The organism is Micromonospora parva (assembly GCF_040649675.1).
Taxonomy (GTDB): Bacteria; Actinomycetota; Actinomycetes; order Mycobacteriales; family Micromonosporaceae; genus Micromonospora; species Micromonospora parva.
This window is the reverse complement of record NZ_JBEZFX010000003.1, coordinates 282,898-510,156: the sequence shown is the minus strand read 5'-3', so window position 1 is coordinate 510,156 and position 227,259 is coordinate 282,898. Positions and strand designations below refer to the sequence as shown.

At 72.3% G+C, this 227,259-nt stretch carries 211 protein-coding genes, 1 tRNA gene, 2 pseudogenes and 2 riboswitches (1 of these 216 only partly in view); of the genes and pseudogenes, 122 read left to right on the top strand and 92 right to left on the bottom strand.

The genetic code is table 11. From position 1 onward, the window contains the following. Nucleotides 1-97: 97 nt before the first annotated feature. Nucleotides 98-601, top strand: a complete 504-nt coding sequence (locus tag AB0C03_RS10880; protein WP_030328062.1) for a hypothetical protein — start codon at nt 98-100, stop codon at nt 599-601. Between the two features lie 30 nt (nt 602-631). Continuing rightward, entirely contained in the window at nt 632-2,128 is a 1,497-nt protein-coding gene (locus AB0C03_RS10875) for a serine/threonine-protein kinase (RefSeq protein WP_030328060.1), read from the top strand. Here AB0C03_RS10875 and AB0C03_RS10870 read toward each other — a convergent pair. Next, entirely contained in the window at nt 2,115-2,456 is a 342-nt protein-coding gene (locus AB0C03_RS10870) for a hypothetical protein (protein WP_156057243.1), read from the bottom strand. The two genes, AB0C03_RS10875 and AB0C03_RS10870, sit on opposite strands and share 14 nt — an antisense overlap. A gap of 169 nt (nt 2,457-2,625) precedes the next feature. On the opposite strand from AB0C03_RS10870, the gene AB0C03_RS10865 reads away from it, so the two are divergent. Both AB0C03_RS10865 and AB0C03_RS10860 read left to right on the top strand, forming a co-directional pair. After that, on the top strand, nt 2,626-3,567 hold the full coding sequence (locus AB0C03_RS10865) for a transporter substrate-binding domain-containing protein (RefSeq protein WP_210864890.1): 942 nt from the start codon (nt 2,626-2,628) through the stop codon (nt 3,565-3,567). Then, entirely contained in the window at nt 3,564-4,778 is a 1,215-nt protein-coding gene (locus AB0C03_RS10860; RefSeq protein ID WP_357636099.1) for a hypothetical protein, read from the top strand. Before AB0C03_RS10865 ends, AB0C03_RS10860 begins: the two co-directional genes overlap by 4 nt. 111 nt (nt 4,779-4,889) lie before the next feature. Here the strand turns inward: AB0C03_RS10860 and AB0C03_RS10855 are convergent, their stop codons facing one another. From AB0C03_RS10855 to AB0C03_RS10815, 9 genes are all read right to left on the bottom strand, one after another. Next, the gene (locus AB0C03_RS10855) at nt 4,890-6,053 is read right to left on the bottom strand and encodes an acyl-CoA dehydrogenase family protein (protein ID WP_357636096.1); all 1,164 of its coding nucleotides are present in this window, start codon (nt 6,051-6,053) and stop codon (nt 4,890-4,892) included. Further along, nucleotides 6,050-8,086 carry an acetyl/propionyl/methylcrotonyl-CoA carboxylase subunit alpha gene (locus AB0C03_RS10850; protein ID WP_357636093.1) on the bottom strand — a complete coding sequence of 679 codons (2,037 nt, stop codon included), beginning with the start codon at nt 8,084-8,086 and terminating at the stop codon, nt 6,050-6,052. Before AB0C03_RS10850 ends, AB0C03_RS10855 begins: the two co-directional genes overlap by 4 nt. Before the next feature lie 11 nt (nt 8,087-8,097). Continuing rightward, a complete protein-coding gene (locus AB0C03_RS10845) occupies nt 8,098-9,699 on the bottom strand; it encodes an acyl-CoA carboxylase subunit beta (protein WP_030328048.1) in 1,602 nt (533 codons plus the stop codon). Beyond that, nucleotides 9,696-10,892 (bottom strand): acyl-CoA dehydrogenase family protein, encoded by a 1,197-nt coding sequence (locus AB0C03_RS10840; protein ID WP_030328045.1) that lies wholly within the window; start codon nt 10,890-10,892, stop codon nt 9,696-9,698. Before AB0C03_RS10840 ends, AB0C03_RS10845 begins: the two co-directional genes overlap by 4 nt. Next, nucleotides 10,889-12,562: an acyclic terpene utilization AtuA family protein gene (locus AB0C03_RS10835; RefSeq protein ID WP_357636089.1), complete on the bottom strand. Its 1,674-nt coding sequence runs from the start codon at nt 12,560-12,562 to the stop codon at nt 10,889-10,891. Before AB0C03_RS10835 ends, AB0C03_RS10840 begins: the two co-directional genes overlap by 4 nt. Then, entirely contained in the window at nt 12,559-13,356 is a 798-nt protein-coding gene (locus AB0C03_RS10830; protein ID WP_030328041.1) for a TIGR03084 family metal-binding protein, read from the bottom strand. Before AB0C03_RS10830 ends, AB0C03_RS10835 begins: the two co-directional genes overlap by 4 nt. 37 nt (nt 13,357-13,393) lie before the next feature. After that, entirely contained in the window at nt 13,394-13,999 is a 606-nt protein-coding gene (locus AB0C03_RS10825; protein WP_030328039.1) for a TetR/AcrR family transcriptional regulator, read from the bottom strand. A 661-nt stretch (nt 14,000-14,660) separates the two neighbouring features. Further along, nucleotides 14,661-15,404 carry a metallophosphoesterase family protein gene (locus tag AB0C03_RS10820; RefSeq protein ID WP_357636086.1) on the bottom strand — a complete coding sequence of 248 codons (744 nt, stop codon included), beginning with the start codon at nt 15,402-15,404 and terminating at the stop codon, nt 14,661-14,663. A 114-nt stretch (nt 15,405-15,518) separates the two neighbouring features. After that, nucleotides 15,519-16,196: a Crp/Fnr family transcriptional regulator gene (locus AB0C03_RS10815; protein ID WP_007466162.1), complete on the bottom strand. Its 678-nt coding sequence runs from the start codon at nt 16,194-16,196 to the stop codon at nt 15,519-15,521. A gap of 143 nt (nt 16,197-16,339) precedes the next feature. On the opposite strand from AB0C03_RS10815, the gene AB0C03_RS10810 reads away from it, so the two are divergent. The 6 genes from AB0C03_RS10810 to AB0C03_RS10785 all read left to right on the top strand — a co-directional run bounded on the left by AB0C03_RS10810 (nt 16,340) and on the right by AB0C03_RS10785 (nt 21,647). Beyond that, nucleotides 16,340-17,047, top strand: coding sequence for an adenosylcobinamide amidohydrolase (locus AB0C03_RS10810; RefSeq protein ID WP_051708138.1), 708 nt, complete (start codon nt 16,340-16,342; stop codon nt 17,045-17,047). Between the two features lie 11 nt (nt 17,048-17,058). Further along, nucleotides 17,059-18,237: a CapA family protein gene (locus tag AB0C03_RS10805; protein WP_030328033.1), complete on the top strand. Its 1,179-nt coding sequence runs from the start codon at nt 17,059-17,061 to the stop codon at nt 18,235-18,237. Between the two features lie 40 nt (nt 18,238-18,277). After that, nucleotides 18,278-19,066 (top strand): endonuclease III, encoded by a 789-nt coding sequence (gene nth, locus AB0C03_RS10800; RefSeq protein WP_357636082.1) that lies wholly within the window; start codon nt 18,278-18,280, stop codon nt 19,064-19,066. After that, nucleotides 19,063-19,716: a TlpA family protein disulfide reductase gene (locus tag AB0C03_RS10795; protein WP_030328030.1), complete on the top strand. Its 654-nt coding sequence runs from the start codon at nt 19,063-19,065 to the stop codon at nt 19,714-19,716. Before nth ends, AB0C03_RS10795 begins: the two co-directional genes overlap by 4 nt. Further along, on the top strand, nt 19,713-20,405 hold the full coding sequence (locus AB0C03_RS10790; RefSeq protein WP_030328028.1) for an NUDIX hydrolase: 693 nt from the start codon (nt 19,713-19,715) through the stop codon (nt 20,403-20,405). The genes AB0C03_RS10795 and AB0C03_RS10790 overlap by 4 nt, the downstream gene beginning before the upstream one ends. 63 nt (nt 20,406-20,468) lie before the next feature. After that, a complete protein-coding gene (locus AB0C03_RS10785) occupies nt 20,469-21,647 on the top strand; it encodes a MarP family serine protease (protein ID WP_030328027.1) in 1,179 nt (392 codons plus the stop codon). A 16-nt stretch (nt 21,648-21,663) separates the two neighbouring features. Here AB0C03_RS10785 and AB0C03_RS10780 read toward each other — a convergent pair whose 3' ends face one another. The 4 genes from AB0C03_RS10780 to eccCa form a co-directional block, all read right to left on the bottom strand. Next, nucleotides 21,664-22,371: a phosphatase PAP2 family protein gene (locus tag AB0C03_RS10780; protein ID WP_357636077.1), complete on the bottom strand. Its 708-nt coding sequence runs from the start codon at nt 22,369-22,371 to the stop codon at nt 21,664-21,666. Between the two features lie 37 nt (nt 22,372-22,408). After that, a complete protein-coding gene (locus AB0C03_RS10775) occupies nt 22,409-23,200 on the bottom strand; it encodes a phosphatase PAP2 family protein (RefSeq protein WP_357636074.1) in 792 nt (263 codons plus the stop codon). A 52-nt stretch (nt 23,201-23,252) separates the two neighbouring features. Further along, nucleotides 23,253-24,593, bottom strand: a complete 1,341-nt coding sequence (mycP, locus tag AB0C03_RS10770; RefSeq protein ID WP_357636071.1) for a type VII secretion-associated serine protease mycosin — start codon at nt 24,591-24,593, stop codon at nt 23,253-23,255. A gap of 74 nt (nt 24,594-24,667) precedes the next feature. Beyond that, nucleotides 24,668-28,651: a type VII secretion protein EccCa gene (eccCa, locus tag AB0C03_RS10765; RefSeq protein WP_357636068.1), complete on the bottom strand. Its 3,984-nt coding sequence runs from the start codon at nt 28,649-28,651 to the stop codon at nt 24,668-24,670. A 101-nt stretch (nt 28,652-28,752) separates the two neighbouring features. On the opposite strand from eccCa, the gene eccD reads away from it, so the two are divergent. Then, nucleotides 28,753-30,156: a type VII secretion integral membrane protein EccD gene (eccD, locus tag AB0C03_RS10760; RefSeq protein WP_357636065.1), complete on the top strand. Its 1,404-nt coding sequence runs from the start codon at nt 28,753-28,755 to the stop codon at nt 30,154-30,156. A 31-nt stretch (nt 30,157-30,187) separates the two neighbouring features. Here the strand turns inward: eccD and AB0C03_RS10755 are convergent, their stop codons facing one another. Then, the gene (locus AB0C03_RS10755) at nt 30,188-30,694 is read right to left on the bottom strand and encodes an inorganic diphosphatase (RefSeq protein ID WP_030328015.1); all 507 of its coding nucleotides are present in this window, start codon (nt 30,692-30,694) and stop codon (nt 30,188-30,190) included. A 497-nt stretch (nt 30,695-31,191) separates the two neighbouring features. On the opposite strand from AB0C03_RS10755, the gene dacB reads away from it, so the two are divergent. The 3 genes from dacB to tilS all read left to right on the top strand — a co-directional run bounded on the left by dacB (nt 31,192) and on the right by tilS (nt 34,836). Next, nucleotides 31,192-32,682 (top strand): D-alanyl-D-alanine carboxypeptidase/D-alanyl-D-alanine endopeptidase, encoded by a 1,491-nt coding sequence (gene dacB / locus AB0C03_RS10750; protein WP_307857756.1) that lies wholly within the window; start codon nt 31,192-31,194, stop codon nt 32,680-32,682. A 92-nt stretch (nt 32,683-32,774) separates the two neighbouring features. After that, nucleotides 32,775-33,845: a zinc-dependent metalloprotease gene (locus AB0C03_RS10745; RefSeq protein WP_030328010.1), complete on the top strand. Its 1,071-nt coding sequence runs from the start codon at nt 32,775-32,777 to the stop codon at nt 33,843-33,845. A gap of 10 nt (nt 33,846-33,855) precedes the next feature. Further along, complete coding sequence (tilS, locus tag AB0C03_RS10740; RefSeq protein ID WP_357636062.1) at nt 33,856-34,836, top strand: tRNA lysidine(34) synthetase TilS; 981 nt, start codon at nt 33,856-33,858, stop codon at nt 34,834-34,836. Nucleotides 34,837-34,845: 9 nt separating this feature from the next. On the opposite strand, the gene AB0C03_RS10735 is transcribed toward tilS, so the two are convergent. Next, nucleotides 34,846-35,808 carry a GlxA family transcriptional regulator gene (locus AB0C03_RS10735; protein WP_357636059.1) on the bottom strand — a complete coding sequence of 321 codons (963 nt, stop codon included), beginning with the start codon at nt 35,806-35,808 and terminating at the stop codon, nt 34,846-34,848. Nucleotides 35,809-35,958: 150 nt separating this feature from the next. On the opposite strand from AB0C03_RS10735, the gene AB0C03_RS10730 reads away from it, so the two are divergent. The 4 genes from AB0C03_RS10730 to folE all read left to right on the top strand — a co-directional run bounded on the left by AB0C03_RS10730 (nt 35,959) and on the right by folE (nt 40,073). Beyond that, nucleotides 35,959-36,096, top strand: coding sequence for a hypothetical protein (locus AB0C03_RS10730; RefSeq protein ID WP_167337263.1), 138 nt, complete (start codon nt 35,959-35,961; stop codon nt 36,094-36,096). 100 nt (nt 36,097-36,196) lie between these two features. Further along, on the top strand, nt 36,197-36,772 hold the full coding sequence (gene hpt / locus AB0C03_RS10725; protein WP_030328005.1) for a hypoxanthine phosphoribosyltransferase: 576 nt from the start codon (nt 36,197-36,199) through the stop codon (nt 36,770-36,772). A gap of 581 nt (nt 36,773-37,353) precedes the next feature. Beyond that, nucleotides 37,354-39,372, top strand: coding sequence for an ATP-dependent zinc metalloprotease FtsH (ftsH, locus tag AB0C03_RS10720; protein WP_279515393.1), 2,019 nt, complete (start codon nt 37,354-37,356; stop codon nt 39,370-39,372). A gap of 35 nt (nt 39,373-39,407) precedes the next feature. Then, entirely contained in the window at nt 39,408-40,073 is a 666-nt protein-coding gene (gene folE, locus AB0C03_RS10715; protein WP_030328001.1) for a GTP cyclohydrolase I FolE, read from the top strand. 70 nt (nt 40,074-40,143) lie between these two features. Here the strand turns inward: folE and AB0C03_RS10710 are convergent, their stop codons facing one another. After that, complete coding sequence (locus AB0C03_RS10710; protein WP_210860355.1) at nt 40,144-40,863, bottom strand: hypothetical protein; 720 nt, start codon at nt 40,861-40,863, stop codon at nt 40,144-40,146. A gap of 27 nt (nt 40,864-40,890) precedes the next feature. After that, a complete protein-coding gene (locus AB0C03_RS10705; RefSeq protein ID WP_357636054.1) occupies nt 40,891-43,452 on the bottom strand; it encodes an FtsK/SpoIIIE domain-containing protein in 2,562 nt (853 codons plus the stop codon). 194 nt (nt 43,453-43,646) lie between these two features. Between AB0C03_RS10705 and AB0C03_RS10700 the strand changes: the two genes are divergently transcribed. Beyond that, nucleotides 43,647-44,201 (top strand): hypothetical protein, encoded by a 555-nt coding sequence (locus AB0C03_RS10700; protein WP_400448019.1) that lies wholly within the window; start codon nt 43,647-43,649, stop codon nt 44,199-44,201. 3 nt (nt 44,202-44,204) lie between these two features. Here AB0C03_RS10700 and AB0C03_RS10695 read toward each other — a convergent pair whose 3' ends face one another. The 7 genes from AB0C03_RS10695 to AB0C03_RS10665 all read right to left on the bottom strand — a co-directional run bounded on the left by AB0C03_RS10695 (nt 44,205) and on the right by AB0C03_RS10665 (nt 52,708). Then, complete coding sequence (locus tag AB0C03_RS10695; RefSeq protein WP_357636048.1) at nt 44,205-44,804, bottom strand: hypothetical protein; 600 nt, start codon at nt 44,802-44,804, stop codon at nt 44,205-44,207. Between the two features lie 13 nt (nt 44,805-44,817). Beyond that, complete coding sequence (locus AB0C03_RS10690; protein WP_387220089.1) at nt 44,818-45,990, bottom strand: M23 family metallopeptidase; 1,173 nt, start codon at nt 45,988-45,990, stop codon at nt 44,818-44,820. Continuing rightward, nucleotides 45,987-46,544: a hypothetical protein gene (locus AB0C03_RS10685; protein ID WP_036410627.1), complete on the bottom strand. Its 558-nt coding sequence runs from the start codon at nt 46,542-46,544 to the stop codon at nt 45,987-45,989. The genes AB0C03_RS10690 and AB0C03_RS10685 overlap by 4 nt, the downstream gene beginning before the upstream one ends. After that, nucleotides 46,541-48,547 (bottom strand): MFS transporter, encoded by a 2,007-nt coding sequence (locus tag AB0C03_RS10680; protein ID WP_357636045.1) that lies wholly within the window; start codon nt 48,545-48,547, stop codon nt 46,541-46,543. Before AB0C03_RS10680 ends, AB0C03_RS10685 begins: the two co-directional genes overlap by 4 nt. A 1-nt stretch (nt 48,548) precedes the next feature. Then, nucleotides 48,549-51,947, bottom strand: coding sequence for an ATP-binding protein (locus AB0C03_RS10675; protein WP_210864871.1), 3,399 nt, complete (start codon nt 51,945-51,947; stop codon nt 48,549-48,551). 70 nt (nt 51,948-52,017) lie between these two features. Further along, complete coding sequence (locus tag AB0C03_RS10670) at nt 52,018-52,380, bottom strand: hypothetical protein (protein WP_030327985.1); 363 nt, start codon at nt 52,378-52,380, stop codon at nt 52,018-52,020. A gap of 13 nt (nt 52,381-52,393) precedes the next feature. After that, the gene (locus AB0C03_RS10665; protein ID WP_030327982.1) at nt 52,394-52,708 is read right to left on the bottom strand and encodes a hypothetical protein; all 315 of its coding nucleotides are present in this window, start codon (nt 52,706-52,708) and stop codon (nt 52,394-52,396) included. Between the two features lie 356 nt (nt 52,709-53,064). Here AB0C03_RS10665 and folP point away from each other — a divergent pair, with 356 nt between their 5' ends. The 7 genes from folP to AB0C03_RS10630 all read left to right on the top strand — a co-directional run bounded on the left by folP (nt 53,065) and on the right by AB0C03_RS10630 (nt 57,658). Then, nucleotides 53,065-53,961 (top strand): dihydropteroate synthase, encoded by an 897-nt coding sequence (folP, locus tag AB0C03_RS10660; protein ID WP_030327980.1) that lies wholly within the window; start codon nt 53,065-53,067, stop codon nt 53,959-53,961. Next, nucleotides 53,958-54,326, top strand: a complete 369-nt coding sequence (folB, locus tag AB0C03_RS10655; RefSeq protein WP_030327979.1) for a dihydroneopterin aldolase — start codon at nt 53,958-53,960, stop codon at nt 54,324-54,326. Before folP ends, folB begins: the two co-directional genes overlap by 4 nt. Further along, a complete protein-coding gene (gene folK, locus AB0C03_RS10650) occupies nt 54,323-54,850 on the top strand; it encodes a 2-amino-4-hydroxy-6-hydroxymethyldihydropteridine diphosphokinase (protein WP_030327977.1) in 528 nt (175 codons plus the stop codon). Before folB ends, folK begins: the two co-directional genes overlap by 4 nt. 19 nt (nt 54,851-54,869) lie before the next feature. Continuing rightward, the gene (locus AB0C03_RS10645) at nt 54,870-55,406 is read left to right on the top strand and encodes a DUF3180 domain-containing protein (RefSeq protein ID WP_030327975.1); all 537 of its coding nucleotides are present in this window, start codon (nt 54,870-54,872) and stop codon (nt 55,404-55,406) included. Nucleotides 55,407-55,524: 118 nt separating this feature from the next. Next, entirely contained in the window at nt 55,525-56,739 is a 1,215-nt protein-coding gene (locus tag AB0C03_RS10640) for an ABC transporter permease (protein WP_030327973.1), read from the top strand. A gap of 53 nt (nt 56,740-56,792) precedes the next feature. Beyond that, entirely contained in the window at nt 56,793-57,101 is a 309-nt protein-coding gene (locus AB0C03_RS10635; protein WP_030327972.1) for a hypothetical protein, read from the top strand. Nucleotides 57,102-57,154: 53 nt separating this feature from the next. Further along, nucleotides 57,155-57,658, top strand: coding sequence for a hypothetical protein (locus tag AB0C03_RS10630; protein WP_030327970.1), 504 nt, complete (start codon nt 57,155-57,157; stop codon nt 57,656-57,658). A 37-nt stretch (nt 57,659-57,695) separates the two neighbouring features. On the opposite strand, the gene AB0C03_RS10625 is transcribed toward AB0C03_RS10630, so the two are convergent. Beyond that, complete coding sequence (locus AB0C03_RS10625; protein WP_051708124.1) at nt 57,696-58,700, bottom strand: ABC transporter ATP-binding protein; 1,005 nt, start codon at nt 58,698-58,700, stop codon at nt 57,696-57,698. A gap of 2 nt (nt 58,701-58,702) precedes the next feature. On the opposite strand from AB0C03_RS10625, the gene AB0C03_RS10620 reads away from it, so the two are divergent. The 4 genes from AB0C03_RS10620 to AB0C03_RS10605 all read left to right on the top strand — a co-directional run bounded on the left by AB0C03_RS10620 (nt 58,703) and on the right by AB0C03_RS10605 (nt 63,102). After that, nucleotides 58,703-59,389: an ABC transporter permease gene (locus AB0C03_RS10620; protein WP_030327965.1), complete on the top strand. Its 687-nt coding sequence runs from the start codon at nt 58,703-58,705 to the stop codon at nt 59,387-59,389. Next, on the top strand, nt 59,386-60,126 hold the full coding sequence (locus AB0C03_RS10615) for an ABC transporter permease (RefSeq protein WP_030327962.1): 741 nt from the start codon (nt 59,386-59,388) through the stop codon (nt 60,124-60,126). The genes AB0C03_RS10620 and AB0C03_RS10615 overlap by 4 nt, the downstream gene beginning before the upstream one ends. Nucleotides 60,127-60,326: 200 nt before the next feature. Beyond that, nucleotides 60,327-61,331, top strand: a complete 1,005-nt coding sequence (locus tag AB0C03_RS10610) for a glycine betaine ABC transporter substrate-binding protein (protein ID WP_030327960.1) — start codon at nt 60,327-60,329, stop codon at nt 61,329-61,331. A 109-nt stretch (nt 61,332-61,440) separates the two neighbouring features. Continuing rightward, entirely contained in the window at nt 61,441-63,102 is a 1,662-nt protein-coding gene (locus AB0C03_RS10605; RefSeq protein WP_357636036.1) for a hypothetical protein, read from the top strand. Between the two features lie 18 nt (nt 63,103-63,120). Here AB0C03_RS10605 and AB0C03_RS10600 read toward each other — a convergent pair whose 3' ends face one another. From AB0C03_RS10600 to AB0C03_RS10590, 3 genes are all read right to left on the bottom strand, one after another. Beyond that, nucleotides 63,121-64,308, bottom strand: coding sequence for an NADH-quinone oxidoreductase subunit D (locus AB0C03_RS10600; protein ID WP_209444462.1), 1,188 nt, complete (start codon nt 64,306-64,308; stop codon nt 63,121-63,123). Beyond that, on the bottom strand, nt 64,305-65,582 hold the full coding sequence (locus AB0C03_RS10595; RefSeq protein WP_357636228.1) for an SAM-dependent methyltransferase: 1,278 nt from the start codon (nt 65,580-65,582) through the stop codon (nt 64,305-64,307). The genes AB0C03_RS10600 and AB0C03_RS10595 overlap by 4 nt, the downstream gene beginning before the upstream one ends. 81 nt (nt 65,583-65,663) lie before the next feature. Beyond that, nucleotides 65,664-66,578, bottom strand: coding sequence for an SDR family oxidoreductase (locus AB0C03_RS10590; protein WP_210864867.1), 915 nt, complete (start codon nt 66,576-66,578; stop codon nt 65,664-65,666). 118 nt (nt 66,579-66,696) lie between these two features. On the opposite strand from AB0C03_RS10590, the gene AB0C03_RS10585 reads away from it, so the two are divergent. From AB0C03_RS10585 to AB0C03_RS10550, 8 genes are all read left to right on the top strand, one after another. Then, on the top strand, nt 66,697-67,272 hold the full coding sequence (locus AB0C03_RS10585) for a TetR family transcriptional regulator (RefSeq protein WP_357636032.1): 576 nt from the start codon (nt 66,697-66,699) through the stop codon (nt 67,270-67,272). Between the two features lie 111 nt (nt 67,273-67,383). Next, the gene (locus AB0C03_RS10580) at nt 67,384-68,358 is read left to right on the top strand and encodes a Rossmann-like and DUF2520 domain-containing protein (protein WP_357636029.1); all 975 of its coding nucleotides are present in this window, start codon (nt 67,384-67,386) and stop codon (nt 68,356-68,358) included. Next, nucleotides 68,355-69,203, top strand: coding sequence for a pantoate--beta-alanine ligase (panC, locus tag AB0C03_RS10575; protein WP_210864865.1), 849 nt, complete (start codon nt 68,355-68,357; stop codon nt 69,201-69,203). The genes AB0C03_RS10580 and panC overlap by 4 nt, the downstream gene beginning before the upstream one ends. Nucleotides 69,204-69,247: 44 nt before the next feature. Then, nucleotides 69,248-69,676 carry an aspartate 1-decarboxylase gene (gene panD, locus AB0C03_RS10570; RefSeq protein ID WP_030327945.1) on the top strand — a complete coding sequence of 143 codons (429 nt, stop codon included), beginning with the start codon at nt 69,248-69,250 and terminating at the stop codon, nt 69,674-69,676. Between the two features lie 96 nt (nt 69,677-69,772). Beyond that, complete coding sequence (locus tag AB0C03_RS10565; RefSeq protein ID WP_357636025.1) at nt 69,773-70,669, top strand: septum formation family protein; 897 nt, start codon at nt 69,773-69,775, stop codon at nt 70,667-70,669. 108 nt (nt 70,670-70,777) lie between these two features. Then, nucleotides 70,778-72,475, top strand: a complete 1,698-nt coding sequence (locus tag AB0C03_RS10560; protein ID WP_357636022.1) for an L-aspartate oxidase — start codon at nt 70,778-70,780, stop codon at nt 72,473-72,475. Nucleotides 72,476-72,486: 11 nt separating this feature from the next. Then, nucleotides 72,487-73,389 carry a carboxylating nicotinate-nucleotide diphosphorylase gene (nadC, locus tag AB0C03_RS10555; RefSeq protein ID WP_030327939.1) on the top strand — a complete coding sequence of 301 codons (903 nt, stop codon included), beginning with the start codon at nt 72,487-72,489 and terminating at the stop codon, nt 73,387-73,389. 17 nt (nt 73,390-73,406) lie between these two features. Next, nucleotides 73,407-74,165: a type III pantothenate kinase gene (locus AB0C03_RS10550; RefSeq protein ID WP_030327937.1), complete on the top strand. Its 759-nt coding sequence runs from the start codon at nt 73,407-73,409 to the stop codon at nt 74,163-74,165. 36 nt (nt 74,166-74,201) lie between these two features. Here the strand turns inward: AB0C03_RS10550 and AB0C03_RS10545 are convergent, their stop codons facing one another. Beyond that, nucleotides 74,202-74,942, bottom strand: coding sequence for a class I SAM-dependent methyltransferase (locus AB0C03_RS10545; RefSeq protein WP_357636019.1), 741 nt, complete (start codon nt 74,940-74,942; stop codon nt 74,202-74,204). A gap of 89 nt (nt 74,943-75,031) precedes the next feature. Here AB0C03_RS10545 and lysS point away from each other — a divergent pair, with 89 nt between their 5' ends. The 3 genes from lysS (at nt 75,032) to AB0C03_RS10530 (ending at nt 80,125) form a co-directional block, all read left to right on the top strand. Further along, complete coding sequence (gene lysS / locus AB0C03_RS10540) at nt 75,032-76,540, top strand: lysine--tRNA ligase (RefSeq protein WP_030327934.1); 1,509 nt, start codon at nt 75,032-75,034, stop codon at nt 76,538-76,540. Nucleotides 76,541-76,653: 113 nt separating this feature from the next. Beyond that, entirely contained in the window at nt 76,654-76,998 is a 345-nt protein-coding gene (locus tag AB0C03_RS10535; protein WP_081883668.1) for a histone-like nucleoid-structuring protein Lsr2, read from the top strand. A 583-nt stretch (nt 76,999-77,581) separates the two neighbouring features. Next, nucleotides 77,582-80,125 carry an ATP-dependent Clp protease ATP-binding subunit gene (locus AB0C03_RS10530; protein WP_210864862.1) on the top strand — a complete coding sequence of 848 codons (2,544 nt, stop codon included), beginning with the start codon at nt 77,582-77,584 and terminating at the stop codon, nt 80,123-80,125. A gap of 285 nt (nt 80,126-80,410) precedes the next feature. Here AB0C03_RS10530 and AB0C03_RS10525 read toward each other — a convergent pair whose 3' ends face one another. Next, the gene (locus AB0C03_RS10525) at nt 80,411-81,322 is read right to left on the bottom strand and encodes an HhH-GPD family protein (protein WP_030327928.1); all 912 of its coding nucleotides are present in this window, start codon (nt 81,320-81,322) and stop codon (nt 80,411-80,413) included. Between the two features lie 96 nt (nt 81,323-81,418). On the opposite strand from AB0C03_RS10525, the gene AB0C03_RS10520 reads away from it, so the two are divergent. From AB0C03_RS10520 to AB0C03_RS10510, 3 genes are all read left to right on the top strand, one after another. Continuing rightward, a complete protein-coding gene (locus AB0C03_RS10520) occupies nt 81,419-81,931 on the top strand; it encodes a glycine cleavage system transcriptional repressor (protein WP_030327926.1) in 513 nt (170 codons plus the stop codon). Continuing rightward, nucleotides 81,928-82,512: a peptide deformylase gene (locus tag AB0C03_RS10515; RefSeq protein WP_357636014.1), complete on the top strand. Its 585-nt coding sequence runs from the start codon at nt 81,928-81,930 to the stop codon at nt 82,510-82,512. Before AB0C03_RS10520 ends, AB0C03_RS10515 begins: the two co-directional genes overlap by 4 nt. Nucleotides 82,513-82,618: 106 nt before the next feature. Next, nucleotides 82,619-83,335, top strand: coding sequence for a hypothetical protein (locus tag AB0C03_RS10510; RefSeq protein ID WP_030327923.1), 717 nt, complete (start codon nt 82,619-82,621; stop codon nt 83,333-83,335). A gap of 6 nt (nt 83,336-83,341) precedes the next feature. Here AB0C03_RS10510 and disA read toward each other — a convergent pair whose 3' ends face one another. The 4 genes from disA to AB0C03_RS10490 form a co-directional block, all read right to left on the bottom strand. After that, complete coding sequence (gene disA, locus AB0C03_RS10505; protein ID WP_030327921.1) at nt 83,342-84,526, bottom strand: DNA integrity scanning diadenylate cyclase DisA; 1,185 nt, start codon at nt 84,524-84,526, stop codon at nt 83,342-83,344. A gap of 131 nt (nt 84,527-84,657) precedes the next feature. Next, nucleotides 84,658-86,115, bottom strand: coding sequence for a DNA repair protein RadA (gene radA / locus AB0C03_RS10500; protein WP_030327919.1), 1,458 nt, complete (start codon nt 86,113-86,115; stop codon nt 84,658-84,660). A gap of 85 nt (nt 86,116-86,200) precedes the next feature. After that, complete coding sequence (locus AB0C03_RS10495; protein ID WP_030327917.1) at nt 86,201-86,980, bottom strand: hypothetical protein; 780 nt, start codon at nt 86,978-86,980, stop codon at nt 86,201-86,203. Between the two features lie 140 nt (nt 86,981-87,120). Further along, the gene (locus AB0C03_RS10490; protein ID WP_374224214.1) at nt 87,121-87,960 is read right to left on the bottom strand and encodes a UbiA family prenyltransferase; all 840 of its coding nucleotides are present in this window, start codon (nt 87,958-87,960) and stop codon (nt 87,121-87,123) included. A gap of 46 nt (nt 87,961-88,006) precedes the next feature. Between AB0C03_RS10490 and AB0C03_RS10485 the strand changes: the two genes are divergently transcribed. From AB0C03_RS10485 to AB0C03_RS10470, 4 genes are all read left to right on the top strand, one after another. Next, nucleotides 88,007-88,780 (top strand): methyltransferase domain-containing protein, encoded by a 774-nt coding sequence (locus tag AB0C03_RS10485; RefSeq protein ID WP_357636009.1) that lies wholly within the window; start codon nt 88,007-88,009, stop codon nt 88,778-88,780. Nucleotides 88,781-88,822: 42 nt separating this feature from the next. Next, nucleotides 88,823-89,989 carry an acyl-CoA dehydrogenase family protein gene (locus tag AB0C03_RS10480; RefSeq protein WP_210864859.1) on the top strand — a complete coding sequence of 389 codons (1,167 nt, stop codon included), beginning with the start codon at nt 88,823-88,825 and terminating at the stop codon, nt 89,987-89,989. Between the two features lie 94 nt (nt 89,990-90,083). Next, a complete protein-coding gene (locus tag AB0C03_RS10475) occupies nt 90,084-91,133 on the top strand; it encodes a type III polyketide synthase (protein WP_357636006.1) in 1,050 nt (349 codons plus the stop codon). 24 nt (nt 91,134-91,157) lie between these two features. Then, the gene (locus AB0C03_RS10470) at nt 91,158-91,802 is read left to right on the top strand and encodes a hypothetical protein (RefSeq protein ID WP_357636003.1); all 645 of its coding nucleotides are present in this window, start codon (nt 91,158-91,160) and stop codon (nt 91,800-91,802) included. Nucleotides 91,803-91,811: 9 nt separating this feature from the next. On the opposite strand, the gene AB0C03_RS10465 is transcribed toward AB0C03_RS10470, so the two are convergent. After that, nucleotides 91,812-92,504, bottom strand: a complete 693-nt coding sequence (locus AB0C03_RS10465; RefSeq protein WP_357636000.1) for a hypothetical protein — start codon at nt 92,502-92,504, stop codon at nt 91,812-91,814. A 328-nt stretch (nt 92,505-92,832) separates the two neighbouring features. Here AB0C03_RS10465 and AB0C03_RS10460 point away from each other — a divergent pair, with 328 nt between their 5' ends. The 4 genes from AB0C03_RS10460 to AB0C03_RS10445 are packed head-to-tail and all read left to right on the top strand — an operon-like array spanning nt 92,833 to nt 95,608. Beyond that, nucleotides 92,833-93,318, top strand: a complete 486-nt coding sequence (locus AB0C03_RS10460) for a CarD family transcriptional regulator (RefSeq protein ID WP_007073334.1) — start codon at nt 92,833-92,835, stop codon at nt 93,316-93,318. A 56-nt stretch (nt 93,319-93,374) separates the two neighbouring features. Next, nucleotides 93,375-94,070 carry a 2-C-methyl-D-erythritol 4-phosphate cytidylyltransferase gene (gene ispD, locus AB0C03_RS10455; protein ID WP_357635997.1) on the top strand — a complete coding sequence of 232 codons (696 nt, stop codon included), beginning with the start codon at nt 93,375-93,377 and terminating at the stop codon, nt 94,068-94,070. Between the two features lie 13 nt (nt 94,071-94,083). Further along, nucleotides 94,084-94,569, top strand: coding sequence for a 2-C-methyl-D-erythritol 2,4-cyclodiphosphate synthase (gene ispF, locus AB0C03_RS10450; RefSeq protein WP_030327898.1), 486 nt, complete (start codon nt 94,084-94,086; stop codon nt 94,567-94,569). A gap of 10 nt (nt 94,570-94,579) precedes the next feature. Then, nucleotides 94,580-95,608 (top strand): tetratricopeptide repeat protein, encoded by a 1,029-nt coding sequence (locus AB0C03_RS10445; protein ID WP_210863200.1) that lies wholly within the window; start codon nt 94,580-94,582, stop codon nt 95,606-95,608. Here the strand turns inward: AB0C03_RS10445 and AB0C03_RS10440 are convergent. Continuing rightward, nucleotides 95,605-96,771 (bottom strand): homogentisate 1,2-dioxygenase, encoded by a 1,167-nt coding sequence (locus AB0C03_RS10440; RefSeq protein ID WP_030327894.1) that lies wholly within the window; start codon nt 96,769-96,771, stop codon nt 95,605-95,607. The two genes, AB0C03_RS10445 and AB0C03_RS10440, sit on opposite strands and share 4 nt — an antisense overlap. Nucleotides 96,772-96,865: 94 nt before the next feature. Here AB0C03_RS10440 and AB0C03_RS10435 point away from each other — a divergent pair, with 94 nt between their 5' ends. The 6 genes from AB0C03_RS10435 (at nt 96,866) to AB0C03_RS10410 (ending at nt 101,726) form a co-directional block, all read left to right on the top strand. Next, complete coding sequence (locus tag AB0C03_RS10435) at nt 96,866-97,735, top strand: hypothetical protein (protein WP_357635992.1); 870 nt, start codon at nt 96,866-96,868, stop codon at nt 97,733-97,735. Beyond that, nucleotides 97,732-98,928, top strand: a complete 1,197-nt coding sequence (fahA, locus tag AB0C03_RS10430; RefSeq protein WP_357635989.1) for a fumarylacetoacetase — start codon at nt 97,732-97,734, stop codon at nt 98,926-98,928. Before AB0C03_RS10435 ends, fahA begins: the two co-directional genes overlap by 4 nt. A 174-nt stretch (nt 98,929-99,102) precedes the next feature. Then, nucleotides 99,103-99,312: a DUF397 domain-containing protein gene (locus AB0C03_RS10425; protein ID WP_030327888.1), complete on the top strand. Its 210-nt coding sequence runs from the start codon at nt 99,103-99,105 to the stop codon at nt 99,310-99,312. Nucleotides 99,313-99,456: 144 nt separating this feature from the next. Further along, nucleotides 99,457-99,939, top strand: coding sequence for an SRPBCC family protein (locus AB0C03_RS10420; RefSeq protein ID WP_357635986.1), 483 nt, complete (start codon nt 99,457-99,459; stop codon nt 99,937-99,939). Nucleotides 99,940-100,018: 79 nt separating this feature from the next. Then, nucleotides 100,019-101,275, top strand: a complete 1,257-nt coding sequence (locus AB0C03_RS10415) for an outer membrane protein assembly factor BamB family protein (RefSeq protein WP_210857935.1) — start codon at nt 100,019-100,021, stop codon at nt 101,273-101,275. 100 nt (nt 101,276-101,375) lie between these two features. Then, nucleotides 101,376-101,726 carry an LPXTG cell wall anchor domain-containing protein gene (locus AB0C03_RS10410; protein WP_357635983.1) on the top strand — a complete coding sequence of 117 codons (351 nt, stop codon included), beginning with the start codon at nt 101,376-101,378 and terminating at the stop codon, nt 101,724-101,726. 91 nt (nt 101,727-101,817) lie between these two features. On the opposite strand, the gene AB0C03_RS10405 is transcribed toward AB0C03_RS10410, so the two are convergent. The 5 genes from AB0C03_RS10405 to hppD all read right to left on the bottom strand — a co-directional run bounded on the left by AB0C03_RS10405 (nt 101,818) and on the right by hppD (nt 107,083). Next, nucleotides 101,818-102,741 (bottom strand): hypothetical protein, encoded by a 924-nt coding sequence (locus tag AB0C03_RS10405; RefSeq protein ID WP_357635980.1) that lies wholly within the window; start codon nt 102,739-102,741, stop codon nt 101,818-101,820. 127 nt (nt 102,742-102,868) lie between these two features. Then, nucleotides 102,869-103,423 (bottom strand): hypothetical protein, encoded by a 555-nt coding sequence (locus AB0C03_RS10400; RefSeq protein ID WP_245233491.1) that lies wholly within the window; start codon nt 103,421-103,423, stop codon nt 102,869-102,871. A gap of 136 nt (nt 103,424-103,559) precedes the next feature. Next, entirely contained in the window at nt 103,560-104,663 is a 1,104-nt protein-coding gene (hisC, locus tag AB0C03_RS10395) for a histidinol-phosphate transaminase (RefSeq protein WP_357635976.1), read from the bottom strand. Then, nucleotides 104,660-105,685, bottom strand: coding sequence for an RDD family protein (locus AB0C03_RS10390; protein ID WP_357635973.1), 1,026 nt, complete (start codon nt 105,683-105,685; stop codon nt 104,660-104,662). Before AB0C03_RS10390 ends, hisC begins: the two co-directional genes overlap by 4 nt. 192 nt (nt 105,686-105,877) lie before the next feature. Further along, nucleotides 105,878-107,083, bottom strand: a complete 1,206-nt coding sequence (gene hppD / locus AB0C03_RS10385; RefSeq protein WP_357635970.1) for a 4-hydroxyphenylpyruvate dioxygenase — start codon at nt 107,081-107,083, stop codon at nt 105,878-105,880. A 139-nt stretch (nt 107,084-107,222) separates the two neighbouring features. Here hppD and AB0C03_RS10380 point away from each other — a divergent pair, with 139 nt between their 5' ends. The 5 genes from AB0C03_RS10380 to AB0C03_RS10360 all read left to right on the top strand — a co-directional run bounded on the left by AB0C03_RS10380 (nt 107,223) and on the right by AB0C03_RS10360 (nt 115,724). Beyond that, nucleotides 107,223-107,726 (top strand): Lrp/AsnC family transcriptional regulator, encoded by a 504-nt coding sequence (locus AB0C03_RS10380; RefSeq protein WP_357635967.1) that lies wholly within the window; start codon nt 107,223-107,225, stop codon nt 107,724-107,726. A gap of 70 nt (nt 107,727-107,796) precedes the next feature. After that, nucleotides 107,797-109,245: an outer membrane protein assembly factor BamB family protein gene (locus AB0C03_RS10375; protein WP_387220349.1), complete on the top strand. Its 1,449-nt coding sequence runs from the start codon at nt 107,797-107,799 to the stop codon at nt 109,243-109,245. A gap of 125 nt (nt 109,246-109,370) precedes the next feature. Next, a complete protein-coding gene (locus AB0C03_RS10370) occupies nt 109,371-111,038 on the top strand; it encodes a fumarate hydratase (RefSeq protein ID WP_030327871.1) in 1,668 nt (555 codons plus the stop codon). Between the two features lie 259 nt (nt 111,039-111,297). Further along, a complete protein-coding gene (locus AB0C03_RS10365) occupies nt 111,298-114,279 on the top strand; it encodes an AfsR/SARP family transcriptional regulator (RefSeq protein WP_357635961.1) in 2,982 nt (993 codons plus the stop codon). A 35-nt stretch (nt 114,280-114,314) separates the two neighbouring features. Next, complete coding sequence (locus tag AB0C03_RS10360) at nt 114,315-115,724, top strand: class II fumarate hydratase (protein ID WP_210859516.1); 1,410 nt, start codon at nt 114,315-114,317, stop codon at nt 115,722-115,724. Nucleotides 115,725-115,756: 32 nt separating this feature from the next. Here the strand turns inward: AB0C03_RS10360 and AB0C03_RS10355 are convergent, their stop codons facing one another. Beyond that, nucleotides 115,757-116,047, bottom strand: a complete 291-nt coding sequence (locus AB0C03_RS10355) for a hypothetical protein (protein ID WP_030327868.1) — start codon at nt 116,045-116,047, stop codon at nt 115,757-115,759. Between the two features lie 577 nt (nt 116,048-116,624). On the opposite strand from AB0C03_RS10355, the gene AB0C03_RS10350 reads away from it, so the two are divergent. The 3 genes from AB0C03_RS10350 (at nt 116,625) to AB0C03_RS10340 (ending at nt 118,311) form a co-directional block, all read left to right on the top strand. Next, complete coding sequence (locus tag AB0C03_RS10350) at nt 116,625-117,437, top strand: helix-turn-helix domain-containing protein (protein WP_030327867.1); 813 nt, start codon at nt 116,625-116,627, stop codon at nt 117,435-117,437. After that, nucleotides 117,428-117,610 carry a DUF397 domain-containing protein gene (locus AB0C03_RS10345; protein ID WP_030327866.1) on the top strand — a complete coding sequence of 61 codons (183 nt, stop codon included), beginning with the start codon at nt 117,428-117,430 and terminating at the stop codon, nt 117,608-117,610. The genes AB0C03_RS10350 and AB0C03_RS10345 overlap by 10 nt, the downstream gene beginning before the upstream one ends. A 101-nt stretch (nt 117,611-117,711) precedes the next feature. Next, nucleotides 117,712-118,311, top strand: coding sequence for a GNAT family N-acetyltransferase (locus tag AB0C03_RS10340; RefSeq protein WP_030327865.1), 600 nt, complete (start codon nt 117,712-117,714; stop codon nt 118,309-118,311). Here AB0C03_RS10340 and AB0C03_RS10335 read toward each other — a convergent pair. Further along, nucleotides 118,278-118,823, bottom strand: a complete 546-nt coding sequence (locus AB0C03_RS10335; RefSeq protein ID WP_357635954.1) for a CGNR zinc finger domain-containing protein — start codon at nt 118,821-118,823, stop codon at nt 118,278-118,280. The genes AB0C03_RS10340 and AB0C03_RS10335 overlap by 34 nt on opposite strands. A gap of 86 nt (nt 118,824-118,909) precedes the next feature. On the opposite strand from AB0C03_RS10335, the gene AB0C03_RS10330 reads away from it, so the two are divergent. The 3 genes from AB0C03_RS10330 to AB0C03_RS10320 all read left to right on the top strand — a co-directional run bounded on the left by AB0C03_RS10330 (nt 118,910) and on the right by AB0C03_RS10320 (nt 122,433). Beyond that, nucleotides 118,910-119,878, top strand: a complete 969-nt coding sequence (locus tag AB0C03_RS10330) for an EamA family transporter (RefSeq protein ID WP_210859522.1) — start codon at nt 118,910-118,912, stop codon at nt 119,876-119,878. Nucleotides 119,879-119,890: 12 nt separating this feature from the next. Then, nucleotides 119,891-120,646 (top strand): HAD family hydrolase, encoded by a 756-nt coding sequence (locus AB0C03_RS10325; RefSeq protein ID WP_210864845.1) that lies wholly within the window; start codon nt 119,891-119,893, stop codon nt 120,644-120,646. A gap of 98 nt (nt 120,647-120,744) precedes the next feature. Next, nucleotides 120,745-122,433, top strand: a complete 1,689-nt coding sequence (locus AB0C03_RS10320) for a S8 family serine peptidase (protein ID WP_357635949.1) — start codon at nt 120,745-120,747, stop codon at nt 122,431-122,433. Nucleotides 122,434-122,767: 334 nt separating this feature from the next. On the opposite strand, the gene AB0C03_RS10315 is transcribed toward AB0C03_RS10320, so the two are convergent. Further along, on the bottom strand, nt 122,768-123,373 hold the full coding sequence (locus AB0C03_RS10315; protein WP_247680199.1) for an endonuclease domain-containing protein: 606 nt from the start codon (nt 123,371-123,373) through the stop codon (nt 122,768-122,770). Between the two features lie 288 nt (nt 123,374-123,661). Here AB0C03_RS10315 and AB0C03_RS10310 point away from each other — a divergent pair, with 288 nt between their 5' ends. After that, the gene (locus AB0C03_RS10310) at nt 123,662-123,802 is read left to right on the top strand and encodes a hypothetical protein (protein WP_247675150.1); all 141 of its coding nucleotides are present in this window, start codon (nt 123,662-123,664) and stop codon (nt 123,800-123,802) included. A 529-nt stretch (nt 123,803-124,331) separates the two neighbouring features. Here the strand turns inward: AB0C03_RS10310 and AB0C03_RS10305 are convergent. Next, on the bottom strand, nt 124,332-124,991 hold the full coding sequence (locus tag AB0C03_RS10305; RefSeq protein WP_210858038.1) for an IclR family transcriptional regulator: 660 nt from the start codon (nt 124,989-124,991) through the stop codon (nt 124,332-124,334). A gap of 357 nt (nt 124,992-125,348) precedes the next feature. Between AB0C03_RS10305 and cysS the strand changes: the two genes are divergently transcribed. Both cysS and rlmB read left to right on the top strand, forming a co-directional pair. Beyond that, nucleotides 125,349-126,764, top strand: coding sequence for a cysteine--tRNA ligase (gene cysS / locus AB0C03_RS10300; RefSeq protein WP_210858031.1), 1,416 nt, complete (start codon nt 125,349-125,351; stop codon nt 126,762-126,764). Then, nucleotides 126,764-127,894 (top strand): 23S rRNA (guanosine(2251)-2'-O)-methyltransferase RlmB, encoded by a 1,131-nt coding sequence (rlmB, locus tag AB0C03_RS10295; protein WP_030327857.1) that lies wholly within the window; start codon nt 126,764-126,766, stop codon nt 127,892-127,894. Before cysS ends, rlmB begins: the two co-directional genes overlap by 1 nt. A 51-nt stretch (nt 127,895-127,945) precedes the next feature. Here the strand turns inward: rlmB and AB0C03_RS10290 are convergent, their stop codons facing one another. Next, entirely contained in the window at nt 127,946-128,545 is a 600-nt protein-coding gene (locus AB0C03_RS10290; protein ID WP_357635944.1) for a hypothetical protein, read from the bottom strand. A 169-nt stretch (nt 128,546-128,714) separates the two neighbouring features. Continuing rightward, on the bottom strand, nt 128,715-129,806 hold the full coding sequence (locus tag AB0C03_RS10285; protein ID WP_030327855.1) for an ABC transporter ATP-binding protein: 1,092 nt from the start codon (nt 129,804-129,806) through the stop codon (nt 128,715-128,717). A gap of 340 nt (nt 129,807-130,146) precedes the next feature. On the opposite strand from AB0C03_RS10285, the gene AB0C03_RS10280 reads away from it, so the two are divergent. After that, a tRNA-Thr gene (locus AB0C03_RS10280) sits at nt 130,147-130,223 on the top strand. 160 nt (nt 130,224-130,383) lie between these two features. Here the strand turns inward: AB0C03_RS10280 and AB0C03_RS10275 are convergent. Then, entirely contained in the window at nt 130,384-131,040 is a 657-nt protein-coding gene (locus AB0C03_RS10275; RefSeq protein ID WP_247680198.1) for a type 1 glutamine amidotransferase domain-containing protein, read from the bottom strand. A 129-nt stretch (nt 131,041-131,169) separates the two neighbouring features. On the opposite strand from AB0C03_RS10275, the gene AB0C03_RS10270 reads away from it, so the two are divergent. The 4 genes from AB0C03_RS10270 (at nt 131,170) to AB0C03_RS10255 (ending at nt 133,421) form a co-directional block, all read left to right on the top strand. Next, on the top strand, nt 131,170-131,571 hold the full coding sequence (locus AB0C03_RS10270) for a helix-turn-helix domain-containing protein (protein ID WP_030327853.1): 402 nt from the start codon (nt 131,170-131,172) through the stop codon (nt 131,569-131,571). A 35-nt stretch (nt 131,572-131,606) separates the two neighbouring features. Beyond that, on the top strand, nt 131,607-132,026 hold the full coding sequence (locus tag AB0C03_RS10265; RefSeq protein ID WP_030327852.1) for a VOC family protein: 420 nt from the start codon (nt 131,607-131,609) through the stop codon (nt 132,024-132,026). Between the two features lie 10 nt (nt 132,027-132,036). Next, nucleotides 132,037-132,708: a DUF998 domain-containing protein gene (locus AB0C03_RS10260; RefSeq protein ID WP_210864840.1), complete on the top strand. Its 672-nt coding sequence runs from the start codon at nt 132,037-132,039 to the stop codon at nt 132,706-132,708. 68 nt (nt 132,709-132,776) lie between these two features. After that, entirely contained in the window at nt 132,777-133,421 is a 645-nt protein-coding gene (locus AB0C03_RS10255; RefSeq protein ID WP_210864839.1) for a histidine phosphatase family protein, read from the top strand. Here AB0C03_RS10255 and AB0C03_RS10250 read toward each other — a convergent pair. Beyond that, nucleotides 133,418-133,948, bottom strand: coding sequence for a hypothetical protein (locus AB0C03_RS10250; RefSeq protein ID WP_210864838.1), 531 nt, complete (start codon nt 133,946-133,948; stop codon nt 133,418-133,420). The genes AB0C03_RS10255 and AB0C03_RS10250 overlap by 4 nt on opposite strands. A gap of 156 nt (nt 133,949-134,104) precedes the next feature. On the opposite strand from AB0C03_RS10250, the gene AB0C03_RS10245 reads away from it, so the two are divergent. The 3 genes from AB0C03_RS10245 to AB0C03_RS10235 all read left to right on the top strand — a co-directional run bounded on the left by AB0C03_RS10245 (nt 134,105) and on the right by AB0C03_RS10235 (nt 137,259). Beyond that, nucleotides 134,105-134,878, top strand: a complete 774-nt coding sequence (locus AB0C03_RS10245; RefSeq protein ID WP_210864837.1) for an enoyl-CoA hydratase/isomerase family protein — start codon at nt 134,105-134,107, stop codon at nt 134,876-134,878. A gap of 62 nt (nt 134,879-134,940) precedes the next feature. Continuing rightward, nucleotides 134,941-135,531, top strand: a complete 591-nt coding sequence (locus tag AB0C03_RS10240; RefSeq protein ID WP_357635937.1) for a hypothetical protein — start codon at nt 134,941-134,943, stop codon at nt 135,529-135,531. Nucleotides 135,532-135,609: 78 nt separating this feature from the next. Beyond that, nucleotides 135,610-137,259, top strand: a complete 1,650-nt coding sequence (locus AB0C03_RS10235) for a serine/threonine-protein kinase (RefSeq protein ID WP_357635933.1) — start codon at nt 135,610-135,612, stop codon at nt 137,257-137,259. 71 nt (nt 137,260-137,330) lie between these two features. On the opposite strand, the gene AB0C03_RS10230 is transcribed toward AB0C03_RS10235, so the two are convergent. From AB0C03_RS10230 to AB0C03_RS10215, 4 genes are all read right to left on the bottom strand, one after another. Further along, entirely contained in the window at nt 137,331-137,774 is a 444-nt protein-coding gene (locus tag AB0C03_RS10230; RefSeq protein ID WP_030327845.1) for an HNH endonuclease, read from the bottom strand. A gap of 212 nt (nt 137,775-137,986) precedes the next feature. Further along, nucleotides 137,987-139,195 (bottom strand): hypothetical protein, encoded by a 1,209-nt coding sequence (locus tag AB0C03_RS10225; protein WP_051708116.1) that lies wholly within the window; start codon nt 139,193-139,195, stop codon nt 137,987-137,989. 67 nt (nt 139,196-139,262) lie between these two features. Beyond that, on the bottom strand, nt 139,263-140,810 hold the full coding sequence (locus AB0C03_RS10220) for an FAD-dependent oxidoreductase (protein WP_357635929.1): 1,548 nt from the start codon (nt 140,808-140,810) through the stop codon (nt 139,263-139,265). Between the two features lie 45 nt (nt 140,811-140,855). Next, entirely contained in the window at nt 140,856-141,344 is a 489-nt protein-coding gene (locus AB0C03_RS10215) for an MSMEG_6728 family protein (protein ID WP_030327842.1), read from the bottom strand. Nucleotides 141,345-141,439: 95 nt separating this feature from the next. Here AB0C03_RS10215 and AB0C03_RS10210 point away from each other — a divergent pair, with 95 nt between their 5' ends. From AB0C03_RS10210 to AB0C03_RS10195, 4 genes are all read left to right on the top strand, one after another. Then, on the top strand, nt 141,440-143,425 hold the full coding sequence (locus AB0C03_RS10210) for a potassium channel family protein (protein WP_357635925.1): 1,986 nt from the start codon (nt 141,440-141,442) through the stop codon (nt 143,423-143,425). Nucleotides 143,426-143,515: 90 nt separating this feature from the next. Further along, entirely contained in the window at nt 143,516-146,365 is a 2,850-nt protein-coding gene (locus AB0C03_RS10205) for an AfsR/SARP family transcriptional regulator (RefSeq protein ID WP_357635923.1), read from the top strand. A gap of 30 nt (nt 146,366-146,395) precedes the next feature. Next, nucleotides 146,396-147,385 (top strand): daunorubicin resistance protein DrrA family ABC transporter ATP-binding protein, encoded by a 990-nt coding sequence (locus tag AB0C03_RS10200; RefSeq protein ID WP_030327839.1) that lies wholly within the window; start codon nt 146,396-146,398, stop codon nt 147,383-147,385. Beyond that, nucleotides 147,382-148,167, top strand: a complete 786-nt coding sequence (locus tag AB0C03_RS10195) for an ABC transporter permease (RefSeq protein WP_030327838.1) — start codon at nt 147,382-147,384, stop codon at nt 148,165-148,167. The genes AB0C03_RS10200 and AB0C03_RS10195 overlap by 4 nt, the downstream gene beginning before the upstream one ends. 18 nt (nt 148,168-148,185) lie before the next feature. Here the strand turns inward: AB0C03_RS10195 and AB0C03_RS10190 are convergent, their stop codons facing one another. Together AB0C03_RS10190 and AB0C03_RS10185 are read right to left on the bottom strand one after the other, a co-directional pair. Next, nucleotides 148,186-149,421: an APC family permease gene (locus tag AB0C03_RS10190; protein WP_357635918.1), complete on the bottom strand. Its 1,236-nt coding sequence runs from the start codon at nt 149,419-149,421 to the stop codon at nt 148,186-148,188. A 9-nt stretch (nt 149,422-149,430) separates the two neighbouring features. Continuing rightward, complete coding sequence (locus AB0C03_RS10185) at nt 149,431-150,168, bottom strand: phosphatase PAP2 family protein (RefSeq protein WP_357636222.1); 738 nt, start codon at nt 150,166-150,168, stop codon at nt 149,431-149,433. Nucleotides 150,169-150,288: 120 nt separating this feature from the next. Here AB0C03_RS10185 and AB0C03_RS10180 point away from each other — a divergent pair, with 120 nt between their 5' ends. After that, on the top strand, nt 150,289-151,512 hold the full coding sequence (locus AB0C03_RS10180; RefSeq protein WP_051708113.1) for a DUF4032 domain-containing protein: 1,224 nt from the start codon (nt 150,289-150,291) through the stop codon (nt 151,510-151,512). Nucleotides 151,513-151,722: 210 nt separating this feature from the next. Here the strand turns inward: AB0C03_RS10180 and nagA are convergent, their stop codons facing one another. Genes nagA through AB0C03_RS10165 form a run of 3 tightly spaced genes read right to left on the bottom strand, consistent with a single transcriptional unit; the run spans nt 151,723 to nt 154,711 of the window. Continuing rightward, nucleotides 151,723-152,832: an N-acetylglucosamine-6-phosphate deacetylase gene (gene nagA, locus AB0C03_RS10175; protein ID WP_210858063.1), complete on the bottom strand. Its 1,110-nt coding sequence runs from the start codon at nt 152,830-152,832 to the stop codon at nt 151,723-151,725. Continuing rightward, complete coding sequence (locus tag AB0C03_RS10170; protein WP_210858064.1) at nt 152,829-153,782, bottom strand: ROK family protein; 954 nt, start codon at nt 153,780-153,782, stop codon at nt 152,829-152,831. Before AB0C03_RS10170 ends, nagA begins: the two co-directional genes overlap by 4 nt. Next, on the bottom strand, nt 153,779-154,711 hold the full coding sequence (locus AB0C03_RS10165; RefSeq protein WP_030327832.1) for an SIS domain-containing protein: 933 nt from the start codon (nt 154,709-154,711) through the stop codon (nt 153,779-153,781). Before AB0C03_RS10165 ends, AB0C03_RS10170 begins: the two co-directional genes overlap by 4 nt. Before the next feature lie 200 nt (nt 154,712-154,911). Here AB0C03_RS10165 and AB0C03_RS10160 point away from each other — a divergent pair, with 200 nt between their 5' ends. The 9 genes from AB0C03_RS10160 (at nt 154,912) to AB0C03_RS10120 (ending at nt 161,761) form a co-directional block, all read left to right on the top strand. After that, nucleotides 154,912-155,697, top strand: coding sequence for a DeoR/GlpR family DNA-binding transcription regulator (locus AB0C03_RS10160; protein ID WP_030327831.1), 786 nt, complete (start codon nt 154,912-154,914; stop codon nt 155,695-155,697). Between the two features lie 121 nt (nt 155,698-155,818). Beyond that, entirely contained in the window at nt 155,819-156,829 is a 1,011-nt protein-coding gene (locus tag AB0C03_RS10155; protein WP_036410615.1) for an ABC transporter ATP-binding protein, read from the top strand. Beyond that, the gene (locus AB0C03_RS10150; RefSeq protein WP_030327829.1) at nt 156,826-157,842 is read left to right on the top strand and encodes an ABC transporter permease subunit; all 1,017 of its coding nucleotides are present in this window, start codon (nt 156,826-156,828) and stop codon (nt 157,840-157,842) included. Before AB0C03_RS10155 ends, AB0C03_RS10150 begins: the two co-directional genes overlap by 4 nt. 104 nt (nt 157,843-157,946) lie before the next feature. Next, complete coding sequence (locus AB0C03_RS10145; protein ID WP_030327828.1) at nt 157,947-158,375, top strand: DUF3263 domain-containing protein; 429 nt, start codon at nt 157,947-157,949, stop codon at nt 158,373-158,375. A gap of 219 nt (nt 158,376-158,594) precedes the next feature. Next, nucleotides 158,595-159,233 (top strand): hypothetical protein, encoded by a 639-nt coding sequence (locus tag AB0C03_RS10140; RefSeq protein WP_051708112.1) that lies wholly within the window; start codon nt 158,595-158,597, stop codon nt 159,231-159,233. Next, nucleotides 159,230-159,625 (top strand): phage holin family protein, encoded by a 396-nt coding sequence (locus AB0C03_RS10135; RefSeq protein WP_030327826.1) that lies wholly within the window; start codon nt 159,230-159,232, stop codon nt 159,623-159,625. The genes AB0C03_RS10140 and AB0C03_RS10135 overlap by 4 nt, the downstream gene beginning before the upstream one ends. Before the next feature lie 21 nt (nt 159,626-159,646). Then, nucleotides 159,647-160,246 (top strand): DUF3618 domain-containing protein, encoded by a 600-nt coding sequence (locus tag AB0C03_RS10130; protein WP_357635909.1) that lies wholly within the window; start codon nt 159,647-159,649, stop codon nt 160,244-160,246. After that, on the top strand, nt 160,215-161,102 hold the full coding sequence (locus tag AB0C03_RS10125) for a hypothetical protein (protein ID WP_051708111.1): 888 nt from the start codon (nt 160,215-160,217) through the stop codon (nt 161,100-161,102). The genes AB0C03_RS10130 and AB0C03_RS10125 overlap by 32 nt, the downstream gene beginning before the upstream one ends. A gap of 149 nt (nt 161,103-161,251) precedes the next feature. Beyond that, nucleotides 161,252-161,761, top strand: a complete 510-nt coding sequence (locus tag AB0C03_RS10120) for a GNAT family N-acetyltransferase (RefSeq protein WP_357635904.1) — start codon at nt 161,252-161,254, stop codon at nt 161,759-161,761. Nucleotides 161,762-161,811: 50 nt separating this feature from the next. Here AB0C03_RS10120 and AB0C03_RS10115 read toward each other — a convergent pair whose 3' ends face one another. From AB0C03_RS10115 to AB0C03_RS10080, 8 genes are all read right to left on the bottom strand, one after another. Next, a complete protein-coding gene (locus tag AB0C03_RS10115; RefSeq protein WP_156057235.1) occupies nt 161,812-162,744 on the bottom strand; it encodes an NHL repeat-containing protein in 933 nt (310 codons plus the stop codon). 93 nt (nt 162,745-162,837) lie between these two features. Then, nucleotides 162,838-165,051 (bottom strand): AAA family ATPase, encoded by a 2,214-nt coding sequence (locus AB0C03_RS10110; RefSeq protein ID WP_030327821.1) that lies wholly within the window; start codon nt 165,049-165,051, stop codon nt 162,838-162,840. A gap of 36 nt (nt 165,052-165,087) precedes the next feature. Further along, the gene (locus AB0C03_RS10105) at nt 165,088-165,591 is read right to left on the bottom strand and encodes a hypothetical protein (protein WP_357635901.1); all 504 of its coding nucleotides are present in this window, start codon (nt 165,589-165,591) and stop codon (nt 165,088-165,090) included. Nucleotides 165,592-165,629: 38 nt separating this feature from the next. Continuing rightward, a complete protein-coding gene (locus AB0C03_RS10100; protein ID WP_209444459.1) occupies nt 165,630-166,388 on the bottom strand; it encodes a GTP-binding protein in 759 nt (252 codons plus the stop codon). Further along, nucleotides 166,366-166,848, bottom strand: coding sequence for a DUF742 domain-containing protein (locus AB0C03_RS10095; protein WP_030327818.1), 483 nt, complete (start codon nt 166,846-166,848; stop codon nt 166,366-166,368). The genes AB0C03_RS10100 and AB0C03_RS10095 overlap by 23 nt, the downstream gene beginning before the upstream one ends. Next, nucleotides 166,845-167,318: a roadblock/LC7 domain-containing protein gene (locus AB0C03_RS10090; protein ID WP_030327817.1), complete on the bottom strand. Its 474-nt coding sequence runs from the start codon at nt 167,316-167,318 to the stop codon at nt 166,845-166,847. Before AB0C03_RS10090 ends, AB0C03_RS10095 begins: the two co-directional genes overlap by 4 nt. Beyond that, complete coding sequence (locus AB0C03_RS10085) at nt 167,315-169,921, bottom strand: sensor histidine kinase (RefSeq protein WP_357635896.1); 2,607 nt, start codon at nt 169,919-169,921, stop codon at nt 167,315-167,317. Before AB0C03_RS10085 ends, AB0C03_RS10090 begins: the two co-directional genes overlap by 4 nt. Beyond that, nucleotides 169,911-171,086, bottom strand: coding sequence for a hypothetical protein (locus AB0C03_RS10080; protein ID WP_030327815.1), 1,176 nt, complete (start codon nt 171,084-171,086; stop codon nt 169,911-169,913). Before AB0C03_RS10080 ends, AB0C03_RS10085 begins: the two co-directional genes overlap by 11 nt. Nucleotides 171,087-171,459: 373 nt before the next feature. Between AB0C03_RS10080 and AB0C03_RS10075 the strand changes: the two genes are divergently transcribed. Both AB0C03_RS10075 and AB0C03_RS10070 read left to right on the top strand, forming a co-directional pair. Continuing rightward, nucleotides 171,460-174,324 (top strand): alpha/beta fold hydrolase, encoded by a 2,865-nt coding sequence (locus AB0C03_RS10075; RefSeq protein ID WP_357635893.1) that lies wholly within the window; start codon nt 171,460-171,462, stop codon nt 174,322-174,324. Then, nucleotides 174,324-175,190 carry an ABC transporter permease gene (locus tag AB0C03_RS10070; RefSeq protein ID WP_051708110.1) on the top strand — a complete coding sequence of 289 codons (867 nt, stop codon included), beginning with the start codon at nt 174,324-174,326 and terminating at the stop codon, nt 175,188-175,190. The genes AB0C03_RS10075 and AB0C03_RS10070 overlap by 1 nt, the downstream gene beginning before the upstream one ends. Nucleotides 175,191-175,199: 9 nt before the next feature. Here AB0C03_RS10070 and AB0C03_RS10065 read toward each other — a convergent pair whose 3' ends face one another. After that, a complete protein-coding gene (locus AB0C03_RS10065; protein ID WP_245233486.1) occupies nt 175,200-175,886 on the bottom strand; it encodes a DUF4232 domain-containing protein in 687 nt (228 codons plus the stop codon). Nucleotides 175,887-176,371: 485 nt separating this feature from the next. On the opposite strand from AB0C03_RS10065, the gene AB0C03_RS10060 reads away from it, so the two are divergent. Beyond that, entirely contained in the window at nt 176,372-176,827 is a 456-nt protein-coding gene (locus tag AB0C03_RS10060; protein WP_210861511.1) for a DoxX family protein, read from the top strand. A 274-nt stretch (nt 176,828-177,101) separates the two neighbouring features. On the opposite strand, the gene AB0C03_RS10055 is transcribed toward AB0C03_RS10060, so the two are convergent. Beyond that, the gene (locus AB0C03_RS10055; RefSeq protein WP_210862139.1) at nt 177,102-177,407 is read right to left on the bottom strand and encodes an ArsR/SmtB family transcription factor; all 306 of its coding nucleotides are present in this window, start codon (nt 177,405-177,407) and stop codon (nt 177,102-177,104) included. A gap of 91 nt (nt 177,408-177,498) precedes the next feature. Between AB0C03_RS10055 and AB0C03_RS10050 the strand changes: the two genes are divergently transcribed. The 4 genes from AB0C03_RS10050 to paaN all read left to right on the top strand — a co-directional run bounded on the left by AB0C03_RS10050 (nt 177,499) and on the right by paaN (nt 183,057). Continuing rightward, nucleotides 177,499-178,461, top strand: a complete 963-nt coding sequence (locus AB0C03_RS10050; RefSeq protein ID WP_357635887.1) for a DMT family transporter — start codon at nt 177,499-177,501, stop codon at nt 178,459-178,461. Nucleotides 178,462-178,528: 67 nt separating this feature from the next. Further along, nucleotides 178,529-178,664: riboswitch (SAM riboswitch) on the top strand. Between the two features lie 10 nt (nt 178,665-178,674). Then, nucleotides 178,675-179,961, top strand: a complete 1,287-nt coding sequence (gene thrC / locus AB0C03_RS10045; RefSeq protein ID WP_030327808.1) for a threonine synthase — start codon at nt 178,675-178,677, stop codon at nt 179,959-179,961. A gap of 252 nt (nt 179,962-180,213) precedes the next feature. Further along, a complete protein-coding gene (locus tag AB0C03_RS10040) occupies nt 180,214-181,233 on the top strand; it encodes a GNAT family N-acetyltransferase (protein ID WP_030327807.1) in 1,020 nt (339 codons plus the stop codon). 150 nt (nt 181,234-181,383) lie between these two features. After that, a complete protein-coding gene (gene paaN / locus AB0C03_RS10035) occupies nt 181,384-183,057 on the top strand; it encodes a phenylacetic acid degradation protein PaaN (RefSeq protein ID WP_210860658.1) in 1,674 nt (557 codons plus the stop codon). A gap of 320 nt (nt 183,058-183,377) precedes the next feature. Here paaN and AB0C03_RS10030 read toward each other — a convergent pair whose 3' ends face one another. Then, nucleotides 183,378-183,908, bottom strand: a complete 531-nt coding sequence (locus AB0C03_RS10030) for a GNAT family N-acetyltransferase (protein WP_030327805.1) — start codon at nt 183,906-183,908, stop codon at nt 183,378-183,380. Between the two features lie 241 nt (nt 183,909-184,149). Here AB0C03_RS10030 and AB0C03_RS10025 point away from each other — a divergent pair, with 241 nt between their 5' ends. The 3 genes from AB0C03_RS10025 (at nt 184,150) to groL (ending at nt 187,486) form a co-directional block, all read left to right on the top strand. Then, nucleotides 184,150-184,353, top strand: a complete 204-nt coding sequence (locus tag AB0C03_RS10025) for a cold-shock protein (protein WP_030327804.1) — start codon at nt 184,150-184,152, stop codon at nt 184,351-184,353. Between the two features lie 95 nt (nt 184,354-184,448). Continuing rightward, nucleotides 184,449-185,591: a hypothetical protein gene (locus AB0C03_RS10020; protein ID WP_357635881.1), complete on the top strand. Its 1,143-nt coding sequence runs from the start codon at nt 184,449-184,451 to the stop codon at nt 185,589-185,591. Between the two features lie 272 nt (nt 185,592-185,863). Further along, nucleotides 185,864-187,486: a chaperonin GroEL gene (groL, locus tag AB0C03_RS10015; RefSeq protein ID WP_030327802.1), complete on the top strand. Its 1,623-nt coding sequence runs from the start codon at nt 185,864-185,866 to the stop codon at nt 187,484-187,486. A 58-nt stretch (nt 187,487-187,544) separates the two neighbouring features. Here groL and AB0C03_RS10010 read toward each other — a convergent pair whose 3' ends face one another. From AB0C03_RS10010 to AB0C03_RS10000, 3 genes are all read right to left on the bottom strand, one after another. Beyond that, nucleotides 187,545-187,793 (bottom strand): hypothetical protein, encoded by a 249-nt coding sequence (locus AB0C03_RS10010; RefSeq protein ID WP_030327801.1) that lies wholly within the window; start codon nt 187,791-187,793, stop codon nt 187,545-187,547. Nucleotides 187,794-187,871: 78 nt separating this feature from the next. Next, nucleotides 187,872-188,807 carry a GNAT family N-acetyltransferase gene (locus tag AB0C03_RS10005; protein ID WP_030327800.1) on the bottom strand — a complete coding sequence of 312 codons (936 nt, stop codon included), beginning with the start codon at nt 188,805-188,807 and terminating at the stop codon, nt 187,872-187,874. A 43-nt stretch (nt 188,808-188,850) separates the two neighbouring features. Next, nucleotides 188,851-191,394 carry a S8 family serine peptidase gene (locus AB0C03_RS10000; RefSeq protein ID WP_210864822.1) on the bottom strand — a complete coding sequence of 848 codons (2,544 nt, stop codon included), beginning with the start codon at nt 191,392-191,394 and terminating at the stop codon, nt 188,851-188,853. Between the two features lie 217 nt (nt 191,395-191,611). Here AB0C03_RS10000 and AB0C03_RS09995 point away from each other — a divergent pair, with 217 nt between their 5' ends. Together AB0C03_RS09995 and AB0C03_RS09990 are read left to right on the top strand one after the other, a co-directional pair. Continuing rightward, entirely contained in the window at nt 191,612-193,426 is a 1,815-nt protein-coding gene (locus AB0C03_RS09995) for a glycerol-3-phosphate dehydrogenase/oxidase (RefSeq protein WP_210864929.1), read from the top strand. Nucleotides 193,427-193,514: 88 nt separating this feature from the next. Further along, nucleotides 193,515-194,048 (top strand): hypothetical protein, encoded by a 534-nt coding sequence (locus AB0C03_RS09990; RefSeq protein WP_210864821.1) that lies wholly within the window; start codon nt 193,515-193,517, stop codon nt 194,046-194,048. Nucleotides 194,049-194,058: 10 nt separating this feature from the next. Here AB0C03_RS09990 and AB0C03_RS09985 read toward each other — a convergent pair whose 3' ends face one another. Then, nucleotides 194,059-195,459: an FAD-binding oxidoreductase gene (locus AB0C03_RS09985; RefSeq protein WP_030327796.1), complete on the bottom strand. Its 1,401-nt coding sequence runs from the start codon at nt 195,457-195,459 to the stop codon at nt 194,059-194,061. 68 nt (nt 195,460-195,527) lie between these two features. Here AB0C03_RS09985 and AB0C03_RS09980 point away from each other — a divergent pair, with 68 nt between their 5' ends. Next, on the top strand, nt 195,528-195,812 hold the full coding sequence (locus AB0C03_RS09980) for a DUF4031 domain-containing protein (RefSeq protein WP_030327795.1): 285 nt from the start codon (nt 195,528-195,530) through the stop codon (nt 195,810-195,812). Here the strand turns inward: AB0C03_RS09980 and AB0C03_RS09975 are convergent. Continuing rightward, entirely contained in the window at nt 195,784-196,440 is a 657-nt protein-coding gene (locus AB0C03_RS09975; protein WP_245233485.1) for an HD domain-containing protein, read from the bottom strand. The genes AB0C03_RS09980 and AB0C03_RS09975 overlap by 29 nt on opposite strands. Nucleotides 196,441-196,579: 139 nt before the next feature. Between AB0C03_RS09975 and AB0C03_RS09970 the strand changes: the two genes are divergently transcribed. Then, nucleotides 196,580-197,782 carry an FUSC family protein gene (locus AB0C03_RS09970; RefSeq protein ID WP_245233503.1) on the top strand — a complete coding sequence of 401 codons (1,203 nt, stop codon included), beginning with the start codon at nt 196,580-196,582 and terminating at the stop codon, nt 197,780-197,782. A 24-nt stretch (nt 197,783-197,806) separates the two neighbouring features. On the opposite strand, the gene AB0C03_RS09965 is transcribed toward AB0C03_RS09970, so the two are convergent. Continuing rightward, nucleotides 197,807-199,066 (bottom strand): aminotransferase class V-fold PLP-dependent enzyme, encoded by a 1,260-nt coding sequence (locus AB0C03_RS09965; RefSeq protein ID WP_030327792.1) that lies wholly within the window; start codon nt 199,064-199,066, stop codon nt 197,807-197,809. A gap of 46 nt (nt 199,067-199,112) precedes the next feature. Further along, nucleotides 199,113-199,233, bottom strand: a riboswitch (SAM riboswitch). A gap of 23 nt (nt 199,234-199,256) precedes the next feature. Between AB0C03_RS09965 and AB0C03_RS09960 the strand changes: the two genes are divergently transcribed. Beyond that, nucleotides 199,257-200,747, top strand: coding sequence for a PrsW family intramembrane metalloprotease (locus AB0C03_RS09960; protein ID WP_210864820.1), 1,491 nt, complete (start codon nt 199,257-199,259; stop codon nt 200,745-200,747). 24 nt (nt 200,748-200,771) lie between these two features. On the opposite strand, the gene AB0C03_RS09955 is transcribed toward AB0C03_RS09960, so the two are convergent. Next, nucleotides 200,772-200,939: a hypothetical protein gene (locus tag AB0C03_RS09955; protein ID WP_167337262.1), complete on the bottom strand. Its 168-nt coding sequence runs from the start codon at nt 200,937-200,939 to the stop codon at nt 200,772-200,774. A 93-nt stretch (nt 200,940-201,032) separates the two neighbouring features. Further along, nucleotides 201,033-201,371: a GroES family chaperonin gene (locus tag AB0C03_RS09950; protein WP_030327790.1), complete on the bottom strand. Its 339-nt coding sequence runs from the start codon at nt 201,369-201,371 to the stop codon at nt 201,033-201,035. Between the two features lie 159 nt (nt 201,372-201,530). Between AB0C03_RS09950 and AB0C03_RS09945 the strand changes: the two genes are divergently transcribed. Further along, nucleotides 201,531-202,841 carry an AI-2E family transporter gene (locus AB0C03_RS09945; protein WP_030327789.1) on the top strand — a complete coding sequence of 437 codons (1,311 nt, stop codon included), beginning with the start codon at nt 201,531-201,533 and terminating at the stop codon, nt 202,839-202,841. Nucleotides 202,842-203,093: 252 nt separating this feature from the next. Here AB0C03_RS09945 and AB0C03_RS32315 read toward each other — a convergent pair. Together AB0C03_RS32315 and AB0C03_RS32310 are read right to left on the bottom strand one after the other, a co-directional pair. Continuing rightward, nucleotides 203,094-203,789: pseudogene (locus AB0C03_RS32315) on the bottom strand (ATP-dependent DNA helicase); the annotation flags it as partial. A gap of 111 nt (nt 203,790-203,900) precedes the next feature. Beyond that, nucleotides 203,901-205,298: pseudogene (locus AB0C03_RS32310) on the bottom strand (ATP-dependent DNA helicase); the annotation flags it as partial. A 102-nt stretch (nt 205,299-205,400) separates the two neighbouring features. On the opposite strand from AB0C03_RS32310, the gene AB0C03_RS09935 reads away from it, so the two are divergent. Further along, entirely contained in the window at nt 205,401-205,907 is a 507-nt protein-coding gene (locus AB0C03_RS09935; RefSeq protein WP_210861133.1) for a DUF402 domain-containing protein, read from the top strand. 10 nt (nt 205,908-205,917) lie between these two features. Here the strand turns inward: AB0C03_RS09935 and sigJ are convergent, their stop codons facing one another. Next, nucleotides 205,918-206,883: an RNA polymerase sigma factor SigJ gene (gene sigJ, locus AB0C03_RS09930; RefSeq protein ID WP_210864819.1), complete on the bottom strand. Its 966-nt coding sequence runs from the start codon at nt 206,881-206,883 to the stop codon at nt 205,918-205,920. Nucleotides 206,884-207,072: 189 nt separating this feature from the next. Here sigJ and AB0C03_RS09925 point away from each other — a divergent pair, with 189 nt between their 5' ends. The 3 genes from AB0C03_RS09925 to AB0C03_RS09915 all read left to right on the top strand — a co-directional run bounded on the left by AB0C03_RS09925 (nt 207,073) and on the right by AB0C03_RS09915 (nt 209,780). Further along, nucleotides 207,073-208,014 carry a PPK2 family polyphosphate kinase gene (locus AB0C03_RS09925; protein ID WP_030327785.1) on the top strand — a complete coding sequence of 314 codons (942 nt, stop codon included), beginning with the start codon at nt 207,073-207,075 and terminating at the stop codon, nt 208,012-208,014. A 127-nt stretch (nt 208,015-208,141) separates the two neighbouring features. Then, the gene (locus AB0C03_RS09920) at nt 208,142-208,768 is read left to right on the top strand and encodes a DUF47 domain-containing protein (protein ID WP_030327784.1); all 627 of its coding nucleotides are present in this window, start codon (nt 208,142-208,144) and stop codon (nt 208,766-208,768) included. Nucleotides 208,769-208,772: 4 nt separating this feature from the next. After that, complete coding sequence (locus AB0C03_RS09915) at nt 208,773-209,780, top strand: inorganic phosphate transporter (protein ID WP_030327783.1); 1,008 nt, start codon at nt 208,773-208,775, stop codon at nt 209,778-209,780. A 56-nt stretch (nt 209,781-209,836) separates the two neighbouring features. Here the strand turns inward: AB0C03_RS09915 and AB0C03_RS09910 are convergent, their stop codons facing one another. After that, complete coding sequence (locus AB0C03_RS09910) at nt 209,837-210,805, bottom strand: Gfo/Idh/MocA family protein (protein WP_357635866.1); 969 nt, start codon at nt 210,803-210,805, stop codon at nt 209,837-209,839. Between the two features lie 230 nt (nt 210,806-211,035). Between AB0C03_RS09910 and AB0C03_RS09905 the strand changes: the two genes are divergently transcribed. Further along, nucleotides 211,036-211,869: an NUDIX hydrolase gene (locus AB0C03_RS09905; protein WP_030327781.1), complete on the top strand. Its 834-nt coding sequence runs from the start codon at nt 211,036-211,038 to the stop codon at nt 211,867-211,869. 178 nt (nt 211,870-212,047) lie between these two features. Here AB0C03_RS09905 and pstB read toward each other — a convergent pair whose 3' ends face one another. The 7 genes from pstB to AB0C03_RS09870 form a co-directional block, all read right to left on the bottom strand. After that, on the bottom strand, nt 212,048-212,824 hold the full coding sequence (pstB, locus tag AB0C03_RS09900) for a phosphate ABC transporter ATP-binding protein PstB (RefSeq protein ID WP_030327780.1): 777 nt from the start codon (nt 212,822-212,824) through the stop codon (nt 212,048-212,050). 17 nt (nt 212,825-212,841) lie between these two features. Then, on the bottom strand, nt 212,842-213,930 hold the full coding sequence (gene pstA, locus AB0C03_RS09895; RefSeq protein WP_030327779.1) for a phosphate ABC transporter permease PstA: 1,089 nt from the start codon (nt 213,928-213,930) through the stop codon (nt 212,842-212,844). Next, a complete protein-coding gene (gene pstC / locus AB0C03_RS09890) occupies nt 213,927-215,018 on the bottom strand; it encodes a phosphate ABC transporter permease subunit PstC (RefSeq protein WP_030327778.1) in 1,092 nt (363 codons plus the stop codon). The genes pstA and pstC overlap by 4 nt, the downstream gene beginning before the upstream one ends. Nucleotides 215,019-215,052: 34 nt before the next feature. Further along, the gene (pstS, locus tag AB0C03_RS09885) at nt 215,053-216,159 is read right to left on the bottom strand and encodes a phosphate ABC transporter substrate-binding protein PstS (protein WP_030327777.1); all 1,107 of its coding nucleotides are present in this window, start codon (nt 216,157-216,159) and stop codon (nt 215,053-215,055) included. Nucleotides 216,160-216,449: 290 nt separating this feature from the next. Further along, on the bottom strand, nt 216,450-217,376 hold the full coding sequence (mshD, locus tag AB0C03_RS09880) for a mycothiol synthase (RefSeq protein WP_357635861.1): 927 nt from the start codon (nt 217,374-217,376) through the stop codon (nt 216,450-216,452). A 58-nt stretch (nt 217,377-217,434) separates the two neighbouring features. Beyond that, nucleotides 217,435-218,304 carry a polysaccharide deacetylase family protein gene (locus AB0C03_RS09875; RefSeq protein WP_036410602.1) on the bottom strand — a complete coding sequence of 290 codons (870 nt, stop codon included), beginning with the start codon at nt 218,302-218,304 and terminating at the stop codon, nt 217,435-217,437. Between the two features lie 154 nt (nt 218,305-218,458). Beyond that, nucleotides 218,459-219,178 carry a winged helix-turn-helix transcriptional regulator gene (locus AB0C03_RS09870; RefSeq protein WP_209444464.1) on the bottom strand — a complete coding sequence of 240 codons (720 nt, stop codon included), beginning with the start codon at nt 219,176-219,178 and terminating at the stop codon, nt 218,459-218,461. 241 nt (nt 219,179-219,419) lie between these two features. On the opposite strand from AB0C03_RS09870, the gene AB0C03_RS09865 reads away from it, so the two are divergent. From AB0C03_RS09865 to AB0C03_RS09835, 7 genes are all read left to right on the top strand, one after another. Beyond that, entirely contained in the window at nt 219,420-220,478 is a 1,059-nt protein-coding gene (locus tag AB0C03_RS09865; protein ID WP_030327773.1) for a hypothetical protein, read from the top strand. A gap of 104 nt (nt 220,479-220,582) precedes the next feature. Continuing rightward, entirely contained in the window at nt 220,583-221,371 is a 789-nt protein-coding gene (locus AB0C03_RS09860; protein ID WP_210862595.1) for an LmeA family phospholipid-binding protein, read from the top strand. 105 nt (nt 221,372-221,476) lie between these two features. Then, entirely contained in the window at nt 221,477-221,554 is a 78-nt protein-coding gene (locus AB0C03_RS09855) for an Ms5788A family Cys-rich leader peptide (RefSeq protein WP_310503780.1), read from the top strand. 206 nt (nt 221,555-221,760) lie between these two features. Continuing rightward, a complete protein-coding gene (locus AB0C03_RS09850) occupies nt 221,761-222,609 on the top strand; it encodes a sulfurtransferase (RefSeq protein ID WP_030327771.1) in 849 nt (282 codons plus the stop codon). Between the two features lie 2 nt (nt 222,610-222,611). Further along, nucleotides 222,612-222,932, top strand: coding sequence for a DUF1416 domain-containing protein (locus AB0C03_RS09845; RefSeq protein WP_030327770.1), 321 nt, complete (start codon nt 222,612-222,614; stop codon nt 222,930-222,932). A 193-nt stretch (nt 222,933-223,125) separates the two neighbouring features. Continuing rightward, a complete protein-coding gene (locus AB0C03_RS09840; protein WP_387220342.1) occupies nt 223,126-223,566 on the top strand; it encodes a winged helix-turn-helix domain-containing protein in 441 nt (146 codons plus the stop codon). Nucleotides 223,567-223,637: 71 nt separating this feature from the next. Continuing rightward, nucleotides 223,638-224,501, top strand: coding sequence for a hypothetical protein (locus AB0C03_RS09835; protein ID WP_357635851.1), 864 nt, complete (start codon nt 223,638-223,640; stop codon nt 224,499-224,501). An 18-nt stretch (nt 224,502-224,519) separates the two neighbouring features. Here AB0C03_RS09835 and AB0C03_RS09830 read toward each other — a convergent pair whose 3' ends face one another. The 3 genes from AB0C03_RS09830 to AB0C03_RS09820 form a co-directional block, all read right to left on the bottom strand. Beyond that, nucleotides 224,520-226,574 (bottom strand): amylo-alpha-1,6-glucosidase, encoded by a 2,055-nt coding sequence (locus AB0C03_RS09830; RefSeq protein ID WP_030327767.1) that lies wholly within the window; start codon nt 226,572-226,574, stop codon nt 224,520-224,522. Then, nucleotides 226,571-226,951 (bottom strand): SCP2 sterol-binding domain-containing protein, encoded by a 381-nt coding sequence (locus AB0C03_RS09825; RefSeq protein WP_030327766.1) that lies wholly within the window; start codon nt 226,949-226,951, stop codon nt 226,571-226,573. The genes AB0C03_RS09830 and AB0C03_RS09825 overlap by 4 nt, the downstream gene beginning before the upstream one ends. 79 nt (nt 226,952-227,030) lie before the next feature. Beyond that, nucleotides 227,031-227,259, bottom strand: the 3' portion of a protein-coding gene (locus tag AB0C03_RS09820) for a DsrE family protein (protein WP_030327765.1). 146 nt of this gene lie beyond the right edge of the window; the window shows 229 of its 375 coding nt (coding positions 147-375); the start codon falls outside the window, past its right edge; its stop codon occupies nt 227,031-227,033.

The following is a 227,259-nucleotide window of genomic DNA, read 5'->3' as shown; positions in this document are numbered from 1 at the left end:
GGTTCTGGGGATGTGGTGCCCGGGGTGAGGGGCTAGCGTGTCACCACCGCGTACGGGTCCACAGTGGTGACCGTCGCCGTGCCTGGGGAGGCCCTTCATGAAGCTGCCGCGATCCATCGCGGGCTGGACCATCGCGGTCTTCGGCGTGCTGGCGCTGGTGATGGGCGCGGTCGGGCTGCTCTGGCCGGAGGCACAGCTGCGCATGCTCGGGTTCGAGGTGCCGGCGACGCGGGCCGTCGGTGACCACACCGGGACGTTCCTGCTGGCGTCGTCGATGGCGGCGTTCAACATGGGCGTCTACTACCTGCTCGCCACGGTGACCGAGTGGCGGGTGTTCTTCCGCTTCACAGTGGTCTTCCGGCTGGTCACGTTCACCGTGTTCACTATCGCGGTGCTGGCCGACATCGCTCCCGACCGGTTCTTCGGGGTGGCGGCGTGGGAGGGGCTGGGCGCGGTCGCCACCGCCATCGGTCTGCGTCTGGATGCCCGACGGGGCATCCCGGCCGGCGGGTCCGGAACGTCCGAGGGTGCCGGGACGACCGCGGTCGCCGAGGAGGGTACCGGTCCCACCGGTGCGGCTCCGGCGGACGCGGCGCGCTGAGCCATCGGTCGGGTTGGGTATTTTCGAGCGGTGACCGACTCCCCGACCGGCGGCGTGCGCGTGCCGATCGTGCCCGGCCTGACTGATTTGCGGGTCTTTGCCCGGGGCGGGTACGCGACCGTCTACCAAGCCACCCAGATCTCCGTGGACCGCGAGGTCGCCGTCAAGGTCGAGAACCGGACGCTGGACAGCGAGCGCGACCAGGCCCGCTTCCTGCGCGAGGCGCGGGCCGCCGGGCGGATGTCGTCACACCCGCACGTGGTGGACCTCTTCGACGTGGGGGTCACCATCGATCAGCACCCCTACCTGATCATGGAACTCTGCGACGGCTCGTACGCCGAACGGATGCGCACCTCGCCGCTGGGCCCGGTGGAGGCCCGCGACCTGGGCATCAAGATCGCGGACGCGCTGGCCCACTCGCACGCCGCCGGGGTGCTGCACCGGGACGTGAAACCGGCCAACATCCTCTACTCGGGCTTCAACTCGGCGGTGCTCGCCGACTTCGGGCTCGCCGTCCTCGCCGAGCACCGGGACGCCTCGGTCACCCTCGAGGTGCTCACCCCGGCGTACGCGCCGCCGGAGATGTTCAGCCACAGCCCGCCATCGCCGGCCGTCGACGTGTACGCGCTCTGCGCCACCCTCTACGCGGTGATGCACGGCCGACCGCCGCGCTGGCAGTCCGAGCGCAACCCGAGCCTGGTCACCGTGCTGGAGATGTTCAACCAGCCGCTCCCCGCCCTGCCGGGCGTGCCGGACGAGCTGATCGACGTGCTGCGCGCGGGCATGGCCAACGACCCGGGCGAGCGCCCCTCCGCCCTGGAGTTGCACGACCTGCTCAGCAACCTGCCGCTCGGCTCGCCGTCGGCACCGGTCAGCGGCGCTCCGATCAGCGGGGGCGCGACGCTGTCCGGCCCGTACGCGGCCAGCCAGCCGGTGCCCCGCCCACCCGTTGAGGACACCCAGCCGACCCTCTCCACCGGCCGGCGTTGGCGGCGGTGGCTCTTCGGCGGCATCGGGGTGCTCGCCCTGGCCGCCTCCGCGACCGCCGGGGCCTGGGTCGCGGATCGGGCGCCACCACCCACCCCATACCCGTCCGCCACCCAGATCGCCGCGCCGGCGACCGGGCCGTTGCCCGGCTGCGCGACCGGCACCGGTGGGCCCACCGCCCTGCCCGAGGGCGCCCGGTGCCTGCCCGAGCTGGAGTGCTTCGGCCCGATGCGGATCCGCGGCAGCCGCGCCGAGGCGGCCCGGCTGTCCTGCGCCGGCCGACACACCTGGGAGACGTACGCCGAGGGCATCCTGCCGGTGTCGCTGGTCGGCGCCACCTACGACGAGGTGGCCGCCGCTGAACCGGTGCGGCAGGTGTGCAGCGTCACCACGTTCCGACTGACCACCGGGATCGCCGAGGTGACCGGCTGGCACCTGGAGGTGCTACCGCCGGTCGACGGCAGCATCGACCGGACCTACCGGTGTCTGGCGGGGCGCGGCGTGGACGCGCTCACCGCGCCCACGCTCACCGGCCGCTGAGGCCGTTCGACCCGCGTCGGCGGTCACGCACCGCACGCAACGCGTCCCGACTGTCCAACGCGTCGAGGGTGTCCGCGTCGATGCCGTACGGCATCAGCTCGGGCGGCCCGACGGCTGCCGACCGGTCCACCGGCTCCGGACCGTCGACCTGACGAGCGGCGGAGACGGCCACCCCGGCGACCATGGTCATCAGCACGCAGAGCAGCGCGAGAACCACGCCGAGCAGATCCTGCCGGCGCCACACGACCAGCATGACCAGCGGCGCAAGGGCTCCGAGCGCCGCGAGCACCGCCACTGTGCGCGCATCGGGTCTGGGCAATCGGCTCACCCGTCCAGCATGTCGTGACGAGGCCGGCTGTCAACCGCAGAGCCGACTGTCGTGCCGATCGGCGTCGATCCCGGCCGACCCGGCCGACATGGCCCACGGCACCCACACGGACTGGACAAGAACCGCTACTCTCAGTGTCCCGCAGGCTCTTCCGGCAGCGAGGTCGCCCATGAGCTCAGGCAGTTCGCAATCCCGGCTCCGCTCGATCGCGTCGACGCTGGCGGTCGCCCTGACTCTCACCCTGGCCGCTGCCGCCGGTTGCGACAGCCGCAAGGAACCGGAGTTGTTGTCGGTGCAGGAGAAGATGCGCGAGACCCACATCTACGGCCAGTCGAAGCTGCGCATCGGTGTCGCCACGAACGAGCCGCTCATGGGTGAGTTGCGAAACGGCCAGCACGTCGGGTTCGACGTCGAGATCGCCCGGTACATCGCGGCCTCCCTCGGCTACGAGGGTGAGCAGCGGCTGGAGTTCGTGTCGGTCGCCACCGAGGACCGCATCCCGTCACTCCAGGGCGGCACCGTCGACCTGGTGGTGTCCAGCTTCTCCATGACCGAGGACCGTAAGAAGCTGGTCAGCTTCGCCGGGCCGTACTTCGTCACCACGCAGGAGGTGATGGTGCCGGTCCGACTCAAGGACAAGATCCGCACCATTGAGGACCTGCGCGACCCGGCCTACAAGGTCTGCACCAGCGGCGGCTCCACCACCGAGGCCGAGTTGGAGAAGCACCAGGTCAAGACGTTCGTGGTCAAGGACGTCGGCGACTGCGTCGACGGCATCCGGAAGGGCCGCTACGACGCGGTCAGCTCCGACGAGTCGATCCTCGCCGGTTTCCTGGCCAGCTTCCCCAAGGAGTTCGAGATCGTCGACATGCCGTTCGGCACCAGCGAGTTGCTGGGCATCGGCGTGCCGATCGGTGATCCCGCGCTGCGCGACCTGGTCGCGTACTTCTTGCAGAAGAGCTACGAGCAGGGTCGCGACGGGGATGCCAGCCCCTGGCAGACCGCGTACAACCGAACCCTCGGCCCGTGGCTGAAGGCCGAGAAGCGCCAGCCGCAGCCGCTGGAGGTGCCGAAGCTCGTCGACTTCGACGACAAGGCGCCCGCGAAGTGAGCGCGGCACCGACCGCCACCGGCGGCGACGGGCCGGTGCCGCCGCCCCGCAGCTCCGTGCCCGGCGGCGCTGCCGAGGCGCCGAGAGTCGACGGTACGGTCACCGCAAGACCGGTCGTCGACCCTCCACCGGCCGGACCGGACGGTGAGGTCGCCTGGCCGGCCGCCGTGCCGGTCGCCGAACCAGCCGAACCGGTCGTCGCCGAGGTGCAGCCCGGGCGGGTCCGCTGGGATCCTGCGGAGCGGCGAGCCCGAGCCAGCCAGTCGTTCTGGACCGCCGTGGTGGGCGTACCCGCGATCTTCTCGGTGCTCCGCCTCGGCGTGGAGGCCGGCGGCGAGCTTCAGACCACGCTGCTGCTGGTGGCCAACGTCGGGCCGGTCAACCTGCTCGCCGGCTTCCTGACCACGGCGGCCCGGCTGCTCTCCACCGGCCTGGTCGCGGTGTTCGCGCTCGGCGCGGTGCTGGCCGTCAGCGCGGACCGACTCCCGCCGGGCGCCCGGCGTCGCCCGCTCTTCGCCCGTTGGGCCGACATCACGCCGGCCTGGGTGGTGCTGGCCAGCTTCCTGCTCGCCCTGATCACCTGGCCGTTGCTCTACCTTCCGCTGCTGTTGCCGGCGTTCGTGGCCGCGTTCCAGCTGCGCCCCGGGCGGCTGCACGAACGGGTAGTGCCTCGGCTGCTGCTGATCGGCGCGCTGCTCGCCGGGTACGGCTGGCTGATGCTGCCGACTCTGCGTGCGGCGGTGCAGCAGGGTGGCGAGTGGCTGGTGCTGGCGCTCATCGTGGTGCCTCCGCTGCTGGCCCTGTTCATCGCGGGGCCGCTGCCGGGCATGGTGATCCGGCCGCTGGCGTCGGTGACCGAGGTGGCGGTGCTCGCCACCCTGGTCTGGGCAGCGGTGCCGGTGATCAGCACACCGGTGCTGCCGCTGACCGTCACCACCGTGGGCCCGGAGAGTGGGCCCACCGAGGACGTCCGCGGGCACGTGGTCACCACCGACGACGTCAACATGGTGATTCTCCAGGAACGGGGTGGGGTCCGGTACGTCCCTGTCGATCAGGTCCGCGCCCAGGTGCTCTGCCCGAGCGAGGAGGAGTTGCCCCGCCACCAACTGCGCATTCACGACTTCCACGTCGAGGATTCACTGTTGGAGGGCATGGGTCGTCGGGTCCGCCCGGTCCACCGCATTGACGCCGCCTGCCGTACGCCGGCCTGACCCCGTCCCGCCCCTTATGCCGCGATCTTGCACTTACTGTCCCGACGTAAAGGGCATCTCACGCATATCGACGACCGAAACTGCAAGATCGGCGTGGCCGTGCAGGCCGGGTCAGTACGACTTGTCCTGGCCGAGGACGTGTTGGGCCACGAAGTTGAGGATCATCTCGCGGCTGACCGGGGCGATCCGGCCGGCCCGGACCGCGCCGAGCAGGGTCGCCACCCCGTACTCGGTGGTCATGCCGGCCCCGCCGAGCACTTGGACGGCGGTGTCCACGGCGAGCGCGGCGGCCTCACCGGCCGCGTACTTGGCCATGTTGCCGGACACCCCGGCCTCCAGGTCGCGGCCGGCGTCGTACAGCGTGGCCGCCTTCTGGATCATGAGCCGGGCCAGTTCCACCTGCACCGCCGCGTGGGCCAGCGGGTGCGACACGCCCTGGTGGGTGCCGATGGTCCGACCACCCCAGACCTTGCGGGTGGCGGTGTACTCGCTGGCCCGCTCGATGGCGTACCGGCCGGTGCCGGCGCCCATCGCGGCCACCGTGATCCGCTCCGGGTTGAGCCCGGCGAAGAGTGCCGGCAGTCCCGCGTCCAGCGACTCACCGAGCAGCGCGTCGGCGGGCACCCGCACGTCGTCCAGGTAGAGCAGGAACTGGTTCTCCGGAGACACGATCTCCATGTCCAGCTTGGACCGGGTCAGCCCGGCCGCGTCGGTCGGCACCAGGAACAGCGCCGGCTTGAGCTTGCCGGTCGAGGAATCCTCGGTACGCGCCACCACCAGCACGTGCCCGGCCTCGTCGACTCCGGAGATGTAGCACTTGCGACCGTTGAGCACCCAGTCGCCACCGTCGCGCCGGGCCACCGTGCCGAGCCGGTGGAAGTTGGAACCGGCCTCCGGCTCGGTGATCGCGAAGACGATCTTCTGGGAGCCGTCGGCCAGGCCCGGCAGGTGCCGTTTGCGCTGCTCCTCGGTGCCGTGTCGGTTGATCACGGTCGCCGCGATGGCTGGGGAGACCACCAGCAGCAGCAACGGGCAACCGGCCGCCGCCAACTCCTCGCAGACGATGGCCAGTTCGGTGATGCCGCCGCCCCCGCCGCCGTACTCGGTGGGGATGTTGACCCCCAGGTAGCCGAGCCGTCCCGCCTCGGCCCACAACTCGGTGGTGTGCTCACCGGCCTTCGCCTTCTCGACGAAGTAGCCGTGGCCGTAGCGGCGGCCCAGGGCCCGCACGGCGTCGCGCAACTGGTCCTGTTCGGGGGTGAGGTCGAAGGTCATCGGGAGTCCTCCTCGGGATTCGACGGCTCCAGATCGGCGGATGCGGGGGAGCTGTCGATGACGGCCAGCACTGCGCCCGCCTGCACCTGACCACCGGTCGGCACCGGCAACTCGGCGACCACACCGTCGATCGGGGCGAGCACGGGATGTTCCAGCTTCATCGCTTCCAACGTGAGCAGCGGATCGCCGGCCGTGACCCGCTGGCCGACCTGGACGTGCACCCGGGTCACCGCGCCGGGCAGCGGCGCGAGCAGCGACCCCGCACCCACTTCCGTCGTGGGCAGGGGAAGGCGCGGCAGCTCGGTCAGGCTCGCCGCCCCGTCCGGGCCGTCCACGAAGACAGCCGACCCCACCCGGTGTACGCGGTACCCGCGCCGAACCCCGTCGACGTCGAGCACCACCCGGTCCGCTGCGGCCTGAACCAGCGCCACTGCCGGCGGGTCCGCCGACCCAGCGGCGTCGGAGCCCGGGGCTGTGCTGCCCCAGTCCGCGAGCCGGCCGGTCCGGTCCAGGCGGTAGCGGACCTCGATCTCGTGGCCGTCCGACTGGACGAGGCGGGTGACCTGCGGGACGGCGGGCACGTTGCGCCACCCGGAAGGGAGCCCGGACAGCACCGGCGCGGTCGCCCGACGGTGCGCCGCGCCCGCCAGCGCGGCGGCGAGGGCGGTGAGCGGCACCTGCTCGGTGGGGAGCAGTGGGTCGAAGACCTCCGGGTGCCGGTCCAGGAAACCCGTGTCGATCTCCACGGCGGCGAACGCGGGGCTGCGCAGCACCCGGACCAGCAGGTCCCGGTTGGTGGTCACCCCGTGCAGCTCGGCCCGGGCCAGCGCGCCGGCCAGCAGCCGGGTCGCCTCCGCCCGGGTACGACCCCAGGCGATCAGCTTCGCGAGCATCGAGTCGTAGTGCACCCCGACCACCGAGCCGGCCACCACACCCGAGTCGAGCCGCAGCCCCGGCCCGGCCAGCCCACCGAACTCGGTCACCACCGCGCCGACGCTGAACCGGTGCAGCGTCCCGGTGTCCGGCCGCCACCCCGCCGCCGCGTCCTCGGCGCACAGGCGCACCTCGATCGCGTGCCCGGTGCTCCCCGGAAGGTCCGCCGGCAGCGGCTCACCCTCGGCGACGAGCAGTTGCAACCCCACCAGGTCCAGGCCGGTGCACAGCTCGGTGACCGGGTGCTCCACCTGGAGCCGGGTGTTCATCTCCAGGAAGAAGAACTCGCCACCCGGGGCGAGCAGGAACTCCACAGTGCCCGCGCCCAGGTAGTCCACCGCTCGCCCGGCCGCCACCGCCGCCTCGTGCAACGCCGTCCGCACCCGCTCCGGTACGACCGCCGGTGCCTCCTCGACGATCTTCTGGTGCCGCCGCTGGATCGAGCATTCCCGGTCGCCGAGCGCCACCACCCGACCGTGGGTGTCGCCGAAGATCTGCACCTCGACGTGCCGGCCGCGCTCGACGTACCGCTCGATGAAGACAGTGCCGTCGCCGAACGCGGCAGCCGCCTCGCGGCGCGCGGAGGCGACCGCCTCGGCCAGCTCGTCGGCGGTCCGGACGATCCGCATCCCCCGGCCGCCACCGCCGGCCGACGCCTTCACCAGCACCGGGAAGTCCGTGATCTCGTCCGGGTCGGTCCAACTGGGCAGCATCGGCACGCCCGCCTCGGCGAGCAGCGCCTTCGCCGCCAGCTTGTCGCCCATCGCGGCGATCACCTTGGCCGGCGGCCCGACCCAGGTCAGGCCGGCGTCGGTCACCGCCGCCGCGAACTCGGCGTTCTCGGCGAGAAACCCGTAACCGGGATGGACGGCGTCCGCGCCGGTGCGCCGGGCCGCGTCCAGGATCAGATCCACCCGCAGGTACGTCTCGGCCGGCGTGTTCCCGGGCAGCCGGACCGCCTGGTCGGCTTCGGCGACAAACGGCGCGTCCCCGTCCGCGTCCGAGTGCACGGCGACGGTCTGCACGCCCATCGCACGGCAGGTGGCGAAGATCCGACGGGCGATCTCGCCCCGGTTGGCCACGAGCAAGCGTTCGATCATCGATTGACCCCTCACATCCGGAAGATGCCGTAGCCGTCGGCACCCTTGACGGGTCCGTTGTGGATCGCCGAGAGGCAGAGCCCGAGGACGGTCCGGGTGTCCCGAGGATCGATCACCCCGTCGTCGTAGAGCCGGCCGGAGAGGAAGAGTGCCCCGGACTGCGACTCGATCTGCTGCTCGACCATCATCCGCATCGCCGCGTCGGACTCCTCGTCGTAGTCGCGCCCCCGGGCGGCAGCCGCCTGCCGGGCCACGATGGACAGCACCCCCGCGAGCTGCGCCGGGCCCATCACCGCCGACTTCGCGTTCGGCCAGGTGAACAGGAACCTCGGCTCGTACGCCCGGCCGCACATGCCGTAGTTGCCCGCCCCGTACGAGGCACCCAGGTTCACCGTCAGGTGCGGCACCGTCGAGTTCGACACCGCGTTGATCATCAGGGCGCCGTGCTTGATGATGCCGCGCTGCTCGTACTCGGTGCCGACCATGTAGCCGGTGGTGTTCTGCAAGAAGATCAACGGGGTGTCCGAGGCGTTCGCGAGCTGGATGAACTGGGCCGCCTTCTGCGCCTCCGCGCTGAACAGCACCCCTCGGGCGTTCGCCAGCACCCCCACCGGGTACCCGTGCAGCTCGCCCCAACCGGTGACCAGCGCGTCCCCGTACGCCGGCTTGAACTCGTCGAAGTCGCTGCCGTCGAGGATCCGGGCCAGCACCTCCCGGGGGTCGAACGGCACCTTCAGGTCGGCGCTGGTGATGCCGAGCAACTCCTCCGGGTCGTACTTCGGCGGCTGCGGCACCGCCGTACGCGGCGACGGGCCCTGCTTACGCCAGTTCAGCCGGCGGACACACTGCCGGGCCAGCCGGATGCCGTCCCGCTCGTCGGCGGCCAGGTGATCGGCGAGCCCGGACGTGCCGGCGTGCATCGCCGCGCCACCCAACGACTCGTCGTCGGTGACCTCGCCGGTCGCCATCTTCACCAGCGGCGGACCGGCCAGGTAGACCTGGGACCGGTCCCGAATCATGATCACGTGATCGGACATCCCCGGCACGTACGCGCCACCGGCCGTCGCGTTGCCGAAGACCACGCTGACAGTGGGGATGCCCGCCGCCGAGAGCCGGGTGAGGTCACGGAACACCCGACCACCGGGGATGAAGATCTCCGCCTGGGTGGGCAGATCCGCCCCGGCCGACTCGACCAGGTTGACCATGGGCAGCCGGTTGGCAAGCGCGATCTCGCCGGCCCGCCGGGTCTTCGCCAGCGACCACGGATTGACAGCGCCGCCGCGTACGGTCGGATCGTTCGCGACGATCAGGCACTCCACGCCCTCGACCACCCCGATACCGGTGACCACGCTGGCTCCGACGGGGAAGTCCGAGCCGTACGCGGCGACCGGCGACAACTCCAGGAAAGGACTGTCGGCGTCCACCAGCAGCTCGATCCGCTCCCGGGGGAGCAGCTTGCCGCGGGCGTGGTGCCGGGTCACGTACTTCTCGCCACCACCGGCCCGCGCCTGGTCCAGCGCGGCGTCCAACTCGGCCAGCCGCTCCAGCAACGCCGCCCGGTTCGCCACATACGAGGGCGCGGACGGGTCAACCGAGCTGTCCAGGATCGTCATAAGCCCATGCCCTTCGCGATGATCTCGTTCATGATCTCGGTGGTGCCGCCGCCGATGCCGAGGATCCGCGCGTCGCGGTAGTGCCGCTCCACCTCGGCGTCGCGCAGGTAGCCGAAGCCGCCGTGCAGCTGCAACGCCTGGTCGACGACGTGGTCGCAGGCGGCCACCGCCATGTTCTTGGCCATCGCCACCTCGGTCACCACCGGCTCGCCGGCAGCCACCCGAGCGGCGACGTCGTGCACGTACGACCGGGCCGCCTCGGTGCGGGTGTGCATCTCGGCCAACCGGTGCCTGATCAGCTGCCGGCTGGCCAGCGGACGCCCGAAGGTCTCCCGGTCCCGGCACCAACGCACCGCCAGCTCGACGCAGCGCTGCGCGGTCGCGTACGCCTGGGTCGCCAGCGACAGCCGTTCCGCAGCGAAGTGCTGCATGATCGCCAGGAAGCCGGTGTTCTCCGCGCCGATCCGGTTGGCGACCGGCACCCGCACGTCAGCGAAGGACAACTCGGCGGTGTCCGAACAGTGCCAGCCCAGCTTCTCCAACCGGCGTCCCACGGTGAACCCGGGCGACCCCTTGTCGATGACCAGCAGGGTGAGTTCACCGCTGCCGGGGAAGTCGGTACACACGGCGGTGGTCACGAAGTCGGCCCGGTGGCCGCTGGTGATGTACGTCTTCGACCCGTTCACCACGTAGTGGTCGCCGTCGCGGCGGGCGGTGGTGCGGATGCCCGCCACGTCCGAACCGCCGTCCGGCTCGGTGATGGCCAGCGCCCCGATCATCGTGCCGGACAGGGTGGGCCGGACGTACCGCTCGATCAGGCTGTCGTCGGCTGGGGACGCGGTGCCGCCGAGCCGACCGCCCAGCGAGCCGCCGGTGCGGGCACCGGCCGTCGCGACCATGTGCGGCAACGCGATCCCGTGCGTGAACAGGGCCGCCACCAGCCCGGACGAGCCGCCGGAGCGGATCAGCTCCTCGGTCACGATGATCGAGTCGAGGAGGTCACCGCCGCTGCCACCGACCGACTCCGGGAAGCCGATGCCGAGCAGGCCGAGCTTCGCGGCGGTCGCGTGCAACGCCCGGGGCACCTCGCCGGCCCGCTCCCAGTCGTCCAGGTGCGGCAACACCTCCCGGGTCACGAACGCCCGGGTCAGTTCGCGCAGTTGCCGGCGCTCCGGGGTGTCCACGATGCTCACGGCGCCTCCGTCGACAGGTCGGCCGGAAGGTCGACGATCCGGGCGCGCAGCAGTTCGCCGAGCGCCTTGGCCTGTGGGTCGAACCGGGTGGACGCGGCCACCCCCGCGCCGAGCAGGCCCTCGATCACGAAGTTGACAGCGCGCAGGTTCGACAACTCGTAGCGCCGCACGGTCAGCGGCGCGGTCTCCGGCAGTAGTTCGGCCAGCCGGTCGACTGTCAGCCAGGCCCGCAGCCAGGCGTACCCGGCGTCGGAACGCGCCCAGACACCGAGGTTGGCATCCCCGCCCTTGTCCCCGGAGCGCGCGCCGACCACCTCGCCGAGCGCCCCGCGCCGGGTCGGGCCGTCGACCGCCACCTCGCCACCCGAGGCGGGCTCGTCCTGCGCTGTGGGGGCGGTGCGGATCGGCGGGGCGATCGGCACCCGCTCGCCACCGGGCAGCACCGCGACCTGCGCCACCGCGTCCTGCGGCACCGCGTCGGCGGTGAAGACGCCGTACGGTGTCGCGTCGCCGGGCACCGTGGTCAGGGTGCAGCCCGGGTACGAGGCCAGGGCCAACTCCACCGCGGCGGCCGAGAACGCCCGACCGGCCCGCGTCTTGTCGCCGTCACGCAGGTGTACGTGCAGCAGGGCGCTGGCCGCCTCGGTGTCGGCGGCGTTCTCGTGGTCGGTGCGGGCCAGCGTGAACTCCAGCCCGTCAGCGCCCACCGCCTCCTCGATCTGCCCCCGGACCAGTGCCGCCTTCGCCTCGATGTGCAGACCGCAGAGGACGAACGTCATCGAGTTGCGGAAGCCGCCGAGGTTGTTGACGCCCACCTTGAGGGTTGGCGGTGGCGGCGTGCCCCGTACGCCGGAGACCCGGACCCGGTCCGGCCCGTCGGGGTGCAGCGCCACGGTGTCCAGTCGGGTGACCACGTCCGGCCCGAGATAGGACGGCCCGCCGATCTCGTAGAGCAGTTGGGCGGTGACCGTCTCCACGGTGACCGCGCCACCGGTGCCCGGATGCTTGGTGACCACCGACGAGCCGTCGGAGTGCACCTCGACGATCGGGAACCCGGGCCGGTGACCGCCGTCGGGCAGTTCGGTGAAGAAGCTGAAGTTGCCGCCGGTGACCTGTGCGCCGCACTCGACGAGGTGCCCCGCGACGGTGGCCCCGGCCAGCTCGTCGAGGTCGTCGCGGCCCCACCCGTACCGGGCGACGGCCGGGCCGACCACCAGCGACGCGTCGGTGACCCGGCCGGTGACCACCACGTCGGCACCCGCGTCCAGGCAGGCGGCGATCCCGAACGCGCCGAGGTAGGCGTTAGCGCTCAACGCGTCCGGCCGCTGGATCGTGTCGCCCTCGACGTATCCGATCCGGGCCGGCAGGCCGAGCCGGTTGGCGAGCTTCTCGATGGCCGCGGCCAGGCCGGCCGGGTTCAACCCGCCGGCGTTGGTCACGATCCGCACCCCTCGGTCGAGGGCGGTGCCGAGGCAGGTCTCCAGTTGCCGCAGGAACGTCTTCGCGTAGCCCAGGTCGCTGTCGCGGAGACGATCCCGGGCCAGGATCAGCATGGTCAACTCGGCCAGGTAGTCGCCGGTCAGCACGTCCAGCTCACCGCCGTCGAGCATCTCCCGCCAGGCGGTGAACCGGTCGCCGTAGAAGCCGGAGGCGTTGCCGACACGGATCATGCCCGTACCCCGTTCCCGCCAGCCGGCTTGCGGCCGTCACCCGGCGGCCCGGCGAAGGCCTGTGCCACGTCGAGCCAGTCGTCGGCGACCGGCCCGGTGGCGACCAGTGCGAGGTCCGCACGGTGTCGGCGCTGGGTGACCAGCTGGCAGAAGTCCCGGGCCGGGCCGGTGACCCGGTCGGCGGCGTCCGCCGGGCCCCAGCTCCACGTGTCGCCGCCGGGCCCGACCAGCTCGACCCGGACCGGCGCCGTCGGCGCCTCCCGGCCGTGCGCGATGAAACCGTGCCCGAGGGTACGCACGCCCAGGTGCGCCACGTGCCGAAGCCGGTCGCTGTCGGGGCGGACCACGCCGAGGGCGTCGGCGACGTCCCCGCCGTGTGCCCAGGTCTCCATGAGCCGGGCGGTGGCCATCGAGGTGGCCGACATCCGGGTGCCGTACCAGGGCAGTTTGTCACCGGCCGGAACGGCGGCCAGCGCGTCGACGAGCGCGGTTCGTCCGGCCCGCCAGCGGGCGAGCAGCTCGGCCGGCGGTGCCAGGAACTCCTCGGCCCCCGCGTCGACCATCCGCGTCACGTCCGGCGCGGAGGTCACCGTCGCGTAGAACGCCTCCGCGTCGGTGGCGGCCAACAGTGCCACGTGGTCGGTCCAGGCGAGGTGTGCGATCTGATGCCCGATGCTCCAGCCCGGCGCGGGGGTCGGCCTCGCCCAGTCGGCTGCGGGCAGTGTGGCCACCAGGGCGTCCAGCTGGGCGGACTCGTCGGCCAGGTCCGTGAGCAGGTCGCTGAGGTCGACCATGGTGCCTCCGGTCGGTGGGGGCCGGTGCGGCCGGCGGTCAGGGGGTGAGCAGAGTGGTGAGCTGGCGCTTCCAGGTGGTCAGCAGGGCGGCCCGGCGGGCCGAGTCGTCGCTGAGCAGGTTGGCCACCCCGAGCCCGCGGAGCAGGTCGAGGGTGGCCTGCACCGCTTCGCGGACGCCGGGTCGACGCTCGTCGACACCGAGCAGGGCGACGGTGAGCCGGTGCATCTCCCGCCCGACCGTCGCCTCCAGCGGCACCAGGGCGTCGCGGAGTTCCCGGTCGGTGCGGGCGGCGACCCAGAGCTCGAGCGCGGCCACGAAAAGCGGACCGGTGAACGCCACGGCGAGCAGGTCGACGACCCGGTCCAACCGTTGTGGGCCAGCAGGCAACGCTTCGGCCTCGGTGCGCAACTCGTCGGCCCGACGCTCGGCCAGGTGAGCCACGGCGGCCGTGACCAGCGCCGCCTTCGTCGGGTAGTGGTGCAGCTGAGCCCCACGGGAAACACCGGCCCGCGCCGCGACGACGGTGGTCGTGGTGCCGGACCAACCGTGCTCGATCAGGCAGTCGACGGTCGCCTCCAGCAGCCGGGCCTGGGTGGCGCGGCTGCGTTCCTGCTGGGGGACACGCGTCGATGCGGGGGGCACGCGAACAGCCTGGGGCCTACGAAACAAACAGTCAAGACTGACTTTTTCTAGGCCCGTGTCGCTCGGGCGCGAGCCGGGCGGGCTCGGGCCCCGCAAAGGGCGCAGTGGACGGGTGACGGGACTTCGGGTGGGTCATGGTGGCGCCGCCCAGGAGACGGCATGGGGGCAGTGGCCTCGCTTTGGAGCTGATGTCACAAACGAATCACCCGTCGGCCCCGCTGCCTGCTGCCTGCTGCCCATTGCCCATTGCCCGTTGCTGATGCCTGATGCCCACTGCCCGTCGCCCACTGGCCTTGCCTTGGATCGGCCTGCCGATCGCCGACCGCTGATGCCGCAAACGATTCAGCTCCAAAGGGCCCCTGACCCGTAATCGGAGTGCTGCCGGCGTGGCCCGTCGGATGCCTGCTCGGCGACCGCCGGACGCCGTGTCAGCGGCTGTCGGGCGGTCTTCCCAGCGACGGGCCGCCAGCTGTGCGCCGTCTCGGGCCGCCAGCTCTGCGCCGTCGGGCCGTCGGCTGTGCGCCGTCTCGGGCCGTCGGCTGTGCGCCGTCTTGCGCCGTCGGCTGTGCGCCGTCGGGCCGCCAGTTCTGCGCCGTCGGCCGTCGGCTCCATGCCTCGGCCCGCCGCCGTTGCGCCGCCGTTGCGCCGTCAGGCTGCCGGCTCAGCGGCCGTCGCGGGGGCCGAAGACGGTCAGCGCGTCGGCGTCGCTGTGTCGGGAGCGCAGGTACTCGTCGGCCCAGGCGGCGGCATCGGGGAAGGTCGACTCCGCTGCCACCCGCGCGCAGGCGGCGTCCATGTCGAAGGCGGTGCGGCGCAGTTGGACGCCCGGCCCGAGCAGCGCCCACCACGCCCCCGCGCCCCCGTATGGCATGCCGATGCTGCCCGGGTTCACCACCAGCCGCCGGTCGACCAGCCGGGTGAAGGGCATGTGCGTGTGGCCGCAGACCACCGTGGAAACCTCGGCGGGAAGACCGTCGAACACCTCCGTCCAGCGGCCCAACCGGGAGTCGACGAGCACTACCTCCTCGTCGTCGCGGGGCGTTGCGTGGCAGAACAGCGTCGGCCCGAGGCCGTCGACCTCCAACGTCACCGTCGCCGGCAGCGCGCCCAGCCGGGCCACCTGGTCGTCACGCAGTTGCCCGGCGGCCCAGTTCGACACCTCGATCGACGCGGGATGCCCGGCCCGGGCCTCAACCAGCTCGCGATCGGCGTTGCCACCGACCCAGCACACCCGGTCGCCAAGGTCGGCGAGCACGTCCAGCACCTCGACCGGTTGCGGACCCGCGGCGATGTCACCGGTGAGCACGATCAGATCGGCGGTGGCGACGTCCGGCTCAGCCAGTACGGCCTCCAGCGCCGGCAGAACACCATGGATGTCGGAGAGCACCGCAACACGGTTCACCATGGCCCCACCCTCACCGCTGGCACCGCCCCGGGGCCAGCGATTCTGCGCCAGGCAGATGGCAAACGTCCCCGCCTGCGGCCGGCACCGGCCGCAGGCGGGGACGTGCTGTGCCGCTCAGACGCGGGCGCGACGGGCCAGGCGCTCCGGGTCCAGAATGATGATGCTCTTGCCGTCCAGGCGCAGCCAGCCGCGCGAGGCGAAGTCGGCCAGCGCCTTGTTGACGGTCTCCCGGGAGGCGCCGACGAGTTGGGCGATCTCCTCCTGGGTGAGGTCGTGGGTCACCCGCAGAACGCCACCGTCGCGGGTGCCGAAGCGACCCGCCATCTGCAGCAGGTTCTTGGCGACCCGGCCCGGCACGTCCGTGAAGATCAGGTCGGCGAGCGAGTCGTTGGTCCGGCGCAGTCGACGGGCCAACACCCGGAGCAACTGCTCGGCGATCTCCGGGCGATTGTTGAGCCACGGCCGCAGCGCCTGCTTACGCAGCCGCACCAGCCGGGTGTCGGTCACCGCGGTAGCGGTCGCCGTACGCGGACCCGGGTCGAAGAGCGACAGCTCACCGACCATGTCCGACGGCCCCATCACCGCGATCAGGTTCTGCCGGCCGTCCGCCGCGCGGCGACCAACCTTGATCTTCCCGGACAGCAGGATGTAGAGGCTGTCACCGGGCTCGCCCTCATTGAAGACGATCTCGCCCTTGCGGACCTCGATCGTCTCCATCTCCTTGGCAAGCGCCTCGGCAGCTTCCGGGTCAACACCCTGGAAGATCCCGCTGCGGGCCAGTACCTCGTCCATTGCGCACCTCCGGTTGCGCGTGCCGTCCGTCGGCCGGGGCCGCCGTCCGCTGATCCCCTCGCGCGCCGCCAAGTCTAGGCGCACGTGAGCATGAATCAGAGGTCGCCCCTGGAATCTTGATCGTTGGGCGTAACCTGCCCGACGTGCTAAGCGAGCCGATTCTGACCAGCCGCGCCGAGGACGGGCGGCACGTCCCGCTGCTCGTCTGGCGCGCGGACGTGCCGCTGCGGGCGGTGAGCAGTGGCCCGCTGGGCGGTGGCATCGGGGTCCGGCGGTGGGTGCTGAACGCGACGGTACCGATGTCGTACGACCGGGAGGACCCCGCGGCGCACCTGGCCTCGCTCGCCGCTGAGCTGGCCCTCGACGGCGCCGGGGTCGGTCTGTTGACCGGCGTCGATGTGGCCGAGGTGGTGGCGCGGACCGACACCGGGGTGCGGGCCTGGGCGACGGTCGGGCTCGGCACGCCGGTGCCCGCGGCCGCGCCGACGCCGGCCGCGCTCGCCGAACGCGTCGGCACAGTCAACATCGTGGTGTACGTGCCGGCCCGGCTCGCCGACTCGGCACTCGTCAACGCGGTGGCCACCGCGACCGAGGCGAAGACCCAGGCGATCACCGAGCTGGGGGTGCCCGGGACCGGCACGCCCACCGACGCGGTCACCGTGCTCTGCCCGGTGGACGGGCCGGAGGCCGCGTACGGCGGGCCGCGCTCCACCTGGGGTGCCGCGCTCGCCCGAGCGGTGCACGCGGCAGTCCTGGCCGGCGGCGCCCGGCCGGTCGTGCCGTGGTCTGAGCAGCTCAAGGGTGCAAAGTCCAACCGATCGGCCATCGTCGGCGGGTTTAACGACCGGTAGGGTCGCGGGCGATGTACGCTCCCGCCCCCCTCGCGTCCCGCCCGCGTCGCCGCGTCGCCCTCGGCCTCGCCGCGCTGCTGGCCGCCCTCCTCGTGGCCGGCTGTGCCGACCCCGGTGGTGAGGCACCCGTCTGGCAGCCCGGCGCGGGAGGTGGTGGCACCGGCGCACCGGTCTCCACCGCCGGCCCGAAGGCCACCGGGCCCGCCTCCTCCGGTGCGGGTGGCGCGATCTCGCTCTCCGCCACCGGCGACATCATCATGGGCAACGCGCCCAGTCGGCTGCCCGCCGCCGGCGGTAAGGGCTTCTTCAACTCGGTCACCGAGGCGCTCAAGGCCGATCTGGTGATGGGCAACCTGGAGGAGCCGCTGACCGTCGACACCGGCACCGGCAAGTGCGGGGCGAACTCCACCCGCTGCTTCCAGTTCCGCGCCCCGCCGGAGTACGCCGGGCACCTGCGCGACGCCGGCTTCGACGTGCTCAACCAGGCCAACAACCACGGCTACGACTACGGCCCGAAGGGCTACGAGAACACCCAGAAGGCGCTGCAGAAGTACGAGCTGGAGCACACCGGCGCGCCGAACGAGATCACCGTGGTCGACGTCAAGGGCGTCAAGGTCGCTGTCGCCGGCTTCTCGTCGTACGTCTGGTCCAACAGTCTCGTCGACATCGCCAAGGCGAAGACAGTGGTTGCCAAGGCCGCCACCATGGCCGACCTGGTCGTGGTGCAGGTGCACATGGGCGGCGAGGGCGCCGACAAGACCCGGGTGAAGCCGGGCACCGAGATGTTCCTGGGCGAGAACCGGGGCGACCCGGTGAAGTTCTCACACGCGATGATCGACGCCGGCGCTGACCTGATCGTCGGGCACGGCCCGCACGTGCTGCGCGGGATGGAGTTCTACCAGGGCCGGCTGATCGCGTACAGCCTGGGCAACTTCGCCGGCGGCGGCAACTCGCTGAGCAACGCCGGTCGCCTCGGCTGGGGCGGGGTGCTGAAGGTGTCGCTCAAGCCGGACGGTAGCTGGGCGGGTGGTTCGTTCACCTCCACGTACATGAACTCCGCCGGCAAGCCGACGATGGACCCGGACGACCGGGGCCTGGGTCTGGTCACCGAGTTGAGCCGCGCCGACTTCCCGAAGGCCGGCGCCCGGTTCGACGGGCAGGGGAAGATCTCGCCGCCAACCGCCGGCTGACCTGAGGAGGACGTCCGGGGTGCGACGTAGGCTGACCGTCGTGACCAGTAGCCCTCCCGGTGCCAGCGAGACCGATCTCGGGCGCAAACGCCGTGCCCGCAAGATCGGCCGGGTGCTGGCCGAGACGCACCCCGACGCGCATTGCGAGCTGGACCACTCCAACGCTCTGGAGTTGGCCGTCGCCACGATCCTGTCCGCGCAGTGCACGGACAAGAAAGTCAACGAGGTCACCCCGAAGCTCTTCGCCCGCTATCCCGACGCGGCCGCGTACGCCGGCGCCGACCGGGGCGAGATGGAGGAGCTGATCCGGCCCACCGGCTTCTACCGCAACAAGACCGACTCGCTGCTCAAGCTCGGTCAGGCCCTCCTCGACCGGTACGACGGCAAGGTCCCCGGCCGGCTCGTCGACCTGGTGACGCTCCCCGGCATCGGCCGCAAGACCGCCAACGTGATCCTCGGCAACGCCTTCGACGTCCCGGGCATCACCGTCGACACGCACTTCCAACGGCTGGTCCACCGGTGGGGGCTGACCACCGAGACCGACCCGGTCAAGATCGAGCACGCGATCGGCGCGCTGTACGACAAGCGCGACTGGACCATGCTCTCGCACCGGATCATCTTCCACGGGCGACGGGTCTGCCACGCCCGCAAACCGGCCTGCGGGGCGTGCACGCTCGCCAGGCTCTGCCCCTCGTACGGCACCGGCCCGACCGAGCCGGCAGCCGCCGCCAAGCTGCTCAAGGGCCCTCGGGCACGCGACCTCGCGGTGGCCGCCGGGGTCGACCCGGAGTTGGTGCCCGCGCAGGCGGTCACGGCGGAGGTGCCGTGAACCGCCGCCTCGCCCTCGCCGTCCTGCCACTGCTGCTGGCCGTCACCGCCTGCACCAGCGGCACCGCCGACGACGAGCCGGCCCCCCGTCCGGCCGCCGCCGAGCGGCCATCGCCGTTCCGGGACTGCGCCACGCTGAGCACCGCGCCCACGGCCGCGACCCCTGGCTCCGGCGCGTCGACCTCCGCGACCCCCGGCTCCGGCACGTCAGCGCCCGCCGCCGGTGGGCAGGCACTGCCGGCGCTGACGCTCTCCTGCTTCACCGGCGGTGCCCCCGTCGCGCTGGGGGCGGTGGCCGGACCGGCGGTGATCAACGTGTGGGCGTCGTGGTGCCCGCCGTGCCGCAAGGAGTTGCCGGCGTTCCAACGCCTCAGCGAGCGGGCCGCCGGTCAGCTCCAGGTGGTCGGAATCAACAGCCGGGACAGCCGCAGCGGCGCCCAGTCCATCGGCGAGGACTTCGGCGTCCGGTTCCCGATGCTGGTGGACCAGGGTGAGGCGCTGCAGCGGGAGCTGAGGCGCAACGCCATTCCGCTGACCCTCTTCGTCGCCGCCGACGGTCAGATCCGGCACATCGACGCCACCGGCGCTCTCGACGACGCCACGCTCGCCACGCTGGTCCGCCAGCACCTCAACCTGGCGGTGCCGGCGTGACCCGTCGGCCACCCGAGTGGATCGAACCGTTGCTGACCCGGCTGGGCACCGCCCGCGCCGAGGACTTCACCCGGCTCACCACCCCGGCCGAGGGCGGTCGGGAGAGCGCTGTGCTGGTGCTGCTCGGCGAGCAGCCCGGCGTGGGCCCCGACGTGCTGGTCCTGCAACGCGCCGCCAACCTGCGCAACCACGCCGGTCAGCCGGCCTTCCCCGGCGGTGCGGCCGACCCGGAGGACGCCGACGTCCGTGCCACCGCCCTGCGTGAGGCGAACGAGGAGGTGGGCCTCGACCCGGCCAGCGTGACGGTGCTGGCCGAGCTGCCGAAACTGTGGATCCCGGTCAGCGACTTCGTGGTCACGCCGGTGCTGGCCTGGTGGCACGACCCGCACCCGGTGCACCCACGGGAGCCGGCCGAGGTGGCACACGTCGCCCGGCTGCCGGTGAGCGAGCTGGTCGATCCGGCCAACCGACTGCGGGTCCGCCACCCGAGCGGCTGGATCGGGCCGGCGTTCTCGGCGCGTGGGATGCTCGTCTGGGGCTTCACCGCGGGGGTGCTCGCCACCCTGCTCGAGATGGGCGGCTGGGCGCGTCCGTGGTCGCCGGGCCGGGTGCTGGAACTTCCGCCGAGCGGGGCGACACCGGCCCCGTCCGCCGGCACCGAAGAGGCCGACGAGAACGCCTTGCGCTGACCGCACGGTCACCTTCCGCAAGCGATGGTCATCCGCCGGGCACACTGCCCGTACGCTTGACCCGTGTCCGTCGTGGATCTCGTCCTGCTGCTGCTCATGCTCGTGTTCGCGATCAGCGGATACCGCCAGGGTTTCGTCATCGGCGTCACGTCGTTGTCCGGCTTCTTCCTGGGTCTCCTGCTGGGTCTCCAGCTCGGGCCGCTGTTCGCCAGACAGTTCGTGGACGCCGGCACCCGCGTGCTGATCTCGCTCGTGGCCATCTTCGGGCTGGCGGTGGTCGGGCAGGCGCTCGCCGGTTGGCTCGGCTCGCACCTGCGCAAGACGATCACCAGCGACGTGGGCAAACGGGCCGACGACGTCGGAGGGGCGTTGGTCTCGCTGTTCGCGGTGCTCCTGCTGGCCTGGCTGGTGGCCGTGCCGCTCGGCTCGTCCTCGGTGCCCTGGCTCGCCGCCTCGGTCCGCAACAGCGCGTTGATCACGGTGGTCAACCAGGTCCTACCGGAGCAGGCCCACCGGTTGTCCACGGCGTTGGAGGACACCGTCGACACCGACGGCTTCCCGGACGTCTTCGGCGACCTGGCGCCTACCCGGGCCCGGCAGGTCGACCCGCCGGACCCGGCACTGGCCGGCTCGCAGGTGGTGGTCAGCGGTCAGCAGTCGGTCGTCAAGGTGCTCGGCTCGGCGCCCAGTTGTTCGCGCCGGATCGAGGGTTCCGGGTTCGTCTACGCGGACGACCGGGTGATGACCAACGCGCACGTCGTGGCCGGCACCCGCTCGGTCGCCGTGGAGCTGGGCGGCGAGCGGTACGACGGCAAGGTGGTCGTCTACGACCCGAACCGCGACCTGGCGGTGCTGCTGGTACCCGGACTGCCCGGACCGTCCCTACGGTTCGCCGCCGGCAACGCGGGCAGCGGCGCCGACGCCATCGTGCTCGGCTTCCCGCTCGACGGCCCGTACAACGCGCAGTCGGCACGGGTCCGGGACGTCGACCGGATCAAGGGCCCGGACATCTACTCCGCCAACGAGGTGACCCGGGAGATCTACACGATCCGGGCGCTGGTCCGCAGCGGCAACTCGGGCGGTCCGCTGCTCTCCGCCAACGGCCTGGTGCTCGGCGTGATCTTCGCGGCGGCGTCGGACGACCCGAACACCGGTTTCGCGGTGACGGCGGCCGAGGCCCGTCCGGTGGCGTTGGCGGGAGCCGAACGCAACCGGCAGGTCGGCACCGGCGAGTGCACCTGAGTCGCCGCGGGTCAGCTCAGGTCTGAGCGGGCAGAGCGCGACTCCCGGCCGTCGGCAACTTCGCCCGACCCCATCGCAGCCCCCGGTCCAGCACCGCACGAGCCATGATCGCGACGCAGGTGCCGCCGTTGACGAAGGACGCCACCACGTCGCTCGGATGGTGCATCCCCCGGTACATCCGGGTCAGCGCCACGCCCAGCGGCACCATCAGCAGCAGCGTCCACCAGGCGACCTTCGCCCCGGTGCTCCGGGCGCGCAGCGCCATCAGCACGGCGATGCCGACGTAGAGCGCCACCGCCGCCGAGGTGTGCCCGGACGGAAAGCTCGACGTCGGTGGCGAGACGTCCATGTGTTCCACCGCCGGCCGCCGCCGGTCGATCGCGAGAGTGGTCAGCAGGAACACCAGCGCCTGGGCGGTCACCGCCGCGCACAGGAACAGCGGCTCGCGCCAACGCTTCAGCCAGAGCCGCAGCGCCAACGCCACCAGCACTGTCACCACGACGATCATCTGGGTGCTGGCCAGCGTGCTGAACACCAGCGAGACGTTGTTCCAGTCACCGGTGCGGTCGGCGGCCAGTTCCCGGTTCACCGTGTCCTCTGCGGTGAACGGCCAGGTGCGGGCGAACACCCGGGTGACCAGCACCCCGAGCAGCACCATGAGTCCGAGCAGGAGGGACACCGGCAGCAGCACCCGCCGAACGATCTGGAGCACGAGGTCGGACATGGGTGCGCCAGTACCCGGCCGGCCCCGTCGTCAGTCCTCAGGCAGCCCCGGGGTGCCGCTCGACCTCGGGAGCGACGCCGTCGCGAATCGGTTGGACCGGCCGCAGCCCGGTGTGTGCCCGCCAACTGGTGAACGCGGCGGTGGTGGCCGCGACCACCGCCACCCCGAGCAGCCATCCACCCACCACGTCGCTGGTGAAGTGCACGCCGAGCGCCACCCTGCTCAGGCCCGTCACCACGGTGAGCAGCACCGCCGCGACCCAGAGCGCCACCCGCGCCGGCCACCGCCGGGCGTACGGAAGGAGCACCAGCAGCAGCACCCCGGCGGCCAGGGTGGCGTTCAGCGCGTGCCCGGAGGGGAACGAGTAACCGGCGGCCCGGGCCACCGGGTCCAGCAGCTCCGGTCGGTCCCGGCCGACCAGCAGCTTGAGCAGCGGACCGAGCAACCCGCCGACGACCATGGTGGTGGCCGCCCAGAGGGCCAGGCGGCGGGCGCCCCGGCGCAGCAACCAGACCACCAGGAGCAGGACGACGGCGCGCAGCGGCATCGGGGCGAACACCTCGGTCCAGACCCGCATCAGCACCACCCACGCGGGATGATCCTGGGCGTAGCCGTGCAGCGCGTCGGTGACCGTCGTGTCCAACCGGTGCAGCGGTGCCCAGGCGTCGAGCACCAGCAGTGTGAGCAGCGCGAACGGCACCAGCACCAGAAACGCCGCCGTCGCGGCGAGCGTGAGCCGTAGCCCCAGCGCGTGGTCCGGGTCGAATCGGCGGTGCCGCCACGACGGCCGGCCGGTGGGGGCGAGCGTGGGCGGCCGGTGCGTCCTCATGACCTTGTTCTACCCGACCAGACGGCCGGTCAGGCCTACCGGTTGGCTGCGATCAACGGGTCCGCTGGCGGAGCCGGCGAACCACCAGCGCCGCCCCGGCGACCAGCGCGACCAGGAGCACGACGGTGGTCGCCAGTTGCTCCGGCGCGGGGGTGTCCGCACCGCCCGCCGCCCGAGCCGTCCATCGGCTCTGCTGACCGGACGCGGCGAGACCCAGGGGATCGCTACCGGCACCGGACACCGGACCGTCGTCGACCGAGCCGGGCGCCGGACCGAAGCCGGTCACGCCCGGCGACGTCTGATCGTCGAGCGGGTTGACGGTCACCGGCGGCACCTGGGCGGTCAACGCGGCCACCGGGTCGACCACCCCGTACCCGAAGCGGTCGTCCCGCCCGGTCGGGCCGAGGTCCCGGGCGGTGGCCAACAACCGGTTGACCACCTCACCCGCCGGCATCTGCGGATAACGGGACCGGACCAGCGCGGCGGTGGCGGCCACCAGCGGCGCGGCGAAGCTGGTGCCCTGCACCCGCCAGTACCCGCTGGGCGGCTTGGCGCCGACCAGCCCGCTGGCGGGGGCGGTGAGCACCGTCGCCCGGCCGGTGATCGACCCGGACCACAGGTTGTCGCTGCTGCGTTCGAGACCGGCCACCGCGATCACACCCGGCTCCCGAGCCGGATACCAGACCTTGGTGCTGGTGGAGGTGGCCAGGTTGCCGGTGCAGGCAACCACGACCACGTCCCGGACGAACGCGTAGTCCAGGGCGGCGGCCAGGGCCGGGCTGTCGCCGCTGCCACCCAGCGACAAGTTGATCACGCGGGCGCCGTTGTCGACCGCCCAGCGCACGCCTTGGGCGACGATCAGCGCGTCGTCGTAACGGTTCTCCTCGTCCAGCACCCGGACCGGCAGGATCCGGGCGTCCGGTGCCAGGCCGACCACGCCCCGCTTGTCGTCACTGCGCCCGGCGATCAGGCCGGCGACAGTGGTGCCGTGGCCCACCGGGTCCGGGCCCGGAGCGCCGCCGGTGCCGACCAGGTCCTTGCCGGGGAGCACCTGACCGACCAGGTCGGGATGCGTGCCGTCCACTCCGGAGTCGACCACCGCCACGGTCACGCCCCGCCCGGTCGAGCTGCGCCACGCCGTTTCGGCCTGCAACTCGTCGAGCTGCCACTGCTCATCGCGGACCTGGTCGGTGCGGGCGACGGCGTCACCGGGGGCGAACGCCATCGGCGCGCCGGCGAGCTGTCCACCGTTCGTGGGCGCGGCGACCGGCACGGCCGCCGCGGTGGGTGCCACGACGGCGAGCGCCGCGGCGACGCCGAGCAGCACTCGGCCGGTCGTTCGTCGGGCCGCTGACGGACCGCTGTGCCGCACCCCAGTCACATCCCCAGCCATTCATCCCGACGGAACCATGACGATCGGAGATTACCGGTTTCCCCACCCGTCACGGGAAGAACCGGCGAGTCAGCTCATTGCGGCGGCAGATGCGCCAGCTGAACGAGGCGTACGCCCTCCCGTCGGGTGACCAGTCGGCCACGCCCCGGCGGCAGTGGTCCGGGCCGGACCGGCCCGACGAGCGCGCCCTCCTCGGGGCTGCCCGCCATCACCAGGCCGGCGGTGGACAGCTCCCGCAGACGCTGCACGATCGGCTCGTACTGGGCGCGGCCCGCCCCACCGGAACGGCGGACCAGCACCAGGTGCAGTCCGATATCCCGGGCGTGCGGCAGGTGCTCCTCCAGCGCCCGCAACGGGTTCGCCGGCCCCGCCGCCACCAGGTCGTAGTCGTCCACCAGCACGAACAGCTCCGGCCCGGACCACCAGGACCGGTCCCGCAGCTGCTGCGGGGTGACCTCCGGCCCCGGTGCCCGCCGCTCCAGGTAACCGGCGGCCGACTCGATCAGGTCGGCGGTGTGCGCGGCGGCGGTGCCGTACCCGATCAGATGTGGTGTCTCGATCGCGCCGAGCAGGCTGCGCCGATAGTCGACGAGGATCACCCGGGCCTGCTCGGGAGTGAACCGGGTGATGATCGACGTGGCCAGCGCGCGCAGGAACGACGACTTGCCGCACTCCGAGTCCCCGAAGACCACGAAGTGCGGCTCGGCGGCGAAGTCGAGCAGCACCGGGCGCAGGTCCGCCTCCGCGATCCCGATCGGCAGCCGCAGCCCGGTCGTCGAGGTGAGGTCCAGATCGGCGTACGGCAGCGCCGGCGGGAGCAGCCGCACCCGGGGCGCCACGGGACCCGCCCACCCCTCGGCGGCCCGCTTGACCAGATCGGCGGTGTCGCCACCGGCGGTACCGAGCTGAGGCAGTGCGGTGAGGAAGTGCAGGCCCTCCGCGGTCACCCCTCGGCCGGGGCGCTCCGGCACGTTCGCGGCGGCACGCCGGGCCACCAGCGAGTCGGCCGGGTCGCCCAGGCGCAGCTCCAGTCGGGAGCCGAACAGGTCCCGGATCGCCGGGCGGAAGTCCAGCCAGCGCAGCGCGGTGGCGACCACGTGCAGTCCGTACGACAGGCCCCGGGTGGCCAGGTCGGTGACGAGTGGCTCCAGGTCGTCGTACTCGCCGCGGATGGTGCTCCACCCGTCGATCACCAGGAACACGTCACCGTACGGGTCGACGCCCGGCTGGCCGGCCGTCCCCGCCGCCGCTCGCCGCTGCCGGTACGCGGCCATCGACTCCACGCCCAACTCCGCGAAGCGGCGTTCCCGATCGACCAGCAGGGTGGTCATCTCGCCGACGGTGCGTCGTACCGCGGTCGGGTCGGCGCGGCCGGTCACACCGCCCACGTGCGGGAGGTCGCGCAGTGCGGCCAGCCCGCCGCCACCGAAGTCGAGGCAGTAGACCTGCACCTCGGCCGGCGTGTGGGTGAGCGTCAGCGCGCAGATCAGCGTGCGCAGGGCGGTGGACTTGCCGCTCTGTGGCGCACCGACCACCGCGACGTGCCCGGCGGCGCCGTCCAGCGCCAGCCAGAGCAGGTCCCGGCGCTGTTCCAAGGGTTTGTCCACGATCGCCATCGGTACGCCGAGTGCGCCGTGCAGCTCCGGGTTGCCGACGGTGAGCCCGCGCTTCGGGTGCACCTCGACCGGGCCGAGCACCTCGTCCAGGGCCGGCGGCTGACCGAGCGGTGCGAGCCACACCTGGTGCGCCGGGGGGCCCTGCCCGACGAGCCGGTCCACCAGCAGGTCGAGCAGCGTGCTGCCCCCCTCCTCCTCCGTCACGACCGGTACGACCGGGGACGCCGGCTCGGCCACCGGTACGACGTGGGTGGTGAAGGTGAGCAGCCGGGCGCCCCCCTCGGCGGCGGCGACGCCCGGTGCGGTTCGTCGGCGGACGGCACCGGAGACGTACGCGGCCTTGAAGCGGGCCAGCGGGTCGGTGCCGGCGCGCAGGTAGCCGTGGCCCGGCGAGCGGGGCAGCTCGTGGGCGTCCGCGACGCCGAGCACCGTGCGGGACTCCAGCGCCGAGAAGGTGCGCAACCCGATCCGGTACGACAGGTGGGTGTCCAACCCACGGAGCCGGCCTTCCTCCAACCGTTGGCTGGCGAGCAGCAGGTGCACGCCGAGCGACCGGCCCAGTCGGCCGATCTGCACGAACAGGTCGATGAAGTCGGGCTTGGCGGAGAGCAGTTCGGAGAACTCGTCGCAGATCAGCAGCAGTGACGGCAGCGGTGCGAGCGGGCTGCCGGCCGCCCGGGCCCGCTCGTAGTCGCGCACGCTGGCGAAGTTGCCGGCGCGTCGCAGCAACTCCTGACGGCGGACCAGCTCCCCGTTGATCGCGTCCACCATGCGGTCGACGAGTGGCAACGCGTCGGCCAGGTTGGTGATCACGGCCGCGGTGTGCGGCAGCCGGTCGAACGAGGCGAAGGTGGCCCCACCCTTGAAGTCGACCAGCACGAAGTTGAGCTGCTCGGAGCTGTGCGTGGCGGCGAGCCCCAGCACCAGCGTGCGGAGCAGCTCGGACTTGCCGGACCCGGTCGCCCCGATGAGCAGGCCGTGCGGGCCCATGCCGTCCTGGGCGGACTCCTTGAGGTCCAGCTCGATGGCGCCGCCGTCGGCGCCCACCCCGATCGGCACCCGCAACCGGTCTCGTGCCGAACGCGGCAACCAGCCCTGTTCCGCTGTGAAGCTCTCCGGGTCGCCGAGACCGAGCAGCTCGGGCAGACCCAGGTCGGCCTGGAACGGGGCGTCCGGCCCACGGGCCGTGCCGGCGAGGCGCAGCGGCGCCAACCGTCGGGCGACCGCCTCGGCGTCGGCCAGGTCCAACTGGTCGGCGGTGCCCACCTCGGCGTGCCCGTCGGACGACCACGAGTGCAGCCGTCGGCCGTGCAACTCCAACAGCAGCGCGTACCGGTCCAGCAGTCGGGGCGGCGGAGTGTCCAGGTCCAGCACGGTGACCGCGTCGATGCCGCCGTCGCCGGTCAGCTCACTGGCCCCGGTCAGGTCGCCGCCGTCGAGGACCACCACCACGTGCGGGCCGTCGGTGGCCGGGCCGGCCGGACTGAACCGGGACCGGGTGGCCAGCACGTCGGCCAGCAGCGACTCCAGTTCGGCGGCGGAGCTGGTGACCAGCCGTACCGGGCCGAGCGCGTCGGTGCGGGTGGGGTGGTGGGCGTGCGGGAGCCACTTCACCCACTCCCAGCAGGCACGGCGTTCCGGCCCGGCGCAGACCGCGACGAGCAGTTCGTCGGGGGCGTGGAAGACCGCCAGTTGGGTCAGAACGGCCCGGACCAGCGCCTGCGCCGCCGGGTCCGCGCTGGGGGGCGCGCCGGTGGTCGGGGTGGTCGCCGGGGTGCGGCCGGCGGGTCGCACGTGCACCCGGGCGAAGCTGCGCAGCGACAGCGCCACCGGCAGGTCCGGCACCACTGAGTACGCGTCCAGGAAGCGGCGCAGCGCGCCGGCGGTCATCGGCTCAAGCTCCTCCAACGGTCGGGTGACCGGTGGGACGAGTGGCGTGGCGAGGGTCTGCGGCCCGACGGCGACGCGTACCACGGCGAAATCCCGGTCGGCGGGACGCCGCTCCCAGACCCGGTGGCTGTCCACCGTCGACCAGAGCCGACCCGGATCCGGGTGCCGGTAGTAGAGCCCGGCCCGTTGTTGGCCGGCGGTCCGCCGGACCCGCCGCCGCAGCGTGGCCAGGTGGCGCAGGTACTCCCTGCGGGCGGCCATCATCTCGGACTTCTTCGGGGTGCCGGAGGCGCTGCCCCAGGAGGTCACCAGCATCGCCAACGAGGAGAGCCCGAACATTCCGCCCACCACGTACGAGTAGGCGCCACCCCCGCGGCCGAACATCATCGCCATCGCCACCGTGCCGCCGAGCATGGGCAGCACCATGAGCATCTGCTGCCACCGTCCACCGGTCACCACGGGGATCTCCGGCGGCGCGTCCACCGACACCTCACCGGCGGGAATCTCCGGCGCTGGTCGGCGTGGTGGGCGCTTGATGACGACGGTGGACACTCGGCCTCCTGACAGCGCTGGGTAACCCGAGCCTGGCTCATGGTAGGTAAAGTCCTGTCGTCCGCGCAGCCTCCGATCCCACTCGATATGGAGATCAGTCGATGACTACCGGGCTGGCACGCGTCACCATCAGCGCGCCGCAACGACGGGTGGACGTCGCCCTGCCGGAGCAGGTGCCGCTGGCCGAGCTGCTGCCCGACGTGCTCCGACACGCCGGTGTCGGGCTGGCCGACGACGGCGAGCAGCACGGCGGTTGGGTGCTCCGCCGCACCGACGGGGCGCTGCTGGTGACGGCACAGGCGTTGTTGCCGCAGGGGGTCCGCGACGGTGAGGTGCTGCACCTCGTGCCGGCCCGCGCCCATTGGCCCGAGTTGGAGTACGACGACGTCATCGAGGCGATCGCCGAGGGTGCCCGTCGCCGGGGTGGCGCCTGGTCGCCCACCGCCACCCGGGCGGCCGGTCTGGCCGGTGCTGCCGTACCGCTCGCTGTCGGACTGCTCGCGCTGCTCGCCGGTGGACCGACCCACCGGGCCGGTTGGCTGGCGGCCGGCGCGGTGGCGCTGGTGCTCACCGTCGCCGCCACGGTGGCCTCCCGGGCCAACGGCGACGGTGCCGCCGGGGCGACGCTCGGCGGCTACGCGCTGCCCTACGCGTTCACGGCCGGAGCCCTGGCGGTCGGCTCCGGCGACCCGGTCGGACCGTTCGGGCCGGCCCGCTGGGTGGGCGCTCCGGAACTGCTGGCCGGCTCGGTCTCGCTGCTGCTGGTGGCGCTGATCGGTTTCCTCGGGGTGGCCAGCCGACTGCGGGTCTTCGTGGCCGGTGTCACTGTCGGGCTGATCGGTGCGGGGGCCGCGCTCGGTGCGCTGGTGATGACCACGGCCGGTACGGCGGCGGTGCTGCTCAGCGCACTGGTCTTCGCCGTCGGCGTGATTCCGCTGCTGGCCATCCGGCTGGGCAAGTTGCCGCTGCCGCCGATCACCCTGCCGGCTTCGACGCCCGCGCCGGAGCCGGAGCGGGCCCGGGACCTGCCGGACCGGGGCCGGGTGCACGCCGCGGTGATCCGCACCGAGGAGATGCTCACCGGGATGCTGATCGGCCACGCCCTGCTGGGGGCGGCCACAGCGGTCGTACTCGTGGTTGCCGGTGGCACCGCCGGGCGGGTGCTGGTGGCGGTCACGTCGGCCGTGCTGTTGCTGCGGTCGCGGCTGTTCGTGGCGCTGCGGCAGCGGGTGCCGACGGTGCTCGCCGGGCTGGCCGGCTACGCGGTGCTGGGCGCGGCGCTGGTCGGTCGGGCCGACGAGACCGGGCGGTTGGTGCTGGTCCTCGGCGGGGCGGCACTGGCCGTGGTGGCGGTCGCCAGCGGCACCGGGTACGCCCGCCGGCCGGTCTCGCCGTACGTCGGGAGGGTCGCGGACCTCACCGACACGGCACTGGTGGTCGCCGTGGTGCCGATCGCCTGCGCGGTGCTCGACCTGTACGACCGGGCCCGGGGGCTGCTCGGTTGAGCGACCCTCGGGCCCGGTGCGTCAGGGTGTGTCAGTGGATGGTCTCGCCGCGCGCCTCGGCGTCCCTGGCCCGCTGGTAGGAGGCCACGATCTCGGCCTCGGCCTCGGTGCGGCCGACCCAGGTCGCGCCCTCCACCGACTTGCCGGGCTCCAGGTCCTTGTACACCTCGAAGAAGTGCTGGATCTCCAGGCGGTCGAACTCGCCCAGGTGGTGGATGTCGCGCAGGTGCTCCTGGCGCGGGTCCTCGTAGGGCACGCAGAGGACCTTGTCGTCCCCGCCCTTCTCGTCGGTCATCCGGAACATGCCGATGGTGCGGCAGCGGATCAGACAACCCGGGAAGGTCGGTTCGGGGACCAGCACGAGGGCGTCCAGCGGGTCGCCGTCCTCGCCCAGCGTGCCCTCGATGAACCCGTAGTCGGCCGGGTACTGGGTGGAGGTGAAGAGCGTGCGGTCCAACCGGATCCGGCCGGTCTTGTGGTCCACCTCGTACTTGTTCCGGTGACCTTTGGGGATCTCAACCGTCACGTCGAAATCCATCTGCACGCTCCCTCGTCTGCCCACGCTGGCTAACGGAACCACTGGCTGCCCTCCGGACAGGTGAATGCCCACCCGCCGACTCCGGCCGCCGCATAGTCTTCGGACCGAAGTAGTGTCACCCAAGCCGATTTTCGCTGGGGGAGGAGGGGGTCGTGGGGAGGGAAGATTCACACTACCGCCCGGACGGGGGCTCCGCGCACGGTACCGGACGATCCGGCTCGGGCAGTGCCAAGGGACGGGTCCCGGTGCCGGAGGCTCACCTCCCTCGGGCTCCCGAAGCACCGAACACGGCACCGGAGACGGTGCCCGAGCGGCCCCCGCCGCTGCCCTGGCGTCCGCCGCCCGGTCCGGCGTCACCGACCCCGAACACCGGGCACTTCCCGGTAGCCGGCGGTGAGCGGCCGGTGAGCGGCCCGCCACGCGGCAGTGCCACGGTCCCGGTCAGCCCGGCGCCGGTCAGCCCGTCGTTCGGTGCCGGCCCCGGTGGGGTCCCCCCGGTGGGCCCGCCGATCTCCGCGTTGCCGGCACCGGCCGGCGCCACGCCCACCCCCCAGCCCTCGCCCGCGTCGCGCCGCCGGCGGTTGCCGCTGGTGCTGGCCGCCGTGCTCGTGCTGGTGCTCGCCAGCGTCGCAGTGGTGATCACCCGTCCCGGCCCGGTCGCCGGGTGGCTGGGCGACGACGCCGCGGCCGGGCCGAACGCGGGCGGCGTGCCCCCGGACCCCGCCCCGTCGGAGGTGCTGGCCGGCCCCGATTCGAACGCCCCGGTGCCCACCCCCGAGGGGGTCAGTGCCGTGCTCGATCCCCTGGTCGGCGTCGCCGCCCTGGGTGACCGGGTGAACGTCTCGGTCGCCGACGTGATCACCGGTCAGACGCTGTTCGCCAAGGGGGCGGACGACGGCACCGTCCCCGCCTCGGTGACCAAGCTGGTGACCGCGGTGACGGTGCTGGCGGCCCGGGGGCCCGGCTACCGGATCCCCACTCGTGCGGTGGCCGGCGCGAAGGCTGGCGAGGTGGTGATCGTCGGTGGCGGTGACCCGACCCTGGCGATCGACAAGAAGGGCTACTACCCGGGCGCGGCACGGCTCGACGATCTGGCCGCCCAGGTGCGTTCCGCGCTCGGCGGGACACCGCCGACGAGCGTCACCGTCGACGGCTCGGTCTACTCCGGGCCGGTCTACGGCCCCGGCTGGGACGACGACATCCCCACCGGTGGGTCGGGCGGCGCGGTGACCGCGTTGATGACCGACGGCGCGCGTACGGACCCGGGCGTCGAACACGGGTCCGCCCAGCGCTTCGCCGAGCCGGACCTGGCCGCCGGCAAGGCGTTCGCCCGGTTGCTCGGAGTGCCGACCGACGCCGTGAAGCGTGGCTCGGCCCCGGCCCAGGCCGCGGCGGGCCCCAGCCCGGCGCCGGGAACCGAGTTGGGCGTGGTGCAGTCTCCGCCGCTGATCCGGCTCGTGGACGTGATGATCAGCGAGAGCGACAACCTGGTCGCCGAGGCGCTCGCCCGTCAGGTCGCGTTGGCCCGCAACCAGCCGGCCTCGTTCGACGGGGGTGCCGCAGCCATGGACGCCGAGGTGGCGGAGTTGGGCCTGCCCGCCGACGAGATCAGCGTCTCCGACGGCAGTGGCCTGTCCCGTCGTAACCGGATCAGCCCGTCGCTGCTGACCGATCTGATCCGGTTGGCCGCCAGCCCGGACCACCCGGAGTTGGCAGGTGTCTTCGGTGGTCTGCCGGTGGGCGGTTGGTCCGGGACGCTGAACGAGCGCTACCGCAACACCGCTGGCACCGCCGCCGGCGCGGGTAGCGTCCGGGCCAAGACCGGCACGCTGACCCAGGTGCACTCCATCGCGGGCCTGGTCACCACCGCCGACGGTCGGTTGTTGACCTTCGCGGTGCTCACCGACAAGGTGCCGGGGGGCAGGGAGACCGCCCAGCCGGCGCTGGACCGGATCACCGCCGCGCTGGCCGGTTGCGGCTGCGGCTGACCTGCGCCGCTGCGGCGGGACGCGGTCGCCATCGGTGTCGATCGAGGGCGCGAGCCCGGGCCGGGGTGTCGCGGCGCGGGTACGGTGGGTCCATGGCGCAGTTCGTGGACTGGGATCTGGCCGCCGCCACGGCGGGGGCGTTGAGCAAGTCTGGCCCCCGCGTGTCGTATGCCGAAGCCACCGACGTGGTCGGCGACCTGCGCCGGCTGACCGACGAGGCGGCCGGGCACGTGGCCGACTACACGGGGCTGCGGGCGCAGGTGTCGCATCCGCCGGTCCGGGTGGTCGATCGCCGCGACTGGGCGGCGACCAACATCGCCGGGCTCCGCGAGGTGATCACCCCGCTGGTGAGTCGGCTCTCCGGCGACAAGCAACCGGGAGCGTTGACCGAGGCGATCGGGTCCCGGCTGACCGGGGTGCAGGCCGGCACGGTGCTGGCCTACCTCTCCGGCCGGGTGCTCGGCCAGTACGAGGTCTTCTCGGCCGAGCCGGGCCAGCTGCTGCTCGTCGCACCGAACATCGTCGAGGTGGAACGCAAGCTCGGCGCCGATCCTCGGGACTTCCGTCTCTGGGTGTGTCTGCACGAGGTCACCCACCGCACCCAGTTCACGGCCGTGCCGTGGATGCGGGCCTACTTCCTCAGCGAGGTGCAGGCGTTCGTGGACGCCTCGTCCAGCGGGAGCGAGCACCTGGTCGAGCGGTTGCGGCGCGGGGTGGCCACGTTGTCCGAGGCGGTCCGTGACCCGGAGAGCCGCACCAGCGTGCTGGACATCGTGCAGACCCCGGCGCAGCGGGCGGTCCTGGACCGGCTCACCGCGTTGATGACCCTGCTGGAAGGGCACGCCGAGTTCGTGATGGACGGCGTCGGTCCGCAGGTGATCCCGAGCGTCGAGCGGATCCGGGCGTCGTTCAACCGTCGCCGGGAGGCGGGCAACCCGCTGGAGAAGGCGATTCGCCGGCTGCTCGGGGTGGACGTCAAGATGCGCCAGTACGCCGAGGGGCGCAAGTTCGTGCACGGCGTGGTGGAGCGGGTCGGCATGGACGGCTTCAATTCGATCTTCAACTCGCCGCTGACCCTGCCCCGACTGTCGGAGTTGGGCGACCCGGACGCCTGGGTCGCGCGGGTGCACGGCCCGGCCGGCACCGTCCCGGCCGCCGGCTGATCACCCGCCGGTGGCCGCGCTCGCCCCGCCGGTGGCCGCGATCCGGGTGGCGGTACGCCGCGCCCTGACCGGTCTGCCGTCCGGCGGTGTGCTGGTCGCCTGCTCCGGTGGGGCTGACTCGTTGGCGCTTGCTGCGGCCACCGTGTTCGTGGCACCTCGGCTGGGCCGTACCGCGACGCTCGTCACCGTCGACCACGGCTTGCAGGACGGCTCCGCGGCCCGCGCGGAGGCGGTGGCCGCCTGGGGTCGGGAGGTTGGATTCGCGTCGGCGACCGTGGTCCGGGTGCAGGTGGCCGGGCGCCCCGGCGGGCCGGAGGCGGCTGCCCGTGAGGCCCGCTACCAGGCGCTGACCGAGGTGGCCCGGCAGCAGAACGCGGTAGCGGTGCTCACCGGGCACACCCGCGACGACCAGGCGGAGACGGTGCTGCTCGCGCTCGCCCGGGGCGCCGGCCCGCGCGGGCTGGCCGGGATGCCCGCCCGGCGGGATCTGGGCGGGGTGCCGCTGCTGCGCCCGCTGCTGGAGGTCGGTCGGGAGCAGACGCGGGCCGCCTGCGCCGTGCTCGGGCTGAGTCCGTGGCAGGACCCGCACAACACCGACCCGTCGTACGCCCGGTCGAGGGTGCGGGCCGACCTGCTGCCGGCGCTGGTGCGGGCGCTCGGTCCCGGCGTGGTGGACAACCTCGCGCGTACCGCCCGGCTGGTGGCCGCCGACAACGCCGCGCTCGACGAGTTGGCGGGGGCGGCGCTGGCGGCGGCCCGGTGTCCCGACGGAGGGCTGTCCGTTGCGGCGCTGCTGGGCCTGGTGCCCGCCGTACGCGGTCGGGTGCTGCACGTCTGGGCCCGTGAGTTGGGCGCGCTTCCGGGCGCGCTGTCGCACCGGCACGTCGCCGCACTGGACGCCCTGGTCACCGATTGGCACGGTCAGGGCCCGGCCGACCTGCCCGGGGGTGTCCGGGTGCTGCGCCGCGACGGCCGGCTGACCCCGGGCTGAGCTGTCCGGTCAGCCGCTGTGTGCCCGGTCCCGGAAGGTGGTCCGGTAGCTGTGCGGGGTGGCGCCGACCCGGCGGCTGAAGTGGTGCCGGAGCGCGGCGGCGTCGCCGAAGCCGGACTGGTCGGCGACCGCCTCCACGCTCAACGGGGTCTCCTCCAGCAGCCGGCGGGCGAGCAGCACCCGCTGGTTGGTGAGCCAGTCGTGCGGGGTGGTGCCGGTTTCGGCGCGGAACCGGCGGGCGAACGTGCGGGGTGCCATGCCGGCGCGAGCGGCCAGCTCCTCCACGGTGATCGTCCGGTCCAGGTGGCCCATCATCCACTCCAGCACCGGTTCGAGGGTGGGTGCCTCGGGCGCCTTCGGGATGGGCGCCTCGACGTACTGGGACTGGCCGCCGTCGCGGTGCGGCGGGACCACCATCCGCCGGGCCAGCCGGGTCGCGGTGGCCGAGCCGTGTTCCTGGCGGATCAGGTGCAGGCACGCGTCGATGCCGGCCGCGGTGCCGGCGCTGGTGAGGAGCCGGCCGTCCTGGACGTAGAGCGAGTTGCAGCGCACCCGGGCGCGGGGGTAGCGGCGTTGCAGCTCGTCCACGTACCGCCAGTGGGTCGTGCACTCGCGGTCGTCGAGCAGGCCGGCCTCGCCGAGCAGGAAGGCTCCGGAGCAGACGCTGAACAGGTGCGCTCCGCGGGCGTCGGCACGGCGTAGCGCGTCGAGTACCGGGCCGGGGACGGTGGTGCCCTGGCTGTGCGCGGGGATGGCCACCAGGTCGGCCTCGTCGACCGGGCCGAGGTCCGCGTGTGGGGTCAGGTGGAAGCCGGACGAGGTCCGCACGGGATCGCCGTCGGGGCTGCACACCTGGAAGCGGTAGGCGGGGAAACCGTCGGCCGTCCGGTCGGTGCCGAACACCTCGGCGAGTACGCCGAGCTCGAAGGGAGCGACCTGGTCGAGGGCGAGGACGGCAACTGACCGCAGCATGTGACGAGGGTAACCCGACAGGTGGCAGTAAATCGATGACCAATGGCATTCCTGCCACTGTCCGGTTGCTCCGGCAGGTCGCAGACTGGTCTCAGTCCGGTGCGCACCGGCGGCGAAACCGACAGCAACCATGCGAAAGCGAGCGCCGCCATGGAGTTCCTGTTCTTCCTCCTGTTCCTCGTCCTGCTCGTTGCCGCCTCGGCGGCCGGCCTCACCGTCGACAGCCACGACTCGGCCGACTGGAAGCCCAGCGACGACGGCCGCCGCTGGCAGTCACGTACCAACTGATGTGATTGGCGTTGTTTGCCCAGAAAATCCTCGGCGGGAACGCGCCAAAAGGTGCGGCCCCGCCGACGGAGGCCAGCAGACGTACGGCAGGCTAGGAGTCATGGCTGACGGCTCCTGGTACGACGCCGACATCGACCACGTGATCATCTCTGAGGCGCAGATCCGCGAGAAGACGGCGGAGCTGGCCAAGCAGGTCTCCGCCGACTACGCCCACGTGGGCGACGGGCTGCTGCTGGTGTGCGTCCTCAAGGGTGCGGTGATGTTCATGGCGGACTTCGCCCGGGCGCTGGGCCGCAACGGCCCGCCGGCGGAGCTCGACTTCATGGCCATCTCGTCCTACGGCCAGGGCACCACCTCCTCCGGGGTCGTCCGCATCCTCAAGGACCTGGACCGCGACATCGCGGGTCGGCACGTGGTCGTCGTCGAGGACATCGTCGACTCCGGCCTGACGCTCTCCTGGCTGCTGCGCTACCTCGAGTCCCGGTCGGCGGCGAGCGTCGAGGTGGTCGCGCTCTTCCGCAAGCCGGACGCGGTGAAGGTGCCGGTCCCGGTGAAGTACGTCGGCTTCGACATCCCCACCGAGTTCGTGGTCGGGTACGGCCTCGACTTCGGTGAGCGCTACCGGGAGTTGCCCTACGTCGGGGTGCTCAAGCCCGAGGTCTACGCCCGCTCCTGACCACGGGTCCCACCCCGTCGGGGTGGCCCCTCGGGCGTAATGAGCCCAACTCGCATCGGCATCCATCAAGCCGACGTTCAGCGCGCTCTCAGCTGATGCGGTTACCGTGTAGCACGGTGGCCCGGAGGTTACTCCGCGCTCGACCCCCTCGATCGCGTGACCGGGCGTTCGGGTGGCCGAGCCGGACTCCTCGCCACGCCGGCTCCACCCGGACTCGCCGTACGTTGGCTGCGGGGCTGGTGGGCCTGCCCACGGTGCGTGTCGTCGATGTCGAAGGCGCGCCGAGTGCGGAGGCTCGCAGGCTCGCTGTCGGCGTCCTCGGTCTTTTGATGGTGCACGACTGCGGGGCTCGCAAGCTCACCCCTCGCGCACACCGCTGTGATTGTGTACGACTGCGGGGCTCGCAAGCTCACTCCTCGCGTACACGGTGTACCGTCGAATGACCGCGGCGCGGCAGTTTTCGCGTCTCGGGGTCGAGCCGGCCCGCACGGCGGCTCCGGCCGCCGCTCAGCGCGGCGACACCATCAGACGGTCAGGACGTCGATCAGGAGGATGCGGGCGCTCCGGCGCTCGACAACAGTATGGAACGTACGCGTTTCTTCCGCCGACCGGTGGTCTGGATCATCCTGGTCATCCTCGGCGCCGTTGTGCTCAGTCAGCTGTTCACCGCTGGTCCCAGCTACCACCGCGTGGACACTTCCGTTGCGCTCGATCAACTGCACACCGCCAAGATCAATAAGGTTGTCTTCCAGGACAAGGAGCAGACGCTCCAGCTGGATCTGGCCCAGAAGACGAAGTTCGGCAAGACCGAGACCGACCGGATCGAGGCCCAGTTCCCGTACCAGGCTGGCGACCAGATCTGGAACGAGGTGCTGGACGCCAAGGCGAACAACCGGGTCACCGGCCCCGCCGACGCCAAGGTCTCCTCGGACAGCATCTGGGTGAGCCTGCTGGTCAACCTGCTGCCGATCGCGCTGCTCGTCCTCCTGCTGCTGTTCTTCATGTCGCAGATGCAGGGCGGCGGCTCCCGGGTGCTCAACTTCGGCAAGTCCAAGGCCAAGATGATCACCAAGGACACTCCGAAGACGACCTTCGCGGACGTCGCGGGTGCCGAGGAGGCCGTCGAGGAGCTGCACGAGATCAAGGACTTCCTGCAGAACCCGGCGAAGTACCAGGCCCTGGGCGCCAAGATCCCGAAGGGCGTGCTGCTGTTCGGCCCGCCCGGCACCGGCAAGACGCTGCTGGCCCGCGCGGTCGCCGGCGAGGCCGGGGTGCCCTTCTACTCCATCTCCGGCTCCGACTTCGTCGAGATGTTCGTCGGTGTCGGCGCGAGCCGGGTCCGTGACCTGTTCGAGCAGGCCAAGACGAACGCCCCGGCGATCGTCTTCGTCGACGAGATCGACGCCGTCGGCCGGCACCGCGGCGCCGGCATGGGCGGCGGCCACGACGAGCGGGAGCAGACGCTCAACCAGCTGCTCGTCGAGATGGACGGCTTCGACACCAAGGGCGGGGTCATCCTGATCGCCGCCACCAACCGGCCGGACATCCTCGACCCCGCGCTGCTGCGTCCGGGCCGGTTCGACCGGCAGATCCCGGTCGACGCCCCCGACATGGAGGGCCGCAAGGCCATCCTGCGGGTGCACGCCAAGGGCAAGCCGTTCACCCCCGACGTCGACCTCGACTCGGTGGCCCGGCGCACCCCTGGCTTCAGCGGCGCCGACCTGGCCAACGTGATCAACGAGTCGGCCCTGCTCACCGCCCGTAAGGACCAGCGCGCGATCACCAACGACTCGCTCGAAGAGTCGATCGACCGGGTGATCGCCGGTCCGCAGCGACGGACCCGCGTGATGAGCGACCAGGAAAAGAAGATCACCGCGTACCACGAGGGTGGCCACGCGCTGGTCGCCTGGGCGCTGCCGCACGCCGCGCCGGTGCACAAGGTGACGATCCTGTCCCGTGGCCGCTCGCTGGGCCACACCCTGGTGCTCCCGACCGAAGACAAGTACACCCAGACCCGCGCCGAAATGATCGACACCCTGGCGTACGCGCTGGGCGGTCGGGCCGCTGAGGAACTGGTCTTCCACGAGCCCACCACCGGTGCCGGCAACGACATCGAGAAGGCCACCCAACTGGCCCGCGCGATGATCACCCAGTACGGCATGAGCTCCAAGCTCGGGGCCATCAAGTACGGCACCAGCGGGGACGAGCCGTTCCTCGGCCGCAACATGGGCCACGAGCGGGACTACTCGGACTCGGTGGCCGCCGAGATCGACGGTGAGATGCGGGCACTTGTCGAGCTGGCGCACGACGAGGCCTGGGAGATCCTGGTGGAATACCGGGACGTCCTGGACAACATCGTGCTCGAGCTGATGGAGAAGGAAACCCTCTCCACCGCCGACATGGCGCGCATCTGCTCCCGGGTGGTCAAGCGCCCGCCGCTGGCACCGTACAACGGCTTCGGCAAGCGTCAGCCCTCCACCGAGCCGCCCGTGCTCACCCCTGCGGAGAAGGACAAGCTCAAGGCGCAGGCCCAGGCCGACGGCGCGCAGGCGTCGGTCGGCGGCGTGGCGCCGTCCAACAACTCGGACGGCACGCACTGAGCAACGACCCGACGGCCAGCTCCCCACACCGGGAGCTGGCCGTCTCCGCGACCGAACCCGACGGCGACGACGAACTGGACTACGTGGCCGCGCGGCTGATCAGCGGCAAGCTGACCGGCCGCCCCGTCGAGGACGCTGTCGACCTCGGCCGGATCGAGAAGGCCGTCCGCGAGATCCTGATCGCGGTCGGCGAGGACCCGGACCGCGACGGACTCCAACAGACCCCGGCCCGGGTCGCCCGCGCGTACGCCGAACTCTTCGCCGGCCTGCGGGTCGACCCGGCCCAGGTGCTCAGCACCACCTTCGAGGCCAACCACGAAGAGCTGGTCATCGTCCGGGACATCGACGTGATGAGCCTCTGCGAACACCACCTGCTGCCCTTCCGGGGCAGCGCGCACATCGGCTACATCCCCGGCCCCGACGGGCGGATCACCGGCCTGTCCAAGCTGGCCCGGCTCGTCGAGGTCTTCGCCCGCCGCCCGCAGGTGCAGGAGCGGCTCACCTCGCAGGTCGCCGACCTGCTGATGAGCAAACTCGCACCCCGCGGCGTCGTCGTCGTGCTCGAATGCGAGCACATGTGCATGGCGATGCGGGGCATCCAGAAATCCGGCGCCAAGACCATCACGTCGGCCGTACGCGGCATCCTGCAGACGGACTCCAAGTCGCGGGCCGAGGCGATGGCGCTGATCATCCCCCGCTGACAACCCGACGCACCACGGCCGGCCGACACCCCCTGGCGGGGACGGCCGGCCGTTGCGTCCCTGGTGCCCGTCAGCCGGCGAGCAGGGCCAGCAGCAGCCCGGCCGTGGCCAGCACCGCCGGCACCAGGCACACCAACGCGCCGAAACGCGCCGTACGGTCCAACCGCTCGGTGGGACTGACCCGGAACAACCGCCCGATGCCGATCCAACCCGCGACGAACGCCACCGCCGGCATCGGCAGCCCACAGATCAGCGCCGCCACGGTCGCCGGTCCCACCCCCGTGGCCGCCAGCACCACGACCTGGATCAACGGCACCAGCAGCGCAAACGGCCCGTACACCAGGAGGTTGCGCGCTCGCGCGGGCCAGGACCCCGGCCGGATCCGGCGGCGTGCGGCCAACGCCGCGTCGGCCGCCTCGGCCCACCCCCGCGCGGACCGCAACGCCGCCAGCACGGCCGCCGGACCACCCGCCATCGACCGGGCCGCCTCCGACACCTCCGGCGGCGACGGCACCAGAGAGATCGCCGGTACGCCCAACTCACGCAGCCGTTCCTGCTGGCTCGCCAGCCCGGTACGGAGCACCGTCAACTCCTCCCGCGCGGCCTCCGCCGACCGGGCCTGCTCACCGGCGGCCGCAGCAGCGCTACGGCGTACCCCGTCCAACTGACGGGCGGCCGCAAGATACCCCGCCCAGGCCGTGCTGGGCTCGACAGCCGGCAGCGTGGCGTCCCCGGTCGCCGCAGCGGCCCGCTGTCGCCCCGGCCCGGTCACCGTCGCGTTCGAATTCACCTCGGCACCCCCACCCGCGCCACCCGATCAGCCGGCCCCGTCGGCGAACGGCACCAGGACGATGCCCCGCTCGTCCGGGCCGTCCCAGAGCACCGCCCGGTCGGGGCGCGCGTGCCACTCGACCGGCCGGCCGAAGACCGCGGTGAGCTGCGCGACCGGCACGTCCAGCACTGCCACCGCAGCCAGCTTGTCGACCTCGCCCGCCGGCTCGAACAACGCCGCGAACGGCGGCACCGCACGCCACCAGCCCAGCAGATGCCTGCCCGCCGGAGGCCCGTCCCGCAGCAGCGACCGCAGCCGGTCCACCGGCAACTCCCGAGGACCCGGCCGGTCCAGCCCGAACACCACAAGGTACGTCGGCAGGTCGTCGGCGGTGTCCGCGAGCAGCGTCGGCAGATCCACCAACTCGGCCGAATGCCGGGCCGCCAACTCGGCCGTCAACGCCTGCGCCAACGCCCGGGAGCCCGGGTCCGGTGCCGCCACCAGGAAACGGGCGCCACCCGGTGCGTGGTGAGCCGCTGTGCTCCGCGCCGCCGTCGCCAACAGCCCGCCCGCCGCGGTGCCCGAGCCCAGCACCGCGAGGTTGCGCCCGGCCGCCGGCCCCAACGGCACCGCAACCGTCGAACGGGCCACGTCCACCGCCCGGCCCAACAGGGCGGCCGGCCCGTGCGCCTGCCCCGCCAGGGCCGCCCGATGGCGCGGATCGTTGCCGAGCAGAGGCCGGGCGTAACCAGCGAAGACCACCGGCGGCACCGACCCCGTCGGACGCGCCGCCCACAATTCGTGCCGCAACGCCTCCACGACCTCCGGATGATCCTGCGGATCCGGGTGACGGATCAACCGCTCATGACCCCGGATCGCCCCCCGCGGACCGCCGAGCCCACCGGCCGTGTTCACCACCGCACTGCCCACCGGCAGACCGGCGGCCGAGTCGTTCGTCGGCTCCAGTACCGGACTGCCACCCGGCAGCGCCACCCGAACCGGAAACTGCCCGAGCACCGAATCCCGATGACCGGCGTCGGCGCGCGCACTCAACCCCAACTCACCCGCACCGGCCAACACCAGGTGCACGCCGTACGCCCGGCCGGCCCGGGCCAGCGCGTCCAACTGGGCGGCCACCTCGGCGGCCAGCCGATCCCGCCCGGCGAACAGCAGTGGCGCATTGTCCACCACACAGACGATCCGCGGCAGCGGCTGATGCTGACGCAACTCCGCGAAGCGTTGCCCCCCGGCCCGCGCACCCGCCTCCGTGCGGCGCTGGACCTCGGCCGTCAACTCCTCAAGCAGATCCCTGACGTACTCCCGGTCGGCAGCCATCGCCGCCGCCCGCACCTGCGGAACCCACGACCGGTCCCGCTCGGTCTGCAAAAACTCCACGAAGGACTCGCCGTCGCCGAGATCCGCCAGGTAGAACGCCAGGTCATCCGGGCCGTACCGGGCGGCCAGGCCGAGCAGCGCGGTGGTCAGGAACGCCGCACGGGCCGCCGCGGAACGACCGCTCACCAGCCAGTGCGGGGTCAACTCGGTGAAACCCAGCGACACCGACCGGCCCCCGGCATCGCCGACCGTCGTGGTCAACCCGTCGGCCGAGTCCGACTCCCACAGCCGCTCACCCGTCGGCGGCAGCAGGGCCCCCAACGCCAACCGGGAACCCGCCTCCACCTGCTCGGCGAGCCGCCGACAGACCGCGTCGACCAACTCGGCCGGCGGGTCCGACTCCACGAAGACCGGAGAGTTCAAACCACCCGGCGGATCCGCGCCCGGGCCGGCGAACGACGCCCCCGGCGGGTCACCGAGCAGCGCGTACGCATTACGCAACGCCAGCGCGGTGCTGAGCGGCAGCGGTGCCCGGGCCGAGTACGGGCCGGCGGGAGGCCAACCCGCCACCACCAGGTGCAGCCCCGCGGCCGGCCCCTGCTCGGCCAACGTCTCGATGCGCGCCAGATCGGTCGGACCGGTCGACTCCGGCAACGCGGCCACCACCAGCAACAGCGTCCGATCGTGACGACGACGCCCACTCGCCCCCGGCGTGACCCACTGCTCGGCCTCGGTCAGCACCGCACGCAGACCCGCCACATCCACCGCCGGCGGCGGCAGCAGACCGGCATCCGCGAGCGCCCCGAACGGCGTCAACACCGCCCCGGTGGCATCCACCGCGCGAATCAACAGAGCACCCGCCGGTGCCGCACCCAACAACCGCAGGAGTACGGCCCGGAGCAACCCCGCCACTCGCGCCTCGCGCGCGTCAACGTCCACGCTGAGATGACCGGTGCCGACAAGTGGCACCAACGCGGGGAAACGAGCGTCGTCCAACGGCGCCGCAGTGCCGACCCGAACGAACGGCGGCGGACCATCACCAGCCGGAGAGTCCACGGAAAGTGAATCCAGCGCCGCGCCCGCCCACCCCGGAGCCACCAACGCCGCAGCCGACCGTAGCCGGTCAGCCACCTCGTACTGACGGCGCTGATCCGCCGGAGCCGGCCGCGTCTCGTCCAGGATCCCGGCAGCCGCGGTCGCGACAGCCGTCGCCCGACGGTGCAGGGCTGCGGCGCGGTTCGTGCGAGCCTTCGGACCGGCCACCGCGTCCACCCCCTCTACCCGAGGTTGGCAACCCCTCCCAAGCAGAGACGGTATCCCAGCCGCGGGCGCACCTCCGGGAGGTGCCTCGGCGCTGCGCCGGTGTTGTCGCGGATCTCACCGGTGGGGAGGGGTCCGTCACGATCCGCTGGATCTGAGGCATTGGCTCCGGAGCGTCCAGCCGATAACTTCAGGAGGTGGAATCAGTGCAGCCCCCCGCCGGTTCCCAGGTCTCCCGCGTACCGGCCCAGCGGACACCGTCCGAGCAGCTGCCGCCCGCCCCGGCAGCGCCGGCACCGCAGCCCCCACGCCGCCGGATGCGGACGGTTCTCACCGTCGCCGCTGGCGTGCTCGCGCTGCTGTGTCTCGGCGGAATCGCCACCGCCTACGTCTGGTACGACCGCGCCTCAACGCCCGACCGCAGCACGCCAGACGTTGCGGTGATCAACTACCTTCAGGCGACGCTTGTTTCCCGCGATTCAAACCGAGCAAAGCTGTTCACCTGCGACGGCGCAGTTTCTTCGGTCGATGAATTCGCAGCGGACGTAGCCCGACGAGAGCAGGAATTGGGCGTCTCCTTTTCGATCAACATCGAAGACGTTGCTGTTGTTGAGGCTGCTGCCGCCGAAGCGTCTGTGATCGCTGTCATTCGACGGAGCGCCGCAATTGACGGAATTCATCAGAGCTTGACCGACACTTGGCGGTTCGATCTGCAAGACAGGGATGGGTGGCGCGTCTGCGCTGGCTCCAGAGTCAGTTGACCCTCATTCAATCCACAACAAATGGACCGGAACCTCCAGCGTGGTGGGTGACTGGCCGCGCCAGGCCCAGCGGTACCACTCCACCTCGGGTGTGATCCGCACGCAGATGTCCCCTTCGGCGCCCGAGTAGGTCTCGGTGACCGCTCGAAGGTCACGGCGCTCCAGGCCGTTCTCGACGTGCACCACCCGCCGCCCGGTGACCGCGTCGGCTTCGAAGACCGGTGTGGGAGCCCGGTGTGCCGGGCCGTCCAGCGAGACCAACCGGATGCCGGTGTCCCGGGCACCATCCACCACCGGTCGGCTGCCGACGGTCTCCACCCAGACCCGCTCCACCGGCACCAACGGAGCGAACACCTCGACCTGCTCGGCTTCGGCCCGGTACCACTCGTGCTCGGGGATCACCGGCACGTAGGTCCGGGCGTTCTGCACCACCCGGTCGTCCGCGCGCAGATCGCCACGCCAACCCAGCCCGGGCAACCCGACCAGCACCCGTCGCCCGCGTAGGTCGACCCGCTCCGTCGCGGGGACGATGGCCAGCGGTCGAGGTGGTTGCGGTGCCCAGTCGGGCTGGTCGGCGAACGGGTCGGGCAATGGACCGGTCATCCCCGCGGTGACCTCACTCAGCGGCGCGCAGCGGGGCGCCCCGCTCGCGCATGAACGGGACCGGGTTCACCGCGCCGGAGGCGCTGCGGTTGTTGCGCAGGTGTACCTCGAAATGCAGGTGCGGGCCGGAGGAGTTGCCACTGCTGCCGACCTTGCCGATCACCTGACCGGCCGTGACGATCTGGTCCTTTTTGACGAAGGGCTGGACCACCATGTGGCAGTACCGGGTGATGTAGCCACCGGCGTGCAGCAGGTCGACGAACCAGCCGCAACCCCCCTTGCCGGGAAATCCGTCCACGTTGCAGTCCTGGCGGCCGCGGTGGTCCTCGTCGCAGGTCGAGACCAGCACCCGACCGGTCGCTGCCGCGCGGATCTCGGTGCCCTTGGCCGCGCCGATGTCGACGCCGTTGTGGCTGGGCCGGCTGGCGGTGCGGAAACCGGAGCCCACTCGGCCGGGTATCGGCGCGGTCCAGCCGGAGGCGGCGATCTGGCCGCGTTCCGCCGCGTTGCACACCGCCTTGCCGTTGATCTCGACGGTGCGGGCCGCACCGCCGGCCAGCGCGTCCACGATCCGGCTGGCCACCTCCTCGTGTTTGGCGTACGCGTCCGGGTACGCGCTGACCTGCACCCGCTGCGCGACAACTGTCAGCGGTCGGCCCTGCCAGCCCTCAACCTTGACGAGCTTCTCGTAGAACTTGCGGGCCGCGTACGCCGGGTTCAACCGCTCGGCGACGGAGCCCCACCCCGGACGCTGCTGGAACAGGCCCAGCGAGTCGTGGTCCGCGCCAACGCCCTCGTGGGGCAGGGCCAGGGACTCGGGTACGCCGCTGTTCGCCAGGTTGCGAAGGGCGGATTCCTGCATCGCGGTGGCGAGGGCGATCACCCAGCCGCGCGACGGCACGCCCATGTCCTGACCAACCTTGATGATGATCGCGGCATTGCGGACCTGGCTGTCGCCGTACTCGGCGAACCGCGGCAGCTTGCCCGCGACGTTCACCGCTCGGATCGGTCCGCATTCCATGCCCGCGAGGGCGTCCCCGTTCTCGGCGTCGTCGCCGCCGAGCCCGGTGAGGAAGAACGCCGCGGTGCCGCCCGTGCAGCAGAGCAGAAGCAGCATCCCGGTGAGCACCGCGGCGATCAGGCCGAGCCGGGGCCGGCGGCGAGTGGGGCTATCAACGTCGCTCACGGCCGCTCCCAGTCCAGAACGTCGACCAGCCAACCATCGTCGGAGGTGACCAGCTCCAGCCGGAGCCGGCCGGTATCGAGGGGGAGCAGCAGTTCGACGAACGTCTCGGTTCGCTCCCGCATGGTCGGCGGACCGGTGACCTTCTCGGCGGGCACGCTCTCGGGCTCGGCGCCGGTCAACTTCTCCCTCAGCGCCGGTGTGGAGAGCGGCCGCAGGCCAGCCTGCCAGTCTTCGGTGGTCATCCCGGGGCGACCCAGCCAGGCTGCGGCGAAGCGGTCAGCGGTCTGTTCGGGGGTGCGGGCACCCGGCGACGTCACGGGTGACGGCGGAGCCGCGCTGTTGAGCAGGCCGTCGTCCCCGGCTGTCGGGTCCACGGTGATGATCGGTCCATCAGGACGGTTGCTCAACCCATCCGTCGAATCGACCGGGTTGCCGACCAGCCGGGCTGCCCCGAGCACACCGACAACCACCACCCCGATCAACAGGGCAATGCCCAGCCGGGACCGCAGCGCCCGGGTGAAGAGGAACTCCAACGCCCGCCGCATGGCTGTCACCTCGCCTCTGAGCGCACCCGAGGTCCGGTGCGATCCGGCGCTCGTTCGGAGGAGCCCGGGCGGTAGACCACGAACGACGGGTTCTCAGCCGGCACATCGGGTTCGGTCCAGGTCGCCGGCTTTCGGCGTCGGGGCTGCGGTGCCACCGGGCGGCTCCGACCGCGACCCTCCTCGGCCAGCGCATCGTCGGGCCGCTCTCGACCGTCCGGACGCACCGTCTCGCTGCGCCGGCCCTCGGCGGCGGCGGTCGGCACCGGGGCCGGGTCCTCCCGCCGCGCCTCCGGTCGTAGCCGGGTCTGCTCCGCGTCGGGTGACCGTCGACGTCCGCCCACCGGTTCGGCGGTGCCGCCCGGCTCCGCCACGTCCAGCCGCGCTGCGGTCCGCATGTCACGGAAGAACCGGCGGTGCCAGGAGCCGGCCGAACTCACCGCTTCGCTGCTGTCCTTGCCGCCGAGTTGGGTGATCCGTCGGTACGGCCGCAGCAGCAGCCATCCGACCACCCCACAGAGCCACACCAGCACCACCTGAAGCCAACCCGGCATTGTGGGGGTGCTCATGATCAGATCGACGGCGAACAGGTAGATCGCAGCCCCGGTGCCGAAGATGGCAATGTTGAACAGCGCGGCGACCACGGCGTTCGCCAGTCGCCGCAGCCCGGCGCTGGCCGGCCGGAGTAGACCGATGGTGCCCAGGATGGGTGCCGCGATCACCGCCCACCGGAAGATCAGGAAACCTAGCAGGACCAGCAACGACGCGGTGAGGTCGAACATTGCGAAGAGTGCGGCCGCGAGCACAGCAATAAACCCTGCGCCGACCCGGTCCATATCGCGTACGCCCTGAAGGTACTCGTACGCCTCGGGATCCTCGGCCTTAATCTGCTGCGCCACCCGCGCCCACTGCTGCTGCTTGGCTTTGATCGTCGCTTCCCGGGCGGCCGAGCTGGCGCGCATGGACTTGGCCTCGCCCCAGGTGAGAGATTTCGCATCGTAAAGTGCGGGGCCGTATTTTAGCGCCGTCTCGCTATCTGCTGAACCTAATACGCCCCGGAGCCAGTTCCGGTAGAGCATCGTCTCAGTAGCGGTGTCGCTGGCTCGGACAGCAGGGGCGCGAAGATCCTTGCAGCGGTCGGGCTCGATGCACCGCCCCGGGTCCGGTTCCTTCGCCTGCGGCCCAACGGCCTCATGCACGACGCCGAGGCTGGTGACAAGTGCGCCGTCGGCGATGTTTGCCGACTTGACTGGCCAGGCGGCCAGCGCCGTGATCGCGACCATCACCAGCAAAGCCCAGCCTGCGGTGGTCATCGCGTTACTCATGTCCGATTGCCGGGAGCGCCAGAGTAGGTAGAGGCCAACCACGCAGAGGGTGATGATTCCGAAGACGCTGAACACCTTCTGGTAGACGGCCTTGGTCGCTTGTTCGACAAGCGGGTCCGCCCATCCCCACATCGAACCGGGGTCCCAGGCGCGCTCTCTGAGCGCATTTGACGCGCCGATGATTGCCGTGGCGGCCATGAACTCGCCATTGGCGATCGTCGTGGTGAACTGGTAGTCCGGATGAAGCACGCTCGAGGCGCAGCCACCTCCGATGTCATAGGTGTTATAGCTGTAGCCACCGTAGCCATAGAGGCTGTACCGGCCAGCTACCCCATTCGCGGTCTCCGTTGGCGGCGCGGCGGCGAACCAGCCGGCGAGCCCGGAGTCCGGCGCACCCGGGGTTGGTGCGTTGCGGCAAGTGACCTGGTCTTCGCTGACCGCTTGCAGCTTGTCCACGCAGGTGCGGAAGTTGGCTTGCCATTCAGCGGTCGTGCAGAGGTCGGCGCGGGCCTGGGCGGCTGGTGGTGCGGCGGCGGCGGCCTCGGCGCCGATCAGCGGCCAGGTGAGGCTGGCCCCGGCCAGTACGCCGAGGGCGAGCAGGAACGACGTGAGCCTTCCCCAGGCTCCCGGGCCTCGGTCACGGCCCTCCGCCTCGGCTCGACCGAGGACCTTGACCCAGGCCCTAGCCATGTCACGCCTCCAGATCCGGCAGGGGGATGCTCGGCAGCACTCCGGCCGCTGCGGCGATCGCGGCGGGCGTCGTGTCGAGGTGGTCCAGCAGGCCTTCGACGTACGAGACATCGACTCGGACCTTCTGCACCCGGCCGTCGACGTCGCGCATCACGAACTCGCGGAAGCCGAGGCGGGCGGCCGAGTTGGCGTCAGCGGCGGAGAGGGAGGCGAGGGTGGCCTCGTATCCGTCGTTGACCGGCACCCGCAGCAGCCGCAGAGCTTCGGAGGCGATTTCGGCGTCCTCGGCGATGCGGCCGACGAAGACGGTGGAGACGAGGTTCTGCACGTCGAGGCCGAGGATGTCGCGGGGGTTCTGGGAGGCGACCAGCGCGGCCAGGTTCCACTTGCGGGAGTCGCGGGCGAGCCGGACCAGGAAGGAGCGCCCGGAGCGCCAGCCCTCCATGAAGTGCGCCTCGTCCAGGCCGACGAGCTTGCGGGACGACATCGAGCCGCCGTAGCAACGCCGGACGGCGAGCCGGTGCGCGGTGTGCAGCATCGGCAGGGCCAGTGCTTCCTCGGCTGACCAGTACTCACGTTCGATCTTGAGGTCGGGCAACCGCAGCCCGGCCATGGTGATGACGGTGAGTGCCGCGTCGGCGCCGAGCAGCCCTTCCGGCGGTCGGCCGAAGAAGAGCATGGCCAACGGCATCTCGGCGGTGTCCAGCAGGAGGTTCGCCAGTTCCTTCCCGGCGTCGTCGTCGAGCCGCCCGAGGCAGCTCACCACGTCGTCCAGGGTGGAGGTTTCCTCGGCGGGGACCTGCCGGACGGCGTGCCGGAACAGGGTGGCTGTCGACGCCTCCCTGGCCACCTGCGGTGGGACGAGCATCATGCAGATGTCCTGGACCAGCATCCGCCGCTCGGCCCGGGCGTTGGAGACGGCGATTTCGAACTCCCGGTCGCCGGAGGCTCCGGGGCCGAACTCGGAGCGCAGCGGCGTCGGGATGAGTGAGTAGGGCGCCAGGGTGCCGTGCTCCGAACCGGTCAGGTTCAACACCCGGGAGTACGGCCGCAGTTCGGGCATCGCGCAGAGGCGGGCCAGCGGGCCGGACGGGTCGAGCAGGGTCACCTGGACACCTCGGCGGGCGGCCAGGTAGCCCAGGGCGCCGAGCAGTGTCGACTTGCCACCGCCCGGTTCGGCGACGAAGACCGCGAGCCCGGAGCGTTCCCGGACCTCCATGGGGAAGTGCAGGTCGAGGAAGACCGGGCGGCGGCAGGTGCCGGCGGTCCGGCCGATGAGGTCGCCCCGCCGGTCGCCCACGTTCGATGCTGCCTGGGGGAGCGCGGCGGCGAGCAACGGCACCGGCATGCGCCGGACGTAACCGGTGTTGGCGATCGGCTCGCCGGGGATGAATTCGCGGGCCAGCCAGTCCTGGTTCTTCGGGTGCTGCAATGAGATGCGCAGCTCCCGGGAGTAGAGCTGGATGAGCCGGCGGGCCCGCTCCAGGCATTCCTCCCTGGTCCGGCCGCCGACCGCGATCCGGTGCCAGCCGTGCGCTCGGGCCGAGTCGACCGGCAGGCCGGTGGTCATCTCGTCGCCGATCACCAGGGCGCGCTTGGCCAGTCGCTCCAGCTCGGGGGGCGCGTCGATGCCGTGTTCGGCGTAGTCGAGCTGTTGCGAGCGGATCATCCGCAGCCGGTGTTCGAGATTGCGGAAGGAGTCACCGGAGCCGAGGATGTCGACGCGGGTGGAGATCTCCATCGGCCACGGCAACCGCTCGTGGAAGTGCAGCCAGGGCTCGTGCCGTTCGGGGATCTCCAGCGGCTCCATCCGGCCGACGGCGAGCACGGCCACGTGCCGCTCCTCACCGGTCATCCGGTTGACCAGTTTCACGGTCGAGCCGTACGGGGTGCGGTAGCGCTCCACCTGCTCGGTCATGGCGAGCAGGTCACCGCGCTCCCAGCGCCCGTCGGTGACGGGGGAGAGGGTGCTCGGCGGCGACATGCACAGCGCCACCGAGCGGTAGAGCAGCCATTCCAGCTCCTGGGCGGTGACCCGCCGGCCGCGCATGCCGAACGCGCCGAGCACCTCGTCGAACTGCTCGACGGTGCGGCCCAGCTTGCGGCGTTCGCCGTCGGCGGTGCCCCGACCGAAGGTGCGCAGCAGCCGCTCGGTGAGCGAGTCGCCGAGTGAGCGGCGGGCGAAGGTGACCCCCAGGTAGGTCTGCCCCTCGGCGTGGTTGACCGCCATCAGGTGGCGTTGGGCGGCGACCAGGTGATCGGCCCAGCCGGTGGTGCCGGGGACGTCGGGCAGCGGTGCCGAGGTGTGCGTGTCGATCGTGCGGGCCCACTCGTCGGCGGGGAACGGCCGGGTGGTGCGGCGCAGGTGCAGTCGGAAGCCGGCCAGGCCGGCGTACTGCTCGGAGATCGCCGACAGCAGCGCCTCACGTTCGGCGTCCGGCCGGAACGCCCAGCGGACCTCGGGCAACCAGTACCAGGCCGTGACGGTGTTCGGCGTGAAGGTCAGGTGGCCGGCGATCTCGGTGATGGCCAACTCGACCGACGGGTCCCGGTCTCCGAATTTGATCTTTGGAGCCCGTACCCGGGTCGGCTTGATCGGTCGGTCCGCTCGGCTCGCCGCACGTTGGCGGGGTGCGGCGACCTCCTTGCCGGTGGACGCGGTGCCGGTGCTCCTGGGGCGACCCGGGTCGGCCGCCCGCCGCGCCGTGCGTTCCAGGGCTGGGCGGTCAGTGCCGGCGATGCTGGCCGGCTGCGGGGCTGGTGCGGTGGGCCGGGCCGCCTGTGCCGGGGGTCGGCTCGGCGGGGCGCCGGCTGGCCGGCCGGCGGGGTCGGTGGTCGCCGCCGATGGCCCAGGGCCGGTGGCCGGGGCGGGCTCGTCCGGCGGACGCCGCATCGGCCGTCGATCGCCGGCCTGATGCGGCACCCGGGACTCGGTCGGGTGGCCGCCTCCGTGGCGTGCCTCGACGGGTCGGACACCGCTGCCGGGCTGGTCGGCGGGCGTCCACGGCGGCTCCACTTCGGGAACCGCACGGGCTGGTGCCGGGCTGGCGGTGGGTGGCGGCTGGTGCGGGATCGCCGGTTGCTCGCGGGTGCTCGGGCCGGCCGTGACGGCTCGGGTCGCGCCGGGCCGGGCCCCGCCGCCGAAGAGGTCCAGGAAGGGGGAGTCGATGTCGGCGTTCTCACCGGCCGACACGGTGCTGGGTTCGGCCGGTGGGGTCCGGCGGGGGACCGGCCGGGGGGCCTGGAACACGCCGACGGCACCGTGACCGGGCGACGTCACCAGCGCGGGGTCGAGGGCGACCTCGTCCTCGTCTTCGGTGTAGTCGAATGAGTGCGCACGGTGACCGGCCGGCGCGCCTGGGCGGCCGGCCGGGGAACCCGGCGTGGAGGAGCGGCTCATGCCACCGCCTCAGCGACTGTCGGCAGACCCGTGCCCGCGTCCGGTGACGGACCGTTCGCCATGCTTCCGGTCATGCCAGCTCCTCCCGAATCCTGATCCGGCTGCCGACCAGGCGCGGATCGCGCTGCTCGACCGCCGGCTCCCGGGTGCGTCGCCAGTCGGTCAGCGCGGTGCGGATGACCACCCGCGCCGGCCGGTCGGGGTCGACGTGCCGGAAGATGAACGACGTGGTCACGATGGCGAGCGCGATCTCCCAGGCCGGGAAGAGCTCGACCGTCAACGTGAACAGCCAGTGGATGAACATGTAGAGGGGGACCAGCAGGATGAAGAGCCCGTACTGGGCGTAGGGCAGGTGGACCGGAAGGGTGTAACCGGGCGGCCCGAGGTAGACCAGGCGGGCCCGGTAGATGTCGTCGTCGGTGCGCAGCCGCATCTGGTGAACGCGCCTATTCGAAGATCAGGTCGATCAGGTAATCGCCGACGAAGAAGAGTGTTGCCGCGCCGGCGATGAAGGCGAGCCCGACGATGGCGATCGCGGAGCTGGTCAGCACCTTGGAGATCTCACCTCGGCTGGCACGGCCGATGAAGATGACGCCCAGGACGGCGAGCAGGATCGGCGCGATCTTGCTGGCGAAGAAGGTGACGACACTGTTGGTGTCGATCCCCTTCGGTGCCGGCTCCGCGAGTGGAGCCGACGCCAGGGTGGAGAGCGCGTGGGCGACGCCGGACGACGCCGTCTCCATGAGCTCGAAGGCGATCACTGGAACCTCCCCATAGCGCGGCCGGCGGTGCCGCGGCGGTGCAATAGGCAAGCCTTGCGGGAAAAGTGCTCCACAGGGCATGGCGTTCTTGACCCTGTGTTCGTTACTCACCACGGAGGGTGGCGAGGTTTGGGCGGATTTCCCCCGCTTCGGCCCTCCCTCCAAGCTTCGCCATCTCGATGCTGGCCAATTCCAAAGCGTACGGGCCGCCCCGGATTGCGACAAGCCGCGAAGGGCCTGCCTGATGCTGCCCGGATGACCGATCGTACACCTGTTCTAATCGGCACGTCAGGGGCAGTGCCGCAGGGTCGACCCGGGTCGCTGGGCGCCGCTGCCGCGACCGGTACCGTCTAGTCGTGACCGATCTGGTGCGGGCCTCGGGCCCGGTGGTGATGGGCGTCCTCAACGTCACGCCGGACTCCTTCTCCGACGGCGGACGGTACGCCGACCTGGACGCTGCCGTCGGACACGGCGTCCGTCTGCGCGACGCCGGCGCGCACCTGGTCGACATCGGCGGCGAGTCGACCCGTCCGGGCGCTGAGCGGATCGACGCCGCGACCGAGGCGGAGCGGGTGTTGCCGGTCATCCGTGAGCTGACCGCCGCCGGTGTGACGGTGAGCGTCGACACCAGCCGCGCCCGGGTGGCGGAGGCCGCGTTGGCCGCCGGCGCGGCCGTGGTCAACGACGTCTCCGGCGGCCTGGCCGACCCGGACATGGCCCGCGTGGTCCGCGACGCGCGCTGCCCGTGGGTGCTGATGCACTGGCGTGGCCACTCCCGCGCGATGCGCGAGCTGGCCACCTACACCGACGTGGTGGCCGACGTGCGGGCCGAGTTGGCCCAACGGATCGACGCGGCGCTGGCCGCCGGGGTGGCCGCCGACCGTCTCGTCGTCGACCCCGGGCTCGGCTTCGCCAAGACGGCCGCCCACAACTGGGAGCTCAGCGCCCGCCTGCCGGAGCTGCTGGACCTCGGCTACCCGCTGCTCTTCGGGGCCAGCCGGAAGTCGTATCTCGGCGGCCTGCTCGCCGCAGCGGACGGCACGCCCCGACCGACCGCCCAGCGGGAGGCTGCCACCGTGGCCACCAGCGTGCTGGCGGTCGCCGCGGGCGCCTGGGGCGTACGTGTGCACGACGTACGGGCCACCACCGACGCGCTCGCCGTCTGGGCCGCCACCGGCAGCCCCCGTCTCGCCGCCGCATCCCGCGACCACTGGCGAGCGCAACACGATCACGAACACGAGGTACGGCGATGACGACGGACCGGATCCAGCTGACCGGCCTGCGGGCGCACGGCCGGCACGGGGTGTACGACTTCGAACGCGCACAGGGGCAGGACTTCGTTGTCGACGCCGTCCTGGAGCTGGACCTCGGCCCGGCCGCGGCCAGCGACGACGTCACCGCCACCGTGCACTACGGCGAGCTGGCCGAACGCCTGGTCGCGGTGGTGACCGGGGAACCGGTCAACCTGATCGAGACCCTCGCCGACCGGCTCCTCACGGTCTGCCTGGCAGACGAGCGGGTCGACTCCGCGACGGTCACCGTGCACAAGCCGGAGGCCCCGGTGCCGCACACCTTCACCGACGTGGCCGTCACCATGACCCGGGCGCGTGCCCGGTGACCCGGGCGGTCCTCTCGCTCGGCAGCAATCTGGGCGACCGGCTGGAGCACCTGCGTACGGCCGTCGCCACCCTCGGCGACGCGGTGCTCGTGCTCTCCGGGGTGTACGAGACTCCACCGTGGGGTGACACCGACCAGCCCGCGTACCTCAACGCGGTGGTGCTGGCCCAGGACGACAGCGCGACCCCGCGCGACTGGCTGGAGCGGGCCCGCGACGCGGAGCGTGCGGCCGGTCGGGTCCGGGACCCGCAGCGGCGGTTCGGGCCGCGCACCCTCGACGTGGACGTGATCGCGGTCTGGGGCGACGACGGCGAGCCGGTGCTCAGCGACGACGCGGAGCTGACCCTGCCGCACCCCCGGGCCCACCTGCGCGCCTTCGTGCTGCGCCCGTGGATCGACATCCAGCCGTACGGTCAGCTGCCCGGTCACGGCTGGCTGACCGACCTGCTGACCACCGGCCCGGCGGCGGACGAGGCGTTGGAACTGCGTCCGCGGCCGGAGTTGGCGTTAGAGTCGACGGCATGACCGAGCGGAACCGGCCGGCATGACGCAGGCGAAGCCCCCACCCCGCGGGTCGGGCCCGGACGGGTCCCGGATGGGCCCCACCCGGATCTCGACACTGGTCGTGGCCGGGCTGGCCGCGGCGGCGGTGGCCTGGCTGCTGATCAGCACCCTCTACTACAGCGGCATTCCCCGGTTGCCCTGGCTGCCGGTGGTGACGCTGGCCGGGCTCGCCGTGCTGGAGGCGTACGCGGCGATCAACACGCGGGGTCGGATCGAGCGCAAGCCGGGCCGGGACCCGGTCAACCCGCTGATGGTCGCCCGCTTCGTGGTGCTGGCCAAGGCGTCGGCACTGGCTGCGGCGATCTTCGCGGGCTTCTACGCGGGGCTCACCGGTTGGCTCTTCGTGGAGACCACCCGGGCCGCCCTGGACGATCGACCGGCCGCCGGTGGGGGCCTGCTCGCCGCACTGGCCCTGGTCGGCGCCGCGCTCTGGCTGGAGCGCTCCTGTCGGGTGCCGGAACGCCCGGACGACGAGCGCGAGCAGGACCCGCGCGAGAGCCGCCCCGGCCAGCGCTGAGCAGGGGGTTACGCCCGGCTGCGGGCGCGGGTACGGTGCCTGCGATCAGAGAGCGAGGCCGCCCAGGGTCCGTCCGTGCGCCGGACCGGGGGCGGTCGGCCACCGGGAAGGCGGCGTCATGGGGTACGAAGAAGCGGGCCGGGACCGGTCGGCCGAGCCCTCGTCGGGGGTGCCGGCCGCGGTACTGGAGAACGTCTTCGACGACCCCACCCACGGTGAACCCGGCCGGGACCGGATCGGCGTACACCTGGGGTGGGAGCTGGTGCTGCTGGCCGGTCTGGCGGCCGTGAGCTGGCTGCTCTGGCAGGAGGACCCGGCCGCGGTGCGCGACGGCAACCTGCGCACCCTGCTGATCGACGCGGTCGGGTTGGGTTTGCTCGCACTGGCCGCTGGGCTGAGTCTGCGGACGGCCGCGCCCAACCTGGCCATCGGCCCGGTCGCGGTGGCGGCTGCGCTGCACTACGCCGAGCAGGGTGACCGGGGCCTGCCGGCGTCGATCGGCCCGGCGGTGGCGGTCGCGGCGGTGGGCGGGCTGGTGCTGGCGCTGGCCGTGGTGGTGCTGCACGTGCCGGGTTGGGCCGCCAGCCTGGCCGGTGCCGCCGCCGTGGTGGTGTACATCGAACGCCGTTCGGCGCCCGTGCTGGTGCAGGGTGACTACGAACCGACCAGAAGCGCCGGGTACCTCTTCGCCGGCTTCGCCGCGGTGGCCGTCCTCGGTGGGCTGTTCGGCGCGATCCGGGCGATCCGCCGGCTCGTCGGCCGGTACCGGCCGGTCGTCGATGCGGCCCGCCGCCGGGGTGCGGTGGCCGCCGTGGTGACCGCTGTCGCGCTGGTCGTCTCCACGGTGCTGGCCGCTCTCGCCGGTGTGCTGCTCGCCGCGAACGACCCCGGCCCGGTGGCGCCGACCTCGGGGTTGGACTGGACCGTGCTGGCAGTCGGCGTGGCCCTGCTCGCCGGCACCAGCGCGTACGGCCGCCGGGGCGGGGTGTTCGGCACGCTGCTGGCGGTCGGTCTGGTCGCCGTCTTCCAGGTGTACGCGTCGGAACGCGACTGGACGTTGAGCAACTGGGTGGTCGGCGGGGCCGCGCTCGGCGTCGGGCTGCTGGCGACCCGGCTGGTCGAGACGCTCGGGCGGCCCCGGGCGGGCGGCCCCGAGCAGCCCGAGCCGGTCAGCGACGGCACGATCAGCTCGGGTTGGACGATGCCGCAGCAGCAGTCGGTCGACAACTGGCCGCCCACCCTGCCGACCCAGGCCGCGCCCCCGCCCGCCGACCCGTGGCGGGATCCGCGCTGGGAGGACGGCCCGCGGCAGTGGGACACCGACGGTCGGTGAGCCGCGTCGCGTCCGCCGAGCCGGAGCTGATCTCGACAGTTAGGCTCGGCGACATGACCGACACACCTGCCGCCACCCCCGGCGGAACCTCGTTCGAAGAGCTTGACGCGTTGCCCACCGAGGAACTGCGGGAGCGGGCGTTCGCCCTGGCCCGGGAGCGTCGCGACGTCAAGTTCTACTGGTCGGTGATCCGCCACCTGCCGAACGCGGACGAGGCCACCGTGCTGGACGGCGCCCCGAACTCGATCGGCCCGACGATCGACGAGGCCAACGCGTTGTGGCGGGAGCTCACCGGTCACGGGTACGAGGAGTCGGCGCCGCTGCTGCGGGCCGCCTTCATCGACTACCTGATGAAGCACTGAGCCGCCCGGGGCAGCCCAGGTCCGCCCGATCCAACGGTGCGGGGGCTGGGCGGATGGCGTCGTTCCTGCACCGTTCCGGCCCGGTCAGCCGCTACGGCACGGCCGCCGGCACCGGAGCGCTGGCCGTGTTGCTGCTGGTCGGCATCTGCGGCAGTCCGGCGTACACCGGTTGGGCCGCCACCCTGACCGACCCGGAGTCGGGCGGTGCCTTCTACGCGCGCCTTCTCGCCTGGCCGGCCTGGCGGCTGGACGCGGACGGGCAGGCCGGCGGGTTGTTCGCCGCCGACGTGCGGGCCGTGCTGCTGGTGGTCCTGGCGGTGGCCCTGCTCTACCTGCTGCCCGCCGCCCAGGTCGCCCGGGTGCCGGGCCCGGTCAGCCAGTTCTTCTCCGGCTGGGCCGCGTACGTGTTGGCCGGTGGGTTGGCCGCCGTGCTGGCGGTGCTGCTCGGCCCGGCACCGTCGCTGCTGGGGACCCTGCAGGGCGCCAGCAGCGGTGCCGGTTACGGCTTCCTCACCGGGTGGATCATCGGCGTCGCCAGCCTGGGTGGTCGCGCCTGACCGACCCGACCGAGGCGGGGTCAGCCTCGGTCGCGGGTCAGGTGGCCTGTCGGCCGAGGTCGAGGAGGCGCTGTCGGCTGAGCGTGCCGACCGGGCGGCCGGCGTCGGTCACCAGGAGCCGGTCCCGGCCCGAGGTGAGCAGGACTGCCAGCGCGTCGTACGCGGAGCCGTCCACCGTCACGGTGGGCAGGTCCGCTGCGGTGCCGTCGGGCACCGGCTCCAGCGCGTCACGGTCCAGTGGGGTCACCGCCAGTCGGCGGATGCCCCGGTCGGCGCCGACGAACTCGCGTACGAATTCGGTGGCGGGTGCGCCGAGCAGGGCGGCCGGGGTGTCGTACTGCTCCAGGTGCCCGCCCGCGGAGAGCACCGCGATCCGGTCGCCGAGTCGGACCGCCTCGTCGAGGTCGTGGGTGACCAGCACGATCGTCTTACGCACCTCGGCCTGAAGGCGCAGGAACTCCTCCTGGAGGCGGGCCCGGACGATCGGGTCGACGGCCGAGAACGGCTCGTCCATCAACAGCACCACCGGGTCGGCGGCGAGTGCGCGGGCCACCCCGACGCGCTGACGCTGGCCACCGGACAGCTCGTGCGGGTAGCGACCACCGAACTCGGCCGGGTCCAGCCCGACCAGGTCGAGCAGCTCGTCCACCCGGGCCCGGGTCTGGCTCTTGGGCCAGCGGAGCAGGCCCGGCACCGTGGCCACGTTGGCCCGCACCGTCTGGTGTGGAAAGAGGCCGACGTTCTGGATCACGTACCCGATCCGACGGCGTAGGCGCACCGGGTCGACGTCGGTGACGTCCTCGTCGCCGAGCGTGATGCGGCCGGCGGTCGGCTCGATCAGGCGATTGATCATTCGCAGCACTGTCGACTTGCCGCAGCCGGACGGGCCGATCAGCACCACCAGTTCGCCGGCCCGGACGTCCAGGCTGAGGTCCCGGACAGCTTCGGTGCCGTTCGGATAGCGCTTCTGGATGCCGTGCAGGGAGATCGACGCCGCGCGAGGTGACTGGGCCACGCTGGCAGCCTCCGGGGTAACGTCCACGTATGTCCTTCCGCCTGAGCTACCTGGCCGACCCGGGTAACCCCTGGTTCTCCTGGCAGTACGTGCGGGACAACTCTGACACGATCCTCGCCGCGGTGCGCGAACACGCCTCCCTCACCGGGCGGGCGGTGGTGATCGCGGTGCTGATCGCCCTGCCGTTGTCGGTGCTGGCGTACTGGTTCCGTCCGCTCGCCGGCCCGATCCTCGCTGTCAGCGGGGTGGTCTACACCATCCCGTCTCTGGCGCTCTTCGCGTTCATCGCCCCGTACCTGGGCACCGGTGCGACAACGGTGCTGGTCGGGCTGGTCCTCTACGCGCTGCTGCTGATCGTGCGCAACGTGGTGGCCGGTCTCAACCAGGTGCCGCCGGAGGTGCGCGAGGCCGCCGAGGGCATGGGTTACGGCAGGTGGAGGCGCCTGTTCCGGATCGATCTGCCGCTGGCGCTGCCGGGCATCGTGACCGGCGTACGGCTGGCGACCGTCTCGACGGTGGCGCTGGTCACGGTCGGGGTGCTGGTCGGGCACGGCGGGCTCGGGCAGTTGATCTTCGCGGGCTTCCAGAACAACCTCTACAAGGCCGAGATCATGACCGCCGCGCTGCTCTGCGTGGCGCTCGCGGTGGTGCTCGACCTGCTGCTCATCCTGGTCGCCCGGCTGGTGACCCCCTGGTCCCCCCGGAGGGCGCGGTGATCGTGGCGGCGAACCCGATCGGGCAGGCGATCACCTGGATCAACGACCCGCTGAACTGGACCAACCCTGGCGGCATGCTGGACCGGCTCGGCGAGCACCTGACGATCTCCGCCCTGGCGGTGGCGCTCGGGTGCCTGGTGGCCTGGCCGCTCGGACTCTGGCTGGGGCACCTCGGCCGAGGTGGCGGTCTGGTGGTGCTGATCTCCAACGCGACCCTGGCCATCCCCACCCTGGCGTTGCTGACCATCCTGCCGGTGGTCTTCGCCAGCGGCTTCGGGAAGACGCCGGTAGTGGTGGCGCTGGCCGTCTTCGCCGTGCCTCCGTTGCTGGCCAACGCGTACACCGGGGTGCGGCAGGCGGACCCGGAAGCCCGGGACGCGGCCCGGGGGATGGGTCTGTCCAGCGCGCAGTTGCTGCGCCGGGTGGAGTTGCCGCTGGCCGTGCCCTATCTGGCGGCCGGCTTCCGGACCGCAGCGGTTCAGGTGATCGCGACCGCCGCGCTGGCGTCCTTCGTCAACGGCGGGGGCCTGGGCCAGATCATCCGGACCGGCTTCGGGATCGGTATCGCGGCCGGCGGCGGGCAGATCGTCGCGGGCGGTGTGCTGGTGGCCGGGCTCGCGCTGCTCGCCGAGGTGGTCCTGGGCGGTGTCGAACGGCTGGTCACCCCCAAACCACTGCGACGCGGGCGGCAGCGCCTGGGACGCCCCCGGGCCGCCGACGCCACCGGCAGCGCGTGACCCGTCCGGGTGGGCCGGCGTCGAACTGACCACCCGGCCCGGTTCGTTCGGTGACGATGGGGTGACGAAGTCCATCCCAAGTTGTCGGTCGGTTGCGGAGGATGTTGGGTGGATATTCGCGGGCGGCCGACAGTCAGGATCGCCCGTCGGACACGCGGCCGGCCCGGGACGGGCCGCGCCGGGACACGGAAGGCGGGCACATGCGCGCACGTACACGTCTGGCGATCGGGGCGGTCAGCGCCGTCGCCGGGGCAGCGCTCCTCACCGGCTGCGGTGACGCCGGCTCGTCCGGCACCGACGCACCGCAGTCGAGCGCCTCCGGCGCCGGGTGCGCCCCGGTCGCCGGTCAGCAGCTCATCGCTCTGCAGGACGACAAGAAGCTCCAGAACTCCGACAACGTCATTCCGGCGGTCAACAGCAAGGCGGCCAACCCGCAGTTGATCGCGGCACTGGACAAGGTCTCCGCCGCGCTCGACACCCCGAAGTTGATCCAGCTCAACAAGGCGGTGAACGAGGACCGCAAGACCCCAAAGGTGGCGGCCGAGGAGTTCGCGTCCGCCAACAACCTCACCGCTGGCATCGCCAAGGGCCCGGGCGGCGACATCACCGTCGGTGCCGGCAACTTCGCCGAGAGTCAGATCCTCGGCGAGCTGTACCGGATCGCGCTCACCGCCGCCGGTTACCAGGTCAAGGTGCAGCAGATCGGTAACCGGGAGCTCTACGCGCCGGCTCTGGAGAAGGGCGAGATCCAGGTCGTCCCGGAGTACGCGGCGACCATGGCCGAGTTCCTCAACACCAAGGCCAATGGCCAGAACGCCCAGCCGATCTCCTCGCCGGACATCAACGCCACGGTGACCGCGCTCAAGGCCGAGGGCGACAAGGCCGGCCTCACCTTCGGCACCCCGGCCGCCGCGCAGGACCAGAACGCCTTCGCGGTGACCCAGGCCTTCGCCGACAAGTACGGCGTGCGGACCCTCTCCGAGCTGGCGGCGAAGTGCTCCGGCAGCGCGACGGTGCTGGGCGGGCCGCCGGAGTGCGAGCAGCGTCCGTTCTGCAAGCCGGGCCTGGAGAAGACGTACGGGCTGTCGGTCGGCAAGTTCTCCTCGCTGGACCAGGGCGGGCCGCTGACCAAGAGCGGGCTGCGCGACGGTTCGATCAGCGTGGGCCTGATCTTCTCCTCGGATGGTGCCTTCGCCACCAGCTGAGCCCTCCCCGCACGCGCTGTGGACGCCCCCGCCCCCGACCGGGCGGGGGCGTCCGCGCGTCCCGGGGACCCGTTCCCTCCGCCGGACATCGTGGGTAGGCTGCACATCCATGCCAGCCCCGGCCACCCCCGACGCCCGGCGTCAACCACCGCTGCTGACCATGCTCTTCTGGGCGGGCGTCGCCCTCGCCCCGGTGGCGGCGCTGATCCTGCTGGTGGCCGACGGCAACGGCCCGCTGCGCTTCGCCGCCGTGCTCGCCATCCTCGCGGTGGTGTTGATCGGTCTGTCCATCGCGCTGCGGCCCGAGGGCGAGGTCGACTCGGTGCGGACCGACGAGCTGCTGGACGAGATCGAAGGGCTGCGTCGGGAGCTGCGCAGCGAGATCGTGGCCGCCGCGCAACGCGGCAATCAGGCGCTCGACCAGGCGCAACGGGCCCAGGAGGCGATCGCCGCGGTGCGTCGCCGACTCGACGTCAGCGGTGCCGCTCTCGCCGGTGCCGCCCCCGCTGTCGAACCAGCGGGCGCCGGGCGGGCGCGGGTGGCTGCCGTCGAGCCGCCGGTGGACGACACGCCGGCGGCCCGTAGCCGGGTCCCGGGTGACGCGTCGGCCGGCCGGGCCCGGGTGTCGAGCCCCGACGACGCGCCCCGGTGGGGGCGCTCCGAGCACCCGGACGACGACGAGCCGGGGTACGCGCGGGCAGCCCCCGAGCCACCGGCCACCGCCGGGACGTACGGCGGGGAACGACCAACGGCCGCCGCGTACGGCTCAGCCCGACCCCGGGAGCACGACCGCCCCGAACCGGCCCACCGGCCGGGTGGCGTGGTCAGGCACACCGAGACCGTGCACGTCACCACCCGGCACACGGTGGTGGACGGCGGCGCGGCCGAACCCGCCGGGCGCTACGGCGGCGGGTACGCCGGCCAGTGGACCCCGCCCGCGCAGGAGTGGACCCGGGGCGGCGACGCGGACGAGCGCCCCCGGCCGGCCGGCCGGGCGAGGCACGAGCCGGACGAGCGCCCCCGAGCCGGGTACGGCGACGAGTCGGGCTGGACGGGCCGCCGCGACGAACCAGAGTGGACCGACCGGCGCGACGGGTACGCCCCACCCGACGAGCCCACCCCGCCTTCCCGGTCGCACCGCACCCCGGAGCGGCCGGCGGCCGCCTCCTGGGACAGCCCGGACGATCGGGGCTGGTCGGAGCAGCGTGACCGGGCGGCTGCCGCGCCGCAGCCCGGGCCGCCCCTGCGGGCTGACGACACCGGCGAGTACTGGTCGCAGTTGCGGACCGGTGACCGGTGGGCCGCCGTCCGCGACGACGAGAACGGCCGCGAGTTGCGGGTCGGCGAACGCCGGGCCGAGGTGCACGCCGACGCCACCGGCACCGAGTACCGGATGGCCGACCGCTGGGCCGCCGTCCGCCACGAGGAGCCGCGCCGCCAGGAGGACGCCGGCGGTTACGAGGAGCCGCGCCGCTACGAGGACGCCAGCGGTTACGAGGAGCCGCGCCGCCACGAGGAGGCCGGCGGTTACGAGCCGGCGCGTCGCCGCGACCGCGACGGTGGCTGGCGGGACGAGCCGGGCCGGCCCGCGCTGCCGGCGGGCGGTGTGCCGGTGCCCGACGAGTGGCGTCCACCGCGCCAACGCGGCCACCAGGCGGAACCCGCGCCGGAACGGACCGGCCGGCGGCGGGTCGACGAGCGTTACGGCTACCCGCCCCAGGAAGACGTGCCGCGCGCCGGGGGCGCGCCACCCGCCGACCGCTGGCGCTGACCGGTCAGCCGGCTCGGGTCACTTGTCGATGTCGCCGACCACGAAGAACATCGAGCCGAGGATCGCGATCAGGTCCGGGACCAGGCAGCCGGGGAGCAGGGTGGCCAACGCCTGCACGTTCGCGTACGAGGCGGTGCGCAGCTTCAACCGCCACGGCGTCTTCTCGCCCCGCGACACCAGGTAGTAGCCGTTGATGCCGAGCGGGTTCTCTGTCCAGGCGTACGTGTGTCCCTCCGGCGCCTTGAGCACCTTCGGCAGCCGGGTGTTGATCGGCCCGGTCAGCCGATCCACCCGGTCCAGGCACTGCTCGGCGAGATCCAGCGACGCGTACACCTGGTCGAGCAGCACCTCGAACCGCGCGTGGCAGTCCCCGGCCGTCCGGGTGACCACCGGCACGTCCAGCTCGTCGTAGGCCAGGTAGGGGTCGTCGCGGCGCAGGTCCAGGTCGAGCCCGGAGGCTCGGGCCACCGGGCCGGACGCACCGAACGCGGCGGCGTCCGCGGCGGACAGCACACCCACGCCGACGGTACGGGCCAGGAAGATGTCGTTGCGGCGGATCAGGTGGTCCAGGTCGGGCAACCGGCGGCGTACCTCACCGATCGCCGCGCGGGCCCGCCCGGTCCACCCGTACGGCACCTCCTCCTTGAGGCCACCCACCCGGTTGAACATGTAGTGGATCCGGCCGCCGGAGACCTCCTCCATCACCGCCTGGATGGTTTCGCGTTCCCGGAAGGCGTAGAAGATCGGTGTGATCGCGCCGATCTCCAACGGGTACGAGCCGAGGAACATCAGGTGGTTGAGCACCCGGTTCAGCTCCGCGAGGGCCATCCGCAGCCAGGTGGCCCGCTCCGGCACCTCCATGCCCATCAGGCGTTCCACAGCGAGCACCACACCCAGCTCGTTGGAGAACGCCGAGAGCCAGTCGTGCCGGTTGGCCAACACGATGATCTGCCGGTAGTCACGCACCTCGAAAAGCTTCTCCGCGCCCCGGTGCATGTAACCGACGATCGGTTCGCAGGCGACCACCCGCTCGCCGTCGAGCACCAGCTTCAACCGCAGCACACCGTGCGTGGAGGGGTGCTGCGGGCCGATGTTCAGCACCATGTCGGTGCCGAGCTGCTGATCACCGGTGCCGGCGACCAGGCCGGCCCCGGTGCCGACGGTCAGTTCACGAAGGTCCCCGGCGTCGGTGGTCATGCCCGTCATCGTGCCACGACCGACCCGAGCGGGATGCCGACCGGCTGGCGCAACCACAGGTGCCCGCCGAGCCCGGCCGGGTCGGTCAGCTCGGCCACCGCCGACGCGGCGGCCAGCGCCCGCACGTAGCCGGCCGGGTCGGTGCCGGCCAGGCTGAGCGGCGGTCGCCCACCGTCGGCCCCGAGCGCCCGCAGCGCCTCCCGCTGCGGAACCATTGAGTACGCGCACCGGGCGACCGCCGCACCGGCGGAGGCGACCGAGTCCATGGCCACGTGGGCTGTCACATCACTCGTCCCGTCCGGCACCGGAGGCACCTGCCGCCCACCCCGGTACCCGGTCAACGTCCCGTCCACCGGCCTCTCGTCGCGTAGGTGCCCGTAGTCGACGGCAACCGCCAGCCCTCGGCTGATCTTCCGGACCGCGTTCGCCCAGGCTTCGTCCCTCGGTCTACCGATCTCTGCGCGGTGGTTGCCGTGGGGGGTTTCCGGGCAGCCCGGCCAGCTCCGGGCGGTCAGGCTTGATCCCTGCGCCGGCCGGGCTGCCCGGAAACCCGACTCGCTTCCGCTGGTCGCGTCAGTCGAGGTCAACCCCGGATCCGGGTCGCTGGTCGCACTCGGGGAGCTGGTGAGGCTGGGCCACCAGGTGGTGAGCCAGTCGAGGTCGTCGGGGGTGACCGGCTCGCCGATCGTCTCCGCGCCGCTGTCGGGGTCGACGAGCACGTATCGCCAGCCATCGGCGGTGTGCACTGCCACGTCCAACGGGACGTTGTCCAGCCATTCGGTGGCGATCAACAGTCCGGTGATCCCGTCGGGAATCTCAGCGGTCCAGTTGATCTCTTCGGGCAGGTTCTCGGGACGGTCGGCGTACTCGACAGCTGTGAAGCGGATGCGTTCCGCAAGCGACGGACGGACATTGCCGGACGACGGCTCCCCGCCCAGCGGACGGGCGGAGGCCGTGGGAGTCAGGGTTTCCGGGGAGCCCGACCACGCAGGGATCAAGCCTGACCGCCCGGAGTGGGCGGGCTCCCCGGAAACCCCCACCGCGAGCCCGACGAGAGCCCGCAGCAGCTCGCCTCGCCCAGCCCCCACGTCGACCACGTCGAGCCGCGACGGATGCCCCAGAGCGGCGTCGACCTCCGTGAGCAGGCGCAGCAGGGCGGTGGTGAACGCCGGGGACGCGTGCACGCTGGTCCGGAAGTGGGCGGCCGGCCCGCCGCCGGCCACGAAGAAGCCGCCCGGCCCGTAGAGGGCCTGGTTCATGGCGTCCCGCCAGCGGATCGGCATCAGGTCAGGGTGCGTCACCGTGCCGACCCTACGGTCACCGGTTGTGGGCCGACCCGTGATCCCCGCCCGGGGTCGTGCCGTTCATGCCGTCCGGAAGTAGTGCCCTTCGTGCAGGTCGGCGATCAGGTCGGGGTGGGTCGGGGTCCAGCCCAGCAGGTCGCGGGTGAGGGCGGACGACGTGGGGTTGTCGATCTGCACGAACGAGCCGAGGAAGCCGAAGTGCTCGTCGGCCTCGGCGGGGCTGATGCTGCGGACCGGGAGGCCGAGGTTGTCGCCGATGGCTGCCGCGATCTGTCGGAAGGGGACGCCTTCGTCGGCGGCTCCGTGCAGGCGCGTGCCGGCTGGGGCCTTTTCGAGGGCGAGTCGGTAGAGCACTGCCGCGTCGAGGGTGTGGACGGCCGGCCACCGGTTGGTGCCCTCGCCGACGTACGCGGCGTAGCCCTTGCGTCGGGCCGCGGCGATGATGGTGCTGATGAAGCCGTAGCGGTCGAGGGAGCTGTGCACCGTGGGTGCGAGCCGGACGATGGAGGAGCGCACACCGCGGGAGCCGAGGCCGGCCACGAAGTTCTCCGCGTCGATCCGGTAGCCGCCGCCCGGGAAGGTGTCGTGTTCGGTGCCGGGGCGGCCGACGATGCCGCCCATCACGAGCATGGCCGTCCCGCCGGTGCCGACCAGGGGTTTGCCGGAGCCGGCCAGGCCGTCGGCGAGTGCGGTGAGGGCGTCCAGGTCGGTCCTGGCGGCACCGGCCAGGTCGCCGTTGACCATGAGGTCGTGGCGGAACGCCAGGTGGATGACGCCGTCGGCGGCGACCGCCTGGTCCCGAAGCACGTCGAGGTCGGCCAGGTCGCCGCGGTGTGCGTGGGCGCCGAGCTTCTCGATGGCGGCGGCGGATGTGTCGGAGCGGGCGAGGCCGACGACCTCGTGCCCGGCGGAGAGCAGTTCCGGGACGACTGCGGAGCCGAGGTGGCCGGAGGCGCCTGTGACGAATACGCGCATGGTGGTTCCTTCGTGAGTGCCGATGTCACCTTGCGACATAACCGTATACCGAGTGATGTCACATCGCGACATCCGGACGAACTTAATGTCGCAGTGTGACGTCGGATACCATCGCCGCATGGCCCGCTGGCAACCGGACGCGCGCGGCCGCCTGGAGGCGGCCGCCTTCGAGCTGTTCCGCGAGCGCGGCTTCGAACAGACCACCGTCGCCGACATCGCCGCCCGTGCCGGCCTCGACAAACGCACCTTCTACCGGCTCTTCGGGGACAAGCGCGAGGCGCTCTTCAGCGGCAGCGGGCGCGTCGAGGAGGTCCTGGTCCAGGCGGTGACCGAGACCGACGCCGGCCCGTTCGAGGCGGTCGTCGCCGCCTTCCGCCGGGTGGCGGAGGAGCTTTTCGCGGACCGTCTCGAACTGGTCCGGGCGCGGCAGGCCATCATCGAGAGCAGCCCGGAGCTGCAGGAGCGTGAACTGCGCAAGACCGGCTCACTCGCCGCCGCCGTCACCGCCGCCCTGCGCGCCAGGGGCCTCGACGAGACCACTGCCACCCTGGCCACCGAGTCGGGCGCGACGGTCTTCCGGGTCGCGTACGCCCGCTGGGTCGCGCCCGGCAGCGACGCCCCGCTCAGCGACCTGATCGCCGAGGTGGCCGCCGAGCTATGCGCCATCACGTCAGCCCCTACCGAAACGCCCTGACGAGCCGTCTCGTCGGTGGTGAAGGTTTTCACACATGCTTGTCCCGGTTCGGCGGGCCGGGCGCATACTTGCGATCGACCGGTACCCCTTCTCGAGGACTGGATCATCGACATGAGCGCACCGATGCGCCCGCGTCCGGCCGCCCCACCCGGGCCTGCCGCGTCGTGGGACAGCGCCGTTCCCGGCGCCCGCGCCACCTCCCGTCTGCTCACCGTCGGTGTCGTCGGCGCGGGCCGTGTCGGCGCCGTGCTGGGTGCCGCGCTCGCCGCCGCCGGGCACCGGGTGGCCGCCGTCTCCGGCAGCTCCGGAGCCAGCCGCGCCCGCCTCGCCCTGCTGCTGCCCGAGGTGCCCCGCCGCCCGGCCGCCGCGGTGGCCCACGCCGCCACCGACCTGCTGCTCGTCGCGGTACCGGACGACCGGTTGGCCGCCGTGGTGGCCGACCTCGCCCAGCGGGGTGCGCTGCACCCGGGCCAGATCGTCGCGCACACCTCGGGAGCGCACGGCCTGGCCGTGCTGGGGCCGGCCGTCTCGGCCGGAGCCCGCCCGCTCGCCCTGCACCCCGCGATGACCTTCACCGGTACGCCGGACGACCTTTCCCGCCTCGACGGCATCTCGTACGGGGTGACCGCCCCGGCGGAATTGCGCCCGCTGGCCGCCCGACTGGTCGCCGACCTCGGCGGCGTGCCCGAGTGGGTGGCCGAGTCGGACCGCCCGCTCTACCACGCCGCGCTGGCCCACGGCGCGAACCACCTGGTGACCCTGGTCAACGAGGCGACCGACCGGTTGCGCGACGCCGGGGTGTCCCGGCCGGAGAAGGTGCTCGCCCCGCTGCTGCGGGCCGCCCTGGAGAACGCGCTGCGGCTCGGCGACGACGCGTTGACCGGCCCGGTCTCCCGTGGCGACGCGGGCACCGTACGGCGGCACCTGGACCGGTTGGCGGCCACCGCGCCGGAGTCCGTCCCCGCGTACCTGGCGTTGGCCCGTCGTACCGCCGACCGGGCGATCGCCGCCGGCCGCCTCCGGCCGGTGGACGCACAGTCGCTGCTCGGTGTGCTGGCCGACAGCGGTCGGGAGGTGGCGGCATGACCCAGGTGGTGCACACGCGGGCCGAGTTGGCCGAGGCCCGGGCCGGGCTGAAGGGCACGGTCGGGGTGGTGATGACCATGGGTGCGCTGCACTCCGGGCACGAGACGCTGCTGCGCGCGGCCCGGGAACAGGCCGACCACGTGCTGGTGACGATCTTCGTGAACCCGTTGCAGTTCGGGCCGAACGAGGACTTCGACCGCTACCCGCGCACCCTCGACGCCGACCTGGAGGTGTGCCGGCGGGCGGGCGCCGATCTGGTCTTCGCCCCGTCGGTGGCGGACATGTACCCGGACGGGCAGCCCCGGGTCCGCCTCGACCCGGGTCCGCTCGGCGCTGAGCTGGAGGGCGCGAGTCGTCCCGGCTTCTTCCACGGCGTGCTCACCGTGGTGCTGAAGTTGCTCCAGCTCACCCGGCCGGACCTGGCGTTCTTCGGCGAGAAGGACTACCAGCAGCTGACCCTGGTCCGGCGGATGGCCCGCGACCTGGACGTGCCGGTCGAGGTGGTCGGCGTGCCGACCGTCCGCGAGCCGGACGGGCTGGCCCTGTCCAGCCGCAACCGCTACCTGAGCGAGTCGGAGCGGGCCGCCGCGCTGAGCCTGTCCGCCGCGTTGCGGGCCGGTGCGCGGGCCGCCGACGACGGTCGGGACGCGGGGGCGGTGCTAACCGCGGCGCACGCCGCGTTTGGTGCCGGTACGCCCGGTGCCCGCCTCGACTACCTGGTGCTCACCGACCCCGACCTGGAACCGGGACCGGTGTCCGGGCCGGCCCGGTTGGTGATCGCCGCCTGGGTGGGTGCCACCCGGTTGATCGACAACGCGGCGATCCACCTCGCCCCGCGCCCCTGACCCGGCCGCACCACCCTCCACCAATCCCGCGAAAGGCCATCCCGATGTTGCGGACCATGCTCAAGTCGAAGATCCACCGAGCCACGGTGACCCAGGCCGACCTGCACTACGTCGGTTCGGTGACGGTGGACGAGGACCTGCTCGACGCCGCCGACCTGCTCCCCGGCGAGCAGGTGGCGATCGTGGACATCACCAATGGCGCCCGGCTGGAGACGTACGTGATCCCGGGCGAGCGGGGCAGCGGCGTGATCGGTATCAACGGTGCCGCCGCGCACCTGGTGCACCCCGGTGACCTGGTCATCCTGATCTCGTACGGGCAGATGGACGACGCCGAGGCCCGGTCGTACCGGCCCCGGGTGGTGCACGTCGACGCCGACAACCGGGTGATCGAGTTGGGTGCCGACCCGGCTGCGGCGGCACCCGGCACGGCCGGGAACCCGGTGCCCAGCCCGTTGGCCGTGTCCGGAGTCTGATCCCGGGTAGCACGATTCCGGTCTGTCACCGGACTGTCATTTCCGGTTACCCTGGGCGCGCTGGCGGAAGCCGGTCGGTGGCTGGGGGAGGCCGCGATGCGCCGTGCCATGACGACCTCGTTCGCCGCTGTTGCCGCGGCGGCGCTGCTGGTGGCCTGTGCCGGGTCCGACGGCCTGGACGGTGATCTGACCGACGACTGGGCGGCCCTGCCGGCGCCGTCGGCGTTCACCCCGGCAGCCGGCGTGTGTCACGCCGCCGACTTCACCGATCTGGTCAGCCTGGCCGGCTACCAGCCGGTGGACTGCGCCGGCCCGCACCGGCTGGAGACCGTGCACGTGGGGGCGTTCCCGGTCGAGCGGACGACCGCCCCGGCGGGTGGTTCGGCGGAGTTGCGCGGCGCGTTCGCCGAGTGCGACACCCGGGCGGCCGGCTACCTGGGTGACGACTGGCGGTCGGGCCGGCTGCGGCTGTCAGTGGCGCTGCCCAACGGGCCGGGTTGGGCGGCGGGTTCCCGGTGGTTCCGCTGTGACGTCACCGAGCTGACCACCGTCGAGGCGGCGGCCACCGTGGTGGTCCGGTCGGGCAGTCTGCGGGACGCCTTGAAAGGGCCCACCGCGCTGCGCCTGGGTTGCCAGCAGACCCGCGCGGGCGCCGGCCGGGGGGTGCAGACGTTGATCCCGGTGGAGTGCGGCGCACAGCACGACGCGGAGTTCGTCGGGGTGTGGCGGGCACCGGATCGGCCGTACCCGACCCGGGACGCCGATTGGCTGCCGCTCTACACGGGTTGTCGCAGCGTCCTCGCCCGGTACGCGGGCGTACCCGACGACGCCACGCTGCGTTTCCGCAGCGGGGTGGTGGTCCGGCCGCCGGGGGCGGGGCGGTGGAAGGTCGGTGATCGGGGGGTCCGCTGCTATCTGTGGCTCAGCGACCGTACGGTGACCGCCTCCCTGAAGGGCGCCGGCCCGGCGGGTCTGCCGGTGCGGACGAAGTGACACTGGCCTGACGGTCGACGCGGCGCGGCGGGCGCCGGACGGCGTCGCCCAAACCACTCGTCCCGCCCCCGCCGCCCCGGGCGAGGACGGTTCGGGTTGACTGGGGGAATGCGTTTCCCGACCGTCGACCTGCCCGCCCTGCCCACGCTGCTGGCCGCGCCAGCGCCCGGCTGGGTGGAGACCACCGACGTGATCGTGGTGGGTTCCGGCGTGGCCGGGTTGACCGCGGCGCTGCACCTGCGCGAGGCGGGTCTGCACGTCACGGTGGTCACCAAGGTCAACATCGACGATGGCTCGACCCGCTGGGCGCAGGGCGGCATCGCCGCCGTGCTCGACCCGGCCGACTCCCCGGCGGCGCATGCCCGGGACACCGAGGTCGCCGGGGTCGGGCTGTGCGACCCGGCGGCGGTCCGGGTGCTGGTCGAGGAGGGCCCGACCCGGCTGCGTGAGCTGATGCGGATCGGCGCCGAGTTCGACAGACACCCGGACGGCTCGTTGATGTTGACCCGCGAGGGCGGGCACCGGGCGGACCGGATCGTGCACGCCGGCGGAGACGCCACCGGCGCGGAGGTGCAGCGTGCCCTGCACGCCGCCGTGCAGCGCGACCCGTGGATCCGGCTGGTCGAGCACGCCCTCGTGCTGGACCTGCTGCGCGCGCCCGGCGACGGCCCGGACGGGCTCGGCCCGGCGTGCGGGATCACCCTGCACGTGCTGGGTGAGGGCAGCGAGGACGGCGTCGGCGCACTGCTGGCCCGCGCGGTGGTGCTCGCCACCGGCGGAATGGGGCAGGTCTTCTCGGCCACCACCAACCCGGCGGTCTCCACGGGGGACGGGGTGGCGCTGGCGCTGCGGGCCGGCGCGGCGGTGACCGACGTGGAGTTCGTCCAGTTCCACCCGACCGCCCTGATCACCCCGGCCGGCGCGGGGGTGCCCGGGGCCGGGCACGCGCAGCAGCCGCTGGTCTCCGAGGCGTTGCGCGGCGAGGGCGCGTACCTGGTGGACGCGGACGGCAAGCGGTTCATGGTGGGCCAGCACGAGTTGGCCGAGTTGGCCCCCCGGGACGTGGTGGCCAAGGGCATCCACCGGGTGTTGGTGGCCACCGGCGCGGACCACGTCTTCCTCGACGCGCGGCACCTGGGCGGCGACTTCCTGGCCGGTCGGTTCCCCACCATCGTGGCGTCCTGCCTGGCGATCGGCGTGGACCCGGCGACCGACCTGATCCCGGTGGCGCCGGCCGCCCACTACGCCTCCGGCGGGGTCCGGACCGACCTGCGCGGCCGTACCTCCATCCCCGGCCTGTACGCCTGCGGCGAGGTGGCCTGCACCGGCGTGCACGGCGCGAACCGGCTGGCCAGCAACTCGCTGCTGGAAGGGCTGGTCTTCTCCCGGCGGATCGCCGAGGACATCGCGGCCGGCCTGCCCGAGCAGGCCCAGCCGGCGGACGTCGGCGCCTGGCGTGGCGGCGCGGGCTGGGTGCTGCCGGCGGAGGTGACGCCGACCCTGCAGCGGGCGATGACCCGGGGGGCCGGGGTGCTCCGATCCGCGGCGACGCTGGCCGAGACGGCCGGGACGTTGACCGAGCTGGGTGTTGCCCGGGGTCGCCCGCGCACCGCCGACTGGGAGGCGACGAACCTGCTGACCGTGGCGTCGACGCTGGTAGCCGCCGCGTACGCCCGTGGTGAGACTCGGGGCTGCCACTGGCGGGAGGACTTTCCGACGGCCGACGAACGGTGGCTGGGCCATCTCGTCGGGGCGGTCGGGGCGCAGGGCCGGGTGACGCAACAGTGGGAGGGGAGTTCACGGTGAGCGCGACGGAGATGGCGTTGACGGGGCCGACGGCGGTGGCGTTGCAGGCGGCCGGGCTGGACCCGGCACAGGTGCGGCAGGTGATCGAGGGCACGCTGGTCGAGGATCTGGGCCCGGACTTCCTGGACGTCACCAGCGTGGCCACCGTCCCGGCGGAGCAGACCGACACGGCCGACCTGGTGGCCCGCGCGGACGGGGTGTTGGCCGGGATGGCGGTGGCCGCCGCCGTGTTCGAGCTGGTGGGTGAGGTGACGGGCTTCGGTCGTACCGTCGAGGTGTCGGTGCTGGCCCGCGACGGTGAGCGGGTGGCCCGCGGTGACGTGCTGGCGACGGTGACCGGCCCGACCCGGTTGCTGCTGACGGCCGAGCGGACGGCGCTCAACCTGCTCTGCCGGATGTCCGGGGTGGCCACCCACACCCGGGCCTGGGCGGACGCGCTGGCCGGTACGAAGGCGATGGTGCTGGACACCCGCAAGACGACGCCGGGCCTGCGGGCTCTGGAGAAGTACGCGGTGCGGGCGGGCGGTGGCACCAACAAGCGGATGGGCCTCTACGACGTCGCCATGATCAAGGACAACCACAAGCTGGCGGCCGGGGGCATCACGGCGGCCTACCGGCGGGTCCGGGAGGCGTTCCCGGAGGTGCCGGTGCAGGTCGAGGTGACCAGCGTCGACGAGGCGGTGGAGGCGGTGGAGGCCGGGGCGAACTTCCTGCTCTGCGACAACATGACGCCGGAGGCGCTGGCCGAGGCGGTGGCCGCGGTGGGTGACCGGGCGGAGCTGGAGGCGACCGGTGGGCTGACCCTGGAGGTGGCCGGCCGGTACGCGGCCACCGGCGTGGACTTCCTCTCGGTGGGCGCGTTGACGCACTCGTCGCCGATCCTGGACATCGCGATGGACCTGCGTACCGACTAGTTGTCTAGGCTGCGTGCGTGCTGCTCTGCATCGACATCGGAAACACCAACACCGTGCTGGCGACCTTCGACGGCGACAAGCTGGTGCACTCCTGGCGGATCAAGACCGATGCCCGCTCGACGGCGGACGAGCTGGGCCTGAAGTTCCGGGGTCTGCTCGCCGGGGACAACGTCGAGATCACCGGCGTGGCCGCCTGCTCCACCGTGCCGGCCGCGTTGCGGTCGCTGCGGACGATGCTCGGCCGTTACTACGCCGACCTGCCGAGCGTGATCGTGGAGCCCGGTGTGCGGACCGGCGTGCAGTTGGCGATCGACAACCCGAAGGAGGTGGGCGCCGACCGGGTGGTGAACACCCTGGCGGCGTACACCCTCTACGGCGGCCCGTCGATCGTTGTGGACTTCGGCACCACCACCAACTTCGACGTGATCAGCGAGCGCGGTGAGTTCCTGGGCGGCGCGTTCGCCCCGGGTATCGAGATCTCCTTCGACGCGCTGGCCGCTCGGGCGGCGCAGTTGCGCAAGGTGGAGGCCACCAAGCCCCGCTCGGTGATCGGTAAGAACACCGTGGAGTGCCTTCAGGCCGGCCTGTACTTCGGCTTCGCCGGGCAGGTGGACCGGATCGTCGAGCGGATGACCGAGGAGTTGGGCGAGGTGCGGGCGGTGATCGCCACCGGCGGCCTCGCCTCCCTGGTGATCAACGAGTGCCGCACCATCACCCACCACGAGCCGATGATCACGCTGATCGGCCTGCGGATGGTCTACGAGCGCAACCGGTGACCCCGGCCGCCGTCGGGGGCGGCCGTCGGGTGGGCCTCAGCGGCGTCGGGCGCGCAGCACCAGCGTCCGGTACGGCAGCTCGATGGTGTCCCGGCCAGCGAGGGCGGGGTGGGTGTTCAGGAGTTCGGTCAGTTCCCGCTCGACCCGCCGTTGATCGTCTGTGGTGGCGGTGAGCCAGTACGAACGGGTGCGGACCACGCCGCGCAGCTCGTCCCGCGTGAGCGTGCTGTGGTGCCGGAACTCGCGCCGCTCGATGGGGTCGAAGGCGGGGCCGAAGTCGGGGTGGTCGTTGCCCGCCAGGCTGGCTGAGTTGTCGCCGAAGTGGGCGATACGACCCAGCTCGGCCACCCAGTCGACGCTGTCGTCCCGGATGTTCCACAGGGGGGCGAAGGTGCCACCGCCACGGAGCACCCGGGCGATTTCGGCGTGCGCGGGCTCCCGGTCGAACCAGTGGTACGCCGTGCCCACCAGCACCGCGTCCGCGGCCGAGTCGGGCAGCGGCAGGGCCTCGGCGGTGCCCGCCAGCGCCGTCGTGCCCGGGGTGCTGACGGCGAGTTGCGCCCGCATCCCCGGATCGGGCTCGACCGGTACGACCTGGTGGCCCAGGGCCAGCACGGCGCGGGTCAGGATGCCGGTGCCGGCCGCGAGATCCACCACTTGGCCCGCCCGCAGCCCGCCGAGGGCCCAGCGGACCGCAGCTTCGGGATAACGTGGCCGAAAGCGGTCATAGTCACTCGCCGCGACGCCGAAGGACAGGGCGTGAGTGTGATCCGCCATGACGGGCAGGTTATCCGGTAACAGCCACCTGAGCGCTTGAGTACGCTCGGGCCTGACCCCCCGTAGTCATCGTGACGAGGAAGCGTGCCGTGAGCGAGCAGAACCCCGTGCCAGTGGACCCCGCCGACGACCTTCCCGAGCAGATGAAGGTCCGCCGGGAGAAGCGGGACCGGATGCTCGCCGAGGGTGTCGAGCCCTACCCGGTCGGCTTCCCCCGCACCACCACCCTGGCGCAGGTCCGGGCGGCCTACGCCGACCTGCCGACCGACACCGCGACCGGCGACCAGGTCGCTGTCACCGGCCGGGTGATCTTCGTACGCAACACCGGCAAGCTCTGCTTCGCGACCCTGCGGGACGGCGACGGCACCGAGTTGCAGGCGATGCTCTCGCTGGACCGGGTCGGGCCGGAGCGGCTGGAGGCGTGGAAGCGCCTGGTCGACCTCGGCGACCACGTCGGCGTCACCGGTGAGGTGATCACCAGCCGCCGGGGTGAGCTGTCGGTGTTGGCCCAGCACTGGGAGATGACGGCGAAGGCGCTGCGACCGTTGCCGGTGGCCCACAAGCCGCTGTCCGAGGAGGCGCGCGTCCGGCAGCGTTACGTCGACCTGATTGTCCGGCCGCAGGCACGGGAGATGGTGCGTACCCGGGCCGCCGCCGTACGCAGTCTGCGCGATTCACTGCACGGGCAGGGCTTCATCGAGGTGGAAACGCCGATGTTGCAACTGCTGCATGGCGGCGCGACGGCTCGACCGTTCGTGACCCACAGCAATGCGTTGAACACCGATCTGTATCTGCGAATCGCTCCCGAACTGTTTCTCAAGCGCGCTGTGGTCGGCGGCGTCGACCGCGTCTTCGAGATCAACCGCAACTTCCGTAATGAGGGTGTCGACTCTTCGCACTCGCCGGAGTTCGCGATGCTGGAGACGTACCAGGCGTACGGCGACTACGACACGATCGGCGAGTTGACCCGTAATCTCGTGCAACAGGCGGCGATCGCGGTGAGCGGTTCGACTGTGGTGACCCACGCCGACGGGCGCGAGTTCGACCTCGGCGGCGAGTGGCGGTCCGTGACGTTGTTCGGTGTGCTTTCCGAAGCGCTGGGCGAGGAGGTCACGGTCCGCACCGAACGCTCACGCCTGGTGGAGTACGCGGACAAGGTCGGATTGGCGGTGGACCCGAAGTGGGGCCCGGGCAAGCTGGCCGAGGAGTTGTTCGAGGAGCTGGTCGTTCCCGGCCTGGAGGCGCCCACCTTCGTCCGGGACTACCCGGAGGAGACCAGCCCGCTCACCCGGGGCCACCGCAGCGAGCCGGGGTTGGCCGAGAAGTGGGACCTCTACGTGCTCGGCTTCGAGCTGGGCACCGGGTACTCCGAGCTGGTCGACCCGATCGTGCAGCGGGAACGGCTGGTCGCCCAGGCGCAGTTGGCCGCCCGTGGCGACGACGAGGCGATGCGTCTCGATGAGGACTTTCTTCGGGCGATGGAGTATGGAATGCCGCCGGCCGGCGGTATGGGAATGGGAATCGACCGGCTGTTGATGGCGCTGACCGGCCTCGGAATTCGGGAAACGATCCTCTTCCCCTTGGTCCGCCAGGAGTAGTCCCGGCCGGAGCTCACGGCGGGCCGTAACGGGGTCCTATTGACGCGACGAGCGGCGCGGGGGTTATTGTGCTCTAGTTAGCAGGAGCGCCCTGCTCGAAAGGAATGTGGGACGTGGCCAAGCAGATCATTCACAAGCTGGTCGATGACCTGGACGGCGGGGACGCGGACGAGACCGTCAAGTTCGCCCTCGACGGCGTTCAGTACGAGATCGACCTGTCGAGCGCCAACGCCGCGAAATTGCGTGATGCATTTGCCGCGTACGTTGGCGCCGGCACCAAGGTCGGCCGTGGTGGTGTCGTGATCGGTGGGCGGGCTGCCCGCGGTCGCGGTGGCGCGACCGCCGATCGGGAACAGAACAAGGCGATCCGGGAGTGGGCCAAGAAGGCCGGCAAGGACATCTCGGACCGGGGTCGTATCCCCCAGGAGATCGTGGACGAGTTCCACGCGAAGCGCTGACCCGTCAGCAGCGTGGTGGCCAGCCGCCACCGCAGGCGACACCGACGCCGGGCCGGAGGAGTTCTCCGGGCCGGCGTCGCCGTATCCGGGATGTGGCGTCGTGTGCCCGTTCGGGGTGAGTGGCCGTTTCGTCGCTGGGGTCGCGGTGGCCGCTCGGGGGCGGCGTCGTCGGGTCCGGTCCGCGCCGGGAAGCAATTCGAGCCGACCGTCGTTGTCCACAACCAGTGGACCAGCTGTCCACAACCTGTGGACAACCTCCCCAGGGCCCGGCGCGACGCTTGTCGCGACCGCCGGTCCGGCCGCCCGGAGCCTCCGGGAGCGCTTCCGGACCCCGGATCGGGCTTCGGTGGCGCCAGTCGGATTTCGCTCTGCGCGTAGCGACAGGGCTACCGGAACACCTCCTGAGCGCGGACGGTTGTTCAAAACGACGTGGAACTGACCCAGACCGGAGACACACGACCTCAGCTGAGTCGGTCAGCGACGATAGAGTAAGGAGGCACGGACGCCCGTCCTGGACGTTCGTGCACCGGCCCCGCCAAGATCTTGACCATCAAGGCGCACGGCACGTGAGGAGCACGAGGGCATGTTCGAGCGGTTCACCGACCGAGCGCGACGGGTTGTCGTCCTGGCCCAAGAAGAGGCCCGGATGCTCAACCACAACTACATCGGTACGGAACACATCCTGCTGGGCCTGATCCACGAAGGTGAAGGCGTCGCGGCTAAGGCCCTGGAGAGCCTCGGCATCTCCCTGGAGGGCGTCCGCCAGCAGGTCGAGGAGATCATCGGCCAGGGCCAGCAGGCGCCGAGCGGGCACATCCCGTTCACGCCGCGGGCGAAGAAGGTGCTGGAGCTGTCGCTGCGCGAGGCGCTGCAGCTCGGCCACAACTACATCGGCACTGAGCACATCCTGCTCGGGCTGATCCGTGAGGGCGAGGGCGTCGCCGCCCAGGTGCTGGTCAAGCTCGGCGCCGACCTCAACCGGGTCCGCCAGCAGGTGATCCAGCTGCTCTCCGGCTACCAGGGCAAGGAGCCTGCCGCGGCGGGCGCCGCGCCGGGTGAGGCCGCGCCGTCGACCAGCCTGGTGCTGGACCAGTTCGGCCGCAACCTGACCCAGGCCGCCCGCGAGGGCAAGCTCGACCCGGTCATCGGGCGCGAGAAGGAAATCGAGCGGGTCATGCAGGTGCTCTCCCGCCGTACCAAGAACAACCCGGTCCTGATCGGTGAGCCCGGCGTCGGTAAGACCGCCGTGGTGGAGGGGCTGTCCCAGAAGATCATCAAGGGCGAGGTGCCCGAGACCCTCAAGGACAAGCAGCTCTACACGCTCGACCTGGGTGCGCTGGTCGCGGGTTCCCGCTACCGCGGTGACTTCGAGGAGCGCCTCAAGAAGGTGCTCAAGGAGATCCGCACCCGCGGCGACATCATCCTGTTCATCGACGAGATCCACACCCTGGTGGGTGCGGGTGCCGCCGAGGGCGCCATCGACGCCGCCAGCATCCTCAAGCCGATGCTGGCCCGTGGCGAGCTGCAGACCATCGGTGCCACCACCCTCGACGAGTACCGCAAGCACCTGGAGAAGGACGCCGCTCTCGAGCGCCGGTTCCAGCCGATCCAGGTGGGTGAGCCGTCGCTGGCCCACACCATCGAGATCCTCAAGGGTCTGCGAGACCGGTACGAGGCCCACCACCGGGTGAGCATCACCGACGCGGCGCTCGTGGCCGCCGCGACGCTGGCCGACCGGTACATCTCCGACCGCTTCCTGCCGGACAAGGCGATCGACCTGATCGACGAGGCCGGTGCCCGGATGCGGATCCGCCGGATGACCGCGCCGCCAGACCTGCGTGACTTCGACGAGCGCATCGCCCAGGTGCGTCGCGACAAGGAGTCCGCGATCGACGCGCAGGACTTCGAGCGCGCCGCCCAGCTGCGCGACAAGGAGAAGCAGCTGCTCGGCCAGAAGGCCCAGCGGGAGAAGGAGTGGAAGGCCGGTGACCTGGACGTCGTCAGCGAGGTTGACGACGAGCAGATCGCCGAGGTGCTCGGCAACTGGACCGGCATCCCGGTCTACAAGCTGACCGAGGAGGAGACCTCGCGCCTGCTGCGCATGGAGGACGAGCTGCACAAGCGCGTCATCGGCCAGGAGGACGCGGTCAAGGCGGTCTCGAAGGCGATCCGGCGTACCCGGGCCGGCCTGAAGGACCCGAAGCGCCCGTCGGGCTCGTTCATCTTCGCCGGCCCGTCCGGTGTCGGTAAGACCGAGCTGTCCAAGGCGCTCGCCGAGTTCCTCTTCGGCAGCGAGGACGCCCTCATCCAGCTGGACATGTCCGAGTTCCACGACCGTTACACGGTCTCCCGGCTCGTGGGTGCCCCTCCCGGCTACGTCGGTTACGACGAGGGCGGGCAGCTGACCGAGAAGGTGCGGCGTCGGCCGTTCTCGGTGGTCCTCTTCGACGAGATCGAGAAGGCCCACCCGGACGTGTTCAACACGCTCCTGCAGATCCTCGAAGACGGTCGGCTCACCGACGGTCAGGGTCGGATCGTGGACTTCAAGAACACGGTCATCATCCTGACCACCAACCTGGGCACCCGAGACGTCGCCAAGGCGGTGTCGCTGGGCTTCCAGCAGTCGGAGGACTCCGAGTCCAACTACGACCGGATGAAGCAGAAGGTCAACGACGAGCTCAAGCAGCACTTCCGGCCTGAGTTCCTCAACCGGATCGACGACACCATCGTCTTCCACCAGCTGCGTCAGACCGAGATCCTCTCGATCGTGGACATCATGATCCAGCGGATCGAGGGCCAGCTGCGGAACAAGGACATGGGTCTGGAGCTGACCGACAACGCCAAGAAGTACCTGGCCGCGAAGGGCTTCGACCCGGTGCTCGGTGCCCGTCCGCTGCGTCGCACGATCCAGCGCGACATCGAGGACAACCTCTCCGAGCGGATCCTGTTCAACGAGCTGACCCCCGGTCAGATCGTGGTGGTCGACTGCGAGGGCGACCCGGACGACATCGACAAGTCCAAGCTCGTCTTCCGGGGCTCGGACAAGCCGGTCGACGTTCCGGACGCCGTCCCGGCCGATCTCGGTGGCACTGCCGCTGGCACCGCCGCCGCAGGCGTGGACGAGTAGCACAACCGGCAAGGGGCGGGGCCCCGGTGGCGCAAGCCACCGGGGCCCCGCCTTCGTGCGCCACCCGCACGAACAACACCCGCCACCCCGCCGCCGCCCGGCCGACCACCCTCCAGGACCGCCCGACCCGCCCGACCCGTCGCACCCGCTCGGCCCGCCCGCTCGGCGGTGGCCTCGTCCCGGTGGAGCGCTTCCGCCCGCAAGATCGCACAACATCCAGGATGTAGTGGCATCCGTCGCGCCTGACACCACTACTTCCAGGATCGAGCACGATCTTGCGGACGGTCAGGTCGTGAGGTCGGCCGTTGGCAGGGAGGGGCCGTCACCGACCAGGCGGAAGGAGTCGGTGCCGGCGGGCTCGACCAGCCCGTCCTGCACCAGGCCGGCGAGGGCGCGGGCGCGCTGCACGTCGTCGGTCCAGACCTGGTCCAGCCGCTGGTGCGGAACCGGCCCGGTGCTGTCCCGCAGCACCCCGAGCAGCAGGCCGCGTACCTGTCGGTCGGTACCCGCGTACCGCTGGGGCCGACGGGTCGGCCCCGCCGGTGCCTGCTGGCCGGACGCCCGCCAGGCGCAGGTCGACTCGACGGGGCAGGCCGTGCAGCGCGGCGACCGGGCGGTGCAGATCACCGCTCCCAGCTCCATGAACGCGGCACTGGCCAGCGCTGCCGCTGCCGGTTCCAGTGGGAGCAGTTCTTCGGTGGCGACCAGGTCGGCGGGTCGGGTGACCGGCCCGGCGTCCGGTTCACCGGCCACTGCCCGGCACACGACCCGGCGTACGTTGGTGTCGACCACCGGGTGCCGCTGCCCGTACGCGAAGGCGGCCACCGCCCGCGCGGTGTAGGTGCCGACGCCGGGCAGTGCCAGCAGGTGCTCCAGCCGGTCCGGCACCTGGCCGGCGTGCCGGTCGACGATCGCGACCGCGCATTCGCGCAGCCGCACCGCCCGACGGGGGTAGCCGAGGCGTCCCCACATCCGGATCGCCTCGGCGGGGGTGTCCGCCGCCAACGCGGCCGGCTCCGGCCATCGCGCCAGCCAGGCCTCCCAGGCCGGCACCACCCGGACGACTGGCGTCTGCTGAAGCATGACCTCGCTGACCAGGATGGCCCACGGGGTGACACCGGGCTCGCGCCACGGCAGGTCCCGGGCGTGCTGCTGGAACCATCGGCTGACCGCTGTGGCGAAGTCGGGTTGAGTCATGGCGTCGTCGATGATGTCACGCCCGGCGTTCCCGTTGGGTGGGCGGCTCGGGCGGGGTGCCACGACGTCGTCCGGCGGACGGGGGAGAATGCGCGGATGAACGAGCTCGCGATCACCGTCATCGGTCGGGACCGGCCGGGCATCGTGGCCGACGTCGCGGAGGTGCTGGCCCGACTGGGCGCGAACCTCACCGACAGCACGATGACGCGCCTGCGGGGGCATTTCGCGATGACCCTCATCTGCACCGGGCCGGCCGCCGCCGAGGTCGAGGCCGCACTGGCGTCACTGACCGCCGAGGGCCAGCTGCTGGCGACGGTACGCGCGGTCACCCCGGACGGCGACGTGCCGCCGGCCGGTGAGCCGTACGTGATGGCGGTGCACGGTTCGGACCGGATGGGGATCGTCGCGGCGATGACCCGGGTGCTGGTGGACGCCGGGGGGAATGTCACCGACCTGAGCACCCGGTTGACCGGTGAGCTCTACGTGGTCCTGGCGGAGGTCGAGTTGCCGGCCGGGGTGGCGGACACTCTGGTTGACCGGCTACACCGGACGGCTGCCGAGCTGGGCGTGGAGGTCACCCTCCGGCCGGCGGACCCGGATCTGCTGTGACGGGCGAGGAGCGCGTGCCGGACGTCGAGGCGTACACCGGTCTGGGTGACTGGACGCCGGACTTGCTGTTGGTGCCTGGCGTGGTGCGGCCGGTGGTGTCCGCCCCGCACGCGGTGTTGAGCCGGGCCTCGGACGAGGTCGATCCCACCGCCGCGGAGACGGTCCAGTTGGCGGCCGACCTGGTGGCCACGATGCGGGTCTCGCCGGGCTGCGTCGGGCTGGCCGCACCGCAGGTCGGGGTGGGCGCTCGGGTCTTCGCTGTCGACGTGACCGGGCATCCGAAGGCGGTGACGGTGCACGGCACGTTCGTGCTGTGCAACGCGCGGGTGGTCGAGGCGACCCGGTGGAAGCCGGGCCGGGAGGGCTGCATGTCGGTGCCGGACCTGACCGGTGACGTGAAGCGGGCCAGCCGGCTGGTGGTGGAGGGTGACCTGCCGGGCAGTGGCGAGCCGGTCCGGTTGGTGACCGACGGCTTCGAGGCTCGGGCGTTGCAGCACGAGATCGACCACTGCGCGGGGCTGCTCTTCCTGGACCGGGTGGCCGGTGCGCACGCGATCTATCAGCGCAAGGTCTACCTGTGACCAGTGCGTCGTCTGTCCTCAGTGGACGGTGGGGCGTACCCCTCGAATCGGTTCCGGCGCGTCGCGCCGCACTGCCGGGTACGGCGCGGCTACGGTGGAGGGCATCATGCGTCTGACGGTCGGCCCCCTGCCACCCGCCGTGTACTGGCGGCGTCGCGCCGTCGTACTCGGAGCGGGGTTTCTGTTCCTGATTGTCCTGCTCTACTCCTGCACCGGTTCGGATCGGTCCGGCGGTCAGAAGCCGACGGCGGGAGGCACCCCGTCGGCGACGTCCTCCGCGACGTCTGATCCCGGCGGGCCGGTGTTGACACCGCAGACCGGGTCTCCGTCACCGCCCGCGCCCGCTGATTCGACTGCGACGACTCCGAGCCCGGCGATCACCAGCAACACCCCGCCGCTGGGCGCGGCGGCCGGTTCGGAGGACGACGGCACCTGCACCGACGGGGAGATCAGCGTGGTCTCGTCGGCGAGCCAGACCTCGGTGCAGCGAGGCGCGGTGGTCGAGCTGCAACTGAAGATCAAGAACACGTCGGACCGGACGTGCAGTCGCAACGTCGGCGCCGACCTGCAGGAGATCTTCATCAAGTCCGGTGCCGAGAAGGTCTGGTCGTCGGACACCTGCGGCAAGGTCCAGGGGTCGGACGTGCAGACCTTCACGCCGGGCTTCGTGCGCTCCTACGAGGTGCCGTGGAACGGGCGGGACACCAGCCGCTGCGACGGTGCGCTGGCCGGTGGGCCGTTCGCGCCGGTCGGGTCGTACCAGGTGTTCGCCAGGGTCGGCACGAAGCTCAGCGAGCCGGTGAAGCTGACCGTCGCCGGCTGAGCCCGCTCAGACGTAGCGTTCCAGGATGGATGCCTCGGCGAGCCGGGACAGCCCTTCACGGACGCCACGGGCCCGGGCGTCGCCGACCCCTTCGACGGCTTGCAGGTCCTCCACTGTCGCGCCGAGCAGCCGCTGGAGGCTGCCGAAGTGCAGCACCAGGCGGTCGACCACCGCCACCGGGAGCCGGGGCACCTTGGCCAGCAGTCGGAAGCCGCGCGGACTGACCGCGGCGTCGAGCGCGTCGGACGCCGCCGGGTAGCCGATCGCCTTGGCGACCGACACCAGGTCGATCAGCTCGGTGGCACCGAGCAGGTCCAGCTCGACAAGAGCCTCGTCCAGGGTGCGGGACTTGCGGCCGACCGGGAGGTAGTCCCGGATGACCAAGGTCCGGTCGGCGTCCACGCCGGCCATCAGCTCGTCGAGTTGCAGGGCGAGCAGGCGGCCGTCGGTGCCCAGCTCCACCACGTAGCCGGCGATCTCGTCGGCGATCCGGCGGACCATCTCCAGTCGCTGCACCACTGCCACCGCGTCCCGCACGGTGACCAGATCCTCGATCTCCAGGGCGGAGAGCGTGCCGGAGACCTCATCCAGCCGGAGCTTGTAGCGCTCCAGGGTGGCGAGCGCCTGGTTGGCGCGGGAGAGGATGGCCGCCGAGTCGTCGAGCACGTGTCGTTGACCGTTGACGTAGAGGCTGATGATCCGCATGGACTGGCTGACCGAGATGACCGGATAGCCGGTCTGGCGGGCCACCCGCTCGGCGGTGCGGTGCCGGGTGCCGGACTCTTCGGTCGGGATGGACGGGTCAGGCATCAGGTGCACGGCGGCCCGGACGATCCTGGTGCCGTCGCTGGAGAGCACAACGGCGCCGTCCATCTTGCACAGCTCGCGCACCCGGGTCGCGGAGAACTCCACGTCCAGCGGGAAGCCGCCGGTGCACAGGCCCTCGACCACCTTGTCGTAGCCGAGCACGATGAGCGCACCCGTGCGACCCCGCAGAATGCGCTCCAGACCGTCGCGCAGGGCGGTGCCCGGGGCCATCAGGGCGAGGTTGGCCCGCAGCGGATCTCCGGCGCTCCCGGCGGCCCCCGCAGTCACGCTCACGCTGATCGGGCGGGCGGGCGAGCCCACGGCGCCGGTGCGGGCCTGGGGCGGCGCGCCGGCTGGCTTGGTGGTATCGCGGTCGATCGGCACGGGCACAGTCTACGGACTGCCGTGCGGTGGGTGCTGTCGTGGTTACTGTGATGTGTCACGATGCCGCCCTCTCCGGCGTTTCCCGCTTACGACCCGCTGTCCGGTTTCGCCGCCCTCGTCGGCACGGTGGGTCACTCGGCGGACGCACGGGCCGCATGGTGCAGCGCCGAACGGACGTCGGTGACCTCGGTCACCCGCATCTGCTCGGGCCCGGCGCCGGTGCTGGCCGGGCCGCAGCCGGGCGGCACCAGGGCCACCTTGAACCCCAGCCGGGCCGCCTCGGCCAGTCGGCGCGGCACCGCCCCGACCCGCCGCACCTCGCCGGTCAGCCCCACCTCACCGATCGCCACCAGGTGCGGCGCGATCGCCAGGTTGAGCCCGCCGGAGGCGACCGCCAGGGCCACCGCCAGGTCGGCGGCCGGCTCCACCACCCGGATCCCGCCCACGGTGGCGGCGAAAACCTCCCGGTCGTGCAGGGTCAGCCGCTCGGTGCGCCGTTGCAGCACCGCGAGCACCATCGCCAGTCGCGCCGAGTCGAGGCCGGAGACGGTGCGTCGGGGAGAGCCCGCCACCGTCGCGCCGATCAGCGCCTGCACCTCGGTGACCAGCGCCCGCCGCCCTTCCATTGCCACCGTGACGCAGGTGCCCGGGACCGGCTCCGCGTAGCGGGTCAGGAACAGCCCGGACGGGTCGGCCAGGCTGCTGATGCCGCCCTCGTGCATCTCGAAGCAGCCGACCTCGTCGGCCGCGCCGAACCTGTTCTTCACGCCGCGCACCAGGCGCAGCGACGAGTGCTTGTCGCCCTCGAAGTGCAGCACCACATCGACCAGGTGCTCAAGCACCCGAGGCCCGGCCACCTGGCCGTCCTTGGTGACGTGCCCGACCAGCACGGTGGCGATGCCCCGCTCCTTGGCGACCGACACCAGCGCCGCGGTGACCGCGCGGACCTGGGTCACCCCACCGGGCACCCCTTCGGTGCCGGTCGTCGAGATGGTCTGCACCGAGTCGAGCACCAACAGGCCCGGCTTGACCGCGTCGAGGTGCCCGAGCACCGAGGCCAGGTCGCTCTCCGCGGCGAGGTAGAGCTGCTCGTGCAGGGTGCCCATCCGCTCGGCGCGCAGCCGCACCTGACTCACCGACTCTTCGCCGCTGACCACCAGCGAAGGGCTGCCGGCATTGACCGCCCACTGCTGTGCCACATCGAGCAGGAGGGTCGACTTGCCCACGCCGGGCTCGCCGGCGAGCAACACCACGGCACCGGGGACCAGGCCGCCGCCGAGCACCCGGTCCAGCTCGCTGACCCCGGTGGGACGGGCGCGGGCCGGAGCGGCGCTGATGGTGGCGATCGGCCGGGCCGGCTCGGCCGGCATCCGGGAGCTGACCACCCGACCGGAGACGGTCGGGCCGGTCACCGTGCTCTCGACCACCGCCCCCCACTCGCCGCACTCCGGGCAGCGCCCCACCCACTTGGGCGGCTGGTGCCCGCAGGCGTCGCACTGGTAGGCCGGACGCGGTTCGCGGGCGGCGGACCGAGCACGGGCGGCACCGGCCGTGCCGCCACGCGGAGGGGTCGATCGGGACGTGGTCACATCAGGACGCTAGCCCCCGCGTACGACGAAAACACCCCGGCGTGGTGGTCACCACGCCGGGGCGTTCGTCGATGTGCGCTACGGGTCACTCGTGGGTCGTGCCGCCCTCGTCGCCCTCGTAGCCGCCCTCGCGCTCGATGATCGGCGACGGAGGGGCCGCCGGGGTGAGCGGCACCGCGACCGGCGCCTGGCCGGTGACCGTGTTGCCGTTGCCGAAGTCGAAGGTCACCACGACGTTCTGACCGGAGCGCAGCGCCTCGGTCAGGCCGATCAGCCGGAGCTGCGAGGTGGCCTCGGAGTTGAACTGGATGTAGCTCAACGGCGCCAGCTCGATCCGGGCCGGCTGGCCCGGAGCGGCCGGGCTGGCCGAACCGGACGCCCGCGCCGACTCCGGGGCGGACGGGGTGGCCGAGGACGACCCGGTCTCGGACGGCGTCGCCGACGGGCTCGGCGAACCCGAGGTGGAGTTCGACGGGCTGGCCGAACCGGACGGCGACGGGCTCTCCGAGGCGGACTCCGAGGCGGATGGCGACGGGCTCGCCGAGCCGCCGCTGATCACCACCTCGCGGGCGCTCTCGGTGGTGACGGTGACCGTCACCGTCTCCTTGGAGTCGTTGTAGATCACGGCGCCGAGGCCGGCGTCCTGCCCGGCCCGGTAACCCTCGGTGCCCGGGTAGTCCACCAGCAGGCCCCGCACCGAGAAGGAACCGTTGTCGGTCGTGAGGTTGACGCCCTGGACCGACGGCTCCTTCAACGCGGTCTCGGCGATCTGACCGGCGCCGCATCCCGAAGCCAGCAGGCTGGCCGCCGCAATCCCGGACAGCAACAGGGCCGCCCGCCGGGATCCCCTGATCGAGCGCGTCACGTCGGTCCTCCTCGTCACAATCCCCACCCGGGCCGTACGCCGGGCACGGTGGCCATACCCGCGCAGACCGCGCTCCAGGGTAGTTGGGGCTGATCGAGGCCCGCACGCGGACCCGGCAATGCCACCTGGCCGGGTGGCGTTCAGACCACCCGACCGCTCGCCACCAGCAGAACCACGTCGATGAGGGCCACCAGCATGACCGCCCGGAAGGCCGCCACCGGCCGCTGACCGGCCCGGCTCGCCGAGCGTCCGGCGTACCAGCTCAGCGGCGGCACCACGGCGGCCGTGCCGACCGCCGCCCAGCCGATCGCCGACGGCGGCCCGGGTGGCCCGAGGACCAGGGCCGCGGTCGCCGCGAGCAGGAGACCCGCCGCGGCCGCCCGGCTGCCGGCGGCGCCCAACCGGTGGGGCAGGCCGCGCACGCCGGTGCGGGCGTCGTCGGCCAGGTCGGGCAGCACGTTGGCGAAGTGCGCGCCGGCGCCCAGACAGGCCGCCGCCGCCACCAGCCAGACGGGCGGGGCCGGCTGACCGGGCAGTGCCAGCACCACGAAGGCGGGCAGCGCGCCGAACGACACGGCGTAGGGCAGCACCGAGAACGCGGTGGCCTTGAGCGGCCAGTCGTAGAGCAGGGCGGAGACCAGGGCGAGGGTCAGCCAGAACGCCGCCGCCGGGTTCGTGGTCAGCGCCAGCAGAGGGCAGGCCACCGCAGCCACCACGGCGGCCCAGGCCGTGACGCGCCGACCGACCGCGCCACTGGCGACCGGCTTGTCGGTACGCCCCACAGTGGCGTCCCGCTCGGCGTCCAGCGCGTCGTTGGTCCAGCCGACAGCGAGCTGGCTCGCCAGCACGGCGAGCACCACCGAGACGATTCCGGCCGGCCGGTGGCCCACTCCCCACGCCAGCAGACCGGCCACCGTGGTCACCGCCGCGGCCGGTTCCGGATGGCTCGCTCTGACCAGCCCTAACACCCTCGACGACATAAGGGAAGTCTGGTCGTTACCGAGCAGTCGTGCCACGCTCGGTTCCATGCGAGACGTGGCTGCGGCCGGGGCGTCCACCGGGCCGAGGGTGCTGCCGCGAAACGATCCGCGTCAGTACGACGATCTGGCCGGTGAGTGGTGGCGGCCCGACGGCGCGTTCGCGATGCTGCACTGGTTGGCGGAGGCGCGTGCGGCGCTGGTGCCGCCGGCCACCCGTGCGGGCGCGGTGCTCGTCGATCTGGGTTGCGGTGCCGGCCTGCTCGCGCCGCACCTGGCCGGCAGGGGCTACCGCCACGTCGGGGTGGATCTGACCCGCTCGGCCCTCGTCCAGGCGGCCGAGCACGGGGTCAGCGTGATCCACGGTGACGCCACCGCCGTTCCGCTGCCCGACGGCTGCGCCGACGTGGTCTCCGCCGGCGAGTTGCTGGAGCACGTGCCGGACTGGCCGCGGGCGGTGGCCGAGGCGTGCCGGCTGTTGCGCCCGGGTGGCGTGCTGGTGCTGGACACCCTGAACGACACGGCGCTGGCCCGGCTCGTCGCGGTCCGGATCGCCGAGCGGCTGCCGACGGTGCCGCGTGGCATTCACGATCCTCGGTTGTTCGTGGACGCCCGGGCGCTGGTCGCCGAGTGCGCCCGACACGGTGTCGACCTGCGGTTGCGCGGCATCCGGCCGCAGGTCGGCGGGGTGCTCGCCTGGCTGTTGCGCCGCGCCCGCGCGGCCGGAACGCCCGGTACGGTGCCCGCCGGTCGGGCGCCGCGCATCGTGCCGACCCGCTCCACCGCCGTGCTCTACCAGGGCCGGGGGGTCCGCAAAGGATAGTCAGGCCGTGGCGGGGGTATGGAACGCCAAGGAGGGGACGAGATGACGGTGCACGCGCTTGAGGCAGCTCGCCGGTTGGCACCACGGTTCGCCGCGCGCGCGGCCGAGCACGACCGGGACGGTTCCTTCCCTGTGGACGACTTCGCCGACCTGCGCGAGGCTGGCCTGTTCGGGCTGATGGTGCCCCGGGCGCTCGGCGGCCTGGGCGCCACCTTCGCCGAGTACGCCGCGGTGGCCACTGAGCTTGCCCGGGGCAACGGTGCGACCGCCCTGGTGTTCAACATGCACGCCTCGGTGACCGGTGCGCTCGGTGCGGTCACCGAGGAGTTGGCCGAGGCGCTGGGCGTACCGGACGAGGCGCTGGCCGCCCGCGACCGGCTGCTCAGCGCGGCGGCGCAGGGCTCCTGGTACGCGGTCGCGATGAGCGAGCGGGGCGCGGGCGCGCGGTTGTCCCAGCTGAGCACCTCGTACACGCCGATCGACGGGGGCTGGCAGCTCAAGGGCAGCAAGACTTTCTGCTCCGGCGCCGGGCACGCGGACGGCTACCTGGTGGCGGCACGCAGCGCTGCGGACCAGTCGGTGGTGTCCCAGTTCCTGGTGCCGGCCGGTGACGGGCTGACAGTGGAGCCGACCTGGGATTCGCTCGGCATGCGCGCCACCTCCTCCCACGACCTGCACCTGGACGTCAGCGTGCCCGCCGACCGGCTGCTCGGTGGGGTGGAAGGGCTGGCGCTGGTGGTCGCCCAACTGATGCCGCACTGGCTGGTGGCCAGCTACGCGGCGGTCTACGTGGGGGTGGCCCGCGCGGCGATCGACGCGGCGGCCGAGCACCTCAACGCCCGCAATCTGGCCGGTCTGCCGGCGGTGCGGGCCCGGCTGGGTCGGGCGGACGCGGCGACGGCCGCCGCGCAGCTGGTGGTGGCGGAGGCGGCCCGCCGGGTGGACGAGGCGCCCGGTGACGAGGAGACCAACCGGTGGGTGTGGCGGGCGAAGCTGCTGGCCGGCACCACAGCCGCCGAGGTGGCGGCGTCGGTGTTGGAGGCGGCGGGCACCTCGGCGACCCGCCGTGGTCATCCGCTGGAGCGGCTCTACCGCGATGCCCGTTGCGGGTCACTGCACCCGGCCACGTCGGATGTCTGCGCCGACTGGCTCGGCATCGCCGCACTGGGTGGCGACCCGGATCGTGACGGATCGGCACCACGTTGGTGAGCCCGCGCCACCGGGCTCGTACGGGAGAACGACCAGCCGGGGTGGCTGGTGGGACGGCCAGGGGGAGGACAGCATCTGACGAGAGGTGGGGATCGTGTCCGTACCAGTGATCGCGGGGCTCGGGACAGCACAGCCGCCGTCCGCTTCGCAGGACGAGTTGTGGGAGGGCTTCTTCTCCCGGCACTTCTCCGGCACCACCCGGTCGTTGGCGCAGCGAATTTTCGCCAACTCGGGGGTGACCCGGCGGCAGGCTGCGGTGAACCCGCTGCTGGAGGACGTTTCGGACTGGCCGACCGAGCGCCGGATGCGCCGCTACCAGGTGGAGGCGCTGCCGTTGGGCAAGGAGGCGGTGGGCCGCGCGTTGACAGCCGCCGGGCTGGGCGCCGGTGACATCGGGCTGTTCATCGTCTGCTCCTGCACCGGGTACGCCACTCCGGGGCTGGACATCCTGCTCGCCCGGGACCTGGGCATGGCCGCGGACACCCAGCGGATGGTCATCGGCCACATGGGTTGTTACGCGGCACTGCCGGGTCTCGGCGCGGCGAGTGACTTCGTCACCGCCCGGGGGCGTCCGGCGCTGCTGCTCTGCGCGGAGCTGACCAGCCTGCACATCCAGCCGTCCAGCGCCCGGGTGGACACCCAGCAGATCGTCTCCCACGCGCTCTTCTCGGACGCCGCGGTCGCCGCCGTGGTCGTGCCGGGCGGCCCGGGGTACGCGGTGCGCGAGGTCACCGCCGTCACCGACACCTCGACCGCCGATCACATGACCTGGGACGTCACCGACGCGGGGTTCCGGATGGGGCTGTCGCCGAAGGTGCCGCAGGTGCTGTCCAGGCACGTCCGTGGGCTCGTCGACGAGCTGTTGGCCCGGCACGGCGTCACCAGCTCCGAGGTGGACGGTTGGGCGGTGCACCCGGGCGGGCCGCGGATCCTCAACGTGGTCGAGCGGGAGCTGGCGCTGCCCCCGCTGGGGCTGGCGGCGTCCCGGGCGACGCTCGACGAGCACGGCAACTGCTCGTCGCCGACGGTGCTGCTGATCCTGGACCGGTTGGGCCGGGCGACACCGGCGGCCCGGCGCATCGTCATGCTGGCCTTCGGCCCCGGCCTCACCCTGTACGCCGCCCTTCTCGATCGACAGGACTGAACCTCCGACCGGTACGCTCGTGCCGTGGATGCGACCTTGGGCGATCGGCTGCGTTCGGTGGTGCTGTTCGGCGCCGCGGCGGCCGTCCTGGTCGTCGGTGGCTGGTGGTGGCACGCTGCCGAACCGTCGTCGACGGCCGGGGCGGCTGCCACTCCCTCGGCGGCGCCGAGGGCCGAGCAGAGCGTCAGCACCCCGTTGGAGCGGGCCATGGCGGGGGCGGAGCCCGACGAGCGGGTGACGGTGCGGCTGGACCCGGACAGCGGCGAGATTACCCGGGGGCGGAACGGCGCGTGGGCGGTGCTCGACCCGGCAACGGGCTCGCCCACCGAGACCGAGGGCGGCCCCGCAGTGCTCTCCCCTGCTGGTGAACTGCCACAGTTCCACGAGACGATCTGGCGGGAGGAGCGGGAGCTGGCTCCTGGTCAGGAAGTGACCCGGCAGGCCGGCAACGGCGCCGACCGCTACCTGCTCCAGTACCGGTGCACCCGGCTCGGCACGATGGTCGTGACGAGCGCCGGGGCCAGGATCGCCGGCGAGTCGCGCATCGACTGCGACGGCACGATCGCCACTGCCGAGGTGCTGTCCGAAAACGGGTCGTTCCTGGTGTCGCTGTCGGCCGTCGACCGGCCCATAGACATCGAGGTGCGGCTCGTCGCGCTGCCCCGCTAGATCCGGCGCTCAGGCGGTGAGGGCGCTCAGGTCGCTCCGGTAGGACTCGACGGTGCCCAGGTCGGGCAGGACCCGGGTCACTGTGCCGGCCCTGTCGACAAGCAGGGCGGTGGCGGTGCCGGGCCGGGCCGGTTGACCCAGGAACGAGCGCAGCCCGCCGGCCGGGTCGGCCAGGACGTGCGCCTGCCGCTGGGTGGTCGGCCCGGCCGGGGCGCTGCGCCCTGCGGTGACGGTGACCACGGAGACGTCGGCGGGTGCTGCTGCCAGGGCCTCGCTGACCCGGTCCGGGCAGGGGCAGCCGTCCAACAGGATGATCATGGCGGGTAGCAGGCCGCGCAGTGGCACTGGTGCGTCCTGGGCGTCGACCAGGTCCAGTGCGGGCAGCGCCTGCCCGGTCAGGCTGGCCGGTGGTGAGTAGGGGGTCGGGCTCGGGCGCTCGGTGCCGCGGTTGGCCCGGGGCCAGGTGACCACCAGCAGGCCGGCCAGCGTGGTGACGACCGCCACCAGCAGGACCAGCAGCGGCAGCCCCAGAGCCCGGTGACCGCCGGGGAGGCCGCTGGCCCGACGGAGCTCACGGCGGACCTGGGCCGCCTCGGCGGCCAGCGCGGAGGCGTCGTCCGGGACCACCACCCGGCCCCATTCGGGAGGCAGGCCGGGCAGGCCGTCGGCTGGCCCGTTACCTTCTGCGTCCGGCTTGCCCATCGGACCTCCTGGAAGCGTCTCGAGAGCTGAGTGCGGCTCGGTCTCCAGGGTCGCGCACCGGGGGCTCCTCCCGCTACATCTGGGCGCGGTCCGGCTGGCCGGGCTACCATGGGAGGAGCGCATAGCCCTTGATCTCGACGTTCTGTTCACCCGTACCGGGCAGTCATTTGCGCGTTACGGAGCGTGTTCGAACCATCGGTTTGACCGCCTGTCAAGCTGAAGCAAGACCTCTCACAGGGCCCCTGAGCTGCGCCAACGGTCAGGACATCGGTGAGACATCGGTGCCTGAGCGTGTTACCCTAGACACAGCGAAAGGGGTTTCGAACCTATGGTTTTCAGTGTCGGCGAGACCGTTGTTTACCCCCACCACGGGGCCGCACTCATCGAGGCAATCGAGACTCGGGTCATCAAGGGCGAGCCTAAGCAATACCTCGTCCTGAGGGTCGCGCAGGGTGACCTGACGGTCCGGGTGCCGGCCGAGAACGCCGAGATCGTGGGCGTCCGTGAGGTGGTCGGCGAAGAGGGCCTCGGGAAGGTCTTCGACGTTCTGCGGGCTCCGCACACCGAGGAGCCGACCAACTGGTCGCGGCGTTACAAGGCCAATCTGGAAAAGCTGGCTTCCGGCAACCCGCTGAAGGTCGCCGAGGTCGTGCGTGACCTGTGGCGCCGGGAGCGGGAGCGGGGCCTCTCTGCGGGCGAGAAGCGGATGCTCGCCAAGGCCCGCGACATTCTCGTCGGCGAGGTCGCGCTGGCTGAGAAGAGCACCAAGGATGAGGCGGAGACGCTGCTCGACAAGGTCCTCACCGAGGCCTAGTCCGCACAGCATCGTCGTACCCACTTCGTAGTGAAGAAACCACCGAGGACCGCGACGTGACCGCGCAGCTCAATCCGCGCGGTGACGTCGCGGTCCTCGTGCCCGCGGCGGGTGCCGGCGTACGGCTCGGCCCCGGCCGACCCAAGGCGCTGCGCCTGCTCGCCGGTGAGCCGCTGTTGGTGCACGCCGTACGTCGACTGGCTGCCGCGCCCTCCGTGCACACCATCGTGGTGGCCGCGCCGACCGCCGAGGTGCAGGCCGTCCGCGAGCTGTTGGCCCCGGTCGCGCCGGTGATCGTGGTGCCCGGAGGGGCGGAACGGCAGGCATCGGTCGCCGCCGCGCTGGCCGCCGTGCCGGCCGGCCCGACGATCGTCCTGGTGCACGATGCCGCCAGGGCGCTCACCCCGCCCGAGCTCGTCGAATCCGTCGCGGCGGCGGTCCGGAGCGGGCGTGACGCGGTGATCCCGGTCCTGCCGGTCGTCGACACCATCAAGGAGGTAGGCGCCGGCGAGGTGGTGCTCGGCACCGTCGACAGATCCGCCCTGCGCGCGGTGCAGACCCCGCAGGGTTTCCGCCGGGCCGTGCTCAGCGCCGCGCACGCCGCCGCCGGTGACTCCCTCACCGACGACGCCGGGCTGGTCGAGAAGCAGGGTGTCGAGGTGAGCTGCGTGCCCGGCTCGGAGTACGCAGTGAAAATCACCCGACCGTTCGACCTGGCTCTGGCGGAGCATCTGCTTGCCACGACCGGTTGACGCGTACCCTCTGATCATGATCGTTCCTCGGGTGGCCATCGGGACCGACGTGCACGCGTTCGAGCCGGGCCGGCCGTGCTGGGTGGCCGGGCTGCTCTGGCCCGACCAGGACGGCCTCGCCGGGCACTCGGACGCCGACGTGGTCGCGCACGCCGCCTGCAACGCGCTGCTCTCCGCCGCCGGTCTCGGTGATCTCGGTTCCGCCTTCGGGGTTGACCAGCCGGAGTGGGCCGGCGCGTCCGGGGTGGCGCTGCTGACCGAGACGGCCCGCCGGGTGCGGGCCGTCGGCCTGGAGATCGGCAACGTGTCGGTGCAGGTCATCGGCAACCGTCCCAAGATCGGCCGGCGTCGCGCGGAGGCGCAGGAGGTCCTCTCCGCCGCGGTCGGCGCCCCGGTCACCGTCTCGGCGGCGACCACCGACGGACTCGGCTTCGCCGGTCGTGAGGAAGGGCTGGCCGGGATCGCGGTGGCCCTGGTGTACGACGCTCCGGCCGCCTAGGCTCGCCGCGATGTCCAGCGACCCCGCCCCCGACCAGTCCGCCGCCGACGGCTACGTCCAGCGGGCTCAACTCCTCGCCGAGCTCGGCCGCTACGACGAGGCGGCGGGGGAGTTGGCCTACGGGTTGGCCCTCCAGCCGGATGACGTGGACGCGCTCACCGTGCTGGCCCGGGTGCACCTGGCCGCCGACCGCCCGGCTGAGGCGCTCACCGCCGCCGACACGGCAGTGGCCGTCGCGGCGGAGGCGGTGCCACCGCTGGTCGCCAGGGGGATGGCGCTTTCCGATCTGGAGCGCTACGCGGAGGCGGCGGCCACCGCCGACCGGATCCTCGCCCTCGGCCCGGCAGACGCGTACGCCCAGCGGAGCGCGGCGGCGATCCTGGCTGGCGCCCGCAACGGTCAGCCGGCGCTGAACGCGGCCTGGCGTGGTGTCGAGTTGGCCCCACAGGAGCCGCAGGCGCACCTGGTGCTCAGCCTGGTCGCCGCCCGGTTGGACCTGTTCGACCTGGCGGAGCGGGCCTACCGGGAGGCGCTGCGGCTCGACCCGCGGATCGCCGAGGCCGGCCACGACGTGGGGGTCATGCGACTGGAGCAGCGCCGCTGGTCGGAGGCGTTGGCGCACATCGCCGAGGCGGTGACGGTCAGCCCGAGCCGGATCGACTCGCCACGGACCCTCACGTACGGGCTGCACCGTCTGGTGCTCTACGGCGCGGGCTGGTCGCTGGTCGCGGCGGTGCTTGTCGCGTTCGCGGCGTCGGCGGGCGACGGGTTCTCCCGCATCCTGGCGGTGCTCGCCGCGCTGACCGGGGGCATCGTCGTCTGGCAGCTCGGTGCCCGGCTGCCGGGGCTGACCCGGAGCGTCCTGCCCGCTCTGCTGCGCGCGGACCGCACGATGGCCCTGGCGATCTACGCCGTGGCCGCCGCGCCGCTGCTGCTGCTGGTGTACGCCATGGTCGGCTCACCGTGGCCCCTGGTGCTGGCCATCGCCGTCACAGCGGTTGCCGAGTTCGCCGTCTTCACCCGAACCGCCGTCCGCTAGGCGCGACGCGCCCACGTCCAGGCGTACCCCTCGTCCTCACAGGCGCTGGCGGCGTCGCAGAGATCCAGCGGGCGGAAGGTGTCGACCATGACGGCCAACTCGTCGAAGTAGTCCGCGCCGATGGAACGCTCGGCGGCACCCGGCTGGGGGCCGTGGGTGAAACCGGACGGGTGCAGCGAGATCGAGCCCTGCTCGATGCCGGAGCCGCGCCGTGCCTCGTAGTTGCCCCCGGTGTAGAAGAGCATCTCGTCGGAGTCGACGTTGTGGTGGTTGTACGGCACCGGGATCGACTGTGGGTGGTAGTCGACCTTGCGGGGCACGAACGAGCAGATGACGAAGTTGGGCCCCTGGAAGGTCTGGTGCACCGGTGGGGGCTGGTGGATGCGGCCGGTGATCGGCTCGAAGTCGTGGATGGAGAACGCCCACGGGTAGAGGTGCCCGTCCCAGCCGACCACGTCGAACGGGTGGTTGGCGTAGACGTAGCGGGTCCAACCGCGCCGGTGCCGGACGAGCACCTCGACCTCTTCGTCGTCGACGAGCAGCGGGGCGTCGGGGCCCCGGACGTCCCGCTCGCAGTACGGCGAGTGCTCCAGGAACTGGCCGCGTACGGAGAGGTAGCGCTTGGGCGGGCCGATGTGCCCGGACGCCTCGACGGCGAGCAGCCGGACGGGCTGGTCGCCGGTGGGCACCAGCCGGTGGATGGTCGAGGTGGGGATGACGACGTAGTCGCCGGCGACCGCGTCCAGCACCCCGAACGGGGACTCGACCCGCAGCGTGCCGGCCTCGACGTAGAGGCAGTGGTCGCCGGTGGCGTCGCGGAACAGCGGTGAGGGCCGGTCGGCGAGGACGTACCCGATCCGGACGTCGTCGTTGGCGAGCAGGTACTGCCGGCCGAGGATGGGGTCGGAGCCGCCGGTGTCCAGTTTGTGGGTGCGCAGGTGGCGGGGTTTGAGCGGCAGGTTCGGTGCCCGGGTGAACGTGGGCGGGGTGAACTCGTCGGCGGCCAGGATCGCGGTGGGCGCGTGCCGGTGGTAGAGCAGCGACGAGTCGGAGGAGAAGCCCTCCTGGCCCATCAGCTCCTCGGCGTAGAGGCTGCCGTCGGGCTGCCGGAACTGGGTGTGGCGCTTGCGCGGCACCTCGCCGACGCTGCGGTAATACGGCATCTCGCCTCCCGAGGGGTTCCGTCCACCGGCCGAAGGCGTCCGATAATCGGACGCTGTTGTCCGTTCCTCGTAGCGTCCCGTACATTCTTGTTCCGTGTCAACGCAGGTGCCCGCACTCCTGACCGGCCTGGTGGACGACGCCGCCGTCTTCCCTCCGGGCAGCGCCACGCTGCCCGACGCCCTGGCCGCCCACCGCCAGCACCGCGCCGCCTGGTACGCCGACCTGGTCGGACCGCTGCTGGTCCCCGCCTCGACGGTGGCGGCCGGCGAGCTGAGCGGGCTCGTCGACCCGGGCGAGGGCCTGGGGGTCGGCGTCATCGGTGACACCGGGATCGGGAACCTGCCGTTCGCGCTGTCGTTCCTCGCCCCGGACGGCGTCACCGCGCGTCAGGTCGAGGTGGCGGTCGCCAAGCGCGGCGAGGACCCCCTGCCCGGCATCGCCGAGCTGCTGCGGCTGACCGGCGAGCTGGCCGGTGTGGAAGCCATCTACGCCGAACTGCCGCTGACCTTCGGTCTGATGGGCGCGCTGGACGCGCTCGTCGCCGCGCGGGCCGACGGGGTGCCTGTCGCGGCCAAGTTCCGCACCGGTGGCCTGGCCGCCGAACTCTTCCCGACGCCGACCGAGCTGGCCACGGTGATCTGCGCCTGCCGGGACCGGGACCTGCCGTTCAAGCTCACCGCCGGCCTGCACCAGGCGATCCGGCACCTGGACCCGGAGACCGGGTTCACCCACCACGGCTACGCGAACGTGCTGGCCGCGACACTGGCCGCCGCCGACGGTGACGGGGTGCGCTCGGTCGCCGAGCTGTTGACCGTTGTCGACCCGCGGCCCCTGGTGGAGCGCGCGACGGCATGGCTGGACGCGCCCCGCCCGCTGTGGGTGGGCTTCGGCTCGTGCAGCATCCTGGAACCACTGACCGATCTGATCCGGCTGGGGCTGGTGAACGGGGGCTACGACGCATGACCTGGGTGACCGGCGCCGACGGTTCGCCGTACGGGGTGACGAACCTGCCGTACGGGGTGTTCCGACAGAACGGCGGTCCGGCGCGGATCGGCGTACGGATCGGGTCCTGGGTCCTCGACCTCGCCGCTGCGGAGGCCGCCGAGCTGGTGCTGGCCGCCGGCGCGCTGTGCCGGCCCGTGCTCAACGACTTCATGGCGCTCGGACGTCCGCAGTGGACGGCGGTACGCCAGCGGATCACCGAGCTGCTGACCGACCCGGCGCACCGGGCCGCCGTGGAGCCGCTGCTGGTGCCCCTCGACGACGTGGAGCTGCTGCTCCCCATCGAGGTGGCCGACTACGTCGACTTCTACTCCTCCGAGCACCACGCCGCGAACGTCGGGCAGATCTTCCGCCCCGGCCAGCCGCCGCTGCTGCCGAACTGGAAGCACCTGCCGATCGGCTACCACGGTCGGGCCGGCACCGTTGTCGTCTCCGGCACGCCGGTGACCCGGCCGACCGGGCAGCGGGCCTCCGCCGACGGCCCGGTCACCGGCCCGTCGGTACGCCTCGACATCGAGGCCGAGGTCGGCTTCGTGGTGGGCGTACCCAGCGCGTTGGGCGATCGGGTTTCCGTGGACGACTTCGCCGAGCACGTCTTCGGGGTGGTGCTGGTCAACGACTGGTCCGCCCGGGACATCCAGGCGTGGGAGTACCAACCCCTCGGCCCGTTCCTCGGCAAGTCGTTCGCCACCTCGGTCTCGGCCTGGGTGACGCCGTTGGACGCGCTCGGCGACGCCTTCGTGCCCGCTCCCGACCAGGACCCGCCGGTCGTCGACTACCTGCGGGACGTGCCGCACCTGGGCCTGGACCTCCGACTGGCTGTCGAGTGGAACGGCGAGCGGGTCAGCGAGCCACCGTTCGCCACCATGTACTGGACCCCCGCACAGCAGTTGGCGCACCTCACCGTCAACGGGGCTTCGCTGCGCACCGGTGACCTGTACGCCTCCGGCACCGTCTCCGGGCCCGAGCGGGGACAGGTCGGGTCCTTCCTGGAACTGACCTGGGGTGGGGCCGAGCCGGTCACTGTGGGCGGCGAGAGCCGCACCTTCCTCGACGACGGTGACACGGTGACCATCACGGCCACCGCCCCCGGCCCGGACGGCACCACCATCGCCCTCGGTGAGGTATCCGGCACGGTTCGTCCGGCCCGCTGAGCGGGCACCCGCCATCCGTCTCGTGCACGGGACCCGTGATCGCACCGGCTGTGCGATCACCGGCCCTTGTTGACCCGTTGATCGTCCGGATTCCGTTGCCACACCGCGCAATCCGAGCCGGGCTCCACCCGGCCGCCAGCGGTGGGCATCCCGACGCAAACGGAGGTAACGACGATGCACGATCTTGCGGGCGCGGTCTGGCGTACCAGTAGCCGCTCCAACGACCAGGGGCTCTGCGTGGAAGTGGCGGACAACCTGGTCGATGTCCATGGTCTGGTCGGGGTCCGCGACTCCAAGGATCAGGCCGGCCCCACACTCGCGGTCAGCCCGCCGGGGTGGACAGCGTTCATCGGCGCGATTCGGGCCGGTCGCTTCGAGCGCTGACCGGCGCTTCGGCACCGGTCGACGACGACCGGTGCCGAAGCGACCGCCCAATCGGACAGCATCGCCCCCGGGAGGTGGAAATTCCGTCCCGGGGGCCCCGTCCGGCCCTCACTCCGCGTACCGTCGGGGACACGGGAGGGTGGCATGTCGACGGTGGCGATTACCGGGATCATCGAGGCCGACACTGTCGACGTCTGGCGTCTGCTGACCGACCTGCCCGGCCGCGCCGCGCGGCTGACCGCCGCCGGCCCGATCGAGGTGCTCACCCCCGGCCCGTTCGGTCCGGGCACCTCCTGGCGTGAGGAGCGCGTCCAGCCGGGCGGCGGCACGCTCACCGAGGAGTTCCTGGTGGTGGAGGCGCTCGCCCCGCAGCGACTGGTGCTCTGCTCCTCCGGCGCCGGCGCCGACTATCGCATCACCTGGGGCCTGCGGCCGGTCCGTCGCCGCAGCCGGGGCTGCACAGCGATCACCGTCACCCAGGAGGCGGTGCCGACCGCTCCGTACGGTCGGGTGGTGGCGCTGCTGCTCGGCGGCCTGGCCGCCCGGGCGGTGGAGGCGGCACTCTGGCGTGATCTCGCCGATCTGGCCGTCGCGGCCGGTGCCACCGGCACTGTCGAAGCCGCCTGAACGCCAACCAGCCGCCCCGCCACGACCTGACCGGGGTCCGGCCGCCTCCGCTGGGTAGGGTGCCGGGCGGAGGTGCGGCATGAGGTTCCCGAGAGGCCGGCGACGGCTCGTGATCGCGGTCGCGGCGCTGCTCGCGACGGCGGCGGTCGCGGTCATCGTCCACCGGGTCCTCGCGCCGGCAGAGGTGAGCACCGTGGCGCGGGGCGACTACCCGGCCCCGGCCCGACCGGCTGCCGGAGTGATCGGTCGGTTGCCGGTCGCCCCGTTGATCGTCGACGGGAGACTGCGGGTGTACGCCGCACACCGCCAGGTCTACGCCGACCGACCGGTCGACGGACGGTACCGGACCAGCCCCTACTGGTCGTACCGGCGGTGGCCGGCAGAGCTGAGCGGGGTGGTGGCCAGCGGCAGCACGGTGGTCAGCCGCTGGTCCGACGGGCAACTCGTCGCACTCGACGCCCGCACCGGCGGGGTGCTCTGGCGAGCCGACGGCCCGGAGCCCGCCGAGAGCGCGGCACTGGTGCGGCGTACCGGGGCGGCGACCGTCTGGGATGCGCCGGGGCTCCAGCTGACCGACCTCCCCGACGGGCGGACCGTGCTGGTGGTGACCGGGGACGCCCAGGCGCGCGGGGTCGAGCTGAGCGGCGGTCGGGAGCTGTGGCGGGTCAAGCTGCCCGGCAGTTGCCGCAGCGACGTCGGCACCACCGCCGCCGGGCAGCTGATCGGTCTGGACACCTGCGCCGGGGCGGCGACTGTCGAGTTCCGGGACGCGGCGACGGGAGCGGTACGGGAGCGTTGGCGACCGCCGAACGGCCCGGACGCGTTGGTGGTGACGCCGCTCGGTTGCCGTACCGGCTGGTCGGACTGTCTGGGGCTGCGGACCGCCGGGCCGGGTGACGAGGGTGGTCGGGGTTGGCTGGTGGACGCCGGCCGGCCGGTCGCCGCCCCCGCGCTGGACCCGGCCGGTGCGGTGCTGGTCGGTGAGCAGTCGGTCGCCGTACTCGACGGGGTGGTGGTGGGTCGATCGGCGCGTACGGGCAGCGAGCTGTGGCGGTCCGCGGGCCTGGGGGTGGCCCGGGTGTTGGCCGCGCAGCCGGGCCGGGTGCACCTGCTGACCGAGGCGAACGAGTTGGTGACTGTGGACCCGGTGACCGGTAGGCAGTTGTCGCGCTTCGTGCTCAACGTCGGCTCGGACGGCACCGGCTGGGCGCCCGGTGCGGTGACGGCCGAGGACGGGTTCGTCGCGGTCGAGCGGCTCCGTAAGCCGGTCGACCCCGACGGCGACGACCGGCGTTACTACTACACCGGCGAGGCGGTGATCCTGGCCGCCACCTGATGGTGGCGTCTTCGACCGCGGAATCGTGAACCGTTCTACCTCTTTGTCCGAAAAGGGTATGTTTTTCACGGTTCGGATTTCCGGTGGAAGGGGTCGGCGCATGGCCAGGACAGCAGCCAACTACCTCGTGGGCGGCGCGCTCGCCGCCGCCGCGAGCCTGACGCTGGCGGTGTCGCCGGTGCTGGCCGCGGAACCCGCCTCGGTACCCGGGTTCAGCGTCGCGCGGCCCGAGCCGTCCGGAGGTACCGGCGTCACCTTCGAGATCCTGCCGGCGTCGCCGACCCCGCAGCCGCCACCCACGTCCACGCCGACGGCACCACCGCAACCCTCGCCCAGTCACGGCGAGCTGCCGGTCACGGGATCGGGCGGGTCGGCGCTGCCGCTCGCCGTGCTGGGCGCGGCCCTGATCGTCATCGGTTGGTTCGCCGCCCGCCGCCGCCGACCGAGCTGACCGGCCGGGCTGACGGGCCTGGCCGGCGGCGGCCGGGCTGACGGCCTCGGCGAGGGGCGGGTTTCGGCGAAGGGCGGGCTGTGGTGCGGGGTCAACGACCGGCCGGGACGCGCTCCCTCGGCTCGCTGCTGGCTGGCCGATCGGACCGGCGCGAGCGGCGGACCAGCACTGCGAGGCCGACAACCAGCAGCAGCCCCGCGCCGGCCGCCGCCACCGTCCACCCGGAAACGATCCGGGAGACGACGCTGCCCTGCTTTCCGACCTGACCGGGGTCGGGGAAGGTGATCTGCGCGGTGACGCCGCGCTTCACCAGACCGCTCTCCAGGTTCACCTCCGCCTTCCAGGGGCCGTTCGGCAGCGCGGCCGGGAACCGGGCGATGACCTGCCCGGACGCGCCCGGCGCCAGCGTGACGCCCTGCCCGACCGGAAACGGGCCGGCCCGGCTGCCCGCCGGGCCGTCGGCCAGGGCGACCGCGCCGGTCAGGTCGATGGCACGGCCTCCGGTGTTGGTGACCTGGACGGTCAACGATGGTTCGCCGGCGGGGCTGCGGGCCGGGCGCACCTCGCCGATCGAGAAGTCGGAGGCGGGTTCGCCGCCGGGCCCGACGTCGAGGTACATCCGGACGCCGACCCGGTGGACCTGACTGATCTCGCCGCCGGCTCGGGGGGTCGAGGTGGTGGACGCCCAGATCACCCCGTACCGCTCGCCCCGGGAGGCAGCCGGCGGCACCGTGACGGTCGCGCGGACCCGGGTCTCGCCCCGCGGTCCCAGCTGGACGGAGCGCTCGTCGAGGGTGACCCAGGAGGTCAGCTCGTTCTCGGCGCGGCCCTCGCCGAAGCGGAACGCCGCACCCTCCACTGTCGCGGCCGCCGGGTACACGTCGACCCGACGGGTCTGGTCGGTGCGGTTGACGATCAGCAGTTGCCGCTTGATGGTGGTCCCCGGCGGTAGGTGGTCGACGATGTAGCGCAGCGCCCGGGGGTCGGCGCGGCGCTCGGTCGGGGCTTCCAGCAACCGGATCCCGATGGTGCCGTCGTCCGAACCCGCATCCGGTTCGACCGCGCCGGCCCGGGTCGACAGACCCGGACCGGCGAGGCAGAACAGGGCGAGCGCGACCGCGATGGTCGACCGCCCCCGGCGGCTACGCCACGGAATGTGTCACCGTGCCCGTGTAGACGCCCGCGATGCTGTCCAGCGGGACGTTGACCACCAGGGTGGGGTTCCAGCTGGCGGTGTTGCCGCCGGTGCCGCCGCTGTGGGTGAACGCGGTGAGCAGGGTGACGCTGTCCAGCGGTGCGGCGTCGCCGGCGGTGGTCTGCCCGGGGGTGAAGGTGCCGTCACCGGTGGTCGCCGTCGCCGGGCCGGACCAGTAGTCGATCTCGGCCGGCAGGACCGTCTCGGGCGGCGAGCCGCCGCCGGTCTGGAAGACCGTCGAGGTCACCGAGGCGACCCAGGAGGCGTCGGCGGCGCCTCGGGAGTCGTCGACGGTCACGGTGCCGAGCTGCCCGGTGATGGTGCCACCGGGGGCACCAGTACCAAGGTCGGCGGTGGTCGGCGCGACGATGTCGAGGGTGCCGGCGAGCACCTCGAACGTGGTGGCGGTGGTGTCGTCGGGCGCGGCGGCGGCCGGAGCGGCGAGGAAGCCGACCATCGCCGCGGCGGCCGCGCCGGCCAGACAGATCTTGGCAGTACGCACGTGTTTTACCCCGTTCTCGAAGTGAGTCGACGCGATCCTCGGCGCGTCGACTACTTCGGAAGATAGGGCAAAAAATGGAGCAAACCGGACAAACCGTCCATCCGTCATTAATTGGTCACAGATGGCCGGTCGGTCCTCAGGTCAGCGCCGTCTCCGCAGCGGCCAGGAATGCGTCGTTCTCCGCCGGGGTGCCGATGGTGACCCGGACGCCGTCCCCGGCGAACGGCCGCACGATCACCCCGCGCGACTCGCACGCCTTGCCGAACGCCACGGCACGCTCGCCCAACGGCAGCCAGACGAAGTTGGCCTGGCTCGTCGGCGCCTCGGGCACGAACTTGCGCAGCGCCTCGGTGACCCGGTCCCGCTCGGCGACGACCAGGGCGCAGCGGCGCTCCATCTCCGTCGCCTGGGCCAGCGCGGCCAGCGCCCCGGCCTGGGCCGCCGTGCTGCTGGAGAACGGGGTCGCCACCTTGCGGATGGCGGCGGCCACCACCGGCTGGGCCACCAGCCAGCCCATTCGCAGCCCGGCGAGCCCCCACGCCTTCGACAGGGTGCGCAGCACCGCCACGTTGGGCCGGTCCAGGTAGTCGAGACCGTCCGGCACCTCCGGGTCGGTGACGAACTCCCGGTACGCCTCGTCGATCACCACCAGCACGTCGTCCGGCACCCCGTTGAGGAACCGGTCCAACTCGGCCCGGCGCACCGCCGTACCCGTGGGGTTGTTCGGGTTGCAGACGAAGATCACCCTGGTTCGGTCGGTCACCGCCGCGGCCATCGCCGCCAGGTCGTGCCCGTGCCCGGCGTCGTTGGGCACCCGCACGCTGGTCGCGCCGCTGGTCGCCACGATGATCGGGTACGCCTCGAAGGACCGCCACGAGTAGAGCACCTCGTCACCCGGCAGGCAGGTGGCCCGCACCAGGTGCTCGGCGAGCGCCACCGAGCCGCAGCCGGTGGCGATCCGGTCGGCGTCGACGCCGTACCGCTCGGCCAATGCGTCCCGCAGCGCGACAACGCCCATGTCCGGGTAGCGGTGCGACGTGGTGATCGCCTCGGTGACCGCCTCCACCACGCCGGGCAGCGGGCCGTACGGCACCTCGTTGCTGGCCAACTTGATGGCCTCCGGCAGGCCCAACTCGCGGGCCAGGTCGGCAGGACTGCGCCCCGGCACGTAGTTGGGCAGCGCGTCCAGGTCGGCGCGGGTCAGCCGCAGTGCCGGCTGGTGACGTCCGGAGTCGGTCATGGGGTGTCTCCCGGGGGCTGGTTGCGGTCGTTCGAGGGGGCGGAATCGGGCCGGTTGGGGACTTCGACGACCACCGTCTGCGCGCGCTTGTCGTGCAGCGCCATGCGCAGCGGGTGGTCGAAGAGGGGGGAGAGGGCGTCGACCAGTTGCAGCACCAGGCCCAGCCCGGCGCAGTACCAGAGCAGCGTCGGCAGGCCCAGCGTGCTCCACCGGCTCAACGCCCGGCGGAAGCCCAGCGGCTGGTCGGCGGCGATCGGCACCGCCCGGATCCGCATCATCCGCTTGCCGACGGTCTGCCCACCGGCGGCCATGGCGGGCACCTCGTACGCCAGCCAGAGCGCGGTGGCGATCAGCAGGATCGCCACCAGGAGGGAGTTGGACTGCTCACTGGGGAGCGGAAGGCCCTCGGCGGAGGTGTCGCCGCGCGCCGCGCGCCGGAAGACCTCCTGCCAGTACGGTGCCCACTCCTGCGCCCAGCGCCAGACGAACCAGCCGTTGACGACCACGTTCAGGGCGAAGACGAGGCCGAAGTCGATCACCCGGGCGGCGAGCCGACGGCCGTAGCCGGCCAGCCGGTGGCCGTGCGGTCGTGGCTCGGGCGGCCGTCCGGGCCAGCCAGGATGACCGGCCTGTGGTCCCCATCCGGGTGGGCCGGCCTGCGGTCCCCATCCGGGTGGGCCGGCCTGGGGTCCCCAACCCGGGCCGTGCCCCGGCTGCGGGCCGTACCCGGGGGGTGGGCCCTGCTGTGGGCCGTACCCGGGGCGTGGGCCCTGCTGCGGGCCGTACCCGGGGGGTGGGCCCTGCTGCGGCGGCCAGCCCGGCGCGGCGGTCGCCGCGTCGCGGGTTGCCGACGTCGCGGGCTCGGCCGGGGCGACCGGCGCGGGTGGTGGCTCGGGTGGCGGCGGGCCGTCCGGCGGGGTCGCGTCGACGGGGATGGGCGCGCCGAGCCAACCCTCGCCGTCCCAGTAACGCCGGGTCTCGGTGTCGGCGGGGTCGACGTACCAACCAGGTTGAACGCTCACGCGGCCGTTCCGCTTCGCTCACTCACGAGGACACCTTAACGACGACCGTCCCGGCGAACTCGTCATGGACGTGTCGCGGGGCGTACCCCGAAGGGTGTGGTCCGGGCAGCGGCGCGACGCCGCCGGTGGTGGGTCGGGGCCCACCGACCGGCGGCGTCGGGTACGACGGAGGTTGCGTCACGGTCGCAAGTGTTACAGGTTGCCGCGGGCTTCCTGCTCCCGCTCGATCGCCTGGAACAGCGCCTTGAAGTTGCCCTTGCCGAAGCCGAGCGAGCCGTGCCGCTCGATCAGCTCGAAGAAGACGGTGGGACGGTCCTGCACCGGCTTGGTGAAGATCTGCAGCAGGTAGCCGTCCTCGTCCCGGTCGACCAGGATCTTGCGGGCCTTCAGCTCCTCGATCGGCACCCGCACGTTGCCGATCCGCTCGCGCAGCTCGGGGTCGTCGTAGTACGAGTCCGGGGTGTCCAGGAACTCCACACCGGCGGCGCGCATCGCGTCGACGCTGGCCAGGATGTCGTTGGTGGCGACGGCGATGTGCTGCGCGCCCGGGCCCTGGTAGAACTCCAGGTACTCGTCGATCTGGGACTTCTTGCGGGCGATCGCCGGCTCGTTGAGCGGGAACTTCACCTTGCGGGTGCCGTTCGCCACGACCTTGCTCATCAGCGCCGAGTAGTCGGTGGCGATGTCGTCGCCGATGAACTCCGCCATGTTGGAGAAGCCCATCACCCGCTTGTAGAACTCGACCCACTCGTCCATCCGGCCCAGCTCCACGTTGCCGACCACGTGGTCGACGGCCTGGAAGAAGCGCTTCGGCTGAATGCCGGCGTCGATCATCGGCTGCCGGTCCACGATCGGGCCGCGGGCCACGAAGCCGGGCAGGAACGGGCCGGTGTAGCGGGACCGGTCGACAAGCGTGTGCCGGGTGTCGCCGTACGCGGCGATGGCGGCCATCCGCACGGTGCCGTGCTCGTCGCTCACCTCGTGCGGCTCGGCGACGCTCGCGGCGCCCTGGGCGATGGCGTGCGCGTACGCGGCGTCCACGTCCGGCACCTCCAGCGCGATGTCGCTGACCCCGTCGCTGTGCCGGGCCACGTGTTCGGAGCCGTCGGCGTCCGGGCGTACCGCACCGGTCAGCACGAACCGGGCCGAGCCGCTGGTCAGCACGTACTGGGCGTGGTCCCGGTAGCCCTGCTCGGGACCGCGGTACGCCACGCAGGTCATGCCGAACGCGGTGGAGTAGTAGTGGGCGGCCTGCTTGGCGTTGCCGACCAGGAAGTGCACGTGGTCGAGGCCCCGGACCGGGAACGGGTCGTGGCTGATGTCGTGGTCGACAGCTCCCACGAGCCGGTCGATGTCGACGTCCTCGGTCGACTGGGGTCGGTCGATCGCCTGGGTCATGATGGGCTCCCTCGCGTACCGGCCGGCCTTGTGGGCCGCCGTGGTCGGTTCTTGTGGCGAGGATCGCTGGCCCGGTGTGGGGTGGGCAACTGTTGACAGAAATGCTGGTCAGGTTGCACATTCGGTATGGTCTGAACCCATGAATGGTGAGCAGAATGTACAGCTCGACGCGCTCGACGTGCGCTTGATCGAACTGCTCGCCGAGGAGCCCCGGATCGGGGTGCTGGAGTGCTCCCGGCGGCTCGGGGTGGCCCGGGGCACCGTCCAGGCCCGGCTGGACAAGCTCATCGAGCGGCGGGTCATCGAGGGCTTCGGCCCCGAGATCGCACCGGCCGCGATCGGGTTCGCGGTGACCAGCTTCGTCACCCTGGAGATCAGTCAGCGACACGGCCACGACCCGGTCACCGCCCACCTCGCCGCCATCCCCGAGGTGCTGGAGGCGCACACCATCACCGGCTCCAGCGACCTGCTCTGCCGGATCGTGGCCCGCTCCAACACGGATCTGCAACGGGTCATCGACCAGATCGTCTCGTCCGCCGGGATCACCCGCGCCTCCACGATCATCGCGCTGGCCGAGCAGATTCCCTACCGCACGCTTCCGCTGGTGCGCAGCGCCGTGCGGGCCGACGGAAGGGCGCTGTAACACCTCCCCGCCCAGAAAGCGCGGCGACACGGCGACGCGGGCGTACGGAAGATCCGTGATCGTGGCTACGGTGTGCGGTGTGGCGAAGGGGAGCGTGCGCGGTGGGCTGCTGCTCGGCCTCGCCGTGGTCGTCGCCCTCGCCGCGACCGGCGTGTGGAACCCGTTCCCCGGCCTGTGGGACTGGGTGGACCGCAGCGAACCCATCTCCGAGCCCGACGTGGTCTGGCAGCAACGCGTCGGCGGCACTCCGCGCAGCGTGACCATCGCCGGCGACGCCGTCGTTGTCGAGCAGCGCACCCGGGTCGAGGCCCGCAGCCTGGCCACCGGCGCCCAGCTCTGGGAGCGCAAGGCCGACTGGGCGGCGGTCGCCGGCGGTGACCGTGACCCAGTCGTGGCCGTGGGCAAGCTCCTGGTCAAGGGGTACGAGCTGCTCGACCCGACGACCGGGGTGACCCGGCGACGTGACGACGACGCGGTTGCCGTCTGGACGTACCGCAATCTGCTCCTCGACGCCCGCTGCACCGACGCCACCGACTGCACCCTGAGCGCCTGGGACCCGCGTGGCACCGCGCCGCTGTGGACGGCTTTCCTGCCCGGAGTGCACAGCGGCCTGCTCGCCGACAACCCGGGTCTGCGCGGCACCCGCCGGCTCACCGCCAACCGGATCGACGACGGGGTGGCCGGGGCGGAGGCCGCGCCGCCACTGCTCGGTTTCCCGGTCGACGGTCGGGTCCACGTGGTCGACACCGCCACCGGCCGGGTGTTGCAGAACGTCGAGCCGGCCCGGGACGAGCGGCTCTCCGTGGTGGGCGGTCGGCTGCTGCGGATCGCCGCCCGCTCCCAGGACGGCACCTGTTACTTCGCCATCTCCGCCCGCGACTCGGCCACCGGGCAGGAGGCCTGGCAGCGGGCCGGCGTCAACCTGCGCACCGCCGACTCGGCCGGCTGCGTGCAACGCGAGGACCCGCAGGGCGCGCGGAACGTGCTGATCGGCGTCGCTCCCGACGGCCGCGAGGCGGTCATCGACGGGTACGACGGACGGCTGCTCTGGGTCGGTGAGTCGGGCACCAAGTTGATCGCTGTGGACGATCGCTCCGCGGTGTTCCGGGCCGCCGACAAACGCTCCGTGATCGCCCGTGAGCTGGGCACCGACAAGGTGCTCTGGACACGGCAGGCCAGCGGCAAGGCCGGCGCGGCGCTCACCCCGTACGCGGTGGTGGTGGCCGACGAGAAGCCGTCCCGGCTGGCCGCCCTGGACCCGCGCACCGGCCGGGAGCTGGCCGCCCTGCGCACCTCGGCGAACGCTCTCGCCGTCGGATCACAGGGCATGATCATTGGCGAGGGGCGGGAGATCGGGTACGTCCGCTTCGTCGGCGCGGCCGGCGGCTCGTCCACCCGGCCGCCCGGCGACGGTGGGAATCCCCGGCCGGGCGGCACCGACCCCGGCGGGCCGGACAACGACGACTGCGGGCCGAAGGGCGAACTCTGCCCCGACCCGGGCGGCGGTAAGGACGGCTGAGCGGGCCGTTCGCCCGACGATGCGCACGGCGGCCGGGCCCGGCGCGCCTGCTGGATGAGAGCGGCGTCCCAGGACCCGCCCGGCGGGTGGGAGTGATCGACCGGTCTGCCCTAGGCTTGCCGCTCATGAGCAGTGCCGCCGCATTCTCGTACGCCCCTCTGCTGCCGACCGGCCCGGACCAGACGGACTATCGCCTGGTCACCGACGAGGGCGTGGACGTCGTACACGGCCCGGGAGGCCGCCGGTTCCTCACTGTGGAGCCGGCCGCGCTCACCGCGTTGACCGCCGAGGCGATGCACGACATCGCGCACTTCCTGCGCCCCGCGCACCTGGCGCAACTCCGGGCGATCATCGACGACCCGGCCGCCTCGCCGAACGACCGGTTCGTCGCGCTGGATCTGCTGCGCAACGCCAACATCGCCGCCGGCGGTGTCCTGCCCATGTGCCAGGACACCGGCACCGCCATCGTGATGGGCAAACGCGGCCGGCACGTGCTGACCGACGGCGCCGACGCCGAGGCCATCTCCCGGGGCGTCTACCAGGCGTACACCAAGCTCAACCTGCGCTACTCGCAGCTCGCCCCGCTGACCATGTGGGACGAGCGGAACACCGGCAGCAACCTGCCCGCCCAGGTGGACCTGTACGCCGAGGACCCGGACGGGCACCCCGACGCGTACAAGTTCCTGTTCATGGCCAAGGGCGGTGGCTCGGCCAACAAGTCGTACCTCTACCAGGAGACCAAGGCGCTGCTCAACCCGGTGCGGATGATGCAGTTCCTGGAGGAGAAGCTGCGGCTGATCGGCACCGCCGCCTGCCCGCCGTACCACCTGGCCATCGTCATTGGGGGCACCTCCGCCGAGTACGCGCTGAAGACCGCGAAGTACGCCAGCGCCAAGTACCTCGACGCGCTGCCGACCTCGGGTTCGATGAGCGCGCACGGCTTCCGCGACCTGGAGCTGGAGGCGCAGGTGCTGGAGCTGACCCGCAACTTCGGCATCGGCGCGCAGTTCGGTGGGCGGTACTTCTGCCACGACGTGCGGGTGGTCCGGTTGCCCCGGCACGGCGCGTCCTGCCCGGTGGCGATCGCCGTTTCCTGCTCGGCGGACCGCCAGGCCGTCGCCAAGATCACCCCGTCGGGCGTGTGGCTGGAGCGCCTCGAAACCGACCCGGCCCGGTTCCTGCCCGACGTCACCGACGACTCCCTCGACGGTGAGATGGTCGTCCGGGTCGACCTGAACCGGCCGATGGACGAGATCCGCGCCGAGCTGTCGAAGTACCCGGTCAAGACCCGGCTGTCCCTGTCCGGCCCGCTTGTCGTCGCCCGGGACATCGCCCACGCCAAGATCGCCGAGCGGTTGGACGCCGGTGAGCCGATGCCGCAGTACCTGCGGGACCACGCGGTCTACTACGCCGGCCCCGCGAAGACCCCCGAGGGGTACGCGTCCGGCTCCTTCGGCCCGACCACCGCCGGGCGGATGGACGCCTACGTGGAGAAGTTCCAGGCGGCCGGTGGCTCGCAGGTGATGCTGGCCAAGGGCAACCGGTCGGGTCAGGTGACCCGTTCCTGCCAGCAGCACGGCGGCTTCTACCTCGGCTCGATCGGCGGCCCCGCGGCCCGCCTCGCCCAGGACTGCATCAAGCACGTCGAGGTGCTCGAGTACGCGGAGCTGGGCATGGAGGCGGTCTGGAAGATCGAGGTCGAGGACTTCCCCGCCTTCATCGTGGTCGACGACAAGGGCAACGACTTCTTCGCCGAGGTCACCAAGCCGGTGCTCACCGTCGGCCGCCGCTGACCCGACCGCAACGCGAACGGGTGCCGGGCGAATCCGCCCGGCACCCGTCTGTCGCCCGTGTTCTACCGACAATCGGTACGCCCGCCCCGCTGGGGTGGGACGGGCGCACCGCCCCCGTCGGATGCCGTCACCGACAACCCGAAGTGAGTTTGCTGCGCATCACTGTCGATCCGCTCTCAGATCACTCTTGCCTGGCCGGGGCGATCTGTCACCACCGGACTACTCTGCTGGAAGTTGCACCACTGACGCGGGAGAGTAGATGCGGTTCGGGATCCTGGGGCCTCTGCGGGTGGGCGGTGGCGAAGCCACTGTCACCGCGGGACGCGACCGGACCGTCCTCGCCATGCTGCTGTTGCGGGCCGGCCGGCTCGTGCCGGTCGACGAACTCGTCGACGCGGTGTGGGAGGACCACCCGCCGGCCACCGCCCGCGCGCAGTTGCAGACCTGCGTGTCGCGGCTGCGCCGCCGGTTCACCGAACTCGGGCTGGCGCCTGAGCTGATCGTCACCGACCCGGCGGGGTACGGACTGCGTACCGCACCGAACGACCTGGACGCCGAAGTCTTCAACCGGCGCGTGGAGGTGGCCCGTGCCCAGGTCGTCGCCGGCCGGCTGGCCGAGGCGCGTATGGAGTTCCGCGCCGCGCTGGCCCTGTGGCGGGGGCCGACACTCGGTGGCATCGCGAGCCGGAGCGTCCGCCGTCGCGCCCAGACGCTCGACGAGCAACGCCTCACCGCGTTGGAGGAGTGCGTCGACGTCGAACTGCGCCTCGGTCAGGCAGCTGAGCTGATCGAGGAGTTGGCGGAGAGCGTCGACCGGAATCCGTTGCGGGAGCGGCTGCGAGGTCAGCTGATGCTGGCGTTGTCCTCGGTCGGGCGGCAGGCCGACGCACTCGCCGTCTACCGCGAGGGCCGGCGGACGTACGCCGAGGAGTTGGGCATCGAACCGGGTGCCGAGCTGCAGGAGCTGCACCAACGGGTGCTCGCCGGCGACCTGGCCCTGGCCGGTCGGCCGGCCCCACCCGTCGGCCCGGTTCGTTCCCTGCCCCGGGCGATCGGGGACTTCATCGGTCGGCAGGAGACGGTGGCCCGCCTGGTCAAGGAGATCGAGGAGGACGGCATCCGGATCCAGGTGGTCGACGGGATGCCGGGCAGCGGCAAGACCACGCTTGCCGTACACGTCGCCACCGCGCTCGCGGACCGCTATCCCGACGCCCAGCTCTTCATCGACCTGCACGGGCACAGCGAACGCCGACCGTTGACAACGGCAACGGCCGTGGCGGCCCTCCTGCGGCAGCTCGGTGTGCCGGTGGAGCGGGTGCCGGAGAACCTGGACGACCGGTTGGCGCTCTGGCGGATCGAGCTGGCCGGCCGCCGTGCGTTGGTGGTCCTGGACAACGCGGCCAGTGCCGACCAGGTGGCGCCGTTGCTGCCCAACGGCGCGCAGAGCCTGGTCCTCATCACCAGTCGCCGCCGGCTCATCGGGGTCGACGAGGGCCGGCCGTCGTCGTTGCCGGTCCTTGACGCCGACGAGGCGATCGAGCTGCTCGGTCGGGTGGCCGGGATGGAGCGGATCGCCGCCGAGCCGGAGGCGGCGGCCGAGGTGGCGCGTCGCTGCGGCCACCTGCCGCTCGCTATCCGGCTGGCTGGCGCGCGGTTGGCGCACCGGCCGCGCTGGCGGGTCGCCGACCTCGCCGAGCGGCTGGTCGCCGGGGCGGGCCCGCTGGCCGAGCTGACCGCCGGGCAGCGCTCGGTGGGGCAGGCGTTCGCACTGTCGTACGCGCAGGTCTCACCGTCGGCGCAGCGGCTGTTTCCGCTGCTCGGCCTGTACCCGACGGGGCGCTTCGACAGTCGGGTGGCCGCCGCCCTCGTCGACCTGCCCCTCGCCGACACCCAGGAGCAGTTGGACGAGTTGGTCGACGCGCATCTGGTGGAGGAGGTGCAGCCGGGTCGGTACCGGTTGCACGATCTGCTCCGCGAGTACGCTCGGCTGCTGCTCGTCGGCCCGGAGCGGCAGACCGAACGCCGCGCCGCCGTGGAGCGGCTGTTGGATCATCACCTGTCGGTCACCTTGGCGATCGCCCGGACGGTCGAGGCGGCGGGCAGTCGTCGCAACATTCCCGAGCGCACGCCCGGTCGGCCGGACCTGTTGGCTGTCCCGGTGGCCGAGGGGCGGGCGTGGTTCGAGGAGAACCATGTCGCGCTCACCGCCCTGGTCCGGAAGGCGGAGGAGGAGAACTTCCCGGTTCAGTGCTGGCAGCTGGCCCGGGCCTGCTGGCGGCTCAACTTCGACGGCGGGCACCTCGACGAGCTGATCGAGACCCACACTATCGGGCTTCGGGTGACCGAGCGGCTGGGCGACGAGGCGGCCTACGCCACCATGCTGAACTACCTCTCGTCGGCGTACTTCCGGTTGGCCCGCTTCCCGGAGGCGATCAGCGCGATGGAGGTGGCACTGACAGTGCGCCGCCGGCTCGGGCTCCGTGACGACACGCTCAGCACGCTGTGGAACCTCGGCGTCTCCTACGCCGCGAACGGTGACCACCGGCTGGGTAAGGCGAAGTTCGACGAGGCGCTCGACATGATCCGCGGCTTGGTCGACGTCCATGCGCTGACCAATCTGTTGAACAACGTGTCCTACGCGTTTATCGCCTGGGGCCGGTACGACGAGTCGCTACGCCTGGCCCGGCTGCACCTCCTGGCGGCCCGGCAGGCGAAGGACCGCCGGCAGACCGACAACGCGTTGGGGCACCTCGCCATGATCCGGCACCGGATGGGTGACCTGGGCCCCGCCCGTCGCCTGCTGCGGACGGCGTTGTACCTCAAGCGCCGGGCCAGCAACCGATTCGGTGAGGGGGAGGTGCTCAACGAGATCGGTGTGATGGAACGTGTCGCCGGCGATCCGGAGCGTGCCGCAGCCCTGCACCGGGAGGCGCTGGTGGCGATGGTGGACGCCGGCGACCGAATCGGTCAGTGTGCTTCCCGGAACCTGCTGGCCCGGGCGATGTTGGAGCAGGGTGACGCGGTCAGCGCGCTCGACCTGCACCGCCGGGTGCTCGCCGACGCCAGCCGGCTCGCTGCCCGCTACGAGAAGGCCCGGGCGTTGGAGGGCATCGCCCGGTGCGTGCTGACCACGGATCCGACGGCGGCCCGCGCGCACCTGGAGCAGGCGCTGGTGTTGTTCCGGGAGGTCGAGTCGCCGGACCGGCACGAGGCGGAGCGGCTGCTCACCGAGTTGGGCTGACGGATCATCTGCGAGTCGGCCACGGGCGCGGCAGGATGGTACGCGTGACGACTCCAGAGGCGACCGGTTACCGCATCGAACGTGACTCGATGGGCGAGGTGGAGGTGCCCGCCGAGGCACTGTGGCGTGCGCAGACCCAGCGGGCGGTGCAAAACTTCCCGATCTCCGGCCGGGGAATCGAGCCGGCCCAGATCAAGGCCCTCGCCCAGATCAAGGGCGCGGCGGCCGAGGTCAACGGCGAGCTGGGTGTGATCGACGCCAACGTGGCCGCCGCCATCGCCGCCGCCGCGGCGCACGTGGCCGACGGTGGTTACGACGACCAGTTCCCGGTGGACGTGTTCCAGACCGGCTCGGGCACGTCGTCGAACATGAACACCAACGAGGTGATCGCCACCCTGGCGAGTCGTGAGCTGGGCTCGCCGGTGCACCCGAACGACCACGTCAACGCCTCCCAGTCGAGCAACGACGTCTTCCCGTCCTCCATCCACCTGGCGGCCACCCAGTTCATCGTGGAGGACCTGCTGCCGTCGCTGGGGCATCTGGCGGCCACCTTGGAAACCAAGGCGGCGGAGTTCGAGACGGTGGTCAAGGCGGGGCGTACGCACCTGATGGACGCCACGCCGGTGACCCTCGGCCAGGAGTTCGGCGGGTACGCCGCGCAGGTCCGCTACGGGATGGAACGGCTGGAGGGCGCCCTGCCCCGGCTCGCCGAGCTGCCGCTTGGTGGCACCGCCGTGGGCACCGGAATCAACACCCCGCTCGGCTTCGCCGCCGCCGTGATCGACAAACTGCGTGAGTCGACCGGGTTGCCGCTGTCCGAGGCGCGTAACCACTTCGAGGCGCAGGGCGCGCGCGACGCGCTGGTGGAGACCTCGGGGCAACTGCGGACCATCGCCGTGGGCCTCTACAAGATCGCCAACGACATCCGCTGGATGGGTTCCGGCCCTCGCGCCGGTCTGCGTGAGCTGCGCATCCCCGACCTCCAGCCCGGTTCGTCGATCATGCCGGGCAAGGTCAACCCGGTGGTCGCCGAGGCGATGCGGCAGGTCTGCGCCCAGGTGATCGGCAACGACGCGACGGTCGGGTTCGCCGGTTCGCAGGGCGACTTCGAGCTGAACGTGATGCTCCCGGTGATGGGCCGCAACCTGTTGGAGTCGATCCGGCTGCTCTCCGCGGTGAGCCGGCTCTTCGCCGACCGGTTGGTGGCCGGCCTGGTCGCGGACGCCGAGGTCTGCCTGGCGTACGCCGAGGGCTCACCGTCGATCGTGACCCCGCTCAACCGCTACCTGGGGTACGACGAGGCCGCGTCGATCGCCAAGGAGGCGTTGGCGAAGCAGATCTCGATCCGCGAGGTGGTGATCTCCCGGGGGCACGTCGACTCCGGCAAGCTCACCGACACCCAGCTCGACGAGACGTTGGACCTGCTTCGGATGACCCACCCCTGACCCACCCCTCACCCACCCCTGAGCCGGCCCGCTCAGCGCAGGTTTTGTGGCCTCGCCCAGCCGACGAAGCGGGTGAAGAGCGCCGCGGGGTCCGGCCCATCGTGCGGGTTGAGCCGGTACAGGTCGGCGACCGCCTCGTGCAGGACCGCGCACAGGTAGACGCTCAACCCGACGCAGTCGTGCGCGTACTCCCGGCGGAGGGTGAGCCGGGCGACCGCGCACGGCCAGGGCGCGGCGCAGACGCGGCAGAGCCAGAGCGGACGCAGCGGCAGGTGCGGTCGTCGAGGCGTGGTCGCGCGGTCGTCCGGGTTGGTCCGGGGCATGGTGTTGCGGTCCTTTCGAGCTGACTCGTTTGTGGCATCACCCCCCGACCCGGCGCCCCCGCCCTCGCGCTGGCCTCCGCACCCCGCGCCCCGTGCCCGCGCTCCGCCCCGTGCCCGCGCTCCGCCCCGTGCCCGCGCTCCGCCCCGTGCCCGCGCTCCGCCCCGTGCCCGCGCTCCGTCCCAGGCTCGCTGCTCGCTCGGTGCGCCGGGCTCGCGGGCCGCCTGCGCCCGCGCCCCCGGCGCTCCCGAGGGCGGCGGCGCGTGAAGATCGTGCTTGATCCTGGATGTAGTGCTTTCCGCACGTTGGGACCCCACTACATCCAGGATCGAGCACGATCTTGGGCGGTTGGTCGGCTTGGGTGGGGGTGGGACCGCCCGGCACGGGGGAGCGGGCGGTCCCGTGCGGCGCCGCCGGGCCCCGGGGGACGGGGAGCGGTGCCGCGCTTCACAGTCTGGTGATCGGACGACTACGGTCGGAAGGGTTCGGCCCGCCTGTCGTAGCTGCCCTGTTCCCGGGCCGCGCCGGCTCTGTTGGTCGGCTGGAGTTGATCGTCGGCGGGTTGGAGAGTGGCTGGGCATGGCCGATGGACAGATGACGGCGGCGGCGTTCCTGGTCGCGGAGCTGCGCCGGGCGCGGGTGCGGCGCGGCTGGAGTCAGGATGAGCTGGCGAAGGCGGTCAACTACTCGGCGTCGATGGTCAGCGCCGTCGAGTTGGGTCAGCAGGTGCCCACCGCCAAGTACCTGGAACTCGTCGACCGGGCACTGGAGACCGGCGGCCTGTTCGGCCGCATGTCCACCGAGCTGGTGAGCCTGGACCGGGCGCAGCCCTGGCTGCGGGGCTGGCAGGCGATCCTTGCGCAGGCGCGAGCCCTGCGATGGTTCGACCCGCTGCACGTCCCCGGGCTGCTGCAAACCGAAGGCTATGCACGCGCCATCTTCGAGTCGGACCGACTGCTCGATGCCGACGAGGTCGAGCGTCGGCTGGCGGACCGGATGGACAGCCAGCGGGTCCTCTACGGGGATCGCCCGCCGCATGTGGTCGCGGTGCTTGACGAGTCGGTGCTGAGGCGACGGGTCGGCGGTCGGAAGGTGATGTGCGAGCAAGCTCTGCACCTGGCGCGCTTGTCGACCGAACATCCACGGGTTCAACTCCATGTGGTGCCCCGCTCGGCCGAGGAGTATCCCGGTCTGAACGGGCCCTTCATCCTCGCGACCGTGGCCGACCACAGCGATCTTGCCTATCTCGGCGGCCAGATCGGCGGCCAAGAACTCGACCGGCCTGCGGATCTGTTGCGTCTACAACGGACCTGGGAAGCTACCCTCGGGCAGGCGTTGCCACCGCAGGAGTCGATCGAGTTGCTGAGGGAAGTGGCGGAGTCGTGGAGTTGAGCCGGGCTCGGTGGCGTAAGAGCAGCCGGAGTGGTTCCAACGACCAGTGCGTCGAGGTGGCTACGAATCTGGGGGACGTGGTCGGGGTGCGGGACAGTAAGGACTCGGGCGGACCCGTGCTCGTTGTCGACGCGTACTCCTGGCGGCTCTTCGTGGCCGCGCCCCCGCGCTGACGCGACCGGCTCGCCCGCGACGGCGGGCGAAGGGGCGCGGACCTGGGGTGGCCGGGTAAACGGCTCGACGGTGTCCACGGGGTGGCGGGATGATCCGGGCCATGGGTGACGATCAGGTGGCCGCGCCGGTGGGGACCGAGCGGCTGCGGTTGCGGCGGCTGACCATGGATGACGTGGGCCTGCTGGTCGAGTTGGACAGCGACCCCGAGGTGATGCGGTTTCTCACCGGTGGCGTCGCGACTCCGCTGGCCACCGTGCGGGACGAGCAGTTGCCGAGGTTGCTGGCCCAGTACGACAGGCATCCTGGGCTGGGTCGGTGGGCGGCGCACGATCGGGAGTCCGGGGAGTTTCTCGGTTGGTTCGCGTTGGACCCGTCGGAGGACGGCACCGAGGCCGAGTTGGGCTACCGGTTGCGCCGCGCGACGTGGGGGCGAGGGCTGGCCACCGAAGGGTCGCGGGCGCTGGTGCGGCACGCCTTCGACACTGTCGGGGTGCGTCGGGTCTGGGCCGAGACGATGACTGTCAACGAACGCTCCCGGCGGGTGATGGTGAAGGCCGGGCTGCACTACGTGCGGACCTTCCACCTCCAGTGGGACGACCCGATTCCGGGCACCGAGCAGGGCGAGGTGGAGTACGAGGTGCGGGCCGAGGAATGGGCGACAGCCGGTCAGGAACGGCCGGCGGCCCGTCGGGCTCGGTAGGCGGTCACTGCGGCGCGATTGCCGCAGCCGGCCTCGCAGAACCGCCGGGACCGGTTGCGGGACAGGTCGACGACCACGTTGTCGCAGTCCGGGTACTCGCAGATCCGCAGCCGGCTCAGCTCGCCGCTACGGACCAGGTCGGCCATCGCCATGGCGGCCTCCACCGCGATCCGGGTGGCCAGCGGCGCGTCGCGGGGCACCGCGTGCAGGTGGTACGGCTCGTCGTCGTGCTCGATGAGCTGCGGTAGCGCCTTGTGTTCCAGCAGCAGGCCGTTGACCACCGCGACGATCTCGGCTGGCTCGGCGTGCCAGATGCGGCGCAGTCGGGGCCGCAGATCCCGGACGGCCCGCAACTCGGCGTCGGTGCGTTCGTGCCGGCCGCTGTAGGAGTAGCGGACGAAGAACGCGTCCAGGGCCGCGACGTCCGGCAGCAACTCACCGTCTCGACCTGCGGTGTTGACCAGCGCCGCGGCGGCGATCAACGAACACTCGGTGTCATGAGCGAATAGCATCTTGACTCCTGTCACGGCTTCCGCTTAGCGTCATCAGCACAAGGATAGTTTGCTCATGACGCCACGCCGATTGCGAGGAGCGCGACATGCACTCACGACCTGCTGCCGGCGTCGGGTTGGCGCTGCTCTCCGCTGTCACCTTCGCCACCTCCGGCACCTTCGCGCGGTCGCTCATCGAGGCCGGCTGGTCAGCCGAGTCCGCGGTGATCGCCCGGGTCGGCGTGGCCGCCCTGGTGCTGGCGATCCCCGCCCTGCTGTCGCTGCGCGGCAGGTGGCACGTGCTGCGGAGCAACGCCGCGGCCATCGGGTTGTTCGGGCTCCTCGGGGTGGCACTGGCCCAGGTGTGCTTCTTCAACGCCGTGCGGTACCTCCCGGTCGGTGTCGCGCTGCTGCTGGAATACCTCGGCATCATCCTCGTGGTGGTCTGGATGTGGCTGCGACACGGGCAGCCACCCCGCCGGCTCACCATCGCCGGGTCGATGGCCGCCCTGGCCGGGCTGGCATTCGTGCTCGACCTCGCCGGCACCGCCGACTTCCACCCGGTGGGCGTGCTCTGGGGCCTCGGCGCGGCATTCGGCCTGGCGGGCTACTTCGTGCTCGCCGGCCGGGTCGACCCCCGACTGCCCTCGGTCGCCCTGGCCAGCGGAGGAATGGCCGTCGGCGCCGCCGTGCTGCTCCTCATCGGGCTGACCGGCCTGCTGCCGCTGCACGCCACCTTCGGCGAGGTCACCTTCGCCGGGCAAGCCACCAGCTGGTTGGTGCCGATCGCCGGGCTCTCGCTGGTCGCCGCCGTCATCGCGTACCTCGCCGGCATCGCCGGCACCCGGATCCTCGGCCCGCGACTGTCGTCGTTCGTCGGGCTGACCGAGGTGCTCTTCGCGGTGCTGATCGCCTGGCTCTTCCTGAACGAGCTGCCCACGGGGTGGCAGCTGTTCGGCGGTGCGCTGATCGTCGCCGGCGTCGCCCTGGTCCGCCTCGACGAGCTGCGGTCGCCCCCGACTGCCGCACCCGCACCGGTCACGAGCGAACCCGAGCTGGCGCTCGACGGTCGGTGAGAGAGTGGCGTCGTGCTGACGACTGTGGTGTTCGACGCTGACGAGACGCTGCTGGATTTGCGCCCCGCCGTGACCGGCGGGCTGGTGGCCGTCCTCGACGAGATGCGGCGGCGCACCCCGGCGGCGGCCGGCGTGACGCTCGCCGAGCTGGAGTCCGACTGGGGTGCGGTCTTCGGCGAGCTGACGGCCGCCCCGGTGATGGAGATCCGGCGTGCCGCGCTGGCCCGGTCGCTGACCCGCGCCGCGCTGGCCGACCACCTGGACGAGTTCGCGGATCTCTTCTTCGCCCGCCGGTTCGCCCTCACCCGACCGTTCCCGGACGTGACACCGGCGCTGGCCACGCTGCGCCGCCGCTACACACTGGGCTTCGCCACCAACGGCAACAGCCGCGCCGAACGATGTGGGCTCACCGGCGAGTTCGCCTTCGAGCTGTACGCGCACGAGAACGGCCTGCCCAAGAAGCCGGCCCCGGAGTTCTACGCAGCGGTGGTCGCGGCGGCCGGTGTGCCCGCCGGGCAGATCGTGTACGTCGGTGACTCCTGGGAGCACGACGTGGTGGGGCCCCGGCGGTTCGGCCTGCGATCGGTGTGGCTGAACCGGCTTGGTCTGTCCCGCCCACCCGGTGGACCGCCGGACGCCGAGGTGTCGACGATCGCCGACCTGCCGGCCGCACTCGCAGGTCTGGCCGTCGAGTCGGACAGCGCCGACACTCTCCCGGCTGCGCGTGTCGACGTGGCCGGTGTCGATGCTCTTGGTGGGCGTGCGTAGGCGGAGAAATTCACGACCATAACGGGCGTTCAGCTGGCGTAATCCGACCCGGTGTTGTGTGATGGCTGCCACGTCCCTCAACGAGAGGATCCGATGTGGTGAGCAAGCGCTTCACCGCCCGTACGGTCGCGACAGCGGCAGTACTGGCACTTACGGCTACGGGGTTGGGTGTGCCGGCCAACGCCGCGTCGAGCGACTCCCGCGCCTTCACCGTCGTCGCCGAGGATGGCGTCGCCGCCGACACCGCCATCGCCGCTATCAAGGCGGCTGGCGGCACTGTGGTGTCGCGGTCCGACGAGGTCGGCATGTTCCAGGTCAGCAGCGACCGGGCCGACTTCGCGGCCAGGGCGACCGCCGCGCCGACGCTGATCGGTGCCGCCGAGCAGAAGGCCATCGGCCGCAAGCCGAAGCTGGACCGCGTCGAGCAGGAGCACCTGCTGGCCGGTGCCGGTGCTCGCGCCGGTGCTGGTGCCAAGAAGGGCGCCAAGCTCGATCCGCTCGACGACAAGCTGTGGGGCCTGGAGATGATCCGGGCCGACAAGGCCCGCAAGATCGAGCCGGGCGACCGTCGGGTGACCGTCGGCGTACTGGACACCGGCCTCGACGCCAGCAACCCGGACATCGCGCCGAACTTCAACTGGTCGCTGTCGCGCAACTTCGCGCCCGACCTGACCGATGTGGACGGCCCCTGCGAGGTGCCGAGCTGCCTCGACCCGGTCGGCACCGACGACGGCGGGCACGGCACCCACGTGGCCGGCACCATCGGCGCCGCCGCCAACGGCTTCGGCCTCTCCGGCGTCGCCCCGAACGTCTCGCTGGTCGAGCTCAAGGGCGGCCAGGACTCCGGCTACTTCTTCCTCGACCCGGTGGTCAACGCGCTGATCCACGCCGGCCGGTCCGGGATCGACGTGGTCAACATGTCGTTCTACGTCGACCCGTGGCTCTACAACTGCACCGCCAACCCGGCCGACTCGCCCGAGGACCAGGCGGAGCAGCGGGCCATCATCAAGGCGATGAAGCGGGCGCTGATCTTCGCGCACGACAAGGGCGTCACCCTCGTCGGCGCGCTCGGCAACAACAACGAGGACCTGGGCGCACCGCGTACCGACGTCACGAGCCCCGACTACGGCGCTGACCCGTACCCCCGGCCGATCGACAACGAGAGCTGCTGGGACCTGCCCACCGAAGGCCCGCACGTGATCGGTGTGTCGTCGGTTGGCCCGTCCGGCAAGAAGTCGGACTTCTCCAACTACGGCACCGAGCAGATCTCCGTCGCCGCGCCGGGCGGTTGGTTCCGGGACGGCTTCGGCACCGACACCTTCCGTACCGACGCCAACATGATCCTGTCGACGTACCCGAAGCACGTGCTTCAGGAGGAGGGGTCGGTCGACGCCGACGGCAACATCGTCGCCGGATTCGAAAACTCGGTCTTCAAGCAGTGCAAGGCCAACGGTGAGTGCGGCTACTACACGTACCTCCAGGGCACCTCGATGGCGTCCCCGCACGCCGCCGGCGTCGCCGCGCTGATCGTCAGCCGGCACGGCAAGGCGCAGGGTCGGACCGGCTTCGGGATGTCGCCGGACCAGGTCGAACAGCACCTCTACCGCACGGCCGCCGAGCACGCCTGCCCGGAGCCGCGCCTGCAGCAGTACCGCAACGAAGGCCGGGACGAGACCTACGACGCGTACTGCGCGGGCGGGGTCAACTTCAACGGCTTCTACGGCTACGGGATCGTCGATGCCTACGCGGCGGTGAAGACCCCGCTCAAGCCGAACGCGCGCCCGTAGCGCACATCGCACTGCCAGGTGGCCCAACCGCCACCACGCCCCGGGGCCCGGTCGACGCTTGTCGACCGGGCCCTGTGGTGTCCGGGCCTGGTCCGTCGTCCCGGGCCTGGTCCGTCGTCCCGGGCCTGGTCTGTCGTCCCGGGGCTGGTCTGTCGTCTCGGGGCTGGTCCGTCGTCCCGGGCCTGGTCTGTCGTCTCGGCGTGGGGCGTCGTCCCGGGCTCGCCTGCCGGGGGGCGCCTACCTGGCCTCGGTCATGATCGACTCGGTTTTCTTGAAGGCGCGGTGTCGGAGCCTGAGGGAGGGCGCGGTTTCCGGAAACCCGAGATGATCCTGGTCATCTGGATGATGCCGGTCGCCATCCGCGGCTGACCAGCGCGTCGCGCACCTCTCGGAGGACCGCCGGAAAATCGCCGTACAGCCGTCGACTGGTCACGTGCAGGACCAGCCAACCCGCGGCGACCAGCTGATTGAGTCGGCGGCGGTCGCGGTGCAACTGCTCCGCGTCGGAATGCCACGTCCCGTCGTACTCGACCGCCACCCGATACTGCGGCCAGGCCAGATCGGGGTGCAGGACAACCCCGACGGGCAGACGTATCGGATGTTGAACCGCCGGACGCGGTAGCCCGCCCAGCACCAGCCGCACGCGAAGGTGCGACTCCGGCGGAGACTCGGCTCCACCGTCGGCCAGGTCGAAGACCCAGCGTGCCCGTCGTCCACCGGGCCGATCGGCATTGCGGGCAGCGATGGCGTCCAAGGTGTCGCGCCCGGTCAGACCCTGCCCGAGCAACGAGTCGACGATGGCGACCGCCCGGACGGGGTCGAGCCAGACAGCCGTCTCCCAGGCGGCCCGCCCGGGGTCGGACCGGGGGATCGGCAGATCGCGCTCGCTGGACCTGAGCGGGCTGGCCGCCGACCACCCATCGCCCGCGCTCGCCGTCATGACACCCCCTGCGCGGGCGGACACTGCGGCCTGGCGGGACAGCAGCGGTGCTGGCCGTGGCGACATTCGGCCGACAGGTGGTCGCCCTGCTCCCGTCGGTCGCGTCACATCACGTGGACGTCCAGCGCCCGACGGACGCCCCGCATCTGGCGGTTGCCCCGCGCCTGACGGTCGCCCCGGGTCGGGCGTTGGCCCCGCGCCTGACGGTCGTCCCGGGTCGGGCGTTGGCCCCGCGCCTGACGGTCGTCTCGGGTCGGGCGGTGCCACGAGCGGGGTGATGGTGTTGACGTGCACGCTGAGGCCACGCTGTGGACCGACCCGCAGCGATCGGGGCACGAGGACGTGCACGTCGTCGGTGAAGCTCGCGGCGTGGTGGACGCCGTGCAGGTAGGCGGCCGACGGACCGCCGACCACCACTGCCTGCGGTAGGCGGAGGAGGGCGGCGCGACACGCCAGGGCGTGGTCGCGGTCCAGCCGTGCGTCGGCGTAGATGTCGTGGCGCAACCGCACCCAGGCGGAGTTGCGCAGCTGATGTTCGGTGAGCAGGCCTTCCCGGACAGCGTCGGAGCCGCGGAAGACCTGCCAGGTCAGGGCATCGGGGCGATGCGGACGTGGTGGCATACCGAGCAGACTGCCGACCACCGAGCGGCCCTCGAAACCCCTGTGGACAACCCGGCCTGCACCTGCCGCCGGACCTGTGGACAACGGCGACTCCGCCTGCCGATCGTGCTATGGCAACCGGCCATATCCGCCGACCGAGGAGTCACCGGCCATGTCCATCGACTGAGGAGTCACCGACCGGATCCCACCGACCGATGAGGCACCCGGGGCCGCTGATGGGCGACGATCCACTCGCGTTCCTGAAAGTCGGGCGGTCGTTGGCCATGGGATACCGCGACTTCCGTGAACCCGAGTCGATCACGCCCGAGGCCGGGCGATCCTGGCCGGCGAGCCGGGGTCAGCTGAGGGCGGTGGTGATGGCTCGGGCGGCGGCCAGCACCTGAGGGCCGATCGTGTCGACGTCCAGCGGGGCGAGCGCGACCACGCCGACGCTGGCCTCCAGCCCGGGTACGTCGAGCACCGGTGCGGCCACCCCGTACGCCCCGGCCTGCAACTCTCCGCTGCTGCTGACCGCCTCTGCCACCCCGGCTCGCCCGGCCAGGATCGCCCGGCCCGCCGCTCCCCGGTCCAGTGGATGCCGCGCCCCGGCCCGGTACGCGACGTGGAACGACGTCCAGCTCGGCTCCACCACGGCCAGGGCGACACCCTCTCCACCTTCGACGACGGTCAGGTGGGCGGTGGCGCCGGCCTGCTCGGCGAGGCGACGCAGCGCGGGCAGCGCACCCTCGGCGAGCAGCGGCTGGGCCCGCCGGGCCAGGTGCAACAACCCGGCCCCCAGGCGCAGCCGACCCTCATCGTCGCGGCGCAGCATGCCGTGCCCGGTCAACGCACTGACCAGCCGGTAGACGGCTGCCCGGCCGATGCCGAGCCGATTCGCGGCCTCGGTGACGGTCAGACCCCCAGGCGCCTCGGCGACCAGGTGCAGCAGCCGCAACCCCCGGTCCAGCGTCTGCGACGTCTCCCCGCCCCGCCCGGCAACCCCGTCGGCCCGCCCCAGGCCCGCGCCGGACGGCGGGGCAACAGCGTCGGCCCGCCCCGCGCCCGCATCGGCCCGCCCCGCGCCCGCATCGGCCCGCCCCGCGCCCGCATCGGCCCGCCCAGCGCCGGTGGGAGCCGGTCCCGCGCCCGCGTCGGCCCGCCCCGGGCCCGCGTCGGCCCGCCTTGCGCCGGTCGGGGGCGGCCCCGCAGCCGCGTCGGGTCGCCTCGCGTCGGCGTCAGCCGAATCGGGGGCGGGGGCGGTGGGGTTGGCTGGCAGGTCACCGGAGCCACCGGAGCGTGCGGTCGCATCCACGCCTGGCAGCGTACGACCCGGCACCGGCCGACTCGGACAGGCGCGGACAGCTACCCTTGTACGGTGACGCTACGCCTGTATGACACTGCCACCCGATCGGTGCGGGACTTCGTCCCGCGGGAAGCCGGCAAGGTGGGGGTTTACCTGTGTGGTCTCACCCTTCAGGCTCCGCCGCACATCGGTCACCTTCGTTCCGGGGTCAACTATGACGTGCTGCGTCGTTGGTTGATGGCCGCCGGCTACGAGGTCACCTTCATTCGCAATCTGACCGACATCGACGACAAGATTCTGGTCAAGGCGGGCGAGCAGGGGCGTCCGTTCTGGTCGATCGCGTACGCCAACGAGTTGCTGCTCGCCCAGTCGTACCGGTCGTTGAACGTGCTGCCGCCCACCTATGAGCCGCGCGCCACCGGGCACATCCCCGAGATGCACGAGCTGATCACGAAGTTGATCGCCGACGGGCATGCGTACCCGGCGAGTGACGGCTCGGGCGACGTCTACTTCGACGTGGCGTCCTGGCCGGCGTACGGGTCGCTGTCGGGTCAGTCTCCGGACGCCATGCAGTCCGCCGGGGACGCCCCGGATCGGGGCAAGCGGGATCCGCGCGACTTCGCGCTGTGGAAGGGCGCCAAACCGGACGAGCCGGCGGACGCCTACTGGCCGTCGCCGTGGGGGTTGGGCCGTCCGGGTTGGCACATCGAGTGCTCGGCGATGTGCTGGCGCTATCTCGGCCCGGAGTTCGACATTCACGGCGGTGGCCTGGATCTGACGTTCCCGCACCACGAGAACGAGATCGCCCAGTCCAAGGCGGCCGGGTTGCCGTTCGCCCGGTACTGGGTGCACCACGGGCTGTTGAGCATCGGCGGGGCCAAGATGGGCAAGTCCGCTGGTAACGCGTTGGGCCTGGCGTACGTGGACTCGCTCGGGGTGCGGCCGGTGGAGCTGCGCTACTACTACGCCGCCGCGCACTACCGCTCGGTGATCGACTACTCGGAGGATTCGCTGCGGGACGCGGCCACCGCGTACCGACGGATCGAGGGTTTCGTGCAGCGGGCCGCCGAGCGGGTCGGTGCCGGGCAGCTCGGTGAGCTGCCGGCGGGCTTCGTCGCGGCGATGAACGACGACCTCAACACGTCCGCCGCGCTGGCCGTGCTGCAACAGCACATTCGGGACGGCAACACCGCCCTGAGCGCCGGCGACGATGTGACCGTCCGCACCACGCTGGCCGTGGTGCGGGCAATGCTGGATATCCTCGGGATCGACCCTCTCGACCCGGCCTGGACCGGCGGCGGCCCATCGGACGATCTTCGTGCGGTGGTGGACTCCCTGATCGCGCTGGCCCTGGAGCAGCGTGCGCAGGCGCGGGGCCGCAAGGACTGGGCCGCCGCGGACGCGGTGCGTGACCAGCTCAAGCTGGCCGGCGTGGTGGTCGAGGACACCCCCCAGGGCCCCCGTTGGACTATTGGAGAGCAGGACTGATGGCCGGCAACTCGCAGCGCCGTGGCCGGCGACTGACGTCGAAGGCGACCGCCCCCAAGGGCTCTGGTGGCAAGAACAAGGACTCGTTGGCGGGCCGGGGTCGCACCCTGCCCGCTGACGAGCGGCCGTGGCACAAGGGCTACTCGGGCACCGAGAAGCTGCCCCAGCGCACCGCCTGGAAGCAGGACAAGGAGCGCCGCGCGGCAGCCGAGGAGGGGCGAGCCCCCAAGATCGGGCAGCCCGGCAGCAAGGACACCACCTGGGGCCGGGGCGGCGGTCGGGGGGTGCCGGCCGGTCGGGGTGCCACCGGCGGGCGGGGCGGCAAGCCCACCGGGCGGTCCGGCCCCCGGGTGACGCCGGGGCGCAAGTCCAACCCGTCCAAGGACACCCCTGAGCTGCTGGTCGGGCGTAACCCGGTGCTGGAGGCGCTGCGCGCCAACGTGCCGGCGACGGCGCTCTACACCGCCCAGGGCATCGACATGGACGACCGGGTCAACGAGATCATCCGGACCGCCGCCGACCGGGGCATCGCCAACCTGGAGATCAGCCGCGCCGAGCTGGACCGGATGACCGGCGGGGTGCTGCACCAGGGCGTCGGTCTGCAGGTGCCGCCCTTCGCGTACCAGCCGTTCGAGGACATGGTCGCCGCCGCCCTTGAGCAGCAGGCTCCGCTGCTGGTCGCGCTGGACGGTGTCACCGACCCGCGCAACCTGGGCGCCGTGATCCGGTCGGCTGCCGCGTTCGGCGCGCAGGGTGTCTTCGTACCGGAGCGTCGTGCCGCCGGGATCACCGCGACCGCCTGGCGGACCAGTGCCGGCGCGGCCGCGCGGGTTCCCGTGGCGCAGGTGACCAACCTGACCCGGTCGCTGAAGGCGTGCCGCGACGCCGGCTTCATGGTTGTCGGCCTGGACGCCGACGGCGACACCGACCTCTACAACCTGGAGGCCGCTGTCGGCCCGCTGGTGGTGGTTGTCGGTTCCGAGGGGCGCGGCCTGTCCCGCCTGGTCGGGGAGACCTGCGACCTGACCGTCAGCATCCCGATGATCTCCGAGGTCGAGTCGCTCAACGCCAGCGTGGCGGCGGCGGTCGCCCTGGCCGAGGTCGCCCGTCGGCGCTCCGTCGAGATGTAGCGCACGTCCACGAAGGCCCCTTTCCGCCGCGCGCGGGAGGGGCCTTCGTGCTCAGATCTGCCGGGTCCACGCGACGAAGAGCAGCGCCCCGGCAAACGCCATCAGCAGCACTGTCGGGAGCAACCAGAGCGGGCCGCGCTCGCCCTCCAGGCGTCGGGTCAGCCGCTGGTGCACGGCGGCGATGCCGATCAGGGCGGCCAGCCCGGCGGCGGCCATCGGCAGGCCGACCAGGAAGTGCGCCAACCAGGCGCCGGCCCGGGTCGGACCACCCCAGGAGTTGTCGTACGGCCCCGGGTCCACCAGGCCGTACAGCACACCCCGCAGCACCATCAGCAGCTGCACGCCGAGTGGCAGCAGGGCAATGGCACCCACCAGCAGGCTGAGCAGCGCGTGGCCGAGCACCGCGACGGTGCCGGGCCGCCGGCCGGGCACGGCCGTCGGTGGCATCCCGAGCAGTCCGGTACGCAGGGCTCGCCAGCGTGTGACGGCGGCGTCGGCTCCGCCCAGCGGGGCGGTCACCAACGTGAGGACGGCGACCGGGACCAGCGTCGCGCAGTAGGCGAGGTTCCGGCCGGCCAGGCGAACCACCTGGTACGGCCGGGAACGGGCGGTCGGCTGGTGGGCAGCGGGTCGGGCGAGATCGGTCGGCACGGCACGTCCTCCGGTTCGGGGTTGCCGTGACGGTAGGGGAACGGCCAGCCGTGCCGAGTCACCCCGAAGAGCCACCTGCGCGCTGGCTCCCGGGGGTGAGGCGCCACCGCCGGTATGACGAAAGGGGCGGCCCGCCGAAGCGGACCGCCCCTTTCGGTACGGCGTTACGTCAGATCCGGCTGCCGGTGGCGGCGTGGAAGACGTGGCTGCGACCGGCGACCGGCTTGACGAACACGGTGTCACCCATGTTCGGCATGTTGCGCCGGTCGGTGCGGACGACGAAGCGCTCCGAGTTGCCACCCAGCGCGGCGTGGCCGTAGACGTTGGCGTCCGAACCGAGGTCCTCGACCAGCTCGACCACGACCGGCATGCCGCCCTCGGTCGGGCTGACCAGCTCGCAGTCCTCCGGGCGGAAGCCCACGGTGACCTTGCCGTCGCCACCCTCGGCGCGGGCCGCCTCAACCTGCTCCCGGGTCAGCGGGATGTTCAGCTCGGCGAACTCGGCGCCCCGCTCGTTCAGCGGAACGGTCTTGATGTTCATGGCGGGAGAGCCCATGAAGCCGGCGACGAACACGTTGGCCGGGGTGTCGTAGAGCGCCCGCGGGGTGTCCACCTGCTGCAGGACACCGTCGAGCAGCACCGCGACCCGGTGACCCATGGTCATGGCCTCGACCTGGTCGTGCGTGACGTAGACGGTGGTGACGCCCAGCTTGGCCTGCAGGGACGCGATCTGGGTACGGGTCTGCACCCGGAGCTTGGCGTCGAGGTTCGACAGCGGCTCGTCCATGAGGAAGACCTGCGGCTCGCGGACGATCGCCCGGCCCATCGCGACACGCTGGCGCTGACCACCGGAGAGCGCCTTCGGCTTACGGCTGAGGTACTCCTCCAACTGGAGCAGCCCGGCCGCCTCCTTGACCCGCCGGTCGATCTCCGACTTGGAGGTCTTGCGCAGCTTCAGCGCGAACGCCATGTTCTCGTACACCGTCATGTGCGGGTAGAGGGCGTAGTTCTGGAAGACCATCGCGATGTCGCGGGCCTTCGGGGGGAGGTGGGTGACGTCACGCTGGTCGATGTAGATCGAACCGGCGTCCACGTCCTCCAGGCCGGCGAGCATCCGCAGGCTGGTGGACTTACCGCAACCGGAGGGACCGACCAGGACGAGGAACTCCCCGTCGCCGATCTCGAGGTTCAGCTCGTTGACGGCGGGACGCTCTTGGCCCGGGTAGATCCGGGACGCCTTGGAATAGGTGACCGTAGCCATGGTGAAGCGCTTCCTTTCACCGGCAGGAACGTGCCGGACGATCCGAGTGAAGGAGCAACCGGCACGTGTCCGTGCCGGTCAACGGACGGCGGCCCGGTCGCGGGGGCGCCCGGTCGTCGTCCGTGTGAGTGAACCGTAAACGCGTTTACCCGTGCTGCCAAGGCGGGGGGCCGCCGAGCCCACCAGGCGGGCTACGCATTCCGGTCACTCGGGCACGGTCAGACATCAATCGACGCCACGGCGAACCGGTGTGCGTCGGGTTGTTGACGATTCCCGTGGTCGGGAGGCCTCGCGATCGGGATATCCGGACGTCAGTCGCTATGCTGACCTCGACGCACGCGCCCCTGTAGCTCAGCTGGCCAGAGCACTCGCCTTGTAAGCGAGATGTCGCCGGTTCGATCCCGGCCGGGGGCTCCAATTCCATCAGGCATTTCCCGATGGGCACTGCCACGAGTCGACCAGTTGACAGCAGCGGCACTCACGACAGTTTCCCGTCGAGCTTGCCGCGGGCCTTCCCGCCTGCCGCCCGAGCTGCGTGCCACCGGCCCGCCAGACGACTACCGGATCCGACCGGCGCTCAGGCGAGCAGCTTCACCACGGCCGCGGCCACGGCGCGGGCGGACTGTGGGTTCTGACCGGTCACCAGGCGGCCGTCGACCACCGCGTGCTCAGTGAAGTCCGGTGCCGGTACGTGCTGCGCGCCAGCCTCGGTGAGCTTGTCGGCGAGAAGGAAAGGCACCTCGTCGGTGAGGCCGACGGAGGCCTCCTCGCTGTTGGTGAAGCCGGCCACCCGCTTGCCGGCGAGCAGCCGGGAGCCGTCGGTGAGGGTCAGGTTCACCAACGCCGCCGGACCGTGGCAGACGGCCGCCACCACGCCGCCGCGCTCGTAGACCGAGCGGGCGATGCGGGCCAGGTCGAGGTCGTCGGGGAAGTCCCACATGGTGCCGTGACCGCCGGCGAAGAGGATCGCGTCGTACCCCGCCGGGTCGACGTCGGCGGCCCTCGGGGTGTCCGCGACGCCGGCGGTGGCGAGGAAGTCGTTCTGGGTGCTGTCGTTCTCGTCCCGGCCGTCTACCGGCGGCTCGCCGCCGGCCACGGACACCAGGTCGACGTCGTAGCCGGCGGCCCGGAACACCTCCCACGGCTCGGCGGCCTCGCCGACGTAGTAGCCGGTCGAACGGCCGGTGCGGCCCAGCTCGGAGTGACTGGTCAGGGCGATGAGTGCACGAGTCATGCCCTCCATGCTGGCGTGGCCGGTCCGTCCCGGCCATAGGCCGATGTCACAACGGAGACGGGTTTGAACGCCGGCTCACCGGGTCGGCGGTAGCCTGGGCCCGGCAACGGGCGAGCGAGGCGGGGGCCGATGAGTCGCGCGGTGGAGGAGTCGAACCGGGCGATGCTGCGCGCCCGGGACGCGATGGACCGGGCGTACGCCGAGCCCCTGGACATCCCGGCGTTGGCCCGGATCGCGCTCGTCTCCGAGGCGCACTTCATCCGTACCTTCCGGGCCACCTTCGGCGAGACTCCGCACCGCTACCTGCAACGCCGCCGGGTGGAGCGGGCGATGGCGTTGTTGGTGGAGACCGACCGGGACGTGACGGATATTTGTTACGCCGTCGGCTTCGGCAGCCTCGGCACGTTCAGCCGGACGTTCCGGCAGATCGTCGGCGAGTCGCCCACGGATTTCCGGCGTCAGCGCGTCGCGCCGGCCAACGTGCCGTCGTGCTTCACCAAAGCCTGGACCCGACCCAGCAGTTTTGGATAAGCCGCAGGTCACGCCCAACCTCTAGCGTCATGGGCATGACGATGAACGCGATCAGCCGCTCCCAGATCTACGTCCTCGACCAGGACGCCGCGCTTGACTTCTACGTCAACAAACTCGGCATGGAGGTCAACACCGACCAGGACCTCGGTTTCATGCGGTGGTTGACCGTCAACCTGCCCGGCGACCCGGAGCGGGAGATCCTGCTGGAGAAGCCGGGGCCGCCCGCGCTGGACCCGGCCACCGCCGAGCAGGTCCGCGAGCTGCTCACCAAGGGTGCCCTCGGCGGGTACCTCTTCATGACCACCGACGACGCCCGCAAGACGCACGAGGATCTGGTGGCGAAGGGCGTCGAGATCACCGACGAGCCGACCGAGCGTCCGTACGGGATCGACTTCGGCATCCGGGACCCGTTCGGAAACAAGATCCGCATCGGCCAGATGTTCCCGCGGGCGTAGGGGGCGGACGATGAGTCAGGCCGCGTCTCTTCCACTGGTCCGGCCGGCGGCTGTCGGCCGGGACCGGGCACTGCTGATCGGCGGGATGCTCGCCGGCCCGATCTTCGCCGGCTCGGCGATCGCGCAGGCGTCGACCCGGGACGGCTTCGACTTTCGCCGGCACCCGGTGAGCGTGTTGAGCACCGGCGAGCTGGGCTGGATCCAGATCGTCACGTTCCTGGTCAGCGGAGTGCTCTGCGTGCTGGCCGCCGGGGCGCTGCGCCGCCGTGCCGGCGACGGTGACCGGTCGGTCTGGCTGCCCCGACTTCTCGCGCTGTACGGCCTGGGCCTGGTCGGGGCGGCGATCTTCAGCGCCGACCCGGCCGACGGGTTCCCGGTCGGCACGCCTCGGGGTGCCGGTGAGATCAGTTGGCACGGGGGCCTGCACTTCCTGGTGGCGGCGGTCGCCTTCGGGTCGCTGATCGCGGCGACGGTGCTGGCGGCCCGTCGGGCCGCACGGCACGGGGCGCGCGGTCGGGCCGCGTACAGCCTGGTGACCGGGGTGTTCTTCGCGGTGGCCTGGGTGACGCTGATCGTCCGGCCGGCACCGGCGGTAATGGTGGCGTTCGGCTTGGCGGTGTCGGCCGGTTGGCTGTGGGTGTCGGTCACCTTCGCGCGAGCGGCATCCGGTCGGACCGACTGAACCGACGTGTGCGGGGCCGGGAGGCACGGGGTCGCGACCGTGCCTCCCGGTGTGTTGAGGTGTCAGCCATGGCGACGCGACTGCTGTACCTGACCAGACACGCCGAGCAGGACCTGTCCGAGCTGAACGGCTCAACCGCCGAGGAGCCCGACACCGGCCTGTCCGAGCGCGGTCGGCAGCAGGCCACCCTGCTCGGCGAACGCCTGCGCGGCCGCCGGTTCGCCGCCGTCCACCACGGGCCGCTGCGCCGGGCCGCGCAGACCGCCGCGCTGATCGCCACGTCACTGCCCGATGTTCCGGTGTACGAGACGGAGCTGGCCGGTGACCACCTTCCACACGACACGGACCCGACCGACCTGCCGCCCGCGTACGCGACATTCCTGGCCCAGTTCTCGGCGGCCCAGCGGGTCGACGGGCCGCAGGTGACGGCGGCGGCCGTGCGGCGGTTCGCCGGTCCGGTCACCGGGGCGACAGCCGGTGACGAGCCGGTCCGCGAGCTGGTCGTGACGCACACCTTTCTGATCGGCTGGCTGGTGCGGCACGCCCTCGACGCGCCGGAGCAGCGGTGGCTGGGCTTGAACTCGCACAACGCGGGTTTGACCGTGATCCGGTACAGCCCCTCCGGCCCGCCGAACCTGATCGCCGTCAACGACGTCGCCCACCTTCCGGCGGAGTTGCGGGGCACCGGCCTGCCCCCGGACTACCTGGTCTAGGTGCCGGTGGCCCGCAGCAGCAGCTTGACCAGGGCCTGCGTAGCCGGCGGCGGAGGCCCCTCGGCCGGGCAGTCGGCGTACCCGGTTTCGGTGCTGCCCACGGTGAGGCGGTAGTGCATCACGTCCGCGCAGTTGGTAGCGGTGGTCGGTTGCCCCGCCTCGGCGGCGAGCCGGGGGTCGGCGGCCAGAGCCGTCAGGCTGCCCAGGTCGGCGGGGGTGAGCCGACCGGTGCGCCGGCTGCCGGCCCGGTCCACAGCGGTCCACCGACCGTCCGGCTCGACGGTCACGACGTCGCCGCGGCCCGCGAAGCCGCCCGAACTCCGCAGCGTCACCTGGGCGGCTGCGGCACTGGCGGCCGTGGGGGTGGAGCCGGGCGTTGAGGTGCCGGCGGTCGGGACGGTGGCCGTCGGGGCGGGGGTGTCCGGTGGAGGATTTCCGGCGGTGCCGGCCCGGTCGGTGCTGGTGCACCCGGCCAGCAGGGCGACCAGTAGCGCGACTGTGACGCCGGTTCTCGAGGTGGCTCTCATCCCCGTCGGACGCGCGGCCCGCAGCGTCGGTTCCCCGTCGAGGGCCTCCTCCAGAGGGCCGTCATCGATCCCGTGCCTCGCTCGGTTATGGCAATCTTGGACAGTTTCCGTTAGCGCGTAACGGAAACTGTCCAAGATTGACCAGCGGATGAGGAGGTGGGCGTGTCGGATGCGGAGTTGACAGTCGAGGTGACCGGACCGGTCGCGACAGTGGTGATCCACAACCCGGCTCGGCGCAACGCGATGACCGCGGCCATGTGGCGTCAGCTCCCCGAACTGCTCGACCGGCTGGAGCCCGACCCCGACGTACGGGCGTTGGTGCTCACCGGTGCCGGTGACGCCTTCTGCGCCGGTGCCGACCTCGGTGACCTGGCCGAACTGTTGGACGCCGGTGACACCAGCATCGCGGTGGCCGCCGAGGAACGGCTGGCCCGATTCGCCAAGCCGACGGTCGCGGCCGTCCGGGGCGCCTGCGTCGGGGGTGGGGCACAGCTGGCGATCGCCTGCGACCTGCGGATCGCCGCTGACGACGCCCGGTTCGGCGTACCGCCGGCCCGGCTCGGGCTGGTCTATCCGGCGCCGACGACGCGCCGGCTGGCCCGGCTGATCGGTCCGTCCGCCGCCAAGCATCTGCTGTTCACCGCCGAGCTGATCGACGCCGAGCGGGCGCTGCGGATCGGCCTGGTCGACGAGGTGCTGCCGGCCGACCGACTCGCCGCGCGGGTGGACGAGCTGACCGCCACCATCGCCCAGCGTTCACCGGTGAGCATCGCCGCCGCCAAGGAGATCATCGACGATCGGGCCGAACCCGCGCGGATCGCCTGGTGGCACCGGAAGGTGACGACCACGGGCGAGGCCAGGGAGGGTGTCGCGGCCGTCGCCGAACGCCGTACGCCCCGCTTCGCCTGGCGACCACCGACCGGCGACTGACCGCGTTTCAGCTTCCCGCGTCGATGGGTAGTCCCCGCTCCAAGCGGTGATCGGGGGCCACTATGGACACACCGGCGACGCCACCGGAGCGCACCGGACGGGGAAGACGTCGAACTGGTCTGGTTCTCGCCGTCGTGCTGCTGGTCGTGGTGGTCGGCGGGCTGGTGATCGGCAGCGCGGTGGGCGGTGCGGACACCGGCATCTTCGACGGCGACCCGCCGCGCTGGGCGAGCACCTTCGGCGCGGCCCTGTGTCTGCTCGGCCTGGGCGTCGAGATCGTGGCGATCGTGTGGGCCGTACGCACCGGCCGGTATCGCGCCAACCGTCGACAGTCGCCGCTGACGACGCTCAGTTGGTCGCGCCGTCGACGGTTGGGACGGCAGGTTCGGCGCGGCACACCCGAGCCCGGCGAGGACCCGGCCCTCCTCGTGGAGACGGCCCGTCAGGCCATCGCCCAACGTTGGTTCGTGCTGGTCATCGCCGGGTTGGCGATGACGGGTGCCGGTCAGGCGTTCCTGGGGTTCGCGCCGTTCCACGTGGTGATCGGTGGGCTGCTGGTGGTGATCTGGGCCGTCCTGATCGTGCTGGTCCTTCGGGCTGCCCGCCAGGGGGAGGCGTTCCTGCGGGCCCACCCGGATCTCGGCGGGCGATAGCCGAAGCCCGCGTCCAATCATCGCGATACCTCGATCCCGGGTGGCCCCACGCCGGGTGGGTACGGCAGGCTGTCCGTCGTGCAGCGTGATCAGTTGCTTGCGGGCCGCTACCGGCTCCTGGAGCGTCTCGGCAGTGGCGGCATGTCGGCGGTGCACCGGGCGTACGACGAGGTGCTCGAACGGGACGTGGCGGTGAAGGTGCTGGTCGCCTCGGACAGCAACGCCGGACAGCGGATCCGGGGCGAGGCCAAGGCGGCGGCCCGGCTGTCGCATCCGCATGTCACCAGCGTCTACGACTACGGCGAGTCGACGCTGGAGGGCGTCGCGGTCCCGTTCGTGGTGATGGAGTTGCTCGGCGGTCACACCCTCGAACACCGGTTGGTGGTCGGTCCGTTGCCGCCGCGCGCCGGGTTGCGGGTGTGCGCCGAGGTGGGCTCGGCGCTCGCCGCCGCGCACGAGCAGGGGTTGGTGCACCGCGACATCAAGCCGAGCAACGTGATGCTCACGCCGACCGGGGCGAAGGTGCTCGACTTCGGCATCGCGGCAGCCGCCGGCGCGCCGGAGATCGACTTCGAGGGGCGGCTGCTGGGCACACCGGCGTACCTGGCACCGGAGCGGTTGCTGGCCGGCGAGGTGCTGCCGGCCAGCGACGTGTACGCCCTCGGCCTGCTGCTGCACCGGGTGCTCACCGGCCGACTGCCCTGGCCCGCCGACGCGCAGACCGGGATGCTCCGCGCGCACACCCACGTCGAGCCGGACCCGCTGCCCCCGATCGACGGCGTGCCGCCCGAGGTGCACCGGCTCTACCGCTGGTGCCTGGCTCGCGACCCCGCCGACCGGCCGTCGGCAGCCGACGCGGCCCGCATCCTGCTCGCCGCCGCCAGCGCGGCCGCACCCGCAGTGGCCGCCGTCGAACCAACGGCGACCAGCGCCAGTCCGACCAGCGCCAGTCCGACCAGCGCCAGTCCGACCAGCGCCAGTCCGACCAGCGCCAGTCCGACCAGCGCCAGTCCGACCAGCGCCGATCCGACCAGCGCCGATCCGGCGACGGCGACGTCGAGCAACGCCGGGAGGGCCAGCGCCGGGACGGGCAGCGCCAAGCCGAGCAGCGCCAGGCCGAGCAGCGGCTCGGCGGTGCCGGTGCGGCGTCCTCCGTGGCGTCGGGGCCGCGCCATCCTGACCGTCGGCGGGGCCGTTATCGCCGCGGTGGCGCTGGCCGGGTCGCTCGGCGACTCCAGCAACCGTCGGCCCGGACAGGGCGCCGCGCCGGCCGGCAGCGGCCCGGGCACGACCACGGTGGGGATGCCCAGCACCGAGGAGCCGACCGACCCGGTCGACGTCGGGCCGTCCGCCGTACCGCGGACCAGGAGCACCACCACCGCCGCCCGGACCGGCCCCCCGACCGGTCCGGGCGGAACAGTGCCCCCAGGCCCGACCGCCACCACTGGAGTCCCGACCCCGACCCCGACCACGGTCGCGCCGACTCCCACCCCCGGCGCTGGCGTACCCGTCGCCGGACGCGGCGGGACGGTCACCGTCCGCTGCGTGGGGAAGACGGTCGAGGTGCTCGCGGTGACGCTCGCGCCTGACTTCCGGGCCGAGGCGTACGACCCGGGGCCGGCGAAGCAGATCGTTGTCGGGTTGACCTCCACCGAGCACCGCAGTGAGATCCGGGTGCAGTGCCCCGGTGGCCACCTGAGGTCGACGGTCAAGGAACGCGACGTCTGATCGGGGGGCCGGCGGGTGCCGCGCCCGGGGCGTACCCGGGCCGCGGCCCCCCGTTCCCGCCGGCCGGTCCATCACCGCCCGGCCAGCACCCCCCAGCCCGGGTTCACGGGCTCCCGGCGCAGCGGCATGCCCGCCTCCGCTGGCGTCCGGTCCCCCTTGCGCTGGTTGCAGGCGTAGCAGGCGGCCGTGGTGTTCCGCCAGGTGTTCCGGCCGCCGCGTGAGCGGGGCAGGACGTGGTCGACGGTGGATGCCGGCCCACCGCAGTACGCGCAGCACCGGTCGTCGCGGCGCAGCACACCGGCGCGCGACCAGGCCGGCCCGGAGTTGAACCTCCACCGGGTGACCACGTAGCGGACCAGCCGCACCACCCGGGGCATCGGGAAGACCCCGATCACCCGGTCCGGCTCGGCCTCGTGGATCTCGGCAACCCGACGGCAGAGCATTCGGACGGCGTGTTGGACGGTGACCCGGTGCAGCGGGCCGAGGTCGGCGTTGATGACGAGGACGGCGTCCACCGGGACTCCTTTCCGGTTGGTGGCGGACAGCAAGAAGCCGCCCGGTCCAGTGGTCGGACGGGGCGGCTCGGCACGTACGGGTACGCGTCAGTCGGGCCGGCCCGCCCGGGGACCTTCCGCTCGGCAACCGTCACCGGGCAGCGTCGACGGCACGGTGGTGACGTGCGACATCGTCATGTGCTGCTCCCGCGGTGGTGGTTGACAGTGCGCGCTCACGGTAGGTCGACGCGGGAGACCCGGGCAACGTATTTCGATCGGCCGGTGTCTTCGGGTCGCCGCTGGCGGCGGGTGCGGGGTGCCGCTTTCACAGCGACCCGGGCGGTGGTCAGCGGCCGGTTCAGCCGCAGGGCCATCCTGGTGGTGAGTTCGCTGTCCAGCAGCGGCCGGTTGACCTCACCGGCGACGGCCAGGGCGGGCCCGGAGACCGAGCGCCAGATCGCGGCCAGCCCGGCGCCGAGGCCCACCAGGGCGACGGTGGCCCGGGTGGTCGGTGAGCCGGCGGCCGCGGCGGCGCTCACCCCGACGACCGCGAAGAGCACCAACAGCAGGGGTACGAGCACCGGCCAGAAGATGCCCCGGGCGGCCTGCGCCACCAGCCGCCGGTCCCGGATGATCAGGTTTCTGGCGATCACCGCGTAGTCCTCCTCGTCGAGCAGGTCGCGCGGGTGCAGGCCGCCGGTCAGCACGTCCCGCCAGAGGTCACCCTGGCCGCGTAGGGCCCGGCTCAGCGCGGCCGGCGTCGGCTCGGTCGGGTCGCCGTGGCCGGCGCGGTCGACGGCGCTCGCCCAGTCGGCCAGCGACCGGCGCACCACCGCGGCCGAGTACGGCGGCAGCACGCTGGCCAGCTCGTCCAGCCACCGGCTGATCTGGACGTGCCGGCCGCCGAACTGCCGCAGCAGCTGCGTGACATCACCGGCCCGGACGGTGTCGGCCACTGATCGGCCCAACCGGTAGGCCAGCCCGACCCGGTGGTTGGCGGCCATCGCCCAGCGCAGCACCTCCACGTTGAGGTCGTCGAGGGCGAGCAGCAGCGGCACCGGGTCGGCGGGGTCCGGCTGGCCCGGGTCGGGTAGCAGGGTCCGGGCGGCCGAGGTGTCGGGCACCGGCCCGGTGTGCCGGGTGAGTTCGACGATCTGGGCCACCGCGACGTCCACCCCGTCGAGGTACATCCGCATCCGCCGGTGCGCGGACATCTCGGTGAGGTTGGAGAGCTTGGCCGGCGGTACGGCGGGGCGGGTCTCCGCGAAGGCGCGGGGCTGCGCCTGCTGCCCGTGGTGGTAGGCGTCCGCCATCCACCAACCGAGCCGCAGCGCGGTGACGATGCAGGCGCGCTCGTCGCGGATCAGCGGGTACGTGTCGTCGCGGCCGATCTCGTCGATCGACGAGCCGTGGTCCGCGCCGGCGCGGTGCAGTGGTGACATCTCCCGCTGCCCTCCCGTCCGGCCGATCGACGGTTGATCATTCGAGCGTACGGCAGCGTGCCGGGGCTTATGTGGTGTTTTGTCGATTCAGCCTGCCGGCCAGCAGCCCACGCGGCCGGATCGAGCGCACCGGCTCCGCGGCGGCGCCCTCGGCCCGCAGGATGTGGTTCGCGGCGATGATCCCGGTCGCGGCAGAGCGTTCCATCAACGCGCTCGGGAAGTCCGTGGCGATGCCGTCCCCGGCCAGGTAGACGCCGGTCGCGTCGGTGCGTACCCCCGGCCGCCAGGAGTGGCTGCCCGGCGTGAAAGCCGGCGCCTGCGCCTCCACCCGCGCGCGCAGCTCGCGGACCCGCAGGTCGCCGGCCTCCGGCCAGAGCGCGACCAGCTCGCGGCGCATCCGCTCGGCCAACTCCTCGGCCGGCACGCCGGGTTCGCAGGCGTACGCGTGCAGCTCGATGACCGACCCGCCGGTCTGCCTCGCCCAGCGGCGCGACTCGTTCTCCAACCGGTGGTAGAGCGTCACCGAGTCCAGAGTGGGCTGCCGGGACACCCCGCTGAACACCGCGCGCTCGGCGGCGACGTCCCCGTCACACCAGTACCGGGCCACCGCGTACGGCGGGCCGGGGGTGCCGAAGGCGGGCATCCGTGCCGCCAGCTCGGGTGCCCGCTCGGTCAGGTCCGGCGAGGCCGCGACCAGTGCGGCGAGCGCCGGTGGGTCGACGGCGAGCACCACGTGGCCGGCCGGGCGGCTGCCGCCGTCGGTGGTGGTCACCCGCCAGCCCTCGCCGTCGTGGTGCACCCCGGTGGCGGCGCAGTCGGTGAGGATCCGACCGCCGTGCTTCTCCACGTACCGGGTCAGCGGCTGCCAGATCGCCGTGGCGTAGTCCTCGTCAGGGCAGTCGAAGGCCAACCCCTCCGGGTTGCCGAGCAGGTAGAAGTGGAACTGGGCGACCATCTCGGCCGCCGACATCTCCGCCTCGTGGTTGAAGAACGAGTGCGAGAAGACCTCGAACAGCATCGCCCGCGCCCGGTCCGGCAGTCGCAACGACGCCAGCAGCTCGTCGGCGGTGGTGTCGTCCAGGTCGGCGTAGGTGCGCACCGGGTCGTAGCTGAGCAGCGGCAGCGCGGCGTCCCGATCCATCACCCGCAGGTCGGCCAGACGCAGGCTGGGGCTGCGCAACAGCAACGCGAGCAGGTTCGCCGGAGGTGCCGGGGGCAGCTTGCCGAACTCCTCGGTGGGCCACTGCTCGCTGAGAATCGGGTAGCCCGGAATGGCCTTGAGGAAGCCCAGGTCACCGTCGACCCGGCGGAGGATGGACCGCCAGTTGTAGTACTGCCGGAAGAACGCGTGGAAGCCGTGCTCGTTCTGCTGGCTGCCGTCGGCGAGCGCCTCCGGCCAGGCACCCAGTCGACCGCCCAGCGTGGGCGCCGCCTCCAGCACGGTGACCGCCACACCCCGTTCGGCGAGCACCACCGCCGCCGACATGCCGGCGATGCCGCCACCCACCACCAGCGCCGTGGTCGGTCGCGGCACCCGGTCGGCGCCACCGCCGCCCGGGTCCACCAGGTGCTGCCGTACGCCGATCAGCCGACCTACCACTTGCGACAGCGCCATGGGCCCAGTCTGCCCCACCTGCGGCCCAACGGCCTGTTCAGAGCCCTAGTCGGTCGGCAGGCATCGGCGGGGGCGGTCGGAGGCGGGCCAGACGTACTCCAGATCGTCTGGCACGTCGTCGCCGAACAGTGGGCGGTAGTGCGCCGGGTCCTTGCGCAGCAGCGACGAACGGTGACTCAGGTGCAGGTCGTCGCGGCCCAGCCAGGGTGGCAGCTCACCGGCCTCGGCCAGCTCGTCCTGGGTCCGGATGACACCCGGCCCGCAGGCGGCCGTGAGGTCGACGGTCATCGTGGTGGCACAGGTGTCGGCCCGCCCCGGCTCGGTCCAGACCGCGCACATGTCCAACCCGTAGCGGACGAGCGCCTCCTCGTACCCGGCCCACATCTTCACGGCCGGGTGGTTGCGCCAGCCGTACCCGGGTCGGGTGAGCCCGCGCAGCACCTGGATGGCCTCCACCCGCTGCTTGCCCAGCCGCTTCTGGTCCAGCGTGCGGGCGCTGGCCAGAAAGCCCGGGTACGGGAGGAACGTCTGCATGGCGCTGCTCTACCCGCCGTCGGAGTGGGCATGCCTGGCCCGGGGATGATCCGGACAGGGTCGCCCAGCATGGCCGTGCTGATTACGATCCGGGCATGGCGGAGCCGTGGCGGGACCGGGCGCGACGGGCGGTCGAGTGGAACTGGCGGCTGCGATCCGTCGGTGATCCGCGCCCGCACTACGTGATCTGCGGGAAGGACGCCCTCGCCTACTACGTGGCTCGGGCGATGCTCGAATCTGACCTGCCGGCCGGTGGGGCCCGGGTCACCGTCGTGGTGCCGGAGCGCTACCGCAGCAACGGGCCGGACGTGGCCGGGCTGCGTGGGGTCCGGGTGGTCCGCTCGGACCGGCTGGACGTGGACACCTTCGAGGCCGCCGGTCTGGCCGGGGCTGCCGGGTTGGCCCTGCTGAACCAGGACGACGTCGGCAACCTGCATGCCGCGCTCTGCGCGCAGGCTGTCGACCAGCGGGTCCGCCAGGTGCTGCGGATGTTCAACGGCACCCTCGCCGACGGCGTACGCAAACTGCTGAAGGCGCCGGTCGAGGTGCTCTCCGACGCCGAGATGGCCGCGCCGGCCTTCGTGGCCGCCGCGCTCAACGAGGTCGACCCCAGCTCCTTCCAGCATCGGGACAAGACGCTGCGGGTGGCGCGGCGAGCCGACGTCCGACCGCAGGACGTGGTCTGCGCGTTGGCCCACCTCACCGAGGCGCAGGGCGTGGAGTTGCTGCCCGCCGAGCAGGCCGGCGCGGACCTGGTGCTCGCCGAGGCGACCGGGCAGCCCCCGGGCACCGAGGTCGCCGCCCGTCGGCTGGTTCGCGCGCGCCGGCGGCGTCGTCCGGTCGCTGTGGTGATGGGAGCGGTTCGCGGCTTCGCCACCCGCAAGATCGGCGTCGCGGTGATGGCGGTGCTCGCGCTGATGGCGGTGCTGGGGGCGCTGATCTCCCGGGCCGAGGACGTCTCCCCGTTGGAGGCGCTGTACCTGACGCTGGTCACCACCCTCAGCGGCGCCGACCCGGACACCACCAAGGCACCGGACGCGCAGATCATGCAGGTGGTGCTCAACCTGGCCGGGTTGGCGCTGATCCCGCTGATCACCGCGGTCGTGGTGGACGGCATCGTCAACGCCCGGCTGGCCCTGCACACCGGCCGGCTGCAACCGGCGCGGGTCGGGCACGTGGTGGTGATCGGCTTGGGCAACGTTGGCACCCGGGTGATGGCGCAGCTGCGCGAGTACGACGTCGAGGTGGTGGCGATCGACAAGGCCCCGGAGCCGCGCGGTGCGGCACTGGCCCGCCAACTGGAGGTGCCGCTCATCGTCGGCGACGCCGCGTTGCCGGAGACGCTGGTGGCCGCCTCGGTGGCGGACTGTCAGGCGCTGGTGGTGGCGTCCACCGACGACGTGGCCAACCTGGAGGCAGCGCTCGCCGCTCGCGACCTCCGCAACGACCTGCGGGTGGTGCTGCGGTTCTTCGACGGTGACTTCGCCGAGCGGGTGGAGGAGACCTTCGCCCTCGGGGTGTCCCGGTCGGTCTCCTACCTGGCCGCACCGGCCTTCATCGGGGCCCTCACCGAACGCGCCGTGATCACCACCATCCCCGTCGACAGGCACGCGCTGCCGGTCGCCGAGGTGCCGGTCGCCGCCGGCTCCGAACTGGACGGTCGGCCGCTGGACGTGGTCAACCGGGACGGGCAGGTCCGGTTGATCGCACGCACCCCGGCGGGCGGTGCCAAGACGATCTGGTGGAAGGACCTCGACCCCCGGCAGGTGATCTTCGCGGGTGACCGGCTGACCGTTGTCGCCCGGCGGCGCGGGCTGGACTGGCTGACCCGGCAGTGCGCCCCGCCGGCCCGACCGGGCCCGATCCCCCGACCGGCCGGGGCGGTCCACGGCGGGGTGCACGCCACGGCGGCGGCACCCCCCTCGGTGCCGGGCCCGACCGACTCCGAGGTCGCCGCCTCGGCGCCCGGCGCGGCGCATCCCGTTCCTGCCGCCGGGGAGGTGCCCTGGGCGACCAACGGCGACCAACCCGACGGACGTGAGCTGCCCCTCCGGAATGACGGCACCCGCGAGGAGGGCTGACGCCATCCCGACGCGGGCTGAGCCTCCCGATCCGTGAGGTCGGCTGGTCGGGCCGTGGGAACCGGCCGGCACTGCGCGACAATCCATGGCATGCGTTTCCGCATCCTGGGGTCGACCCAGGTGGTGCTTGCCGACGGGCGCGAGGTCCCCGTCGGCGGTCCGCGGCTGCGCACCCTGCTGGCGCTGCTCCTGCTCGACGCGGGCCGGGTGGTCTCCGCGGAACGGCTGATCGACGGCCTGTACGGGGAGCATCCGCCTCGGGGAGCGGCAAACGCGTTGCAGTCCCAGGTGTCACGGCTGCGCCAGGCCCTGCCCGTCGGGCACGACCCGGTCGAGTTCCACCCGGCCGGTTACCGCCTCGCCGTGGATCCCGACGACGTCGACGCGTACCGGTTCGAAGGGCTCGCCGAGGCGGGACGCCGCGCGCTCGTCGACGGCGACTGGAGCCGGGCGGCGGCCCTGTTGCGCGAGGCGCTGGAGCTGTGGCGAGGCCCTGCGCTGGCCGATGCCATCGGCGCCTCCGCGCAGGCCGCCCGGTTGGACGAGCTGCGGTTGGCCGCCGTCGAGGACCGGGTCGAGGCGGACCTGGCGTTGGGCGCGGACGGCGCACTGATCGCGGAGCTACGGGAGTTCGTGGTCGCGCATCCGTTGCGGGAGCGGGCGCGTGGTCAGCTCATGCGGGCCCTGGCCGCAGTGGGTCGGCCTGCGGAGGCGCTGGCCGAGTTCGAGGACGCCCGGCAGATCCTGGCCGAGCAGCTCGGCGTCGACCCGTCGGCGGGGCTGGCCGCGATCCACCTGGCGGTGCTGCGCGGTGCGGAACGCGGGTCCGCCCAACCGGTGCTACCCGGTCAACTCACCACCTTCGTCGGGCGGGAGGAGGAGCTCAAGCGCGTTGGCGAACTGCTCGGTGAGCGCCGGCTCGTCACCCTCACCGGCCCCGGCGGCGCGGGCAAGACGCGCCTGGCGATCGAGGCCGCCGGCCACGTCGACGGGGAGGTCCGTTTCGTCGAACTGGCCGGGCTGGCCGACGGTGCGGACGTACCGCAGGCGGTGCTGAGCGCGCTCGGCCTGCGCGACGCGGGTCTGCGCGCCTCGGCCGAGCCGGGCCGGCACCCCACCGACCGGCTGGTCGAGGCGCTCGCCGAGCGGCGACTGCTGCTGGTGCTCGACAACTGCGAGCACGTCATCGCGGACGCCGCCCGGCTGGCCGCCCGGTTGCTGGGCGCGTGCCCGACGCTGCGGGTGCTGGCCACCAGTCGCGAACCGCTCGGGCTGGCCGGTGAGGCGTTGTGCCCGCTCTCCGGGCTCACGGTGCCACCGCCGGGCGCGTCCGCGCTGGACGCCGACGAGTACGCCGCCGTCCGCCTCTTCGCCGAGCGGGCCACCGACGTCGCACCCGACTTCACCGTCACGGCTGCCAACGTCGACACGGTGCTGCGGATCTGCCGCACCCTCGACGGCCTGCCGTTGGCGATCGAGCTGGCCGCCGCCCGGCTGCGCGCGTTGCCCGTCGCCGAGGTGGCCGCCCGCCTCGACGACCGGTTCCGGCTGCTGTCGATGGGCAGCCGGGCGGCGTCGCCCCGGCACCGCACACTGCGGGCCGTGGTCGAGTGGAGCTGGGACCTGCTCGGCGACGCCGAACGCCGACTGGCCCGCCGGCTGACCGTCTTCGCCGGCGGCGCGACGCTGGAAGCGGCCGAACGGGTCTGCGGCCTGCCCGGCGGGGAGTTCGTGGACGCGCTCACCGGCCTGGTCGACAAGTCCTTCGTGGAGATGTCCGGCGGCCGGTACCGGATGCTGGAGACGGTGCGGGCCTTCTGCGCCGAGCGTCTCGCCGACGCGGGCGAGGCCGACGACCTGCGTCGGGCGCACACCGCGTACTTCCTGGAGTTCGCCTGGACCGCCAGCGACCACCTCCGGCGCGCCGAACAGCTGCACTGGTTGCGACTGCTCGACGCCGAGCGGGACAACCTGCACGCGGCGTTGCGCCGGGCCACGGCCGCCGGTGACGCGTCCGACGCGGCCGGGATGGTCGCCGCCCTGTCGTTCTACTGGTGGCTGCGCGGCATGCGCGGGGAAGGGGCCCGGCTGGCGGCCGACGTCCTCGGTGTGCTCGGCCCCGAAGCGCCTGCGGGGCTGCGCGAGGAGTACACGCTCTGCGTCTACAACGCCTCGCTCGGTGGATCGGGGCCGCTGGACTCGCTGACGACGCAGCGTTCCGTCATCCGCAGTCTCGACCGTCCGCCCCGGCAACCCTTCCTGCTGTATCTGTCCGGGATCTCGGCCGGACCGCCGTCCGGCGGGTCCGAGCACGTCAACGAGCTGATGCGGGAGCTGCGGCGGCTGGTCGGCTCCGACGTGTGGATCAACGCGCTGGGCGCGATGGGCAGTGGCTCGGCGCAGATGTGGAGTGGCCGGTGGGACCAGGCCGCGACGGCACTGGAGACCGCACTCGACGGCTTCCGGCAGGCCGGGGACCGCTGGGGGTCCATGATCACGCTGGGCGTGCTCGGCGAACTCGCCGCCTGGCGTGACGATCCGGAAGCGGCGGGCGCCCACATGGCCCAGGCCATGAGATTGGCCGAGGAACTCGAATCGACTGTCGACCGGGCCGACATGCTGCGTACCCGGGGCGAGATCAGGCTGCGCGCCGGTGACCTCGGCGCCGCGGGCGACGACCTCGCCGCCGCACTGCTCCTCGCGCAGCGCAGCGGCGCACCGGAGTTCGTCTCCGGCGCCCGGCTCGGCCTCGCCCAGGTTGCCCGGCTGCGCGGTGACCTGGCCGAGGCGAGGCGGTTCTGCGAAGCGGCGCTGACCGGCGGACTCACCGGCTGGTACGTCGGCGACGCCACCCGTACGGAGATCATGTTCGTTCTCGAACAGATCACCGAGGCGGAGAAGGCCGGCCCTGGTGCGCCGCCGTCAGCGGAGCGTGCGTGACCCGTCAGCGAGCCACCGCACGGTGGGGGCATGACGACATTCGACGTGGTGGCCGAAGGGCTGGGTAAGCGCTACGGCCCCACCCGCGCGCTGGACACCTTCCACCTGGCCGTGCCGGCCGGCACCGTGTACGGGCTGCTCGGCCCCAACGGCGCGGGCAAGACGACGGCGGTACGGATCCTCACCACGCTGCTGCGCTTCGACAGCGGCACCGCCAGCGTGGCCGGGTACGACGTGCTGCGCCAGCCCGACGAGGTGCGCGCCCGGATCGGGCTGACCGGGCAGTACGCCGCGGTGGACGAGACCCTCAGTGGTCGGCAGAACCTGGAACTGTTCGGCCGGCTGTTCCGGCTCGGCCGAGGGGCTGCCCGCCGACGCGCCGACGAACTGCTGGAACGGTTCGGGCTGAGCGAGGCGGCGAACCGGTCCGCGGGCGAGTACTCGGGCGGGATGCGCCGCCGGCTGGACCTCGCCGCCAGCCTGATCCGTACCCCTCGGGTGCTCTTCCTCGACGAGCCGACGACCGGCCTGGACCCGCGCAGCCGCAACCAGGTGTGGGACCTGGTCCGGGGCCTGGTCACGGACGGGACCACGGTGCTGCTCACCACGCAGTACCTGGAGGAGGCCGACCAGCTCGCCAACCGGATCTCGGTCATCGACGCCGGGCGGGTGGTCGCCGAGGGGACGCCGGACGAGCTGAAGTCGATGACCGGCGGCGACCGGATCGAGGTGGTGGTCCGCGACCCCGCCGCCCTGACCCGGGCCGCCGGTGTCGTCGCGCCGATCTGCGGTGTCGAGCCCGCTGTCGATCCGGAGATCCGGCGGCTCAGCGTCCCGGTGGCCGACCGGGTCGCCGGGCTGGTCGACGTGGTGCGGGCGTTGGACGACGCCGGGATCGCTGTCGAGGACATCGGTCTGCGGCGCGCCACGCTGGACGAGGCGTTCCTGTACCTGACCGGGCACCGGCCCGACGAGACCGGCGAGCCCGTCGGCGCCGGACGAAAGGCGGGAGTGGCATGACCACGGCGATCACCGACGGTTGGACGATGACCCGGCGGAACATGCTCCACGTGGTCCGCGCGCCGGAGGAACTGATCCTCTACTTCTCCCTGCCGATCATGTTCGTGCTGGTCTTCGGGTACGTGTTCGGCAGCGGCATGCAGGTGGCCGGCGGTGGCAACTACCGCGAGTTCCTGCTGCCCGGCGTCTTCGTGATGACGATGCTGTACGGACTCGGCGCCACCGCGACGGGCGTGGCGCTGGACCTCAGCCGGGGCGTCGTGGACCGGTTCCGGTCGATGCCGATGGCCCGGTCCGCCCTGATGACCGGTCGCAGCGCGGCTGACCTGCTGCGCGCGCTGTTGGAGATGTCCACCCTGCTGGTCTGTGGCCTGCTCGTCGGATGGCAGTGGCGACTCGGGGTGGGCAAGGCGTTGCTCGCCGTCGGGCTGCTCCTGCTGCTCCGGGTCGCGATCACCTGGGTCGGGATCTACCTGGCGTTGCTGGTCCGCAACCCGGACACGGTCGGCGTGATCGTCTTCCCGGCCGCGTTTCCGCTCACCGCGATATCGAACGTCTTCGTGTCGCCCGAGCTGATGCCGTCGGTCATCGGTGCGATCTCGGAGTGGAACCCGCTGTCGGCCACCGTCGCGGCGATCCGCGAACTGTTCGGCAACCCGGGCCTGGGCGGCGACTCCTGGCCGGCGGAGCACGCCATGCTGCTGGCGGTGCTGTGGCCGGTGCTGCTGATCGCGATCTTCGCCCCGCTGGCGGTGCGCCGCTACCGGCGGTTGAGTCGCTGATCGAGGACGTGACGGGGGTCAGCGGCGGGCCCGCAGCGCGTAGACGGCCGCGCCGACGGCGAGCACGCCGAATCCGGCGAGGACGCTGCTGAGCGGCAGGTTGACGGCGAGCAGCAGGCAGCCCACCAGACCCAGAGCGGCGAGGACCTGGACCGGCAGCCGCCGGTCCGGGTCCCGGCCGAGGGTGAGGGCCGCCGCGTTGGTGATCGCATAGTAGACCAGCACCGTGCAGCTGGAGAAGCCGATCGCGCCGCGTACGTCGCCGAGCAGCACCACCACGATCACCACGGCGGCGACCGCCAGTTCGGCCCGGCGCGGCACCTGGTGCACCTGGTGCACGGCGGCCAACGCACCGGGCAGGTCGTGCCGGCGGGCCATCGCGAGGGTGGTCCGGCCGACCCCGGCGACCAGGGACAGCAGCACCCCGACGACGGCGATGGTCGCACCGGCGCGGACCACCCACGCCAGGCCGGGCAGCCCGGCGGCGGTCACCACGTCGACCAGGGGCGCGGCGGAAGCGGCCAACTGGTCGGCGCCGAGCACACCCAGCGCGACCACGGCCAGCACCAGGTAGATCGCGAGCACCACCCCGAGCGCCAGCGGCACCGCACGCGGGATGGTCCGCTGCGGGTCGCGGACCTCCTCGCCGAGCGTGGCGATCCGGGCGTAGCCGGCGAAGGCGAAGAACAGCAAGCCGGCGGCGGTGAGCACACCCCGCGCCGAACCGCCGCTCTCACCGAGCCGGTCCAGGTGCACCGGCCCACCCAGCAGGCCGACGACGGTGACGAGGGCCAGCACCGCGAGCACCAGCGCGACCAACGCCCGGGTCACGGCGGCGGTCTTGCCGATGCCGCGCAGGTTCACCGCGGTCACCGCGAGCACCGCGGCGGCGGCCACCAGCCGGGCCTGGCCCGGCCACAGGTACGCCCCGATGGTCAACGCCATCGCCGCGCAGCTGGCCGTCTTACCGACCACGAAGCCCCAGCCAGCCAGGAACCCGGCGAACGGGCCGAGGCGTTCCCGCCCGTAGACGTAGGTGCCGCCGGACTCGGGGTACCGGGCGGCCAGCCGCGCCGAACTCGTCGCGTTGCAGAAGGCGACGAAGCCGGCCAGCACCAGCGCCGGCAGCAGGCCGGCGCCGCCGGCCGCCGCCGCGGCCGGGCCGAAGACCACGAAGACGCCAGCGCCGAGCATCGAGCCCAACCCGATGACAACCGCATCGGGTACGCCCAGTCGCCGCGCCAGTTGATCCACAGGCCAAACCTAGGAGTACGAGGTGAACGGCCGGTCCCATTCGCGTAGCCGGCCGGGAAGCGGGATGCCGTCCCAGGGCACCCGGTGCAGCAGCCGGTCCAGGAACAGCCCCAGCAGCAGCCCGGCCACCGAATCGGTCAGCCAGTGCCAGCCCAGGTAGGTGGTGGTGGTGAGAACGACCAGCGGCGGCACGATGCGGATCACGGTGACGAGTCGGGCCGGTAGGTGCCGGCCGAAGCTGCGGGCCAGCGGGGCGAGCAGCAGCGCGATGACGCCGTACCAGACGATGGCGTTGGCGACGTGCCCCGACGGGTAGGACTGGGCGAATCGGACCGGCAGGTCGTCGTGGAACAGCGGCAGGGTCTGCTCAGGCGACAGGAACGGCTCCTTGACGCTGGCGCTCGGTGCGGCCCGCGCGGTCCAGACCTTCAGCGGACCGATCGTGAAGGTGGTGACCACGAATCCGACCACCGGCAGCAGGATGGGCCGCACCGACCGCAGCCGAACGGCCAGCAGCACTCCCAGCCCGACGCCTATCAGGGTCAGCGGGGTGCCCTGGCCGAGGAAGTTCAGCACCCGGGCGACCCAGTACGCGGCGGCCGGTCGGTGCCCGTCGGCCCAGTCGGCGACCGCCCGGTCCAATCCGAAGAGTTGCCCGGCGGCGAGGGCGACTGTCAACCCGGCCAGACCGACGAGCAGGAGGGCGTCGAACCACCAGCCGGCCGGGCGGACGGGCCGTAGCCGCAGGTCACGTCGTACCGCCGTGGGTTTGAACACGCGACCACGCTACCGGCCCGGTGCGAGGCCGGGATGTGCGGCGCTGTGGGCCCAACCACGATCAGGAGCGGATACCGGGGGCGAGGCGTCATGCTTGTGCCCGTGCGGATCACGTCTGCCCTCGTGGACCCGGCGCTGCTCGACCTGCCCTGGTCGACGCCGCTGGAGGAGTGGCCTGCCCAACACCTGGTCGCGCTGCCGCAGGGCATCTCCCGGCACATCGTCCGGTTCGTCCGGTTGGGCGATTACGTGTACGCGTTCAAGGAGACCCGCGAGCGGATCGCCGAGCGGGAGTACGACCTGCTGCGGGCCCTGGAGCGGATCGACTTTCCCTCGGTCGAGGCGGTGGCGGTCGTCGCCGACCGGCAGACCGAGGACGGGGAACCTCTCGAATCGGTGCTGATCACCCGGCACCTGCAGTTCTCCCTGCCGTACCGGGCGTTGTTCTCGCACACCCTGCGGCCGGAGACGATGAGCCGGCTGCTCGACGCGCTCGCCGCCCTGATCGTGCGGATGCACCTCACCGGCTTCTTCTGGGGCGACTGCTCGCTGTCGAACACGCTGTTCCGGCGGGACGCTGGCGCGTTCGCCGCCTACCTGGTGGACGCGGAGACGGGCGCCCTGCACAACTCGCTCTCCAACGGGCAGCGCGGTGAGGACCTGGAGATCGCCCGGGTGAACATCTTCGGTGAGGCGCTGGACCTGCAGGCCGCCGGCCTGCTGCACGAGTCCATCGACCCGGAGGTGGTCTGCGAGGAGGTCGTGCAGCGTTACGAGCGGCTCTGGCACGAGATCACCTACGAGCAGGCGATCGAGCGGGAGGCCCGGCACGACATCGAGGGTCGGATCCGCCGCCTCAACGAGCTGGGCTTCGACGTCGCCGAGGTGGCCATGTCGTCCATCGACGGCGGGCGTTTCCTGGTCCGGCCAAAGGTCGTCGACGCCGGCTACCACACCCGGCGGCTGCTGCGGCTGACCGGGCTCGACGCCGAGGAGAACCAGGCCCGCAAGCTGCTCAACGACCTGGACGCCTACCGGGCGGAGAGCGACCTGATCGACGAGCAGCAGGCCGCGCACCGCTGGCTCACCGAGGTCTTCGAGCCGGTGGTTCGGGCCGTCCCCACGCACCTGCGCCGCAAGCTGGAGCCGCAGGAGCTGTTCGCCCAGATCATCGAGCACAAGTGGCTGCTCTCCGAGCAGGCCGGCCGGGACGTCGGGATGCGCCACGCGGTCCAGTCGTACCTGTCCGACGTGCTGGTGCACCGCCCCGACGAGCAGGCCGTCCTCGGCGTGGAAGTCGCCAGCCTGAGCTGAGGCCCGGCCCGGTTGTTCCTGGCCTGGTCATTACTGGCCTGCGCGGCCGGCTCGTTCATACGGTTGCTGGTCTGCTCGGCGGCCGGACTTATCCAAGCGGCTGCCTTTGGAGCTGATGCCGCAAACGATTCAGCTCCAAAGGCCCTCCAGGTGCACTGTGGGGCTAGCCGCGGGCGGGCAGCCTGCGGCCATGGGCCGACACCGGGCGCGTCACTCCACCCAGGAGCCGCCGCGCAGCACCCGCACCACGTTGAGGTCGTCGTCCAGCACCACCAGGTCGGCGCGCAGGCCCACCTGAAGGGCGCCCACCCGGTCGCCCAGGCCGATGGCCCGCGCCGGGGTGGTGGCCACCATCCGGGCGGCGTCGGCGATCGGGATTCCGGCGTTCACCGCGTGCCGCAGCGCGGCGTCCATGGTCAGCGTGCTGCCGGCGATCGCGCCGTCGCGGGCGAGTCGGGCCACCCCGTCGGCGACGGTGACAGCCTGGCCGCCCAACTCGTACTCACCGTCGGACATTCCGGCGGCGGCCATCGCGTCGGTGATCAGCGCGGCGCGATCCGGCCCGGCGGTCGCGGTGACGAAGGTCAGCATGCCGTCGTGCAGGTGCACCCCGTCGGCGACCAGCTCGCAGATCACCGTGGGCGCGTCGAGCAACGCCACCACCGGTCCCGGCTCGCGGTGATGCACCGGCCGCATCCCGTTGAACAGGTGGGTGCCGACACTGGCGCCGGCGGCGACCGCGGCGCGGGTCTGCTCGTACGTGGCGTCGGTGTGGCCCACGGCGGCCACCACCCGCTGCGCGGTGAGCAGCTTGATCGCCTCCAGCGCGCCGTCGCGCTCCGGGGCGAGGGTGACCATCCGGACCGCGCCCCGGCCCAGCTCGATCAGCTCGGACAGCTCGTCGGTCGACGGGTCGCGCAGGTACTCGGGGTTCTGCGCGCCGCAGCGGGCGGCCGACAGGTACGGCCCTTCGAAGTGGACGCCCGCCAACACGCCCTCCTCGACCAACGGGGCGAACGCCTCGGTGGCCGACCGCATCAACGTGAAGGGCGCGCTGACCAGGCTGGCCAGCAGGGTGGTGGTGCCGTGGCTCAGGTGGAAGCCGGCCGCCGCGCGGGCCTCGTCGGCGTCCCCGGTGGTGAAGGTGTGGCCGCCCCCGCCGTGCGTGTGCATGTCGACGAAACCGGGCAGGATCCAGTGCCCGTCGCGCACCGATGGATACTCGGCCACCGCCGTGATCCGATCCCCGTCCCACTCGACGCAGCCCTGTCGGACGACTCCGGTCGGGGTCACCACTCGGCCGTTCACCCGTACGGTCATCGCTTCTCCTGATGGTCACGGACACCCACGGCGTCCAGGGCGAGCAGGGCGGCACCGAGGCAACCGGCCTCGTCGCCGAGGGCTGCCGCGACCAGGTGCGGCTCCCGGTGGAAGGTCATTCGTTCTCGCATGGCCGCCCGCAGCGGGGTCAGCAGCCCGTCCCCGGCCTGGGCCAGGCCGCCGCCCAGCACGATCGTCGCCACGTCGAACAGCGCCTGCCCGCTGGCGAGACCGTCGGCGAGCGCGTCGATCGCCTCCTGCCAGACCTGGCCGGCGAGCGGTTCGCCGGTTGCGGCCCGTTCGGCCACCTCCGCCGCCGTCACCGCGGCGTCGGCGCTCGGCCCGGCGAGTTCGGCGTAGCGGCGGCCGATCGCGGCGGCCGACGCGATCGCCTCCAGGCAGCCCCGACGACCGCAGCCGCAGCGCGGACCGTCGGGCCGGACCAGGATGTGTCCGATCTCCCCGGCGGCGCCGTGGGCACCGACGGCGGCCGTGCCGTCGACGACGTGCGCGGCGGCGATGCCGGTGCCGATCGCCACGAACAACACGTGCCCGCTGCCGCGCCCGGCACCGAGCCGGGCCTCGGCGAGACCACCGACCCGCACGTCGTGGCCGAGCGCCGTCGGCAGGCCGAGCCGCGCCACCGCCAGGTCCCGCACCGGTACGTCCCGGAAGCCCACGTTCGCCGACCAGACCGCGACGCCGCGCGCCTCGTCCACCACCCCGGGCACGGCGATGCCCACGGCGATCGGGGTGAGCCCATCGGCGCGGGCCTTGTCGGCCAGCCCTTCGGCCACGTCGAGGATGGTGCCGACCACGGCGGCCGGGCCGCGCGCGGCGTCGGTGGGATGCCGCTCGGCGCGTACCACGACGCCGTCCGGTCGGACCACTGCGCACTTCATGCCGGTGCCGCCGACGTCCAGCGCAACGACCACGCGGTCATCGGTCATGGCGCGAGAACCACTGACCGGGTCAGGTGACGGGGCGCGTCCGGGTCGAGGCCCCGGCTGGTCGCCAGCGCGACCGCGAAGCGTTGGGCCAGGATCAGGTCGGCCATCGGGTCGACCGGGGTACGGCCGGCGGACCAGCTGCCCAGCACCGTGCGCCACCCGTGTGTGCGGCTGTGCACGAAGGCCGCGCCGGTGGCGGCCACATCCTCGGGCAGCCCGTCGGGTAGCTCACCGAACGCCCACACCAGCCGGCCCGGCGCGGCGACCGAGATGGGCCCGTGCCGGTAGTCCATCGCCGGGTACGCCTCGGCCCAGAAGGTGGCCGCCTCGCGGCACTTCAGCGCCGCCTCCTGCGCCAGCCCGATCGTCCAACCCCGACCGAGGAAGGTGGCCTGCTCGATGGTGGCCGGGTCGATCGGCAACGGGGATCGCACCGCCACCTCGGCGTCGGCGGCGAGCGCGGTCACCGGGTCGCCGAGCTGGGCCCGCAGCAGGGCCAACGCGGTGGTGGCGAAGCGGGTCTGCACCACCGACCGCTCGTCGGCGAAGGGCATGGTCACGGTGGCGGTGGCCAGGTCGACCGCCGGGGAGGCCGGGTCACCGACGATGACGGTGGTGGGTGTGTGCCCGCGCAGCGCGGCGAGCAGGTCCAGCACCTCGGTGGTGGTGCCGGAACGGGTGATCGCGATCAACCGGTCGTAGCGGCGGCCGGCGGGGAACTCGGACGCCTGGAACGCGTCGGTCTCACCCTGGCCGGCCTGCTCGCGGCGGGCCGCGTACGCCATCGCCATGAACCACGACGTGCCGCAACCGACGACGGCGACCCGCTCACCGGGGCGCGGCAGGTCACCGCGTACGACCTCGGCCAGCCTGGCCGCCTCCCGCCAGCAGTCGGGTTGGCTCGCGATCTCCGCGTCCACGTACGCCATGGGAAACTCCTCGCAGGGCCGATCGGTGCGCAATACGGCTCGTTACACCCGCATTTCGCGCGTTATTCTGCGCGAACGCAGGTGACCATGGCAACCGACCAGTCGATCGCGCAGGTCAGTCTTTTGCGCCAGCCTAGTTTCGCGCACTAGTGTGCACGCAATCAATCACCGTCCGTGCAGTTGCTGGGAGGGCCCCCGCGGTGGACCGGTACGCCAGATGGAACGCCCTGCTCGAAATGCTGACCGACAACGGCCGGGTCAGCGTCGAGGCGGCGGCCGAGCGGCTTGACGTCTCCCAGGCCACCATCCGGCGTGACTTCGACCAGCTCGCGCAACAGCAGATGATCACGCGGACCCGGGGCGGCGCGGTCGCCAACGGCGTGTCGTACGACCTGCCGCTGCGGTACAAGACGGCCAAGCACTCGGCCGAGAAGCAGCGGATCGGGGCGGCCGCCGCGGCGCTCGTCACGCCGGGCACCGTGGTCGGCCTGAACGGTGGCACCACCAGCACCGAGGTGGCGCGGGCGCTCGCCGTGCGCCCGGATCTCAACACCAGCGCCGAGGGCGCCCAGCTCACCGTGGTGACCAACGCGCTGAACATCGCCAACGAGCTGCTGGTCCGATCCCGGATGAAGGTGGTGGTGGCCGGCGGCGTGGTGCGTCCGAAGTCGTTCGAGCTCGTCGGCCCACTGGGTGGGGCGTTGCTGCGCGAGGTCACCCTGGACGTCGCCCTGCTCGGTGTGGACGCGATCGACCCGCAGCTCGGCGCCGCCGCCCACCACGAGGGGGAGGCGGCGATGAACAACCTGATGGTGGCCCGCGCCAAGCGCGTGGTGATCATCGCGGACTCGTCCAAGCTGGGGGGTCACGCCTTCGCCCGGATCTGCCCGGTCGAGCGGGTGGAGACGCTGGTGACCGACTCCGGTGCCGCGCCGGAGATCGTGGACGCGTTCCGCGCCGCCGGAGTGCAGGTCATCTGCGCCTGACCGGTCACGCTCCGTCAATGAAATGACCTGATCGGCGCGTCAATGCATACCGCGTATTGCGTGGCCCTGCATACCGCGTATGGTGTCGGCTGTCACGCCCACCCATCGGGGGAGGTGCAGCTTGCCAGCTGTCCTGGAGATCGAAGGTCTACGTAAGACGTACAAGAGTCGTCGACGCGGCACCCGCAACGCGCTCGACGGCTTCGACATGCGGGTCGACGCGGGGCAGGTGCACGGCTTCCTGGGTCCCAACGGGTCCGGCAAGACCACCACGCTGCGTACCCTGCTCGGCCTGATCCGACCCGACGGCGGCCGGATGGTGCTGCTCGGGCACGAGGTCCCCGACGCGCTGCCCGCCGTCGCCGGCCAGGTCGGCGCGATCGTGGAGAGCCCGCAGTTCTTCCCGCACTTCACCGCACGCGACACGCTCTCCCTGCTCGCCGGGGCGGGCGAGGTGCCGGCCACCCGGGTCGACGAGGTGCTGGAACTCGTCGGGCTGCGCGACCGGTCCGGCGAGCGGGTCAAGACGTACTCGCTGGGCATGAAGCAGCGGCTCGCGGTGGCCTCGGCCCTACTGAAGAACCCGAAGCTGCTCATCCTCGACGAGCCCGCCAACGGCCTCGACCCGGGCGGCATCCGGGAGATGCGCACGCTGATGCGTAACCTCGCCGAGTCCGGAATGACAGTGGTGCTGTCCAGCCACATCCTCGGTGAGATCCAGCTGATCTGTGACTCGGTCACCATCATCTCGCTGGGCCGGCGGGTCGCGTTCGGCCCTGTCGACGAGGTGCTCGCGCAGCACTCGTCCGGTGCGGTGCGGATCCGGCTGGAAGCGGTCAGCGACCTGCCGGTCGCCACCGACGTGCTCACCCAGGCGGGGATCCGGGTCACCGGTCACCCCGACCACCTCATGCTGGCCGGCGTCGACAAGCCGGCGTCGGTGACCCGGCTGCTCGCCGAGAAGAACCTCTACGTCAGCGAGTTGGCGCCGATCGCCGTCGACCTGGAGAGCGTCTTCCTCGAACTGACCGCCACCGCGCCGGTCCCCGGCCAGCACCGGCAGGTCGACGAGTCCATGAAGGTCGGCGGGACGGCTCAGCCCGGTCCCGCCGGGGGAGGGTGGGGCGCGTGAGCCTCTTTCGTACCGAACTGCGCCGGCTCAGCAAGCGGCGCTTCACCCGTTACATGACGCTGCTCGGCCTGGTGGTGCTGGCCGCGGTGGTGGTCGGGGTGTTCCTCACCAACCAGAAGATCGACGCCGGTCAGCTCGCCCGGGCCGAGCGTCAGGCCGACCAGCAGTACCAGGAGCAGGTGCGCTGGAGCGAGCAGGAGCGCGCGGCCTGCGAGCAGGCCAAGGCGGCCGGCACTGCGAGCGACGGCCGCTACCCGGACGACTGCTCGATGATCGCGCCGCCGCCTCGGGACCAGATCGAGGCGAAGTGGTTCCTGCCCTCGACGTTCAACTTCAAGGAGACGTTCGACGAGACGCTGATCCCGTTCGCGGCGATCCTCGCCCTGGTCGGGTTCGTCATCGGCGCGTCCTTCGTCGGCGCCGAGTGGAGCACCGGCGGCATGATGAACCTGCTGCTCTGGCGGCCGAAGCGGCTCACCGTACTGCTCACCAAGCTGGCCGCGCTGCTCACCGGCATCCTGGCGGTGACGCTTCCGGCCGCGGTGCTGTGGTTCGCCGGGTTCTGGGCGGTCGCCACGTTCCGGGGCAGCACCGAGAAGATGACCTCGGGGGTCTGGCAGTCGTTCGTGCTGACCGGCGTACGCGGCGTCGCGCTGGTGGTGGTGTTCACCACCATCGGGTTCGCCCTCGCCTCGCTGGGTCGGCACACCGCGATGGCCCTCGGTGGCGTGGTGGCGGTGATGGTGGTCGGCCAGTTCGGCCTGGGCATCCTGCTGGACATGGCGGGAGTGCGCTTCGCCGAGGCCTGGCTGCTGCCCACCTACGCGCTGGCCTGGATGACCAAGAAGATCACGTTGGAGGACTGGAACGCCTGCAACGCGACCTACTACGGGGAGTGCAAGCCGGCCACGATGGACATCACCTGGCAGCAGTCCTCCGTGCTGCTCTCGGTCGGAGTGGTGGTGATCCTCGGGGCGGCGCTCTGGGCGATGCGCCGCCGCGACATCTCCTGACGTTCGGCCCCCGACGGCCCCCGGCGCGCGCCGGGGGCCGTCGGGCGTGCGGCACCGCCGCGCCGGCTGCTGCGACCCGGGCCCAGGCTGGCTAGGCTGAGCGAATGTCCGCCGACGCCACCACCCCGGAGCCGTCCACCGACGCTCGTCCGGGTGGCGTCGGCCAGACCGTTCCGACTCCCCGGCCCGCTCCTGCGATCGAGACCGCCGACGAACCGGCGCTGCCGGTCGAGCCGGTCGAGACCGCTGACGATCCGGCGTTGCCGGCCGAACCGGTGGACGTCCAGCCCGTCGACCCGGCGGCGGCGTTGACCGGGCGGGAGCGGGCCATCCTCGCCTTCGAGCAGCAGTGGTGGCGGCACGCCGGCGCCAAGGAGCAGGCCGTCCGGGACACCTTCGGGCTCTCGTCGACCCGCTACTACCAACTGCTCAACGGTCTGCTGGACAATCCCGCCGCCCTCGCCGCCGACCCCGTGCTGATCAGCCGACTCCGCCGGCTGCGCTCGTCGCGCGCCCGCAACCGTCGCCGCTGACCGAACGCCCCGCGATCTTGCACTTTCTGCGGCCGTTTCGCGCCTTCTGCACGCCTTTGTCGCGACTCAAAGTGCAAGATCGCCGGCGGCGGCCGTGGGCCCTGCCGTTGGCGGCCCGCCGTCCGGCGGTCGGCCCAGCCGCATGCCGCCTGACCTGGCGGGTAGGCGGGAGGCGTTCCGGGGTCGCACGCGACCTCGGGCCCAGGAAGGGAGCGGGGTATGACGGCAACGAACCAGAGCGGTACCGGACAGCAGGCGCGACAGGAGGCCTCGCGGGTCGGCCAGCAGGCCGCGCAGGCCGGGGGTCAGGTCGCCCACACCGCCGCTGCGCAGGGCGGGCAGGTGGCCGCAGAGGCGCGGCGACAGGCCCAGCAGTTGACCGGGGAGGCCACTGGGCAGCTTCGGGATCAGGCGCAGACACAGCAGCGGCGGGCCGCTGCGGGACTGCGCGACCTGGGCCAGAACCTCAGTTCGATGGCCGAACGGGACGGCGATTCCGGGCTGGCCGGTCAGGTGGTGCGCAGGGCCGCCGACGCCGCCCAGCAGGCCGCCGGCTGGCTCGACGAGCGCCAGCCCGGCGAGGTGCTCGACGAGGTCCGCACGTACGCGCGGCGCCATCCGGCGACGTTCCTCGCGGGCGCGGCGGTGGCCGGGCTGCTCGTCGGGCGGCTCACCCGTGGCCTGACCGCGCCGACCTCGGCCAACGGTCAGGGCGGCGGCGCGTCCGGTGCTCCGTCACCAGCGCAGGGCGCACCGATGGACGCCGGTCAGCAGCCGTACGTGGGGACGGCCCGGGCGCAGAACGTCTCGCCGGCCGGTCAACCGGCACGGGACCTGCCCGGCGGGGTGGCACTGTGAGCGCCCCGGAGAAGGAACGAACCCAGGCGTCGGTCGGCGAGCTGATCGGCGACGTGACCCGGGACATGTCCACCCTGGTGCGCAAGGAGATCGAGCTGGCCAAGGCCGAGCTGCGCGAGGAGGCCGCCCAGGCAGGCAAGGCCGGCGGGATGTTCGGCGGCGCCGGACTGGCCGGGTTCCTGGCGGTGCTCTTCGTGTCGTACGCCCTCTGGTGGGGGCTGTCCAACACGATGGACCAGGGGTGGGCGGCGCTGATCGTCGCGGTGCTCTGGGCCGCCGTTGCCGGTGGCCTCTTCATCAACGCCCGGACCCAGCTGAAGCGGGCACGTGCGGTTCTGCCCCGAACGAAGCAGACTGCCCGGGAGTTGCCGGACGCCCTGCGGGGCCGGTGAACGAGTCGGGAGGAACAGATCATGTCCACTGATCCGGATCGGATCCGGCGGGAGATCGAGACCACCCGCAACGAGTTGAGCAGTGACGTCGACGCGCTGACCGGCAAGGTCAACCCGCGTCGGATCGCCGGTGACCGCGTCGGGCAGGCCCGCGGGGCGTTCACCCGAGCGAAGGAGAAGATGATGGGCAGCTCGAACCACTTCGGGCAGGAGGCCAGCCAGCGGATGTCGCACGCGGCCGGCTCGGTACGCGACGAAACCCGTTCACTCGGGCAGCACTCCCGCGAGCAGGCTCAGGGCAACCCGATGGCAGCCGGCCTGGTCGCCTTCGGAGTCGGTCTGCTGGCCGCCTCGTTGATCCCGCCGAGCGGGCGTGAGCGGCAACTCGCCGGACGAGCGCGGACCATGGTGAGTGAACATTCCGATCAGCTGCGTGAGCAGGCGAGCCAGGTCGGCCACCAGATGCAGGACAACCTCCGGGAGCCTGCGCAGCAGGCGGCGCAGTCGGTGCGGTCCAGCGCCCAGCAGGGCGTGTCCGCGGTCCGCGACCAGGGCCGCTCGGCCGCCGGTCGGGTGCAGGGAGAGACGCATGCGGCCGTCGACGACCTTCGACAGCGCTGACCCGGTCGGCGTGCCGGGGCCGGCGTCGATGATGCGGGTACGCTCCGCGTCCGCGCCGGCCCCGGGCCGGCCGGTCAACGAGGATCTGGTCTTCCGGTTCGGCCCGCTGGTCGGTGTCCTGGACGGCGCGACGGTGCCGGACGGCTTCGACACCGGCTGCGTGCACGGGCCCGAGTGGTACGTCCGGCACCTGGCCGCCCGGATCGGCGTCGCCGAGGCGGTACGCCCGGCGGCCCGGCTGACCAGCAACCTGGCCGCTGCCATCCTCGCGGTGCGCGCCGACCACGGCGGTCAGTGCGACCTCGACCATCCGGGCACCCCGTCCAGCACGGTGTGCCTCCTGCGGGACTGCGGCGACCAGGTCGACTATCTGGTGCTCTGCGACAGCCCGCTGGTCCTCGACGCGGGCGGGCGGGTCAGCGTGGTCACCGACAACCGGCTGGACGCGGCGATGACGGAGCTGCGGGAGACCGTGGCGATCGTGCCGGGCGGCGCGGCGGACCCGGTCACCCGGTTCCGGCACGCGGTGAGCGTCCAGCGGGAGCGGATGAACCGCACTCACGGCTACTGGGTGGCCGCCGCCGACCCGGACGCGGCCTTCCACGCGGTGACCGGGACCGCACCCCGGTACGGTCCGGGGGCGCTGCGGCGGGCGGCGTTGCTCAGCGACGGCGCGTCCAGCGCGGTGGAGCAGTTCGGTCTGACCGACTGGGCCGGTCTGCTGGACCTGCTGAGCGTCGACGGTCCGGGCGCGTTGATCGACAGGGTGCGGGACGCCGAGCGCGACCACCCCGACCGACTGCGCCGGCACAAGTCCACCGACGACGCGTCGGTGGTGTTCTGCGAGTTCGGGTAGGCGGTTCGCGCGTTAGACACCCGGTCGGGTGACAACAGAGCGTGATGCGGAACACCCATACCGCCCGACCGGCCGGTACCGCTGTCCGGACCGCCAGTGGATGGCCAATGGGGTGGACTTCGGCCGATGAGGGCGGCAGACTGCGGCACGTGGCGGGTGCGGTCCGGCTGGAGCCGGTGGACGAGCGAAACCTGGAGCCGTTGCTCTCCGTAGCGGCGGCCGAGGCGGAGCCCGGCGACGTCATGCCCCCTGTTGAGGCACCGGCAGGCTGGTCACTCGCCCGTCGCGAGGCGTTCCGCGAGTTCCACCGAGCCAGCTTCGGCGGACTGGACGGCCCGACCCGTTCGCAGATGTACGCCATCCTCGTCAGCGGCGAGGTGATGGGCATGGTGCGGATGACGCGCTGTGACGAGCCCGGCACTGTGGAGACCGGGATGTGGCTCGGCCGCTCGGCACGAGGGCAGGGGATCGGTGCGGCAGCCCTGCGGGAGTTGCTGAACGCCGCCGCTCGGGCCGGCATGCGGGTGGTGGTCGCTGAGACCACCCCGGACAACATCGGTGCGGTCGCCGTCCTGGAGAAGTGCGGCGCGAAACTGCACGAGGACGACGGCAAGATCCGCGCCCAGATCTGCCTCGACTCGACGCCGCCCACCTTCTGAGCAGCCGATGGGCCGGCGGTGACCGCAGGGCCGCCGCCGGCCGCCCCGGCTCAGGCCGGCAGCCGGACGATGTCGTAGTCGGTGCTCGGCGTCGACTCCACGTCGAAGCGGCCGTTCACCACGTACAACGCCGAGCCGAGCAGGTCGCCGGTGGCCGGGGACCGCAGCTGCGGGCCGGTAATCTCCCGCTGCACCACCCCGGAGGTGTACCCGGCGTTCAGCCGGACCACCGCGACGACGTTGGACAGGTTGCGGATCACGTGCAGGGTGCGTCCGCGCAGCACCAGCCCGTCGGCCCGGTCCACCGAGTAGCCGCCCAGGTCGAACAGGGCGCTGCCGCCGGTACGCGGGTCGACGCGGACCAGCTGCCCGGTCAGCATCTGCGCGACCAGCAGGTCCCCGTTCGGCAGTGCCACGATCCCGTTGTTGAACGCGTCCGGCGTCGCGCCCGGACCGGTGAGTGGCAGCACCCGGAACGCGTCCGGGGCCGGCAGTCGACCACCGGGGCCCAGCGGCACCACGTACAGCACCGGGCGGACGGAGTCGGTGAAGTAGATCGCCCGCTCGGTGATCACCATGTCGTTGACCAGGGTGTTGGCGTCGGTGGTGAACTGGTAGTGGGCCAGCCGGGCGCCGCTGCCCGGGTCGTACACGCTGGCCCCACCGCCGAAGAAGTCGGCGCTCCAGAGCCGCCCCTTCGCGTCGAGCTTGATGCCTGCCTTGGCGGTGCCCGGGGTGCCGGGGATCAGCACCGAGCCGCGTCCGGTGCGTAAGTCACCCCGCCAGACGGCACCATCCAGGACAGAACCCACGTAGACGGTGGTGCCCCGGCCGATCGTCAACCCTTCCGGGGTGAACCCGTCCGGCAGCGCGATCCGGGCCGGAAAAGGCTTCGCCGGATGAGCCGTCGCCGGTGCGCCGACCGAGACCAGCGTCGCCGCCGCCACGAGGGGGACGAGGAGAAGAGAGAGCCGCTTGCGCACCGAACACCACCTGACGTCGCAGTGGATGACTCCACTGAGGAATGTGACGTACTAGGAACGTTCGGGGCGCGACAAAAGGTTGTGCTGGTCTGATCACTCCCGGTTGGCGGCGTACGCGGCCAGCCAGGCCACCTGGGCCGGGTCCAGCGACGGGCGTACCCGGGACCGGGCCGCCGACACGTGCTCGGCCGTGACGGTGGCAGCGGCGAGCGACTCGCGCATCGCGGCCAACGCCGCCTCGCGGACCAGCGCCGCGCAGTCCGCTGCCGAGAAACCGGTCAGCTCGTCGCCGAGGGCGGCCAGGTCGACGTCCGGTGCCAGCGGCACCTGCCGGGACGCGGCCCGCAGGATCTCCGCCCGAGCCGGCCCGTCCGGCGGTGGCACGTACACCAACCGTTCCAACCGGCCCGGCCGCAGCAGCGCCGGGTCGACCAGGTCCGGCCGGTTCGTCGCGCCGACCACCACCACGTTGCGCAGCGTCTCGATCCCGTCCAACTCGGTGAGCAGGGCGGCGACCACCCGGTCGGTGGTGCCACCGTCGGTGGCCTGACCGCGTACCGGGGCCAGCGCGTCCACCTCGTCCAGGAAGATCAGGGTGGGAGCTGCCTCCCGGGCTCGACGGAACAGCTCCCGGACCGCGCGTTCGCTCTCGCCGACCCACTTGGAGAGCAGTTCGGCGCCCTTGACCGACAGCACGTTGGCCCGCCCCGACCCGGCCAGCGCGGTGACCAGGTAGGTCTTGCCGCAGCCCGGCGGCCCGTAGAGCAGCACACCGCGCGGCGGCTGCACGCCGAGCCGGGCGAAGGTGTCCGGGTAGGTGAGCGGCCAGAGCACCGATTCGGTCAGGGTCTGCTTGACCTCCTCCAGCCCACCCACGTCGTCCAGGGTCACCGACGCCAGATCCAGGGTGGAGGACGCCATCGTGGTCGGCCGCACCACCTCCCGGGCGGCGGTGAAGTCCGCCATCGACACCGTCGGCGTCTCGGCGGACTTCTGCCGCAGCGCCGCGCGTACCCCGGCCTCCCGGACCAGTGCGGCCAGGTCCGCCGCGACGAACCCGGGGGTACGCGCGGCCACGTCGTCCAGCCGGACGTCGTCGGCCAACGGCACCTGCCGGGTCAGCACGGTGAGCTGTTCGCGGCGCAGCGCCTGATCCGGAAGCGGGACGCTGATCCGCAGCGACAGCAGGTCGGGCGCGCGCAGTACCGGGTCGACCGCCTCCGGTCGGCTGCTGGTGCAGACCACTGCGACGCCCGCGCGGACACTCTCGGCGAGCACCTGACGGAACACCGTCGCCACCGGGCCGGGATCGTCAGCGGGTGCGAGCGCCTCGACGTCGGTGACCAGCAGCACCGCCGGGCCGCCGGCTCGGGCCGCCGTCGCCGCGTCCCGCAACCGCTCGGCGGCGGCCTGACTGGCCAGCGCCGCCACCTCCGGGGCCCAGAGCGGGTGCACGCGGGCACCGACCCGGGCGGCCACGGCGCGGACCAGCGCCGCCTTCCCGGAACCCGCCGGACCGACCAGCAGCACCCCCAGCGAGACGGTGGTGCCGAGGCGGCCCAACACCTCCCGGTGGTGGAAGCCGAGGTCCAGCAGCTCGGTCAGCTCCTCGGCCTGGGCCCGCAGCCCGGGCAACTCGTCCACGTCCGGTGCGTCGTCCGGCGCAACGGCGTCGGCGCTCGCACCCGGCCGGGCCGGCGCCGCGCCGCCCGGAGCAGGCCCGCCGTGGGTGCTCGCGCCGTGCTGCCAACCGACCGACGTGCCCATGGTGACCAGCGCGCCGGCCGCCGGCTCGACAGCGACCACGGTGAGCAGGGTGCTGGTCCAGGCGAAGCCCACGGTGTTGGCGAGGCTGTGCCGCGCCGCCTCGACCAGGCTGCGGACCGAGGCGTCCGGCAGCACGTCCTGCGGCAGCAGCGACACGTCGTCCCCGACGGTGAGCACCTTGCCCAGCAGCGCGAGCCGGAGCATCTCCGGGCTGACCGCCGCGACCACCCCCGCCGGCCCGGCCAGGACGACCCGGCTCGCCGGGACCAACGGCACCGGGCTCACCCGCACCTGACCGCCGTCGCGCAGACCCAGGTTGCCCAACGTCAGGTCGTCGGCGTACAGCAGAGCGCTGCTCGCGCCCGGCCCGGCAGCCGCCGCGATGCCGGCCGTCTCCCGGCGGCCGGCGAGGCGGACCGGGTCGCCGGGGCGCAACCCCAGCGCGGTCAGCGCCTCCGGGTGCAGCCGCACGATGCCCCGTCGGGCGTCCAGCGCCGCCGGTCGCAGGCTCGCCGTCAGGGTCAGGTCGGGTTGCGCCACCGCCCGACCGTAGCCGCCCGCGGCCAACCCCGTCGGTCAGCGCCGCGGATCCAGCTCGTCCAGCAGCGTCGGATCGCGCCGGATCAGCTCGGCCAACCGGGCCGCAGGGTCCGGGCTCAACCCGTCCGGGCCGGGCGCCCAGGCGGGCACCGTCCGCCCGGAGAGCGGCCAGGCCGGCGGGGGTTCCACCGGGGTCGGTGCGGGGACCGGTCCGACCGTGACCGCGGGCCCGTTCCAGGAGACCCGCATCGGGTACGCCCGCCCGCCGTGCTCCACCTGCACTGTGACCGCCAGCCCGGGGTGGGCCCCGACGACCTGACGGACCGCCTCGGCCACCTCCTCGACCGGTCCCCATCCGGCCACGTCTCTCGGGGCCTCCACCCCCGCGTGCCGCGGGTCGTGCCGGCCCGAGGTGTTGCGGGTGCCGCTGCCGGGCGGGCTCGACGGTGCGGTGGTGTCGTCACGGTCGGCGGCCCGACGGCGCGACGCCTCCTCACGTCGGGCCAGCCGGGCCAGCGTCTCGTCCAGGTCGCCCCTCACCAGATCACCTCTTCCCGCCACGGCCGGAGCTGACCAGCTCAGGCCTTCCTCTCCCGGGTAGCACGGTCCAGCGCGCGGTCCAGGACGACCAGGAGGGCGTCCCGCACCGAGAGTCGGTCGCGGGCATCGAACTGCACCAGAGGTACATGATCGCCGATGGCCAACGCCCAACGGATCTCACCCAGCTCCAGGGCCAGCCGCCCGTCGAAGGCGTTGACCCCGACGACGAACGGCAGCCCGGCCCGCTCGAAGAAGTCGATGGCGGGGTAACAGTCGTCCAGCCGTGCGCTGTCCACCACCACCAGCGCGCCGAGTGCTCCCCGCGCCAGGTCGTCCCACATGAAACCGAACCGGGTCTGCCCCGGCGTGCCGAACAGGTAGAGCTTCAGGCTGCGGTCGATCGTCACGCAGCCGAAGTCCATCGCCACCGTGGTGGTGGTCTTGGTGGACCGGACACCCGGGTCGTCCACGCCGATCCCGGCGCTCGTCATCTCGGCCTCGGTGGTCAGCGGCGCGATCTCCGAGATGGCCCCCACGGTGGTGGTCTTACCCACCCCGAACCCGCCGGCGATCAGGATCTTGACCGGGATCGGCGGTGCGGCCGGCCTACCGACCGGAGGCGGCACCGACCCCTGCTCCGAGGAGGGCCGGTACGGCGGCGGTGCGGTCGGCGGTGGCCCGGCCCGACCGACTATCGGCCCGGTGCCCGAAGACATGCCGTAACGCGCGGTGGCGCTGTTCGCGGCGACCCCGCCGAGCGGGGCGGCCGGCCATTCAGGAGATCGCACGGAGTCCATCAATCACTCGCAGGATGAGATCGGGGTCGACAGCGTCGTCGGTGTCGGTGACGTGCACGTCCAGGTGCCCGGCGGCGCGCAGGTCGCCGACCAGGACCCGGACCACGCCGAAGTGCAGTCGGGCGCGGGCCGAGATCTCGGCCACCGAGATCGGCTCGACGCACAACGCGATGATCGTCTGAAGTTCCGGTGCCAGCAGGGCCCCGGTCGGGCCGCCCCACCCGGGGCTGTCCATGCGAATGGTCACCTGGGTCTCCAGCCCGATCGCCGGGTCGGCACCCGCCACCCGCCCGGCGGTGAGCACGAACGGCCGGGGACCGGCCGGCTGGTCCCCGGCCGGCTCCGGCCGCCCCGGTGTCGCCGCCGCGCCGTCGCCGAGCGATGGTGGCGTGCGCAGGTACGGGCGGATCCGAACCCTGGGTTCCGGATCCGGATCCTCGCCGGCGACGTCGGGGGTCACTGCTGAACGGCGTTCTTCAACTCGACGATCAGTCGCGGGGTCAGGGCGCCACCGGCCCGCCCGGCGAAGAGCGTCATCTCGTACGCGACGGTGCCCAGGTTCGCCGACCGGTCGGCGACCACCCCGAGCACGGAACCGCTGCTGATCGCGCTGATCAACAGATAGCCGTCGGCCATGTCGACGATCACCCGGTTCAAGCCGCCGAGCGCGTACCAACTGGCGGCCCCACCGGCGAGGCTGGTCATCCCGGACACGACGGCGGCCAGCCGTTCCGCGTTGGACCGGTCCTTGATCGCCGACATGGCCATCAGCAGACCGTCCGAGGAGACCGCGATCGCCTCCAGGACCCCGGCGGTGCTGGAGGTGAAGGAGTCCAGCAGCCAGTTGAACGTCCGGGCCTCCGGGCTGAGGTCCCCACTGGCGCTGGGTTGGGTCTGGTCGACGTTTTCGTGCAGGAAGGGGCTGGTCACCGTGATGATCCTTCTTCGTTCCGGTGGTCGGGGCTGACTTCGCGGAGAGCGCGGGCGACGCCCGCCTCGAACTCGCTGATGAGGTCGCGGACCTCGGCCGGGTCGCCGAGGTGGGTACTGGGCGGTTGGCAGGCCGGGACGGCCGTGAGGTTCGCCCCCGGTACCCGTCGGCTCAACCGGGGCCGCCCCGCGGCGGCATCTGTCGAACCGTCACCGCCGGGCACCGTGGGGCCGGCGCCTCCCGGTGTGCTGGGCAGGTCCGCTGTCGTGTCCGGGTCCACCACGGCCGCCCCGGCCCGGGCCGACGGGTCGCTGGTCGTCCGCGCCGACGCACCGTCGGGGGCGGGTGCCCCGTGCAGTTCGGCACGGCGTACACCGGCTTGGAAGGCCTCGACCAGCGCGCGGGCGGCGGCCGGGTCCGCCCCGGTGGCGTCCACCGGCCGGGTCGTCCCGGCGGTGGTGTGCAGAGTGGCCCCCGGCACCCGCTGCCGTACCCGTGGCGTGGCCGGCTTGTCCGCCTGCTCCGGGCTCTGGGGTTCGGCAACGGTCTCCTCCGGCTGGCCCCGACCGAACGCGTTCCAGGACGGGCCGGCGTCCAGGCTGCGGGTGGCCCGACTGAGCAGGTCCGAGTCGAAACGGGCCGGTACGGCGACGGCCGCCGTGCGGGGCTTCTCGGGATCGCGGGTCGCAGTGGTACGCCGATCCCGATTCGGCACCGCGGCGCGGGCCACGGCGGCCCCGGCACGGTCGGCGCGGCGCAGCACCAGCGACGCCGACGGGATCTCCAGCTGTGCTGTCACCCCACCGCCGCCCGTGGCGGCCAGGGCGACCTGCCAGCCGTGCCGACGGGCCAACCGGCCCACCACGAAGAGGCCGAGCACCTCGGTCGGGGCCAGGTCGAGCCGCTCCCGGCGGGTGAACCGGGCGTTCTCCTCAGCCAGCCGTTGCTCGCTCATGCCGATGCCGTGGTCCACCACTGTGAGCCGCGCACCGAGGCCGGACGTCTCGGCGCTGACCAGCACCCGGGTGTGCGGCGGGGAGAAGACGGTGGCGTTCTCCATCAGCTCGGCCAGCGCCAGGACGAGGTCACCGACCACTGCCGGCGCGGCCGAGACGCCCGCCGGCACCTGCACATCCACCCGGGTGTAGTCCTCGATCTCGCCGAGCGCCAACCGGACCACGTCGGCCAGCGGCACCGGCGCGGTGTGCGCGTCGGCCCCGGCCGAGCCGGAGAGCACCACGAGGCTGCCGGCGTTGCGCCGCAACCGGCTGGAGATGTGGTCGAGTCGGTACAGGTGCTCCAGGCGGCCGGGGTCGGCCTCCTGCTGCTCCAGCCGGTCGATCAGCGCGATCTGCCGACCCACCAGGTTCTGGGTACGCCTCCCCACGTGGCCGAACATCTGCGCCACGTTGCGTCGGCCGGCGACCTGCCGCTCGACCAGCTGCGCCGCGGTGTTCTGCACCCGGTCGAAGGCCCGCGCCAGGTCGCCGATCTCGTCGTTGGCGCGGATGTCCACCGGCTCCAGCCGGACCGACTGATGTTTCTCCGTCTCGTCGTCGGTGACCCGGACCAGCTCCTCCTCGGCGACCCGGGCGACCCGGTCGGCCGAGCGGGTGAGTCGGGTCAGCGGTCGGGCCACCGTCCGCGCCACCGCCACGCTGAGCAGCACCACCAGCGTGAGGATCAACGCCGCCAGGGCACCGACCAGGTAGGCGGCGGTCAGCGCCCGCCGCTGCTCGGCGGTCACCTCGGCGAGCACGTCAGCGACCAGCTTCTTCTCGACGAACTGACCGAGCCGGATCATCGTGCGGACGGCCGGGAAGAGCGCCTCCATCGGCACGTCGCGAACCGCGGCGGCCGGATCCCGGGCACTTCTGACCAGGAAGTCGGGGCTGGTACGCGCGGCCACCGCGGCGTCGTTGAGCTGGGACACCGTGAGCTGCTCGGGCGTGATCAGGCTGCGGAAACGCGAGTTGTCGACCTGGAGCGCGGCGATGCACGCCACGTACCCGGCGGTGGTGTCCGGGGTGCCGATCGCCTTGACCAGCAGGCTCAGGGTGGCGCAGGCACCCAGCCCCTCGTCGGCGCGCAGCAGCCCGTCGAGGGCGAGCACCTGCCGGCCCGGCAACGTGTCGGTGTCCACCCCGAACACCAGCCGCAGTGACTCGATGATGCCCTTGTTGACCGGGCCGAACGTGTCCATCACCTGACCGGGGTTGGCGGCCCTGGCCAGGACGGCGGTCCGCAGGTCGATGAGGCTGGACACCCGGTCGAGGGCGCTGTCGACCTCGTCGGTCAGCGCGTCGCTCCGCGCCGCCCGGAGGTCGGCCACCCGGTCGTCCACGTCGGCGGACTTACGGATCAGCTCGCTGCGTTCGACCCGGCCGAGCAGGAGGCCGACGGAGAGGATGCGTTCCTGCTGGAGATCCTGGACCAGGCTGCCGACCCGGCTGGCGAGCCGGACCCGTTCGGCGGTGTCGCCGGCCCGCTGTGCCGCGGCGACCCGGTCGAGCATCACCGGCACGGCCAGGCCGACCATGCTGAGCAGCGGAATCACCACGAGCAGTGCGAGCTTGCCGCGGATCCGGAGCCTACTGAGCATCGAACGCCCCCCACTGTGTGCTCTCCGGATCACGGGCCGCGCCGACCGGTTGCAGCGCCCGCGACTCGTCGGCAAGCGGTTGCCAGGGGTCGCGGTGCGGCGGGGTGTCGGCGCCTTCGGCGTGGGTCGCGGCCAGGGCTGCCCGACGCCGGGCCCGGCGGCCGGCGGCGACCTGCAACGCGGCGAGCCAGCCCAGCAACAGCGCGGCGACGACCGCCGCAGCGGCGGTCAGCCAGCGGTCCCGGTTGAGCCGGTCGATGCGCTCGACCAGCAGGGCGTCCAGCTCGGTGAGGATGACCGGCTGAAGTTGGCGGGCCGAGCGGTGCGAGTTGAGCGCGGCGGCACTCAACTGACCCGGGCTGACCACGCCGCTGTCCTTGTCCGGCAGGGAGTACCCGGCAAGCGCCTCCACCGACCGCTGGTAGGTGTCCAACGGGGTGAGCACGTTGGCGCCGAGGTCGGTGCTCTCCGAGCCGTCCACGGCCGAGCGCAGGTTGTCGACGACGTCGGTGGCGGGTGTCAGGGCGGACACCCGGACGCCGCTGAGCTCCATCAGGCCGCGCGGCTGCTGGGCGGCCGGCCGGCGGGAGACCAGCACACCGAGGTCGGCGAGCCGACCGGCGGCGACCACCGCCTCGGGCAGCTCCTCGCCGGCGCTGTCCTGGAGGAAGAACGAGTCCGCCTCGGGGTCGCGGACCAGCCCGGAGCTGTCCCGGACCTTCCGGTGCAGGGCCAGCAGCAGGTCGGCGACCTCGCCGTAGGCGGTGTAGGCGGCCTCCGGGTCGGTGGCGCTGCGGCCGCGCAACGCCTCCAGCTTGGCCCGTACGCCGGCCCAGCGTTCCTGGCTGAGCAGTTCCCCGCCGATCCGGGCGTCCACCGCGGCGGCCTCCTCGACCGCGTTGTCCAACGCCTCGCGTGCCGCGGGGCGGCCGTTGACCGCGTTGGACTGGGCCTCCACGAGGGCGTCGGTGACCGCCGCCAGCGCGGTGAGGTACTGCACGCCGAGCCGTTCCCGGGCGGCGAAGTCCCGATCGTCGGTGATCCGCCCCCAGTTCGAGGTGGCGAGCAGGCCCAACGGTGCCAACAGTGCTCCGATGAGCAGCAGGGGCAACAGTCGGCCCAGCATGGACGGCCGTCGACGGGCCCGCGGCGCGGGGACTGTCATGTGTGTCTCCTCCGGCGTGGGCGCGAATCGGGGCGGCGTCGGGCTAGCCCGACAAGTCCCGTCCACCGGACCGGAAAACTAATCGAACCCCCGACTGGTCAGACCCGACTGAACGAGTCAGGTTCGCGTCAGTTCGAGTCATGTCACCATTTGTCCGCGTTGCCAGCACGCTCTGTGTCAGCTGTGTGTGTGACATGGAGGGATCGAGGTGGATATCCGCGGAAGATCGGAATTCACGAAATCCGAACTCAACTCGCTGTGCCGCGTCGGACGTTGCGCGCTCGCACCCCCACCCGGCACCGATCGGGGCAACCGGACAGACGTACGGCGGATCTCAGCCAACGCTCAGCCTCCGCGCCGTACCGTGTGCCGCATGACATCGCCGTCGCCGGCCGCGTGGTTCCGGCGTGCCCTGCCCACCCGTCGCCGCGCGACCGCCGCCGCGGTGGTCGTCGTACTGTTGGCCGCCGCCGTGACCTGGGCGGTGTGGCCACAAGGGTCGGGCGTACGCGCCGAGAGCGCGATGCTCGCCGTCCGCTCCGGACCGTCCGGCGACGAGCCGGTGGACCTGGACACCACTCTCTACCTGCCGGCCGACGCCTCATCCGCCCGGAAGGTGCCGGCGGTGCTGTTGGCGCACGGGTTCGGCGGCACCAAGGAGTCGGTGCGCTCCGACGCGGAGGAGTTCGCCGGCCGCGGCTACGCGGTGCTCACCTGGACCGCGCGCGGGTTCGGTAGGAGCGGCGGCGAGATCCACCTGGACAGCCCCGACTACGAGGTCCGCGACGCCGAGCGACTGCTGGACTGGCTGGCCGCTCGGCCGGAGGTGCGCACCGACGCCGCCGGCGACCCGAAGGTCGGTGTGGTCGGCGGCTCGTACGGCGGCGGTTTGGCGTTGCTGCTGGCCGCCCAGGACCGGCGGGTCGACGCGATCGTCCCCATGATCACCTGGAACGACCTGTCCCGGGCGTTCCTGCCGGAGAGCACCGGCGGGGCGCCGACCGAGGGCGTGTTCAAGAAGGGTTGGGCCGGTCTCTTCTTCGGCGGGGGCGGCAACGTGGGCTCCGGCCCGGCGGGGCTCTCCGGCGGGACCGCCGCCGCGCCGCAGGGCGCACCGGAGTCGGCCGGCCCGCCCAGCCCCGGGCCGGGTGCCGGCCCGGGTACCGCCCCCGGTGGTGGCCCGGCCGGTGCCGCCGACCCGTCGTGCGGTCGGTTCGCCGCCGACGTGTGCGCCGCGTACCTGCGGATCGCCACCACCGGTCAGGCCGACCAGGCCGCCGTGGACCTGCTGCGCCGCTCCAGCCCGGCCGGCGTGCTGGACCGGATCAAGGCCCCCACCCTGCTGGTGCAGGGCGAGGCGGACACGCTCTTCCCGCTCGGCGAGGCCGACGCGAACGCGAAGGGCATCGCCGCCGCCGGCACCCCGGTGCGGGTCGCCTGGTTCACCGGCGGCCACGATGGCGGAGCCGGCCCCCGCTCGGACTCGGACCGGGTGAAGTTCCTGACCGTCCAGTGGCTCGACCACTACGTCAAGGGCGAGGGGGACGCGCCCGGCGACGACTTCACCTGGTCGCGGATCGCCGGCTTCGACGCGCTCGACCGGGGCCTCGTCGCCACCGGTTTCCGCCGCGCCGACTACCCGGGCCTGGCCGGCACCGACCGCCGGGAGGTGACTGTCACCGGCCCGGCGCAGCCGATCGCGAACCCGCCGAACGGCAACCCGGCCGCCATCTCCTCGATCCCGTTCGCGGGCGGGCTCACCTCGCTGCTGGACGGGGTGGCCAGCGACGTGCCCGGCCAGCACGCCCGGTTCGAGTCGGCCCCGCTGACCGAGGCGGTCGACGTGGCCGGTGCGCCCACCGTCACGGTGCGGGCGGCGTCGCCCACCGGCGAGGCGGTGCTCTTCGTGAAGCTCTACGACGTGGACAAGGACGGCGCTGCCACCCTGCCGAACGGCCTGGTCGCCCCGATCCGGCTGACCGGCCTGCCGCAGCGGGCGCAGGACGCCCGCCCGGTCACCGTCACGCTGCCCGCGATCGTCCGCCGGGTGGAGGCCGGGCACCGGCTGCGGCTGGTGGTGGCCAGCTCCGACCAGGCGTACACCACCCCCGCCGAACCCACCGTCTACACGGTGGCCGCGGACGGCCCCGTCAGCCTGCCCACTGTCGCCGGCGAGCCGATCCCCACCGCGGCCACGGTCTGGCGTTGGGTGCTCGCCGGCCTGCTCGCCGCCATCGTGATCGGGCTCGTCGTGGTCGTCGCGGTGGTCCGCCGCCGGCACCGCCGCCAGGACCGCTCCGTGCATCCGGAGTACGCGGACACCCCGCTGGCCGTGCGCGCACTGCGCAAGGAGTACGCGGACGGCTTCGTCGCGGTGTCGAACGTGGACTTCGAGGTGCACCCGGGTCAGGTGGTGGGTCTGCTCGGGCCGAACGGTGCCGGCAAGACCACCACCCTGCGGGTGCTGATGGGGCTGACCCAGCCGACCGCCGGGGAGATCTACGTCTTCGGCCGGCGGTTGGTGCCCGGCTCACCGGTGCTGTCCCGGATCGGGGCGCTGGTGGAGGGGCCGGGCTTCCTGCCGCACCTGTCGGGCCTGGACAACCTGAAGGCGTACTGGCGGGCCACCGGGCGGCCGTGGGAGGACGCCCAGTTCGACGCGGCGCTGGAGATCGCCGGGCTGGGTGACTCCGTGCACCGGAAGATCAAGAACTACAGCCACGGGATGCGTCAGCGTCTGGCCATCGCCCAGGCCATGCTCGGCCTCCCCGAGCTGCTGGTGCTGGACGAGCCGACCGACGGGCTCGACCCGCCGCAGATCGCCGAGATGCGCCGGGTGCTGCAGCGGTACGCCACGGACGGCCGGGCGGTGCTGGTCTCCAGCCACCTGCTGGCCGAGGTGGAGCAGACGTGCACCCACGCGGTGGTGGTGAACAAGGGCCGGATCGTGGCGTCCGGACCGGTGGAGGAGATCGTGGGCGAGTCGCCGAGCGTGCTCTTCGACGTCACCGACCCGGTGGCGGCGCGGGCGGTGCTGGACCGGCTGCACGGCGTGCGGGTGTTGCCGGAGAGCGACGGCCAGTTGGTGGTCGACACCAACGGCACGGCCCGCAGCGAGGTGGTGGCCGAGCTGGTACGCGCCGGCATCGGGGTGGACCGGGTGGTGCCCCGGCGGCGCCTGGAGGACGCGTTCCTCGCCCTGGTGGGCGACAACTCTCGGGGAAGCGGTGACCGGTGATGGCAGTTGTCGACGCGGGTGAGGCACGCGGCTACCGGCCGTCGGCCACCATGCCGTTCAAGGCGGAGTTCCGCCGGCAGGCGTCCCGACGGCGGACCCAGCTGGCGCTCGGGTTCATGGTGCTGCTGCCGCTGATCATCCTGATCGCGTTCCAGTTCAACTCGGGTGGCGACGACGACAACGGGCGCAACGAGTTCTCCAGCCTGGTCGACCTGGCCACCACGGGTGGGCTCAACTTCACCCTGTTCTCGATCTTTGTGTCGGCGTCGTTCCTGCTGGTGGTGGTCGTCGCGCTGTTCTGCGGCGACACGGTGGCCAGCGAGGCGAGCTGGGGCAGCCTGCGGTATCTGTTGGCGATCCCGGTGCCCCGGGCGCGGTTGCTGACGGTGAAGCTGGTGGTCGCGCTCGCGTACTCGGGACTTGCCCTGCTGCTGTTGGCCGGCACCGCGTTGCTGGCCGGCACCCTGCGCTACGGGTGGTCGCCGCTGCGCAGCACCGTCGCCGCCGAGCTGGAACCCACCGAGGGGTTGCTCCGGTTGCTGGCCGTGCTGGGTTACCTGGCGATCGTCCTGCTGGTGGTGGCCGGCCTGGCGTTCCTGCTGTCGGTGACCACGGACGCCGCGCTGGGCGCGGTGGGTGGTGCGGTGCTGCTCTGGATCCTGTCGAGCATCCTGGACCAGATCACCGCCCTTGGTGCGTTGCGCGACTTCCTGCCCACCCACTTCAGCACCGCCTGGCTGGGGCTGCTGTCGACTCCGGTGCAGACCGACGACGTGGTGCGCGGCTGCATCTCGGCGATCAGCTACGCGACGTTGTTCTGGGGGTTGGCGTTCTGGCGGTTCACCCGAAAGGACATCACGTCGTAGCGGGGCGGCTCACAGTCGGCTGTCGGGTGGGCTCACCGACGACGGCACCACGCTCGGCGCCGGCGGTGGGGCCGGCCGGGTCGGTACCGGCGCGGACGGGTCGGCCTTCTTCCAGGCGCTGACGCCGATCCGGCCGGTGTTGCCGAGGTCGATCGGCCCGTCCGGGTCGACCTCCTCGGCCGGCTGCCCGGCGGCAGGCGCCACTGTCAGAAACGCGCCGTTGGTGGCCACCACTGTCGAGTCGGTGACCAGGTTGCGCCAGAGCACCACGGCGGTGGCCCGCTCACCGGCAGCGAGGGTGATCTTCCGGGGCGGTTGGTCGAAGCCCATGGTGATCTCCTTGGCGCCGTTGACCACCCGAAGCATGATCGGCTCGCGTTCCTCGTCGAACACGTGCAGCACCGGGTAGCCGTTGAGCTGGTAGGGATGCTCGCCGCAGTTGACCAGCTCGATGCCGAGGGCGCGCAGGCCCGAGGCGGCGTCCCCGCCGGTCGCCCGGATCCGGACGCCGGAGGCCGGACACTCGGCCACCGGAGCGACGCTGGGCGACTGGGTGGGGCTCGACGGGGTCGGTGGCGGGCCCGTCGGGTCCCCACCCTGGCCGCGATGGTCACCGGGGGTGCAGGCGGCGAGTGCGAGAGGCACCGCGACCACTGCGCTGAACCATCGCCGTGCTGCCGTGCAGCTGAAGATCATGTGTCGATCCTCACCCATCGAGGTGCCTCACCGCTGCCTGGCCCCGCAGCAGCGCTGGTGTGCACCTGCCGTCTGCTGGTCCGGGCCTCTGGAGCTGCCCCGGATCCGGGGCGGTGACGCTGTCCCTGGCCGGCTGATGTGCCGTCCCGGTATGCCTTTCGAGCTGAATCGTTCAGGGCATCGCTCGGGCGTCCGCCCAGCTCGGCCAGCGCCGCGAGCAGCCGGTCCGCCGGTGTCTGAGGTGGGGTAACCGGCCGTACCCACACTGTGGGAGCGTGCCCATGGCGGTCGGAGCGACGCGACATCGATTGTTTTCGCAGCTCAGGGGATCGGGTGGCCGGCTCCGTGAGGCGGCGAGCGCTCGACGAGGGCCCTGCACGCCGGTACATTCCAACCGGGGACTTTCCCACTAACAAGGAATCTATAACCTTCGATACTTTCATGCCTCACATTGAGGGAATCCAATCCCTTCGATGGAGGTACCGATGAACGTTTCTCGGCTCGGCGGGCCGACCCTGTCCCTGTTCCGCATCGTGATCGGCCTGCTGTTCGCGTTGCATGGTGTGACCTCGGTGTTCGGGTTGTTCGGCGGCAACCCCGTGACCGGTGCGGCGATAGCCCCCGGCACCTGGCCGGGCTGGTGGGCCGCGTTGATCCAGCTGGTCTGCGGCGCGCTGGTGCTGGCCGGCCTCTTCACCCGACCCGCCGCTCTGCTCGCATCCGGCTCGATGGCGTACGCCTACTTCGTCGTGCACCAGCCGGATCATCTGCTGCCGCTGCACAACGGTGGTGAGCTGTCGGCACTCTTCTGCTGGTCGTTCCTGCTGATCGCGGCCCTCGGTCCGGGTTCCTGGGCGCTCGACACGCTGCTCGCGCGTCGCCGCGAGGTTGAGTCCGCGCCGGCGACGCCGATGGCTGAGAGCAGCTCGATCGTCGTCTGACCGCACCCGTTCCGCGTCGCCGGGGCCTCGACGAGGCGGCCCCGGCGACGCGCCGGTCAAGGGCGGTCGTCCGCAGCCCCGGCTCTGTGCCCCGCGCGCCGGCCCGGCTCTGTGCCCCGCGCGCCGGCCCGGCTCTGTGCCCCGCGCGCCGGCTCCCAGCTGGGCGCTGATGTCGTAAACGATTCAGCTCCAAAGCGTGCGCGAATGGTAGGTGTCACCCGCTCCGCAGCCGTGACCGTCAGCGACACGTGCGGGAGGGGCCGAGGCGGGAGCGTCAGGCCGGTCGGTGGTGGGCGAGGACCGCGTCCAGCAGGCCGGGGTAGAGCTTGTCCAGCTCGTCGCGGCGCAGCCGGACCAGCCGGCTCGTGCCGGCGGCGCGGGTTCGGGTCAGGCCCGCCTCGCGCAGCACCTTGAGGTGGTGGCTGCGGGTCGCCTTGGAGACGCCGAAGTCGAAGCTGCCGCAGGGGGACTCGCCGCCCTCGGCGAGCGCCCGGACGATCTGTAGCCGCACGTCGTCGGCGAGCGCGGCCAGCACGCTGGTGACCGGTACGGCGGTCAGGTCGGGTTCGTGCGGCTCCATGTGACCAGTGTAACCGTTGTTCGACAATTGTCGAACAAGCTCCTACTGTCGGTGTCGTTGGTTCGACGATACTCGAACATTGGAGTTGCCGATGCGATCCCGCGCCACCGCTTACCCACTGGTCGCCGTGCTCGGCTGGGGCGTGATGTTCCCGATCCTGGCCAGCGCGCTCGACCGGGTCGACCCGCTCAATTTGACCACCGCGCGCTACCTGCTGGCCGCCGTCGTCCTGGTCGCCATCCTGCTGCTCCGCGAGGGGGCCGGCGCGCTGCGGCACGGTGGAAGGGCGCTGGAGGTGGTGGTGCTCGGCGTGGTCGGCTTCGCGGGGTTCAACCTGCTCACGAACCTGGCGCTCGAACACGCCGCCCCGCAGCAGGTCTCCCTCTTCGTGGCCACCACCCCGGTGATCACCCAGCTCGTCCGCTGGGCTCGCGACGGCGTACGCCCGAAGCCGCTCCTGCTGGCCCTCTCCCTGGTGGCGCTCGTCGGAGTCGGCCTGGTGATCACGCGCGGCAGCCTGGCCGGGCTCGGCCAGTTCGGCCTCGGCGGGCTGATGATGATCGGCGCGGTGCTGGGCTGGGCCATCTACACCCACGGCGCCAGCCGGTTCGGCGAGTGGACGCCGCTGCGCTTCACCACACTGACCGCGCTCGCCGGCACGGCCGCCATGCTCGTCCTGAGCATCGGCGCCGACGCCGTCGGCTGGCAGCACGCGCCAGGCGCCGCCGACCTCGTGGCGGTCACCCCGCAGCTGGCGTACGCCGTCGTGGTGGGTGCCGTCATCGCGGTCCTGGCCTGGAACACCGGCGTGCAGCGACTCGGTGCCGCCAACGCCGCGCTGTTCATGAACCTGGTTCCGGTGACCACCTTCGCGGTGCAGATCGCCCGTGGCTACCGCCCGGAACCCGTCGAACTGGTCGGGGCCGCCATCACGATCGCCGCCCTGATCGCCGCGAATCTCGCCGCCCGCCCCCGGACCACGCCGCTGCCCCAGTCGGGTGCGGTGACGGACCCGATCGCGGTGACCGACCCGGTGGCCGTGAACGCCCGCTGACCCACTCCCTGGGATTCGCCCTGGAGGCCACGGCCAGCTTTGCCTAGACTCGGCGGCACAACTGAATACCTCATCCAGAGGGGCTGAGGGATACGGCCCGACGACGCCCCGGCAACCACCCCGCGCGCTCACCGCTGAGCGACCCGCGGGGCAGGTGCCAATTCCGTCCCCGCCGCACGGTGCGATGCGGGGAAAGATGAGAGGACTCTCGACATGACGTCGACGCTCGTCAGCTCCGGCATCGACACCTCTGCCAGCCCGGCCCGCGCCCTGGTCTGCCGCGCCTGTTCGGCCCGCTACCCGCTCGCCGCCCAGCACGCCTGTTACGAGTGTTTCGGCCCGCTGGAGGTCGACTACGACACCTCCGCGCTGGCCACCGTCACCCGTGAACAGATCGAAGCCGGCCCGGACAACATCTGGCGGTACGCTGCACTGCTGCCCGCCGGTCAGGACCCGGCCAGCCGGGTCACCCTCGACCCGGGGCTGACCCCGTTGGTGGCGGCCCCGCACCTCGCCGCCGAGTTGGGCATCACCGCGCCGCTGTGGGTCAAGGACGACAGCGCCAACCCCACCCACTCGTTCAAGGACCGGGTCGTCTCGGTGGCGCTCACCGCCGCCAAGGCGCTCGGCTTCACCCGGTTCGCCTGCGCGTCGACCGGCAACCTGGCCAACTCGGTGGCCGCCCACGCCGCCCGCGCCGGCGTGCCCTCGGTGGTCTTCATCCCCAGCGACCTGGAGCAGGGCAAGGTCATCACCACCGCCGTCTACGGTGGCGAACTGGTCGCCATCGACGGTTCGTACGACGATGTCAACCGGCTCTGCGGCGAGCTGGTGGAGACCGACGAATTCGAGGACACGGCGTTCGTCAACGTGAACGTCCGGCCGTACTACGCAGAGGGTTCCAAGACCCTCGGCTACGAGGTGGCCGAGCAGCTGGGCTGGCGGATCCCGGCGCAGGTGGTCATTCCGATGGCCAGCGGCGAGCTGCTCACCAAGATTGACAAGGCGTTCTCCGAGCTGGTCGAGATCGGCCTGGTCGAGGCGCCGGCCGGCGGCTGGAAGGTCTTCGGTGCGCAGTCCGCAGGCTGCAACCCGATCGCCACCGCCCTGCACGGCGGGACCGACACGATCATCCCGGTCAAGCCGACCGGCATCGCCAAGTCGCTCAACATCGGCGACCCGGCAGCCGGCCTCTACGCCCTGGAAGCGGTCCGCCGCACCGGCGGCTGGATGGAGTACGTCGACGACGACGAGATCCGGGCGGGCATCCGCGACCTGGCCCGCACGACCGGGGTCTTCGCCGAGACCGCGGGTGGGGTGACAGTGGCCGTGCTGCGCAAGCTGGTCGAGTCCGGTCGGCTCGACCCGTCGGCGGAGACCGTCGTGTTCAACACCGGCGAGGGTCTGAAGACCATCGACGCGGTGGCCGGCCAGGTTGGCCCGACCCACCACATCAAGCCCTCGCTGCGTGCCGCCCGCGACGCCGGCCTCCTCGGCTGACCCACGGGCCAGGTGGATCAGCCAGTAACTGGGTTTTCGCTGTGAGTGTGGAAAATCCGCCGCTACGGACTTGACGGCAGGAACCGGACGGCGCAAGATGCTCCGTGCGGGAGGGCATTTCGCCGAAGACTTTTGAAGTTCTTGCGACCCAACGCCGGAGGCGTTGTGCGAGTGTCCCTCCCGACCACGTTCGATCGGGCCAGCGATTAATTCGCTGGCCCGATCGCTTTTGCCTGGTGCACCCTCAGCGCAATGAGCATCACTATCGCGTCGTTCGACGGCGCCGACCGGACCGCGGTCGACGAGGCGTACCGGATCGGGTCAGCGGTCAACCACGCCGACCTGCCGGACTTCCCGCCCTCCTGCCGGCGCCGCTTCGACGCGCTGTTCCACACGCCGATGCCCGGCACCCGGTCACTCTGGGCGCTGGCCCGACTGGACGGCGTGCCGGCCGGCTACCTCCAACTGGACCTGCCGCAGCTCGACAACACCGACAACGCCACCGCCGACCTGCTGGTGCATCCCCAGCTGCGGCGTCGTGGAGTCGGCCGGGCCCTGCACGAGTACGGCGTGCGTCTGCTCCGCGAACACGGCCGCAAGCGGGTGGTGGGGATGGCGGTCTCCGCGCTGCCCGGCGGGCCGGCCCGAAGCGTGGCCGGTGACGCGTTCGCCGCCGCTACCGGAGCGCAGCCCGCCCTCGCCGAGGTGCGCCGACGGCTCGACGTCAGCAAGCTCGACCGGGTCGCGCTGCGGGCTTCGCTCGCCGAGGCCCGCCCGCGGGCCGAGGGCTACCAGTCGGTCTGCTGGCAGGGGGCCACCCCGCCGGAGTACGTCGCCGACATCGCCTACCTCGACGGCCGGCTGCTGATGGACGCGCCCATGGGCGACGTGCAGTGGGAGCCGGAGCGGGTGGACGCCGAGCGCATCCGCGGCAACGAGCGGGCGCTGGACGCCCGGGGCCGGCGGCGCTACCACCTCGGGATGCGCCACGAGGCGTCCGGTCGACTTGTCGCCTGGACGCTGCTGGACGTGGGTGCCTCCGCCGACTGGCACGCGTTCCAGCAGATCACCATCGTCGACCCGGCCCACCGTGGGCACCGGCTCGGCCTCATCGCCAAGGCGGAGAACCTGCACCACCTGCTCACCCACCAGCCGGCGATACAGGTGATCGACACCTGGAACGCGACAAGCAACAGCTACATGGTGGCGATCAACGAGCAGCTCGGCTTCCGCCCGGTGGACTCCTGGACCGACTGGCAGCTCACTCTCTGACAGGTATCGGCGCTACTGCTCGCGGACCTGACTCAGGCATGCGCCGCTGCCGGGCATTCGCGCTACTGCTCGCGGACCTGACTCAGGCATGCGCCGCTGCCGGGCATTCGCGCTACTGCTCGCGGACCTGACTCAGGCATGATGGCGGGCATGACGGAGACCCCGCATCCCCTGTACGACAGGCACGCCGACACCCTCAACCGTGCGCTGACCGCGATCACGGAGCGGGGCTACTGGTCCGCCTATCCTGAATCCCCCAGCCCCCGGGTGTACGGCGAGACCGCCGCCGCCGACGGTAAGGCCGCCTTCGAGGCGTACCTCGGTGGTGATTTTCCGCTCGACCAGCCCGGCAGCGGCGCTCGGGTCGCCACCGAGACGAGCCCGTTCGGTGTGGAGTTGGCGGTGCGGTACCCGCACGCCGGCCCCGGCGAGCTGGTCAGCGCCGCCTCCGCCGCGCTGCCGGCGTGGCGTGACGCCGGCCCGCAGGCCCGGGTGGGCGTCTGCCTGGAGATCCTCGACCGGCTGCACAAGAACATCTTCGAACTGGCCAACGCGGTGCAGTTCACCAGCGGGCAGGCGTTCGTGATGGCCTTCCAGGCCGGTGGCGCGCACGCGCTGGACCGGGCGCTGGAAGCCCTGGCGTACGCGTACGCCGAGATGACCCGGCACCCGGGCACGGCGGGCTGGGAGAAGGCCGCCGGCAAGGGCGACCCGCTGCGGATGACCAAGACGTTCCACGTGGTGCCGCGTGGGGTGGCGCTGGTGATCGGCTGCAACACCTTCCCGACCTGGAACTCGTACCCCGGGCTGTTCGCCTCGCTGGCCACCGGCAACCCGGTGATCGTCAAGCCGCACCCGCGCGCCGTGCTGCCGCTGGCCATCACCGTGAAGTACGCCCGGGAGGTGCTCGCCGAGGCCGGCTTCGACCCGAACCTGATCATGTTGGCGGCGGAGGCGCCCGGCGAGAAGCTCGCCAGCGACCTGGCCCTGCACCGGGCCGTGAAGATCGTCGACTTCACCGGCTCCACCGAGTACGGCGACTGGCTGGAGACGCACGCGCGGCAGGCCTCGGTCTACACCGAGAAGGCCGGGCTGAACACCGTCGTCATCGACTCCACCGACGACTTCGCCGGCATGTGCCGCAACCTCGGTTTCACGCTGACCCTCTACAGCGGTCAGATGTGCACCACCTCGCAGAACATCCTCATCCCGGCCGGCGGCATCGAGACCGACCAGGGGCACAAGAGCTTCGACGAGGTGGCCGGCGGGATCGCCGCCGCCGTCGGCAAGCTCACCGCGGACCCGGCCCGGGGTGTCGAACTCACCGGCGCCATCGTCAACGACGGGGTGCTGGAGCGGCTGGCCGAGGTGACCAAGGTCGGCGAGCCGGTGCTTCAGTCGCGCGCCGTGGAGCATCCGTCGTACGCCGACGCGGTGGTGCGTACCCCGACGATCGTGAAGCTGACCGCTGACGACGCGGAGACGTACGGCCGGGAGTGGTTCGGGCCGATCTCGTTCGCCATCGCCACCGACTCCACAGCACACAGCCTGGAACTGCTGCGCCGGACGGTCGGCGAGAAGGGCGCGCTCACCGCCGGTGTCTACTCCACCGACGAGGCGGTGCTGGACGCGGCCGAGGCGGTGGCGGTCGAGGTCGGGGTGCACCTGTCCTGCAACCTCACCGGAGGTGTCTTCGTCAACCAGTCAGCGGCGTTCTCCGACTTCCACGGCAGTGGGGCCAACGCGGCGGCCAACTCGGCGCTGACGGACGGGGCGTACGTGGCGAACCGGTTCCGGATCGTGCAGTCCCGGCGGCACGTCTGAGCCTCGGTCGCGGTTGAGGGTTTCCGGGGCAGCCTCGCGTTTCCTTGCGGTTGAGGGTTTCCGAGGCAGCCCGCCCCGCTCCGGGCGGTCAGGCTTGATCCCTGCGCGGGTCGGGCTGCCCCGGAAACCCTGACGTGGGCACGGTTGTCGCTGACGTGTCCGGCCGGGGCCTCTTTCTATCCATGATCGTGCTCGATCCAGGGTCTGGTGGCCTTCCGGCGAATGGTTACCACTACATCGCAGATCGAGCACGATCATGGTGCTCCGGCATGCTGCGCGACCGGGGCGGCGGGGGAGCGGGGTGTGGTGGCTGTGCGGGTCTAGGCGGGGCGGCGCATGTGCAGTTCGGTGAGGGCTGGGATGGTGGGGTGCGGGACGCGTACCCCGGTGTCCTGGAAGCCCAGGCGCTGGTAGGCCCGGTAGGCGCGGTCGTTGCCGACCACCACCTCCAGCAGCAGCTCCGGTCGGCCACAGGCGCGCGACCAGGCGGCCACCCCGTCGATCAGCTCGCCGAGCAGCCCGCTGCCGCGCCAGGTCGGCGTGACGTAGACGGCGTAGATCACGGTTACGCCGGGTTCGTTCGGGGCGGTGGTGCCGCCGGCGTGCCCGACCAGCCGGCCACCGGGGTCGGCGATGAACTGCGCGTTGCTGGAACCGGCTGAGGTGTACGCGACCCGGGCGGCGTACTCGTTGTGTGGCCGGGCCGCCGCGTCCGCCAGGGTCTCCAGGAAGGCCAACGGCGCGTCGGCCAGCATCTCCAGGCGCAGCGCCCGCATCCGGGCGGCGTCCTCCGGCCGGACCCGGCGGATCTCCGCCAGCCGCACCGCCGGCGAGCCCATGTCGGTGGTCATGTCCGCATGCCTACCACAGGGGATGGCCGCCTTCTCGTGAGCTGTGCCCGCTCGCCGTCACCTCGGCGCGGCCCCGGAGTGTGTCCGATTTGTGGCCGTGCGCGGCCGTCACTCCTCGTGTAGCGTGCGATTTCGGTCACCTCACTCAATGGCGGTCATCGATCGCTGAGTCGGTGGTCGGGGCGCCCGGCTGCGCCGTGCGCCGGGTCAGGCAAGGCCGCGCGAGTAAGGGAAGTGCACCGTGGCACAGGGCACCGTGAAGTGGTTCAACGCCGAAAAGGGCTACGGCTTCATTGCCGTCGATGGCGGTCAGGACGTGTTCGTCCACTTCTCCGCTATCGAGATGGACGGTTACAAGGCGCTGGACGACGGTCAGCGGGTCGAGTTCGAGATCGCCCAGGGCCAGAAGGGTCCGCAGGCCGAGCACGTACGCGTCACCGGCTGAGCTTTCGGACCGATCGGCCCCGGTGAGTCGGGGCTGCGGCAGGGGCACCCAGCCGGGAAGATCGTGACCGTTCCAGCCGATGCCGAGGAGCGTTCATGACCGACCAGCCGCCCCCGCCCACGTCGTCCGCCGGGTCCGGGGAGCCGGACCCGTCCTCGCCCGCCGGCAGCCCCGGCCACTCCGGTCCGCCGCCCGGCTGGGGCCCGGGCCTGCCCCCGGCCGGCCCGCCGCCCGGCTGGGATCCCGTAACCGGGTCCTGGGGCGCCGGTGCGCCGCAGCAGGGTTGGACGTTCCCGCCCACCGGGGGCTACCCGCCCGGGTCGGGCCCCTACGGCGGGCAGCCGTGGTATCCGGGGCCGCAGGCCGGCTGGTACCCGCCGGGTTACGGATTCGACCCGAACGACGCACTGGTCACGCCGCCCGGCGCCGGCCTCGGCGGTTGGTTCGACAGATGTGGCGCAGCCTTGCGCCGGGGCTGGCGGCAGTTGGTGCCGATCGTGCTGCTCACCCAGGTGCTGCCGGCGGCGGTGCTCTCGGTGATCTCGCTCGGGCTGGACCCGTCGGCGCAGTGGGCCGCCCAGGCCGAGTCGAGTCCGAACCCGGCGCTTCCTGACAACTTCGCCGCCGAGCTGCTGAACCTTCTGGTCCTGCTGGTCGGCGGCAGCCTGCTGGTCGGGTTGGTGCAGGCCGTCGGATGGGCCGCCGGCACCTGGGTGATCACCAAGCAGGCGGCCGGTCAGCCGGTCAGCCTGGAGTCGGCACTGCGCTACGGCCTGCGCCGGGCCCTCGGGCTGTGGGGTTGGACCCTGCTGATCGGCCTGCTGATCGGCGTGGGCCTCTGCTTCTGTCTGCTGCCGGGCATCTACCTGGCCCTCGCGCTGAGCATGGCCGGCCCGGTCTATCTCTTCGAGCGGCACAACCCGATCGGTCGATCGTTCCGGATGTTCCATGATCGGCTGGGCCTGCTGCTCGGTCGGGTCGCCCTGGTGGCCGCGGCGGTGATCGTCGGCACGGTGATCCCCGGTGTGCTGGAAGGGGTGGGCACATCCCCGCTCGGCACGGATCCGTTCGCCTCGGCGGGCACCGCGGTCGGCGCGGTGGTCGTGATCGGGATCACCGCCGTGCTGGCCCTGCCCGCTCACCTGGCCCAACTCATCGGTCTGCTGGTGACGTACGCCGAGCAGCGGGCCCATGAGGCGCCGGTGAACACCGCCGTACTGGCTGCGGAACTCGGCTGAGCGGCGGCATCGTGCTTGCACTCGGCATGGGAGAGTGCTAAACAAGTCATTGGCACTCGCATACCGTGAGTGCCAATGGTCGGGACGGTGGGGCCAGGTTGCACCGGCGTGGAGACGCCGGGGTGACACATGGCCGGTCGTCGCGGGCTATCCGGCCCGGCCGAAGGACGTCGTCGTCGCCAGGTGGCGACGTCCCAAGGTGCGTACACCAGGCGGCCCATCCGGGGCACACATCTCGGGTGGCCCGTGAGTGTCCAGGAGGACAACGCCGTATGGCCAAGATGATCGCGTTCGACGAAGAGGCGCGCCGCGGCCTCGAGCGGGGCATGAACCAGCTCGCCGACGCCGTAAAGGTGACCCTCGGCCCCAAGGGCCGCAACGTCGTGCTCGAGAAGAAGTGGGGTGCCCCCACCATCACCAACGATGGTGTGAGCATCGCCAAGGAGATCGAGCTCGAGGACCCGTACGAGAAGATCGGCGCTGAGCTGGTCAAGGAGGTCGCCAAGAAGACCGACGACGTTGCCGGTGACGGCACGACGACGGCGACCGTCCTGGCCCAGGCCCTGGTTCGCGAGGGCCTGCGCAACGTGGCCGCCGGCGCCAACCCGATGGCCCTGAAGCGGGGCATCGAGGCTGCTGTCGCGAGCGTCTCGGAGGAGCTGTCCAAGCTCGCCAAGGACGTCGAGACCAAGGAGCAGATCGCCTCCACCGCCTCCATCTCCGCTGGCGACAGCACCGTCGGCGAGATCATCGCCGAGGCGATGGACAAGGTCGGCAAGGAAGGCGTCATCACCGTCGAGGAGAGCAACACCTTCGGGCTGGAGCTGGAGCTCACCGAGGGTATGCGCTTCGACAAGGGCTACATCTCGGCCTACTTCATGACCGACCCGGAGCGTATGGAGGCCGTCTTCGACGACCCGTACATCCTGATCGCCAACAGCAAGATCTCGTCGGTGAAGGACCTGCTCCCGATCCTGGAGAAGGTCATGCAGTCGGGCAAGCCGCTGCTGATCATCGCCGAGGACCTGGAGGGCGAGGCCCTCGCCACCCTGGTGGTCAACAAGGTCCGTGGCACCTTCAAGTCGGTCGCCGTCAAGGCGCCGGGCTTCGGTGACCGCCGCAAGGCCATGCTGACCGACATCGCCATCCTCGCCGGTGGCCAGGTCATCAGCGAGGAGGTCGGCCTCAAGCTCGACGCCGCCAGCCTCGACATGCTGGGCCGCGCCCGCAAGGTCGTGGTGACCAAGGACGAGACCACCATCGTCGACGGTGCCGGTGACGCCGAGCAGATCCAGGGCCGGGTCAACCAGATCCGGGCCGAGATCGACAAGAGCGACTCCGACTACGACCGGGAGAAGCTGCAGGAGCGGCTGGCCAAGCTGGCCGGCGGCGTTGCGGTCATCAAGGTCGGCGCGGCCACCGAGGTCGAGCTCAAGGAGCGCAAGCACCGCATCGAGGACGCCGTTCGCAACGCGAAGGCCGCCGTCGAGGAGGGCATCGTCCCGGGTGGTGGCGTCGCGCTGGTGCAGGCCGGCAAGACCGCCTTCGACAAGCTCGACCTGGTCGGCGACGAGGCGACCGGTGCGAACATCGTCAAGGTCGCGCTGGACGCCCCGCTGCGGCAGATCGCCGTCAACGCCGGCCTTGAGGGCGGCGTCGTGGTGGAGAAGGTCCGTAACCTCGAAGCGGGTCACGGCCTCAACGCCGCCAACGGCGAGTACGTCGACCTGCTGGCCGCGGGCATCATCGACCCGGCCAAGGTGACGCGCTCGGCGCTGCAGAACGCCGCTTCCATCGCGGCGCTCTTCCTCACCACCGAGGCTGTTGTCGCGGACAAGCCGGAGAAGACCCCGGCTGCCCCGGCTGGCCCGGGTGGCGGGGAAATGGACTTCTGAGTCCAGTTCCGACACACCGAACGGGGCGGGCCGCTGACGCGGTCCGCCCCGTTCGTCGTCAGGTCGGTAGGGGGCGCTGGTTGCGCCGTTTCTGTGCCCTGCTGTACGGCGGAAGCAGTTGGATCGGCGCGTCCACCATCTCCTGCGGTTCCTCGGCCATCGACGGCTCACCGTCGGTGGTCATCTCGGCCAGTTGCTCGGCGTCGCCGTAGTCGAGCCGGTCGAACGGCAGTTGACCGGGGAGTTCACCCACCGGCTTCCAGGTGATCGGCGGGCCGTCCTCGGTCTGGTTGTCATCCGTGGTCATGGCTGCCTCCTCTACCGAAACGGTAGGGGGCGTCGATGGCCGACGCGGGCGAAAGGATCTACGTCCTGTTTGCCCCGGTTAGGTGGTTGGTAGGGCTCGCCGGTACAGGAAGAAGACCCGCTCGATCCGTGCGCCCGCGCTGCCCGAATAGAACGGCACGGGCCCCACCCAGCCAATCTGTGCCCGGTCCAGCCCCGCCGCCCGCAGGTCGCGCAGGCAACGCCGCAACAGCACCCCACCGATGCCCGACCCCTCGGCGGCCGGCGCGGTGCCCATCGGCCCGAACCAACTCGGCCGCGACGACCCGTACGCGGCGAAGCCGAGCAACTCGCCGTCCCGCTCCGCCAGGTGGCAACCGGCGTCCGCGCGCCCCACCGACCCGGCCAACTCACCGTCCCAGGTACCGCCGAAGGTGGATCTGGCGAACGCCGTCAACGCCGGCAGGTCCGCCGGCTCCGCCCGCCGTACGGTGACGCCCTGGTCGGCCAGCCGCCGCTGGGCAGCCTCGGTGGACCGCAGTGCCGGCGACCCGTCGTACGACAGGTCCGCTGTCATGTTCCAGGCGGTCCGGTCCTGCTGGTAGCCGAGCGCGAGGGCGGCGCAGACCGCCGGCGTGTAGCGGACGTCGATGCCCGGCCACGCGTAGTACGGCGGATTCCCGGCCAGCAGCACCTCGGTCACCCCCCGCTCGGCGAGCACCCGCTCGGCCCGCTGGAGCAGGGCCCGGCCGACACCCCGACGCCGCTGATCACTGTGAACCGCGACCAGGTCCACGTGCCCGATCCCCGGCTCGGCCGACGACACCGAGCAGATCAGCACCCCCACCAGGTCCGCGCCCCGGTACGCGCCGAGCCCGACCACCGGCCGGTCGGCGGAGGCCCGCGGCCAGAGCACGTCCACGATGGAAGCCGCCTCGGCGGCGTCCTCGGGCAGGTCGAGCGCCTGCTGGCAGAGCCGTACCACGGTGGGGGCCAGGTCGGCGGTCAGCTCGGTGACGGTGATCTCGGCGTCCATGGTCGCCGACCCTAGATCACCGGCTGTCGGGTCGCACCCCCTACTACCGCCGGGCGGCGCGCACGGCGGCGTACGCGTCGACCTGGCCGGCGCCGGTCACGTTCGACGGCCCACCGCAGGCGTCGGAGGGGCTGTCGGAGCGGTAGGTGGGCGTCGCCGCCGTGGCGGTGTCCCGGAGGATCTGCCGGGTCCGGTCCACGTCGCCGACCAGCGCCGGGTTCGCCGACCACATCAACGCCACCACCCCGGCCACCTGCGGGGTGGCCATCGACGTGCCGTCCAGTGCGGCGTATGTGCCGCCCGGCATGGCCGACACCACACCCACCCCCGGTGCCAGCACGTCCGGCTTGCCCGAGCCGCCCGGCACCGGCCCGCGCGAGGAGAACTCCGCCACCCGCCGCTGGGCGTCCACCGCGCCGACGGTCAGCACGTCCGGGTACGGGGCGGGCGGGTCGTCGATCGAGGCGCACCAGGGGCCGGTGTTGCCAGCCGCGGCGACCACGAAGATCCCGGCCGCGTCCAGGGCGGCGGTGGCCGGCCGCAGGACCCGCTGGTCGCAGCCCTCAATAGGCGGGCAGCCCCACGAGTTGGTCAGCACCTGCGGGGCGCGCTCCGGACGGCCGTCGGTGAACGGGTCGCCACCTGCCGGGAACGGCGCCAACATGAACTGGAGGCAGTCCAGGTAGTGCGCGGGGCTGCCGAGGTTGCGGTCGAGGTTGACGCAGCCCACCCACTTCGCGTCCGGTGCCACGCCGATGCCGTCCCGCCCGACCGCGCTGCCCACCGTGTGGGTGCCGTGCCCGCCCTGGTCGGTCGGGCTCCGGGTGTCGTCCCACGGGTCGTACCAGGAGTCGTCTCCACCACGGAACCCGGCGCTCAGCGCGGGATGGCTGCCGTCCACCCCCGAGTCGGAGCTGCCCACCACGATGCCCGTGCCGGTGACCCCGAGCTGGGACCAGACCCGGTCGGCACCGATCTGGCGGATGTTCCACTCCGGGGCGGTGGGTCTGGGCACGTCGCCCCGGCTCTGCCCGGCCGGGGCCGGCAGCGGGCGTAGACGCTGGCTGACCAGCACCCGCGCGACCTCCGGCCGGCCGGCCAGCCAGGCCCGCACCGCCGGGCCGCCGTCGACCTCCACCGCGTTGACCAGGTAGTACGACACCGGGTCGAGGCGCAGCCGGTTCACCTCCCGCAGCAGGTCGCCCTGGCTGCGTTCGGCGGTCGTCACGAGCCGCCGGTAGACCTCCGCCGCGCGGGCGTCCCGCCCGGCCTGACCCGGCGCGCCGGCCGGAAGATCATTCAGGTCGGCCTGGGCGCGCAGCACCACGAACAGCCGCTCGCCGTACAGGCCCGGCTGGCCGGGGCCGAGGTCGACCACCCCGAACGCCACCAGCAGCACCACCGCCGCCACCGCGGCGACCCGCCGGTTCGGGGTGCGTGCCGTCGGCCGGGCGAGCAGCACCGCGTACCCGATGGCGACCACCACCGCGACGGCGAGCCCGACGCCGGCCGCGGCCGCCACCCAGAACGGGATGTCCCGGGTGCCGACCAGCAGCAGGGTGATCTCTTCCGGGTCGGTGAAGGCCAGCGGGCCGAGCGCGGCCAGGCCCACGAGCCAGCCGGTCGCCGCCCGACCCGCCCGCCTGGCCTCGGCCGGATTGGCGCCGGACCGCCAGGTCGCCGCCCAGAGCGCGGCCAGCGCGAACCCCACCGGCGGCACTGTCAGCAGCCCGGGAAGCTGTCCGCCGGACTGGCCGGCCCCGGCCGCGAGCAGCAGCAACGCCACCCCGGCGACCAGGCCGCCGACCAGCACCAGTCGAGCCGGCCGGGGCGGTCGACCAACCGCGAACACGGACCAGAAGGGGGCATCCAGCAGGGTCGCGGCGAGCACTCCCAGCGCGGCGGCCGCCAGCAGCGCGAGCGCGGTCTCCAGGAGGCCACCGAGCGCACCCAACCACGCCCACGGCAGCAGCAGCGCCAACCCGGCGGCGACCGCGAGCAGCGGCACCGGGCCGGGCCGGCGCGGGCGTCGCTGGGGTGCGACCGGCTCCGCGTTCCCGGTGGCCTCGGGCCGGGTGGCGTCGCCGTTCCCGGTGGTCTCGGGCCGCGTGGCGTCGCCGTTCCCGGTGGGTGCCGGGCCGCCGACCGGGCCAACCAGCCCGGGGTACGCCCACCGGCGCGCCGCCCAGCGGACGGCGAGTGCACCGAGCAACGCGACGCCGGCCAGCGCGGCGAGGTACGCCTCGTGGTGCACCGGTGGCACGACCCGCAGCAGGGTGAGCACGCCGAGAGCGAGTGCGCCGAGCAGCCAGACCCGCCCGGTGGCCCGGACCGCCGCCGACCGGGGTGCAACGGCAAGCAGCAGGGCGGGCGTGCCGAGCAGCGCCACTGTGGCCAGGCCGAGCACCGGCCAGAGCCAGCCGAACCGGTCCCGTCCGAAGCCCAGCAGCACCTGGTCGGTGAGCCAGCCGCCGGTCTGGGTGCCCACGGTGACCGCTACCGTCCAGCAGCCGACCAGCACTGCCGCGACCACCGGCCATGGGGACGTTCGAGAGCTGACTGCGGGGTACCCGGGTTGACCGTGCATCCGAGAACCTTACGACCACGGTGAACGGTTCCGGACCGAGTGCCACCTCGAAGAATCGTCGAGATCTTGGACAGTTTCCGTTAGCAGCTAACGGAAACTGTCCAAGATCTCCGACAGGCGAGGGTCGCGAAATGGGCATTTGGGGCTATGCGGCGCGGGCGGCGAAATGTCGACACGTCGGCCCGGCGGTTACGGTGGACGGGTGCGCGACCCCAATATCTCCCGATCCGTCGCCGGTCAGCTCTCACCGGTCCGCCGTGCGTCCGACCTGCGTCGACTACGTGCCGAGCGCTTCGATGTGCTGGTCATCGGCGGTGGGGTGACCGGTGCCGGTGCCGCGCTGGACGCGGCGTCCCGGGGCCTGAAGGTGGCGCTGGTCGAGGCGCGTGACCTCGCGGCGGGCACCTCCAGCCGGTCCAGCAAACTCATCCACGGTGGCCTGCGTTACCTGGAGCAGTTGGAGTTCCACCTGGTCCACGAGGCGCTCACCGAGCGCGGCCTGCTGGCCACCCGCCTCGCGCCGCACCTGGTCCGCCCGGTGCCGATCATGGTGCCGCTGCCGGCGGGGCGGGGCCTGCGGGACCTGCCGGCCCGGGTCTTCCGCCGTTCGTACTACGGCGCGGGCGTGGCCGCGTACGACGCCTTCGCGGGGGTCTTCGGCGGTGGCCGGGGTATGCCGCTGCACCGTCACCTGACCCGGGAGGGTGCCCGGCGGATCTTCCCGAGTCTGCGGGCCGACGCGCTGGCCGGGGCCATCCGCTACTACGACGGGCAGGTCGACGACGCCCGGCTGGTGGTCACCCTGGCCCGCACCGCGGCCAGCCTGGGCGCCACCGTGGTGAGCAGTGCCCGCGCCGTCGGGCTGATCCGGCAGGCGCGCGAGGTGACCGGCGTCCGGGTCCGGGACCTGGAGGCCCCGCCCGGTTCACCGGACGCGGAGTTCGAGGTGCAGGCCCGCACCGTCATCGCCGCCACCGGTGTGTGGAGCGACGACATGTCCCGGATGCTCAACGACGTGGGCCTGCGGCCCGGGGTCCGGGTGCGCGCCTCCAAGGGGGTGCACCTGGTGGTGCCCCGCTCGGCGATCACCGGCGAGACGGGGCTCATCCTGCGGACGGCGAGTTCGGTGCTCTTCGTCATCCCGTGGGGCGGGCACTGGATCATCGGCACCACGGACACCGACTGGCGGCTGGACCGCTCCCACCCGGCCGCCTCGGCCCGGGACATCGACTACCTCCTCCAGCAGGTCAACACGGTGCTGGACCGGCCGCTGACCACCGCCGACATCGAGGGGGTGTACGCCGGGCTGCGGCCGCTGCTGGCCGGCGAGGCCGACTCGACCTCGAAGCTCTCCCGTGAGCACGCGGTCTTCGAGCCGATGCTCGGGCTGTTGCTGGTCGCGGGCGGCAAGTACACGACGTACCGGGTGATGGCGTCGGACGTGGTCGACCGGGCCGCTCGCCGCCTCGGTGGGGCCCGCGCGTCGCGCACCGCCGACCTGCCGCTGCTCGGCGCCGACGGCTACCCGGCGATGTGGCGGGACCGGGCCGACCTGGCTCGCCGGCACGGCGTGCCGGTGGGCGTTGTGGAGCACCTGCTGGAGCGGTACGGCACCCTCACCCTGGACCTGCTGGCGCTGGTGGACGCCGATCCACTGCTGGCGTCCCCGCTGGCCGGTGCTCCGGAGTATCTGGCGGCCGAGGTCGCCTACGCGGCGCGGGCCGAGGGTGCGCTGCACCTGGAGGACGTGCTGACCCGACGGACCCGGATCTCGTTCGAGACCAGCCACCGGGGGTTGGAGTCGGCGGAGCACACCGCCGAGTTGATGGGGGCGGTGCTCGGTTGGGATGCGGCCACCCGGGCCCGCGAGGTCGAGCACTACCGCGCCCGGGTGGAGGCGGAGCGGCAGTCCCAGTTGATGCCGGACGACGCGGCGGCGGACGCCGCCCGGTTGGGCGCTCCGGACGTCCGGGGTTACGCGGCCGACCGGGGTGGTGACGGTCAGGCGGAGCTGCGACAGTCCGCTCGGTGACGAATTGCGACGTTACCAATGGGTAACTATCGATACCGACCCGGATGGTGGTTTCGAACGCTACCTACGGTGGGGTAGGTTTCCGCGCGTGCAACACCGCGCCCGCCCTCGTCTGCTCGGACCCCTGCTCGCCGTCGCACTCGCCAGCGCCCTGACCGGGTGCTCGCTCTTCGACCGGGACAAGCCGAGCAGCTCGGTGGAGCAGACGACGGGCACGGCGGGTGGCGGATCGCAGCTGGAGATCCCCACCACTGTCGCCGCCGGCCAGGTCAGCCTGCTCCAACGCCTCGGTGAGGACGGGCCGATGCGCACCCTGAGCGTCGAGCGCAACGGCGCGTGGCAGTGCGTCGACTGCGCCGGCGACGGGGTGACCTCCCGGGGCACCCTCGCACCGGAGTTGACCGAGCGGCTCCAGGTGCTGCTGGCCAACCCGGCGCTGGCCGACGAGACCGATCAGGCCCGGCGGTACCGGACCACCTGCATCGACGCGCTGACGTCCAGCCTCATCACCTCGACCGGGCTGATCACCTCACAGGACTGCCCCGGTGAGGAGCTCACGCCGGTCGCCGGGGAGATCCTGCTGCTGCTGACCCAGGCCACCCCGGCCGAGGTCAAGGGCTGACCGCAGCCGGTCAGAGCACCTTGCCCGGGTTGAGCAGGCCGGCCGGGTCGAGCGCCGACTTGATCGCCTGATGTACCCGGACGCCGACCGGACCGACCTCCTGGGCCAGCCAGTCCCGCTTGAGCAGCCCCACCCCGTGCTCGCCGGTGCAGGTGCCGCCCAGGTCCAGGCCGAGCCGCATGATCTCGTCAAAGGCTCGCCGGCCCCGCGCCACGCTCGCCGGGTCGGCCCGGTCGACCACGATGTTCGGGTGCATGTTGCCGTCCCCGGCGTGCCCCACCACGCCGATCGGCACCTCGCACTCGGCGGCGATCCGGGCGACCCCGTCCAGGAGCGCGGCGAGTGCGCCCCGCGGCACCGCCACATCGTCGATCACCAGGCCGCCGTTGCCGCCCGGGTAGGTGTCCGCCGCGAACTTCTCCATGGCCGGGTGGGCCAACCGGCGGGCCTGTAGCAGTGCCGCCGCCTCCACCGCGTCGGTGGCCGCGTAGACCTCGTCGGCACCGACGGCCTCGCACACCTCGGCCAGCACCGCCAGGTCGTCCGCCGCCCGGGTGCCGGTGTCCGCGGCGGCCAGCAGCAGGGCCTGCGCGTCGGTCCGCAACCCCATCGGCTGGTACGCCTCGATTGCCCGCAGGTGGGTCTGGTCCAGCAACTCCAGCAGGCTGGGGGTGAGTCCGCGAGCCGCGATCTCGGCCACCGCCGCGCCGGCAGTGGCGACGGACGGAAAGACCGCCACCAGGGTCAGCGAGTCGGCCGGGGCGGGCCGCAGCGCCACGGTCACCTCGGTGATCACGCCGAGGGTGCCCTCCGAACCGACGAACAGCCGGGTCAGGTCGTAGCCGGCCACCCCCTTGGCCGTCCGCCGCCCGGTGCGCAGCACCTCGCCGGAGGCGAGCACCACCTCCAGGCCGAGTACGTACTCGGTGGTCACGCCGTACTTGACGCAGCACATGCCGCCGGCGTTGGTGGCCACGTTGCCGCCGATCGTGGACGACTCCCAGGAACCGGGGTCGGGCGGGTACCAGAGGCCCTGCTTGGCCACCGCACCGGCCAGCGCCGCGTTGACCACCCCCGGTTGGACCACAGCGATCCGGCTCACCGGATCGATCTCCCGGATCTCGTTCATCGCGACGGTGCTGAGCACCACCGCGCCGTCCACCGCGTTCGCCGCGCCGGCCAGCCCGGTCCGCGCACCCTGCGGCACCACCGGTACGCCGTGTCGCGCCGCGGCCTGGACCACGGCGACCACCTGCCCGGTGTCGCGCGGGCGGGTCACCACCAACGGCAGGCCGGCGGCGCACAGGTCGGCCTCGTCGCGCTGGTGCATCAGCAGCAGGTCCGGGTCGGTGAGCACGGCGTCGTCACCGAGCGCGGCGCGCAGGTCGTCGAGGAGCGCGGTGGCAGCCATGCAGCCGAGGCTAAGCCGCCGACCGGCGATCAACAACATGATCGACTCGACGGGATAGCTTGGACATCATGCTCTACCTGGACCGGCCGGCCTGGCCGTGGCGCGGCCGGCTCTGGTCGCACCTGATCAGTGACGTCTCGTACGCCGAGCTGCACGCCTTCGCCGAGACGCTCGGCGCGCCGAGGCGCGGCTTCGACCGGGACCACTACGACATCCCGGCCGACCGGTTCGCGGCGGCGGTGTGGCTCGGTGCGCAGGTCGTGCCGAGCCGGGAACTGGTCCAGTTGCTCCGCAGCACCGGCCTGCGTCGCCCGAAGCACCTGGTCAGCCCGCGTTCTGCGGCTCCCCGCTGAGCGCGGCGAGTTCCCGGCGCACGTTGGCCCGGGCAGGCTCTTCCCACCGGGTCGCCAGCGGCGGCAGCCGGAACAGCGCGGGCAGCGCCAGCAGGCCGGTCAACACCGCGGCCCGTCCAGCCCGGAAGGCCGGCTCCGGCACGTGGGCGTACTCCCGGCGGATCGCCGCCGCGTACCGCTCGTAGCGGGCCGGCGGCGCGGCCAGCACGGCCAGGTCCGCATCGCAGAGCAGCGCGCCGTCCCGGTCGTCCGGGGTCACCGAGTGCCCGGCGGTGAGCACCACCAGCCGGTGCACCTCGGCCACCGTGGACGTCGGCACCCCGAGCCCGGTGAGCACGCTCCCGGCCAGTGCCGCGCTGTCGCGTTCGTTGGCGTCGCCAGCGGCCCGGGGGTCGTAGACCACGTCGTGGAACCAGGCCGCCAACCGGACCACGTCGACCCGATCGGCCAGGTCGGCGTGCTGGTCCACCACATCGAGCACCGCCGTCAGATGGGCCAGCGTGTGATAGTGCCGGTGCGGCTCCCGCCACCGGGCGATCACCATCTCCCCGGCCCGGGTCGTGTCCGGGTCGGGCCTCGCGCCGGCATCCCGGGCCGCCGCCCGCCACCGGTCCAGCAGATCAGCCACCGCCCGAGTCTGCCGCATCCGCCCGCGACGCGCCGGACGGGAGGATTCAGCGAGCCCACCACGGGTAGTCGCGCCCATGGCCGTGGCCCGCGACAAGCGACCTCCGGTGGTACGACGTACCGCGCTGCGTGAAGGGCTGGTGGACATCGACGGCGCGCGGATCGCCGAAGCCACCCAAGAGCTGCGTCACCGCGGTCGAGCCACCCTGCACGACCGGCTGCACCGGGTACGGATGGCCGGTGGGCTCGCCGTGCAGGCCGGGCTGGCGGCCGGGCTCGCGTACTTCGTCTCGCACCGGCTGCTCGGCAACCCGCAACCAGTCTTCGCGCCGATCTCCGCGGTCGGCACCCTGGCCGCCTCGGTCGGTCAGCGGTTCCGCCGGACGGTGGAGCTGATCGTCGGGGTGGGCGTCGGGGTGGCAGTCGGTGACCTGCTGATCTACTTCCTCGGCACTGGCGCGTGGCAGCTCGGCCTGGTGGTCACCGTGGCGATTCTGCTCACCATCTTCGCCGGGGCGAGCGTGGCGATCGTCATCCAGGCGGCGGCCACCGCGGTGCTGATCGTGACGCTGAGCCCGTCGACCCAGAACCTGGAGATCCCCCGCTTCGTCGACGCGTTCCTCGGCGGTGGGATCGCGCTGCTGGTCACGGCGGTGCTGCTGCCGCTGAACCCGCTCCGGGTGATCAACCGGGCCGCCCGACCCGCCCTGGACCTGCTCGCCTCCCAGCTCGACGCCACCGCCGACGGGCTGCGCAACCGGGACCGCGCCACCATCCAGGGCGCGCTGGAGAGGTTGCGCAACAACAAGGAGGAGTTGGCCACGCTGGGCGAGGCGATCGAGGGGGCGAAGGAGACCGCCACCCTCTCCCCGGCCCGTTGGCACCGCCGCGACGAACTGACCCACTACGCCGAGGCGGCCGACCCGATCGACCGGGCGATGCGCAACAGCGGCACGTTGATCCGCCGGTCCGTCACGCTGGTCGAGGACGAGGAACCGGTGCCCGATCCGATGCCGGACGCGATCGGCCACCTCGCCGAGTCGGTCCGGCTGCTCAAGCACGAGTTCGCCGCCGGTGAGGAGCCGGAGAAGGCCCGGGAACGGTCACTGCGGGCGGTCAGCGAGGCCGGCCGGGCGTACGGCGAGGGGGTCGGCTTCTCCGGCAGTGTGGTGGTCGCCCAGGTCCGCACCACAGCGAGCGACCTGCTGGTCGCCTCCGGAATCGAGCAGGAGGAGGCGAACCGGTGGATCCGCACCGCCTTCGGGGAGCAGGAACGCCCGGTCGGTGAGCCCGCCGAGCCCGGCGAGGCGCCGAAGCCACCCACCGCCCCGCCGATCGGCTGAGCGCGGGCCGCCGCCGGCCGGGCCTCAGCCCAGCTCGGCCAGCGCCGCGAGCAGCCGGTCCACCTGGGCGGCCGTGCTGCCCAGCCCGATGCTGGCGCGCAGCGCGGTGGGCGGCAGGTCCCGCCGGCCGGTACGTCCCGCCGCCTCACTGAGCAGCCGCCGGGCCAGCGGGTGGGCACAGAACAACCCGTCCCGTACGCCGATGTGGTGCTCGGCGGCCAGCCGGGTGGCCACCTCGGTGGAGTCCCGACCGGCGACCACGAACGAGACGATGCCGACCCGGGGCGCGTCCGGGCCGAAGGTGCGCAGCTCCACGACGTGCGGCAGGGCGGCGAGGCCGGTCCGCAGCCGGGCCAGCACTGCCTGCTCGTGGGCGGCCAGCGCGGCCCGGTCCGCGTCGTCGAGCGCCGCGCACACCGCCGCCAGCGCAACCGCGCCGAGCAGGTTCGGGGTGCCGCCCTCGTGGCGGGCCGGACCGGTCGCCCAGGTCACGTCGTGGGTGGCCGGACCGACGTGACTGGTGGCCCCGCCGCCGGCCAGGTACGGCGGCGCGGCGTCCAACCAGTCCGCCCGGCCGATCAGCACGCCCGCGCCGAACGGCGCGTACAGCTTGTGGCCGGACACGGCCAGATAGTCGACGTCCAGCGTGAGCAGGTCGACCGGGGCGTGCGGGGCGAGTTGCGCGGCGTCGAGCACGATCCGGGCACCGTGCCGGTGGGCCACCCGCGCCAGCTCGGCGACCGGCCACCGCTCACCGGTCACGTTGCTCGCACCGGTCACCGCGACCAGCACCGGCAGCGCCGGGTTGCTGCCCCGACGCAGCTCGGTCAGGGCGGCGGCGAGATCGCGTACCGCCCCGTCGGGGTCGGTGGGCACCGGCAGCCGCACCGATCCGCGCGGCCAGGGCAGCAGGTTGGCGTGGTGTTCGCCGGCGAACGTGACGACCGTCGTGCCGGCCGGCACGGCCCGCGCCAGCAGGTTGAGCGCGTCCGTGGTGTTGCGGGTGAAGATCACGTGATCGTCGGCGCGAGCGCCGAAGTGGTCCCCGATCGTCTGCCGGGCCTGCTCGTAGGCGAGGGTGCAGCGTCGCGACAGCGCTCCCGCGCCGCGGTGCACGCTGGCGTACCAGGGCAGCAGCTCGGCCACCGCGTCGGCGGCGGCCCGCGCGCACGGTGCGCTGGCCGCGTAGTCCAGGTTGATCTCGCCGGGCACACCGAGGACGTCGAGCGGCGCGGACGGCCTGGCGGGCACTGTGGGCAGCGAGGGAACGAGGGTGACGGACACGCCGGAACCTCCGGGGTCAGGGACCCCGGGTGCGACATCGGGACGGGGTCCGCGCTTGCCCAGCACACCGATCGGGCTGGGCCCGGTCATCACCCGGGGCACCCCACCGCGAACTCGACGAGGGTTGCCGGCCAGCAAACCGGGGTTTGACGCTGGCGCTCGTGACCTGCCGGCAGCATAGCGGCTACCGATGCGGCCGAACCAGCCGGCGGTGGATGGCTACGCTGACCGCATGGCCGACACCCCGCCCGGTTCACCGCTGCCGCCGTCGCCCGCCGGCCCGCCCGCGCCCGCCGCCCCGCCGGTGGCCGAGACGCCCCGGATGCCGCTGCGCCGACTGGGCTGGCGGCGGTTCCTGGTGCTGGCCGGGGTGGTGCTGTTCATCGCGGCGTGCGCGGTGTTCATGGTCTTCACGCTCGGCCAGTCGCTCGGTGCGCAGGCCCTGCTGATCGGGGTGGTGGCCGCCATCCTGCCGGTGCCGGTGCTGGTCGGCTGCTTCCTCTGGTTGGACCGGTACGAACCCGAGCCGCTGAAGTATCTGATCTTCTGCTTCGCCTGGGGTGCGTTCGTCTCCACCGCCGCCTCGCTCACTGTGAACGACTTCGCGGCCAACCGGTTCGCCGACTGGGGCCTGCCGTCCGCGCTCACCGGGGTGCTGGTGGCGCCGTTCATCGAGGAGTTGACCAAGGCGCTGGGCCCGATCCTGCTGCTGGTGTTCCGCCGCCGCGAATGGTCCGGGATCACCGACGGCCTGGTCTACTGCGGGCTCTCCGCGGTCGGCTTCGCGATGGTGGAGAACATCCTCTACCTGGGCGGGTTGGGCTACGCCTCCGGTGCCGACCGCTATGGCCCGGCGACCGGCATCCAGCAGGTCATCGCGATCTTCATCCTGCGGATCCTGCTGTTCGGGTTCGCCCATCCCCTTTTCACCTCGATGACCGGTGTGGGGCTGGGGATCGCCTCCCGGACGGCCGACCGGCGCATCCGGGTGCTCGCCCCGATCGCCGGCCTGCTGCTGGCGATGATGCTGCACGGCACGTGGAACCTGCTGCCCACGCTCACCCAGGCCACCGGCGAGGCGGTGATCATGCTGTACGGCTTCCTGGGCCTGATGGTGCCGGTCTTCTTCGGCACCGTGGGGCTGGCGCTGTGGCTGCGCGCCTGGGAGGGGCGGCTCACCGAGCGGGTCCTGCCCGACTACGTACGCGCTGGCTGGCTCAGCCCGCCCGAGGTGGCCGCCCTGAGCAGCCTGGGCAGACGACACGCCGCCCGCAGTTGGGCGCGGCGGGTGGCCGGCGACGCCGGGGTGCGGGCGATGCGGGGTTACCAGTCCGCCGCGACCCGGTTGGCCCTGCTGCGCGACGGGACGCTGCGCGGTCTGGACCGCAAGCCCGCCGACCAGGAGCGGACCGCACGTGAGGAGCGGGAGTTGCTGGACGCGATCAGCGCGTACCGGACGTTCTTCGTCGGTCGGGACCCGCAGGCCCCGGCGGGGGTCTGGGACGGCAGCCGCTACCACCTGCGCTTCCCGGACGGCACCCAGCGCCCGGTGGACGCGCCGCACGAGCCGGTGGTGCCGATCCCGGTGGTGCTGGCCCCCGCCCCGGCTCCGGTGGGGTACGCGGCACCCGGCTGGCCGGGGCCGCGGTCGGCGCCGCCCTGGCCGCCGACGCACCCCTGAGCGCTGCCGACGGCGGCGGGCGGCTCAGGTCATCAGCGAGGTGAGGAAGTCACCGAGGCCCTGGAACATCGCGATCAGCGCGGCCCCGATCGCCCGGAACATCTGCGCGGCACCGTCCGGCCGGAAGGCCATGAAGTAGATCAGGAACGCGACACTGCCCCAGGTCAACAGCTTCTTCACGAATACCGGCATCGTCCCTCCCCAGGGCCACGGTCGCCGGATGGCTTCCCGTCGTGCGCCCGGGCAAACGGTGCGCGACGGGGCCTGGTGGCCGGGGGAGGTGCGTCAGAGGTAGAGGCCGGTCGAGTCGTTCTCGATCCGCTCGGCGGCGACGGCGTGCACGTCCCGCTCCCGCAGCAGCACGTAACCGCGGCCGTGCAGCTCGACCTCGGAGCGGTCGTCCGGGTCGAAGAGCACCCGGTCGCCGGAGACGATGGCGCGTACGTTCGGCCCCACCCCGACGGCGGTGGCCCAGGCGAGGCGCTTGCCGACCGCCGCGGTCGCCGGAATGACGATGCCGGCGGTGGAGCGGCGTTCGCCCTCGCTGCCCTCCATGCGTACCAGCACGCGGTCGTGCAGCAGGCGGATCGGCAGGCCGGCGTCCAGATCGTTGTCGGCGGTCACGCCGCAGACGCTACCGTGTGGGCCGACGGCTACCGGCCGGTGGTTACGCCGGAGGTGGTCGGGGCATTGTGTGGCGGAACCCCCTACGGTGTCGGGAACGGACGTATGCTGTCCGACCTGTCACCGTGGGCGGGCCGGGTTCTCTGCCAGGAGGTGCGCTTGAGCCGCTTCGAGCGGGTACGCGGGCGGCTTCGCCGCGCCTACCAGTCACGACAGGCGTCGGCGCGCGCCGACGAGGGCGCGGCGGATGACGCGCTGAACGACGCGTCGCCGGCCGCCCGGGTGGCATCGCCGGCCGTGCCGGGGCCGACCGCGCCGACGAGCGCCACTGTCTACGGTGCGGAACCACCGGTGGACCTGCACAGCTCCACGTCCAGCCGGGACGACGCCGACGTTCCGCACGGGCTGCGGATCGCCGCCGCGTGGTGTTGGCGACTGATCGTGATCGGCGTGGTGGCCTGGGCCCTGCTGCGGATCGTCGGCACGATCAAGATCGTGATCATTCCGCTGGCCATCGCGCTGCTGCTCTCGGCGCTGCTCGCGCCGGCGGTGGGCTGGCTGCTGCGGATCCGGTTCCCCCGGTCGCTGGCGACCGCTGTGGTGCTGGTCGGCGGCCTGGCCGCGGTGATCGGCACGCTGACGCTGGTGGTCAACGAGTTCATTCGTGGCGTACCGGAGCTGAGCGAGAAGTCGTCGGAGGGTGTCCGGCAGATCCAGAACTGGCTGAAGACGGGGCCGCTGCACCTCTCGGACACTCAGCTCGACCGCTACATCGACGAGGCGCAGGCCTGGATCAACTCCAACACCTCCAATCTGACAAGTGGCGCCCTGAGCACCGCCGCGACGCTGGCCGAGGTGCTGACCGGCACGCTGCTGGTGCTCTTCGCGACGTTCTTCTTCCTGCGCGACGGCAACCGGATCTGGCGCTTCCTGGTCCGGCTGCTGCCGGTGGCCGCCCGGTGGAAGGTCGACGACGCGGGTCGTGCCTCCTGGCACACGCTCGGCGCCTACGTCCGCGCGACCGTGCTGGTCGCCTTCATCGACGCGGTCGGCATCGGCATCTTCCTGGTCGTCTTCGACATTCCGTTCGCCTTCCCGCTGGCCGCGCTGGTCTTCCTCGGCGCGTTCATCCCGATCGTCGGTGCGGCGCTCTCCGGCGGCGTGGCGGTGCTGGTGGCCCTCGTCGACAGCGGCCCGGTCACCGCGTTGATCATCCTTGGCGCGGTGATCGGCGTGCAGCAGATCGAGGGCCACGTGCTCCAGCCGTTGATCATGGGCCGGGCGGTCGCCCTCCACCCGCTCGCGGTGATCATCGGCATCGCCGCCGGTGTGGTGCTCGCCGGCATCACCGGCGCGCTGGTCTCCGTGCCGCTCATCGCGGTGCTGAACACCGCCGTCCGCAGGCTCGCCGCCCGGAGGGTCCCGGACACCCCGCCCGACGCCGTGGTGGTCGCCGCCCAGGCCCCCTAGCTCCGGGCGCGCCCGCGCCTTGTGCGCCCGGACCCGCTGGGTCACGCCGTCGACCGCCTGATCACGCACGAACATGGAAAAGAGTGGCCTCCCCTGTGCGGGAGGCCACTCTTTCCCTGTTGTAGCGCGATCTTGGCCGTGCGCCGTGCGCCGTGCGGCGGGGCGGCCCGGCGGAGGGCGGGGCGGCCCGGCGGAGGACGGCGGGGCCTGGCGGCGGGACGTGGCGCGAGGGGCGAGGGTGGACGCTGCGGGTCAGGACTTGGCCAGGCGCTCCAGGGCGCCGCGGGCCACCTCGGGGCGGGTCGTGTACCAGAACGGTGGCAGCGAGCGCCGCAGGAACGGCCCGTAGCCCCGGGCCGTCTCCAGCCGGGAGTCGAGCACCGCGACCACACCCTTGTCGCCGGTCGCCCGGATCAGCCGGCCGACGCCCTGCGCCAGCCGGACCGCCGCGATCGGCACGCTGACCGCCGCGAAGCCCGAACCGCCGCCCGCGTCCACCGCCGCCGCGCGGGCCGCCGCCAGTGGTTCGTCCGGGCGGGGGAAGGGCAGCCGGTCGATGACCACGAGCTGACAGGCGTCACCCGGCACGTCCACCCCCTGCCAGAGCGACATCACCCCGAACAGGCAGCTGGCGCGCTCCTCTCGGAAGCGACGCACCAGCAGCGGCAACGCCTCCTCGCCCTGGAGCAGCACCGGCAGGTCGGTCCGCGCGCGCAACAGCTCCGCCGCCTGCTGCGCGGCCCGCCGTGAGGAGAAGAGCCCGAGAGTACGACCACCGAGCGCCTCGACCAGCCCGAGCAGCTCCTCCCCGGCAGCGTCGGGCAGCCCGGAGACGCTGGGGCGGGGAAGGTGCGCGGCGACGTACAGGATGCCCTGCCGGGCGTAGTCGAACGGCGAACCGACGTCGAGCGACCGCCACCCGGGGCCCTCGGTGGCCGGTACGACGGCGTTCGGGGCGGCGTCGCCGGCGATGCGGCGGCCCGGCGTCTCGGCGGCCGGACGACCCGGGCCGCTGCGGGCGGCCAGCGCGGCAGCGGCGGGGGTCGGCGGGGCGGGCGGTGGCGCGTCCAGCCCGAGGGCGCGGGCGACGGTGTCGAACCGACCGCCCAGCGCCAGGGTCGCCGAGGTGGCGACGACGGTGCGTTCGTCGTACAGGTGGGTGGCGAGGGTGCCGGCCACCGACAGCGGCGCGACCACCAGTGCGCGGCGGCTGCCGCTGTCGTTCTTCTCCACCCAGGCCACGTCGTGGTCGGCCTCCTCCAGCAGCCGCTGCGCGGTAGTGGAGAGCTCGTCCAGGGCGGCCTTGGCCTGCTGCTTGCGCACCGGGTCGGGGTCGTCGGCCTTGATGTCGCCGATCGCGTCCAGGGCGGTGCGGGTCGCCGCGTCGAGCAGCGTGCACGCCTCCCGCAGCGGCGTCGGCAACCCCGCGGTTATCCGCCCGGCCGGCGCCTCGGCCAGGCCGACGGCGAGGGCGTCGCCGGCGGCGGTGAGCGCCTCGGCCGTCTCCGGCCGCAGCAGCGTCCGGGCCCGCCGGGTGGTCCGGTCGATCAGCTCCGGCACCAGTTCCGCCTGGGCCGCGGAGGAGACCCGGTCGGCCAGCTCGTGCGCCTCGTCGACGATGAGCAACTTGTGCGGTGGCACGATGTGCCGGTCGGCGAGCATGTCGACAGCGAGCAGGCTGTGGTTGGTCACCACAATGTCCGCCTCGCGGGCACGGGCCCGCGACGCCTCGGCGAAGCACTCCTGCCCGAACGGGCAGCGGGTAGCGCCGACGCACTCGCGGGCCGGCATCGACACCAGCCGCCAGGCCTGGTCGTCGACGCCCGGGTCCAACTCGTCCCGGTCGCCGGTGGCGGTCTTCTCGGCCCAGTCCCGCAGCCGCTCGATCTGCTTGCCCAACCGGCCCGCCTCACCGAGCCACTTCGTGCCGCCGCCGGGACGTGCCGCGGGAGCGTCGAAGAGGGTGTCCTCCGGCTCCTCCTCGGTGGAGTTGTCCAGTCGGGCCAGGCAGAGGTAGTGGTGGCGGCCCTTGAGCACGGCGAAGGTGGGCCGCCGGCCGAGCACCGGCTCGACCGCGTCGGCGAGCCGGGGCAGGTCGTGGTCGACCAGCTGGGACTGCAACGCCAGGGTGGCGGTGGAGACCACCACCGGGCCGTCCACAGTGAGCGCCGGCGCGAGGTACGCCAGCGACTTGCCGGTGCCGGTGCCGGCCTGGACGAGCAGATGCTCACCGTCGGCCACGCACGCCTCGATCGCCGTGGTCATCTGCAGCTGGCCGGGGCGTTCCGCGCCACCGGGCACCGCGCCGACCGCCGCCGCCAGCAACTCGGTGCCACTGGGCCGGGCACCCCGCCGCCGGCCCTTCGCACGGGCCGACGGGGTGGCGGAACCGGTGGCGGTGCGGGGCGGAGTCACCGTGCGACGGTACCCGGCGCCGCCGACACCGGTAGCGCCCATCCGCCGCGTGGCGTGCCGCCGACCGGGCCGGGCGGTGCGGGCGACGCCGTCCGGTTACGGCCGCGCTACGACGCGTGGGCAGTATCGGTTAGGGTGCGAATCATGCCGAGCGACATGGTCCGAGTGATCTACCGCAAGTACGACGGCAGCGCCCACCGCGACTACCCGGCCCGCCGGCTCACGGAGGACGATCTCGGCATCTGGCTCGGAGTGCCCGAGGGCACCCAGTCGGTCTACCACGGCCGCCCCTCGGTGGAGAAGATCCCGTTCGTGCTGCTGGTGCCGCACCGCGCCTGGTGGACCGCCATGTTCAACCCGCCGCCGCGCACCAGCGAGGTCTACTGCGACATCACGACCCCGGCCCGCTGGGAGTCCGACGACACCGTCCACCTGATCGACCTTGACCTGGACGTCGTCCGGCGTCGGGCCACCGGCCTGGTGGAGCTGCTCGACGAGGACGAGTTCGCCGAGCACCGGGCCCGGTTCGGCTACCCGGACGACGTGGTGGTCGAGGCGGAGGCGGCGGCACAGCGGCTGTTCGGGGCCTTGGGCGACGGCACCGAGCCGTTCGCCACCGCGTACCGCAAGTGGTTGGCCCTGGTGGTCTGACCGGGCCGGCTCACCAGCGTGGCGGCCAGCCGTCGTCGGCGTCCAGCGGCGGCAGGTCGGTCAGCTTCTCCGGGTTGAGCTGGTTGTAGATGGCGGTGATCCGGCCCCGGTCCACGGCGAATGCGGTGACCAGGCGGATCGGTCGCCCGTCGCTGTGTGCCGTCTCCATCTGCAGGCCGAGCGCGCCGTCGACGAGCACCGGCCGAGCCAGCACCCGGTCGGCGTACCGGCCGGTCCGGCCGAACAGGCCGAGGGTGAGGCGACCCACGGCGTCGGCGCCGAGCACCGGCCGACGGGCCGCGGGGAAGTGCCCGCCCGAGTCGCCGACGAAGACCACGTCCGGTGCGAGCACCTGGAGGAGTTGGTCCAGCTCGCCGGACTCGGTCGCGGCGACGAACGCCTTGAGCACCCGGCGTTGCTCGGCCGGGTCCGCGGTGTGCCGGGGTACGTCCGGCGCGCTGACCGCCCGACGGGCCCGGGAGGCGAGCTGCCGGGCAGCCGCCTCGGTGGTGCCGAGCACCCCCGCGACCCGGGCGAACGGCAACGCGAACACGTCGTGCAGCACCAGCGCGACCCGTTGCTCCGGTGCGAGCCGCTCCAGCACCACCAGCAGCGCCGTGCCGACCTGGTCGGTGCGGACCGCCCGCTCCGCCGGGTCGGGCGCGTAACCGTCGGCCGACGACCGACCGTCCACCGGGCTCACCACCGGCTCCGGCAGCCACTGTCCGGGGTACGCCTCCCGGCGGACCCGGGCCGAGCGGAGCACGTCCAGGCAGATCCGGGCGCAGGTGGTGGTCAGCCACGCGGACAGGTCACGGATCTCGGCGCGGGCCGCCGGGTCGGCCAGCGCCCCGGCGTAGCGCAGCCAGGTCTCCTGGACCGCGTCCTCCGCCTCGCTGCGGCTGCCCAGCATCCGGTGGCCCACCGCGAGGAGCCGGCCCCGCTCGGCCTCGAACTCCGTCGCCAGTTCCCGCACGACCCACCACCCCTTCCGGTCGGTGTCCCGGCCTCCATCCTCCCGCCTGGCGGAGGTGCCGGCAGCCCCGGAACGCCCCGGTGGGTCGGTGCCTGCGGTGGGCGCAGGTCGAGGGTGTCGGTCACCGGGCCGGGGTCCGTCGACGGCTCTCGGCGGGCGGATCGGCGGCCGTTGGGTGATGATCCGTGCATGAGCGCACCCCAGCAAGGGCAGATCGTGGGGCCGGACGGCGGCTCGATGCGGGAACTGCTGCGGGTCACCGCGCCGGTGGATCTCGGCGCGATCGACCCGCGGTCCATGCCCGGCCTACCGGTGCCGGCGGACCGCGCCGAGCACCGTAAGACCTGGGCGCGGGAGCAGGTGGAGCTGGTCGGTGAGGAGCTGGGCCGGCAACAGGAGATGCTCTTCGCGATGGCCAAGACCGGATCGGAGCGGCCGGCCCGCCGGGTGCTGCTGGTGTTGCAGGCCATGGACTGCGGCGGCAAGGACGGCACGATCAAGCGGGTGGCGGGCGCGATGAACCCGCTGGGCCTGCACATCCGCTCGTTCGGGCCGCCGACGCGTCAGGAGCTGCGGCACGACTTCCTCTGGCGGATCCGCCGGGAGCTGCCGCCGCCGGGGTACGTGGGGATGTTCAACAGGTCGCACTACGAGGACGTGTTGATCGCCCGGGTCGGCTCGCTGGTGCCGGAGGCGACCTGGCGGGCCCGCTATGACGAGATCAACGCGTTCGAGCGGGAACTGACCGAGGACGGCGTGACGCTGATCAAGGTGATGCTGCACATCTCGTACGCCGAGCAGGGCAAGCGCCTGCTGGACCGGCTCACCGACCCGCGCAAGCACTGGAAGTACAACCCCTCCGACATCGACTCGCGGGGGCACTGGGACGACTACCAGGCCGCGTACGCCGAGGCGCTGAGCCGGTGCGGCACGGACGCCGCGCCCTGGTTCGTGGTGCCGGCGGACCGCAAGTGGTACCGGGACTGGGCGGTGGCCCACCTGCTGCGTGAGACGTTCGACACGCTCGATCTGGGGTATCCGGCTGCCGATTTCGACGTGGCCCGGGAGCGGAGGCGCCTGTTGGCTGGGGGAGCGGGTGCCGGTGGGACGGTCGAGGTGAACGGCAGGTGAACGAGCGGTGAATGGTGCCTGGCCAGGGGTGGGCCGGCGAATTCCCGGTTCTGCCGTTTCCTAGCATTCACCGAGCGGGCGCTCTCGGGTGCCGCCACCCTTCCACCGACGCGACGAGGTCTGTGCTGTGAAGTTTTCCTTCCGCCCCACCGAGGGCGCCTTCTACGAGCTCTTCACCAGGGCCGCGCAGAACCTGGTCCGGGGCACGGCGCTGCTCAACGAGCTGGCCCTGCCCGGCGTGGACGTGCAGTCCGTCAGCGAGCGGCTCACCGAGGTCGAGCACGACAGCGACCAGATCACCCACGAGCTGTACAAGAAGATCAACTCAACCTTCATCACGCCGTTCGACCGGGAGGACATCTACCGGCTCGGCTCGCTGCTGGACGACGTGATGGACCACCTGGAAGCGGTCGGCGACCTGCTCTACCTGTACGGGCTGACCGAGCTTCCGGCGCTGCCGCGCGAGCTGCACGAGATGGTCAACGTGCTCGACCAGCAGGCCAAGCTGACCGCCGACGCGATGCCCCGGCTGAAGTCGATGAAGGATCTTGAGGACTACTGGATCGAGTGCAACCGGCTGGAGAACGAGGGCGACCGGATCAACCGGCAGCTGCTCGTCCGCCTCTTCTCCGGCGAGTACGACGCGCTCACCGTGCTGAAGATGAAGGAGGTCGCCGACGAGCTGGAGGCAGCCTGCGACGCCTTCGAGCACGTGGCGAACACCGTCGAGACCATCGCCGTCAAGGAGTCCTGAGCCGGTGTCTCCCGAACTCATCGCCGTCCTGGCGGTGATCGCGGTAGCCCTGGCGTTCGACTACACCAACGGCTTCCACGACGCTGCCAACGCGATCGCGACAAGCGTCTCGACCCGCGCGTTGACCCCCCGGATCGCGCTGGGGCTCGCCGCGGTCGGCAACTTCGTCGGCGCGCACTTCGGCGCCGGAGTGGCCAAGACCGTCGGCGACGGCCTGGTCACCCTGCCCACCGGCATCAGCAGCCTGGGGGTGGTCTTCGCCGGGGTGCTCGGCGCCATCGCCTGGAACCTGATCACCTGGTACTTCGGTCTGCCGTCGTCCTCCTCGCACGCGCTCTTCGGTGGTCTGGTCGGGGCGACCCTGCTGTCCAGCGGCGGCATCGTGCAGTGGGTCAACATCGGCGAGAAGGTCATCCTGCCGATGGTGCTCTCGCCGATCGTCGGTCTGACCCTCGGCTACCTGCTGATGCTGGCCATCCTCTGGATGTTCCGGAAGGGGCAGCCGGGCAAGCTCAACCGGGGCTTCCGGTGGGCGCAGACCGCCTCGGCCGCCGCCATGTCGGTCGGTCACGGCATGCAGGACGCCGCCAAGACCATGGGCATCGTGGTGCTGGCGCTCTACACCGGTGGTTTCCAGGAGAGCAAGACGCACATCCCGGGCTGGGTGTTCTGGACCTCGGCGACGATGCTGGCCCTCGGCACGTACGCCGGTGGTTGGCGGATCATCCGCACCCTCGGCCGCAAGATCATCGACTTGGGGCCGCCGGAGGGCTTCGCCGCCGAGACCGTCGCCAGCGCGGTGCTCTACTTCAACGCCCTGGTGCTGAAGGCGCCGATCTCCACCACCCACACCATCACCTCGGCGATCATGGGTGTCGGCGCGACCAAGCGACTCTCCGCGGTTCGCTGGAACGTGGCCGGCAACATCGTGCTGGCCTGGATCATCACGTTCCCGGCCGCCGCACTGATCGCGTGCCTGACCTACCTGCTGGTCCGGCCGCTGTTCGGCTGAGCGCACGAAAGGGCCCCCGGTCACGGTCTCGCCGTGGCCGGGGGCCCTTTGCCTGTTCAGACGTACCGGACGCCGATCTGCTCGCGGACCGTGTCCAGCAGGGCCATCACCTCAAGGGTGGTGGCATGCGGCACCACCGGGCTCTCGGTCAGGCCGGCGGCCAGGCAGCGCTGCACCTCGATCGCCTCGTACTGGTAGCCGTTGCCGGCCTCGTCCGCCGTGAACGTCTCCGGCTCGGCGCCGACCCGGTGCAGTGTGAACGAACCCGGTCGGAAGAACGGCTCCGGCACGTCGATCCGCCCCAGGGTGCCCGTGATCGAGGCGGTCTGCCCGCTCAACCCGACCATGCCGCAGCTCAACGTCGCCAGCGCTCCGGTGTCGTAGCCGAACAGCATGCCGGTGTTCTCGTCCGTCCCTTCCGGGCCGAGCTGCGCCCAGGACCGGATGTGCTGCGGCACGCCGAGCAGCAGGTGGGCCAGGCTGATCGGGTAGATCCCCAGGTCCAACAGGGCGCCTCCACCCAGCGCCGGGTTGCGCATCCGGTGCTCCGGCGGGAACGGCCCGGCCACACCGAAGTCGGCCCGGACGCCGCTCACCGTGCCGATCGCCCCGTCCGCGATCAGCTCGACCATCCGCAGGATCATCGGGTTCAGCCGCATCCACATGGCCTCCATCAGGAAGACCCCGGCGGCGCGGGCGGTGTCCACCAGCTCGGTGCTGGTGGCCAGGTCGAGGGTGAACGGCTTCTCCAGCAGCACGGCCCGCCCGGCGGTCAGGCAGGTCATCGCCGCCTCGTAGTGCGCGGAATGCGGGGTCGCCACGTAGATCGCGTCCAGCTCCGGGTCAGCGGCCAACTCCACCCAGGAGCCGTAGGCGCGCTTCGCGCCGTACGTGTCAGCGAAGCGCTGTGCGCTCTGCGCGGCGCGGGAACCGACCGCCACCAACTCGGCGTCCGGCACCAGCCGGAGGTCTTCGGCGAAACGGCTGGCGATGTGGCCGGTGGCCAGGATGCCCCAACGAGTCATGCCGAAACGCTAACCGAGCCAGCTGAACCGCCCGCTGCCCGGCCCGCTGCCCGGTCTGCGGCCTGCTGCCACACCCCGACCCGACGCCTCGGGCCTGACGGCCTGACGAGCGTGATGCCTCTGAGGCATTTTGATGCCTCAGAGTCATCACGCTCAAATCGTCGACCGAGCCACCGCTCATCGCCCCAGCGCGCGGCCGGCGTTCCGCTGTCGGGAACTAGGCTCGCGGCATGACGATCGACAGTGCCGGCTTCGCCGCCCCGGCAGCCCTGGTCGAGCACGCCCGCCGGTTCCAGGCCGAGGGTGGCACCCCGGCCACGCCGCGGGTCGCGGCCACCGTCCTGCTGCTGCGCCCGACCGATGCCGACTTCGAGGTGTACGTCATCCGCCGGGTCGCCGCGATGACGTTCGGCGGGATGTACGCCTTCCCGGGCGGCGGGGTGGACCGCTCCGACTCGGAGGCGCACCTGGACTGGGCGGGGCCGACACCGGGCGAGTGGGCGGGCCGGCTCGGCGTGGCTTCGGACGCCGCGCAGGCGGTGGTCTGTGCCGCCGCGCGGGAGGTCTTCGAGGAGGCGGGTGTGCTGCTCGCCGGCCCGAACCGGGAGACCGTGGTGGGCGACGTCAGCGGCGACGACTGGGAGGCGGCCCGGCAGGACCTGGAGGGTCGCCGGCTGGGCTTCGCCGCGCTGCTCGCCGACCGGCAGCTCACCCTCCGGTCGGACCTGCTGCTGCCGTGGAGCCGGTGGATCACTCCGGAGTTCGAGCCGCGGCGCTTCGACACGTACTTCTTCGTGGCCCTGCTGCCGGCGGGGCAGCGGACCCGCGACGTCTCCGGCGAGGCCGACCACACCCTGTGGATCCGGCCGGCGGACGCGCTGGCCCGCGCGCGGGCCGGGGAGCTGACCATGCTGCCACCGACAATGGTCACGCTGGCCCAGGTGGCGGCGGCCGGCGACCTGGCCGGTGTGGCGCGGGCGGCGGCCGACCGGGACGCCGCCACCCCGATCACCCCGCGCCTGGACCTCCCCCCGAACGGCGAACCCCGCTTCGTCCTCGCCTGACCCGCACCGCTCGCGTGCCGCCCCTCAGCCAAGATCGCGACCCGCACCGCTCGCGTCCCGCGCCTCAGCCAAGATCGCGCTCGAACAGGGAAGTAGTGGCCTCACGGCGCGCCGAGACCACTACAACCAGGATCGAGCGCGATCTTGGCAGGTTCCTCGTGGAGCGGGAACCGGCGGCTCAGCCGAAGCGGCCGGTGATGTAGTCCTCGGTCTTCTTCACGCTCGGGTTGCTGAAGATCTTCTGGGTGTTGTCGTACTCGATCAGCCGGCCCGGGTCGCCGGTCTTCTCGATCGAGAAGAAGGCGGTCCGGTCCGACACCCGCGCGGCCTGCTGCATGTTGTGCGTCACGATGATGATCGTGAACTTGTCCTTGAGCTGGAACATCAGGTCCTCGATCGCCAGCGTGGAGATCGGGTCCAGGGCGGAGCACGGCTCGTCCATCAGCACGACCTGCGGCTCGACAGCGATGGTCCGGGCGATGCAGAGCCGCTGCTGCTGACCGCCGGAGAGGCCCGCACCGGGCTTGCCCAGCCGGTCCTTGACCTCGCCCCACAGGTTCGCGGCGCGCAGGGCCTTCTCGGCCGCGTCCTCCAGGATCGACTTCTTGCGGACCCCGTTGAGCTTCAGCCCGGCCACCACGTTCTCGAAGATGCTCATGGTGGGGAACGGGTTCGGCCGCTGGAAGACCATGCCGATCGTGCGCCGGACCGCCGTGACGTCCACGTCCCGGTCGTAGATGTCCTGGTCGTCGATGGTCAGGCTGCCCTCGACCCGGGCCCCCGGCAGCACCTCGTGCATCCGGTTGATCGACCGCAGGAACGTCGACTTGCCGCAGCCGGACGGCCCGATGAGGGCGGTGACCGTCTTCGGCTCGACCGTCAGGTTGATGTTCTCGATCGCCTTGAAGCCCCCGTAGTACGCGGTGACGTTCGTGGCGGAGACGCGCTTGGCCATGGTGGTACCTCCGGGGTTCATCGGCTGAGCCTGTTGCGACGGGCCAGCAGCTTCGCCGCGATCGTCAGGATGAGCACGAGGGCGACCAGGGTGAGTGCCGCGGTCCACGCCCGTGCCGGGGCGTACTTCGACGCGTCGCCGGCCTGCTGGTAGACGAAGAGGGACAGCGACGACTGGTTGTTCTCGAAGGGGTTGGTGTTGATCGCCGCGCCACCGCCGGCGACCAGCAGCACCGGCGCGGTCTCACCGGCCGCGCGGGCGATGGCGAGCATGACGCCGGTGACGATGCCGGGCAGCGCCGTCGGCAGCACCACCCGCAGGATGGTCTTCCACTTGGGTACGCCGAGCGCGTACGCGCCCTCGCGCAGTGGCGCCGGTACGAGGCGGAGCATCTCCTCGGTGGACCGGACGATGGTGGGCAGCATGAGCACGCTCAGCGCGAGCGCGGCGGCGAAGCCGGAGAAGCTGGGCCGACCGTCGTTGAACCACGGCGACACGATCAGCACCCAGAACGCCAGCACGAAGAGGCCGGAGACGATCGACGGGATGCCGGTCATCACGTCCACGAAGAACCGGATCGCGAAGGCGAACTTGCCCCGCCCGTACTCGACGATGTAGATCGCGCAGAGCACGCCGAGCGGGACGGTGATCAGGGTGGCGATACCAACCTGCTCCAGGGTGCCGACGATCGCGTGGTACGCGCCGCCGTTGGCGTCCCGGGCCCCGATGTTGTTCATCGAGGTCTGGAAGAAGTTGGCGTCCAACCGGCTGGCGCCCTTGCTGACCAGCGTCCAGACCACCGACACGAGCGGCAGCACCGCCAACACGAAGGCGGAGTGGATCAGGGCGCTCCAGGTGCGGTTGCGGGCCGAGCGGCGCCCCTCGACCGCGTTGGCGGCGGTGAAGAGCCCGACCAGGTAGAGGATCGCACCGAGGACGACCACGAGGACCGGGCCGCCGACGCCGGCGCCGTAGACGATCACGGCGGAGAGCGCCAGGGCCACCACGGCGATGGCCGGGGCGGCGTACCAGGGCAGCCGCTTGGCCCGCAGCGAGTCGGGCTGGGCCGGCGGCCGGGTGCGGTGGGAGGTGGCGGTTGTGGTCATGCGGCCGACTCCGTGAACTCCCGGCGGCGGTAGATGATCGCCCGCGCGGTGATGTTGACGATCAGCGTGATGGCGAACAGCACCAGGCCGGAGGCGATCAGAGCGCCACGGCCGGTCGCGTTCGCCTCGCCGAACGCGTTGGCGATGTTGGCGGCGATGGTGTTGCCGCCGTTCTGGATCAGGTTGAACGAGATGCCGAAGGTGATGCCGAGGGTCAGCGCCAGGGCGATGGTCTCGCCGAGCGCCCGGCCGAGGCCGAGCATCATCGCGGCGATGATGCCGGGGCGGCCGTAGGGGAGCACCGCGGTGCGGAGCATCTCCCAGCGGGTGGCGCCCAGGGCGAGGGCGGCCTCCTCGTTCGCGGTGGGCGTCTGGAGGAACACCTCGCGGGAGAGCGAGGTGATGATCGGCAGCACCATGATGGCGAGCACCAGGGCGCCCAGCATGACGGACGCCCCGAAGGGGCCGTCGCCGCCGAAGAGCGGGATCCAGCCGAAGTGCTGGTTCAGCCAGACGGAGAAGTCCCGGACCGGGCTGCTGAAGACGTCCCGTCCCCAGAGGCCGAAGACCACGCTCGGCACGGCGGCGAGCAGGTCGACCAGGAAGCCGAGCGTGGTGCCCAGCCGGCGGGGTGCGTAGTGCGAGAGGTAGAGGGCGATGCCCAACGCCACCGGCACCGCCATGAGCAGTGCCAGCGCCGAGCTGAGCACGGTGCCGAAGGCGAGCGCGCCGATGCCGAACTTCGGCTGTGTCTCGTTGGGAGACCAGCCCTCGTAGGACCAGAAGTTCTCGGTGTTGGCGCGCAGGGCCGGCACCGCCTTGACGACCAGGAAGATCGCGATGGCGGCGATGATGACCAGAACGGCGGTGCCGGCGGCCAGTGTGAGACCGCGGAAGGCCCGCTCGGCGCCGAACCTACGGCTGCGCGGCAGCGCGCCGCCGCCGCCCAGCCCGGTGCCGCCCGGGGTACGGGTGCTGACTGGTGCCTCGGCCACACGCGCCGAGGCACCGGCGGGCCACTCGTGACTCTGGGTCACGCGCGTCCCGCCGGTGCCGGCGTCGGCCGAGCGGTGGGGGGTTTCACCCATCTGCTCGCTCGATTCGATTGCGGAGTGGTGTCGGTCAGGAGATGTTCTTGACTGCGGCCTCGACCTTGGTGCGGACGCTCTCCGGCAGCGGGGCGTAGCCCAGCTCGGTCATGGCAGCCTGGCCCTCGGTGCTGGCGGCGTAGCCCAGCAGACCCTTGACCAGCGGCAGCTTGTCGGCGGCGAGGCCCTTGCTGCAGACGATCTCGTACGTCGCCAGGACGATCGGGTAGGCCCCGGCCTCCTTGGTGTTGTAGTCGATCGACAGCTTGAGGTCGTCGCCCTGGCCCTCGACCTTGGCGCCGGCGATGGTCTTGCCGGCCGCCTCGGCGGTCAGCGCGGCGAACTCGCCCGCACCGTTACCGATCTTGGACATCTTCAGGCCGGCGTTCTCGGCGAACGACCACTCCATGTAGCCGATCGAGCCGTCGGCACCCTTGACCCGGCTGGCCACGCCGTCCGAACCCTTGGCGCCGGTGCCGCCCGGGGCCTTCCACGCCTTGGCCTTGCCGAAGGTCCAGTCCGCCTCGGCGGTCTTGGAGAGGAAGTTGGTGAAGTTGTCGGTGGTGCCCGACTCGTCCGAGCGGTGGACGGTCTGGATGGTGGTCGCCGGGAGCGTGGCACCCGGGTTGTCGGCCTTGATCGCGGCGTCGTCCCACTTGGTGACCGTGCCGGCGAAGATCTTCGCCAGGGTGGCCGGCTTGAGCTGGAGGTTGTCCACGCCGCTGACGTTGTAGGCGACGGCCACCGGGCCGATCACCATCGGCAGGTGGATGGCCTTGCCGCCGACGCACTTGGCGTCGGCCTGCGGCTGCTCCTCCGGCTTGAGCGCGGAGTCGGAGCCGGCGAAGTCGGCGGTCCCGGCGATGAACGCCTGAATACCGGCGCCCGAGCCGCTGGGCTCGTAGTTGATCGTTACACCCTGGCACTTCTGCTGGTACGCCTTGATCCACTCGGCCATGGCGTTCTTCTGCGCCGACGAGCCCTGGGCGTTCAGCGTGCCGGTAGCGCAGTCGACCGCGGCGGCCGAGCCCGAAGCGCTGGCGCCGGAGGCGGGCTCGTTGTTGTCCGAGCCGCATGCGCTGAGACCGAGCGTCGCAGCAAGGGCGAGGCCGGCAATCGCGCCGTACCGCTGGAGCTTCACCTGAGGGGTTTCCCTTCGCGTCTGACTTGGCGCCCCGATCCGGGGCCCGAGGACCGGCACTGACCGGCTGACACGAAAGTTAGAAGTGCCAGGTAGCCGGTTCGCCGGTCGCAAGTGAACGCGAGGTGAACACGTACGGCCGTTGAGGTGACCGCTCGCTGAGGGTGAGTTGTCCGTTAAGTGAACCGGGATGCACCTGTCGGAAGTATGGGTATATTTCCGGTTCGCTGTTATGTCGCCGACGCCCGGCCGTTACCCGCCGGTGACCCGCTCGGCGCGACGGCGGACGGTCAGCCCAGGTGGTAGTTGATGTGCGCGGACCAGCGGGCGAAGCCCAGCCGCTCGTAGAGCGCGACGGCCCCGGTGTTCGAGTCGTCCACGTAGAGCATCACCCGGTCCAGGCCGCGCTTGTCCCGCAGGTGCGCCAGCCCGGCGGTGGTCAGGGCCCGGCCGAGCCCGCCGCCGTGCGCGGTCGGCTCCACCCCCAGCACGTACACCTCGCCGATCCGGGCCGACCCCGGCCGCTCGTGCACCTTGGTCCAGTGGAAACCGAGCAGCCGGCCGGTAGCTGCCTCCTCGGCGAGCAGGAAGCCCGCCGGGTCGAACCACGGCTCGGCGAGGCGGACCCGCAGGTCGTCCGACGTCCACCGGCCCTGCTCGGGGTGCTCGGCGAAGGCCCGCGCGTTGAGGGCCAGCCAGGCCGCGTCGTCCGCCCCTGGTCGGAACGCGCGCAGCGTCACCCCGTCGGGCAGGCGCGGCTCACCCAGCGGGGCGGCCAACGGTCGGCGCAACTGCCAGAGCACCCGGGCCCGGGTGAAGCCGAGGTCGACGGCGAGCGCGGCGGCCGACGGGTGGTCGCCGTGCGCCCACGCCCGCAGCGGCCCGGTGGCCGAGGCGAGTACGCCCCGGGCCAGCGCCCGGCCCGTGCCCCGTCGCCGGTACGCGGGGTGCACCACCAGCTCGACCCCGATCCCGTCGACCGGGTCGGTGGTGTCCAGGTGCGCGTACCCGGTGAGGGTGCCGTCGTCGGCGCGGGCGATCAGGTGCACGGCGGCGGCGTCGGGGTCGCGCAGCCGGAGCAGGACGTGTTCGTCGAGCGGGTCCGCCCCGTCGGTGTCACCCGCTGAACTGGCGAGGGCCAGTACGTCGGCGATCTCCGCCGCTGCCAGTCGGTCGGTCCGGGTCACCTGGTCGCTGGTCGGCTCCGCGCTGCTCATTCCGCCACCGTATCCGCTGCGTGTCGTGACGCCCGGACCGTCGCCGCAAAGCCGCGGCTCAGGTCGGGTCGGTGGGGAGGGCCTCCAGCTCGAAGCGGGCGGTCAGGTCGGGCAGGATCTGGCGCAGCGCGTCCACCGTGCCCTGCCGGTCCCCACCGGCGTCGTGCAGCAGCACCACCGAGCCCGGTTCGGCCTGGCTCAGCACCGTCGCGGTGATCTTGTTGGCGCCGGGCAGGTCCCAGTCCGACGGGTCCACCGACCAGTGCAGCGGGGTCATGCCGAGCTGCCGGGCCGTCGACACCACCGGGTACGTCCAGGCCCCGCCCGGCTGGCGGTACCAGACGATCGGGGCGTTCGGCACCGCCGCCCGGATCGCTGCGTTGGTGCGAAGCAGGTCGGAGCGGATCGCGTCGGCCGACCGGGCGCCCAGGCCGACGTCGTGGTGCCAGGAGTGGTTGCACAGCGTGTGCCCGTCGTCCACTATCGACTGGACCAGGTCGGGGTGGTTCTGCGCGTTCTCGCCGACCACGCAGAACGTGGCGCGCACGTCGTATTCGCGCAGCAGGGCGAGGACCTGCGGGGTGTAGCGCGGGTCCGGCCCGTCGTCGAAGGTCAACGCGAGCCGCGGCGTGCCGGTGGTGGAGTGCGCGCCGAACAGTTTGTCGCCTCCGGCGTCTCGCCCGGACCCGTCCTGGCCGGTCTCGACCGGGCCGGCGCTGCTGCTGGCGCCCGGTGTCGCGCCCGGCTCACCGACGCTGGGTTGGTCGGCGTAGTGCGGCCCGTCGGCGTTCGTGGTGACGCCGGCGGTGTGCGGCGGCGTCTGGTCGGGGACGAGGCTGCGGCCGAGCACGTACGCGGAGCCGAGCAGGCCCGCCACCACCAGCGTCACTATCCCCGCGGCCCGCGCGGTGGAGTTGCCCCCCGTCACGACTTCCGCCCGGCCCGCCGGTCACGCCGGCCCGTCGCCCCCGTGTTCAGTGCGCGCACCATCGCCCCTTTCTCCGACAAACCCGGCAGTCAGAATAGAGCCGCCAAGCTGCGCAAAAAGGGCATATGGGAAATCGCCCGGGGTGGTCCGGGAATCAGACCGGCACTGGGGCGTGCTCCGCCTCGGGAAGCGACCGCGACGGCGGAACGACGAACTTGTAGCCGACCTGGCGGACGGTGCCGATCATCGACTCGTACTCCGAGCCGAGCTTGGCGCGCAGTCGCCGGACGTGCACGTCCACCGTGCGGGTGCCGCCGAAGTAGTCGTAGCCCCAGACCTCGCGCAGGAGCTGGTCGCGGGTGAACACCCGACCCGGGTGCTGGGCCAGGAACTTCAGCAGCTCGAACTCCTTGTAGGTGAGGTCGAGCGGGCGACCCTTGAGCTTCGCCGCGTAGGTGTCCGGATCGATGGTCAACTCGCCGGCCCGGATCGAGCCGCCCGCGCCGGCGGTCGCGTTGCTGAGCCGGCCCACCGCCAGCCGCAGCCGCGCCTCGACCTCGGCGGGGCCGGCCGAGGCGAGGATGACGTCGTCGACGCCCCAGTCGGCGTTGAGCGCGATCAGACCGGCCTCGGTCACCACCGCGACCAGCGGCACGCCGAGCCCGGTGGCGTGCAGCATCCGGCAGGTCGCCCGGGCCTCGCTCAACTCCGATCGGGCGTCCACCATCACCGCGTCCGGGCTCGGGCCCGCGACCAGGGTGCGAACGTCGCGCGGCGCGGTGCGGACCGAGTGCGGCAGCAGGTCGAGTGCCGGCAGCACAGCCGACGGTTCCCCTGCACGTGCGGTCACCAGCAGCAGGATCTCCACGATCACCTCCGTCCCGGCGGCGCGAGGCCGCACGCGACCAGTCGCACTCGTCGGGGAGTGCGCTGAGAAATTGCGTGGTCCCGGCGTCGCTGACGGGCGGGTAACGCGTTGAGCGTAACTGATCGCCTCGGCCGCACCGTCAGGCCAAATCCTGTTTGTCTATCTTGCCCCTGATCGTGGCCTGGTTTTTAACGTCGCTGAAACCCGTGACCACCGCGGCGGGCGGTCGGTCTGGCACGATCGGGTCGTGTTTCCCTCCACCTCGCCCGAGGCCGGCCGTGAATCGTGGCCCGCCGGGTCCCAACCGGGCCCGGCCGCCGCACCGACGCGCGGCCAACCGCCCGCGCCGCGTACCGGTCCGGCCACCACCGACGGCGATCGCCGCGAACGGGGTGGGCCCCGCCGGGCCCGTCGCTCCGGTGAGCCGGCCCGCCGATCCGAAGACGAGGTCGACGAGCCGGAAGAGGAGGTCATCCCCCCGGTCGAGGTGCACCGCCAACTGGCGCTGACCATCGCCGGCTTCGCCGCGCTGCTCGGCGTCGGCCTGGTGCTCGGTGCGCAGACGTCGGGCCCCGGCCACCGGCTGCCGTTCGCCGCCATCGTCTTCGGCGTCCAACTGCTGTTCGTGCTCGCCTGGACGATGGCCATGCGCCCGCCGGCGTTGCTGGTGGTCGCCGGGATCAGCGCCGTGGTCGCGGCGCTGGCCGACACCGCCGCGGTGCGGACCGACGTCGCCGGCCTGGCACCGCTGGGATACCTGGCCGTCGGCGGGTTCCTCGCCGCGGTGCTCGGCCAGCTGGTCCGCCGGGTCGACCGGGTCCGGGTCACCGACTCACTCGGTGCCACCCTGCTCATCGTGGTCGGGGTGGTGGCCCTCGGCACCCTGATCGTGCTCAGCCGCATCCCGGCCGGCACCCAGGCGATCACCGTCTGCCTGACCGCGAGCGGTGTCGCGCTCACCGTCGCCCGGCTCACCGACGCCGTCCTGCCGTGGCCGCGGCTGGCCCCGCAGGTGCCCCGGGGCGCCGCCGGCGTGGTGGCCGGCGCGATGGTCGGCACGCTGACCAGCGCCCTGCTCGGCAGCTACCTGGTAACCCCCTTCACGCCAACCCGGGCCGCCGTGATCGGCCTGGTCGCGGCGGTCACCGCCGTCCTCTCCGACCTCGCCGTGGGGTACGCGGAGGCGGGCCGGTTGATGGCCGGTGAACCGCCCACGATGTGGGTGGCCCGGCACATGCAGGGTCCACTCGGTGGCTTCGCTCTGGCGGCGCCCGCCGCGTACGCCATGTGCATGCTCTTCCTCTGAGTCACGGTTGAGCGCGGAGCCGGTCGGGTACCTACGGGTGCGCCGCCCTGCGGCGTCGGTACGAACGCCCCGTCGCGGCGCGACGGGCGGAGACAGGAGGCGGCGTGGCGCGGGACTATCCGGTGGACGAGGCGCGACCCCGACGGCGTGGCCGCAAGCTGCTCATCGGGCTGTTCGTTCTGCTCCTGCTGCTGGCGGGGTTGCTGGTGGTCGCCGACCGGGTGGCGGTCGGGGTTGCCGAGCGGACCATCGCCGACCGGGTGCGGCAGGAGATCGCCAAGCAGGGCGCCCAGTCCGCCGCCCCTGAGGTGGAGGTGGGCGGAGTCCCGTTCCTCACCCAGGTGCTCGATGGCCGTTACCAGCGGATCACCATCAACCTGCGGGACGTGCAGGCCTCGGTCGAGGGCGACGCCGTCCGGCTGCCGGTGCTGGACGTGACCGCCCGTGACGTGCGCGCCTCGCTGGACACCCTGCGCACCGGCCAGGGCGACATCGTGGCGGACACCGTCAACGGCGCCGGCACGATCAGCTACGAGAGTCTGGCCGCGTTGCTGAACCGCCCAGGGCTCACCCTCGGCGAGCAGAACGGCAAGCTCACCGTCACGGCCCCGGCCGACATCCTCGGTCAGCGGCTCACCATCAGCGGCACCGCCGACGTCACCGTCGCCGACAACGGCGCGGTCGCGCTGCGCTTCAACGACCTGGACGCCGCGGGTCTGCCGAACCTGCCGCTGGCCCGTGCGTTCCTGAGCAACTACGCCAAGAGCATCTCCATCGACGTGCCGCTTCCGGAACTGCCGTTCCAACTCGCCGTCCGGGAGGTCCGTCCACTGCCGGAAGGGCTGGCGGTCACCGCCGACGCGAAGAACGTGCCGATCAACTCGGTCGGCTGACGCCGGAGGCGCGGTGGGACGCCGAAATCCTTGGCAGGCCCGTCGATTCCCGGATGGTGGTCGGCTGAGTGGCAGCTCGGTCACTGGCTGGTAGGCTCCCTGGCCATGGGGACCCACCTCACCAAACGGCGCGCGGTCGACCTGTGCCGCGTGGCCACCTGCCTGTGTCGCCCCGTCATCTGACGGCGGGGCTGTCTCCGGCCGCCTGACGGCGGCCACCGGCACAGGGTTCTCGCACCCTCCGGTTATCCCACCGAACGCCCGGCAGCGGCGCCGTCGCACGAACCCGTGATCCCGTCCTTCAGCTGGGTCCCGCGCGTGGTGCGACAGATACGTCAACCGATTCGCGCGCGTTGGCTCACCATCCATCCTCACCAGGGAGTGATTCGATGAGTCGCGACACCGCACTCGTTTCGGCCGAGTGGGCCGAGAAGAACCTCGACGCCCCGGGCGTCGTCTTCGTCGAGGTCGACGAGGACACCTCGGCCTACGACACCGGCCACATCGCCGGCGCCATCAAGATTGACTGGAAGACCGACCTTCAGGACCAGGTCCGCCGGGACTTCGTCAACAAGACGCAGTTCGAGGCGCTGCTCTCCGAGCGGGGCATCAGCAACGACGACGTCGTGGTCCTCTACGGCGGCAACAACAACTGGTTCGCCGCGTACGCGTACTGGTACTTCAAGCTCTACGGCCACCGCGACGTGAAGCTGCTCGACGGCGGTCGCAAGAAGTGGGAGCTGGACGCCCGCCCGCTCGTGACCGACCAGGTGTCCCGCCCGGCGACGCAGTACGTCGCGCAGGAGCCGGACACCTCCATCCGGGCCTTCCGGGACGAGGTCGTCGCCGCAATCGGCACCAAGAACCTGGTCGACGTGCGCAGCCCCGACGAGTTCGCCGGTCGCCTGCTCGCCCCCGCCCACCTGCCGCAGGAGCAGGCGCAGCGGGCCGGCCACATCCCCACCGCGATCAGCGTGCCGTGGTCCAAGGCGGCCAACGAGGACGGCACCTTCCGGTCCGACGACGAGCTGCGCAAGATCTACGGCGACGCGGGGCTCGACGACGGCAAGGAGACCATCGCGTACTGCCGGATCGGTGAGCGCTCGTCGCACACCTGGTTCGTGCTCCAGGAGCTGCTGGGTCACCGCAACGTCAAGAACTACGACGGCTCCTGGACCGAGTACGGCTCGCTGGTCGGTGTGCCGGTGGCGCTCGGCGACGAACCCGGGGAGGCCTGATCATGACTCTTCCCACCGCTGCGGGCTGCGCCGCACCGGACCAGGCCGCGCCGCTGCCGGCCAGCCTGGACCTGGAGAAGGAAACCGTCATCACCGGTGTCGTCCGCTCCGCCGAGGCCGAGCCGGTGCCGGGGGCGTACGTCCGGTTGCTCGACTCGACTGGTGAGTTCACCGCCGAGGTGGTCACCTCGGCCGCTGGGCAGTTCCGGTTCTTCGCCGCGCCGGGCTCGTGGACGCTGCGGGCGTTGTCCCGGCACGGCAACGGCGACACCGCGGTCACCGCCGGCCGGGGTGTCAACGAGGTTGCCGTCACCGTCGCCTGACCCACTGCTCTGATCGATCGGGGCCGGTCACCCTCCCGGGGGTGGCCGGCCCCGGTCGTATCCCGTCGACGCGCCGGGGCGGGTGCCGAAATCCATCGGCATGCGTCACTATCTTCTGGTGGAATTCAGGGATGAAAGTGGCGTGTCCGACGAAGGGGTCCCCATCGTCCTCTTCGTGGGCACCGACAGGTCGATGCGGCAGCGGGTGCTGAGCCAACTCGACGGGCTCGCCCCGGTGCGCAGCTGCGCCGACCTGGCCGAGCTGCGTGAGCTGCTGTCGTCACCGACGGGCCTGGTGCCGGTCGATCCGCGCGCCAAGGCGCGCGGCCTGGTCGAATGGGGTGGGCTCGTCGTCGACCGGGCCGGACACCGGGTCACCTGGCGCGGCGACCCGGTCCCGCTGACCCCGGCCGAACGCGAGCTGCTCGCCCTGCTCATCGGCCCGCCGCTGGTGGTGTGGAGCTACGAACAGCTCTGTGCCGCCGCGCTGGGTGGCGCTGACACCACCGCGCTGCGGTCCACGATCAAACGGCTTCGTCGCCGGTTGCGGGGCCTGCCGGGCGGACCGCAGGTGCACACCGTACGAGGGGTCGGCTACCGGCTCGACCGGCCGCCGCGGCGCAACGACCACTGACCCGCCGTCGTCCGGCAGTGCCGACCGGCTCCGCCGCCGGCCCGGCGGCGGGCCCGTGACACCATGACCGGGTGAGCGGTGCTGTCCAGACGGGTTGGGCCTCCTCGGCCGGCCCCGCCGCGCCGGCACCAGCCGGGTCGCGGCGGCGGTGGCTGCTGGTCGTGACCGTGGCCTGGGCGGTGTTGCTGGCCGGGCTCACCTGGGTGTCGGTGCGGGACGACCCGCCAACGGTGCGCGAACAGCGGTCCCTCGACCAGGCCGGCCCGGTGGTCGACGGGGCGGTCGGCGAGCTGGCCCTCGCGGCCGGTGCCGCGGGTCTGCTGGAGCTGGGCCCGGCGCGGATCGCGTCCGGCTGCCGGGTCACCCCGTTCGCCGACGGGGCGAGGCTGCGACGTGAGGTCGGTGTGCTCGCGGCCACCGGCGACGAGCGGGCCGTGCTGTCCGGCATCGCCGAACGGCTGCCGGCCAGCTGGCGGGCCGGGGTCTGGACCGGAGTGGACGGCCCCGAGCTGCGCGCCGACGCCGGAGAGTTCGTGGCCGTCGAGGGGCGGCCGACAGGTGACGGCCGGGTGCGACTGGTCGTCGACACCGGTTGCCGGCCGGTCGGCACCGGCTACTCTCCGGCCCCGGCCACCGCCGCCGGCCCGGAGACCGCCGCGCTGAGCGCCGCGCTGCTGGCACTCGACCGGCCGGGCGACACCGCGCCGGAGCTGGTCACCGCGCCCTGCCCGGGCGGCGGGTTCGCCCGTACCGCGCGGTCCGCCAACGGTCCCGGTCCGGCGGCCTCGACGGCCGCACTCGCCCCGCTGGCCGGCAACGCCCCACTGGTGGACCAACCCCCGGTGTACGCGTACCGCACCGGTGCCGTCACGGTGCTTGCCGAGATCGGCCCGGACGCCACCCGGCTGGCCGCCACCGTCGGCTGCCCGGGCTGAGCCGGCAGCCGGGCCGGGTCAGCCCCCGCCCGGCCGTTCCTCCGGGTCGCGGCTGCGGCCCAACGCGTCGACAGTGCCCCACCGACCGGGAATGTCCAACAGCTCGACGCGGCCCATCCCCGATGGCACGGCCGGGTCGATGATCAGGTGTTCGCCCTGCGGCTCCAACCCCAGCATCACCCGCAGCAGCAGCAGCGGGGTGCCCGTGGACCAGGCCTGCGGGCTGCACGCGGTCGGGTACTCCACCGGATAGTTGGTGAGGTCGCGGGCGTAGCCGGCGAACGCCTCCGGCAGCCGCCCCCCGAAGTACCGGGACGCGGCCAGCATCGTCTCGCAGATCAGCCCGGCCTCGTCCCGGAAGCCGTACCGCCACAACCCCCAGGCGATGATCGAGTTGTCGAACGGCCAGACCGTGCCCACGTGGTAGCCGATCGGGTTGTACCGCCCCTCGTCGGCGGCGAGCGTCCGCACCCCCCAGCCGGAGAACAGGCGCGGCCCGAGCAGGTGCTCGACCACCTTGCCGGCACGTGACTCGTCCACGATGCCGCTCCACAGCAGGTGCCCGATGTTCGAGGTCAGCGCGTCCACCTGCCGGCCGTCGGCGTCCAGCGCGAGCGCGTAGTGCTCCCGCTCAGGGATCCAGAAGTCGCGGTCGAACCGCTGTTTCAGGTCGGCCGCCTCCCGCTCCAACGTGTCGGCGAACTCCGGGTCGTTCCAGAACTTCCGGGCCAGCCGGGCGGCCCGGATCTTCGCGTCGTACGCGTAGCCCTGCAGCTCACAGGTGGCCCGGGGGAAGCCGGGCAGTTGGCCGTCGGCGTACGAGATGGCGTCCCAGGAGTCCTTCCAGCACTGGTTCTGCAGGCCGGTCTCCGGGTTGCGGGTCTGGTACCAGAGGTAGCCCGTGCCGAGCAGGTCACCGTAGGTGTCGATCCACTTCAACGCCGCGCGGACCTGCGACTCCAGCTTGCGAACGAGGGCGGAGTCCCCGGTCCACAGCTCGTACTCGTCGAGCAGGATGATGAACAGCGGTGTCGAGTCGGCCGACCCGTAGTACGGCGAGTGGGGCTGCTCCTCGAAGCCGGCGGTCTCGCCGTACCGCAGCTCGTGCAGGATCTTGCCGGGTTCCTCGTCCCGGAAGTCGTCCACCCGGTGACCCTGGAGCCCGGCCAGCATCAGGATGGTCGGCGGGACCAGCTCCGGCAGGAACGGCAACACCTGCAACGAGGTGATGATGCTGTCCCGGCCGAACAGGGTCATGAACCAGGGCAGCCCGGCGGCGATCAGCCGCACGCCCAGGGCGATCGACTCGTAGCGCAGCGCGGCCAGGTCGTTGAGGCTGCGCCGGTACGCCCCGGCCAGCGGCTCGCAGTCGCAGCCGAGCTTCGGCGCCCGGTCGATCAGCTCCTGCTGTTCGGCCCGGATGGCGTCCGCGCTGCGGCTGCCGCCGTACGGGAGGGTGGCTCTGATGTCCTGGCTGCGGGCCCCGAAGACGACGCTGGACACGTGCAGCCGGGTGCTCCACCTGCCGTTGCGGGCGATCCGGATCCGGAAGGTCATCCCGGTCTCGTCGATCCGGGCCGGCGCGGTGGTCCGGAGCACCATCTCCCGGTGGAACTCCTCCCGTCGGTAGGCCAGCCGCAGCTCGTTCTCGCCGACAGTGATGGTGGTCCGACCCCGCTTCTGCCGAGCGTTCTTGATCTCGAACAGGTCGGCGAAGTCGGCCCCGACCTCGATGCGGAGGGTGCACTCGACCTCCGCGCCGAGGTGGTTCAGCACGGTCAGCTCCTCCTCGAAGCTGCCCACTATCGCCCGGCTGCGGATCACCGACGCCTTCGCGTCCAGGTAGTGGGTGGGTTCGCCGGGGGCGAGGAAGAACGTGGTGCGGTACGACTCGGAGTCGTCGACGGAGAGGGCGTGCAGCCGTTCGCCGTCCAGGGTGAGCACCCAGGTGGACAGGAAGCGGGTGTCGAAGGAGAACAGCCCGGTGGGGAAGTCGTAGGACGGCTCGATGTCGCCACGTCGGTCGCTGACCAGGAAGGTGTTGCCGTCCAGGATGCTGACGAGGTCTCTCACCGTTGTCGCCCGGCTGCTCGGCGGGCCGTTTCGCGGGGGTCGCGGGTGCCGGGCGGGTCCGGAAAGAACCGCCGGAAGGCGAGGAAGAGCACCACGTTTCCGCTGAACGTGCTCTCGTTGCGCAGCACCGCCGCGATCCCCTGGGCCTCCCCGGAGATCAGCCGGTCGAAGAGGGCGGCGCTGCTGTACCAGATCGCGTCGGCCGGGCCACGCTCGCGGCTGACCCGCACGGACCCGGGCCGCATCCGGACCAGCCAGTGTTCGGTGCGGTGGTTGTCGCCGAGGTCGATCTGGAGGGTGCCGTCGGCCAGGCCGCCCAGGATCTCCGGGGCACGCGACGGCAGCGCTTCGAAGAACCTCTCCGCCGCCTCGGTCACATCCGAATCGTAGGCAGCTGTCCGAGATGTCGGGTCGGTATCGGCACTCCGCTCGGATCGACCCACCGCCGCCGTGCGGTCAGTAGACGAGCGCCTGCGCGCCCTCGGCCAGCGCTTCCTCGACGAAGACCGCGGCACCGGCGATCCGGACCCCGGGGAGTACGTCGTCCGGGCCGATCTCCCGTCGGGCCGCGCACTGCGTGCAGGCGGTCACCCGACCGCTGGTCAGGATGACGTGCAACAACTCGGCCAGCGGTGCGGAGTGCGGCAGGTCGAACTGCTGGGCGCGGCCGGGCACTGCGAACCAG

Excerpts from the sequence above, each read along its gene's own strand:
- AB0C03_RS10880 (WP_030328062.1), top strand. The coding sequence starts at position 98 with ATGAAGCTGCCGCGATCCATCGCGGGCTGGACCATCGCGGTCTTCGGC.
- AB0C03_RS10865 (WP_210864890.1), top strand. The coding sequence starts at position 2,626 with ATGAGCTCAGGCAGTTCGCAATCCCGGCTCCGCTCGATCGCGTCGACG.
- AB0C03_RS10855 (WP_357636096.1), bottom strand. The coding sequence starts at position 6,053 with ATGACCTTCGACCTCACCCCCGAACAGGACCAGTTGCGCGACGCCGTG.
- AB0C03_RS10850 (WP_357636093.1), bottom strand. The coding sequence starts at position 8,086 with ATGATCGAACGCTTGCTCGTGGCCAACCGGGGCGAGATCGCCCGTCGG.
- AB0C03_RS10845 (WP_030328048.1), bottom strand. The coding sequence starts at position 9,699 with ATGACGATCCTGGACAGCTCGGTTGACCCGTCCGCGCCCTCGTATGTG.
- AB0C03_RS10835 (WP_357636089.1), bottom strand. The coding sequence starts at position 12,562 with ATGATCCGTGTCGGCAACGCCTCCGGCTTCTACGGCGACCGGTTCACC.
- AB0C03_RS10830 (WP_030328041.1), bottom strand. The coding sequence starts at position 13,356 with ATGGTCGACCTCAGCGACCTGCTCACGGACCTGGCCGACGAGTCCGCC.
- AB0C03_RS10820 (WP_357636086.1), bottom strand. The coding sequence starts at position 15,404 with ATGGTGAACCGTGTTGCGGTGCTCTCCGACATCCATGGTGTTCTGCCG.
- AB0C03_RS10815 (WP_007466162.1), bottom strand. The coding sequence starts at position 16,196 with ATGGACGAGGTACTGGCCCGCAGCGGGATCTTCCAGGGTGTTGACCCG.
- AB0C03_RS10805 (WP_030328033.1), top strand. The coding sequence starts at position 17,059 with ATGTACGCTCCCGCCCCCCTCGCGTCCCGCCCGCGTCGCCGCGTCGCC.
- AB0C03_RS10780 (WP_357636077.1), bottom strand. The coding sequence starts at position 22,371 with ATGTCCGACCTCGTGCTCCAGATCGTTCGGCGGGTGCTGCTGCCGGTG.
- AB0C03_RS10775 (WP_357636074.1), bottom strand. The coding sequence starts at position 23,200 with ATGAGGACGCACCGGCCGCCCACGCTCGCCCCCACCGGCCGGCCGTCG.
- mycP (WP_357636071.1), bottom strand. The coding sequence starts at position 24,593 with ATGGCTGGGGATGTGACTGGGGTGCGGCACAGCGGTCCGTCAGCGGCC.
- eccD (WP_357636065.1), top strand. The coding sequence starts at position 28,753 with ATGACTACCGGGCTGGCACGCGTCACCATCAGCGCGCCGCAACGACGG.
- AB0C03_RS10755 (WP_030328015.1), bottom strand. The coding sequence starts at position 30,694 with ATGGATTTCGACGTGACGGTTGAGATCCCCAAAGGTCACCGGAACAAG.
- AB0C03_RS10745 (WP_030328010.1), top strand. The coding sequence starts at position 32,775 with ATGGCGCAGTTCGTGGACTGGGATCTGGCCGCCGCCACGGCGGGGGCG.
- AB0C03_RS10735 (WP_357636059.1), bottom strand. The coding sequence starts at position 35,808 with ATGCTGCGGTCAGTTGCCGTCCTCGCCCTCGACCAGGTCGCTCCCTTC.
- AB0C03_RS10730 (WP_167337263.1), top strand. The coding sequence starts at position 35,959 with ATGGAGTTCCTGTTCTTCCTCCTGTTCCTCGTCCTGCTCGTTGCCGCC.
- hpt (WP_030328005.1), top strand. The coding sequence starts at position 36,197 with ATGGCTGACGGCTCCTGGTACGACGCCGACATCGACCACGTGATCATC.
- ftsH (WP_279515393.1), top strand. The coding sequence starts at position 37,354 with ATGGAACGTACGCGTTTCTTCCGCCGACCGGTGGTCTGGATCATCCTG.
- AB0C03_RS10695 (WP_357636048.1), bottom strand. The coding sequence starts at position 44,804 with ATGACCGGTCCATTGCCCGACCCGTTCGCCGACCAGCCCGACTGGGCA.
- AB0C03_RS10680 (WP_357636045.1), bottom strand. The coding sequence starts at position 48,547 with ATGGCTAGGGCCTGGGTCAAGGTCCTCGGTCGAGCCGAGGCGGAGGGC.
- AB0C03_RS10675 (WP_210864871.1), bottom strand. The coding sequence starts at position 51,947 with ATGAGCCGCTCCTCCACGCCGGGTTCCCCGGCCGGCCGCCCAGGCGCG.
- AB0C03_RS10670 (WP_030327985.1), bottom strand. The coding sequence starts at position 52,380 with ATGCGGCTGCGCACCGACGACGACATCTACCGGGCCCGCCTGGTCTAC.
- folB (WP_030327979.1), top strand. The coding sequence starts at position 53,958 with ATGACGACGGACCGGATCCAGCTGACCGGCCTGCGGGCGCACGGCCGG.
- AB0C03_RS10645 (WP_030327975.1), top strand. The coding sequence starts at position 54,870 with ATGACGCAGGCGAAGCCCCCACCCCGCGGGTCGGGCCCGGACGGGTCC.
- AB0C03_RS10640 (WP_030327973.1), top strand. The coding sequence starts at position 55,525 with ATGGGGTACGAAGAAGCGGGCCGGGACCGGTCGGCCGAGCCCTCGTCG.
- AB0C03_RS10635 (WP_030327972.1), top strand. The coding sequence starts at position 56,793 with ATGACCGACACACCTGCCGCCACCCCCGGCGGAACCTCGTTCGAAGAG.
- AB0C03_RS10630 (WP_030327970.1), top strand. The coding sequence starts at position 57,155 with ATGGCGTCGTTCCTGCACCGTTCCGGCCCGGTCAGCCGCTACGGCACG.
- AB0C03_RS10620 (WP_030327965.1), top strand. The coding sequence starts at position 58,703 with ATGTCCTTCCGCCTGAGCTACCTGGCCGACCCGGGTAACCCCTGGTTC.
- AB0C03_RS10610 (WP_030327960.1), top strand. The coding sequence starts at position 60,327 with ATGCGCGCACGTACACGTCTGGCGATCGGGGCGGTCAGCGCCGTCGCC.
- AB0C03_RS10605 (WP_357636036.1), top strand. The coding sequence starts at position 61,441 with ATGCCAGCCCCGGCCACCCCCGACGCCCGGCGTCAACCACCGCTGCTG.
- AB0C03_RS10600 (WP_209444462.1), bottom strand. The coding sequence starts at position 64,308 with ATGACGGGCATGACCACCGACGCCGGGGACCTTCGTGAACTGACCGTC.
- AB0C03_RS10595 (WP_357636228.1), bottom strand. The coding sequence starts at position 65,582 with ATGCCGATCCGCTGGCGGGACGCCATGAACCAGGCCCTCTACGGGCCG.
- AB0C03_RS10590 (WP_210864867.1), bottom strand. The coding sequence starts at position 66,578 with ATGCGCGTATTCGTCACAGGCGCCTCCGGCCACCTCGGCTCCGCAGTC.
- AB0C03_RS10585 (WP_357636032.1), top strand. The coding sequence starts at position 66,697 with ATGGCCCGCTGGCAACCGGACGCGCGCGGCCGCCTGGAGGCGGCCGCC.
- AB0C03_RS10580 (WP_357636029.1), top strand. The coding sequence starts at position 67,384 with ATGAGCGCACCGATGCGCCCGCGTCCGGCCGCCCCACCCGGGCCTGCC.
- panC (WP_210864865.1), top strand. The coding sequence starts at position 68,355 with ATGACCCAGGTGGTGCACACGCGGGCCGAGTTGGCCGAGGCCCGGGCC.
- panD (WP_030327945.1), top strand. The coding sequence starts at position 69,248 with ATGTTGCGGACCATGCTCAAGTCGAAGATCCACCGAGCCACGGTGACC.
- AB0C03_RS10565 (WP_357636025.1), top strand. The coding sequence starts at position 69,773 with ATGCGCCGTGCCATGACGACCTCGTTCGCCGCTGTTGCCGCGGCGGCG.
- AB0C03_RS10560 (WP_357636022.1), top strand. The coding sequence starts at position 70,778 with ATGCGTTTCCCGACCGTCGACCTGCCCGCCCTGCCCACGCTGCTGGCC.
- nadC (WP_030327939.1), top strand. The coding sequence starts at position 72,487 with ATGGCGTTGACGGGGCCGACGGCGGTGGCGTTGCAGGCGGCCGGGCTG.
- AB0C03_RS10545 (WP_357636019.1), bottom strand. The coding sequence starts at position 74,942 with ATGGCGGATCACACTCACGCCCTGTCCTTCGGCGTCGCGGCGAGTGAC.
- AB0C03_RS10530 (WP_210864862.1), top strand. The coding sequence starts at position 77,582 with ATGTTCGAGCGGTTCACCGACCGAGCGCGACGGGTTGTCGTCCTGGCC.
- AB0C03_RS10525 (WP_030327928.1), bottom strand. The coding sequence starts at position 81,322 with ATGACTCAACCCGACTTCGCCACAGCGGTCAGCCGATGGTTCCAGCAG.
- AB0C03_RS10520 (WP_030327926.1), top strand. The coding sequence starts at position 81,419 with ATGAACGAGCTCGCGATCACCGTCATCGGTCGGGACCGGCCGGGCATC.
- AB0C03_RS10510 (WP_030327923.1), top strand. The coding sequence starts at position 82,619 with ATGCGTCTGACGGTCGGCCCCCTGCCACCCGCCGTGTACTGGCGGCGT.
- AB0C03_RS10490 (WP_374224214.1), bottom strand. The coding sequence starts at position 87,960 with ATGTCGTCGAGGGTGTTAGGGCTGGTCAGAGCGAGCCATCCGGAACCG.
- AB0C03_RS10485 (WP_357636009.1), top strand. The coding sequence starts at position 88,007 with ATGCGAGACGTGGCTGCGGCCGGGGCGTCCACCGGGCCGAGGGTGCTG.
- AB0C03_RS10480 (WP_210864859.1), top strand. The coding sequence starts at position 88,823 with ATGACGGTGCACGCGCTTGAGGCAGCTCGCCGGTTGGCACCACGGTTC.
- AB0C03_RS10465 (WP_357636000.1), bottom strand. The coding sequence starts at position 92,504 with ATGGGCAAGCCGGACGCAGAAGGTAACGGGCCAGCCGACGGCCTGCCC.
- AB0C03_RS10460 (WP_007073334.1), top strand. The coding sequence starts at position 92,833 with ATGGTTTTCAGTGTCGGCGAGACCGTTGTTTACCCCCACCACGGGGCC.
- AB0C03_RS10445 (WP_210863200.1), top strand. The coding sequence starts at position 94,580 with ATGTCCAGCGACCCCGCCCCCGACCAGTCCGCCGCCGACGGCTACGTC.
- AB0C03_RS10440 (WP_030327894.1), bottom strand. The coding sequence starts at position 96,771 with ATGCCGTATTACCGCAGCGTCGGCGAGGTGCCGCGCAAGCGCCACACC.
- fahA (WP_357635989.1), top strand. The coding sequence starts at position 97,732 with ATGACCTGGGTGACCGGCGCCGACGGTTCGCCGTACGGGGTGACGAAC.
- AB0C03_RS10425 (WP_030327888.1), top strand. The coding sequence starts at position 99,103 with ATGCACGATCTTGCGGGCGCGGTCTGGCGTACCAGTAGCCGCTCCAAC.
- AB0C03_RS10420 (WP_357635986.1), top strand. The coding sequence starts at position 99,457 with ATGTCGACGGTGGCGATTACCGGGATCATCGAGGCCGACACTGTCGAC.
- AB0C03_RS10415 (WP_210857935.1), top strand. The coding sequence starts at position 100,019 with ATGAGGTTCCCGAGAGGCCGGCGACGGCTCGTGATCGCGGTCGCGGCG.
- AB0C03_RS10410 (WP_357635983.1), top strand. The coding sequence starts at position 101,376 with ATGGCCAGGACAGCAGCCAACTACCTCGTGGGCGGCGCGCTCGCCGCC.
- hisC (WP_357635976.1), bottom strand. The coding sequence starts at position 104,663 with ATGACCGACTCCGGACGTCACCAGCCGGCACTGCGGCTGACCCGCGCC.
- hppD (WP_357635970.1), bottom strand. The coding sequence starts at position 107,083 with ATGACCCAGGCGATCGACCGACCCCAGTCGACCGAGGACGTCGACATC.
- AB0C03_RS10380 (WP_357635967.1), top strand. The coding sequence starts at position 107,223 with ATGAATGGTGAGCAGAATGTACAGCTCGACGCGCTCGACGTGCGCTTG.
- AB0C03_RS10370 (WP_030327871.1), top strand. The coding sequence starts at position 109,371 with ATGAGCAGTGCCGCCGCATTCTCGTACGCCCCTCTGCTGCCGACCGGC.
- AB0C03_RS10365 (WP_357635961.1), top strand. The coding sequence starts at position 111,298 with ATGCGGTTCGGGATCCTGGGGCCTCTGCGGGTGGGCGGTGGCGAAGCC.
- AB0C03_RS10360 (WP_210859516.1), top strand. The coding sequence starts at position 114,315 with ATGGTACGCGTGACGACTCCAGAGGCGACCGGTTACCGCATCGAACGT.
- AB0C03_RS10355 (WP_030327868.1), bottom strand. The coding sequence starts at position 116,047 with ATGCCCCGGACCAACCCGGACGACCGCGCGACCACGCCTCGACGACCG.
- AB0C03_RS10350 (WP_030327867.1), top strand. The coding sequence starts at position 116,625 with ATGGCCGATGGACAGATGACGGCGGCGGCGTTCCTGGTCGCGGAGCTG.
- AB0C03_RS10340 (WP_030327865.1), top strand. The coding sequence starts at position 117,712 with ATGGGTGACGATCAGGTGGCCGCGCCGGTGGGGACCGAGCGGCTGCGG.
- AB0C03_RS10335 (WP_357635954.1), bottom strand. The coding sequence starts at position 118,823 with ATGCTATTCGCTCATGACACCGAGTGTTCGTTGATCGCCGCCGCGGCG.
- AB0C03_RS10330 (WP_210859522.1), top strand. The coding sequence starts at position 118,910 with ATGCACTCACGACCTGCTGCCGGCGTCGGGTTGGCGCTGCTCTCCGCT.
- AB0C03_RS10315 (WP_247680199.1), bottom strand. The coding sequence starts at position 123,373 with ATGACGGCGAGCGCGGGCGATGGGTGGTCGGCGGCCAGCCCGCTCAGG.
- rlmB (WP_030327857.1), top strand. The coding sequence starts at position 126,764 with ATGGCCGGCAACTCGCAGCGCCGTGGCCGGCGACTGACGTCGAAGGCG.
- AB0C03_RS10285 (WP_030327855.1), bottom strand. The coding sequence starts at position 129,806 with ATGGCTACGGTCACCTATTCCAAGGCGTCCCGGATCTACCCGGGCCAA.
- AB0C03_RS10275 (WP_247680198.1), bottom strand. The coding sequence starts at position 131,040 with ATGACTCGTGCACTCATCGCCCTGACCAGTCACTCCGAGCTGGGCCGC.
- AB0C03_RS10270 (WP_030327853.1), top strand. The coding sequence starts at position 131,170 with ATGAGTCGCGCGGTGGAGGAGTCGAACCGGGCGATGCTGCGCGCCCGG.
- AB0C03_RS10265 (WP_030327852.1), top strand. The coding sequence starts at position 131,607 with ATGACGATGAACGCGATCAGCCGCTCCCAGATCTACGTCCTCGACCAG.
- AB0C03_RS10260 (WP_210864840.1), top strand. The coding sequence starts at position 132,037 with ATGAGTCAGGCCGCGTCTCTTCCACTGGTCCGGCCGGCGGCTGTCGGC.
- AB0C03_RS10255 (WP_210864839.1), top strand. The coding sequence starts at position 132,777 with ATGGCGACGCGACTGCTGTACCTGACCAGACACGCCGAGCAGGACCTG.
- AB0C03_RS10250 (WP_210864838.1), bottom strand. The coding sequence starts at position 133,948 with ATGAGAGCCACCTCGAGAACCGGCGTCACAGTCGCGCTACTGGTCGCC.
- AB0C03_RS10240 (WP_357635937.1), top strand. The coding sequence starts at position 134,941 with ATGGACACACCGGCGACGCCACCGGAGCGCACCGGACGGGGAAGACGT.
- AB0C03_RS10225 (WP_051708116.1), bottom strand. The coding sequence starts at position 139,195 with ATGTCACCACTGCACCGCGCCGGCGCGGACCACGGCTCGTCGATCGAC.
- AB0C03_RS10220 (WP_357635929.1), bottom strand. The coding sequence starts at position 140,810 with ATGGCGCTGTCGCAAGTGGTAGGTCGGCTGATCGGCGTACGGCAGCAC.
- AB0C03_RS10215 (WP_030327842.1), bottom strand. The coding sequence starts at position 141,344 with ATGCAGACGTTCCTCCCGTACCCGGGCTTTCTGGCCAGCGCCCGCACG.
- AB0C03_RS10210 (WP_357635925.1), top strand. The coding sequence starts at position 141,440 with ATGGCGGAGCCGTGGCGGGACCGGGCGCGACGGGCGGTCGAGTGGAAC.
- AB0C03_RS10205 (WP_357635923.1), top strand. The coding sequence starts at position 143,516 with ATGCGTTTCCGCATCCTGGGGTCGACCCAGGTGGTGCTTGCCGACGGG.
- AB0C03_RS10200 (WP_030327839.1), top strand. The coding sequence starts at position 146,396 with ATGACGACATTCGACGTGGTGGCCGAAGGGCTGGGTAAGCGCTACGGC.
- AB0C03_RS10195 (WP_030327838.1), top strand. The coding sequence starts at position 147,382 with ATGACCACGGCGATCACCGACGGTTGGACGATGACCCGGCGGAACATG.
- AB0C03_RS10180 (WP_051708113.1), top strand. The coding sequence starts at position 150,289 with ATGCTTGTGCCCGTGCGGATCACGTCTGCCCTCGTGGACCCGGCGCTG.
- nagA (WP_210858063.1), bottom strand. The coding sequence starts at position 152,832 with ATGACCGTACGGGTGAACGGCCGAGTGGTGACCCCGACCGGAGTCGTC.
- AB0C03_RS10170 (WP_210858064.1), bottom strand. The coding sequence starts at position 153,782 with ATGACCGATGACCGCGTGGTCGTTGCGCTGGACGTCGGCGGCACCGGC.
- AB0C03_RS10165 (WP_030327832.1), bottom strand. The coding sequence starts at position 154,711 with ATGGCGTACGTGGACGCGGAGATCGCGAGCCAACCCGACTGCTGGCGG.
- AB0C03_RS10145 (WP_030327828.1), top strand. The coding sequence starts at position 157,947 with ATGTCCGCCGACGCCACCACCCCGGAGCCGTCCACCGACGCTCGTCCG.
- AB0C03_RS10140 (WP_051708112.1), top strand. The coding sequence starts at position 158,595 with ATGACGGCAACGAACCAGAGCGGTACCGGACAGCAGGCGCGACAGGAG.
- AB0C03_RS10130 (WP_357635909.1), top strand. The coding sequence starts at position 159,647 with ATGTCCACTGATCCGGATCGGATCCGGCGGGAGATCGAGACCACCCGC.
- AB0C03_RS10125 (WP_051708111.1), top strand. The coding sequence starts at position 160,215 with ATGCGGCCGTCGACGACCTTCGACAGCGCTGACCCGGTCGGCGTGCCG.
- AB0C03_RS10100 (WP_209444459.1), bottom strand. The coding sequence starts at position 166,388 with ATGGACTCCGTGCGATCTCCTGAATGGCCGGCCGCCCCGCTCGGCGGG.
- AB0C03_RS10085 (WP_357635896.1), bottom strand. The coding sequence starts at position 169,921 with ATGCTCAGTAGGCTCCGGATCCGCGGCAAGCTCGCACTGCTCGTGGTG.
- AB0C03_RS10080 (WP_030327815.1), bottom strand. The coding sequence starts at position 171,086 with ATGACAGTCCCCGCGCCGCGGGCCCGTCGACGGCCGTCCATGCTGGGC.
- AB0C03_RS10075 (WP_357635893.1), top strand. The coding sequence starts at position 171,460 with ATGACATCGCCGTCGCCGGCCGCGTGGTTCCGGCGTGCCCTGCCCACC.
- AB0C03_RS10070 (WP_051708110.1), top strand. The coding sequence starts at position 174,324 with ATGGCAGTTGTCGACGCGGGTGAGGCACGCGGCTACCGGCCGTCGGCC.
- AB0C03_RS10065 (WP_245233486.1), bottom strand. The coding sequence starts at position 175,886 with ATGATCTTCAGCTGCACGGCAGCACGGCGATGGTTCAGCGCAGTGGTC.
- AB0C03_RS10060 (WP_210861511.1), top strand. The coding sequence starts at position 176,372 with ATGAACGTTTCTCGGCTCGGCGGGCCGACCCTGTCCCTGTTCCGCATC.
- AB0C03_RS10055 (WP_210862139.1), bottom strand. The coding sequence starts at position 177,407 with ATGGAGCCGCACGAACCCGACCTGACCGCCGTACCGGTCACCAGCGTG.
- AB0C03_RS10050 (WP_357635887.1), top strand. The coding sequence starts at position 177,499 with ATGCGATCCCGCGCCACCGCTTACCCACTGGTCGCCGTGCTCGGCTGG.
- thrC (WP_030327808.1), top strand. The coding sequence starts at position 178,675 with ATGACGTCGACGCTCGTCAGCTCCGGCATCGACACCTCTGCCAGCCCG.
- AB0C03_RS10040 (WP_030327807.1), top strand. The coding sequence starts at position 180,214 with ATGAGCATCACTATCGCGTCGTTCGACGGCGCCGACCGGACCGCGGTC.
- paaN (WP_210860658.1), top strand. The coding sequence starts at position 181,384 with ATGACGGAGACCCCGCATCCCCTGTACGACAGGCACGCCGACACCCTC.
- AB0C03_RS10030 (WP_030327805.1), bottom strand. The coding sequence starts at position 183,908 with ATGACCACCGACATGGGCTCGCCGGCGGTGCGGCTGGCGGAGATCCGC.
- AB0C03_RS10020 (WP_357635881.1), top strand. The coding sequence starts at position 184,449 with ATGACCGACCAGCCGCCCCCGCCCACGTCGTCCGCCGGGTCCGGGGAG.
- groL (WP_030327802.1), top strand. The coding sequence starts at position 185,864 with ATGGCCAAGATGATCGCGTTCGACGAAGAGGCGCGCCGCGGCCTCGAG.
- AB0C03_RS10010 (WP_030327801.1), bottom strand. The coding sequence starts at position 187,793 with ATGACCACGGATGACAACCAGACCGAGGACGGCCCGCCGATCACCTGG.
- AB0C03_RS10005 (WP_030327800.1), bottom strand. The coding sequence starts at position 188,807 with ATGGACGCCGAGATCACCGTCACCGAGCTGACCGCCGACCTGGCCCCC.
- AB0C03_RS10000 (WP_210864822.1), bottom strand. The coding sequence starts at position 191,394 with ATGCACGGTCAACCCGGGTACCCCGCAGTCAGCTCTCGAACGTCCCCA.
- AB0C03_RS09985 (WP_030327796.1), bottom strand. The coding sequence starts at position 195,459 with ATGGCTGCCACCGCGCTCCTCGACGACCTGCGCGCCGCGCTCGGTGAC.
- AB0C03_RS09980 (WP_030327795.1), top strand. The coding sequence starts at position 195,528 with ATGCTCTACCTGGACCGGCCGGCCTGGCCGTGGCGCGGCCGGCTCTGG.
- AB0C03_RS09960 (WP_210864820.1), top strand. The coding sequence starts at position 199,257 with ATGCGGCCGAACCAGCCGGCGGTGGATGGCTACGCTGACCGCATGGCC.
- AB0C03_RS09955 (WP_167337262.1), bottom strand. The coding sequence starts at position 200,939 with ATGCCGGTATTCGTGAAGAAGCTGTTGACCTGGGGCAGTGTCGCGTTC.
- AB0C03_RS09935 (WP_210861133.1), top strand. The coding sequence starts at position 205,401 with ATGCCGAGCGACATGGTCCGAGTGATCTACCGCAAGTACGACGGCAGC.
- AB0C03_RS09925 (WP_030327785.1), top strand. The coding sequence starts at position 207,073 with ATGAGCGCACCCCAGCAAGGGCAGATCGTGGGGCCGGACGGCGGCTCG.
- AB0C03_RS09910 (WP_357635866.1), bottom strand. The coding sequence starts at position 210,805 with ATGACTCGTTGGGGCATCCTGGCCACCGGCCACATCGCCAGCCGTTTC.
- AB0C03_RS09905 (WP_030327781.1), top strand. The coding sequence starts at position 211,036 with ATGACGATCGACAGTGCCGGCTTCGCCGCCCCGGCAGCCCTGGTCGAG.
- pstB (WP_030327780.1), bottom strand. The coding sequence starts at position 212,824 with ATGGCCAAGCGCGTCTCCGCCACGAACGTCACCGCGTACTACGGGGGC.
- pstA (WP_030327779.1), bottom strand. The coding sequence starts at position 213,930 with ATGACCACAACCGCCACCTCCCACCGCACCCGGCCGCCGGCCCAGCCC.
- pstC (WP_030327778.1), bottom strand. The coding sequence starts at position 215,018 with ATGGGTGAAACCCCCCACCGCTCGGCCGACGCCGGCACCGGCGGGACG.
- mshD (WP_357635861.1), bottom strand. The coding sequence starts at position 217,376 with ATGAGCAGCGCGGAGCCGACCAGCGACCAGGTGACCCGGACCGACCGA.
- AB0C03_RS09855 (WP_310503780.1), top strand. The coding sequence starts at position 221,477 with ATGGGGACCCACCTCACCAAACGGCGCGCGGTCGACCTGTGCCGCGTG.
- AB0C03_RS09850 (WP_030327771.1), top strand. The coding sequence starts at position 221,761 with ATGAGTCGCGACACCGCACTCGTTTCGGCCGAGTGGGCCGAGAAGAAC.
- AB0C03_RS09845 (WP_030327770.1), top strand. The coding sequence starts at position 222,612 with ATGACTCTTCCCACCGCTGCGGGCTGCGCCGCACCGGACCAGGCCGCG.
- AB0C03_RS09840 (WP_387220342.1), top strand. The coding sequence starts at position 223,126 with ATGCGGCAGCGGGTGCTGAGCCAACTCGACGGGCTCGCCCCGGTGCGC.